Source organism: Pseudomonas sp. TE21394, assembly GCF_054057835.1.
Genome location: NZ_JBSRZR010000001.1, coordinates 3,819,579 through 4,050,264, shown reverse-complemented (window position 1 = coordinate 4,050,264; position 230,686 = coordinate 3,819,579). Strand labels below are relative to the sequence as shown.

190 protein-coding genes, 2 tRNA genes and 3 pseudogenes (1 of these 195 running past the window's edge) are annotated in these 230,686 nt (G+C 62.4%); 121 read left to right on the top strand and 74 right to left on the bottom strand.

All coding sequences use genetic code 11. The features are described 5' to 3' along the window. Together ACVWZT_RS18445 and ACVWZT_RS18440 are read right to left on the bottom strand one after the other, a co-directional pair. Positions 1-845 carry the 5' portion of an acyl-CoA dehydrogenase family protein gene (locus ACVWZT_RS18445; RefSeq protein WP_457470664.1) on the bottom strand. 310 nt of this gene lie to the left of the window's left edge, so 845 of the gene's 1,155 nt are visible here — the first part of the coding sequence; its start codon is at positions 843-845; its stop codon lies off the left edge, out of view. Positions 846-903: 58 nt separating this feature from the next. After that, positions 904-1,707 carry an IclR family transcriptional regulator gene (locus ACVWZT_RS18440; RefSeq protein ID WP_457472102.1) on the bottom strand — a complete coding sequence of 268 codons (804 nt, stop codon included), beginning with the start codon at positions 1,705-1,707 and terminating at the stop codon, positions 904-906. 306 nt (positions 1,708-2,013) lie between these two features. On the opposite strand from ACVWZT_RS18440, the gene ACVWZT_RS18435 reads away from it, so the two are divergent. The 7 genes from ACVWZT_RS18435 (at position 2,014) to ACVWZT_RS18405 (ending at position 9,313) form a co-directional block, all read left to right on the top strand. Then, positions 2,014-2,799: an enoyl-CoA hydratase gene (locus ACVWZT_RS18435; protein ID WP_457470663.1), complete on the top strand. Its 786-nt coding sequence runs from the start codon at positions 2,014-2,016 to the stop codon at positions 2,797-2,799. A 5-nt stretch (positions 2,800-2,804) separates the two neighbouring features. Beyond that, on the top strand, positions 2,805-4,334 hold the full coding sequence (locus ACVWZT_RS18430) for a 3-hydroxyacyl-CoA dehydrogenase (protein WP_457470662.1): 1,530 nt from the start codon (positions 2,805-2,807) through the stop codon (positions 4,332-4,334). Positions 4,335-4,368: 34 nt separating this feature from the next. Beyond that, complete coding sequence (locus ACVWZT_RS18425) at positions 4,369-5,571, top strand: 3-oxoadipyl-CoA thiolase (protein ID WP_457470660.1); 1,203 nt, start codon at positions 4,369-4,371, stop codon at positions 5,569-5,571. An 18-nt stretch (positions 5,572-5,589) separates the two neighbouring features. After that, positions 5,590-6,828, top strand: coding sequence for a CaiB/BaiF CoA transferase family protein (locus tag ACVWZT_RS18420; protein ID WP_457470659.1), 1,239 nt, complete (start codon positions 5,590-5,592; stop codon positions 6,826-6,828). 43 nt (positions 6,829-6,871) lie between these two features. Continuing rightward, entirely contained in the window at positions 6,872-7,621 is a 750-nt protein-coding gene (locus ACVWZT_RS18415; RefSeq protein ID WP_457470657.1) for an electron transfer flavoprotein subunit beta/FixA family protein, read from the top strand. Next, positions 7,622-8,554, top strand: a complete 933-nt coding sequence (locus tag ACVWZT_RS18410; protein ID WP_457470656.1) for an electron transfer flavoprotein subunit alpha/FixB family protein — start codon at positions 7,622-7,624, stop codon at positions 8,552-8,554. It abuts the gene before it with no gap. 168 nt (positions 8,555-8,722) lie between these two features. After that, the gene (locus ACVWZT_RS18405; RefSeq protein WP_457470654.1) at positions 8,723-9,313 is read left to right on the top strand and encodes a TetR/AcrR family transcriptional regulator; all 591 of its coding nucleotides are present in this window, start codon (positions 8,723-8,725) and stop codon (positions 9,311-9,313) included. Positions 9,314-9,445: 132 nt separating this feature from the next. On the opposite strand, the gene ACVWZT_RS18400 is transcribed toward ACVWZT_RS18405, so the two are convergent. Beyond that, positions 9,446-9,949: a prolyl-tRNA synthetase associated domain-containing protein gene (locus ACVWZT_RS18400; RefSeq protein WP_457470652.1), complete on the bottom strand. Its 504-nt coding sequence runs from the start codon at positions 9,947-9,949 to the stop codon at positions 9,446-9,448. 237 nt (positions 9,950-10,186) lie between these two features. Between ACVWZT_RS18400 and ACVWZT_RS18395 the strand changes: the two genes are divergently transcribed. From ACVWZT_RS18395 to ACVWZT_RS18375, 5 genes are all read left to right on the top strand, one after another. Further along, positions 10,187-11,098, top strand: coding sequence for a LysR family transcriptional regulator ArgP (locus tag ACVWZT_RS18395; RefSeq protein WP_457470651.1), 912 nt, complete (start codon positions 10,187-10,189; stop codon positions 11,096-11,098). Between the two features lie 495 nt (positions 11,099-11,593). Then, positions 11,594-12,991 (top strand): amino acid permease, encoded by a 1,398-nt coding sequence (locus ACVWZT_RS18390; protein ID WP_457470650.1) that lies wholly within the window; start codon positions 11,594-11,596, stop codon positions 12,989-12,991. An 81-nt stretch (positions 12,992-13,072) separates the two neighbouring features. Then, positions 13,073-13,657 (top strand): DUF1989 domain-containing protein, encoded by a 585-nt coding sequence (locus ACVWZT_RS18385; protein WP_457470648.1) that lies wholly within the window; start codon positions 13,073-13,075, stop codon positions 13,655-13,657. 96 nt (positions 13,658-13,753) lie between these two features. Continuing rightward, positions 13,754-15,040 carry an amidase family protein gene (locus ACVWZT_RS18380; RefSeq protein ID WP_457470646.1) on the top strand — a complete coding sequence of 429 codons (1,287 nt, stop codon included), beginning with the start codon at positions 13,754-13,756 and terminating at the stop codon, positions 15,038-15,040. A 256-nt stretch (positions 15,041-15,296) separates the two neighbouring features. Next, a complete protein-coding gene (locus tag ACVWZT_RS18375; protein ID WP_457470644.1) occupies positions 15,297-15,626 on the top strand; it encodes a hypothetical protein in 330 nt (109 codons plus the stop codon). A gap of 642 nt (positions 15,627-16,268) precedes the next feature. On the opposite strand, the pseudogene ACVWZT_RS18370 reads toward ACVWZT_RS18375, so the two are convergent. The 7 genes and pseudogenes from ACVWZT_RS18370 to ACVWZT_RS18340 form a co-directional block, all read right to left on the bottom strand. Continuing rightward, positions 16,269-16,440, bottom strand: a pseudogene (locus ACVWZT_RS18370) (IS256 family transposase); the annotation flags it as partial. 825 nt (positions 16,441-17,265) lie between these two features. Next, positions 17,266-18,036 (bottom strand): ABC transporter substrate-binding protein, encoded by a 771-nt coding sequence (locus ACVWZT_RS18365; RefSeq protein WP_457472100.1) that lies wholly within the window; start codon positions 18,034-18,036, stop codon positions 17,266-17,268. A 184-nt stretch (positions 18,037-18,220) separates the two neighbouring features. Continuing rightward, a complete protein-coding gene (locus ACVWZT_RS18360) occupies positions 18,221-19,348 on the bottom strand; it encodes a succinylglutamate desuccinylase/aspartoacylase family protein (protein WP_457470642.1) in 1,128 nt (375 codons plus the stop codon). A 106-nt stretch (positions 19,349-19,454) separates the two neighbouring features. Further along, the gene (locus ACVWZT_RS18355; protein WP_457470641.1) at positions 19,455-20,219 is read right to left on the bottom strand and encodes an ABC transporter ATP-binding protein; all 765 of its coding nucleotides are present in this window, start codon (positions 20,217-20,219) and stop codon (positions 19,455-19,457) included. A 29-nt stretch (positions 20,220-20,248) separates the two neighbouring features. After that, on the bottom strand, positions 20,249-20,947 hold the full coding sequence (locus tag ACVWZT_RS18350) for an ABC transporter permease (RefSeq protein WP_457470639.1): 699 nt from the start codon (positions 20,945-20,947) through the stop codon (positions 20,249-20,251). Next, the gene (locus tag ACVWZT_RS18345) at positions 20,944-21,633 is read right to left on the bottom strand and encodes an ABC transporter permease (RefSeq protein ID WP_457470637.1); all 690 of its coding nucleotides are present in this window, start codon (positions 21,631-21,633) and stop codon (positions 20,944-20,946) included. The genes ACVWZT_RS18350 and ACVWZT_RS18345 overlap by 4 nt, the downstream gene beginning before the upstream one ends. A gap of 106 nt (positions 21,634-21,739) precedes the next feature. After that, positions 21,740-22,120, bottom strand: coding sequence for a hypothetical protein (locus tag ACVWZT_RS18340; RefSeq protein ID WP_457470636.1), 381 nt, complete (start codon positions 22,118-22,120; stop codon positions 21,740-21,742). 1,180 nt (positions 22,121-23,300) lie between these two features. Between ACVWZT_RS18340 and ACVWZT_RS18335 the strand changes: the two genes are divergently transcribed. The 9 genes from ACVWZT_RS18335 to ACVWZT_RS18295 all read left to right on the top strand — a co-directional run bounded on the left by ACVWZT_RS18335 (position 23,301) and on the right by ACVWZT_RS18295 (position 30,446). Further along, positions 23,301-24,080, top strand: a complete 780-nt coding sequence (locus ACVWZT_RS18335; protein ID WP_457470635.1) for a hypothetical protein — start codon at positions 23,301-23,303, stop codon at positions 24,078-24,080. A gap of 113 nt (positions 24,081-24,193) precedes the next feature. After that, positions 24,194-24,409 carry an AlpA family transcriptional regulator gene (locus ACVWZT_RS18330; RefSeq protein WP_457470634.1) on the top strand — a complete coding sequence of 72 codons (216 nt, stop codon included), beginning with the start codon at positions 24,194-24,196 and terminating at the stop codon, positions 24,407-24,409. Positions 24,410-24,411: 2 nt separating this feature from the next. Continuing rightward, the gene (locus ACVWZT_RS18325) at positions 24,412-25,293 is read left to right on the top strand and encodes a ParA family protein (protein ID WP_457470632.1); all 882 of its coding nucleotides are present in this window, start codon (positions 24,412-24,414) and stop codon (positions 25,291-25,293) included. A 3-nt stretch (positions 25,294-25,296) separates the two neighbouring features. Continuing rightward, positions 25,297-26,835: a ParB family protein gene (locus tag ACVWZT_RS18320; RefSeq protein ID WP_457470631.1), complete on the top strand. Its 1,539-nt coding sequence runs from the start codon at positions 25,297-25,299 to the stop codon at positions 26,833-26,835. A 16-nt stretch (positions 26,836-26,851) separates the two neighbouring features. Further along, positions 26,852-27,403, top strand: a complete 552-nt coding sequence (locus ACVWZT_RS18315; protein WP_457470629.1) for a DUF2857 domain-containing protein — start codon at positions 26,852-26,854, stop codon at positions 27,401-27,403. Further along, entirely contained in the window at positions 27,397-28,614 is a 1,218-nt protein-coding gene (locus ACVWZT_RS18310; RefSeq protein WP_457470628.1) for an STY4528 family pathogenicity island replication protein, read from the top strand. Before ACVWZT_RS18315 ends, ACVWZT_RS18310 begins: the two co-directional genes overlap by 7 nt. Positions 28,615-28,765: 151 nt before the next feature. Beyond that, positions 28,766-29,521 (top strand): PFL_4669 family integrating conjugative element protein, encoded by a 756-nt coding sequence (locus ACVWZT_RS18305; RefSeq protein ID WP_457470627.1) that lies wholly within the window; start codon positions 28,766-28,768, stop codon positions 29,519-29,521. After that, the gene (locus tag ACVWZT_RS18300) at positions 29,518-30,012 is read left to right on the top strand and encodes a DUF3158 family protein (RefSeq protein ID WP_457470626.1); all 495 of its coding nucleotides are present in this window, start codon (positions 29,518-29,520) and stop codon (positions 30,010-30,012) included. Before ACVWZT_RS18305 ends, ACVWZT_RS18300 begins: the two co-directional genes overlap by 4 nt. A gap of 5 nt (positions 30,013-30,017) precedes the next feature. Beyond that, the gene (locus tag ACVWZT_RS18295) at positions 30,018-30,446 is read left to right on the top strand and encodes a single-stranded DNA-binding protein (RefSeq protein ID WP_064492701.1); all 429 of its coding nucleotides are present in this window, start codon (positions 30,018-30,020) and stop codon (positions 30,444-30,446) included. A gap of 94 nt (positions 30,447-30,540) precedes the next feature. Here ACVWZT_RS18295 and ACVWZT_RS18290 read toward each other — a convergent pair whose 3' ends face one another. After that, positions 30,541-30,768, bottom strand: coding sequence for a hypothetical protein (locus ACVWZT_RS18290; protein ID WP_457470625.1), 228 nt, complete (start codon positions 30,766-30,768; stop codon positions 30,541-30,543). A 141-nt stretch (positions 30,769-30,909) separates the two neighbouring features. On the opposite strand from ACVWZT_RS18290, the gene ACVWZT_RS18285 reads away from it, so the two are divergent. The 13 genes from ACVWZT_RS18285 to ACVWZT_RS18225 all read left to right on the top strand — a co-directional run bounded on the left by ACVWZT_RS18285 (position 30,910) and on the right by ACVWZT_RS18225 (position 42,154). After that, complete coding sequence (locus tag ACVWZT_RS18285) at positions 30,910-31,254, top strand: helix-turn-helix domain-containing protein (RefSeq protein ID WP_457470623.1); 345 nt, start codon at positions 30,910-30,912, stop codon at positions 31,252-31,254. A 97-nt stretch (positions 31,255-31,351) separates the two neighbouring features. Next, positions 31,352-33,319, top strand: coding sequence for a DNA topoisomerase III (locus tag ACVWZT_RS18280; protein WP_457470622.1), 1,968 nt, complete (start codon positions 31,352-31,354; stop codon positions 33,317-33,319). 742 nt (positions 33,320-34,061) lie between these two features. After that, positions 34,062-34,595, top strand: a complete 534-nt coding sequence (locus ACVWZT_RS18275) for an STY4534 family ICE replication protein (RefSeq protein WP_457470620.1) — start codon at positions 34,062-34,064, stop codon at positions 34,593-34,595. Positions 34,596-34,662: 67 nt separating this feature from the next. Further along, positions 34,663-34,920 carry a hypothetical protein gene (locus ACVWZT_RS18270; RefSeq protein WP_457470618.1) on the top strand — a complete coding sequence of 86 codons (258 nt, stop codon included), beginning with the start codon at positions 34,663-34,665 and terminating at the stop codon, positions 34,918-34,920. A gap of 67 nt (positions 34,921-34,987) precedes the next feature. Further along, positions 34,988-35,482, top strand: a complete 495-nt coding sequence (locus ACVWZT_RS18265) for a JAB domain-containing protein (RefSeq protein WP_457470616.1) — start codon at positions 34,988-34,990, stop codon at positions 35,480-35,482. A 65-nt stretch (positions 35,483-35,547) separates the two neighbouring features. Further along, a complete protein-coding gene (locus ACVWZT_RS18260) occupies positions 35,548-36,264 on the top strand; it encodes a DUF5983 family protein (protein WP_457470615.1) in 717 nt (238 codons plus the stop codon). Between the two features lie 130 nt (positions 36,265-36,394). Next, positions 36,395-36,904 carry a PFGI-1 class ICE element type IV pilus protein PilL2 gene (pilL2, locus tag ACVWZT_RS18255; protein WP_457470614.1) on the top strand — a complete coding sequence of 170 codons (510 nt, stop codon included), beginning with the start codon at positions 36,395-36,397 and terminating at the stop codon, positions 36,902-36,904. Next, positions 36,901-37,572: a hypothetical protein gene (locus tag ACVWZT_RS18250; RefSeq protein ID WP_457470612.1), complete on the top strand. Its 672-nt coding sequence runs from the start codon at positions 36,901-36,903 to the stop codon at positions 37,570-37,572. Before pilL2 ends, ACVWZT_RS18250 begins: the two co-directional genes overlap by 4 nt. Before the next feature lie 10 nt (positions 37,573-37,582). Further along, complete coding sequence (locus ACVWZT_RS18245; protein ID WP_457470610.1) at positions 37,583-38,302, top strand: TIGR03759 family integrating conjugative element protein; 720 nt, start codon at positions 37,583-37,585, stop codon at positions 38,300-38,302. Next, positions 38,284-38,838, top strand: coding sequence for a transglycosylase (locus ACVWZT_RS18240; protein ID WP_457470609.1), 555 nt, complete (start codon positions 38,284-38,286; stop codon positions 38,836-38,838). The genes ACVWZT_RS18245 and ACVWZT_RS18240 overlap by 19 nt, the downstream gene beginning before the upstream one ends. Then, entirely contained in the window at positions 38,835-39,254 is a 420-nt protein-coding gene (locus ACVWZT_RS18235) for an integrating conjugative element protein (protein WP_457470607.1), read from the top strand. The genes ACVWZT_RS18240 and ACVWZT_RS18235 overlap by 4 nt, the downstream gene beginning before the upstream one ends. Positions 39,255-39,263: 9 nt before the next feature. Next, on the top strand, positions 39,264-41,387 hold the full coding sequence (traD, locus tag ACVWZT_RS18230) for a type IV conjugative transfer system coupling protein TraD (protein WP_457470605.1): 2,124 nt from the start codon (positions 39,264-39,266) through the stop codon (positions 41,385-41,387). Positions 41,388-41,425: 38 nt separating this feature from the next. Beyond that, the gene (locus tag ACVWZT_RS18225) at positions 41,426-42,154 is read left to right on the top strand and encodes a TIGR03747 family integrating conjugative element membrane protein (protein ID WP_457470604.1); all 729 of its coding nucleotides are present in this window, start codon (positions 41,426-41,428) and stop codon (positions 42,152-42,154) included. A gap of 100 nt (positions 42,155-42,254) precedes the next feature. Here ACVWZT_RS18225 and ACVWZT_RS18220 read toward each other — a convergent pair whose 3' ends face one another. Next, entirely contained in the window at positions 42,255-43,256 is a 1,002-nt protein-coding gene (locus ACVWZT_RS18220) for a hypothetical protein (protein ID WP_457470602.1), read from the bottom strand. Positions 43,257-43,407: 151 nt separating this feature from the next. On the opposite strand from ACVWZT_RS18220, the gene ACVWZT_RS18215 reads away from it, so the two are divergent. The 13 genes from ACVWZT_RS18215 (at position 43,408) to ACVWZT_RS18155 (ending at position 55,236) form a co-directional block, all read left to right on the top strand. Next, a complete protein-coding gene (locus ACVWZT_RS18215) occupies positions 43,408-43,743 on the top strand; it encodes an integrative conjugative element protein, RAQPRD family (RefSeq protein ID WP_457470601.1) in 336 nt (111 codons plus the stop codon). Continuing rightward, on the top strand, positions 43,730-43,969 hold the full coding sequence (locus ACVWZT_RS18210) for a TIGR03758 family integrating conjugative element protein (protein WP_457470599.1): 240 nt from the start codon (positions 43,730-43,732) through the stop codon (positions 43,967-43,969). The genes ACVWZT_RS18215 and ACVWZT_RS18210 overlap by 14 nt, the downstream gene beginning before the upstream one ends. Positions 43,970-43,984: 15 nt before the next feature. Beyond that, positions 43,985-44,362, top strand: a complete 378-nt coding sequence (locus tag ACVWZT_RS18205) for a TIGR03745 family integrating conjugative element membrane protein (RefSeq protein ID WP_457470598.1) — start codon at positions 43,985-43,987, stop codon at positions 44,360-44,362. Positions 44,363-44,369: 7 nt separating this feature from the next. Next, positions 44,370-44,771, top strand: coding sequence for a TIGR03750 family conjugal transfer protein (locus tag ACVWZT_RS18200; RefSeq protein WP_457470597.1), 402 nt, complete (start codon positions 44,370-44,372; stop codon positions 44,769-44,771). Beyond that, the gene (locus tag ACVWZT_RS18195) at positions 44,768-45,409 is read left to right on the top strand and encodes a PFL_4703 family integrating conjugative element protein (protein ID WP_064492718.1); all 642 of its coding nucleotides are present in this window, start codon (positions 44,768-44,770) and stop codon (positions 45,407-45,409) included. Before ACVWZT_RS18200 ends, ACVWZT_RS18195 begins: the two co-directional genes overlap by 4 nt. After that, positions 45,406-46,212, top strand: a complete 807-nt coding sequence (locus tag ACVWZT_RS18190; RefSeq protein ID WP_457470594.1) for a TIGR03749 family integrating conjugative element protein — start codon at positions 45,406-45,408, stop codon at positions 46,210-46,212. The genes ACVWZT_RS18195 and ACVWZT_RS18190 overlap by 4 nt, the downstream gene beginning before the upstream one ends. Further along, complete coding sequence (locus ACVWZT_RS18185; protein WP_457470593.1) at positions 46,202-47,710, top strand: TIGR03752 family integrating conjugative element protein; 1,509 nt, start codon at positions 46,202-46,204, stop codon at positions 47,708-47,710. The genes ACVWZT_RS18190 and ACVWZT_RS18185 overlap by 11 nt, the downstream gene beginning before the upstream one ends. Beyond that, positions 47,673-48,092 (top strand): TIGR03751 family conjugal transfer lipoprotein, encoded by a 420-nt coding sequence (locus tag ACVWZT_RS18180; protein WP_457470592.1) that lies wholly within the window; start codon positions 47,673-47,675, stop codon positions 48,090-48,092. The genes ACVWZT_RS18185 and ACVWZT_RS18180 overlap by 38 nt, the downstream gene beginning before the upstream one ends. Continuing rightward, entirely contained in the window at positions 48,092-50,833 is a 2,742-nt protein-coding gene (locus tag ACVWZT_RS18175; protein ID WP_457470591.1) for a conjugative transfer ATPase, read from the top strand. The genes ACVWZT_RS18180 and ACVWZT_RS18175 overlap by 1 nt, the downstream gene beginning before the upstream one ends. A gap of 220 nt (positions 50,834-51,053) precedes the next feature. Next, positions 51,054-52,031 carry a TIGR03756 family integrating conjugative element protein gene (locus ACVWZT_RS18170; RefSeq protein ID WP_457470589.1) on the top strand — a complete coding sequence of 326 codons (978 nt, stop codon included), beginning with the start codon at positions 51,054-51,056 and terminating at the stop codon, positions 52,029-52,031. After that, positions 52,031-53,386 (top strand): integrating conjugative element protein, encoded by a 1,356-nt coding sequence (locus ACVWZT_RS18165; protein ID WP_457470587.1) that lies wholly within the window; start codon positions 52,031-52,033, stop codon positions 53,384-53,386. Before ACVWZT_RS18170 ends, ACVWZT_RS18165 begins: the two co-directional genes overlap by 1 nt. After that, positions 53,383-53,688, top strand: a complete 306-nt coding sequence (locus tag ACVWZT_RS18160; RefSeq protein ID WP_457470586.1) for a hypothetical protein — start codon at positions 53,383-53,385, stop codon at positions 53,686-53,688. Before ACVWZT_RS18165 ends, ACVWZT_RS18160 begins: the two co-directional genes overlap by 4 nt. A gap of 9 nt (positions 53,689-53,697) precedes the next feature. After that, complete coding sequence (locus ACVWZT_RS18155) at positions 53,698-55,236, top strand: conjugal transfer protein TraG N-terminal domain-containing protein (protein WP_457470584.1); 1,539 nt, start codon at positions 53,698-53,700, stop codon at positions 55,234-55,236. A gap of 4 nt (positions 55,237-55,240) precedes the next feature. Here the strand turns inward: ACVWZT_RS18155 and ACVWZT_RS18150 are convergent, their stop codons facing one another. Continuing rightward, positions 55,241-55,597 (bottom strand): hypothetical protein, encoded by a 357-nt coding sequence (locus ACVWZT_RS18150; RefSeq protein WP_457470583.1) that lies wholly within the window; start codon positions 55,595-55,597, stop codon positions 55,241-55,243. A 465-nt stretch (positions 55,598-56,062) separates the two neighbouring features. Here ACVWZT_RS18150 and ACVWZT_RS18145 point away from each other — a divergent pair, with 465 nt between their 5' ends. The 3 genes from ACVWZT_RS18145 to ACVWZT_RS18135 all read left to right on the top strand — a co-directional run bounded on the left by ACVWZT_RS18145 (position 56,063) and on the right by ACVWZT_RS18135 (position 58,074). Further along, complete coding sequence (locus tag ACVWZT_RS18145) at positions 56,063-56,428, top strand: DUF3085 domain-containing protein (RefSeq protein ID WP_457470581.1); 366 nt, start codon at positions 56,063-56,065, stop codon at positions 56,426-56,428. Between the two features lie 298 nt (positions 56,429-56,726). Next, the gene (locus ACVWZT_RS18140) at positions 56,727-57,050 is read left to right on the top strand and encodes a hypothetical protein (protein ID WP_457470579.1); all 324 of its coding nucleotides are present in this window, start codon (positions 56,727-56,729) and stop codon (positions 57,048-57,050) included. A gap of 85 nt (positions 57,051-57,135) precedes the next feature. Then, positions 57,136-58,074, top strand: coding sequence for an ArdC family protein (locus ACVWZT_RS18135; RefSeq protein WP_457470577.1), 939 nt, complete (start codon positions 57,136-57,138; stop codon positions 58,072-58,074). 82 nt (positions 58,075-58,156) lie between these two features. On the opposite strand, the gene ACVWZT_RS18130 is transcribed toward ACVWZT_RS18135, so the two are convergent. Both ACVWZT_RS18130 and ACVWZT_RS18125 read right to left on the bottom strand, forming a co-directional pair. Next, entirely contained in the window at positions 58,157-58,522 is a 366-nt protein-coding gene (locus tag ACVWZT_RS18130) for a histone-like nucleoid-structuring protein, MvaT/MvaU family (protein ID WP_457470576.1), read from the bottom strand. Between the two features lie 124 nt (positions 58,523-58,646). Further along, complete coding sequence (locus tag ACVWZT_RS18125) at positions 58,647-58,841, bottom strand: DUF7740 domain-containing protein (protein WP_457470574.1); 195 nt, start codon at positions 58,839-58,841, stop codon at positions 58,647-58,649. Between the two features lie 223 nt (positions 58,842-59,064). On the opposite strand from ACVWZT_RS18125, the gene mobH reads away from it, so the two are divergent. The 5 genes from mobH to ACVWZT_RS18100 all read left to right on the top strand — a co-directional run bounded on the left by mobH (position 59,065) and on the right by ACVWZT_RS18100 (position 64,454). Then, a complete protein-coding gene (mobH, locus tag ACVWZT_RS18120) occupies positions 59,065-60,786 on the top strand; it encodes a MobH family relaxase (protein ID WP_457470573.1) in 1,722 nt (573 codons plus the stop codon). 400 nt (positions 60,787-61,186) lie between these two features. Next, the gene (locus ACVWZT_RS18115) at positions 61,187-61,483 is read left to right on the top strand and encodes a hypothetical protein (protein ID WP_457470572.1); all 297 of its coding nucleotides are present in this window, start codon (positions 61,187-61,189) and stop codon (positions 61,481-61,483) included. A gap of 40 nt (positions 61,484-61,523) precedes the next feature. Next, positions 61,524-62,048: an ABC-three component system protein gene (locus ACVWZT_RS18110; RefSeq protein ID WP_457470570.1), complete on the top strand. Its 525-nt coding sequence runs from the start codon at positions 61,524-61,526 to the stop codon at positions 62,046-62,048. Then, positions 62,042-62,548, top strand: coding sequence for an ABC-three component system middle component 5 (locus tag ACVWZT_RS18105; RefSeq protein WP_457470568.1), 507 nt, complete (start codon positions 62,042-62,044; stop codon positions 62,546-62,548). Before ACVWZT_RS18110 ends, ACVWZT_RS18105 begins: the two co-directional genes overlap by 7 nt. Further along, positions 62,538-64,454 carry an AAA family ATPase gene (locus ACVWZT_RS18100; RefSeq protein WP_457470566.1) on the top strand — a complete coding sequence of 639 codons (1,917 nt, stop codon included), beginning with the start codon at positions 62,538-62,540 and terminating at the stop codon, positions 64,452-64,454. The genes ACVWZT_RS18105 and ACVWZT_RS18100 overlap by 11 nt, the downstream gene beginning before the upstream one ends. Before the next feature lie 110 nt (positions 64,455-64,564). Here ACVWZT_RS18100 and ACVWZT_RS18095 read toward each other — a convergent pair whose 3' ends face one another. After that, positions 64,565-66,568 carry an ATP-dependent nuclease gene (locus ACVWZT_RS18095; RefSeq protein WP_457470565.1) on the bottom strand — a complete coding sequence of 668 codons (2,004 nt, stop codon included), beginning with the start codon at positions 66,566-66,568 and terminating at the stop codon, positions 64,565-64,567. 365 nt (positions 66,569-66,933) lie between these two features. Beyond that, a tRNA-Ser gene (locus tag ACVWZT_RS18090) sits at positions 66,934-67,021 on the bottom strand. 133 nt (positions 67,022-67,154) lie between these two features. On the opposite strand from ACVWZT_RS18090, the gene ACVWZT_RS18085 reads away from it, so the two are divergent. From ACVWZT_RS18085 to ACVWZT_RS18050, 8 genes are all read left to right on the top strand, one after another. Beyond that, complete coding sequence (locus ACVWZT_RS18085) at positions 67,155-67,826, top strand: Bax inhibitor-1/YccA family protein (RefSeq protein WP_296230666.1); 672 nt, start codon at positions 67,155-67,157, stop codon at positions 67,824-67,826. A 156-nt stretch (positions 67,827-67,982) separates the two neighbouring features. Next, positions 67,983-69,362 (top strand): nucleobase:cation symporter-2 family protein, encoded by a 1,380-nt coding sequence (locus ACVWZT_RS18080; RefSeq protein ID WP_457470563.1) that lies wholly within the window; start codon positions 67,983-67,985, stop codon positions 69,360-69,362. Positions 69,363-69,502: 140 nt separating this feature from the next. Further along, entirely contained in the window at positions 69,503-69,895 is a 393-nt protein-coding gene (gene tusD, locus ACVWZT_RS18075) for a sulfurtransferase complex subunit TusD (RefSeq protein ID WP_457470561.1), read from the top strand. A gap of 1 nt (position 69,896) precedes the next feature. After that, positions 69,897-70,256, top strand: a complete 360-nt coding sequence (tusC, locus tag ACVWZT_RS18070) for a sulfurtransferase complex subunit TusC (RefSeq protein ID WP_296230662.1) — start codon at positions 69,897-69,899, stop codon at positions 70,254-70,256. Next, a complete protein-coding gene (gene tusB, locus ACVWZT_RS18065; protein WP_296230660.1) occupies positions 70,256-70,552 on the top strand; it encodes a sulfurtransferase complex subunit TusB in 297 nt (98 codons plus the stop codon). The genes tusC and tusB overlap by 1 nt, the downstream gene beginning before the upstream one ends. Beyond that, positions 70,549-70,884: a TusE/DsrC/DsvC family sulfur relay protein gene (locus ACVWZT_RS18060; RefSeq protein ID WP_186687011.1), complete on the top strand. Its 336-nt coding sequence runs from the start codon at positions 70,549-70,551 to the stop codon at positions 70,882-70,884. Before tusB ends, ACVWZT_RS18060 begins: the two co-directional genes overlap by 4 nt. Beyond that, a complete protein-coding gene (locus ACVWZT_RS18055; RefSeq protein ID WP_457470559.1) occupies positions 70,881-71,882 on the top strand; it encodes a glycosyl transferase family protein in 1,002 nt (333 codons plus the stop codon). Before ACVWZT_RS18060 ends, ACVWZT_RS18055 begins: the two co-directional genes overlap by 4 nt. A gap of 94 nt (positions 71,883-71,976) precedes the next feature. Beyond that, positions 71,977-72,936, top strand: a complete 960-nt coding sequence (locus ACVWZT_RS18050; RefSeq protein ID WP_457470557.1) for a glutathione S-transferase family protein — start codon at positions 71,977-71,979, stop codon at positions 72,934-72,936. 33 nt (positions 72,937-72,969) lie between these two features. Here the strand turns inward: ACVWZT_RS18050 and cysG are convergent, their stop codons facing one another. The 6 genes from cysG to ACVWZT_RS18020 form a co-directional block, all read right to left on the bottom strand. Beyond that, complete coding sequence (cysG, locus tag ACVWZT_RS18045; RefSeq protein ID WP_457470556.1) at positions 72,970-74,361, bottom strand: siroheme synthase CysG; 1,392 nt, start codon at positions 74,359-74,361, stop codon at positions 72,970-72,972. After that, positions 74,362-75,642 (bottom strand): serine--tRNA ligase, encoded by a 1,281-nt coding sequence (gene serS, locus ACVWZT_RS18040; protein ID WP_296230651.1) that lies wholly within the window; start codon positions 75,640-75,642, stop codon positions 74,362-74,364. It abuts the gene before it with no gap. 30 nt (positions 75,643-75,672) lie between these two features. Next, complete coding sequence (crcB, locus tag ACVWZT_RS18035) at positions 75,673-76,047, bottom strand: fluoride efflux transporter CrcB (protein WP_289133153.1); 375 nt, start codon at positions 76,045-76,047, stop codon at positions 75,673-75,675. Beyond that, on the bottom strand, positions 76,044-77,369 hold the full coding sequence (locus ACVWZT_RS18030; protein WP_296230646.1) for a replication-associated recombination protein A: 1,326 nt from the start codon (positions 77,367-77,369) through the stop codon (positions 76,044-76,046). The genes crcB and ACVWZT_RS18030 overlap by 4 nt, the downstream gene beginning before the upstream one ends. A gap of 12 nt (positions 77,370-77,381) precedes the next feature. Further along, complete coding sequence (gene lolA / locus ACVWZT_RS18025) at positions 77,382-78,005, bottom strand: outer membrane lipoprotein chaperone LolA (protein ID WP_170030555.1); 624 nt, start codon at positions 78,003-78,005, stop codon at positions 77,382-77,384. Between the two features lie 63 nt (positions 78,006-78,068). Then, entirely contained in the window at positions 78,069-80,639 is a 2,571-nt protein-coding gene (locus ACVWZT_RS18020; RefSeq protein WP_457470553.1) for a DNA translocase FtsK, read from the bottom strand. A gap of 385 nt (positions 80,640-81,024) precedes the next feature. On the opposite strand from ACVWZT_RS18020, the gene aat reads away from it, so the two are divergent. From aat to infA, 3 genes are all read left to right on the top strand, one after another. Then, positions 81,025-81,705: a leucyl/phenylalanyl-tRNA--protein transferase gene (gene aat / locus ACVWZT_RS18015; protein ID WP_296230641.1), complete on the top strand. Its 681-nt coding sequence runs from the start codon at positions 81,025-81,027 to the stop codon at positions 81,703-81,705. A gap of 56 nt (positions 81,706-81,761) precedes the next feature. Beyond that, positions 81,762-82,469 (top strand): arginyltransferase, encoded by a 708-nt coding sequence (locus tag ACVWZT_RS18010; protein WP_457470551.1) that lies wholly within the window; start codon positions 81,762-81,764, stop codon positions 82,467-82,469. 102 nt (positions 82,470-82,571) lie between these two features. Then, positions 82,572-82,790, top strand: a complete 219-nt coding sequence (gene infA, locus ACVWZT_RS18005; RefSeq protein WP_002553999.1) for a translation initiation factor IF-1 — start codon at positions 82,572-82,574, stop codon at positions 82,788-82,790. A 95-nt stretch (positions 82,791-82,885) separates the two neighbouring features. On the opposite strand, the gene clpA is transcribed toward infA, so the two are convergent. Together clpA and clpS are read right to left on the bottom strand one after the other, a co-directional pair. Further along, positions 82,886-85,156 carry an ATP-dependent Clp protease ATP-binding subunit ClpA gene (clpA, locus tag ACVWZT_RS18000; protein WP_170030564.1) on the bottom strand — a complete coding sequence of 757 codons (2,271 nt, stop codon included), beginning with the start codon at positions 85,154-85,156 and terminating at the stop codon, positions 82,886-82,888. Between the two features lie 30 nt (positions 85,157-85,186). Then, positions 85,187-85,549 carry an ATP-dependent Clp protease adapter ClpS gene (gene clpS, locus ACVWZT_RS17995; protein ID WP_013973290.1) on the bottom strand — a complete coding sequence of 121 codons (363 nt, stop codon included), beginning with the start codon at positions 85,547-85,549 and terminating at the stop codon, positions 85,187-85,189. Positions 85,550-85,779: 230 nt separating this feature from the next. Here clpS and cspD point away from each other — a divergent pair, with 230 nt between their 5' ends. Then, on the top strand, positions 85,780-86,034 hold the full coding sequence (gene cspD / locus ACVWZT_RS17990; RefSeq protein ID WP_457470550.1) for a cold shock domain-containing protein CspD: 255 nt from the start codon (positions 85,780-85,782) through the stop codon (positions 86,032-86,034). A 61-nt stretch (positions 86,035-86,095) separates the two neighbouring features. Here cspD and icd read toward each other — a convergent pair whose 3' ends face one another. Next, complete coding sequence (icd, locus tag ACVWZT_RS17985; protein WP_296230810.1) at positions 86,096-87,352, bottom strand: NADP-dependent isocitrate dehydrogenase; 1,257 nt, start codon at positions 87,350-87,352, stop codon at positions 86,096-86,098. A 416-nt stretch (positions 87,353-87,768) separates the two neighbouring features. Between icd and ACVWZT_RS17980 the strand changes: the two genes are divergently transcribed. From ACVWZT_RS17980 to ACVWZT_RS17945, 8 genes are all read left to right on the top strand, one after another. Further along, on the top strand, positions 87,769-89,994 hold the full coding sequence (locus ACVWZT_RS17980; RefSeq protein ID WP_457470548.1) for an NADP-dependent isocitrate dehydrogenase: 2,226 nt from the start codon (positions 87,769-87,771) through the stop codon (positions 89,992-89,994). A gap of 101 nt (positions 89,995-90,095) precedes the next feature. Then, positions 90,096-90,536: an NUDIX hydrolase gene (locus ACVWZT_RS17975; RefSeq protein ID WP_296230814.1), complete on the top strand. Its 441-nt coding sequence runs from the start codon at positions 90,096-90,098 to the stop codon at positions 90,534-90,536. Positions 90,537-90,595: 59 nt separating this feature from the next. After that, positions 90,596-91,720, top strand: a complete 1,125-nt coding sequence (gene mnmA / locus ACVWZT_RS17970) for a tRNA 2-thiouridine(34) synthase MnmA (RefSeq protein WP_440809804.1) — start codon at positions 90,596-90,598, stop codon at positions 91,718-91,720. Continuing rightward, positions 91,717-92,343, top strand: coding sequence for a high frequency lysogenization protein HflD (gene hflD, locus ACVWZT_RS17965; protein WP_225778399.1), 627 nt, complete (start codon positions 91,717-91,719; stop codon positions 92,341-92,343). The genes mnmA and hflD overlap by 4 nt, the downstream gene beginning before the upstream one ends. A 171-nt stretch (positions 92,344-92,514) precedes the next feature. Continuing rightward, complete coding sequence (gene purB, locus ACVWZT_RS17960) at positions 92,515-93,885, top strand: adenylosuccinate lyase (protein ID WP_457470545.1); 1,371 nt, start codon at positions 92,515-92,517, stop codon at positions 93,883-93,885. Between the two features lie 81 nt (positions 93,886-93,966). After that, positions 93,967-95,133: a ribosomal protein uL16 3-hydroxylase gene (locus ACVWZT_RS17955; protein ID WP_457470543.1), complete on the top strand. Its 1,167-nt coding sequence runs from the start codon at positions 93,967-93,969 to the stop codon at positions 95,131-95,133. Then, positions 95,126-95,554, top strand: a complete 429-nt coding sequence (locus ACVWZT_RS17950; protein WP_296230818.1) for a GNAT family N-acetyltransferase — start codon at positions 95,126-95,128, stop codon at positions 95,552-95,554. The genes ACVWZT_RS17955 and ACVWZT_RS17950 overlap by 8 nt, the downstream gene beginning before the upstream one ends. Positions 95,555-95,720: 166 nt before the next feature. After that, complete coding sequence (locus ACVWZT_RS17945) at positions 95,721-97,691, top strand: DNA topoisomerase III (protein ID WP_457472098.1); 1,971 nt, start codon at positions 95,721-95,723, stop codon at positions 97,689-97,691. Positions 97,692-97,724: 33 nt separating this feature from the next. On the opposite strand, the gene ACVWZT_RS17940 is transcribed toward ACVWZT_RS17945, so the two are convergent. Beyond that, entirely contained in the window at positions 97,725-99,239 is a 1,515-nt protein-coding gene (locus ACVWZT_RS17940; protein ID WP_457470541.1) for a lytic polysaccharide monooxygenase, read from the bottom strand. Here ACVWZT_RS17940 and ACVWZT_RS17935 point away from each other — a divergent pair. From ACVWZT_RS17935 to ACVWZT_RS17925, 3 genes are all read left to right on the top strand, one after another. Continuing rightward, on the top strand, positions 99,238-100,527 hold the full coding sequence (locus ACVWZT_RS17935) for an NAD(P)/FAD-dependent oxidoreductase (RefSeq protein ID WP_457470539.1): 1,290 nt from the start codon (positions 99,238-99,240) through the stop codon (positions 100,525-100,527). The two genes, ACVWZT_RS17940 and ACVWZT_RS17935, sit on opposite strands and share 2 nt — an antisense overlap. Positions 100,528-100,632: 105 nt before the next feature. Further along, the gene (locus ACVWZT_RS17930) at positions 100,633-101,463 is read left to right on the top strand and encodes an alpha/beta fold hydrolase (protein WP_457470538.1); all 831 of its coding nucleotides are present in this window, start codon (positions 100,633-100,635) and stop codon (positions 101,461-101,463) included. Between the two features lie 138 nt (positions 101,464-101,601). Further along, positions 101,602-102,381 carry a TSUP family transporter gene (locus tag ACVWZT_RS17925; protein WP_296230822.1) on the top strand — a complete coding sequence of 260 codons (780 nt, stop codon included), beginning with the start codon at positions 101,602-101,604 and terminating at the stop codon, positions 102,379-102,381. Here ACVWZT_RS17925 and nudC read toward each other — a convergent pair. Then, positions 102,349-103,179 (bottom strand): NAD(+) diphosphatase, encoded by an 831-nt coding sequence (gene nudC, locus ACVWZT_RS17920; RefSeq protein ID WP_296230824.1) that lies wholly within the window; start codon positions 103,177-103,179, stop codon positions 102,349-102,351. The genes ACVWZT_RS17925 and nudC overlap by 33 nt on opposite strands. Before the next feature lie 35 nt (positions 103,180-103,214). Then, positions 103,215-104,027, bottom strand: a complete 813-nt coding sequence (locus tag ACVWZT_RS17915) for a crotonase/enoyl-CoA hydratase family protein (protein WP_296230825.1) — start codon at positions 104,025-104,027, stop codon at positions 103,215-103,217. A 151-nt stretch (positions 104,028-104,178) separates the two neighbouring features. Between ACVWZT_RS17915 and nhaB the strand changes: the two genes are divergently transcribed. The 3 genes from nhaB to ACVWZT_RS17900 all read left to right on the top strand — a co-directional run bounded on the left by nhaB (position 104,179) and on the right by ACVWZT_RS17900 (position 107,469). After that, positions 104,179-105,681, top strand: coding sequence for a sodium/proton antiporter NhaB (gene nhaB, locus ACVWZT_RS17910; RefSeq protein ID WP_457470536.1), 1,503 nt, complete (start codon positions 104,179-104,181; stop codon positions 105,679-105,681). 175 nt (positions 105,682-105,856) lie between these two features. After that, the gene (locus ACVWZT_RS17905; RefSeq protein ID WP_457470534.1) at positions 105,857-106,417 is read left to right on the top strand and encodes a lipocalin family protein; all 561 of its coding nucleotides are present in this window, start codon (positions 105,857-105,859) and stop codon (positions 106,415-106,417) included. Between the two features lie 50 nt (positions 106,418-106,467). Continuing rightward, positions 106,468-107,469 carry an MBL fold metallo-hydrolase gene (locus tag ACVWZT_RS17900; RefSeq protein ID WP_457470533.1) on the top strand — a complete coding sequence of 334 codons (1,002 nt, stop codon included), beginning with the start codon at positions 106,468-106,470 and terminating at the stop codon, positions 107,467-107,469. Here the strand turns inward: ACVWZT_RS17900 and ACVWZT_RS17895 are convergent. Beyond that, complete coding sequence (locus tag ACVWZT_RS17895) at positions 107,466-108,749, bottom strand: Zn-dependent hydrolase (RefSeq protein WP_296230829.1); 1,284 nt, start codon at positions 108,747-108,749, stop codon at positions 107,466-107,468. The two genes, ACVWZT_RS17900 and ACVWZT_RS17895, sit on opposite strands and share 4 nt — an antisense overlap. 76 nt (positions 108,750-108,825) lie before the next feature. Next, complete coding sequence (locus ACVWZT_RS17890; RefSeq protein ID WP_296230830.1) at positions 108,826-110,316, bottom strand: NCS1 family nucleobase:cation symporter-1; 1,491 nt, start codon at positions 110,314-110,316, stop codon at positions 108,826-108,828. A 336-nt stretch (positions 110,317-110,652) separates the two neighbouring features. Here ACVWZT_RS17890 and hydA point away from each other — a divergent pair, with 336 nt between their 5' ends. From hydA to preA, 3 genes are all read left to right on the top strand, one after another. After that, entirely contained in the window at positions 110,653-112,092 is a 1,440-nt protein-coding gene (hydA, locus tag ACVWZT_RS17885; RefSeq protein WP_457470531.1) for a dihydropyrimidinase, read from the top strand. A 165-nt stretch (positions 112,093-112,257) separates the two neighbouring features. After that, positions 112,258-113,625: an NAD(P)-dependent oxidoreductase gene (locus tag ACVWZT_RS17880; RefSeq protein ID WP_457470529.1), complete on the top strand. Its 1,368-nt coding sequence runs from the start codon at positions 112,258-112,260 to the stop codon at positions 113,623-113,625. Next, positions 113,626-114,900 carry an NAD-dependent dihydropyrimidine dehydrogenase subunit PreA gene (preA, locus tag ACVWZT_RS17875; protein WP_457470528.1) on the top strand — a complete coding sequence of 425 codons (1,275 nt, stop codon included), beginning with the start codon at positions 113,626-113,628 and terminating at the stop codon, positions 114,898-114,900. It begins immediately after the preceding gene. 829 nt (positions 114,901-115,729) lie between these two features. Here preA and ACVWZT_RS17870 read toward each other — a convergent pair. Further along, positions 115,730-116,350 (bottom strand): TetR/AcrR family transcriptional regulator, encoded by a 621-nt coding sequence (locus tag ACVWZT_RS17870; RefSeq protein ID WP_170030615.1) that lies wholly within the window; start codon positions 116,348-116,350, stop codon positions 115,730-115,732. Positions 116,351-116,659: 309 nt separating this feature from the next. On the opposite strand from ACVWZT_RS17870, the gene ACVWZT_RS17865 reads away from it, so the two are divergent. Continuing rightward, positions 116,660-117,988 (top strand): AAA family ATPase, encoded by a 1,329-nt coding sequence (locus tag ACVWZT_RS17865; protein WP_457470526.1) that lies wholly within the window; start codon positions 116,660-116,662, stop codon positions 117,986-117,988. Further along, positions 117,985-118,827: a hypothetical protein gene (locus tag ACVWZT_RS17860; protein ID WP_457470524.1), complete on the top strand. Its 843-nt coding sequence runs from the start codon at positions 117,985-117,987 to the stop codon at positions 118,825-118,827. The genes ACVWZT_RS17865 and ACVWZT_RS17860 overlap by 4 nt, the downstream gene beginning before the upstream one ends. Before the next feature lie 35 nt (positions 118,828-118,862). Here the strand turns inward: ACVWZT_RS17860 and ACVWZT_RS17855 are convergent, their stop codons facing one another. The 3 genes from ACVWZT_RS17855 to gnd all read right to left on the bottom strand — a co-directional run bounded on the left by ACVWZT_RS17855 (position 118,863) and on the right by gnd (position 123,228). Next, on the bottom strand, positions 118,863-120,659 hold the full coding sequence (locus tag ACVWZT_RS17855) for a glycoside hydrolase family 15 protein (RefSeq protein ID WP_296229700.1): 1,797 nt from the start codon (positions 120,657-120,659) through the stop codon (positions 118,863-118,865). Between the two features lie 83 nt (positions 120,660-120,742). Beyond that, positions 120,743-122,248 carry a glucose-6-phosphate dehydrogenase gene (gene zwf, locus ACVWZT_RS17850; RefSeq protein WP_296229699.1) on the bottom strand — a complete coding sequence of 502 codons (1,506 nt, stop codon included), beginning with the start codon at positions 122,246-122,248 and terminating at the stop codon, positions 120,743-120,745. Then, the gene (gnd, locus tag ACVWZT_RS17845; RefSeq protein WP_296229698.1) at positions 122,245-123,228 is read right to left on the bottom strand and encodes a phosphogluconate dehydrogenase (NAD(+)-dependent, decarboxylating); all 984 of its coding nucleotides are present in this window, start codon (positions 123,226-123,228) and stop codon (positions 122,245-122,247) included. The genes zwf and gnd overlap by 4 nt, the downstream gene beginning before the upstream one ends. Before the next feature lie 203 nt (positions 123,229-123,431). Between gnd and ACVWZT_RS17840 the strand changes: the two genes are divergently transcribed. Beyond that, positions 123,432-123,599: a DUF6026 family protein gene (locus ACVWZT_RS17840; protein WP_186674681.1), complete on the top strand. Its 168-nt coding sequence runs from the start codon at positions 123,432-123,434 to the stop codon at positions 123,597-123,599. Between the two features lie 43 nt (positions 123,600-123,642). Here ACVWZT_RS17840 and ACVWZT_RS17835 read toward each other — a convergent pair whose 3' ends face one another. From ACVWZT_RS17835 to tssI, 7 genes are all read right to left on the bottom strand, one after another. Continuing rightward, positions 123,643-123,936 (bottom strand): PAAR domain-containing protein, encoded by a 294-nt coding sequence (locus ACVWZT_RS17835; protein ID WP_457470522.1) that lies wholly within the window; start codon positions 123,934-123,936, stop codon positions 123,643-123,645. Between the two features lie 18 nt (positions 123,937-123,954). Further along, positions 123,955-124,917, bottom strand: a complete 963-nt coding sequence (locus ACVWZT_RS17830; RefSeq protein WP_457470521.1) for a PoNi-like cognate immunity protein — start codon at positions 124,915-124,917, stop codon at positions 123,955-123,957. 15 nt (positions 124,918-124,932) lie between these two features. Then, positions 124,933-125,706, bottom strand: a complete 774-nt coding sequence (locus ACVWZT_RS17825) for a PoNe immunity protein domain-containing protein (protein ID WP_457470519.1) — start codon at positions 125,704-125,706, stop codon at positions 124,933-124,935. Between the two features lie 9 nt (positions 125,707-125,715). Then, positions 125,716-126,633 (bottom strand): PoNe immunity protein domain-containing protein, encoded by a 918-nt coding sequence (locus ACVWZT_RS17820; protein ID WP_457470518.1) that lies wholly within the window; start codon positions 126,631-126,633, stop codon positions 125,716-125,718. Between the two features lie 68 nt (positions 126,634-126,701). Then, positions 126,702-127,655, bottom strand: a complete 954-nt coding sequence (locus tag ACVWZT_RS17815; protein ID WP_457470517.1) for a PoNe immunity protein domain-containing protein — start codon at positions 127,653-127,655, stop codon at positions 126,702-126,704. A gap of 9 nt (positions 127,656-127,664) precedes the next feature. Continuing rightward, the gene (locus ACVWZT_RS17810) at positions 127,665-129,068 is read right to left on the bottom strand and encodes a hypothetical protein (protein ID WP_457470515.1); all 1,404 of its coding nucleotides are present in this window, start codon (positions 129,066-129,068) and stop codon (positions 127,665-127,667) included. Then, positions 129,065-131,380, bottom strand: coding sequence for a type VI secretion system tip protein TssI/VgrG (gene tssI / locus ACVWZT_RS17805; protein ID WP_457470513.1), 2,316 nt, complete (start codon positions 131,378-131,380; stop codon positions 129,065-129,067). Before tssI ends, ACVWZT_RS17810 begins: the two co-directional genes overlap by 4 nt. An 874-nt stretch (positions 131,381-132,254) precedes the next feature. On the opposite strand from tssI, the gene glgA reads away from it, so the two are divergent. The 8 genes from glgA to ACVWZT_RS17765 all read left to right on the top strand — a co-directional run bounded on the left by glgA (position 132,255) and on the right by ACVWZT_RS17765 (position 145,385). Continuing rightward, positions 132,255-133,817 (top strand): glycogen synthase GlgA, encoded by a 1,563-nt coding sequence (gene glgA / locus ACVWZT_RS17800; RefSeq protein ID WP_457470511.1) that lies wholly within the window; start codon positions 132,255-132,257, stop codon positions 133,815-133,817. A gap of 14 nt (positions 133,818-133,831) precedes the next feature. After that, the gene (treZ, locus tag ACVWZT_RS17795) at positions 133,832-135,574 is read left to right on the top strand and encodes a malto-oligosyltrehalose trehalohydrolase (protein WP_296229693.1); all 1,743 of its coding nucleotides are present in this window, start codon (positions 133,832-133,834) and stop codon (positions 135,572-135,574) included. After that, on the top strand, positions 135,571-137,640 hold the full coding sequence (gene malQ, locus ACVWZT_RS17790) for a 4-alpha-glucanotransferase (RefSeq protein WP_457470509.1): 2,070 nt from the start codon (positions 135,571-135,573) through the stop codon (positions 137,638-137,640). Before treZ ends, malQ begins: the two co-directional genes overlap by 4 nt. Continuing rightward, positions 137,637-140,411, top strand: a complete 2,775-nt coding sequence (locus ACVWZT_RS17785; RefSeq protein ID WP_457470507.1) for a malto-oligosyltrehalose synthase — start codon at positions 137,637-137,639, stop codon at positions 140,409-140,411. Before malQ ends, ACVWZT_RS17785 begins: the two co-directional genes overlap by 4 nt. Positions 140,412-140,425: 14 nt before the next feature. After that, positions 140,426-140,722, top strand: a complete 297-nt coding sequence (locus ACVWZT_RS17780) for a DUF2934 domain-containing protein (RefSeq protein ID WP_457470505.1) — start codon at positions 140,426-140,428, stop codon at positions 140,720-140,722. 151 nt (positions 140,723-140,873) lie between these two features. Further along, positions 140,874-143,027 carry a glycogen debranching protein GlgX gene (gene glgX / locus ACVWZT_RS17775; protein ID WP_296229689.1) on the top strand — a complete coding sequence of 718 codons (2,154 nt, stop codon included), beginning with the start codon at positions 140,874-140,876 and terminating at the stop codon, positions 143,025-143,027. Between the two features lie 175 nt (positions 143,028-143,202). After that, positions 143,203-143,997 (top strand): endonuclease/exonuclease/phosphatase family protein, encoded by a 795-nt coding sequence (locus ACVWZT_RS17770; RefSeq protein WP_457470504.1) that lies wholly within the window; start codon positions 143,203-143,205, stop codon positions 143,995-143,997. 314 nt (positions 143,998-144,311) lie between these two features. Then, on the top strand, positions 144,312-145,385 hold the full coding sequence (locus ACVWZT_RS17765; protein ID WP_296229687.1) for an autotransporter outer membrane beta-barrel domain-containing protein: 1,074 nt from the start codon (positions 144,312-144,314) through the stop codon (positions 145,383-145,385). A gap of 55 nt (positions 145,386-145,440) precedes the next feature. Here the strand turns inward: ACVWZT_RS17765 and glgB are convergent, their stop codons facing one another. The 3 genes from glgB to ACVWZT_RS17750 all read right to left on the bottom strand — a co-directional run bounded on the left by glgB (position 145,441) and on the right by ACVWZT_RS17750 (position 153,062). After that, a complete protein-coding gene (gene glgB / locus ACVWZT_RS17760; protein ID WP_296229686.1) occupies positions 145,441-147,651 on the bottom strand; it encodes a 1,4-alpha-glucan branching protein GlgB in 2,211 nt (736 codons plus the stop codon). Next, complete coding sequence (gene treS, locus ACVWZT_RS17755; protein ID WP_457470503.1) at positions 147,648-150,968, bottom strand: maltose alpha-D-glucosyltransferase; 3,321 nt, start codon at positions 150,966-150,968, stop codon at positions 147,648-147,650. The genes glgB and treS overlap by 4 nt, the downstream gene beginning before the upstream one ends. A 75-nt stretch (positions 150,969-151,043) precedes the next feature. Beyond that, positions 151,044-153,062: an alpha-1,4-glucan--maltose-1-phosphate maltosyltransferase gene (locus ACVWZT_RS17750; RefSeq protein ID WP_457470501.1), complete on the bottom strand. Its 2,019-nt coding sequence runs from the start codon at positions 153,060-153,062 to the stop codon at positions 151,044-151,046. 141 nt (positions 153,063-153,203) lie between these two features. Here ACVWZT_RS17750 and ACVWZT_RS17745 point away from each other — a divergent pair, with 141 nt between their 5' ends. Next, a complete protein-coding gene (locus tag ACVWZT_RS17745; protein WP_296229683.1) occupies positions 153,204-153,365 on the top strand; it encodes a hypothetical protein in 162 nt (53 codons plus the stop codon). A 15-nt stretch (positions 153,366-153,380) separates the two neighbouring features. Here the strand turns inward: ACVWZT_RS17745 and ACVWZT_RS17740 are convergent, their stop codons facing one another. Beyond that, positions 153,381-155,063 (bottom strand): AMP-binding protein, encoded by a 1,683-nt coding sequence (locus ACVWZT_RS17740; RefSeq protein WP_457470499.1) that lies wholly within the window; start codon positions 155,061-155,063, stop codon positions 153,381-153,383. Between the two features lie 223 nt (positions 155,064-155,286). On the opposite strand from ACVWZT_RS17740, the gene ACVWZT_RS17735 reads away from it, so the two are divergent. Genes ACVWZT_RS17735 through ACVWZT_RS17720 form a run of 4 tightly spaced genes read left to right on the top strand, consistent with a single transcriptional unit; the run spans position 155,287 to position 160,845 of the window. Continuing rightward, entirely contained in the window at positions 155,287-156,450 is a 1,164-nt protein-coding gene (locus tag ACVWZT_RS17735; RefSeq protein ID WP_457470497.1) for an isovaleryl-CoA dehydrogenase, read from the top strand. 19 nt (positions 156,451-156,469) lie between these two features. Beyond that, positions 156,470-158,077: a carboxyl transferase domain-containing protein gene (locus ACVWZT_RS17730; protein WP_457470495.1), complete on the top strand. Its 1,608-nt coding sequence runs from the start codon at positions 156,470-156,472 to the stop codon at positions 158,075-158,077. A 3-nt stretch (positions 158,078-158,080) separates the two neighbouring features. After that, complete coding sequence (locus tag ACVWZT_RS17725; RefSeq protein ID WP_457470493.1) at positions 158,081-158,896, top strand: gamma-carboxygeranoyl-CoA hydratase; 816 nt, start codon at positions 158,081-158,083, stop codon at positions 158,894-158,896. Further along, complete coding sequence (locus ACVWZT_RS17720; RefSeq protein WP_457470492.1) at positions 158,893-160,845, top strand: acetyl/propionyl/methylcrotonyl-CoA carboxylase subunit alpha; 1,953 nt, start codon at positions 158,893-158,895, stop codon at positions 160,843-160,845. The genes ACVWZT_RS17725 and ACVWZT_RS17720 overlap by 4 nt, the downstream gene beginning before the upstream one ends. Before the next feature lie 148 nt (positions 160,846-160,993). Here ACVWZT_RS17720 and ACVWZT_RS17715 read toward each other — a convergent pair whose 3' ends face one another. Next, the gene (locus tag ACVWZT_RS17715) at positions 160,994-161,647 is read right to left on the bottom strand and encodes a LexA family protein (protein WP_296229677.1); all 654 of its coding nucleotides are present in this window, start codon (positions 161,645-161,647) and stop codon (positions 160,994-160,996) included. Between the two features lie 130 nt (positions 161,648-161,777). Between ACVWZT_RS17715 and ACVWZT_RS17710 the strand changes: the two genes are divergently transcribed. Together ACVWZT_RS17710 and ACVWZT_RS17705 are read left to right on the top strand one after the other, a co-directional pair. Then, entirely contained in the window at positions 161,778-162,089 is a 312-nt protein-coding gene (locus tag ACVWZT_RS17710; protein ID WP_296229675.1) for a DUF6124 family protein, read from the top strand. Positions 162,090-162,521: 432 nt separating this feature from the next. After that, entirely contained in the window at positions 162,522-163,037 is a 516-nt protein-coding gene (locus ACVWZT_RS17705) for a DUF4880 domain-containing protein (RefSeq protein ID WP_457470490.1), read from the top strand. Here the strand turns inward: ACVWZT_RS17705 and ACVWZT_RS17700 are convergent, their stop codons facing one another. After that, entirely contained in the window at positions 163,038-164,228 is a 1,191-nt protein-coding gene (locus ACVWZT_RS17700) for a Bcr/CflA family efflux MFS transporter (RefSeq protein WP_457470488.1), read from the bottom strand. It abuts the gene before it with no gap. A 245-nt stretch (positions 164,229-164,473) separates the two neighbouring features. After that, the gene (locus ACVWZT_RS17695) at positions 164,474-165,394 is read right to left on the bottom strand and encodes a LysR substrate-binding domain-containing protein (RefSeq protein WP_457470486.1); all 921 of its coding nucleotides are present in this window, start codon (positions 165,392-165,394) and stop codon (positions 164,474-164,476) included. 197 nt (positions 165,395-165,591) lie between these two features. Between ACVWZT_RS17695 and ACVWZT_RS17690 the strand changes: the two genes are divergently transcribed. The 4 genes from ACVWZT_RS17690 to ACVWZT_RS17675 all read left to right on the top strand — a co-directional run bounded on the left by ACVWZT_RS17690 (position 165,592) and on the right by ACVWZT_RS17675 (position 169,581). Further along, positions 165,592-166,341 (top strand): SDR family NAD(P)-dependent oxidoreductase, encoded by a 750-nt coding sequence (locus ACVWZT_RS17690; RefSeq protein WP_296229671.1) that lies wholly within the window; start codon positions 165,592-165,594, stop codon positions 166,339-166,341. A gap of 76 nt (positions 166,342-166,417) precedes the next feature. Further along, positions 166,418-167,716: an MFS transporter gene (locus tag ACVWZT_RS17685; RefSeq protein WP_289133284.1), complete on the top strand. Its 1,299-nt coding sequence runs from the start codon at positions 166,418-166,420 to the stop codon at positions 167,714-167,716. 21 nt (positions 167,717-167,737) lie between these two features. Then, positions 167,738-168,586, top strand: a complete 849-nt coding sequence (locus ACVWZT_RS17680; protein WP_457470483.1) for a transketolase — start codon at positions 167,738-167,740, stop codon at positions 168,584-168,586. After that, positions 168,583-169,581: a transketolase family protein gene (locus tag ACVWZT_RS17675; RefSeq protein ID WP_296229665.1), complete on the top strand. Its 999-nt coding sequence runs from the start codon at positions 168,583-168,585 to the stop codon at positions 169,579-169,581. Before ACVWZT_RS17680 ends, ACVWZT_RS17675 begins: the two co-directional genes overlap by 4 nt. 19 nt (positions 169,582-169,600) lie before the next feature. Here the strand turns inward: ACVWZT_RS17675 and ACVWZT_RS17670 are convergent, their stop codons facing one another. Continuing rightward, complete coding sequence (locus ACVWZT_RS17670; RefSeq protein WP_457470481.1) at positions 169,601-171,058, bottom strand: diaminobutyrate--2-oxoglutarate transaminase; 1,458 nt, start codon at positions 171,056-171,058, stop codon at positions 169,601-169,603. A 25-nt stretch (positions 171,059-171,083) separates the two neighbouring features. Next, complete coding sequence (locus ACVWZT_RS17665) at positions 171,084-171,299, bottom strand: MbtH family protein (protein ID WP_296229663.1); 216 nt, start codon at positions 171,297-171,299, stop codon at positions 171,084-171,086. A gap of 199 nt (positions 171,300-171,498) precedes the next feature. On the opposite strand from ACVWZT_RS17665, the gene ACVWZT_RS17660 reads away from it, so the two are divergent. From ACVWZT_RS17660 to ACVWZT_RS17635, 6 genes are read left to right on the top strand one after another with little or no spacing between them, the layout of a single operon-like run. After that, positions 171,499-172,485 carry a TauD/TfdA family dioxygenase gene (locus ACVWZT_RS17660; protein ID WP_457470480.1) on the top strand — a complete coding sequence of 329 codons (987 nt, stop codon included), beginning with the start codon at positions 171,499-171,501 and terminating at the stop codon, positions 172,483-172,485. Beyond that, positions 172,482-181,406 (top strand): amino acid adenylation domain-containing protein, encoded by an 8,925-nt coding sequence (locus ACVWZT_RS17655; RefSeq protein WP_457470478.1) that lies wholly within the window; start codon positions 172,482-172,484, stop codon positions 181,404-181,406. Before ACVWZT_RS17660 ends, ACVWZT_RS17655 begins: the two co-directional genes overlap by 4 nt. A gap of 8 nt (positions 181,407-181,414) precedes the next feature. After that, on the top strand, positions 181,415-184,519 hold the full coding sequence (locus ACVWZT_RS17650) for an amino acid adenylation domain-containing protein (RefSeq protein ID WP_457470477.1): 3,105 nt from the start codon (positions 181,415-181,417) through the stop codon (positions 184,517-184,519). Positions 184,520-184,523: 4 nt separating this feature from the next. Then, positions 184,524-189,293, top strand: a complete 4,770-nt coding sequence (locus ACVWZT_RS17645; RefSeq protein ID WP_457470475.1) for an amino acid adenylation domain-containing protein — start codon at positions 184,524-184,526, stop codon at positions 189,291-189,293. A gap of 3 nt (positions 189,294-189,296) precedes the next feature. Continuing rightward, complete coding sequence (locus ACVWZT_RS17640; protein WP_457470473.1) at positions 189,297-190,349, top strand: TauD/TfdA family dioxygenase; 1,053 nt, start codon at positions 189,297-189,299, stop codon at positions 190,347-190,349. Positions 190,350-190,400: 51 nt separating this feature from the next. Continuing rightward, a complete protein-coding gene (locus tag ACVWZT_RS17635; protein ID WP_457470471.1) occupies positions 190,401-195,020 on the top strand; it encodes an amino acid adenylation domain-containing protein in 4,620 nt (1,539 codons plus the stop codon). A 296-nt stretch (positions 195,021-195,316) separates the two neighbouring features. On the opposite strand, the gene ACVWZT_RS17630 is transcribed toward ACVWZT_RS17635, so the two are convergent. The 6 genes from ACVWZT_RS17630 to ACVWZT_RS17605 form a co-directional block, all read right to left on the bottom strand. After that, positions 195,317-195,595: a DUF3325 family protein gene (locus ACVWZT_RS17630; protein ID WP_457470469.1), complete on the bottom strand. Its 279-nt coding sequence runs from the start codon at positions 195,593-195,595 to the stop codon at positions 195,317-195,319. Further along, positions 195,588-197,135, bottom strand: a complete 1,548-nt coding sequence (locus ACVWZT_RS17625; RefSeq protein WP_457470468.1) for a PepSY-associated TM helix domain-containing protein — start codon at positions 197,133-197,135, stop codon at positions 195,588-195,590. Before ACVWZT_RS17625 ends, ACVWZT_RS17630 begins: the two co-directional genes overlap by 8 nt. Continuing rightward, positions 197,135-197,443 carry a hypothetical protein gene (locus ACVWZT_RS17620; RefSeq protein WP_457470467.1) on the bottom strand — a complete coding sequence of 103 codons (309 nt, stop codon included), beginning with the start codon at positions 197,441-197,443 and terminating at the stop codon, positions 197,135-197,137. Before ACVWZT_RS17620 ends, ACVWZT_RS17625 begins: the two co-directional genes overlap by 1 nt. A gap of 76 nt (positions 197,444-197,519) precedes the next feature. Beyond that, entirely contained in the window at positions 197,520-199,739 is a 2,220-nt protein-coding gene (locus ACVWZT_RS17615; RefSeq protein ID WP_457470465.1) for a TonB-dependent siderophore receptor, read from the bottom strand. A gap of 69 nt (positions 199,740-199,808) precedes the next feature. Next, positions 199,809-201,473: a cyclic peptide export ABC transporter gene (locus ACVWZT_RS17610; protein WP_296235215.1), complete on the bottom strand. Its 1,665-nt coding sequence runs from the start codon at positions 201,471-201,473 to the stop codon at positions 199,809-199,811. A 38-nt stretch (positions 201,474-201,511) separates the two neighbouring features. Further along, positions 201,512-204,805 (bottom strand): non-ribosomal peptide synthetase, encoded by a 3,294-nt coding sequence (locus ACVWZT_RS17605; protein ID WP_457470464.1) that lies wholly within the window; start codon positions 204,803-204,805, stop codon positions 201,512-201,514. A gap of 1,004 nt (positions 204,806-205,809) precedes the next feature. Between ACVWZT_RS17605 and ACVWZT_RS17600 the strand changes: the two genes are divergently transcribed. Further along, positions 205,810-206,193, top strand: a complete 384-nt coding sequence (locus ACVWZT_RS17600; RefSeq protein ID WP_457470463.1) for a hypothetical protein — start codon at positions 205,810-205,812, stop codon at positions 206,191-206,193. A gap of 78 nt (positions 206,194-206,271) precedes the next feature. Here the strand turns inward: ACVWZT_RS17600 and ACVWZT_RS17595 are convergent. The 8 genes and pseudogenes from ACVWZT_RS17595 to ACVWZT_RS17560 all read right to left on the bottom strand — a co-directional run. Continuing rightward, positions 206,272-206,613 (bottom strand): annotated as a pseudogene (locus tag ACVWZT_RS17595) (Arm DNA-binding domain-containing protein); the annotation flags it as partial. Positions 206,614-206,839: 226 nt separating this feature from the next. Beyond that, positions 206,840-206,915: transfer RNA gene (locus ACVWZT_RS17590), tRNA-Gly, on the bottom strand. 64 nt (positions 206,916-206,979) lie between these two features. After that, positions 206,980-207,540: a CDP-diacylglycerol--glycerol-3-phosphate 3-phosphatidyltransferase gene (pgsA, locus tag ACVWZT_RS17585; protein ID WP_296235219.1), complete on the bottom strand. Its 561-nt coding sequence runs from the start codon at positions 207,538-207,540 to the stop codon at positions 206,980-206,982. 33 nt (positions 207,541-207,573) lie between these two features. Continuing rightward, entirely contained in the window at positions 207,574-209,397 is a 1,824-nt protein-coding gene (gene uvrC / locus ACVWZT_RS17580) for an excinuclease ABC subunit UvrC (RefSeq protein ID WP_457470462.1), read from the bottom strand. 6 nt (positions 209,398-209,403) lie between these two features. Next, positions 209,404-210,042 (bottom strand): response regulator transcription factor GacA, encoded by a 639-nt coding sequence (gene gacA / locus ACVWZT_RS17575; RefSeq protein ID WP_457470461.1) that lies wholly within the window; start codon positions 210,040-210,042, stop codon positions 209,404-209,406. 63 nt (positions 210,043-210,105) lie between these two features. Then, the gene (locus tag ACVWZT_RS17570; RefSeq protein WP_457470460.1) at positions 210,106-210,495 is read right to left on the bottom strand and encodes a helix-turn-helix domain-containing protein; all 390 of its coding nucleotides are present in this window, start codon (positions 210,493-210,495) and stop codon (positions 210,106-210,108) included. Positions 210,496-210,564: 69 nt separating this feature from the next. After that, the gene (locus ACVWZT_RS17565) at positions 210,565-210,996 is read right to left on the bottom strand and encodes a GNAT family N-acetyltransferase (protein ID WP_457470458.1); all 432 of its coding nucleotides are present in this window, start codon (positions 210,994-210,996) and stop codon (positions 210,565-210,567) included. A gap of 23 nt (positions 210,997-211,019) precedes the next feature. Continuing rightward, positions 211,020-211,409, bottom strand: a complete 390-nt coding sequence (locus ACVWZT_RS17560; protein WP_296235223.1) for a DUF488 domain-containing protein — start codon at positions 211,407-211,409, stop codon at positions 211,020-211,022. A gap of 127 nt (positions 211,410-211,536) precedes the next feature. On the opposite strand from ACVWZT_RS17560, the pseudogene ACVWZT_RS17555 reads away from it, so the two are divergent. Beyond that, positions 211,537-212,843, top strand: a pseudogene (locus ACVWZT_RS17555) (inorganic phosphate transporter). Between the two features lie 131 nt (positions 212,844-212,974). Beyond that, positions 212,975-213,367, top strand: a complete 393-nt coding sequence (locus ACVWZT_RS17550; RefSeq protein ID WP_457470456.1) for a hypothetical protein — start codon at positions 212,975-212,977, stop codon at positions 213,365-213,367. Positions 213,368-213,471: 104 nt separating this feature from the next. Here the strand turns inward: ACVWZT_RS17550 and ACVWZT_RS17545 are convergent, their stop codons facing one another. From ACVWZT_RS17545 to ACVWZT_RS17525, 5 genes are all read right to left on the bottom strand, one after another. After that, the gene (locus ACVWZT_RS17545; RefSeq protein ID WP_296235226.1) at positions 213,472-214,164 is read right to left on the bottom strand and encodes a glutathione S-transferase N-terminal domain-containing protein; all 693 of its coding nucleotides are present in this window, start codon (positions 214,162-214,164) and stop codon (positions 213,472-213,474) included. A 108-nt stretch (positions 214,165-214,272) separates the two neighbouring features. Next, positions 214,273-215,046 carry an OmpA family protein gene (locus ACVWZT_RS17540; RefSeq protein WP_296235227.1) on the bottom strand — a complete coding sequence of 258 codons (774 nt, stop codon included), beginning with the start codon at positions 215,044-215,046 and terminating at the stop codon, positions 214,273-214,275. An 11-nt stretch (positions 215,047-215,057) separates the two neighbouring features. Beyond that, complete coding sequence (locus tag ACVWZT_RS17535; protein WP_457470454.1) at positions 215,058-215,438, bottom strand: DUF4398 domain-containing protein; 381 nt, start codon at positions 215,436-215,438, stop codon at positions 215,058-215,060. A gap of 281 nt (positions 215,439-215,719) precedes the next feature. Further along, a complete protein-coding gene (locus ACVWZT_RS17530) occupies positions 215,720-216,217 on the bottom strand; it encodes a PaaI family thioesterase (protein WP_457470452.1) in 498 nt (165 codons plus the stop codon). A 55-nt stretch (positions 216,218-216,272) separates the two neighbouring features. Beyond that, positions 216,273-217,655 carry an amino acid permease gene (locus ACVWZT_RS17525; protein ID WP_296235230.1) on the bottom strand — a complete coding sequence of 461 codons (1,383 nt, stop codon included), beginning with the start codon at positions 217,653-217,655 and terminating at the stop codon, positions 216,273-216,275. Positions 217,656-217,910: 255 nt separating this feature from the next. Between ACVWZT_RS17525 and gcvA the strand changes: the two genes are divergently transcribed. Further along, entirely contained in the window at positions 217,911-218,807 is an 897-nt protein-coding gene (gene gcvA / locus ACVWZT_RS17520; RefSeq protein WP_225778480.1) for a transcriptional regulator GcvA, read from the top strand. A gap of 136 nt (positions 218,808-218,943) precedes the next feature. Then, on the top strand, positions 218,944-220,194 hold the full coding sequence (locus ACVWZT_RS17515) for a 2-aminoadipate transaminase (RefSeq protein ID WP_457470451.1): 1,251 nt from the start codon (positions 218,944-218,946) through the stop codon (positions 220,192-220,194). Between the two features lie 3 nt (positions 220,195-220,197). Here ACVWZT_RS17515 and ACVWZT_RS17510 read toward each other — a convergent pair whose 3' ends face one another. Further along, on the bottom strand, positions 220,198-220,500 hold the full coding sequence (locus ACVWZT_RS17510; protein WP_296235232.1) for a hypothetical protein: 303 nt from the start codon (positions 220,498-220,500) through the stop codon (positions 220,198-220,200). A gap of 183 nt (positions 220,501-220,683) precedes the next feature. On the opposite strand from ACVWZT_RS17510, the gene ACVWZT_RS17505 reads away from it, so the two are divergent. Both ACVWZT_RS17505 and fusA read left to right on the top strand, forming a co-directional pair. Further along, a complete protein-coding gene (locus tag ACVWZT_RS17505) occupies positions 220,684-221,109 on the top strand; it encodes a hypothetical protein (RefSeq protein ID WP_296235233.1) in 426 nt (141 codons plus the stop codon). 73 nt (positions 221,110-221,182) lie between these two features. Further along, on the top strand, positions 221,183-223,294 hold the full coding sequence (gene fusA, locus ACVWZT_RS17500) for an elongation factor G (RefSeq protein ID WP_457470449.1): 2,112 nt from the start codon (positions 221,183-221,185) through the stop codon (positions 223,292-223,294). Between the two features lie 67 nt (positions 223,295-223,361). On the opposite strand, the gene ACVWZT_RS17495 is transcribed toward fusA, so the two are convergent. Together ACVWZT_RS17495 and ACVWZT_RS17490 are read right to left on the bottom strand one after the other, a co-directional pair. After that, the gene (locus ACVWZT_RS17495; protein ID WP_457470447.1) at positions 223,362-224,804 is read right to left on the bottom strand and encodes a SulP family inorganic anion transporter; all 1,443 of its coding nucleotides are present in this window, start codon (positions 224,802-224,804) and stop codon (positions 223,362-223,364) included. 82 nt (positions 224,805-224,886) lie between these two features. Continuing rightward, positions 224,887-226,596 carry a S8 family peptidase gene (locus tag ACVWZT_RS17490; RefSeq protein ID WP_457470445.1) on the bottom strand — a complete coding sequence of 570 codons (1,710 nt, stop codon included), beginning with the start codon at positions 226,594-226,596 and terminating at the stop codon, positions 224,887-224,889. Positions 226,597-226,745: 149 nt separating this feature from the next. Here ACVWZT_RS17490 and ACVWZT_RS17485 point away from each other — a divergent pair, with 149 nt between their 5' ends. Together ACVWZT_RS17485 and aceA are read left to right on the top strand one after the other, a co-directional pair. After that, positions 226,746-227,480 carry a secretin N-terminal domain-containing protein gene (locus ACVWZT_RS17485; RefSeq protein ID WP_457470443.1) on the top strand — a complete coding sequence of 245 codons (735 nt, stop codon included), beginning with the start codon at positions 226,746-226,748 and terminating at the stop codon, positions 227,478-227,480. Positions 227,481-227,967: 487 nt separating this feature from the next. Further along, a complete protein-coding gene (gene aceA / locus ACVWZT_RS17480) occupies positions 227,968-229,293 on the top strand; it encodes an isocitrate lyase (protein ID WP_296235238.1) in 1,326 nt (441 codons plus the stop codon). Positions 229,294-229,529: 236 nt separating this feature from the next. Here aceA and ACVWZT_RS17475 read toward each other — a convergent pair whose 3' ends face one another. Further along, the gene (locus ACVWZT_RS17475; protein ID WP_457472096.1) at positions 229,530-229,793 is read right to left on the bottom strand and encodes a DUF3077 domain-containing protein; all 264 of its coding nucleotides are present in this window, start codon (positions 229,791-229,793) and stop codon (positions 229,530-229,532) included. Between the last annotated feature and the right edge of the window lie 893 nt (positions 229,794-230,686).

Here is a 230,686-nt window from a genome sequence, read left to right as displayed (position 1 = left end):
ATGAGTTGGAATTCGGCAATTGGCTTACCGAATTGCTTACGCTCAGTAGCATAGCGCAGCGCGTCATCCAACATGCGCTCCGCAGCCCCTACACTCAGCGCTGCAATATGCAGGCGGCCTTTGTCCAAGACCTTCATTGCCGTCTTGAAGCCTACGCCCTCCACCCCACCGATCAATTGCGCCGCAGGCACGCGAACGTTATCAAAAATAACATCGCTGGTATGGGCCCCCTTTTGACCCATCTTGTGATCCGGCTTACCCAAGGTGAGACCTGGTGTGCCACGCTCAACAATAAAGGCGCTGATTCCACCAGCGCCTTTGACATCAGGATTAGTGCGCGCCATTACCGTGAAGATACCGGCATGAGGGGCGTTGGTGATGAAACGTTTGGTTCCGTTGAGAACATAGTGATCACCGTCCTTCACCGCGGTTGTTTTCAGAGAAGCAGCATCCGAGCCCGCATCTGGTTCGGTCAAGCAGAACGAACTGAGCAACTCACCGCTCGCCAGTTTCGGCAAAAAGTGCTGTTTTTGCTCATCGGTACCGTCAATCAAGATGCCGATGGAGCCGATACCATTGTTGGTACCTATGTAGGAGCGAAAAGCCGGAGAGGTGCGACCGAGTTCGAAGGCAATGTTGACCTCCTCCTCCATGGTTACCCCAAGACCGCCAAAGTCCTCAGGGATGGTCAAACCAAAGAGACCCATCTCCTTCATCTGCTGGATGATGTCGCTGGGAATGGTATCGGTTTCTGCCACTTCGTTCTCGCGCGGGATCAGTTCCTGATCGACGAACTGGCGAATCGAGTCCAGCAGAATTGTGAGAGTTTCTGGGTCGCGGATCATATGCACTCCTCATTGCCCAACTGCGGGCTGACCAGACGCACTGCCGCAACCCGCATAATTACGGAGCGGCGGCGCCGATGTTATTAACCATGTTGATCAGGCGTGGCCCGATGTCATCTTCTAGCTTTTCGCGGGGGAGCTGAAAGCTGGGCCCGCCGCAGTTAAATGCCAGCAATCCGAATTGGGGATGCACCAGTGGAACCGCAACTGAGTTAACGTCTCGGTGCCACTCGCCAATCGACAGGCAGTACCCGTAATCGGCGTAATCTCTGAAAGCTCGTTCCAGACCCTTGCGTAAAGCGGGCCAGTTATCAGCTTCTCGCTGACGGACGTGCTCCAGCAAAAAGTCGCGCTCGTTCTCAGGCATAGCCGCCAGGCACGCGCGGCCCACTGAGCTCTGAGCCATCGGCAGATAGCTGCCGATTTGACGACGCATCGTCATATTCCCCTGCCCCTGAACAACATCCAGGTAAACCATTTGCAACCTGTCTCTGGCAGCCATCGCAACCGCTGCTTTAGCGTGATTTGCCAGTTGTTCCATCAATGGATGAGCGACCGCCCGAATCGACAAATTCGAGAGCATCGCGTAGCCAAAGCCCAATACGCCTACATCGAGCTGGTATTTCCCTGAGTGCATCTCACGCTTGAGGTAACCCAGGCGCATCAACGTGTTGGTTAACCGAGTGACCGTTGGCTTGGGCAACCCCGTTTTCTTCGCCAAATCCTGATTGCCAAGAACGTTATCCTTGGGAGTAAAACAACGTAACAACTCCAATCCACGCGCCAGAGCCGTAACAAACTGGCCACCAACCTCGTCATCAGAAGCAGAAGCGCCGAGAGACAACGCTCCCCTCTCCAACATATCCAAGTCGCTCCGGTGGACGTCGATTCCACCCTCGTCACCTTCCGTTACCTTGGGGTGCATGTTAGGACTCCCTTTTTCCAAAAATCAAGAAAATAAAATCATGTTTCGTCTGACGAAACTTTAGCAGACCTTTTCCCCTCACCGCAAGCAAACGCCATACCCATATCACCTAACCCTATTTTTCTACCTGAAAAGCAAATTTCTCAAACGGTGGTTTACAGAAGCATGAGGAGGATTCTATGCTTTACGTCATAAAGTGAAATCGTATTTCGCATAGCGAAACCGATAGAATTAGGAGGTCGCATGAGTCCCCAGGTCACCGATGAAGTCCAAGTCAGTATTTTGGAGAACGGCGTCGCATCAGTACGCATCAACCGCCCGGAAGCTCGCAATGCACTCAACACCTCTGTGAGGCGTTCGCTTGCAGAGCATTTCCAGGTACTCGCCCGGCATACCCGGGTGCGGGCAATCGTGCTGTCAGGCGGCGACGAATGCTTCGTAGCCGGAGCAGACATTAGGGAGTTTGCGGCAGCTCGACCCGTTGAGATGTACTTACGACATACCGAACTTCTGTGGGGAGCCATTAGCAGTTGCCCCAAACCTATCATCGCTGCCGTGAACGGCTTCGCCTTGGGCGGAGGCTGTGAGCTGGCAATGCACTGCGACATGATCATCGCTGGAGAGTCCGCCCGATTTGGTCAGCCAGAAGTAAAGCTAGGACTCATGCCTGGCGCAGGCGGGACCCAGCGACTCATCAGGGCCGTGGGTAAATTCCAAGCCATGCGCATCGCGTTGACGGGTTGCTTGATCAAGGCTCCCGAAGCACTGAGCATCGGATTGGTCAGCGAAGTCGTCAGTGACGATCAAACACTCCATCGAGCTCACGAACTGGCGGCCGAAATTGCAGCCCTTCCGCCTCTGGCCGTGGCCCAAATTAAAGAAGTGATGCTCACCGGAGCAGACCTCCCACTCGAAGCGGCGCTTGCTCTTGAACGCAAAGCTTTCCAGCTGTTGTTCGACTCACATGATCAGAAGGAAGGCGCTGCGGCCTTCTTGGAAAAGCGCGCCGCCGCGTTCAAAGGGGAGTGATTGAAATGACACATGGCATTGAGCGAATGGGCGTGGTTGGTACCGGCGTGATGGGCGCAGGCATTGCCCAGATCGCTATTCAGGCTGGCATCGAGGTACTCCTTTTCGACGCACGGGAAGGTGCTGCCCAGTCTGCTAAAGATGGATTGGCAAGCACTCTTGCCAAACTAGCCGGCAGGGGCAAGATCTCGGAAATGGAGGCGCACGTTGCACTTGGACGACTGCATGTCGCCGAGTCACTGTCATCGCTGCACGACTGCCAACTGGTGGTTGAAGCCATCGTTGAGCGCCTGGATGCCAAGCAGTCCCTGCTACTAGACCTCGAAGGGGTGGTCAGCGCAACCTGCATTTTGGCTTCAAACACCTCATCGCTGTCGATCACGAGCATCGCGCGCGCCTTGAAGCATCCAGAACGAGTCGCCGGCTTCCATTTTTTCAATCCTGTGCCATTGATGAAGGTGGTGGAAATTATCGACGGCTTGGCAACTGACCGCCTTGTAGGCGATCGACTGCAAGCTCTGGCTAAAGTAATGGGACACCTTGGCATTCGAGCTAAGGACACGCCTGGTTTCATCATCAACCATGCCGGCCGCGCGTACAGCACCGAAGCACTGCAGATCTTGAAGGAGAGCGTCGCAGAACCAGCGGATATCGACCGAGTCCTTCGGGATGGCATGGGATTCAGAATGGGTCCGCTGGAACTGTTCGATCTCACAGCGCTGGACGTCTCTCACCCAGTAATCGAGTCGATCTACAACCAGTTTTACCATGAGCCGCGCTATCGGCCTTCCGCCCTGACCCGACAGATGCTGGAAGCTGGGTTCGTCGGACGCAAAGTGGGCCGTGGCTTCTATTCATATGAAGTCGGTAAACCGATCACGCCCCCTGCGGCGCAAACTGTACCTTCCGTGGACGCGCTACCACCGGTATGGGTAGGTGCCGAGAACGATGCAGATCGGCAACAGCTCATTGCTTTGCTTGAGTCTCTGGGCGCGGAAGTTGAACGGGGCGGAAGTGCCTCGGCTGAAGCGCTATGCATTCTTGCGCCCTACGGCCTGGATGCCACTACTGCGTCAATCCGGTTCGGCACTGATCCGCAGCGCACTTTGTGCATCGACTTGATCATCGACTTGCACCGGCACCGCTGCCTGATGCAAACCCCAGCCACTCACCAAACGATGCGTCATGCGGCTCACGCCCTGTTCGCCAGAGATGGCGTTGGAGTAACAATAATCAACGATAGTGTGGGCTTCATCGCCCAACGGGTCATCGCGATGGTGGTCAATCTGGCCGCCGACATCGTTCAGCAACGGATCGCTACTGTGACAGATCTGGACGAGGGTGTACGCCGCGGACTGGGGTATCCACAGGGCCCGCTTGCCTGGGGCGATATCCTAGGGCCGAAACGCCTGTTGAAAATCCTCGACCGCATCAGCGGGCTAACTGGGGATCCTCGGTATCGCCCCAGCCCTTGGTTGCGTCGACGCGCCGACCTCTTCCTATCGCTCCACCACGCTGAACCCACTGTGGTTTAAACCCTGGCTTACCTTTTCAGAACGGAAGTAACCCATGCTCAACGCATACCTGTACGGTGGTATTCGCACTCCCTTCGGTCGCCATGGCGGCTCCCTGGCCAAGGTACGTCCCGATGACCTGGCAGCTCATGTCATCCGTGAACTGCTGAAGCAGCACAACATCCCAGGAGATGCTATCGAAGATGTGATCCTGGGCAACACCAACCAAGCGGGAGAGGACAGCCGCAACATCGCACGCCACGCAGCCCTGCTAGCCGGCTTGCCCGTCACTGTGCCAGGTCAAACTGTAAATCGACTGTGTGCCAGCGGCTTGGCTGCGGTGATCGACGCCGCGCGTGCCGTGAGTTGTGATGAGGGTGAACTGATTATTGCCGGAGGCGTTGAAAGTATGTCCCGCGCCCCATTTGTCATGGCCAAAGCTGAAGCAGCGTTCAGCCGCGACTTCACTGTTTTTGACAGTACGATTGGCGCCCGCTTCCCCAATCCGAAGATCATTGAAGCGTACGGCGATGATTCCATGCCGCAGACGGGAGACAACGTCGCCGCTGAATATGGCATCACTCGTGAAGATGCCGATCGCTTCGCCGCAGCCTCTCAATCACGGTACGAGGCCGCCCGGGAGGCCGGTTTCTTCGATGAAGAGATCGTTGCCGTGTCGGTACCGACCGGCCGAAAAACGCCTCCTCAAAGTATTGACCGCGATGAGCACCCGCGCCCGAGCTCAGATCTGGCAGCACTGGCCAAGCTCAACTCCCTCGCGCCGGGCGGTGTTGTCACAGCCGGTAACGCCTCCGGCGTCAACGACGGCGCTGCAGCGCTACTGATCGGCTCGGCACAAGCCGGTGAGCGCTATGGGTTGAAACCTTTGGCGCGCCTATTATCTGCGGCAGCTGTGGGTGTGGAACCGCGAATCATGGGTGTTGGACCAGTGGAGGCGGTAAAGAAAGCAGTCGACCGCGCCGGGCTGACCCTTGATGACATGGACATCATCGAGATCAATGAGGCTTTCGCGTCACAGGTATTGGGTTGCCTGAAAGCCCTGGATATCGCATTCGACGACCCACGTGTAAACCCTAACGGTGGCGCGATCGCAGTCGGTCACCCACTAGGCGCATCCGGCGCCCGCCTGACCCTCACAGTGGCTCGAGAACTGCAACGCTCCAACAAACGCTATGCGGTCATCAGCCTTTGCATCGGTGTGGGTCAAGGCTTGGCCTTGGTCATTGAACGTCAGTAAACCACTCTGGAGGACGTTATGGGTGCGTTAAAAGGTTACCGGGTCCTTGACCTCAGTCGTGTATTAGCGGGTCCGTGGTGCGGCCAAATCCTCGCCGACCTTGGGGCGGAGGTCATTAAGATCGAACGACCAGGCGTGGGTGACGATACTCGCGGGTGGGGCCCTCCCTTCATGAAAAACGAAGACGGCTCAGACAGCTCAGAGGCTTCCTATTACCAGTCAGCGAACCGCAATAAGTTCTCAGTCGCCGTCAATATTGCCACTAAAGAAGGACAGGAGATCGTTCGCGCCCTAGCCGCGGAGTGCGATGTGCTGATCGAGAATTACAAAGCTGGTTCGTTGGAAAAGTACGGGCTCGACTATAAAAGCCTGTCGGACCTAAACCCACAGCTCGTGTATTGCTCCATCACAGGTTTCGGGCATACCGGTCCGCGTGCGGAGGAGCCCGGTTACGACTTCATAATCCAGGGCCTGGGTGGACTGATGAGCATCACCGGGGAGAAAGATGGCGTGCCAGGCGCAGGCCCTCAAAAGGTCGGGGTTGCCGTAGCTGATGTCATGACCGGTCTCTACTCGACAATTGCCATCCAGGCAGCACTGATCGCGCGGCAAACCACCGGCCGCGGGCAGCATTGCGATATGGCACTGCTGGATGTCCAAGTCGCCGCATTGGGCAACCAGAGCCAAAACTATTTGAGCACCTCCAAGTCGCCGGGCCGCCAAGGCAACGCCCACGTGAACATCGTGCCCTATCAGGTATTCACCGCAAACGATATGGATTTCATCATTGCTTGCGGTAACGACAGCCAGTTCATTGCTCTATGCAATGCCATAGGTTTGCCCGATCTGCCGTCCGATCCCCGATTCACCAAAAATGCAGACCGAGTAAGAAATCGGGAGGCCATTGTTCAAATCCTTGCTGAACACTTCCTGACCGACACTGCAGACAACTGGGTGTCTCGCATCCATGCGGTGAAGGTGCCTGTCGGAGTAATCAACGACATCGGTCGAGCGCTCAGTGAACCGCAGGTATTGGCTCGCAACATGCTGGTCAACTTACCTCACAAAAAAAATGCCGCATTCAAGATGGTGGGAAGCCCCATAAAGCTGTCCGATACCCCGGTTCAACACGAAAGGCCCGCTCCGCGGCTAGGCGAACATACCAACAGCGTGCTCAAAGCAGCTCTGGGGATGGATGAAACGCGCCTCGCCGCATTGGCAGCCCAGGGCGTGATTGAGCAATTTGCTGAAGATTAGACAACAGGGCTAGAGCGCAGCTCTGCCCTCTCGGGATAACAGAATGAAGATCCTTGTTAGTATCAAACGCGTAGTCGACTACAACGTCAAGGTTCGCGTCAAGGCGGACAACTCCGGCGTCGACCTTGCTAACGTCAAGATGTCCATGAACCCCTTCTGCGAAATCGCCGTGGAAGAAGCCGTACGCCTGAAGGAAAAGGGCGTCGCCACCGAGATCGTTGTTGTCTCCGTCGGCCCGGCCACTGCTCAGGAGCAGCTGCGTACTGCCTTGGCCCTGGGTGCCGACCGCGCCATCCTGGTCGAAGCCGCTGACGAGCTGAATTCCCTGGCCGTAGCCAAGGCGCTGAAAGCCGTTGTCGACAAGGAGCAGCCTCAGCTGGTCATCCTCGGCAAGCAGGCCATCGACAGTGACAACAATCAGACCGGCCAGATGCTGGCCGCGCTGACCGGCTTCGCCCAGGGCACCTTCGCCTCCAAGGTCGAAGTCGCTGGCGACAAGCTGAACGTCACTCGCGAAATCGACGGCGGCCTGCAGACCGTTTCGCTGAACCTGCCGGCCATCGTCACCACCGACCTGCGCCTGAACGAGCCACGCTACGCGTCGCTGCCGAACATCATGAAGGCCAAGAAGAAGCCGCTGGAGACCGTCACTCCAGACGCGCTGGGTGTTTCCCTCGCCACCACCAACAAGACCCTGAAGGTTGAAGCCCCGGCTGCCCGCAGCGCTGGCATCAAGGTCAAATCGGTGGCCGAACTGGTCGAGAAGCTGAAGAACGAAGCGAAGGTAATCTAAATGACTATCCTGGTTGTCGCTGAATACGAAAACGGTGCCGTAGCCCCGGCCACCCTGAACACTGTTGCCGCTGCCACCAAGATCGGTGGTGATGTGCACGTGCTGGTCGCTGGCGCAAACGTCGGTGGCGTCGCCGAATCCGCTGCCAAGATCGCTGGTGTGGCCAAGGTGCTGGTTGCCGATAACGCTGCCTACGCCCACGCCCTGCCGGAAAACGTCGCGCCACTGATCAAAGAGCTGGCAGCCGGCTACAGCCATGTGCTGGCTCCGGCCACCACCAACGGCAAGAACATCCTGCCACGCGTTGCCGCGCTGCTGGACGTGGACCAGATCTCCGAGATCATCTCGGTTGAGTCGGCCGACACCTTCAAGCGCCCGATCTACGCCGGTAACGCCATTGCCACCGTGCAATCGAGCGCCGCCATCAAGGTCATCACCGTGCGTACCACCGGCTTCGACGCCGTGGCCGCCGAAGGTGGTTCGGCTGCCATCGAAGCCGTCGGCGCCGCGCACAACGCCGGCATCTCGGCCTTCGTTGGTGAAGAGCTGGCCAAGTCCGACCGCCCAGAGCTGACCGCTGCCAAGATCGTCGTTTCCGGCGGCCGCGGCATGGGCAACGGTGACAACTTCAAGCACCTGTACAGCCTGGCCGACAAGCTCGGCGCTGCCGTCGGTGCTTCGCGCGCCGCGGTCGACGCTGGCTTCGTGCCGAACGACATGCAGGTCGGCCAGACCGGCAAGATCGTGGCGCCACAGCTGTACATTGCCGTCGGTATCTCCGGCGCGATCCAGCACCTGGCCGGCATGAAGGACTCCAAGGTGATCGTCGCGATCAACAAGGATGAAGAAGCGCCGATCTTCCAGGTGGCTGATTACGGTCTGGTTGCCGACCTCTTCGAGGCCGTACCAGAGCTCGAATCGACCCTGCACTGATCAAAGTCTGGGACAACTGCGGAATACTGCGATGCGCGTCTGGTTCCGAGGGTCGGCTTGGGGCAGACATGGGGGCGCACACAAATGCGCCTTCATCCGCACAGTGGATTACCCAGCGCTTTCTGTCATTAGTCATGGATCGTACAATGTTTTTTCTGGATCATGCATATGTGCAGCGCTCAACTGTCGTACAGCGAACGAACCAATCATGTAGTCGAAGTCGCGATTCGAGTGTTTTCACGTGAGGGCTATCACGCGGTTAGCTTGAGAAGTTTGGCCGCCCATGTGGGGCTGAGCTCTGGATCACTTTACACCCATATAGCTAGCAAGCAGGAATTGCTTTTTTCGATTGTAGAAAAAGCCTTGCGCTCGAAAAAAGACACGATTTTTAGCGAACTGGGAAGATGTCATAACTCCGATAAACAGCTATCCACATTCATCCGCGCGGTAATTACCCATGCTGCGCGGGACAGGGCGAGTCTCGTTTTAGCCGACAGAGAGATCGGCAGCTTGTCCGAATGGCAACAAGAAGCCATTCAGAAAATACAGGAGGACATCGATCTATCGCTAAGGCGCGCTATCAGAGCGCATCTAAAACAGAAAGAACAAGAGGACAATTCATTAGCAGTTATGATTAAGTCGATCGGAATCTTATTGAATTCGTACCTGTACCTGCCAGACGATATACTCTCAAATGAGCACACCATTGATCTTTACAACGCGCTTGCACAAACCGCCATTCAACAAATTAGAAGATAACTTTAGACAAGGAAAGGTGCCATTCGACAAATCAACCCATTAAGATTACGGACGCGCAAAAAAAGCGCCTCACGTTTCCGCGAAGCGCATTTGGCAACCTACCCAACAAAATAACCGCACCCAACGACAACTTCAATCAGTGTTCAGTTCTTTTATTTTTACAAGCTGGGCGGCGTGCCCGGTATGATCCAAGAATTTTAGCAAGTCCGCATACTGGATACACAGTGTTTCGGTGTTAACCAGCGGATGAAAACCAACCAAATCATCAGTATGCAGTGCATCATCAATCAGTACTGTGACGAGACGTTGCTGATCATTGACCAGTGCGAAAGGCGACACGGCACCAGGCATCATCCCCATTACGTCCATCAGTCGCTGAGGCGATGCCAACGATAGTTTGTTGACCCCGATATGGGAGGACAGTTCAGACAAATCGACACTTTTGAGTTCATCGACAATCAACAAGAAATACGCCGTAGCTTTGCGATTGCGGAGAAATAAGCATTTGACATTCTGCCCAGGAAATACGATGCCTGCCTCATGAAAGTCAGCGATAGCCCCCAGAGCTGGATGCTCGACTTTCTCGTAACCGATATTCAGTTTGTGCAAAAGTTCGTACAGCTCATCAACCTGCATAATCCTCAACCTTCAAATAGCAATAAAGCATCAACCCCAAACATCCGAGAAGCACTCCAATTGGCTCGGAGCCATTAAGAATTATGCTTCTGAGGCTACTCAGCGCCGCTACCTTCAATCCAGTGGACTATCAAGCGGCCTGGACCTGTTCAGTGATGACTGTGCCTATATCATTGGCATAAGGAAAGCTATTTATTCTAAGCTTGCGTAAGAGAAACTAATTATCGGAGTGTCCTCATGAACCTCATCCACCCTCAGATCGCTGCGTTTACCGCTGTTCTGGAGGAAAGCACGTTCGAAGCTGCCGCACGTCGCTTATCGGTGACGCCCTCGGCCGTATCCCAACGTATTAAAGCTTTGGAGGATCGGATTGGCCAGGTCTTGGTGGTCCGCCAGACTCCCTGCAAACCGACCCCTGCTGGTGAGCGTTTACTCAGGCGCGTTCGACCAATGCAGATTTTGGAAGCAGAAGCGTTGGCTGACTTCCTTCCCGACAAGAATGCTGCCACCTTTGCTAGCTCAATCCCGATAGCGGTCAATGAAGACTCGCTGTCCACCTGGTTGATCAGAGCCTTAGCGGACCTGCATTTGCAATCCGGATTCGTCTTTGATGTGCAGCGTGACGACCAAGACCACACGTTAGAGTTTTTGAAGGATGGCACCGTTTTGGGGGTTATAACCTCTGAAGCAGAGCCTCTGCAAGGCTGCGAAGTCCACCCCCTTGGCATCATGCGCTACCATGCAATCGCATCCCCGGAGTTTGCAGCCAGATACTTCAGCTCAGGTATGAACGCCATGACCCTCGCCAAGGCACCGATGATTGTTTATGACCGAAAAGACGATCTGCAGTGGCGATTCATTCGTAAAATAACCCGAGCCCGGCTCAATCCACCCGTGCACTACTTACCTACAGCAATTCGCTTCATTGAAGCCTCAGAGCGAAACATGGGCTGGTGCATAGCTGCGGAAGGTCTGTTTGAAGAAGCTGCGAGCCAGAATCGCGTGGTGAACATAGCCCCGGCCTATTTTTTAGACGTGCCTATCTACTGGCAGCATGCCGCTGTACGGTCAACGACCCTCCAAAAAATCACCAAGGCCATGCAAGCTGCAGCAGCCACAATGCTGCGTCAGAGATCTGGAGAAGCCTAGCCTCCTTGTTTTATCTCCCATTGCGCCGCAGGGGGGGGTAAGGCCCTTCAGAATAGCCATGGAGAGCCTAGCCTCCTGGCTTACCTACGTTAAAGCGAAGGCAATCTGGCCCCCTCAGGATCAAATATCACGTCGGTAAGAAACGGGTTTTATACATTAGATTTTCTTAACATGCTTAAGAAGGTATAGCTTTTCTTACGACCCCGAGGGGCGCACTATGCTACTCCAAGCTGAGTTATACCGCCTCCCCGCACCTCGCGACCCGGTACTCAGCACAGCCGAGCGAAAATCGCTGCCCGTGCAGATCTTTACACGCCATGGAATGCAGCCCCCTTCTTCGCTCAGCAATACAGGAAGCCCCAGGACGACTAACCGACCTACCTCTCGACCTACAAAAAATACAATTTCAACAGCTTTTATAAAGCCTCGAGAATACAAAAATGAAGCACTTTAATCTTGAGCCCTTTGCTTCCTTTGCAATTATGGAGGCAGTACATGTCTAGCGAGCAGCTCAATCGGGCCTTGAAAAGCCGTCACCTTTTCATGATCTCCTTAGGCGGGGTAATTGGTACAGGCCTCTTTATGGGGGCAGGAGTTACATTGGGGCAGAGCGGCCCGGCGGGTGCGGTAGTCGCCTACCTTTTTGCAGGCCTGTTGATGTACATGGTTATGGCTTGCTTGGCCGAACTTTCCGTCCATATGCCTGTTTCAGGCGCCTTCCAAGCTCATGCAACACATTTCATTGGCCCTGCCACCGGATTCATGATCGGATGGGTGTATTGGCTCAGTTGGGTTGCTACCGTCGGATTAGAATTCACAGCCGCTGGTATTTTGATGGCTCGCTGGTATCCTGACGTGCCGGTCTGGATATGGTCCGGCGCTTTCGCTACCGTGCTGTTCTTATTGAACGCGCTGACTACCCGAGCCTTCGGTGAGGCTGAGTTCTGGTTCTCGGGGGTCAAAGTACTGGCCATCATTGTATTCATTATGGTAGGCGGCTTGGCCATTTTCGGCATCATCCCATTCGCCAATGGACAAGCTGCACCCTACGCCAACAACTTTTTGGAAAGTGGCTTATTCCCTAAAGGGTTGACTGCCGTTTTGCCCGTTCTGATGGCGGTAGTCTATGCATTTCAAGGATGCGAAATCATCGGCGTTGCCGCCGGCGAGGCCGATGCACCTGAAAAAACAATCCCCCGCGCAGTTCGCAATGTGGTGTTCCGCGTAATCTTCTTCTACATCCTAGCTATCGTCGTCCTGGCCGCTATCATCCCATGGCAACAGGCGGGTGTAATCGAAAGTCCATTCGTGCAAGTATTTGATATGGTAGGCATTCCATATGCTGCCGACATCATGAACCTAGTCATTTTGACAGCTATCCTTTCTGTCGGAAATTCTGGTTTGTATGCCTCGACTCGCATCCTTTGGGCGATGTCCAAAACCAATATGGCGCCGCAGATTTTCAGCAAACTGAGTCGGCGCGGCGTGCCGGTCTATGCACTGCTTATCAGCCTAGGCTTTGCTTTACTGTCCCTGCTCTCTAGTGTTATTGCTGCGGGCAGTTTGTTTGTCATTTTAATGGCCGTGGCGGGGATTGCCACCACGACCTCTTGGATTGTCATTGCTCTGGCACACTACAAGTTCCGTAGAAATTATGTGGCTAAAGGGGGAAAAATTTCTGAGTTAAAGTATGCTGCTCCGCTATTTCCAGTACTGCCGATAGCATGTATTGGCATATGTGTTGCCATTCTCGGTTTTTTGGCCATTGATCCAACGCAACGCATCTCATTCTGCTGGGGCTTCGCTTTCATAGCCGCCTGTTATGTCTGTCATTTCTTGATGAGCAGAAGAAATAAAAAAGTTTCGCATGCGATTTTCGAGCCTCAACGCTAGGCTATCAGCCCTGCTAAGATGATAAGTTGGAGGCGGACCAACACGGCCCGCTTCCAACGATACAAACGAAAGGAGAACAAATTGCTTACCTTAATTGCTGCCGGTACTGGTAAAGGGTTCAAACTTAACGCTGGGCAACTGCTGAAGGTTGTTGATCCTGAAGGTGGACAAATTTGCGACTTAATGGCCTATACGCCGGACGGGCTGGATCGCCTGCACAACGGCCGGACTTTCGATTACAACTCGAAAGTCACCCTGTCGACCGGCGATGCCCTGTGGTCCAGCGCAAGCAAAAAAATGCTGACCATCATCGCAGACGAAGTCGGCCGGCATGATTTCCTTTATGCCGCATGCAGCCTTGAAATGTATCAGATCCAATACGGGGTCAAAGGTCATCATCCCAACTGCACAGAAAACCTCACTGGCGCTCTTCAAGAGCACGGCATTACTCCAGGCTTGCTCCCGACACCCTTCAACATTTTCCAAAATGCATCCATTGTGGACGGCGAGTTGGTACTTGCAGCTCCCCTGTCTAAACCTGGTCAAAGCATCACTCTGAGAGCAGAAATGGATTTGGTAATTGCGTTGTCGGCCTGTCCTGCCTCCGTCTGCAACGGCGGTGGAGCGACAAAGCCCGTTGCGTTTGAAGTTATCGATCCAGCTTGAGTCCATACCTATGAGCTCCGGGGGGGGGGGGCTACTCCCCTCCCCGCGCTTGAGAAAAAGCAAGATTACAAAAAACCACCATTCAGTGACCCAGCCATGCATATGTCCGTAGATTCCGAGTTTCCTCCTCATCACCTTAATCAGAACGCCCTAGAGAGGGGGATCAAGGAACACATATTTACGCACCTTGTACCGGTTGTGGATCGCAAGGCGGGTCAGCTTGATGATGTGTTCATCTCGGTAAAGGACAACATTGACGTAGCGGGATTGGTAACCACCGCTGGCGCGCAGGCATTTGCTGGGAACGCCCCAGCGATTGCCGACGCGCCTCTCGTTAAGAGCCTCAAGGACCACGGTGCCACGGTCATCGCCAAATCCAATATGACGGAGTTTGCTTACTCCGCGACGGGAATTAACAAAGCCTTTGGAACGCCTCGAAACCCCTGGAGCAGCGATGGCGAACATCGCATTCCTGGGGGGTCCAGCAGTGGTGCGGCAGTAGCCATAGCGCTCGGTTTGGGGAATGCCGCGATCGGCACGGACACAGCTGGCTCTGCCAGAATACCGGCGGCGCTGTGTGGAGTAGTGGGTTTTCAACCTCGGCAATCCCGGATCTGTCTGGATGGGGTTATCCCATTGTCCACGACCTATGACTGCGTTGGAGTTTTAGCCAACACTGTTGCAATGGTGGCTCGTGTTTTCAACTGTATCGCCGCCCCAAGCTCAATCAAATATAGCTCCATGCCAAAAAGTGGAGGCCCGATTCGTGTTCTCTGGCCTACCAACCATGTCAATGGTCCTAGCGACGTGCATGACTCTGCCGTTTCCATTACATTCGATGCAGCTGTCGCAAAACTGTCCTCGATGGGAGTGGAAATTCACCGGAGAGATTTATCGATTCTTCCTCGCGCACTTGAAATGCTGTCAGAGGGAGGCCTTACAGCTCCTGAGGCTGTTAAATTCCATCAGCCGCATTTCGAGCGACTGAAACACCAATATGATCAGTACACTCTTGACAGGCTAGAGAATGGGCAGCGCTGCACGGAGGCCAGATATCAAGCGTTGCTCGCCAAACGGGCACTGTTAATCTCCGAGGCAGTAGAATTGTTTCAAGGATTCGACGCTGTTATCTACCCAACGTGCCCAATCATCGCACCTCGGCTAAGCGAGATTCGTACCTCAGCGGATCAAGAACACTTTGATACACTTTTGTTGTGGAACACCGCCGTCTCTAATGTGCTGAACTTGCCTGCCATCAGTATCCCCTGCAATAACTCTGGACAAGCACCGGTTGGCCTTTCCCTTATGACCACCGGTTCTGAGGAAGTGCTGCTCGATTTAGCATCGGTGGTAGACCATCTCCTCCACAGTCGTGATTATTGAACTCAGGGTGCTGGACTCGTTAAATTTACATAACGGTCTTTATGGCGAAGCTACGAGAATATGTTGATGGGGTACTCCCTGCTATGCGATGGATGGCAGACGCTGAGCAAGCGCCCTGGTTACACCCGTTTAATACATGCTGGACAGCTCTACAATCTCGGGTCACCTCTGCGATTAGGTGAACCGCTCTGCACTGAGCGACCGAAAAACTATCCGCACAGTACATCGCGAATGCGAATAGGCATCTCATCAGCACGTGCTCAGCCAACCGATCTATCTAAGCATTCACTCATATGACTGGGACGACACGATCATCATCAATGATGTGACCGACAAGTTTTTCTTGTACCAGATCGACAATCAGGCCTTTAAATTGAGTCCTGAAGAATGCCAATACATACCGACCACCAACAACCCAAGCCAGCCGGGCGACCCCATTGCTCACTCCTGCGACGGTCATCCTCTGGCATTCATTGCGCTCACAAGGGATCTCAGCAATGGCTATGAGTTGCTGCATCAGAACTACATCGGTAAGCCTGCGCCAAGGTGGTCTACCCCTGGGCGGTCTTTTTCTGTAGCAACATGACTGAACAGGATGTGGAGGACCTCTTCGAGTTGGCATCGTCAAAACCACTCTCGAAAGCCCTCACCCATGACCAGGACTGGCGTTATCAAAGTCACCTACGTGGCAGGCATGCGAGTTGTTCCAGAAATCGCTGACCTGATGCACACCCTTCAACGCATTGGGATCGATGTCTTCGTTGTGTCCGCGGGCTTTGAGCCGCTCGCGGAGGTTATCGCTACCAGACCGGAATTCGGCTACAGCATCCTTCTAACCGGTCTATGGACTGCGGCTCGAAACCTCAGCGGCCGGCACATACATTGCCCAAGCCAAGAAGGGCCATCCACTGTCCTATCGCGAAGGCAAACCGGAAGTCATTCGCAAATACATCGCACCGCGGCGAGAGGGCCGCGATCCGATATTTGTAGCCGGAGACAGCAACTCCGATTTCGGAAATTTCAGCATGCTTCCAAGGGTGTCTCTTGGCTTGATCGTGAATCATCTGAGCACTGGCGATTTCGGTCGGGTCTCAGCTGAAGCGGCAAAAACACTGGGTCGCCGGACGCTCGGTGGGTCTTGCAAGGCGTCGACGAAAACATTGGCTTGTGGAGCCCGACAGAGTCCATCACCAATGTAGGCGACACCCAAGCCTACCTAGGCTCTCCCAATCTCCCCGGCCAGCCGTGAGACCTGGCTCTTGGCCGACATGCCCACGGCTTTGATCAATACGTCGCCAAAGCGTGTTGAAACGCCTTGGTTATAGGCCTGTTAGTTAAGACCGCCATCGCTTCTAGGCAGTGCGTCGTGGCTCAAGAAGCCCTTGGAGAGTCGCAGCTTGGGGATTTCTCCATGTCGTTGCGTACAGACCATGCCTCCCAATATTTTCACAGCCATTAAAAAAGAGTACTTTTATCGGAGCCTAAACTTTCTGAATCGCCAACAGACCAAAATAAATCTCTGTTGATGGCCTTCAAAAATTTTCAGCCCTCAGTACCGCTAGCGCTTTTCAGAAAGTCTAGCCAACAATAAAGCGACATAGACAAAACCTTCAGCGAATCAGATTCCGCCTATTATATTGCCCCCAAGACACCGAAAGAACCTTCAAAACATTTAAAAATCTCATAAATTTTACTTTCATTATCAATCACCTTGCTGTAACTTTAAAATCGCGCAATACTTGCACCCACTATTTACACATCAGGTGAAGTACAGCCCCATAACCCAGCCAACACCGAAGCTACAATTTTCCTATGGCTGCCTGGCAAATACTGCATCAGTTAGGACGCCACGAAAAGTTATTTCTTCTAACGCAGGATAAGGTCTCCTAATGGACAATATAGACCGCAGTCAATCACGTCCTCGACCCGAAACCTGGAAAATACCCTGATCAAATCCCAGATCTGCAAATGTACCTACTCCGCGATTTCGCTGGGATCTACAATGTCCATAGTACTCTTTAACGGTTACCAGTCTTTGAAGTGAGCATAATTCAGAGCGTTCACCGCCTGCACGACCTAGCTTAATCGACGCTGGCAAGCGTCGATTAAGTCTACCTATGCGGGATAATTTCTTTCAACATCAGGCAACGAACCAAACGAAGGGGGCCGTTCAATCTGGCATTTAGTACACTGCATGATAGTTATAGCAGCCATCTCAAGCAATTTTAGTTACCATAAACATCAAACTTGAAGTAATTACGTTGGATACTTTGGTATTCACCACTTTCCCTGACAGCAACAATCGCCCGATTAAACCGCTCCCTCAGCTCCTTATCTCCTTTACGTACGGCGATGCCGACGCCCTCACCAAAATACTTCGGATCATTTAAAGCTTCGCCTGCGAACGCATACCCCTTGCCGTTCGCAGTGTCCAGAAAACCTATCTGGACGGCGACATCGTCACCTTGGACTGCATCGAGCCGCCCCGCTATCAGATCCAGGTAGGCTTCGTTCAGCGAAGCATAACGTATCACTTGTGCGCCTGCTTGAGAGAGCACCTCGGTGGCGAAGCGGTCATGTATTGTGGCTCGCTGTACTCCGACGCGCTTACCTGATAAGCCGGTGAAGTCTTTTCCCAACTCAGTGCCTTCGAGCATTACCAAACGCCCGAAACTTTGATAATAACGCTGAGTGAAATCCACTGACTTCCTACGCTCGTCCGTAATAGTCAGCGAGGAAAGCACTGCGTCAATCTTTTTCACTTTAAGCGCTGGAATTAGTCCATCGAACTCTTGCTCGACCCACTGGCATTTTACCTGCATTTTAGCGCACAATGCGTTACCGATATCATAGTCGAAACCAACAATTTGACCGGCCGGATTCTTTGACGCAAAAGGCGGGTAAGCAGCTTCAATACCAATACGCAAAATTTCACCACCCCAAGCCTGAGAAGCGAGACAAAACGCTAAAGCAACGCAAATGTATAGCTTTGATATGGATTTCATGACATCGCCGCAAAAGAAAGATCACTAAAAATTAAGTAATAGCAAATTACTCTAGGCAAAAGATGCTAAGCAACAACAGTAGCCGCTTATACCCGGGCATTCAGCTAAACGAAACACTACGCAAATCCGAACAATCGCTAATAAAACCCCAGAGCAAAAACCAACGATTAATTAATCAGAAATTATGGAGAAGCTGTCCGGCTTTACGATTGGCCAGCGGTTTAGCTCCAGCCAAGAGCGCGACCCGTTGTCCTGTGCGTACCAACTTAAATAAGGGTTGCACCACTACTACGCCGTCTACGTCACTGCGAATGGGAATTCGAGTGCAACTTAAGGAACCCCCAACTGGAATAAGTTCACCAATCAACTCTCCGCACAGAACCTGCTCTCCACTACGCTTCTTCCATGCCAGAATTCCGTTGCCGGGTGATAATAGATGGCTCGCCCCCTCTAACGGGTAAATCTGAGGACGATCGAGAGGATGATTCGATTCAAAATCCAAACGTATCAACCCCTCCTTTGCGAGGAACCGCAACAAACCCATAGCATCTTCGCGGGCCAGCTCATCGTCCACATCAGCTTGTCCGCGTAGCTCTACGGTAGCAGCGAACGGCCGATCAGAAGGATCTCTAAGCCTGTTTTCGATCAACCAGTTCCACGGGCGGTTACACGACTCATCGAAGGGTTGGCCGCCTGCTCCGTCCTCTAGAAACACGATCTTAATTTTCATGGACTCGGCCAACTTGAGCGCACGACTCTGCTGTGCACGGGTGGAGTAGAGGTGCAGTTCACCCGCGGTGTCGCAATGTAGATCAATCACCACGTCATGCTGCAAAGCCTCGCCTAAGAGCACGCGACGTATCGTACTTACGGTATCAACCGCTGGCAGAGAATCCGAAGCGGTTTTTAGTCGCTGTGCCGGAGAAAGCTGCGCACCTGGATTCCCTTCCAGCTGTGCTTCTAAAACTGGCAGGAGGTCCGGAAAATTGCGGTTAAAGTTTTCCCCGTTTGCCAAATTGAAGCGCCCGGTCCAAGCTCCTAGAACGTTCTGTGTCATACCCACTGGATTCGCGCATGGGCAAATGACAACGCGCCCCAGAATCCGACCCTCATTGCTGAGTTCCAACAGCATTTGAAGCAGGTGCTGAACAACTAGCAGGCCTGGATGCTCGTCTGCGTGCAGGCCTGCTTGAATGTACGCACTGCGCGAACTACCTTCGCCACTAAACTCGTGCATCTGGAGCTGTAAAGTTTGACATGGACCTAGCGGTGGCAGATCTATGGAGCGGGAGTGGATAGGCATTATTGAGCCTCAGCTAGCAAAATGGATGCAAATCACAAAATTTATCCAAAGGATGGAGGGAGTAAATAGACGTTGCTGCGGTGGCGCCAGGCCGGCACGTCCAAGATCATTTGAGGCTGCCGGAGAGAAATTGCTTTAGGCGATCCGACTTTGGATTCGCCAGCACACTTTTTGGGCAACCACGCTCTTCTACAATGCCCTTATGCAGGAACACCAACTGGTTGGAAACCTCACGTGCAAAGCCCATTTCGTGGGTTACAACAACCATAGTGCGCCCTTCCTGAGCCAAGTCCTGCATGACCTTGAGAACATCCCCGACCAGCTCCGGATCCAGCGCCGAGGTCGGTTCGTCAAACAGCATAACCTCTGGCTCCATGGCAAGTGCGCGGGCGATTGCCACACGTTGTTGCTCTCCACCGGACATGTGAGCCGGATACGCCCCCTTTCGATGAGCAACACCGACCTTAGCGAGGTAGTGCTCGGCCTTCTCAATGGCATCCTTCTTTGAAACACCCAGGACATGGACTGGCGCCTCGATTACATTTTCCAAAGCGCTCATGTGAGACCACAGGTTGAAATGCTGGAAAACCATCGAGAGACGCGAGCGCATCCGTTGCAGCTGATTAGAATCAACGGCCCTAAGACCTGCGTCATTTGTAGATACTAGCTTTAGTTCCTCCCCATTGAGAATGATTCTTCCACTGCAAGGCTGCTCTAGCATGTTAATGCATCGGAGGAAAGTGCTCTTACCCGACCCGCTCGAACCGATGATACTGATAACATCGCCTGCCCGCGCCTCCAAGGAAATACCCTTTAATACTTCATGGCTTCCATAGCGCTTATGCAGATCTAAAACTTGAAGTTTGTGCATAGCATTACGCCCTAATAAATTGTAAAAAGTCAGGCCTTGCGTGGCGCAAGATAAGCCAAATATCGACGTTCGGCGATTTTAAACAGACGCAATAAAACTAACGTCAAACTCAGATAAAGGAGTCCTGCGGTGATAAATGCCTCAAACGGCAGGTAGTACTGCGAATTAACCGTGCGTGCAGCACCGGTAATATCAACTAATGTCACCATGGACGCCAGGCTAGTGGTATGAAGCATCATAATCACTTCATTACTATACTGCGGCAGGGCACGGCGAATAGCAGAGGGCAGCAGAATACGCCGATAAAATTTATTACGTGACATACCTACGGCTTTTGCAGCTTCAATCTCACCATAAGGAGTAGCTCTGATGCTGCCAGCCAAGATCTCCGCCGTATAGGCACTGGTATTCACTGCAAATGCCAAGCATGCACAGAAAGTAGCGTCAGATAAATAAGGCCAAAATATGCTATTACGTACCGTCTCAAACTGCGCGAGACCGTAATAAATGAGGAAGAGCTGTACCAACATTGGCGTCCCACGGATCGCATATGTGTAAAGCCACGAAGGAAAGCTTATCCAAAACCGTTTGGACACCCTCATAAGGGCTAGCGGCACCGCAGCAGTCAGGCCAAATGCTAGAGATAAAACCATGAGTTTAAGAGTCGTTAGAACACCACCGAAGTAGAGAGGCAGGTTCTCCCAGACGATATTGTAATCGAAAATCATAGGTTTGCCGCCTTTATGCCTACTGAGTAATGCCGTTCGACAAAGCGGAGCACCAACAGGGAAATACTCGTCAGCACTAAATAAAGAGCTGCTACCGCCAAAAAGAATGTGAAAGGCTCTCGAGTTGCATCTGCGGCACTTTTAGCTTTAAACATCGCGTCCTGAAGCCCCACTACAGAGATAAGAGCCGTAGCTTTTGTCAATACCAACCAATTGTTGGTAAAGCCAGGGATCGCCAGCCGTATCATCTGCGGCACTAAGACGCGGAAGAATACTTTTTTAGGGCTCATTCCAAAAGCGAGACCAGCTTCGTTTTGGCCTCTCGGAATTGCCATGAAGGCTCCTCGGAAAGTCTCTGAAAGATAGGCTCCAAATATGAATCCAAGAGTGAAGACACCAGACCAAAATTGATTCAGGTCGATGTAGGCGTCATATCCAACCATAGGGGCTAATAAATTCACCATTTGCTGCCCGCCATAGAAGATAAGGAGAATCAACACAAGGTCCGGAATACCGCGGACCACAGTAGCGTATGTTTCCCCTAGACAGGCCACCCACGCAACAGGAGAAAGTCTGAAGGCCGCGCCAAGAAGACCGAGCAGCACTGCTAGAGTTATTGACGAGATGGCCAGCAAGAAGGTGAGCCAGGCACCATCGAGAATAGATGAGACATAACCATTGAGCATGATCTAGGTCCTACGCGGTGACCCGGTATCTACCGAAGAACACCGTCACAGCATAAAGTTTGACACAACCGCAGTCCGGATTTGTGCCGTCTATAGCGCAAGTCCATTAATGACCGTAAATGTCAAATTTAAAGTACCTACTCTGCATCTCTTCGTACTTACCATTGGTTCTAAGGACAGCTGGCGCATTGTTCATTTTGTCTGCCAAGAACTGGTGACCCTTACGAGTCGCAATACCGACACCTTCGCCAAAATTATCTTTATCGATGAAGTCTGGCCCCATTAATGCGAAGCCTTTTCCAGCGTCGGTTGTGAGGAATAGCGCGTTACCCTTATCATGGTCTAAACCAGTGATAACGCCCTCTGCAGTTTTGAAGGAAAAGGGCGGAAGGGCTGCCTCAATCCCGAATCTGACGATTTGTTCATCGGCATAGGCCGTGGAACTACATACACCTGGCAGCATTGCTGCAAAGCCATTAAATTTCATCGCGAACTTCACCTCAACTGGTTATTGTGATTTCTGGCTGCATCGAGCAACCTGCTGATTTCGGCAGAAGTAAGTTTTTAAAAATTCGCACAGCCTGTACAGTGACACCAGGCGCGGCCCGTATCACACTGGAAACGTTATTAACCAAATCTGCCGGGAAGTGTTTTCAGCACCCATAACAACACTGGAACACTGAGATTTTCCGCCCTATTCGAACAATACGCACATCGACTAAGATGCGTGACGCCTTGTGGCGCATTCACATGCAGAAAAGGCAAACCTTGCAGTACCTCACTTTTGTATGCCGTTAGATCTTTTGAATTTAACGTTATAACTGCCTGCTCTTTGATATTTTGTCGAGCGATAAGCTTGCTGTCTAGCGATTAAAAATTGCTACTTAATGAGTTTTAGGAACGACCTATGAGCCGGCACCGCTTCCTCCGTGGCAACGCAGAGCCCTCTCGAGGCACTGCGTCGGCACAAGAACTCAGCAGCGTTCTCATCCGCTCAGTAATTCTTGAAGATGCAAACTTTTCAGCGTTCGAGGCCCGAACCTATCGGCCAATCGAAGCCCTTAGTCAACCTTAGCTTGGTCAGCCTATCCTGTTCACTGAAAGCAGCGATGAAGACCATGGTGGTCCAGATACGCAGGTGCAGACGCGAATTTGAGAGAAACGACCTATTGCTCGGCTGCAATGAGATTCGCACCATGATGAATTTCCGATGCTCGGCATCGACCGTAGGATCACAAAAGCCGTTCTGGGAACGATTTCGCCTCAACCTCCGATCACTCGCGCTCGCTACCTTAACCGATTCCTCCGTCGGAATACACTGAGACAAAGTCAGTCAAAGCCGAGGCAATTGAAGCAGTTTATTGCTCACTGAGTGCCCAGCCTATAGCAGGATGCCCAAACAAAACATTCTAGTAATTATTCGCTGAATTTATGCCGAGCCTGAAAACCCAGCGTCCCTTCTGGATGAAGAGCGCTCGACTAACATCCTATACGCACAGCACCATTACTTGAGACGACAACTTTCAAGCAACACCCTCCCAAAATTTATATTACAGCTCACTCTATGCTTAGGCATTTTTCTTACAAAGAAAAATGGAAACCTATCGCTGAAAAATAGGTCTTACAGATCGTTCCTTCACAACTCGCCCCTCAAGCCGGGAAAAATCATGGATGAGGAGCAACTCTCATGGACGGACTTCGGACTAACAGCGATGGTCTCAAAGAATCATTATCACCCCTTAGAAGCTGCCATCCTCTGGAGTAATTTGCAAGAACATCGCGCGCAGATAGCCAATGCGGCTTTTCATGCACCCGACAAACTCTCAGTACTTTTCCCTCAATGGCCCCTTCTACAGACATACACCGAGCGGATATATGACGCAATTGCAAGAGGTGAGCTTCCGGCGAATTATTTAGGCCAGCCCGCCTACTGCCTGAAGGAAGCGATCAAATCTTACATTACCATTCGACACGCTGACTTTAGAATCTGGGTACATAGGTTCTTTCCCGATGATGTTCCCGACTTCCTCAAAAATAGCCTTGATGCGCATTCAGGCTGTATTCCCCTTGCGATATACCTAACTCAAAAAGCCAAGCTTGACGCCACGACAAATGAACTCGCCAACTTAAATCAACATTTACTGACATTAGAGCGCCAAATTTCACACTGTCTAAATAGTCAAAGTAATAGCGTTGCTGACACCATTAAAGAACAACAGTCATTCGAAGCCAATCCTAATGTATTGTATGTAATCATCGGCTCACTTCTTCATGTAACACTAGGCAAATCAAAGAGTGGGCGAGTACAATCAATTTATAAAACCCAAACAGCCATCGTCGATACGATCACGATGGAGTTCCCCACGACTCCCGGACTCAGCAAACGTACCCTCGATCGGAAGTTCGCCGAGGCTCGGCGGCATTTGGCCAAGATGCAACCGGGTTAATGCTGGATTGCCAGGCAATGATGAACATTGCCTGGCAATGTTTTTCTACGTCTTTCAACGTTTACTGATGGTCACATCCCACCACGCGCCACCTGGCGCTACGGAGTGACATCATGCAACCGACCAGCCCTGCCCCTCTGTCAGCCGACCGCCACATCATGCGCCGCGATGAAGTGGAGCAGAAAACCGGCTTCAAACGCTCCCACATCTATAACCTCATGAAGGCCGGCCAGTTCCCGCAATGCCGGCGCATCGGCTCGCGAGCCGTCGGCTGGGACTCACTGGAGATCGAACAGTGGGTCCAGGATCGGCTGTCCACGGGAGACTGACCATGGACGTCCTCTCGCTGATCTCGACCAAGGGCGGCGCGGGCAAGACCACCGTAGCCGCCAACCTGGGCGGTGTCCTCGCCGATGCCGGCCTTCGCGTCCTGCTGCTGGATATGGACAGCCAACCGACGCTGTCCAGCTACTACGCCCTGGCCGGGTCCCGGGAGGCTGGCAGCTATGAACTCATTGCCCAGCGGATGACGGCGCCCGACCTTGTGATCTCTACCACCGTCATCCAGCACCTCGACCTAATCGTCTCGAATGATCGCGCCGGACACATCAGCACGCTGCTGCTGCACTCGGCCGATGGCCGTCTGCGTTTGCGCCATCTGCTGCCCGCCTTCGAGGATCACTACGATGTGCTGATCATCGATACCCAGGGTGCGCGCAGCGTGGTTGTGGAGATGGTCATCCTCGCGTCCAATTGCGCGCTGTGCCCGGTCCTGCCGGAAATGCTCGCCGCGCGCGAGCTGCGCCGGGGCACGCTGGGCCTGCTCGAAGAGTTGGAGCCTTATCGCTACCTGGGCGTAGCCTTGCCGTCGGTGAAGCTGCTGCTCAACCAGGTCAATGCCAATCGCCGCGATACGCGCTTGATCATAAAGAGCCTGGAAGCCTCTTTTCGAGCTGATCCTCATGTCCATGTCTGCAACACGGTGATCCCCGACCGCGTAGCCTATCCCAATGCCGCCTCGCTCGGTCTGCCTGTGCACCGTGTGGAGGCATCCCCTCCGCATGGCAGCAGCAGCCCCTGCGCCGCTGAGGTGATGCGCGGCTTGGCCAGCGAGTTGTTTCCGCAATGGGCTGAGCAGATCGGTGTTCTTGCCACGCCTACGCCCGGCCACCGCCGAGCGCCGGCGGATCCGTCGCGGCTGATCGGAGAATGAGTGATGAAGCCGCCGACTTCCGAAGACATTACGCGTCAGCTGCAACAGGCGCACTTTCCGCAGAAACACCGATGCGAACTCACGGCAGCCCCGGTTGGCGATACACCGATGGTGGTCAGCATCGAGCAACTGCGCCCCTACGAGCTCAACCCGCGTGTGGTGCGCAACCCGCTGTATGACGACATCAAGGCCTCAATCCGCGAGCGCGGCCTGGATCAGCCGCCCGCCATCACCCGTCGCCCCGATGAGTCGCATTTCATCATCCGTAATGGCGGCAATACGCGCCTGAGCATCCTCGGCGAACTGTGGCAGGAAACCCGCGAAGAGCGCTTCTTCCGTATCCATTGCCTGTTCCGCCCTTGGCAATCGGAAGCGCATGTATTGCTTGGGCACTTGGCCGAGAGTGACTTGCATGGCCAGTTGACGTTTATCGAGCGGGCTCTGGCCGTGGCGAAGCTCAAGGACATGCTCCTGCCCGGGGACACCCGCCTCACCCAACGGGAGCTCGCAACGCGCCTCAGCGAGGATGGCTATCCCATCTCGCAGTCGCACATCAGCCGCATGTTCGACGCGCTCGAGCACCTGTTCCCCGTCATCCCGCAGGTGCTGTATGCGGGCCTGGGCAAACCTGCCATCGAACGCCTCATCAGCTTACGACGTCGAGCGGAGTCGATTTGGAATCAGTACTTCGGCAGCCCCGACCAGTTCCCGATGCTGTGGTTTGAGGTGCTGTCAGCGTTCGACGATGAAAAGCCCGAGCTGGATGCAGGTGAGTTGCGGGACGAATTGCTTGCCAGGATGGCAGTGAGCCTGAAGCAGACACCTCGTTTGTTGGCACTGGAGCTGCACCAAGGGCAACGTCCCTCAATGCCTCCAGCGAACAGCACTCATGTCCTTCCAAACACTCCAGCTGGCGAGCCTCCGGTACCGCCGTCGATACCGAAACATCCACCGGAGACGTCGACTGCGGGGTCAAAGCCTGAGCCAGAACAAGCTGGTGAAACTCAACTGCTCCAACAAGCTCCCCGCTTACCCGGAATACGCCACGCGCTGGGTGACGAGCCTTTGCCAGACAAGCCCCTGGAAAAGCTCGAGGATGCTCCGACTCCAGTCGGCGCGGCATCATCTTGCCCCACATCACTGGACGATATCAGCGACTTGCGCGCAAGCTGCGCCGCCCTGGCCGCCGAACTTGCCGCCTACGCAGACGCTGGCGATATGATCAGTCCGCTCGCGGACGACTTGGGCTTTACCCTTTCACCGGGGCATAGCGAGCGACTCAGCTCGCGGCACACCGGTATCCAGCTGCTGCTCTCGGCCCTGCTGCGCCTGCAGGACGACGTTTCCTGGAAGGAACGCCAGCAGTTGCCGGCAGCACTGTTTGGTCAGTTGCTGATCGGGGTCTATGACCTGCCCTTCACCGAGCGCCCTGCCCTGACGGTGGGCCTTGAACGCCTTCCTGATGCCCAGCTGGAGCAGCTGTTCACGCTGATCCGCCACGCCCGGCAGTTGATCGAACTGACGCTGTCGTCCACTCGATAATGTGAGGAGCCACCTCATGAGCACGACTTTCAATCTATTGAACCATGCCATGTTGAACCAAGTGCTGCATGAGCTGCGCCATGGCCGGTTACAGCGCTGCAAGGCACTGGGCCTGGCCGATGAAGACATCGAGGTGCTCCAGTCGCTGCCGCCGACCACCTTGTCTCACCTGGCGCACTCGTCGATCGCCTGGGTCGAAGTGAAGGTCGACATCACCGTGTTGCGCCGCCTGATCATCCAGGCCGAGCGCGACGAACAGAACGAGCGGTTGATCAATCGGGCACTCAAGTTGGGGGCGAGCTCCAACATCATGTACCGCTGCTTCGGCCTGGACCATTCGGAGACTGCGTTGCGTCGCCGTGTGCTGAAAATCGAGACGCACCGCGGTCGGCCAGTCCAGCTCACTGAAGTGCAGGAGCATGCCGTGTGGAATCGCTGGAGCCAATTGCGCACGGAGGATCCGGACAACGATCCGCTGGACACCATGATGATGCTGGCCGAGGAGCAACACATCAGCCTGACCCTGGTCTGGCAACAGATCGAACTGTACGGAGGCAAACCATGCTGAGCTTTTACGAGGTCGACTGGCAGGACGTGGTGCGTCAGTGCTACGACGCTCTTCGGCGCCGAAATGAGTGGTACGCGGCGAACGGCAAACTGGCTATCCCCACTGAAGAGCCCGCGGTGCGGACGATCTACTACGGCGACAACAACCCGCTGCCGCAGACCTTGCTGCTGGATCGCCGACTGACGCCACTGGAGCGCAACACATGGCAGGTGCTGCGCTGGCTGATCACTGAGCGGAAGATCAAGACACCACGCTACCAGGACCTGCAGCCCTACCTGGCGACCAGCCCCTGCGGCGCCCAGGCTTCGCGCGAAACCATCGCCCGCGCACTCAACGTTTTACGCACCACGCGCTGGCTCAGCCAGGTAGAACGCTCACGCGATGCCAATGGCTGCCTGCGCGGTTGCGTCTACGTGCTGCACGGCGATCCGTTGACCGCGGCCGAGCAGTTGGAACTGGACAGCGGCTACGCGGCGCTGCTGCAGCAGAACCTCTCCCATGCCACCAAAGGCGTCCGAGACGTGGCTCAGCATGTGATCGCCGAGATCCAGGCCGACCCGCAGGTGGCCCAACTCGACAAGGACAGGCTCGGCTCGCTGCCTCTGGCCCAACAGCACTCGCTACCGCTGAGGGGCGTAGAAGCAGACCCAAAGAATTCCGAACCTGGCGCAGACGACCCCGTTCGGAATTCTTCAGCTGAGGCAACTAATCCCGAACCCTGCAGCAATGCAGCGGATTTGGCTGTGGTTCGGAATGCCGACGCCGGCCGTACAGTACAGAAAGACCACAGCAAAAAAAGTACGGTACTGGGGCACGTAGAGTTCGGTCGAGCGCGGTGGCCCGAGGATTTACCGCTGAACTCGAACGAGCGGCGCATGGCCTTCCAGGCAATGCGTCAGCTCGAACCGGAACAGCAACAAGCGGTGATCAATGAAGCAGCGGTGCGCTGCGCCCGCGGTGAGATTCGAAAACCCGTCGCCTATCTGATGGGCTTGATCAAGCGCGCCTGCCAAGGCGAATTCATCCTGTGGGCCGCGCGTACCGAGCAAGAGAAATCCTCAAACCCACCTTCACTCCCAGCAAAGCCTGTGCCGGAGGTATCACCCCGCGAACGACCGAAGCGCAGCGGTCAGCGCACCGCCTCGCCACTTGCCCTCTCCTGCCTGGAGGAACTGAAACAACGTTGCCGGGGCATCACTGCAGCGACATAGGGCTGGAACTCGGTGGATTTAATGCCTATGCCATCGTTTCCAGGGACATCCACTCTCGGGAAAATGCGAGCAATCCACCTTCAGGTTGATCCGCATCGCCAGCCAAGGATCGGCCCATCGTCGGCGTCATTCCGACGGCGAGGTACTGGTGATGGTCGATCACTACCAACTCAACCTGGGCTCCCTGCGCAGCAGCATCACCCTCACCCTGCACACCCACCATGCGGCACGACTATGGCAGGGGCGCAGCGGTCGCGACGGGGTACACCCGATCCTGGGCATGCCCGGCTACATCAGCGTCACCAACCTGCTCAAACACGCCAGCAGCCAGGGTGATCCCTATGCGGACTGGTTCATGCTGCAGTTGGAGGAAAAGCTGCTGCAAGCCAGGTTGGACATGGCCACGCTGACGCAGCAAATGAGCCGCGTGGAACGAGCCCTGCCCACGCAGGTCGATGTCGGCGACAACCTGAACATCCATCCTGTCACCCTGCCGCTGTTCATCGGCAGCCAGCTGGGCTTTCTCGCGATCTACCTGCTCACCGACTACGACACCCTGGTCCGGCGGGTGCTGCTTGCCCACCACACAGCGCTGATCGGCCGGGGCGACATGGAGTCGTGGATCGATGGCGGGGCGCATCTGCTACGCAGCCTGTTTGGCCTGGCGCAGCGCTACCGCTTGGCCGGGGTGAGTCGGGACGACATGGCCGCCAACAACGCCCGCGCCCGCGAAGCCATCGACAAGTTCGGCATCCTGCCGCAGGACATTCTCGAAGGGACGCGCCGTTCCCAGTTCGCCCCGCCGATCACCCGTAGCACCGCACCCTCCGAGCTCGACGCCCCAAATCCGCCGCAAGCCGAGGAGAAGCCTACGGCGGACATCCCGAACGACGGGGGTGAGGCATGACCCTGGCCGAAGCCATTGCCCGACGCTTGTCGGCCGATGCCTATCGCGAGTTTGCACAAGGTGCCTCCCTAAAAGGCCTTTTAAAGCCTTTTAAGGGTAAGGGGGAGCTGCAGCAGTTCGCCGAGACGATCCTGCGCCTGCGCACCCAGGTCGCCGAGCTGATGGCGGTGATGCTGGCGATCATGGCCCAGCCACCCTTCTCGTTGCTGGACCTGCGCCTGGTCGTCCAGCACAGCGCCACGGGCACCGATTTCCTGCGCTGGCGCAGCCCAGACTTTCAGCGCATGGGCGTGCAGGTGTGGCAGGAGGCCGTGGTTCAGCCGCGGCTGCACCCTGAGCTGCGGCAGGCGTTATACCAGCTGGAAACCAACCGCGTGGTGCTGAACTTGCAGATGAGCAGCCTGCAGTCGCTCTATCGCCAAGCCATCACCGGTGCCAGCAAGCTCGAGGCCGCCGAGCTGGCCCTAACCCGTTCCCCCATCGAGGAGTAACCCCCATGAGTACGTTGTTTGTTGGTGAAGGCAACATCGGCAGCGTTCCTGAGTATCAGGAGTTCAACACCAACCCGGATGAGCCGCGGCGCCTGCTGCGGCTGAATGTCTACTTCGACAACCCGGTACCGCGTGAAGGCGGCTACGAGGATCGCGGCGGCTATTGGGCGCCCGTCGAGCTCTGGAACCGTGACGCCGAACACTGGGCCACGCTGTACCAGAAAGGCATGCGCGTCCTGGTCGAGGGGCGCACGGTCAAGGAGGAGTGGGAAGACAGCGAGGACAACGCGCGCGTGACGTTCAAGGTGGAGGCGCGGCGCATCGGTATCCTGCCGCACCGCCTGGCCTCGGTGACCATGCGCGAGAAAGCCAGCGACAACGCCAGCACTTCGCGTAAGGGGGGAGGCAAGAAAGCGCCACGCAAGTCCGGATAAGTGCGTGGTACTCAGTGGAATCGCCGCCCGCAGCGCGATATCACTGGAGCCATACAGGCAGCTCAGCGGGCAACACCGGCTGCTGCCGCTTGACTCACTCTCGCCGGGCGCTCTCGCGCCGCTCATGTTCCAGCATTTGCTTCACTTCCGCCAAATACTGGTCCAGGGCAAGGAATGCCCGCCAGTGCAGCGGATTCTCCTGAACCCAGGCCACTAGCCGGGCACGAGCCTGCTCCTTGTCCGGTTCCAGATGGGTGGCCATAAAAAGCTCATAGGCCTTGATCGCTAACGCATCTGCCTCACTCTGGTGGGTTCCGTGCAAGTTGTTGCCTCCGTGGTGACGGTCGAGTCATCCATCTTATTCTTGGTGATACGCCTCGCAAGGTTGTTAGTCAACCTTCCGAGTCGTTCATATCTTTGGGGTGCTGTTCGACCATATGGGTCGAATTGGAGAGCGCCCCCATTGCCCGTGAAAGAGCCTAGCCCACATCACATTGGTCGCCAGTTGGCGAAGTATCGTCGTGCCCGGCACTTGACCCAGGCGCAGGTCGGCGAGCACCTGCAGATCTCTGGCGAAGCGGTGTCGCGCCTTGAGCGAGGCTTCGTTGAACTCTCGGTGTCCAAACTGCTGCAACTGGCCGACTTGTACGGCTGTCCCGCCGATGAGCTGCTGCTGGCGATCAGCCCTCGGCCGCAGGACCTGGGCGTGCAGATAAACTCCATCATCAAAGAGCTCAATGAGGCGGATAAGCAGTTCGCCCTAGACTCTCTGAAAACGCTGGCAAGCCACCTCGCGCAACGTAAGTAACACCCGCCCGCCGATATGAACGCGGCACCTTCGAATTAACCCTGGCGCTTCGCGACCACACCCCCACCCTGTCGGTACCCACCGAGAGGGCACGTGTATGCGCCTGTTCATCTGCGAAAAACCATCCCAAGCCCGGGACATCGCCCGGGTGCTGCAGGCCAGCAATCGCGGTGATGGCTGCCTGAAGGGTCAGAACGTCACCGTCACCTGGTGCGTCGGCCATCTGCTGGAGACCGCTCCGCCTGAAACCTATGGTGATTACAAGCGCTGGTCGCTGGACGATCTGCCAATCATTCCCAGCCGCTGGCAACTGGTAGCCAAGCCCAAGGTTGCTGGCCAGCTCAAGGTGATCAGCCAACTGCTGCGCACTTGCAGCGAGGTGGTGATCGCCACAGATGCCGACCGCGAAGGCGAGATGATCGCCCGGGAAATTCTCGATCGCTGTCAGTACCAGGGGCCGATTTTGCGCCTGTGGCTGTCCGCGCTGGATGAAGCGTCGATCCGCCGAGCCTTGGGCGCCTTGCGTCCAGGGGAAGAGACCTTGCCGCTGTATCACTGTGCGCTGGCCCGCTCTCGTGCCGACTGGCTGGTGGGCATCAACCTGAGCCGGCTATTTACCCTGCTTGGCCGCCGCGCCGGTTTCGATGGACTGCTGCCGGTGGGCCGCGTACAGACGCCCACCCTGCGCTTGGTGGTCGAGCGCGACCGGGCGATCGCCAGCTTTGTGCCGCAGCCATTCTGGACCGTCGATGCACACCTGGACCAGGACGGGATCCGCTTTCAAGCGCGCTGGCAGCCCCCGACCGCGGTCAGCGATGCGGTTGGACGCTGCATTGACGAAACCGCCGCACAGCAGGCGCTGAGACGCCTCATTCAAGCCGGCACCGCCGAGATCGACAATGTCGAAGTCGAGCACGTGCGCGAAGGCCCGCCGCTGCCGTTCGACCTGGGCACGTTGCAAGAGATCTGCTCGGCCAAGCTCGGACTCGGTGCACAGGAAACCCTGGCCATTGCACAGGCCCTGTACGAGACCCACAAGGTGACGACCTACCCGAGAAGCGACTGCGGCTACTTGCCGGAAAGCATGCTCGATGAGGTGCCGCGCGTCATCCATGCCCTGGTCGGGGCCGCGCCCTCGTTGGGGACAGTTTTGAAAGAGGTGGACCCCAGCCGCCGCTCACGCGCCTGGAATAGCAGCAAGATCACCGCGCACCACGGCATCATTCCCACCGCCGTCGCGCTGGACTTGGAGCAGCTTTCAGAGCGCGAGCGGGCGGTATACACGCTGATTCGCGCCCGCTACCTCGCGCAGTTCCTGCCCGAGCACGAGTACCTGAAAACCCAGGCGCTGCTATACAGCCAGGCAGACCAACTGGTGGCCCGTGGCAAACAAATCCTGATCCGCGGCTGGAAGGCAGTGATCAACGAGGCCGACGGCAACGAGCCGGCCGAGCAAGCTCAGCGCCTGCCGACGTTGCGTGAATCTGCGATGGTGGCATTGATCGACGCCACGCTTAACGCGCAGCGCACGCAGCCCCCGAAGGCCTATACCGAAGGCACGCTGGTCAAAGCGATGAAAACCATCGCCAATCAGGTGGCCGATCCGCGCATGAAACAGAAGCTCAAGGACAGCTGCGGGCTCGGTACCGAGGCAACCCGCGCGGCCATCATCCAGGGCTTGATCGATCACGGTTACCTGACCAAGAAGAAACGCAGCCTGGCTGCCTCAGCGGCGGCGCATACCTTGATCGAAGCGGTGCCACCAGAGGTGGCCGACCCGGTCATGACCGCGCTGTGGGAGCAGGCGCTGGACCGTATCGGATCGGGCCAACTGAGCGTCGAGACTTTCCTCGCCACGCAGGCAGAGTGGCTGACTCGGCTGGTGCGCAGTAACGCCACGCTCACCCTGCGCCAGCCCCCCAGCAAAGGGCCCTTCTGCCCGGTGTGCCGCAACGCCATGCGCCAGCGCAAAGGTCGCACTGGCAGCTTCTGGTCGTGCATCCGCTACCCCGAGTGCAAGGGCACCAAACCGGTGGCGAAATCCAAACGGGCGAAAAAAGCATGACTTGACGTCGCATCGCAGCGCTGGTGTAGTGATCTGGCCCCTCGCCGCTTGGCGACCTAGACCGATTCGCTCCGGGCAGCTCGGTCAGACTCCTAGAGTTCGGAGCCACACTTCAGTCCATCTGCGGATGACTTTTCAGCGTTCCAAGTCTCCCAGGTGGATGACCCGTGCGGCTTGTACCAGGCCTTAGGGGTCATCCGCTTCGGCGACGATGCTCAGCTCCGGTGCCCGCCGGCGAAACACTGGGCACCTTTTGTGCGCGGATGCGTGCCAGTTGATTCCGACCCAGGCCACGACAAGGGTCGGTTGATCCAGGTGGATCGGCAGTGGAGGTCTGCGACGGACTTCGGTGCCACATCGCCGGGTCAAGGGTGGTCCAACTCCTCCTAGCCTGATGACCGTCGGGCTATTTTTTTGCCGCCGACAATCCACTGAAAGCCACCCGATTCCGCCCGCTCAGACCGCCTGAAGATCACGGTTGACGGGGCTTTTCCTGCGTTTTATAGATGAGCTGCACACCGCTGTCGTTGACAGCACCCAGGTAGCCAGGACCTTCAAGGCTACGCCCGTTTCGGGTGGTTCTCCCCCAAAGTGCGACTCGCGCTCGGCAGCTCGCACGGTCACCGTCCCATCGGTGATGAGCGCTTTCTCGACCGATCATGTGTTTGCACCTCCCCTTGCGGAACTCACCAGCCGCCAGGGCCGGTGGATGTCCGCGTTTCTGCTGAACAGGAGCTCCATCATGACTACTGCAAGCAATAACGCCCCCACCACCTACTTCAACCTGCACACCCAAGGCATCGGTTACCTGAACCGTGTCCGCGAAATCCCGGTTCGCCGTGGCCAAGCGTTCATGGCCTGTGACATCGCTGCATTGCACGGTGCCTCAGACGATGTCGAGTACACCCGCTTCGACTGCAAGGTCGCCAGCGGTGAAGCCGACCGGCTGATCCGTGAACACCTGGAAGACGTCCGTGCCGAACGCAAGGTCCTGATCGCGTTTCGCATCGGCGACCTCTGGGTCGATCCGTTCATGTACGAGAAAGGCGAACGCAAGGGGCAACCCGGCGCCAGCCTCAAAGGCCGCCTGATCTTCATCGAGTGGATCAAGGTCGATGGTCAGTTCAGCTACCGTGCGCCGGCTCGGACCGACGCTGCCGCCGCCCCTGAGGCTGCAGAATCAGCAGACTCGGAACAGGTGGACGGTGACGCTGACCAAGGCCAACCAACCCCACCCGCTGCCCGTAAATCCACCGCCGCTCGCCAGTCTGCCTAAGGCAGGTTGGCCGCCCACAGCAGGCGATCTCATGAGCGCCTGTTGTTCATTTATGTCGGAGGTCGCCATGGAAAGCTTCTGGCTCTGTGAGGACTGCCTTCAGGCGGTCGCCTACGACGACTTCAGCGCGCTGTCGTTGTACTACAGAGAGGCTGAAGTCGAGCAACGCATCACCCACATGCGTGCCCAACTGCAGGCCCTTCTACCGCTGAGCGCCGATTTCGACCCGCATACCGGCGCCGGTATCGAGGCCTTATCCACGCAACCGTGCGAGGGCTGCCAGAGCCCACTGCACGGCACGCGACATCGCTTCACGCGCCTTTGATCACACACCTAAACCAACCTGGGGCACGCCCCCAGGAGGGCGCTCCATCTGCCACGAGGAATTGCCCATGAACACCGCCTTGAACCTGGTTGACCCGCTCGATTCGGTACTGGCCCAACGCGCCCGTGAGGATGCGCTGATCACCGAAGCCCTGCAACTGCTGGACCAGCGTTACTTCCAGCGCGGCGAGGTGCTGATAACCCCCGCCGATGCTGCGGCCTACTTGAAACTGCAGCTCGCCCCCTACCACCACGAGGTGTTTGCCCTGCTCTGCCTTGACTCACGCCACCGTGTGCTGAGCTTCGACATCCTCTTCACCGGCAGCATTGACGGCGCCTCCGTGTATCCCCGCCAGGTGGTGATCAAGGCCCTCGAACACAATGCCGCCGCCGTGATCTTCAGCCACAACCACCCCTCCGGCTGCTCGGAACCGAGCGGCGCCGATCGGGTACTCACCACCCGCCTGACCGAGGCTTTGGCCTTGGTCGAGGTATGCGTCCTGGACCATATCATCGTCGGCGAAGGCACTCCGCTTTCGTTGGCCGAGTACGGCTGGATGTGACAGCTCACCTTGCCCAGGAGGTCATCGCCCGTTCGGGGTGGCCTCGGCGCTTTCGGAGACTCACCATGCACCCTTCCCTGCCCAATCCGTTTCTTCGCGGTTTCCAAGACCTGCGCTATGAGCGTGTCCTGCAGATCAGCTATGCCGACGATTGCCCACCGTGCTGCCGCGCGCTGCACCCGGCTCAGAACGAGCTGCCCGATGAGGCCATCAGCCTGCAGCCGTGCCTGTTCGATGACGACGTCGCGGTGATCACCGACGGCGTGTGCGTACCCGAGTTTCTGCGCATGCGCTGCCCGGCCGACGGTCTGGTGAACACGGTGCTCTACCAGATCATGGGCAATCAGCTCGGACGCCCGATGCATGTCGGCGACCTCGGCAATGTCGAGGCGGCGCAACACCTGGTCGAACAACTGTCCTTCAGCACCGGGCACTACAGTCGCAGTTGGGAAATCAGCAGCGCCCACCTGCCCGCAGACGACTTCGAGTACCTGCAGGTGCGCGCTTGGTGCAATTCACCGGCGGGCTTCTTCGAGTGCTTCGAACTCAACGCCAGCCATGCCGTCGGCCGCAAACTCTATTCGACGCCTTGGGTAACAGAAACTGAAGCCTGCGGCAGCATCCGCAGCGCCGACGAGGTCAGTGCGCGGATGCTCGCTGACCGTGTCCCTCCAGTGTTACTCCAGCTGCTCCTACTGGCAGGTCAGGCGGACATTCGCCTGTTGATCTTTGATCCTGACGCGGCACCGCTCTTGGAACTACCGCTATTCACCGAAGAATGACCAAGGCGCCCTGACGGGCGCCTTTTTTGTGATGCCCGATAGAAAAGCTAGCTGGCCAGATTCGGTTTTCCAGTGGGGACTCGCCTCGCGCCTTCGCCATGGTATCGGCAACATTTGTCGAGACCCGGTCATGCACACATCCCTACTTCCCACCCTCGGTCTGATGATCACCCTGGCTGGCTGCAGCACCCCACCTCAGGCTCCTGCACCCGCAGCACCACCCGCTTTGCCGGCGACATCGCCCAAGCCGAAAACCCAACTTCCGGCCTGGGTCCGCCAGGACCGTTACACCCTGGTCACCACACGTCCCACGCTAGAGCAGCGCCAGCCGCTGTATCAATTGGTCAACGTGCAGATCGCGCCAGTCCTGCATGCCACCGTCGGTGAAGCCCTGCGTCACGTGCTGCAACGCTCGGGCTACGCGCTGTGTGCCGATAGCCCTGCGGTGGATCGATTGTTCCGTCGCCCTCTGCCCGCGGTGCAGCACCAGCTCGGGCCGATCTCGTTGCTGGACGCCCTGACCATCATCGGCGGCCCGGCCTGGCGACTCGACATCGATCCGGTCGATCGGACCGTGTGCTATGCCCTGCGCGTGCCGACGCCCGCTCCCCCCTACTCGACCCTGGAGCTCACGCCATGAAGGTCCTTCATTTTCAGGCCGTGGTGGTCGGTGCCCTGTGCCTGGGCGCCGCCGTGCTCGCCGCCGAAACGTACAACCATCATCAGCAACTGGCCGAGCTTCAGGCTGCGGCCCGCAACGCCCCGGCCGACCCAGCACCGGCCTTGCGCCGCGATATCGATGCATTGGGTGCCAGGCTTTCTACGCTGCAGCCGCAGGTCGTGGCGTTGGGCGAGGCGCAAGGTCGACACACTGCAGCGCAGGCCGCCCTCGGCCAGCAGCAGGATGAGCTCGCTGTCTCGCTCAAGGCGCTCGAGGCGGCACCGCCAGGTCCGAGCAGCAGCGATCTGACGGTACTGGAACAACGGCTGGCCACGGCAGAGGCCGCGCTCGAGAAACTGTCGACCCGCCCTGCTGCGCCTGCAACCGCCAACACGCAACCGCAGGCCTCCAGCGGTGAGAAAGCCAAGGCCAAACCTCTGGCCCCGCCCTTCACCCTGCTGGGTATCGAGACCCGAGGTGACATCAGGTTCGTGGCTGCCCTGCCCGCTGGCGCCCATTCGCTCACGACCGTGCACCTGCTGCAGCCTGGCGACAGCTTGAACAGCTGGCAGCTGCGCGCAATTCGCGCGCACCAGGTGGTGTTCCATGTCCCGGGGCATGGCGACCACACACTGCCACTGCCGTGACGAGGTGCGTATGGCTCGGTTCTCTCGCCCTTCGCTCATCCTGCTCCCCGCCTGTCTATTCGCAGGACTGGCGTGGACCGCGCCAAAACTGGTCGACTCGGCCCCGCAGTTCAGCGAACAGATGCCACTGGGTCGGCAGGCATCCGACGCGGCTCAGGCCAAGGCCTGGGGGCTGACGGAGGATGAGTGGGCCAAATTTGAGCGCCTGCAGGCTGGCCCCCGCCACTACTGGTCGCCGCAGCTCGACCCACTCACCACCCTCGGCGTGGAAGCCGACTCGGACCAGGAACGGCAGCGCTACGCCGAACTGCAGGTCCGTCTCGAAGCCAAACGTGCCGAGCGCGAACTGGCCTACCAGAAAGCCTACACCGCCGCCTGGGCGCGCCTGTTCCCGGGGGTGCTGCCTGTGCAAGGCATGGTCGATGATCCAGCAGCTACCCCTACCGGCCGCTTTGCCCTGTTTGTGGAAGAACGCTGCCCGCCCTGCGTCGCCAACACCCAGCAGTGGCTGCGTGGCGGCGCACACCTCGATGTGTACTTGATCAGCAGCCAGGGTGACGATAGGAGTCTGCGCCAATGGGCACGCGATGCCGGCATTACCCCCGCCCAGGTCAGCAGTGGCCAGGTCACCCTCAACCATGACCGCGGCCGCTGGTTCGCCCTAGGCGCCAGCCGCCCCTTGCCGGCGCGCTTCCAGCAGGTGGACGGGAAATGGCAGCGTATCGACTGATCCTAGCGCTGGCCTTGACCGGCACTACAGCCGTTCATGCGGCCTCGCTGCCGCCGCCGGCGTATCAAATCGCCGCCGAGCGCGCTGGCATCCCCGCGTCAGTGCTGTTCGCCATCGCCCTGCAGGAGAGCGGTACGCCGCTGCGGGGTCACCTCATGCCCTGGCCTTGGACCCTGAATGTCGCCGGCACACCGCTGCGCTTCGCCCGCCGTGATGAGGCGTGCGCCGCACTCAAGCAGGCCTTGGTCCGCCACGATCCCAAGCGCATCGATGTCGGGCTGGGTCAGACCAACCTCGGCTACCACCCAGACCGCTACCGCAGCGCCTGCGATGCCCTCGATCCTCGCGCCAACCTGGCCGTGACGGCAGAGCTGCTGCGCGCCCACTATGCCGACAGCGGTGACTGGATCGTGGCGGCTGGCCGCTATCACCGCCCTGCTGGGGGTAAACCTGCAGCGCAGTACCGCCGACAGTTCAGCCAGCACTGGCAGCGTGTGCAAACGGTCGCGTCCTCGCCGAGGGGGCCGCAGCCATGAACCGTCGGTGCTGGGTAACGCTGTGTATTTTTCTCTGGTGGACGATTGGCGCGCTCGCGGCCCCCAGCCAACTGCCCGATCCCCGCGCGCTGACGTGGGCCCTGCCCGTACACAGCACACGCCTGTCACCCGGTGCCGTGTCGCCAAGAACATTGAAGATGCCAGGGTTCACGCCGCTGTTTCTGGTCGGGCACGACGCTGCCTCTCTGGAATGGTTGGCCCAGCACGCCGAGAGGCTGCAGGACCTGGGCGCTAGCGGCCTGGCGGTTGAAGTGGCCGACGCCCGAGCCTTGCGCCGCATCCAGGCGGCAGCCCCGGGGCTGGACATCTGGCCGGTGAGTGGTGACGACATCGCCGAGCGCCTGGAACTGCAGCACTACCCGGTGCTGATCACACCCACCGGCCTGGAACAGTGAGGGTGCAGCATGGGCGAGCATGCAATGGAGTCCCTGCTGCGCCCGGCGGTGGAGCTGTACACCGTGGGCATCTGCGCCGGTGCTGGCGCGCTGTGCCTGCACTCGCCCTGGGCGGTGGCGCTGTCGCCAGAGGTGGGGGCAGGCATGGCCCTGGCCTATACCGCATTCGGCCTGAAGCGGCTCAACGAGGCGCGGATCGTCCTGCGCTATCGGCGCAATATCCGCCGCCTGCCGCGTTATTCGCTGACCAGCCGGCAGATTCCGGTGAGCGGCAAGCGCCTGTTCATGGGCCGCGGCTTTCGCTGGACTCGCCTGCACACCCAGCGCCTGCTCGAGGCGCAGGACCCGGCGCTGGCCCGCTACGTCAACCAATCGGCTGCCCACCAGTGGGCGCGGCGAATGGAACACCTGCTGGAGAAGGCTCCACCTGGACTTTCGCTATTGCCCCGCCTGACGGCCTGGGACAGCCCATTCAACCCGGTGCGGCCACTGCCTCCGGTGGGCGGTTCACCGCTGCTGCATGGCGTCGAGCCGAAAGAACAGGAAGCCAGCTTGCCGCTGGGCGAACGTGTCGGGCACACCTTGGTGCTGGGCACCACGCGGGTCGGCAAGACACGCCTGGCGGAGGTGTATATCACCCAGGATATCCACCGCCCGAGTCAGGAGGTGGTGATTGTCTTCGATCCCAAAGGCGATGCCGATCTGCTCAAGCGCATGTACGTCGAAACGCGGCGCGCCGGCCGCGAGCATGAGTTCTATGTGTTCCACCTGGGCTGGCCGGAGATCTCCGCCCGCTACAACGCCATCGGCCGCTTCGGCCGCATTTCCGAAGTCGCCACCCGCATCGCTGGCCAACTGAGCGGCGAAGGCAATTCGGCCGCATTTCGCGAGTTCGCTTGGCGCTTCGTCAACATCATCGCCCGGGCCCTGATCGAGCTCGGCCGGCGCCCCGACTACCTGCAGATCCAGCGGCACGTGGTGAACATCGATGCGCTGTTCATCGAGTACGCCCAGCACTTCTTCGCCCGCCATGATCCTCAGGCCTGGGAAGCGATCGTGCAGATCGAAGGCCGCCTGAACGAGAAGAACATCCCGCGTCACATGATCGGTCGAGAAAAGCGCGTGGTGGCGATCGAGCAGTACCTGACCGCCAAGCGCATCTTCGACCCGGTCATGGATGGCCTACGCTCGGCGGTACGCTACGACCGCACCTACTTCGACAAGATCGTGGCTTCGCTGCTGCCGCTGCTGGAAAAACTCACCAGCGGCAAGACCTCGCAACTGCTCGTCCCCAGCTACACCGACCTCGATGATCCGCGGCCGATCTTTGACTGGCTCCAGGTCATCCGTAAACGCGGCATCGTCTACGTCGGCCTAGACGCGCTATCCGACGCAGAGGTGGCGGCTGCCGTCGGCAACTCGATGTTTGCCGACCTAGTTTCGGTCGCCGGCCATATCTACAAACACGGCATTGACCACGGGCTACCAAGCTCCTCCAACGCCGCGGACAAGGTGCCGATCAACCTGCACGCCGACGAGTTCAACGAGTTGATGGGCGACGAGTTCATTCCGCTGATCAACAAGGGTGGTGGCGCCGGTATCCAGGTCACCGCCTACACCCAGACCTTGAGCGACATTGAGGCGCGTATCGGCAACCGGGCCAAGGCCGGCCAGGTCATCGGCAACTTCAACACCCTGCAGATGCTTCGCGTGCGGGAAACCGCCACCGCAGAGCTGCTGACCAACCAGTTGCCCAAGGTCAACGTGCAGACCCGCACCCTGGTCTCCGGCGCGACGGACACCGCTGACCCTGATGCCCGTACCGACTTCACCTCCTCCTCGCAGGATCGGGTTACCACGACCGCCGTGCCGCTGATTGAACCCGCGCACGTCATCGCCTTACCCAAGGGGCAGATGTTCTCGTTCCAGGAGGGAGGACAATTGTGGAAGGTGCGCATGCCGCTACCCAAACCGGCCAGCGACGATGCGATGCCGGCGGATCTGCAAACCCTGGCCGCGCGCATGCGCGAGTCGTACAACGCCAATGCGGGAAACTGGTGGAGCAGCGCTGGCGGTGCGCCGACGGTTGATTTCGATCCCGAGGTACCTCCACCAGGGCGCAGACGCTCCTAATGAGCGCGCCATAGACAACCGGATACTCTGGAGTCCATATGCCGCCGCCCCCAGCCAGCCCACCTCCTCCACAGCGAAGTCCGGGCCTCATTATCGGCATGATCGACCTGTGTCTGCGACTGCTCGGCCTGCTGTTCGCTTCGCTGATATTCTCTATTTTGCTGGAGTTTGTGGGCATGCTGTGGTTTTGGCCCGAGCAGGGCTGGCATCACAGCCATGCCATGTGGCTGAGCGAGCTGGGCTGGCTCAGTGGCCACTTCAAGAATTCATTGCTCGTGCAAGAGCCGGCGCAAGCGACCGCCAAGGTACTCGAACACCTGAATGATTGGGCCGTAGTGCGGTCCGGGTGGGCGCAATTCGATACCCAGCTGAAGCTGTTCAGTCGAGAAGCGACAATCCAGGGGCAGTTCGCGCAGGTATACGTTGTGATGCAGGACTATCTGCTGGCGGCCCTGTTTACGGTCTTTACTTTCGTCGTGCGACTGGCCGTTCTCATACTCGCTACCCCTCTGTTCCTGCTCGCGGTGATCACCGGTGCGGTTGACGGTTTGATGCGCCGTGACTTGCGCAAGTTCGGGGCAGGCCGGGAGAGCAGCTTTGTATACCACCGAGCGAAGCGAACACTGCTACCGCTGGTGATCAGCCCTTGGGTGATCTACCTTTCCCTGCCCTGGACACTCAATCCCATCTGGGTCCTGGTGCCTTGTGCTTTCCTCTTAGGTTGCATGGTATCGATTACCGCCGCCACTTTCAAAAAGTATCTTTGAGGCCAGGTCGGCCACGCACCTAATCAATACACACTACGAATCGGCGCCCAATCTAATAACAACCACTTACCGCACCACCAACCACCAACCACCAACCACCTCAAAAATAATTGTCTCGCGCCCGAGCCTGCCGAATATACAGCTCACGAACCTCCTTGACTTCCGCCAAACTTTTAATAGTACAGCTTCGCGTTTCGTAAGTATAACCCCCTTTATCTGGCTGTGCGACCACAACCTCTTTAGCACTGATCGCCGCCAGTTGTGTTCCTCGCGGCAGATCCATCATCCCGCAGTCTTCTGGCTGCAAGTGAAAATCAGCATATATCAACAATTCATGCTGGACTCCTCGCAGCCTGGGGCCCGCACTTTCCAGCAACAATGACGTTACGGAAATAGCCGTATAAATTAACCCAACCAGCAGCGTCATACCCACCCAACCGTCTTCATGATATCGCTTATTAGGGCGAAAGCCCACTGAGTCATCTATGGCTGCAGGGTGCCTATACGGACTGCTCGTAATACCTAGAGCGAACATGCCTAGCACAGCACCTAGCAGAATAACTACAGAGACCAACAGGCTTACTCCCCAGTACCAAATATAAGCGAGCCAAGCCAAAGTCAGGATTTTCTGGCCTACTGGAAAATTTCCAGGAGTTACACGAGTGTGGTATAGAATGAAACCATCTGCTTCTGCACTGGCCATCATGCCTAACCCAAGCGTCATCACCGCTGCCGAAGCCGCTAGCCATCCCTTGTGAAGCCTATAAACCTCTACGAGCTTCAGTCGAACTACAGCCAACCATAAAGAACATAGGCTAAGCCCTAACAAAAACCAACGCCCGACTACCTTTATGTCAAATCCTCGGTAGTGCAGAACAAGTAAGCCCAGCACACAGAGGAGGCATAACGAAATAGTCAACGCCAGCCATTGCTGCACACCCCAGTAGCGTACACTATAGTTAATTTTCCACGGAAAATGATGGCTTTTCGTGCGAACGAACAGCGGCCTACTCACAAGTCTGTGAATAATATAACAAAAGGCCGCAAAAGACACATACGTCAATAACCAGAACACATAGACCTCTCTTAGTGGTTTGCCCATAGAGTCGCAAATTATGGCCCGCCCGTCTAACCCCAATAATGCTGCCCAAGCCTCTGAATGGCTTAAAACGACTGGCCGAGGATCCTTTTAAGGGGGGCGGAAGGCTGACTAAGCGTGCACCGTGGCATCAGGTATCGAACTGGACTCGGCCATGAAATCCAATCCCTATCTTCCGATTATTGCTGTTTTATTGACATTCGACGCCGGTGCTCAAGCCTTACGTGAATATTCGGACCTCGAACTACTTCAGCACCAGGTGTCTGTCATACAGCAGTTAACCGAGCGCGCAGCCAGAGCTCAAGATCATATCGACGAAGGTACATATCGCTTCGATTATCTGAAACTCGATGCGGACCTCGAACGTATTCGTCTAGGTATCCACAACTACCTATCGCCCTCCCGCGCGCAGCCAGCTGACATGGTTGAGCTGACTGGTGATTACCGTGCCGAAGCCTACCTCGCGAGGCCATCCGATGAGCATGACTGACACCCAACTAAACGCGTTTTCGGCCGTGGCCGGATTTTCCCCGCAGATCAGCTCCGTGATGTGGCGGTCATCGGTGCTCGTGCTCGCATTGCTCTGGTGCACCTGGGCCCTGTGGACCGGTTATCGGGGCTGGGCGGCCGGCAACCTCAATTTCGGTGCGCTCGGCGGCAGCACGCTACACCTGGCCCTCGCCCTGATCGTGCTGATGTTTTTCATGCTGTCGTAATCGGGAGACCTTGCCATGAACCTCTACCGTCGTTGCCATCGCCCACTCGCTCTGTCGCGGAAATCCTGTTCACAAGTCCTGTTCGGTGGCCTGTTGCTGTTGAGCTCCACGTTCGCCTGGGCTGACCTACCGACCATGGAAGCACCGTCTCGTGGCGAAGGCTCGGGGCTGATCGACACCATCAAGAACTACGCCTACGACGGCGGCATCCTGCTCGGTCTGTTGATCGCCACCCTCGCCTTCCTCGGAGTGGCCTGGCACTCGCTCACCGTCTACGCCGACGTGCAAAACCAGCGCAAGACCTGGAAGGATCTCGGCGCGGTGGTCGGCGTCGGCGCGCTGCTGGTGGTGGTGATCCTCTGGTTCCTCACCAAAGCCGCAACGATCCTGTGAGGTCACCATGTCCGAAGCGCCTGCCACCCTGCCTGATGGCACGCTGACCTTCCTTCCGGAGCGCCTCAACCGAGACCCGGCCGTTCTCCGTGGGCTCACCAACGACGAGATGTGGGTCGCGCTGATCATCGGCGCAGGGCTAGGTGTGATTCTCGGCCCGCCGCTGGCCGTGGCCACCGCCTCCATCGCTACCCTCCCCACCTGCATGTTCATCTGCATGGCGGTGGTGTTGCTGGGCGGCGGCAAGCTGATGCGCCGAGCCAAGCGCGCCCGCCCGGAAACCTGGTTGTACCGGCGCCTACAGTGGCACTTGGCGGTGCACTGGGGCATCGGAACCCACCAGCTGATCCTGCATTCGGGGCCCTGGACCGTGCGCCGTACACGTCGACATGTGAGGGCCACACCATGAGCCGCTTCCGTAACAAGGTGGATGCGCAGCAGGCGCATATCTTCAGCCTGCGTCTGGCCGTGTCGATTTTGGCACTGCTGTGCTGCGGGCTCTGGTACGGCTGGCAGTCCTCGCCCTCCGAGCTGACCATTCACGTGCCGCCCGATCTGCGCTCCGGCAGTACACGCAAATGGTGGGATGTCCCCCCGGAAAACATCTACGCCTTCGCGCTGTACATCTTCGGCCAGCTCAACCGCTGGCCCACCGACGGGGAAGTCGATTACCACCGCGCCATCTTTGCCCTGCAGCCCTACCTGACACCGGCGTGCAAGACCTTCTTCGACGGCGACTTCGAGTACCGCAAGGCTGCCGGCGAACTGCGCGGCCGAGTGCGCGGCGTCTACGAGGTGCTGGGCCGCGGCTACAGCGACGACCCCGACCTGCGGGTGAAGCAGCTGGATAAGCACAGCTGGCTGGTCAAGCTCGACCTGAATGCTGACGAATACTACGCCGCCGAGCCGGTGAAACGCGTGGTGGTGCGGTATCCGCTTCGGGTGGTGCGCTTCGACGTCGACCCCGAGCACAACAAGTGGGGCCTGGCCCTGGACTGCTACGAAGGCACACCGCAGAAGCTGACGCTGCCTGGAGGTGCGGGATGATGCGTGTATTTATCATGATGCTGGCGGTAGCCGCAGGCTGGTGTTCTGCAGTCAGTGCGGTGGAGGTCAAATACTGGGACCGCTTGCCGCTGGCCGTATCGCTTACGGTGGGCCAGGAGCGGGTCCTGATGCTGGATGAGGATGTGCGCGTCGGGCTGCCCAATGCGATCGCCGGCAAGCTGCGCGTGCAGTCCGTCGGCGGCACGGTGTATCTGCGCGCCGCTGAAACCCTTCCCCCTACCCGGCTGCAGCTGCAATCAGTGAAGTCTGGCGACATCATCCTGATCGACATCGAGGCGCTAGAGGGCAGCGAGGCGCTGGAGCCGGTCAAGATCGTGGCCCAGGCCTCGGCACCGGACATGGAGGCTGCGAAGGAGGCGGCCCCTGCAGCTACTCCGGTACCGGTGGTGCTCACTCGCTATGCGGCGCAGAACCTCTATGCGCCCCTGCGTACCGTGGCCCCACTGCCCGGTGTGCGACGAGTGCAACTGAGCGACTCTGTGGCACTCAGCTCGTTGCTGCCCACCGAACGGGTTTCGATCAAGGCACTCGCGGCCTGGCGGCTGAGCGACTACTGGGTGACGGCAGTGAAGATCGTGAATCGTGGTCCTGGCAAGGTGGTGCTGGACCCGCGCCACCTGCAAGCCACGCTGTACGCCGCAACATTCCAGCACGCAGACTTAGGTCTCACCGGTACGCCTGAAGACACCACTGTGGCCTACCTCGTCACCCGTGGCGGCGACCTGAAGCACGCGCTGCTGTTGCCTCCGCCAAAACCGGAGGCTGCCGATCATGAAAGCTAACAGCCTGCTCAAGTGGTTCGTACCCGGGGTCCTGCTGGGCATCGTGCTGATCATCGTCAAATCCTGGGTGGCCACGCCAGCCGGCGAGCCCCCTCACGATCCGGACAAGGCCACGCTCACTGCGGAACAGGCCAAGGCCTTGGGCATCGCCGGCGACACTCCGCGCGACACCGTGGCCACGCTGATCGGCCAGGTCAAGGCGATGCGCAGTGAGATGCAAACGCTGAAAAAAGGCAACGAAGCCCTGCAGACTGAAAACAACCGGCTGCGCATGCGCGAAGGCAATATCGACACGCGCATCCAGAGCACGCTGAGCAGTGTCACTCAACAGGTCACCGAGCAGCGCCAGCAGGCCAACGATGCTCGGCAGAAGGCTGAGCAGCAGCACCGCGAGACCCAAGGGCTACTCTCCAGGCTCAAGGACCAGCTCACCGGCAAGCCAGCCTCAAAGTCAGATGTACCTGCGGGATTCGGTCTTGAGCCGGGCGATGAGCAGCAGTTTGCAGGGGCTCAGGCACCGGAAGATGCGGTGCAGTGGATCGAACCCTCGAATGCACGCGCCGGCCAAGAGGACACCGGCAAAGCCGACGGGCCGCTGTCGTCGTTGACCTCGAAGTTCAAGGATCTGCATGGTCTGGACAACAACGCCATCGACCGTGGCCAGGACCGCTTGCATGCCCTCGCCAAAGGCGAGCGTGATATGGAAAACGCTCAGGACCGTACCGAAGGTGCCAAGCCCGTCTACACCATCCCCGAGAACTCGACTTTGATGGGCTCGATCGCTATGACCGCGCTCATTGGCCGGGTGCCGGTGGACGGCACAGTGAGCGATCCCTATCCGTTCAAGGTGCTGGTGGGCCCGGACAACCTCACTGCCAACGGCATCGAGCTGCCGGACGTGGTTGGCGCGGTCATGAGCGGCACCGCTGCGGGGGACTGGACACTGTCCTGCGTGCGTGGTCAGGTCGAGTCGATCACCTTTGTCTTCGGCGACGGCACCGTTCGCACGGTGCCGCAGCCGCAGAAGGTCGTCAGCCGCAATCGCAGCAGCACCCAGACCTCGGACACCGAGAAGATCCGCGGCGGCCTGGGCTACATTTCCGACCCCTACGGCATTCCTTGCATTTCAGGCGAGCGTCGCTCCAACGCCCAGCAGTACCTGGGCAGCCAGAGCCTGATCACCGCGGCCGGCGCCGGCTTTGCCGCAGCGTTGGGCAGCGAGCAGACCAACACCTCGTTCATCAATTCGGCCAGCGGCAGCTTGGGCCTGTCCCAGAACAGCGGCAACAGCGCGCTGAACTCGGTGATCAGCGGTGGCATTGGCGACATCCGTGAGTGGATCAACAAGCTCTACGGCGAAGCCTTCGCCGCCATCTACGTGCCCCCTGGGGCCAAGGTGGCTCTGCACCTGGACCACGAAATCAGCATCGACTACGAACCCAACGGCCGGAGAGTGAACCATGAAAGCCCATCCGTCTCGGTACTGGATCTGGATTAGCCTGCTGCTCGGCCTGCACCTGGCCGGCTGCTCCACCAGCAAAGAGGAATTGTTGCCCCACGGCGATCACACCATGCTTGATATCTGGAACGGCGGTGGCTCGGTCGGTACTCAGCAACAGCTGCTGGAGGCCCGCGGCGAACTGCGTCGCCCGGTGCAGGACCCCGAGCGCCTGATCAACGACCAGAGCGCCTACACGCGCACGGCGGCCAACGAAATCCGTGCCCAGTTTCCGCGCCTGCCCAACCCAGACCTGGTCATGTACGTCTACCCGCATCTGGCCGGTACCCAACAGACGCCGGTGCCTGGCTACTCGACCGTATTCCCGTTGTACGAGAAGGTCCAGTACGCGCTGCCCGGCGAGCGCCTGGACGATCTGTGATGGACGATGACGCGAGTAGCAATCCGTCCCGCTGGAGGCCCTGGCGCGCGGCGCATCGCCGGCGCGCCACGCTGACCGACGAGGCTGCCCAGTATGCGCAAAACCCCAGCTTCGCCGACTACCTGCCCTGGGTCGAGTATCTGGAAGAGGAGCAGTGCATTCTGCTCGACGACAACCGTTCCGTGGGCGCCGTATTCGAGCTGCAACCGATCGGCACCGAGGGTCGCGAGCCTGAATGGCTGATGGCGGCGCGCGATGCGTTGGAAGATGCGTTGCAGGACAGCTTAGACGAGCTCGACCAGGCGCCCTGGGTGGTGCAGTTCTTCTGCCAGGACGACAGTGACTTCGCCCCGTACCTTGAACGCCTGGAGCGCTATATCGCGCCGCGCGCGCGAGGTACGCCGTTCACCGAGGCCTTCCTCGCGTCGATGCAACGCCACCTCGACGCCGTCGGCAAGCCGGGTGGGTTGTTCGACGACCATGTCGTGTCTCACCTCCCCTGGCGCGGCAGCAATCGGCGGATTCGCCTGGTGGTCTATCGCTGGCTCGGGGAGCAGGCCGACGAGGATGGGCAGAGCCCGGTTCAGCTGTTGAACCGCACCTGCGACCGCTTGGTGGCCTCGCTGCAGGCCTGCGGGGTCAGCCCTCGACGGCTGACCGGGCGCGACTTCTACGCCTGGTTGCTGCCCTGGTTCAATCCCGCCCCTGCCCTCACCGACGAATCGCCAGCCGCGTTCTACCGACGAGTGCCCTACCCGGAGACGGAGGCCGACGAGGAACTGCCGCTGCCGTTCGACCACGATTTCGCCGAGCGGCTGTTCTTCCAAGAACCGCGCTCCGATAGCGAACAGGGTCTGTGGTACTTCGATCAACAGCCGCACGCCGTGATGGTGGTCGACAAGCTGCGCAGACCTCCGCATATCGGCCAACTGACCGGCGAGACACGCAAGGGCGAGGCGTTGAACGCCCTGTTTGATCAGTTGCCTGAGCAGGCGGTGATGAGCCTGACCTTGGTGATCACGCCCCAGGATGTACTCGAGGAGCAACTCAACCGCCTGGCGCGCAAAGCCATCGGCGAGAACCTCGCCTCGACCCAGACCCGCCAGGACGTGGAAGAGGCCCGCGCGCTGATTGGTCGCCAGCACAAGCTGTACCGCGGCACGTTGGCGCTGTACTTGCGCGGTGCCGATGAACAGCAGCTGCGCCAGCGTTCGGTCCAGGCTGCCAACGTCCTGCTCGGCGCCGGCCTGCAGCCGGTGCACGAGGGCGATGAAGTGGCCGCGTGCAACAGCTACCTGCGCTGGTTGCCGATGGTCTACAACCCGGCGCGGGACACACGCAACTGGTACACCCGGCTGCTGTTTGCGCAGCACGTCGCCAACCTGGTGCCACTCTGGGGACGTAGCATCGGTACCAGCAACCCAGGCATCACCTTCTTCAACCGCGGTGGCGCGCCGCTGTCATTCGACCCACTGTCGCGCTTCGACCGCTCGATGAATGGCCACCTACTGTTGTTCGGCCCGACCGGTGCAGGCAAGTCGGCCACCCTGGTATCGATCCTCATGCAGGTCATGGCCGTGTACCGGCCGCGGCTGTTCATAGTCGAAGCCGGGAACTCCTTTGGCCTGCAGGGAGACTATTTCGCCACCCTCGGGTTAACCGTCAACAAGGTTCAGCTCAAACCGGGCAGTGATGTGAGATTGGCGCCGTTCGCCCATGCCCGGCGCCTAATCGAACATCCGGACCAAGGCGCCAACTTGTCGACTGAAGACTTGGATGAGGCCGCGCCGGACAGCGACGAGCAGCGCGATGTGCTGGGCGAGCTGGAGATCACCGCGCGGCTGATGATCACCGGCGGCGAAGCCAAGGAAGAGGCGCGCCTGACCCGGGCGGACCGCAGCCTGATCCGCGAGTGCATCCTCGATGCCGCCCGGTACTGCGCGACGACTGAGCAGCAGGTGCTGACCCGCCATGTCCGCGATGCCCTGCGTAAGGTCGCCAGCGACACCCACCTGCCCGACAAACGCCGCGAGCGCGCGCAGGAGATGGCCGAGTCGATCGACCTGTTCTGCCAGGGTTTCGAAGGTGCCTTGTTCGACCGGCCCGGCACACCTTGGCCGGAGAGCGACGTGACGATCGTCGACCTCGCCACGTACGCCCGTGAGGGTTACGAGGCGCAGATGTCGATCAGCTACATCAGCCTGATGAATACGGTAAACAACATCGCCGAGCGCGATCAGTACCTGGGGCGACCGATCATCATGGTCACCGACGAAGGCCACATCATCACCAAGAACCCTCTGCTGGCTCCCTTTGTGGTCAAGGGCACGAAGATGTGGCGCAAGCTCGGCGCCTGGTTCTGGCTGGCAACACAAAACATGGCCGACTTGCCCGATGCGGCGCAGACCATGCTCAACATGATTGAGTGGTGGATCTGCTTGAACATGCCGCCAGCGGAAATCGAGGAGATTGCCCGCTTCAAGAAACTCACGCCGGCGCAGAAAGCGCTGCTGCTCTCCGCGAGCAAGGCCTCGGGCAAATACACCGAGGGCGTCGTCCTGTCGAAGAACCTGGAGACGCTGTTCCGCGCGGTACCACCGAGCCTGTACCTCGCGTTGGCCATGACCGAGCCCGAAGAAAAAGCTCAGCGCTGGCGATTGATGGAGGAGCACCAGCAGTCCGAGCTGGAAGCCGCCCTGCAGGTCGCGGCGGTGATTGATCGCCTGCGCGGCATCTCGTGAACGACACCGTCAGGGCTATCCGAGCCCTTCTGCTTAGTAAAAATCGGAAAGAGCACATTTGTACTCCTTCGGTATTTTGCTCATCTCGCGCCGCTAAATCGAGCGCCCGACGAAACCGGTCACCCCGGACTCGGTTTATCCGCCCTCCTCCAGCGCCGGATCCGGGATGCTGAAACTTGGCGCACGGATGCACACCGCTGCCACCTGCCGAGCGTCGCCCATGAACGTCACCGCCTTCACCCGAAGCAAAGCGCCGAAACCCAGAACGGTTCGCCGTGGCCGCGCCTTCACCGCGGCTGCTCTGCTGGTGGCCGCCGAGCAGTGTCTGGCATTGACCACGCCAACGCTCATCGCCTCCGTCTCTTCGCTGCAGTGCCTGGAGTACCGGGTCGTCGGCATCTGCTACTGGCTGCTCTGTACACCCTTCGGCTGCACGGTGCGAACCTCACCGAAGATCCGTCACTTCATTCCCGAGCTGGTGGTATCGAGCTATGCCGACACCGGCGCCAATCCCTGGAGCGAAATGTCGGCGCTGTCGGCGCCGACGCCGGTATCGCAAGGGGGTGGCAATCTGATCACGCCTTCGCCGCAGCGCGATAACCTGCCCAGGTTCAAGAACGTCGACGGCATTGGCCATCCCGGCGGGGCAGCTTTCACCGCTTTGGCGCATACGTTCGGCTATGCCTGCCCAAGTGGGGCGATGCCATTTGCGCCCTACTACCTCAGCACGCTCGACCCGCTGGCTTGGCGCCAGGCCGTACCCGAATCCTTCTACCCACAGGCGCTGATCCCGGGTATGCGTGAGATCGGCAACCAGGCTCTTGGGGACATGTGGGGCAGTGTGTATCCGCGCCACGGTTTTCTGGTGCAGCCCGACGATTTCAAGGCCGCTGCCGTGATGGCCCAGCGCGCCAGCGACTTCATCACCCGCGTCGGCCAGCCGCACGTGTATCTGCCGCTGCAACCGATGCCGGCTCCCGGCTACTGGCCGCCGCAGCCGGTGACAGAGAACAACGTCAACAATCACCGCTGGCAGTTGCTGGTCCCGGTGATCCAGAACACCTGCGCCATCTTCCCCAGCCCAACGGTCCAGAGCACCGACGGCGCTTACGCCTGGTCGCTGTGGCGGCCCTACCGCTGCTGCCAGCGCATGGGCCAGACCTTCCTGTTCAGCATCGACTTTGATGGAGGCCAATGATGAACAACCTCGCGCTCGGATTGGTGTGCTTCCTCGTGTGTGCCACGGGCCATGCCGCCGAGAACGGTTACCACCTTGGTGACCAGGCGCCAGTGCTGGATGACCGCGTGATGTACACCATCGGTGGCGGCTCAGCAGCCGGTGCGCCCTCCTCGCTCTACCGTCCCAATGGCCTCGGCGTGGGCATGTCGTGGCGGGCCAACATGATGTGCGGAAACATGAACCTCTCGAATACGCTGCAGAACCAACTCAATGGCGCCACCCAAGGCTTCCAGCAGATCATGGGCAACGTCATCCAGAACGCCACACAGGCGGTCATGTCATTGCCGGCAATGATCATACAGCGCGCCAACCCCGGGCTGTATGAGCTGCTGAGTAATGGCGTGCTGCAGGGACGCATCGACTTCGATCGTTCCAAGCTCACCTGCCAGGCGATGGCGGCGAAAATGGCCGACAAGGTCGACCAGGCCGGGTGGGGCGCGCTAGCTCAGAATCAGGAAATGCAGCACAACCTCGAGCAGTCCGGCGGCGATGCCGTAATGGCGGTGAAGGATACCGAGTCGAACAACGGCAACAACGGCGTCAGCTGGGTCGGTGGGCAGAAGGCCGGCGGTAACGGACAGCAACCCATCCGGGTGACGTCTGACGTGGTCAAGGCCGGCTACAACCTGCTGCACAACCGATCCGTCGAGGACACCTCCGCCCTCGGATCGGCTTGCCAGAATGGCGCTATCTGCCAAGCCTGGTCGAGCCCCGAGGAGGCCTCGGAATGGGCGACACAGGTGCTCGGTGAAACCGAGGTGGAAACCTGCGATGACTGCGAGACGCTGCGCGTCACCGCCGGTACGGGCCTGTCGCCGCTAATACAGGAAACCTACGCAGAAAACCTGGAGGGACTTCAACGGATGGTCTCGGGCGCCGACCAGCCCACCCCAGAGAACCTCGGCAGGGTCTCCAGTCCCTTGCTGCAGGTCTCCCGCGGCGTCATCGAGGGGCTGCGCGATGACCCTGACCAGAACTTGCTGACCCGGCGCCTCGCCAGTGAGACCGCGCTGTCCAGCGTGATCTACAAGGCGATGCTGCTGCAGCGCACGCTGTTCGCCGGCAGCCATGAGCCGAACGTGGCATCGGCGCAGCCCGCCACGACTGCCCTCAACAGCAACGTCGAAACGCTGGAACGGGAGATTCGCCTGCTACAAACCGAGCTGCAAGTACGCCAGTCGCTGGCCACCAACACCGCCAGCCTGGTCCTCGATCGTCACGCCGGCGGCGCCGACGCCTCGCGCAGCATTGATCAGCGCGATCCGGAGCCGGACCGACTGCGTCGGGCTGACCAGGAGAGGAGCACGCCATGATCACGTCATCTATGAGATCACTGATCGTCCACGTGCTGCTGATCCTCGGCACCATGCTGATCATGTTGCTGATTGCCTTGATGGCACTACAACTCCTCGCCGCCCAGCTGGATTGGCTCGCACCAACGCGGGCAACTGCCACCTACTTCGCGTGGTGGCGCGCCCTGCTGTACACCCTGATCTTCACCGGCTGGGCCGCAGCGTTGCGCATGCGGCCTGCGCCTGTGGACCAGCAACGGCTAAAGCGTCTGGGATTGATCGGCTTCAGCTCGATCATCCTTGTCGAACTGTCTCGCGTGTGAGGTGCAGACATGAACATGAGCACCAACAGCTACCTCGAGTACTACTTGTCGCTGCTGGCCTGGATCATCAACAACGGGATCTGGAACACGCTGGCGGACACCGGGCTGTTCGCCGCACCCTTCGGTGCAATCATCCTGCAGGAGTGGCTGTCGGCCCGCCAACAGGGTACCGACGAGGGCAACAAGGGCCTGCTGTCGATCCCTCGTGTCGAGAACCGGTTGTGGATGAGCTACGTGGTCATTCTGTTCGGCTGCATGCCGTTCTTCCCGCTGAACCTGTCCTCCTTGACTTTCGACGATGCCGCGAGCCAGCGCTGTGGAGTGTCAATGGCCAGGCCCGCCGACACGGCCTGGGGCACGACTTTCAACACCATCGGCGAGAAGTCAGCGAACGTGCCGGTGTGGTGGTTTCTCGTGCATGCCATGAGCAAAGGCATCACTGCCGCCGCGACTGCGTCGATTCCCTGCGCGCCCGACATCCGCACGATGCGCATGGAGATCGACAGCTCGCGCATAAATGACCAAGTGCTTCTGCAGGAAGTCGCCGACTTCACCAGGGACTGCTACGGCTTTTCGCGCTCGCGGCTGTTCACCAATCGCCCCGAGCTGGACGAGTCGCAAAGCTACGATGCGTCCTGGATAGGCTCGATCTACCTGCTCAATACACCGGGTTATTACGATACTGACCGCTCGCGAATGCCCAGAGTCGATTGGCCGTACGACGAAACCCGCGATACCTCGCTGCCGCAACTCGACAACGGCGCCGGCTACCCCACCTGCAAACAATGGTGGAGCGACGGCACGATCGGACTGCGCGATCGCTTGGTGGCCGAGGTCGATCCATCACTGCTATCGCAACTACGGGGCTGGCTGACGGGGCGCACCTCTACGGAGGTCGAAGACGCCACCTTGCGCGAGCTGGTGAGCCCACGGCAGCAGTCATTGAGCATGGCGCCTGGGCAGGTGTTCCAGGACTACGGCAGCAGCGCCCGCGGCGGTTCGCTGACGCAAGGGCTGAACAACCTGGCCACCAACACCGGCCTGGCCCTAGGCTCGTTCAGTAATTTCCCGGCAATGAATGCGCTGCGCGCGGCGTTGCCGATGGTCCAGGCCTTTCTGATCATGGGCACGATCATCAGCCTACCGCTGGTGCTGCTGATCAGCACCTACCAGCTCAAGGCGCTCATGACGATCACATTCGCGCTGTTCACCCTGCACATGCTGACGTTCTGGTGGGAGCTCGCACGCTGGATCGACTCCAGCATGTTGGAAACGCTGTACAACCAGGTATCGGCCACAGACCAGGCGCTATTGTCGTTGCCAACAGCAGGATTCATGGATGGAACAGTCACCGCACAGGTGATCGAGTACGTGATGGGTGCAATGTTCGTAGTGCTGCCGATGTTTTTCCTCGGCATCATGAGTTGGGCGGGATACAACGTGGGCAGCGGTATGCAAACGCTCCTCACCCGGGGAACAGAAGGTGCTCAGGTACAAGCAGAGAAGGGATCTTCACAGGTCATGTCCGGTGCCCGCAGACTGAAGTAATCAGTCACCTGGGGGCCCCGTTATCGTCGTACATTTCTGGGAATCTAAGGTGATGTCGAGGGTGGCTCATTTCATGGATCCGGGGCTCTCTCTCACTACTGATTGGCAGCGCGGCAATGGTCCATAAAGCAAGCATCCCGAGCGCGAGAGATATCGCAACTGAAGCAACGACGAGCATCAGGATCAACTTAACTACCTGAAAGCCAATTTTGCGATATTTGAACGGCACGGCGGTCAAAACGCGGGAGTTCAAAACCTTGGATTCGAATCTGTTCACCACTCGACCAGCACCAACCGCAGCGCGAATAAGATGCTTGCCGATACCGGTGCTGCCAGAAGCTGAGGATGCTTGAGTCGACATTTGATTGCCTCCCTTACCTATCACCGCGCACGCGGTCCAGCCGCTACCGCTAATTTGGATCCAAGCTTTAGCTTACTCCTCTGTCGCTGAATTCCATGACCGTTGATCACTTGGACAACGCGGATTATCGCCGGTGGCGCTCATTGGATAGGGGATATTCCCTTTGCCCAAAAGCGCCGTTGACGCAGTGCCGGATCGCTTGGTAAACCAAGTGTGCAATCGCTGGTTTTCCAGCACCCCAGGTAGCCATAACCTTTGAGGCTACGTCACGCATGTGATGGTTACCCCGAAATGCGATTCGCGTTCGGCAGCTCGCATGGTCACCGATCCCCGGTGATGAACGCTTTCTAATCCCCCGGGTTCATTGAACCTGCGTCTTCGTTGCACCTTACTCACATCCATTCCAGTGCTGGGAACTCTCCCACACAGGGTGGCGTTCCTCCGCACCCTCTGGAGGATCTCATCATGCTGCGTTTCACAGGCACTGAACTTCACGCCGTGTTGGCCGAGGCCGGTATCAATGGTTGCAGATTGATATTGGTGAAGGACCACGGTGTTTACCTCATGTCCGAGATCGGCGAAAGCAAACCGGATGGCGGTGGCCGCAAACGCGTGGCCTATGCCACTGGCTGCAACCCCAACGTCGACGACTTCGACACCTGGTGGAATCGCGCCCGCGATGAATTCGGCGGCGATGATTTTGCCGAGTACTTCGACATCGATGATCCTGTTCTCGCTAGCCTTCGCGGTACCGCAGGATCGCTGGTGGTGGAAGCGACCTCTACCCACCTGTACCTGGCCGCCGAGGTTGATCCGGTAGGCAAATCTTGAAGGCAGAGGCGAGCTCTACGCGTACCCAGAGCGGCACCTTAACCGGGCCTCTCTGGGCGCCTCTCGCATCCATCTTCAGTCGGTTGAAGATCGCCGTTTGTCAGGAGTCCAAGGACGGAAGTCTTCGCTGGAACTCTCTGGATAGTGCCCTCCATATGAGGTAGGGATCGGAGATTGACCTCACGTCCAAGCGCGGTTTAATACATGGACGCACCCTGCTCAACGCCTTGCTCGGATTGAGCAGATCCATGCACAAACCTCACATGAGGTGTCGCGGGATCAGCTACGCGGAGGTCCAATGTCCAGGATGAAGCGCTTTTTCGATGCGGTGGTGCTGAGCCCAGGCGTTTGGCAGCAGTTCATTGAACCTGCCACAGGCGAGGAACCGATTGGACAGTCAGGCCTGCGCTTGGCAGACCTACTCAACAGCGTGCTGACTTCGGCACCGCGTGCTTCACACTGTCCCATCGAGCTGCAACTCGACCGCTTGCGGCACAACGGCACTTCAGTATCTGCTCACCTGCCGCAGCTTCAGCTGGCTCGCATCACGCCACACAGGGGCCCGTCTTATCTGCTTATCCGGCTACCCGGCGAGATCGTAGTGGATATCGCCGCCCTCTAACCCCGCAGCACCGCTACTGCCTGACCACCCCACCGGGAACCCTTCCCGGCTGGGTAGCGTTCCCCCTACACGCCCGGAGAACGCCATGTCAGATGTCTATCTGGATGTCACCAACAAGATCGTCAGCGCCTTGAGCCAAGGCGTGATCCCCTGGATCAAACCCTGGACCACCACCGGTTCAAATGCTGACTCTCCTTTTCCAATCAACACCATCACCAGACGCCCCTACGCCGGCATCAACATTCCACTGCTGTGGGCCGAGGCGCGCCTGCGAGGTTTCACCCAGGATCGCTGGCTGACCTTCAACCAGGCACGCAAAGCTGGTGGCCATGTACGCAAGGGCGAGCAATCCACCCTCGCGGTGCTGTACAAACCTATGAGCAAGGAGGCGCACGACGAGGACGGTCAGGTCGTTCGCGATGACCAAGGCAATATCAAGATGGTGCAGTTCGCTCTCTTGCGCACGCACTGCCTGTTCAACATCGAGCAGACCGAAGGCTTGCCTGACGAGGAGCCAGCCCCTGCGGAGCTCACCGAGCCGCCCGCCTTCATCGACCACGCCCCGGCCGAGCAGTTGCTGCTAGCCACCGGCGCGCAGATCGAGCATTGCTACGGCGATAGCGCGTTCTATCAGCCGCTGCGCGATCGCATCCAACTGCCCACCAAGGCCCAATTCGAGGACGTCGGCAGCTACTACGCGACGGCCCTGCATGAGCTGACTCATTGGTCGGGCCATCGATCGCGCCTGAATCGCGATGGCATCACCGGCGGGCACGCGTTCGGTTCCGCAGCCTATGCTTTCGAGGAGTTGGTCGCGGAAATGGGTGCAGCGTTTCTCTGCGCACTGACCGGCACCCAGGGAGAATTGCGCCACGAGGAGTACCTGGCCTCCTGGCTGAAGATCCTCAAGGAAGACAAGCGTGCGATTTTCCGCGCCAGTGGCCAGGCCCGTGAGGCCTCGGAGTTCCTGCTGGCACTGCAGGCCGACCGCACCACAGAAGCGCCGGAGCGACTCACGGCGTGATTTCCTTCAACCAGCAAAAAGGCCCCGATTTGGGGCCTTTGTTTTTCGGCAGGGCCGGTATCGACCGCTAATGCGGAGTCGATTACTCCAGCCAGCTCTCGACGGTATCCGAGCCGTGTTCCTGCTTCCACTGCTTGAGGATCTTGTGATTGCCACCCTTGGTTTCCACGACCTCGCCGCTGTGCGGGTTCTTGTAGCGCTTAACTTCACGCGGCTTGCGCTGAGCGCCGCCCGACGCGCTAGCGGCACTCACGCTCACGCCTTTGGACGGATCCAGAATGGTGATCACCTGACGCAGGCTCATGCCGTACTCTTCCAGCAAGGCCTTGAGCTTCTGTTCAAACTCGATTTCCTGCTTCAGACCGGAATCGTTTTTCATCGCATCCAGCTGTTGAAGTTGTGCGGCCAGCTGCGCTTCCAGTGCTTTGAATTCGGCAAGTTTGGACATGAGAAATCTTTCCTAGGTATGAGACATGTGAAGGCATAGTAACTGAGACACATTCAATATCCGAGTATTAATTTCCAATCTAAGAGTCATTTCATGTTCATTAATTGCAAAACTCTGTGACAGATCAATCAGCCAAGTTCTGGCAGAGATGAGCCACCACTTCGCGAGGCGCCGCGCTGTTGCCGATCTTGAACATGATGTCTCGCTGGCTGCGCGGCATCTTTTTCGCACAGCGTTTGGCGGCAGACCGAATGGCAACATCTGTGCCATGAATTCGGTCCGCCAGCAGCACGATCAATACAGCATCACTCAGCGTCATCAGCGCCCCAGCTCAGAAATATGATGCCGGGCAGTCTACCCCCACTCCAAAGGGTCGGCTATGCCGATCGGCCAGCTAATTCGACGCGCCAGACTTCGGATTATCGCAATCGCGAAAAAGGCCAAGGCGGTAAAGGGTAATGGTGTCAATGGAAGGGGGCTCAAGGGTAAGAGGCTTACCCGAAAAGGCAAAAGGACCTTTTGAACGCAAGGCAGGTACTGCAATGAAACGCTGGTGGTTCAAATCTCAAAAAGGCCTTCCCGAAGAGATCACCCCCGCCGCCGTGGGCTTTCATCAACCACTGTCGGCGGAGTTACTGCTCGCCGCCAGCCACCGGAAAAGGCTGCTCGAGCGCATCTGGCAATACACGGCCCTCTCCCAGCCACAGTTCGAACAACTCTATCTCGAACCGATTCGTCGCTACGCCACCTATGTACAGCAACTACCGGCCAGTGAGAGCCATCACCATGCCTATCCAGGTGGCATGCTCGACCACGGCTTGGAGCTAGTGGCGTGCAGCCTGAAGTTGCGCCAGTCCTACCTGCTCCCCAGTGGTGCCGCACCGGAAGACCAGGCCGCGCAGGCTGATGCCTGGAGCGCCGCCATTGCCTACGGTGCCCTGCTCCATGACGTTGGTAAAATTGCCGTCGATCTCCAGGTGGAGTGTCAGAATGGTGAACGCTGGCACCCCTGGCACGGCCCGCTGAACCAACCCTACCGCTTCCGCTATCACCCCGACCGGGATTACCAGCTACACGGCGCAGCCGCAGGACTACTGTATACCCAGATCCTGCCCCCCGCCCTACTCGACTGGCTCAGCAGCCACCCTGCCTTGTGGGGGCAATTGCTGTCCTTGCTGGCTGACCACTACGAACACGCCGGCACCCTCGGAGAGTTGGTGCTGCAAGCCGACCGGGTGTCCACGGCACAGAACATTGGGGCCAACCCCACCAAAGCCCTGCTGGCACCTAAACATTCGCTGCAGCATCACCTGCTCATGGGGCTACGCCACTTAGTCAGAAGCGGGTTCAAACTCAACCAGCCTGGCGCTGCCGGCTGGCTCACTGTTGACCACCTGTGGTTGGTCAGCAAAACCGCGACCGACAGGCTGCGTGCCTACCTGCTGGCTCAATCGGTGGACGGTATTCCCACCTCCAACATCGCCTTGTTCGATGAACTGCAATCACACGGATTAGTGGACGCGACACCTGAGGGCAAAGCGGTATGGAGTGCCAACGTAACAGACGATGACTGGCAACATCGCTTTACCTTTCTCCGCCTGCAACCGAGCCTGATTTGGGCCGATGAACCCCGGCCAGACTGCTTTAAAGGAACGGTTGAGCCGATGGTGGAACATCCTCTGCCGGCCGGTGATACCTGCGAGTCGGCTTTGGATCGACCGCAACCAACGCCGAGAGAAGAACAGCCCGAACCCGAGCACCCGAACCAGGATTTTGAATATCTCGACGAGTTGATGGACATGCTGCAAGAGCCGAGCGAGGTCGACACTGGAGCAAGCGCGGGAAGCCCGCAGTTCACCACTACGCCACCCAAGGATGCCGAGGGGCTGGCCTTCCTCGAATGGCTACGCCAAGGAGTTCTCAGTCATCGCTTGGTGGTCAACGACAGCAAGGCCAAGGTCCACACCGTAGACGGCACTTTTTTCCTGGTCACCCCGGGCATTTTTCAACGCTACGCCGCAGAACACCCCGAGTCAGCCGAAGCAGAACCTCAAAGCGACGCCTGGCGGCGAATCCAACGTCAATTTGAAAAGCTGGATGTTCATCTGAAAAAGCCCAATAGCCAGAACATTTGGACTTGCACTGTAAAAGGCCCGCGGAAAACCACCTCTCTCAACGGCTACATCTTGCGTGACACCAATCTCCTAGGCCTGCCGCCTCATCCAGACAATCCGTTCCTTTCGCTCCGACCTCCCACGCCCTGAGTGTCTTGTCTTCCACTTCTCTTAAGCTGAATTTTTTTTACCCCGCTGTTCCACAGACGCTCCCGAGGTGAATACCACCGTATTATTAGACAGTCGGACAAGCGCTGGCCGGGGCAGTTTAGCAACCCCCTACGTGTGGATTGTTCAGCATGAAGATCACATCTCTGCGACGGTTGTTACATCAGCCGACCATGGGCACGGCGAGCAACGGAGCACGCCAGCACAAGCCCTAATCGGCCGTCCCAGGGGCTCAAACCCCATGTTCGAGATGAGACCAGCATTCCAGCCAGGCATGTGGGATTTCTCGATACCGAGCAATGGCTTTAGGCAGAGCCTCGGCTTTACGGCCGAGGTGCGATACGTGATGATAGCGCTTTGATTACACCTCAATGGATCGATCATGGAAGGATTCTGGACTGCTGTCGTGAAGGCTTGCGGCATCGCTGGCGTAGCGGGTTTTCTCAGCTTCATCATCTACCCGCAAGTCATCACCTCTCCCTACCTGAAAAACCTCACGCACACCGAGCTTTTCGCCCTTTTGGGCTTGATCGTAATCGTGGTTTTCGGCGTTTGCCTGGCACTAATCAACGCCAGCAAAAAAACTGCAGCAGGCAGCAACACCGTCAACATTAACGGCTCTACCGTCCATGGCAACGTCCAGGCTGGTAACAACACAACTCACGAAAACAATGAATAAAGCGAATGTGTGGGGCTCTGAGATTCACGGGAGCCTTAGGGTGGGTGACGACACCAATTACATCATCCAGCTTCCAGCGCCTGATCCGACAGCCATCACGCGCGCCTTGGCTAAATTCCAAGAGCTCGGCGAAAATGATGAAGACTTTCAGTGGTTCGTTGAACGACTGGATTTTTTCACCAACCAGAAAACCCAAACGCCTGTGATCGGCCTGGAGCAGAAACTCAGGAATGGTGGCAGAGAGGATCTTCTTGAGGTAGCAATCGAGCGCAAGGATTTCTTTGCAAAACGTCTAATGAAGTCGCAGCTCAACCGTCGTCGGCAAGGCGTCTTCCTGTACATCCTCCAAAAAATCAGCTTCGCGTTTGAGGAAAACGTTCGCCCCCTGATCAAGCAAGGCGCGCCGAGCGATGTTATCGATAGCGTGATTCTGAATGGGATCGTGGATGCCATTTACCGCGAGGTTATGGCCGAAGACATCACAGTGGATCAGTACATGATTTCCGGGATGCTGTACTTCCTCACAGGCAAGTGTCATTTGATCTGGGAGCGGCCAACATGTTGATGTACCACCCGGCCTTTGACGCTAACCACTGCCTCTACAGAATCGTGTCCATCCTTCATGCCGCCGCAGATCAGCAGATCAGCTGGCAGCTGCTGCGTGTGCTCGACTTCTACTACCTGTTCCCTAGTCAGCTCAAAAACATTAAGCCTTGGCCCAGCGAGATCCGAAAGCTGAAGGCCCAGGTGACGAAAATTCCAGAGCAGTTCGAAGACCTGACAAACCCTGCTCGTACGTTTTTCGAGCTTGAGCCTTTCCAGAAAACCGCAACGCTCGAACTGATCGCCAAAGGCGTCATTTCTAAATCCTCATTCGACAAAGGCATCATGAAACTAGAGCCTGACTCCCTACCCTCAGCCTACACAGCTCTTCTGGACACCGACGTCTTCCTCAAGAGCGACGCATTTGAGGTCATCACCAAAGGCTTACCGAAAACAAAATTCAACGGATCGAATGGTCTAAAATCCCGCTCCGGTCTGATGGAGTACATTTATGACCTCTAAGCCCTCTACGTTTTTTATCAACCGATTCATCATCACCAAGGGTGGAAAAAGTGTCTACAACGAGCGCTTCCACCATGGCGTCAACATCATCCGAGGCGCTAACAGCGTAGGTAAATCCACCATCATGGACTTCCTGTTCTACGCTCTTGGCGGGGACATTGCCGAAGATCGTTGGAACGAGGAGGCGCAGACCTGCGATGGCGTCTTTGCCGAGATTGAATTGAACGGTCACATTCTGACAATTCATCGCCAGGTTCAACCCGGCAAGAAGCCTCCCATGAGCTTCTTCAGCGGCACTATTGAACAGCTCAATGCCGCTCAATCAGCGGCAGTTTGGCAAAGCTATGGGATCAACCGCAGCGACGAAAAACTCAGCTTCTCACAGCAGATTTTTGAGCTGCTGGGATGGCCGCACAGCCAGACCGATGATTTCGCAAACCTGACCATTCATCAGATCTTGCGGCTGATTTTCGTCGACCAGAGTACCCAGGTTAACAAAATCCTGCGTGCTGAACACTCAACGTTTGACAAGCCCAGCATGCGCCAAGCGATCGGGGACTTTTTGCTCGGCCTGGACGATCTCGGCATTTACATGCTGAAGCAGCAGCTTTCAAAAGCCGAATCAGAGTTCGCAAAAATCGAAGGCCAGTTGGACTCCATATACAAGTTTATTTCCCCTTCCGAAGCGCTGTTGCGGGAAGCCTCACTCAACAGTGCGGTCGAGAATTCGTACAAGGAACTCCGAACACTGATTGGGATGCGAGATGCATTACTCGCTGAACCCGACGAGTCGACCTCTGATGAGGCCCTTAAGGCCAAAGCCGCAGAAGCCAACCAGCAGATCAGTGAGCTCACCAAGGAAATTGACATCCGCACGACCAGGCAGGCCGAGATGGTCAACGAGATCGTCGAATCTGAATTGTTCATCTCCGCGGTCGAATCCCGGATCAAAGCCCTGCAAGAGTCACGCACAGCTTACGACTTCTTCGGTGAAGTCCGCTTCAAATTCTGTCCCAGCTGCCTCACCGCCCTTTCGGAATCAGGTAAGGAGCAGTGCCACCTATGCAAGACAGAACTAGATAAGAACTCCAGAGAAGCGTCCTACCTGGCGGCATTGAATGAGTTGGCGTTCCAGAAGAAAGAGAGCACAAAAGTGCTCGTGGAACTGCGCACCAAGCTGAGCGAGCATACTCACTACCTCAGTTCAAAACAGCGCGAACTTCAGACCGTAAAGTCCAGCCACGTCACGGCTCTTCGTTTGAGCTCCGACCGTGTGTTCAAGCTAAATGAGCTTTCGACCAAGATAGGCACCGTTGAAGAACGGATCAAAAACTATGACGCGAAAGCCAAGCTGGTGACTGCTGTCGAAAGTCTCATTCAGAAGAAACAGGCGCTCAACAATACCATGCTGGACCTGAATGAGCAGATCACGGCCAGCAAAGCGCAGACCAGCACGCGCCGGGAGGCCATCGAAAATAATCTCTCTGAGAAGACCATTGAGCTTCTGAAGAAGGACGGAGGTTTCGAGCCCGCCTTCAACGATGCGCAAACCGTCATGTTCGACTTTGGTAAGGATTTCATGCTCGTCGATGGACGTTCGAAGTTTTCTGCGAGCTCCGAGACCATTCTCAAAAACAGCTTCCATCTAGCAATCCTGCTTGAGTCGCTTGACGATGACAGCATGCGATATCCAAGACTGTTCTTGCTCGACAACACCGAAGACAAGGGAATGGGCCCGGATCGCAGCCAGAACTTCCAAAGGGTTCTGGTAGAGGCACTTTCAGAGTACGGCGAGAAGCCTCACCAAGTAATTATGACAACGTCTATGGTCGATCCGGCCCTCGACAAATCAGATCTTTGCGTCGGGCCGCACTATGCGAAGGGTATGCATACACTGAACCTTTGACGCTTTATTGCATGCTCCGCCTAGAGCCACCTTCCCGCACTCTAGGCGGACCTCTCTGTTAGCAGAACAAAGCCAGCCGACAACCACCGTCCACCAGCCGTTGACTTCCTCTAACTGAGATAGTTATTAATTGCTTTGAACAGTGCGGCGAATCGAGACTTTGTCGCCTCGTCCACTTTAGTAGAGGGAGTGGTAGCGAACATCGCAGCAACGGTGTAGTGGTTGAAACCACCGCTAGGTCGAAGCTCGATTTTTCGATCAGTCAGAAGGTGTTCTATGCGCTGCACTATCCGGTCGCCTGCAGGCAGATCTTTCTCTTCGATGACCACACCCGCCAACTGCTTCGTGAAGGCCTTGTTGAAGCAGGCAAGGTAGGTCTTGACCGTGAAGAGGTCTTCGATGTCGCTAGGGATCGTATCCTGACCCAAAGCTTTCAGATCACGAAACTGCGAAGCATTGAAAACGGCTTTCTTTTGCACCAGCTTCTGATGGATAAGGCTTTCAAGCTTTTGATCCTGCCGCCCGCTGTAATCCAATAGCAATGCTACGGACAACCCGTTCGCTCCCAACAGCGAGGTGAACGTCGCGACGTTGTTGAGGCCGCCAACCGGCACAATCGTGGTGTGCTGGTCCAGTCCTGATTCACCTGCTGCATCGAGCATCGCAGACATGCTCTGCAGGTAGGCGAGTTCAGAAACGCCCTCGACCAGCAAGTTGCTTTTACTGATGAACAGATTCTGCGCGACGTTCCAGCCCAGCGCTGCTTGGAGGGGGAAAATGGTGCGAGGGTCAGAGCCTGAAAGGTTCTCGGACACTGTGGTTCCTACGTCCTGCTTGTCTTCGACGATTCGAACCTGGTTAAGCCGGGAAGATCTCACCATGAAGGGCGAATGGGTCGTGTAAATCACCTGGTGGCTTGCTGAGAGATTGTCGATGTAATTCAGGAAATCTTCTTGAGCGAGGGCGTGTAGCGCTAGACCTGGCTCATCCAGAAGCAGAATCAGATCACCCGACGTCTTGACGCCCGATGAGGTCAGTTGAGCCTGCACACTGTCAAACCAGACCAGAAAACTGAAGAACCAGATGAAGCCTCTGCTACGCTGATCGAATGGCGTGGTCACGCCACGGTGGCGACGATTCTTGATCCTCAGATAAAGGTTGGGGCCATCGTCGAAGGGGGTAACGTCAGTGCTATCGGGCCTGATATCTACCTCAACTTCCAAGTCCTCGTTTTGTTTCCAAAATTCAAGCACCTTATCGGTAAGGTTGATGGATACGCCTTCGACTTTTGCCCTCATCTCCTCATAGGTTGTCTTCCCGTCAAAGTCATCCAGCTCGACGCCTGCGATCCTGAGTAACGCAAGGATCGAAAGATGTTTGGGTTCAATCAATGCTTTTTTCGTCGGATCGGCTTTTACTGTTGCAATACGGTTTTTTAAATCAGCCAGGTTGATTTTCCCTGGTAGCAAGTCGTAGTCGCTGAAATACAAAAATTTGGGTACCAGTGGCGAAAGCCGTCGCCATACATCGTAAGAACTGATCGAGGAACCTTTCCAAGGGGAGTCATCGATTCGCTTCTTCAGTCCTTCAGCGAACTCAGCATCTACCTCCGTCAGATTGATCTGGCTGAGACTGGTGTAGGCCGCTCGGATAGAAGCCGAGCCGGAAATCGCTTTGACTGCATCGGACGACAGCCCAGCGGTTTTGGCCAAAGCAGTCATTACCGGCGCCTCATCTACGCTCAAGCCTATAGTGCGGCTATTGGCATAGCTATGGCTTACAGTGAAGGTGAAGTCCTCTCCAAGTGAAGTGTGGAGAGCCCTATTAATGCTTTCAAGCTCGGATTTACTCGGTTTGAACGTCAGCTCTACTACTGTTTCAGGATCATCCTCATGTTTACGCAGATAGGCGGTGAGGTGCCTACGTGGGTAGTCATCAGTGGGGTTGAACGCTTCCTCATTCAATGCATCATTGGATTTATGTAGCGCCTTCAAGAAGACTGTTTTTCCTGCCTCGTTCATGCCGACTAGGACAGTGACATCAGGGTCGATGGCAACGCTTTGCGATGTGTTGATTGAGCGGTAGGGCCCTACTGCGGCTTTGGTTAGGATCACGGACGTCTCCTGAGCTGTAGAAGAACTTTAAAGCTTAGTTCACATAACCAGAGGAGCCAGAGTGGTTGAGATTGCTCTGCCAGTACGCTTAGGCCAACCGGAAGCCTCAAGAGTGCCCTAGGCATCGGCACCGGTGTCCTTCTGCGTCCTGGAGGGGCGCCCTCTTAGCGGAAGCTTTACAGGTGATGGCGACTATGGGCCGGCCACTTTTTCTAACGTGTGACGGTAGACCAACATGAAGACATGTCCACCAGAACCCGCAGAAGGCCAGAGGAAGCCGAAGTAAAAAAGGGGGACCAGATGGGGGACCAAAAACCTCTAGACACAAAAAAGCCCTGAAAAATCAGGGCTTTGATGAAAAATTGTGGCGGAAGCGTAGAGATTCGAACTCTAGGATAGTTGCCCATCGACGGTTTTCAAGACCGTTGCCTTAAACCACTCGGCCACGCTTCCAGCTCGTTTTGCGGCCGCCATCATACCGTAATGAAACAAGCTGTCAAACTCTCTGTGTCGCGGGTTGCGGCGGCTCTGATAGACTCCAGGCATCTGAACGTTCAAAACCACAGGTTCATCAAGGAGTGTCGCCATGCGCGAACAGGATTACGCCGTACACAGCGGCCAGCAGGTCGAGCAGCAGGAGATCAGCAAGGTCCTGCGCAACACGTACAGCCTGCTGGCGCTTACCCTCGCCTTCAGCGGTGTCATGGCCTTCGTGGCCCAGCAGATGCGCGTCGGCTACCCGAACGTGTTCGTGGTGCTGATCGGCTTCTACGGGCTGTTCTTCCTCACCAACAAATTGCGCAATTCGGCCTGGGGCCTGGTGTCCACCTTCGCCCTCACCGGTTTCATGGGCTTCATTCTCGGCCCTATCCTCAACCGTTACCTGGGCATGGCCGGTGGCGCCGAAGTGGTCAGCTCGGCATTTGCGATGACCGCACTGGTGTTCGGTGGCCTGTCGGCCTATGTGCTGATCACCCGCAAGGACATGAGCTTCCTCAGCGGCTTCATCACTGCAGGCTTCTTCGTTCTGCTGGGAGCTGTGGTGGCGAGCTTCTTCTTCCAGATCAGCGGCCTGCAACTGGCGATCAGCGCCGGCTTCGTGCTGTTCTCGTCGGTCTGCATCCTGTTCCAGACCAGCGCGATCATTCACGGTGGCGAGCGCAACTACATCATGGCAACCATCAGCCTGTATGTATCGATCTACAACCTGTTCGTCAGCCTGCTGCAACTGTTTGGCATCATGGGTCGCGATGACTGATTGAGTGCTGCCTGAAATAGCCCGCTTCGGCGGGCTTTTTTGTGGGAGCGAGTTGCGGGCTGCGCTTCAATCATGCCGCCATTGTGCCTGCCACTACCCCAAACCCATCATCACCCGTAGAATGCGCTCCTTTTTTCTCCGGGGCAGCTTTCAGCCATGAGCTCACACGAACACAGCCCAGGCGCAGCGGCGCCTGCCAATGAACTGGTGCTTGGCCTGGAAGACAGGCCACGGCCGCTGATTGGCCTGCTGGCAGCGCTGCAACACCTGCTGGCGATCATAGTGCCGATCGTCACCCCTGGCCTGCTGATTTGCCAGGCGCTGGGCGTTTCCGCGCGGGATACCAACCTGATCGTATCGATGTCGCTGGTGATTTCCGGCATCGCCACCTTCGTCCAGTGCAAGCGCTTCGGGCCGTTCGGTGCCGGGCTGCTGATCGTCCAGGGTACCAGCTTCAACTTCGTCGGCCCGCTGATTGCCGGTGGCGCGCTGATGGTCAAGCAAGGCACGCCGGTGGAAAGTGTCATGGCGGCAATCTTTGGTGTAGTCATCGCCGGCTCGTTCGTCGAGATGGGCGTGTCGCGCATCCTGCCCTTCGTCAAACGGCTGATCACGCCGCTGGTGACCGGCATTGTCGTGCTGATGATCGGCCTGACCCTGATCAAGGTCGGCCTGATCAGCATGGGGGGTGGTTTCGGCGCCATGGCCAACGGTACGTTCGCCAATGGTGAGAACCTGCTGCTGTCGGGCGTGGTGCTGGCGATCATCGTCGTCCTCAACCGCATCCCGGTGGTATGGATGCGCAGTTGCGCGATCGTCATCGCCCTTGCGGTCGGCTATGCGCTGGCCGGCTACCTGGGCCGCCTCGACTTCACCGGCATGCATCAGGCCGCACTGTTCCAGGTACCGACGCCGCTGCACTTCGGCCTGGGCTTCTCCTGGGCGCTGTTCATTCCGATGCTGGTGATCTACCTGGTGACTTCGCTGGAAGCCATCGGCGACGTCACTGCCACCAGCAAGGTGTCGCGCCAGCCGGTCGAAGGGCCGGTATGGATGCAGCGGATCAAGGGCGGCGTGCTGGTCAATGGGGCCAACTCGCTGCTGGCCGGGTTCTTCAACACCTTCCCGAGCTCGATCTTTGCGCAGAACAATGGGGTGATCCAGTTGACCGGTATCGCCAGCCGCCATATCGGAATCTGGATCGCTGCAATGCTGGTGCTGCTGGGCCTGTTCCCGAGCGTTGCCGGGGTCATCCAGGCGGTACCGGAGCCGGTGCTGGGTGGCGCGGCCATGGTCATGTTCGGCGCAGTTGCCGCTTCGGGCATCAATATCCTGGCCAGTACCCGGCTGGATCGTCGCGCCCTGCTGATCATCGCGGTGTCGCTGGCGCTGGGCCTGGGTGTGGCGCAGGTGCCGGAGTTCCTGGCACACATGCCGGCAGCGATTCGCAACGTGCTGGAGTCGGGTGTGGCGACCGGAGGTATCTGTGCGCTGGTGCTGAACTGGTTCCTGCCGGAGAGCAAGGAACAGGTTTGAGTTGCTCCCAGGCCTTGCACGATTCCTGAAAGAGCGTGGGCCTTGAGATTGGCGCGCCCCAGCAAGCCCGCCCCGCATGCACGAGCGGGCGCGGGCTTTTTTGCTTTATCATGGCACCATTCCTTCTGCATGAGTGACCCATGAAATTCGCTATCGCGGTGTTCTCCCCGGCCCATGCGCCCTCCTCGCGACGCGCCCTGCGCTACGCCGAGGCGGTGCTGGCCGGCGGCCATGAGATTGCCCGGCTGTTCTTTTACCAGGACGGGGTGCACAGCGCCTCGGTCAACGTGGTCGCGCCCCAGGACGAGCTGGATGTGGCTGGGCAGTGGCGCACCTTCATCGCCGCCAACCAGCTGGACGCCGTAGTATGCATTGCCGCTGCTCTACGCCGTGGCGTGCTCGACGAGGCCGAGGCCAACCGCTATCAGCGTCCGGCCGTGAACCTGCCCAAGCCGTGGGAGCTGTCAGGGCTCGGCCAACTGCATGAGGCCGCCCAGGTTGCCGACCGCCTTGTCTGCTTCGGAGGCGACTGAAATGGCCAAATCCTTGTTGATCATCAGCCGCCAGGCACCCTGGAACGGACCATCGGCCCGTGAGGCACTGGACATTGCCCTGGCCGGCGGTGCGTTCGACCTGCCGCTGGGCATGCTGTTTCTCGATGACGGCGTCTTCCAGCTTGCGCCGGACCAGCAGCCCGCTGTCGTGCAGCAGAAGAACCTGGCTGCCAACCTGCAAGCGCTGCCAATGTTCGGCGTGGAGGAGCTGTTCGCCTGCAACCACAGCCTCGCCCGCCGTGGCCTGGCCGCCGACTGCCTGGCACTGCCGGTGCAAGTGCTCGACGATGCGGCTCTGGCCGCGCTGATCGCCCGTTTTGACCAGGTGGTAACGCTGTGATGACAACCCTGCATGTAATTGCCCACTCCCCGTTTGGCGACGAGCGCCTGGCCAGTTGCCTGCGCCTGCTGGGCGCCGACGATGCCCTGCTGCTGTGCGGTGACGCGGTATACGCCCTGCGCAGCGGCAGCGAGCCGTACCGCCAGTTGCAAGCCGCCGGCCTGGCCGAGCGCCTGTTCGCGCTTGAGGAAGATGTGCAGGCCCGTGCAGTCGGCAACGAACTGGCCAAGGCCGTGGACTACACCGGCTTCGTCGAACTGTCGCTGCATTACCACAAGGTCAACAGCTGGCTATGAATACGCTCACCGTTGGCGATCAGGCGATCGCCCTGGACAAGGACGGTTTCCTGGTCGACCTGCAGGACTGGTCACCTGCCGCTGCCGAGGCGTTGGCCGCGCGCGAGGGCATCCCGCTGACTGCGGACCACTGGGAGATCCTCGAACTGTTGCGCCAGTTCTACCAGGAATACCAGCTGTCCCCGGCCACCCGCCCGCTGATCAAGTACACGGCACTCAAGCTGGGCCCGGACAAGGGCAACAGCCCGCACCTGAACCGCCTGTTCAACGGCACTCCCGCCAAACTCGCCGCCAAGCTGGCGGGCCTGCCCAAACCGACCAACTGCATATGACCCAGCCACGCCCACTCACCCTGGAAACCCCGGCGGAACACCCGTTCGCCGAATTCGTGCGCATTCTTGGCAAAGGCAAGCGCGGCGCGCGAGGCCTGACCCGTGAAGAGGCTCGCGCGGCCATGACCCTGCTGTTGGAAGACAAGGTCGAAGACGCCCAGCTCGGTGCCTTCCTCATGCTGCTGCGACACAAGGAAGAAAGCGCAGAAGAACTGGCCGGCTTCACCGAGGCGCTACGCGCACACCTGCAGGCCCCGCGCATCGCCGTGGACCTGGACTGGCCCACGTATGCCGGCAAGAAGCGCCATCTGCCGTGGTACCTGCTGGCCGCCAAGTGCCTGGCCAGCCATGGTGTGCGCATCTTGATGCATGGCGGCGGCGCCCATACTGCCGGGCGCATGTACACCGAACAACTGCTCGACCTGCTACAAATCCCGCTGTGCCGCAATTGGGCAGCCGTTGCTGAGGCACTCGACCAGCATCAATTGGCGTTCTTCCCGCTGCAGGATTGGGCACCGCAGTTGCAGCGTATGATCGACCTGCGCAATACCCTGGGCCTGCGCTCACCGATCCACTCGCTGGCCCGGGTCCTTAACCCGCTGGGCGCGCGCTGTGGCCTGCAGAGCATCTTCCACCCCGGTTACCAAGCGGTCCACCGCGAGGCCAGCCGCCTGCTGGGTGACCATGCGCTGGTGATCAAGGGCGATGGTGGCGAGATCGAGGTCAACCCCGATGTCATTAGCCATCTTTACGGCACCACGGCAGGCGAGGCCTGGGATGAAGAATGGCCAGCGCTGAGCGAGCGCCGTCACGTCAAGCCGCCCAGCCTGCAAGCCGAGCATCTGCTGGCCTTCTGGCGTGGCGAGGTTGAAGACAGCTATGGCGAGAAGGCTGTTATCGCCACCATGGCCCTGGCCCTTCGCGGCTTGGGCCAGGGTCGCGAAGAGGCGTTCGCAACAGCCCAAGGCTATTGGCAAGCGCGAAACCAATCGATCTAATCGATTATAAACCCCGGATCTTTACGCTATTTTTTCGAACGATTTGGCCTAGACTGGGCTCCAACGACAAACAACCTTGTTTCAGGAGCTCAGCATGGGCCTTTTGATCGATGGCCGCTGGCATGACCAGTGGTATGAAAATGGCAAGGACGGCACCTTCAAGCGTGAAAATGCCCAGCGCCGCAACCCGCTGCCCGCCCCCGAAGCCGGCCGTTACCACCTGTATGTCTCGCTGGCCTGCCCCTGGGCCCACCGCACCCTGATCGTCCGTGCCCTCAAGGGCCTGGAACCGTTGATCGATGTGTCGGTGGTCAGCTGGCTGATGCAGGACCACGGCTGGACCTTCGACCAGCAGCAAGGCTCCTCGGGTGACCACCTCGACGCCCTGCAGTACCTGCACCAGCGCTATACCCAGGATGACCCGCACTACACCGGCCGCGTGACTGTACCGGTGCTGTGGGACAAGCAAGCCAGGCGTATCGTCAACAACGAGTCGTCAGAGATCATCCGCATCTTCAACAGCGCGTTCAACGAGCTGACCGGCAATACACTGGACCTCTACCCCGCGCCGCTGCGCCCGACCATCGAGGCACTGAACGAGCGCATCTACCCAGCGGTGAACAATGGCGTATACCGCGCTGGCTTCGCCACCACGCAGGAGGCCTACGAAGCGGCTTTCGACGATGTATTCAACGAACTGGACTATCTGGAAGACCTGCTCAGCCGCAACCGCTACCTGGCGGGCGAATACCTGACCGAGGCCGATGTGCGGCTGTTCACCACCCTGGTGCGCTTCGATGCGGTGTACCACGGCCACTTCAAGTGCAACCTGCGGCGCCTGAGCGATTACCACAACCTGTCAAACTGGTTGCGCGAGCTGTACCAGTGGCCGGGCGTGGCGGGCACGGTGAACATGGAGCATATCCAGAAACACTATTACCTGAGCCACAAGACCATCAACCCGAACGGGATCGTACCCAAGGGGCCGTTGCAGGATTTCAGCCTGCCGCATGATCGCGAGCGGTTGCCGGGCGAAGGGATCTGGCAGGTTTGAGGCATTCGGGGCCGCTTTGCGGCCCCGGCGGTTTCAGCTGTTCTGCGAACCTTCGAACCAGGCCAGCTTGTCACGCAACTGCACCACCTCCCCGACGATCACCAAGGTCGGCGCATGCACTTCATGCCGGGCCACCAGTTCAGGCAGATCCGCCAGGGTACCGGTGAACACCCGCTGATTACGTGTGGTCCCCTGCTGCACCAGGGCTGCCGGGGTACTGGCCGCGCGGCCATGGCGAATCAGCTCGGCACAGATGGTCGGCAAGCCGACCAGGCCCATGTAGAACACCAGCGTCTGTGCCGGTGCCACCAGGTCATGCCACGGCAGGTTGCTGGTGCCGTCCTTCAGGTGCCCGGTCACGAAACGCACCGACTGGGCATAGTCGCGGTGGGTCAGCGGAATTCCGCCATAGGCGGAACAACCACTGGCCGCGGTTATGCCCGGCACCACCTGGAACGGGATACCCTGCCCGGCCAGCTCTTCGATCTCTTCGCCACCGCGCCCGAAAATGAACGGGTCACCGCCCTTCAGGCGCAATACACGCTTGCCCTGTCTGGCCAGGTCGACCAGCAGGCGGTTGATCTGGTCCTGCGGCACGGCATGGTCGGAACGACGCTTGCCCACATAGATACGCTCGGCATCGCGCCGGCACATATCGATGATTGCCGGTGCCACCAGGCGGTCGTACAGCACCACGTCGGCCTGCTGCATCAGGCGCAAGGCACGGAAGGTCAGCAGGTCCGGGTCGCCCGGGCCTGCACCTACCAGATACACCTCACCACCTTGCTGTACCGGCGCACCGTCCACCATCGCCTGTAACAGGCGCTCGGCCTCGGCGCCCTGCCCGGCCAGCTGGCGTTCGGCAATCGGGCCCTGGAACACGGTTTCCCAGAAGCCGCGGCGCTGATTGACGTCCGGGTACAAGGATTTGACCTTGTGCCGGAAACGTGCCGCCAGCCCGGCCAGCTCGCCATAGGCCGATGGAATCCAGGCCTCGAGCTTGGCGCGAATCAACCGCGCCAGCACCGGCGCGTCACCGCCGCTGGAAACTGCAATCACCAAGGGCGAACGGTCGACGATGGCGGGGAAAATCACCGTACACAGGGCCGGCGCGTCAACCACGTTGACCGGCAGGCTGAGGGCCTGCGCGTCAGCCGACACCTGGGCATTGAGCCCGGTGTCGTCGGTGGCCGCGATCACCAGCCGGCAACCGACCAGGTCGGCTGCCTGATAGCCACGCACCAGCACCTCACCGCCACCTTCCCGGGCCAGCGCGGCCAGTTGGCCGTCGACCTCCGGCGCCACCACGCGCAGCGAGGCCCCGGCATCGGCCAGCAGGCGCGCCTTGCGCAGCGCGATCTCACCGCCGCCGACAACCAGCACGCGGCCGCCCTGCAGCTTGTGGAACAGCGGCAGGTAATCCATTTAGCGGATAACCTCGACGCCACCCATGTATGGCTTGAGCACTTCCGGTACGCGGATCGAACCGTCCGCCTGCTGGTAGTTTTCCAGCACCGCGACCAAGGTACGCCCCACCGCCAGGCCGGAGCCGTTGAGGGTGTGCACCAGCTCTGGCTTGCCGGTTTCCGGGTTGCGCCAGCGGGCCTGCATGCGGCGCGCCTGGAAATCGCCGCAGTTGGAGCACGAGCTGATTTCACGGTACTTGTCCTGGCTCGGCACCCACACTTCCAGGTCGTAGGTCTTCACCGCGCCAAAGCCCATGTCGCCGGTGCACAGGGCCAGCACGCGGTACGGCAGCTCCAGCAGCTGCAGCACGCGCTCGGCGTTGGCGGTCAGGCCTTCCAGGGCCTCCATCGACCTGGACGGTTCGACGACCTGCACCATCTCGACCTTGTCGAACTGGTGCTGGCGGATCATGCCGCGGGTGTCACGGCCGGAAGCACCGGCTTCGCTGCGGAAGCACGGGGTGTGAGCCACCAGTTTCAGCGGCAGTTGCTTGGCATCGAGGATCTCACCCGCCACCAGGTTGGTCAGCGACACTTCGGCGGTCGGAATCAGGTAGAAGTCAGCCTCGCCCTCGCGGCTGATCTTGAACAGGTCTTCCTCGAACTTCGGCAGCTGGCCGGTGCCCTGCAGGGCCGGGGCCTGCACCAGGTACGGGGTATAGTGCTCCTCGTAGCCGTGCTCAGTGGTGTGCAGGTTGATCATGAACTGCGCCAGGGCGCGGTGCAGGCGAGCGATCGGGCCACGCAGCACGGCAAAACGGGCGCCGGACAGTTTGGCGGCGGCTTCGAAGTCCAGGCCACCGCTGATTTCGCCGAGGGCGACATGGTCCTTGATGTCGAAATCAAAGGTTCTCGGCGTGCCCCAACGGCGCACCTCGACGTTGTCGTCTTCGCTGGCACCGACCGGCACGCTGGCGTCCGGCAGGTTGGGGATGGTCAGCAGGATGCCGTCCAGTTCGGCCTGGATGCCATCCAGCTCGGCCTTGCCGGCCGCCAGTTCGTTGGCCATGCGCTCTACGTCGGCCATCAGCGGCGCGATGTCTTCGCCCTTGGCCTTGGCCTGGCCGATGGACTTGGAGCGGGCGTTACGCTCGGCCTGCAGTTGCTCGGTGCGGGTCTGCACCGCCTTGCGGCGCTCTTCCAGTGATTCGATGCGCGCGACATCCAGGCTGAAGCCACGGGAGGCCAGGCGATCCGCCACTTCCTGAAGTTGGCCGCGTAACAGTTTGGAATCGAGCATATCGTTCTCTCGTTATGTGTAGGTGTTGGTTCAGAATCGGGTCAGGGACAGGCCGGCCCAGGTCGCGAGCAACCCGCCCACCACGCTGATACCGGTATAGCCCAGGGCCAGAGGCACTTGCCCGCTTTCCAGCAGGCGTACGGTATCCAGCGACAAGGAAGAAAAAGTCGTCAGGCCGCCCAGAAAGCCGACGATCAGACCGGCGCGCAGTTCGATCGGCACCATCGGCTTGTGCAGGAACAGGCCATAGAGCAGGCCAATCAGCAGGCAGCCAACCAGGTTGACCGCCAGCGTACCGAGATAGAAGTGCCGTGGCCAGTGGGCAACCACCCAATTGGAGGTGGCAAAGCGCAACAAGGTACCGGCAATACCGCCCGCGCTGACGGCGGCAATCAATGCGATCACGGTTTTCTCCGCTGTCGGGGGCTGCTGCGGTCGAGCTCGGCCAGATGACGCAGCTTCTCGCCAATCTTCAGTTCCAGGCCACGCGGCACTGGCTGGTAGTACTGGCGCGGTTCAAGCGCTTCGGGGAAGTAATCCTCGCCGGCAGCGTAGGCATCGGGCTCGTCATGGGCGTAGCGGTACTCGTCGCCGTAACCCAATTGCTTCATCAATTTGGTCGGGGCGTTGCGCAAGTGCAGCGGCACTTCCAGCGAACCGTGTTCGGCAGCCTCGCGCAGGGCGGCCTTGAAACCCATGTACACCGCATTGCTCTTCGGCGCGCAGGCCAGGTAGGTGATGGCCTGGGCCACCGCCAGCTCGCCTTCGGGGCTGCCCAGGCGCTCCTGCACGTCCCAGGCGGCCAGGCACAGGCTGAGCGCCCGCGGGTCGGCGTTGCCGATGTCTTCGCTGGCCATGCGCACCACGCGACGGGCGATGTACAGCGGGTCGCAGCCGCCATCGAGCATGCGCGCGAACCAGTACAGGGCGCCATCCGGGTTGGAGCCGCGCACCGACTTGTGCAGCGCGGAAATCTGGTCATAGAACGCCTCGCCACCCTTGTCGAAACGGCGGCGGCTGTCGCCGAGCAGGCTTTGCAGCATCTCGACGCCGATCTCGCTGCCATCCTCGGCAAGGTCGGAAGCATTCTCGAGGAAGTTGAGCATGCGCCGACCATCGCCATCAGCAGCAGCCATCAGCATGCTGAAGGCGTCATCGCTGACGCGCAGGTTGCGCTTGCCCAGGCCGCGCTCTTCGGTCAGGGCGCGGTTGACCAGCTTGCGCAGCGCCGCCTCGTCCAGGCTCTTGAGCACGTACACCCGCGCCCGTGACAGCAGCGCATTGTTCAGCTCGAACGACGGATTTTCGGTGGTAGCGCCAATGAACAACAGGGTGCCGTCTTCCACGTACGGCAGGAAGGCGTCCTGCTGCGACTTGTTGAAACGGTGCACTTCGTCGACGAACAGGATGGTGCGCCGGCCATACTGGCCTGCCTGCTGCTTGGCCACCTCGACCGCCTGGCGAATCTCCTTCACCCCGGCGAGTACCGCCGACACCGTTTCGAAGTGTGCATCGCAGAACTGCGCCAGCAGCCGCGCCAGGGTGGTCTTGCCCACCCCTGGAGGCCCCCAGAAGATCATCGAATGCAGCGCACCCTGCTCCAGCGCTTCGCGCAGCGGTTTGCCGCGCGCCAGCAGATGCTCCTGGCCGACGTACTCGTCCAGGTTGGACGGGCGCAGGCGGGCGGCCAGGGGCTGGGCGACGGGTTCGCTTCGAAACAGGTCCATGGCGGGTTCTGGTTACTCCTTGATGACGTCCGCGCCTTGCGGGATATCGAACTTGAACTTGCTGTCCGGGACCGCCTGGTTGGCCTTGACGCCATTGAACAGGATGTTGGTGCGCTGGCCGACGCTGTCGATCAGCTGCATGTCATTGATCAGGCCTTTGCGGAACGACACGCGCAGCGAGTCGAACAGGGTGTCCTTGGTCTTTGGCTTGAGGGTGAAGTCCATCACTTCGCCCTGCTCCTTCGAGGTGATATCGAAGCTCTGGCTGATCTTCGACACGTCACCGGACAGCAGCAGCGCCGGGGTCTGGTTCAGGCGCACGTCGAGCTTCTTGATGGTGGCCTGTTCCAGGTCCGGGTCCCACAGGGTGACGTTCTTGCCGTCGGAAACCACCACCTGCTCCTGCGGGGCATCGGTGTGCCAGTAGAACAGGCCCGGGCGCTTCACTGTCATCTTGCCGGAGGTTTCCTGCAGGCTGGTGCCCCCGGCATCCAGGGTCAGCTGGGAAAAGTTGGCCTCGATGGTCTGCGACTTTTCCAGCAGTTGGGTCAGGCGTTGTACATCTTGCTCACCGGCATAGGCCGTAACCGTGCCCAGGGTCAGGGCAGAAACCAGCAGCATGCGAATCGCGCGCATGGGAATCCTCATCGAGCATTGAAATAGGCCGGGCACCACCGTTGGTGCCCGGCAAGGTGTTCATCAGTCGCGCGGGCCGCCCGGGGCTATCACTTCCCGCGAGCCGTTGCTGTTCATGGGGGTGACCACGCCGGCCATTTCCATGGCTTCGATCATGCGCGCCGCGCGGTTGTAGCCAATCTTCAGTTTGCGCTGCACGGCCGAGATGGACGCACGGCGGCTTTCCAGCACGAACTGCACCGCCTCATCATACAGGGCGTCACTTTCCGAATCATCGCCATCGCCACCACCACCGCTGCCGCCCTCGAAGCCACTGCCGGCCTCCTCGACGCCGTTGAGGATGTCATCGTTGTAGTCCGGCGCGCCGCGCAGCTTCCACGCCTCCACCACACGGTGTACCTCGTCGTCGGAGACGAACGCGCCATGCACACGGATCGGCAGGCTGGTGCCCGGCGGCATGTACAGCATGTCGCCATGGCCCAGCAGCTGTTCGGCGCCACCCTGGTCGATGATGGTCCGCGAGTCGATCTTGCTCGACACCTGGAACGCCATGCGGGTCGGGATGTTGGCCTTGATCAGGCCAGTGATCACGTCCACCGAGGGGCGCTGGGTGGCGAGGATCAGGTGGATACCGGCCGCGCGCGCCTTCTGCGCGATACGGGCGATCAGCTCTTCGACCTTCTTGCCGACGATCATCATCATGTCGGCGAACTCGTCGACGATCACCACGATGGTCGGCAGGGTCTTCAGCGCCGGCGGCTCGTCGTCCATGCTCTCGCGACGGTACAGCGGGTCATGGATGATTTCGCCGGCTTCCTGTGCATCCTTGATCTTGCGGTTGAAGCCGGCCAGGTTACGTACGCCCATGGCCGCCATCAGCTTGTAACGCCGCTCCATCTCGGCCACGCTCCAGCGCAGGGCGTTGGCGGCGTCCTTCATGTCGGTGACCACCGGGCACAGCAAGTGCGGGATGCCCTCGTAGATCGACAGCTCGAGCATTTTCGGGTCGATCATGATCAGCCGCGCATCTTCCGGGCTGGACTTGAACAGAATCGACAGGATCATCGCGTTCACACCCACCGACTTACCGGAACCGGTAGTACCGGCCACCAGCAGGTGCGGCATCTTGGCCAGGTCGGTGATCACCGGCTTGCCACCGATGTCGTGGCCCAGGGCCAAGGTGACCGGCGATTTCTGCTCGTCGTACTGCGGCGTGGCCAGCACTTCGGAGAAGCGCACCATTTGCCGGTTTTCGTTGGGGATCTCGATACCCACGGTGGTCTTGCCGGGGATGACCTCGACCACCCGCACGCTGGTCACGGCCAGCGAACGCGCCAGGTCCTTGGCCAGGTTGGCGATGCGGCTGACCTTCACGCCTGCGGCCGGCTGGATCTCGTAACGGGTGATCACCGGGCCCGGGTGGATCGAGTCCACCGTCACTTCCACGCCGAATTCCTTGAGTTTGATTTCCAGCAGCTGGCCGACACCGGCGAGCGATTCTGGCGAATACTCGATCTTCTTCTGTTCGGCCGGGTCGAGGATGGAGATGGACGGCAAGGTGCCCTCCACGGCGCTGTCGATGAACAGCGGCGCCTGCTTTTCCTTCATTACCCGCTTGCTCGGTTCCGGTGCCCTGGCGGCAGACGGCGGCACGATTGTCGGGGCCGCGGGTTGTTCACGCTGCACCGTTGGCTCGCGGGGCACTACCGGCTCGCGCACTGCAGTGGCCTCGCGCGACACCAGCGGCTCGCGCGACAGGGTAGGCTCGCGTGGCTCGACCGGTTGCGCGGGGGCTTCCTCACGCTTGAACAGGCGCTCGCGCAGCGCCGGGCGTGCCGGTTGCTCGTGCTTGTCGGCTGGCGCCGGTGCGGCCTTGAATACGGGTTCGTCCTCGCGCAGTTGCGCCTCCAGGCGCTTGCGCTCGTTGCGGGCTTCCCACCAGCGGGTGGCGGCGCCTTGCATCAGCTCGAACAGGTCGAGGGTGATCTTGCCGGTCAGGTCCATCACCTTGAACCACGACAGGTCGGTGAACACGGTCAGGCCGAACAGGAACAGGGCAATGAACATCAACGTGCTGCCCTGCACGTTCAGCAGGTTACGCGCCAGGTCACCCAGGCTCTCGCCCAGTGCGCCACCGGCGGAGAACGGCATGCTGGCCGGCGGGTGGAAATGAATATGCGCCAGCGCCGCACCGGACAGCACCAGGAACACCAGGCCGATCAGCCGCCAGGAGAACAGCCAGCCGCTCCAGTCCCAGGGCTGGTGGCGCTCGCGGAAGATCTGCCAGGTCTTGATCGCCAGCAGCAGCGGGAAGATATAGGCGAAGTAGCCCAGCACCATGAACAGGATGTCGGCGAAGTAGGCACCGGCGCGCCCGGCGGCGTTCTGCACCTGCTCGACGTTGCTGGTGTGGCTGAAGCCCGGGTCAGACGTGTCGTAGGTGAGCAGCGCCATCCACAGGTACAGGCACAGGGCGCCGACAGCGATCAACGCACCTTCCTTGAGGCGATAATGCAGCTGCTGCCGCCACAGGGGCACGGGCAAGGGAGCTGGGGTTGCGGTGGATTTCTTCAAAACGCGTGTATTCCTGCGCGTGCTGCGCGTCCAATAGTGATCGGCCGGCGGTGCGGCCAATGAACCACTACTTTTAACATTACTGCCCGCCGGCCGCCATGGCGGGGCGCCGTATGGGGGCTTGGCCGGGGACGACTTTCACATAGCTGCAATTTGACCACGCATTGTCTTCTGTGACAAAGGCTTATGCTGTGTTTTTGCACAGGTGTGACAGCAAATGTGGCGGATGGTGCCTGTGCTTTGTTGAATGTGTAGGAAATTGCCTTTTTTCACCGCCTGTGCCGTCCTTTTCGCGGCCATGCACACTGCCACGAGCCGGGTGCAAACCCTGATGGCTGCTGGGCTCCTGTGGGAGCGGGCGTGCCCGCCAAGGAGCCAAAGAGATTGACCCTGCCTCCCACCCAAGCCATGCTGCCCGCTCCCCTCCCCCACTGCACGATAGACCATGCTCACCTGGCTGACCCGCGACTCGCTGACCTTTCCCCCCCTGGAAAAAGCCCTGCACGAGCCCAACGGCCTGCTGGCCGCCGGCGGCGACCTGAGCCCCGAGCGCCTGGTACAGGCTTATCGCCATGGCTGCTTCCCGTGGTACCAGGACGGCCAGCCGATTCTCTGGTGGTCGCCCGACCCACGCACGGTGCTGTTCCCGGACCAGTTGCACGTATCGCGTTCGCTGGCCAAACTGATGCGCCAGGGCCGCTACCAGGTCAGCTTCGACACGGACTTCGCCGCCGTGATCACCGCTTGTGCCGCCCCCCGCGACTACGCCGATGGCACCTGGATCACCGACACCATGCGCGCCGCCTATTGCGAACTGCACCGGCGCGGCATCGCCCATTCGGTGGAGGTACGCCAGGACGGTGAACTGGTCGGCGGCCTGTACGGCCTGGCCATGGGCCAGTTGTTCTTCGGCGAATCGATGTTCAGCCGCGCCGACAACGCCTCCAAGGTCGGCTTCGCGACCCTGGTCAAGCACCTGCGTCAGGCCGGCTTCGTCCTCATCGACTGCCAGATGCCGACCAACCACCTGCACAGCCTCGGCGCCGTGGCCATCAGCCGCGCCGAGTTCGTCGGCTACCTGGCCCGCCACCTGGACCAGCCCAACAGCGCCACCTGGGTTGCCTAGGCGAGTTCCCAGAGCTGGCATACACTTAAAGCAACGTCTCACCGAGGGGGTTGATCATGACAGAGTTGGCGCGGTTGAAGTTCTATGCCACTCAGCCCCACTCCTGCAGTTACCTGCCCGACGAGCAGGCCACCACGCTGTTCCTCGACCCCAGCCAGCCGATGGACGTGCATGTATACGCCGACTTGTCGGAGATGGGCTTCCGCCGCAGTGGCGACCATCTGTACCGCCCGCATTGCCAGAACTGCAATGCCTGCGTACCGGCGCGCATCCCGGCGGCGCGCTTCATTCCCAACCGTCAGCAACGGCGCATCCTCAAGCGCAATGCCGACCTGACCGTGACCGCGGCGCGCCCGGCGTTCAAGGAAGAGTACTTCGACCTGTACCGACGCTATATCGAAACGCGCCATGCCGACGGTGACATGTACCCGCCCAGTCGCGACCAGTTTGCCACCTTCCTGGTACGCGACCTGCCGTTCTGCTGGTTCTACGAGTTTCGCCAGGAGGGCCGCCTGATGGCGGTGGCCGTATGCGACCTGCTGCCCAACGGCCTGTCGGCGGTGTACACCTTCTACGAGCCGGAAGAAGAACGCCGCAGCCTGGGCCGCTTCGCCATCCTATGGCAGATCACCGAAGCCGTGCGCCAGGACCTGGAGGCGGTATACCTGGGCTACTGGATCAAGAACTGCAAGAAAATGAACTACAAGACGCAATACCGGCCTATCGAACTGTTGATCAATCAGCGCTGGGTTACCCTCAACTGAAAGGCATTGGCTTGACACACAATTTTCGGGCATAATCCACGCCACTTTTTTGCCCGGTGCGGTTATGCGTCGGGCCAACACTGGATCCGAGGGCTCTACTGCATGTCGAAAGAAGACAGCTTCGAAATGGAAGGTACTGTCGTCGACACCCTGCCCAACACCATGTTCCGCGTGGAGTTGGAAAACGGGCACGTCGTAACCGCGCACATCTCCGGAAAGATGCGCAAGAACTACATCCGCATTCTGACTGGCGACAAGGTCCGCGTCGAACTGACACCGTACGACCTGAGCAAGGGCCGCATCACCTACCGTGCGCGCTAAGCTCAAGCCATGAAAAAGCCCGGCCATGTGCCGGGCTTTTTTGTGCCTGTGAAGCGTCAGGCTTGCATCGCACCTTGTGGGAGCGGGCCCCGCTATCAGGCAACCTCAGCCGTGGTTTCGAAGTCGAACACCAGCTCGCCATCGCGCAGGTCGACGTGCACCACGCCGCCATGCTCGGCCAGTTCGCCAAACAGGATCTCCTCGGCCAGTGGCCGTTTGATCTTGTCCTGGATCAGCCGCGCCATTGGCCGCGCACCCATCTGCACGTCGTAACCCGAGGCCGCCAGCCAGCCGCGGGCAGCATCGCTGACTTCCAGCAGTACACGCTTGTCTTCCAGCTGCGCCTGCAGTTCGATGAGGAACTTGTCGACGATGCTCTTGATCGTCTCGTGGCTCAGGCGACCGAACTGGATGATGGTGTCCAGGCGGTTGCGGAACTCCGGCGTGAAGCTCTTGCGGATGACCTCCATGGCATCGGACGCATGGTCCTGATGAGTGAAGCCGATCGAGGCCCGCGCGGCAGTTTCGGCACCGGCGTTGGTGGTCATGATCAGAATCACGTTACGGAAGTCGGCCTTGCGCCCGTTGTTGTCGGTCAGGGTGCCGTGGTCCATCACCTGCAGCAGCAGGTTGAAGACTTCGGGGTGAGCCTTCTCGATCTCATCGAGCAGCAACACGCAGTGCGGCTGCTTGGTGATCGCCTCGGTCAGCAAGCCACCCTGGTCGAAACCGACGTAACCGGGCGGAGCACCAATCAGGCGCGACACGGTGTGACGCTCCATGTATTCGGACATGTCGAAGCGCACCAGCTCTACACCCAGTGCCTTGGCCAGCTGCCGCGCCGCTTCGGTCTTGCCGACGCCGGTCGGGCCGGCGAACAGGAACGAGCCCACCGGTTTGTCTGGCGACTTGAGGCCTGCACGCGACAGCTTGATGGCAGTGGCCAAAGAATCGATGGCCGCATCCTGACCGAACACGGTCAGCTTCAGATCGCGCTCAAGGTTGCGCAGCAACTCCTTGTCGGAACTGGTGACATGTTTTGGCGGAATCCGTGCAATCTTGGCGACGATGTCCTCGACCTGCGGCACGTCGATACGCTTGACCCGGTTGGCTTCCGGCTGCAGGCGCTGGTAGGCGCCGGCTTCGTCGATGACGTCGATGGCCTTGTCCGGCATGTGCCGGTCATTGATATAGCGCGACGCCAGTTCGGCGGCGGCGCGCAGGGCTTCGTCGCTGTACTCGATGTTGTGGTGGCTTTCGAAGCGCCCTTTCAGGCCGCGCAGGATACCCACGGTGTCCTCCACCGACGGCTCGCTGACATCGACCTTCTGGAAGCGCCGCGCCAGGGCGCGGTCTTTCTCGAAGATGCCACGGAACTCCTGGAACGTGGTCGAGCCGATGCAGCGGATTTCACCGGACGACAGCAGCGGCTTGAGCAGGTTGGATGCATCCATCACCCCGCCCGATGCCGCACCGGCGCCGATGATGGTATGGATCTCGTCAATGAACAGGATCGCCTGCGGGCGCTTGCGCAGCTCGCCCAGCAGCGCCTTGAAGCGCTTCTCGAAGTCGCCACGGTACTTGGTACCGGCCAGCAGCGCCCCAAGGTCGAGGGAATACACCACGCTCTGCGCCAGCAGGTCGGGCACCTGGCCATCGACGATACGCTTGGCCAAGCCTTCGGCGATGGCGGTCTTGCCCACCCCGGCTTCACCCACCAGCAGCGGGTTGTTCTTGCGCCGACGCGCCAGGATCTGCGCCACGCGCTCCACTTCCTGCTCGCGGCCGACCAATGGGTCGATGCGGCCGGCACGGGCCAGCTCGTTCAGGTTGCTGGCGTAGGCATCCAGTGGGTTGCTCGAAGAGGCGGTATCGCCGCCCTCATCGTCCTGCATTTCCTGGTCGTTTTCGGAATGCGAACCATGGCCCGGCACCTTGGAGATGCCGTGGGCGATGTAGTTGACCACGTCGATGCGGGCCACGCTCTGCTGCTTGAGCAGGAACACGGCCTGGCTTTCCTGTTCGCTGAAGATCGCCACCAGCACGTTGGCGCCCGTGACTTCACGCTTGCCCGAGCTCTGCACGTGGAACACGGCACGCTGCAGCACGCGCTGGAAGCCCAGGGTCGGCTGGGTCTCGCGGTCTTCGTCGTTGACCGGAATCAGTGGTGTGGTGGAATCGATGAACTCTTGCAGGTCGTGCTTGAGCTTGTCGAGATTGGCGCCACAGGCGCGCAGAACGGTCGCGGCAGCCTCATTGTCAAGGAGTGCCAGCAGCAGATGCTCGACGGTCATGAACTCATGACGCTTCGAACGGGCCTCCTTGAAGGCAAGATTGAGGGTGACTTCGAGCTCGCGGTTTAACATAGCTTCACCTCATACCCAAGTGGTCGGCTTTTAACCGTCCTTCTCGATTTCACAGAGTAGCGGATGCTGGCTTTCCCTGGCGTATTGGTTGACCTGCATAGCCTTTGTTTCGGCGATGTCACGGGTAAACAATCCGCACACTGCCCGCCCTTCGGTATGGACGGTCAGCATGATCTTGGTCGCCAGCTCGCGGTTCAGATTGAAGAACGTCTCGAGCACTTCGACGACGAAATCCATCGGCGTGTAGTCATCGTTGAACAAAACCACCTTGTACATCGGTGGCGCCTGCAGGATCGGCTTGGCTTCCTGAACCGCAAGACCTGAGCCGTCGTCCTCATTCGATTGCGGGCGATCCTGATTGAATGTTAGTCGAATCTCACTAGGTGCATGCATGGAAAGAATTTCATCATGAGCGACAGGTTAAGGTTGTGGGTTGACTGCAAAAGCCGCCACCGGAGCACGCGCCGCGTGACCTTGACTAACGGCAAAACGGTGTTACAAACAATAAGAACCCACCGTGGTCGATAAAGATCCGCGCAGTCAACCAGATTTTTCGCAAGGTTCGTATGCGGATGAAGTGGATGATACTCCAGTGATGGAGTCCTTTGCAGAGGGACATAGGGATGGCAAGCGGTAAAGTCAAGTGGTTCAACAATGCCAAGGGCTATGGGTTCATCAATGAAGAGGGCAAGAGCGAAGACTTGTTCGCTCATTTCTCGGCCATCCAGATGGACGGTTACAAGACCCTGAAGGCCGGCCAGGCGGTGAGTTTCGAAATCGTCCAGGGCCCCAAAGGCCTGCACGCAGTGAACATCAGCAACGCCTCCAGCCCCTCCGTCGCCAGCGCCCATTCCGCCGGCAGCCCTGCCGACGCCTGAGCGCCGCTGCCGGCAACAAGTTCGGCCGCCTCCTTGCGGAAGCGGCCGGTTTTGCGTTGCCTCACATATGCTTGATCATTTCATCGCCAAAGCCTGAACTGCTGACCAGGGTGGCGCCCTCCATCAACCGCTCGAAGTCGTAGGTCACCGTCTTGGCGGCAATCGCGCCATTGGTGCCCTTGATGATCAGGTCGGCAGCTTCGGTCCAGCCCATGTGCCGCAGCATCATTTCTGCCGAGAGGATCACCGAGCCTGGGTTGACCTTGTCCTGCCCGGCATACTTGGGAGCGGTACCATGGGTGGCCTCGAACATGGCCACAGTGTCGGACAGGTTGGCCCCCGGCGCGATGCCGATGCCGCCCACCTCTGCCGCCAGGGCGTCGGAAAGGTAGTCACCGTTGAGGTTGAGGGTGGCAATCACGTCGTACTCGGCCGGGCGCAACAGGATCTGTTGCAGCATGGCGTCGGCGATGGCGTCCTTGACGATGACCTCGCGGCCGCTCTTGGGGTTCTTGAACTTCATCCACGGGCCGCCATCGAGCAATTCGGCACCGAACTCGTCACGCGCCACTTCGTAGCCCCAGTCCTTGAAGGCGCCTTCGGTGAATTTCATGATGTTGCCCTTGTGTACCAGGGTCAGCGATTCGCGGTCATTGTCCACCACGTACTGCAAGGCCTTGCGCACCAGGCGCTTGGTCCCCTCGCGGGATACTGGCTTGACGCCGATGCCGCAGTCCTGGTCGAAACGGATCTTGGTGACGCCCATTTCCTCCTTGAGGAACCTGATCACCTTGTTCGCCTCGGGCGAACCGGCCTTCCACTCGATCCCGGCGTAGATGTCCTCGGAGTTCTCGCGGAAGATCACCATGTCGACGTCGCCAGGCTTCTTCACCGGGCTTGGCACGCCCTGGAACCACAGCACCGGACGCAGGCACACGTACAGGTCGAGCTGCTGGCGCAAGGCCACGTTGAGCGAGCGGATACCACCGCCCACCGGCGTGGTCAGCGGCCCCTTGATCGACACCACGTAATCACGCACGGCATCGAGGGTTTCCTGTGGCAACCAGGTGTCCTGGTCGTACACCTGGGTGGCCTTCTCGCCCGCGTACACCTCCATCCAGGCGATCTTGCGCTTGCCGCCGTAGGCCTTCTGCACGGCGGCGTCGACCACCTTGATCATGACCGGCGAGACATCCACGCCAATCCCGTCACCTTCGATGTAGGGAATGATCGGGTTGTCAGGCACGTTGAGCGAATGGTCGGCATTGACGGTGATCTTGGCGCCGTCGGTCGGAACCTTGATTTTCTGGTATCCCATGCTTGCACTACTCCGCTGTCGGGTATGTGTGTTTGGTCATCTGCGATCCAATGAGACTAAACCACATCTGCCGAGGTGCAAGGCATGCGACAACCGACCACATTGCCGCTTAGTCTTTGGTCTTATAAGTGGGCCGATATCACTTGGCCTTGCTGATTAGCCCGAATGGTTTGGTATACTGCGCCGCGACCGAAGGGTCATCGGGGCGATCCCTTGGAAAATGCGGACCGCCCTCGGCCATGAACGGCCACTAAGCCTGGGCTGTTACCGCAGTTCAGCACTTGACGCTCGACTGATGCATCCACCATCACCGCTCGCAGCCTCTCGACTTTCCGCTCATGGCGCTGCCAGGGCGATGCGCCTACCCTGCGCACCACGAGACTCGAGCACGCTCAGCACACAGAGAGTTAACCCGCATGCCCACCCGTTCCAAGATCATCTATACCTTCACCGACGAAGCCCCCGCCCTCGCCACCTACTCGCTGCTGCCGATCATCGAAGCCTTCACCGCCTCGGCTGACATCGCCGTCGAAACCCGCGACATCTCCCTGGCTGGCCGCATCCTCGCCGCCTTCCCGGAGCAACTGGGCGCAGAGAAGCAAGTAGGCGATCACCTGGCGGAACTGGGCCAGCTGGCTACCACCCCCGAAGCCAACATCATCAAGCTGCCGAACATCAGCGCCTCGGTACCGCAGCTGAAAGCCGCGATCAAGGAACTGCAAGCCAAGGGCTACAACATCCCTGACTATGCCGACGAGCCAGCCACCGCGGAAGAGAAAGAATCCCGCGCCCGCTACGACCGCATCAAGGGTTCCGCGGTGAACCCGGTCCTGCGCGAAGGCAACTCCGACCGCCGCGCACCGCTGTCGGTGAAGAACTACGCGCGCAAGCACCCGCACAAGATGGGCGCCTGGGCTGCCGACTCCAAGTCGCACGTTGCCCACATGACCCAAGGTGACTTCTACGGCAGCGAGAAAGCCGCACTGATCGAAGCCGACGACACCCTGCGCATCGAACTGGTCGGCAAAGACGGCAGCACCACCATGCTGAAGGAAAAGACCGCGGTCAAGGCAGCTGAAGTCATCGACTGCGCAACCATGAGCCGCAAGGCCCTGAAAGCCTTCATCGCCGAGCAGATCGCCGATGCCAAGGCTTCCGGCGTACTGCTCTCGGTACACCTGAAAGCCACCATGATGAAGGTCTCCGACCCGATCATGTTCGGCGTCATCGTCGAAGAGTTCTACGGCGACGTACTGGCCAAGCACGCCGCTTCTCTGGCCGAAGTAGGCTTCAACGCCAACAACGGCATCGGCGACCTGTACGCCCGCATCAAGGACCTGCCAGTCGAGAAGCAGGCCGAGATCGAAGCCGACATCCAGGCCCTGTACGCCCAGCGCCCGGCCCTGGCCATGGTCAACTCCGACAAGGGCATCACCAACCTGCACGTGCCAAGCGACGTGATCGTCGACGCCTCGATGCCGGCCATGATCCGTGACTCGGGCAAGATGTGGAACGCCGCCGGCGAACTGCAGGACGCCAAGGCCGTGATCCCGGACCGCTGCTACGCCGGCATCTACCAGGCCACCATCGAAGACTGCAAGGCCAACGGCGCCTTCGACCCGACCACCATGGGCAGCGTACCGAACGTCGGCCTGATGGCGCAGAAGGCCGAAGAATACGGCTCCCACGACAAGACCTTCCAGATCAAGACCGACGGCGTCGTGCGCGTGGTCGATGGCAAGGGCAACGTGGTGCTGGAGCAGAACGTCGAAGCCGGTGACATCTTCCGCATGTGCCAGACCAAGGACGCGCCGATCCAGGATTGGGTCAAGCTGGCCGTCAACCGCGCCCGCCTGAGCAACACCCCGGCAGTGTTCTGGCTGGACCCGGCCCGCGCCCACGACGGCGTGATGATCGAAAAGGTACAGAAGTACCTGAAGGATCACGACACTTCCGGCCTGGACATCCGCATCCTGGCCCCGGTCGACGCCATCAAGTTCTCGCTGGCGCGCATCCGCGAAGGCAAGGACACCATCTCGGTGACCGGCAACGTGCTGCGTGACTACCTGACCGACCTGTTCCCGATCATGGAACTGGGCACCAGCGCCAAGATGCTGTCGATCGTGCCGCTGATGAACGGTGGTGGCCTGTTCGAAACCGGCGCCGGCGGTTCGGCACCGAAGCACGTGCAGCAGCTGGTGGAAGAAAACTTCCTGCGCTGGGACTCGCTGGGTGAATTCCTGGCCCTGGCCGCTTCCCTGGAGCACCTGGGCAACACCTACGACAACCCGCGCGCCAAGGTGCTGGCCAACACCCTGGACCAGGCTACCGGCAAGTTCCTCGACACCAACAAGTCGCCTTCGCGCAAAGTCGGTGGCATCGACAACCGTGGCAGCCACTTCTACCTGACCCTGTACTGGGCCCAGGCCCTGGCTGCGCAGAACGACGACGCTGCCCTGCAGGCGCGCTTCGCCCCACTGGCCAAGACCCTGACCGAGAACGAGGAGACCATCGTCGCCGAGCTCAACGCCGTCCAGGGCAAGCCGGCCGACATCGGTGGCTACTATGCCCCGGATGCCGAGCTGACCGCCAAGGTGATGCGCCCAAGCCAGACCCTGAACAGCGCCATCGCCGCCCTGTAAGGTTCGCTTGAAGTAACCGCACAAACCCCGGCCACGCACCGGGGTTTGTGCTTTTTTGGGAAAGGGGCCGCCTTGCGGCCCCAGGATCTAAGGACACCACCATGGCCTGGCAACCCCACATCACCGTCGCCACCATCGTCGAAAACGAGGGCAAGTTCCTCTTCGTCGAAGAATTCAAAGCCGGCCAGCACGTCTTCAACCAACCCGCAGGCCACCTCGAACCCAACGAAACCCTGCCCCAGGCCGCCCTGCGCGAAACCTTGGAAGAAACCGCCTGGGAAGTCGAGCTGACCGGGGTGGTCGGCATCTACCTGTACACCGCCCCCAGCAACGGCGTGACCTACCAGCGCATCTGCTTCGCCGCCCGCCCCCTGCGCCACCGCCCGGAACTGGCCCTGGACAGCGACATCGTCCGCGCCGTGTGGCTGACCCGCGATGAACTGCTGGCCGACCCGGCCCGCTGGCGCAGCGAACTGGTACCACGCTGCCTCGACGACTACCTCGAAGGCCCCCTGCACAGCCTCGACCTGCTGCGCGACTGACGTGGCGCCGCGGGTTTGATAGAATCGGCTCTTTTCCCCCCTGATACACACCGGTAACCATGACCAGCCCAGCACTCAAAGACCCCGCCAAGACCCGCGTCATCGTCGGCATGTCCGGCGGCGTGGACTCTTCCGTCTCCGCCCTTCTGCTCATGGAGCAGGGCTACCAGGTGGAAGGGCTGTTCATGAAGAACTGGGAAGAAGACGACGGCACCGAATACTGCACCGCCCGTGAAGACCTGGCCGACGCCCAGGCCGTGTGTGACCGCATCGGCATCAAGCTGCACACCGCCAACTTCGCCGCCGAGTACTGGGACAACGTATTCGAGCATTTCCTCGAGGAATACAAGGCCGGCCGCACACCCAACCCGGACATCCTCTGCAACCGTGAAATCAAGTTCAAGGCGTTCCTCGACTATGCCCTGTCGCTGGGTGCCGACCTGATCGCCACCGGCCACTACGTGCGCCGCCGCGACACCGGCGAACTGACCGAACTGCTCAAGGGCCTGGACCCGAACAAGGACCAGAGCTATTTCCTGCACGCCGTCGGCGGCAAGGAAATCGCCCGCACCCTGTTCCCGGTCGGCGAACTGGAAAAGCCCGAAGTACGCGCCATCGCCGAAAAGCATGGCCTGGCCACTGCCAAGAAAAAGGACTCGACCGGCATCTGCTTCATCGGCGAACGCCGTTTCAGCGACTTCCTCAAGCAGTACCTGCCGGCCCAGCCGGGCAACATCGAAACCACTGACGGCGAAGTGATCGGCCGCCACCACGGCCTGATGTATCACACCATCGGCCAGCGTCAGGGCCTGGGCATTGGCGGCCTGAAGGATGCCGGTGACGAGCCGTGGTACGTGCTGCACAAGGACCTGGCGCGCAACGTGCTGGTGGTCGGCCAGGGCAACGACCACCCCTGGCTGTTCTCGCGGGCCCTGCTGGCCTCGGAAATTTTCTGGGTCAACCCGATCGACCTCGGCAGCCCGCGCCAGCTCACCGCCAAGGTTCGCTACCGCCAGGGCGACCAGCGCTGCACCCTGGAACGCAGCGCAAGCGGCTACCGCGCCGTGTTCGACGAACCGCAGCGCGCCGTTACCCCGGGCCAGTCGGTGGTGTTCTACGATGGCGAGGTGTGCCTGGGCGGTGGCGTGATCGAAACTGCCGAGCCGTGGAGCCCGCGCGCATGAGCAAGCTGCAGGAGCAGTTGATAGCGTTGGGTGGTGTGTTCCAGGCTGCGGTGCTGGTGGACCGCATCGCCCGCACCGGCCAGGCCAGCGAAGCCAACATCGGCTGCATGCTGGGCAGCCTGCTGGTGCGTGACCCCAAGGACACCCTGGAGGTGTTCGGCGGCGACGACCTCAACCTGCGCGATGGCTACCGTGCGCTGGTCGGCGCTCTGGAGCGCGACCCCAGCAGCCTGCAGCGCGAGCCGCTGCGCTACGCCCTGTCGATACTCGGCCTGGAGCGCCAGCTGAACAAGCGCGCCGACCTGCTCGACACCATTGGCAATCGCCTGCCGCAAATCCAGTCCCAGGCCGAGCATTTCGGCCTGGTTCACGAAAACGTCATCGCTTCCAGCGGAGCCTTGTACCAGGACACCCTGAGCACCTTGCGCCAGCGTATCCAGGTGCATGGCGACATGCGTTTCCTGCAACAGGCCAGCAACGCCTCGAAGATCCGCGCCCTGCTGCTGGCCGGTATCCGCGCCGCCCGCCTGTGGCGCCAGCTGGGTGGCCACCGCTGGCAGCTGGTATTCAGCCGGCGCAAGTTGCTCAACGAACTGTACGACATGATGCGTTCGCCTTCCTGAGCGATGCGCATTGCCCTGTGCTGGAGCGGCCCTGGGTCGCGATGGGCCGCTCCTGCACAACGGCCGCGACATGTTTTTATAGGGCCGACCTTTGGTCAGCCACCCGACTCCGGCGCAAAATTCATGTATGATATGCGCCCTTCCAAAAGCCTGACTGTCCGAGAACACCCCATGCAGCTTTCTTCGCTCACTGCGGTTTCCCCTGTAGACGGCCGTTATGCCGGCAAAACCCAGGCCTTGCGCCCCATCTTCAGCGAATTCGGCCTGATCCGTTTCCGCGCCCTGGTCGAAGTGCGCTGGCTGCAGCGCCTGGCCGCCCACCCGCAGATCGGCGAAGTGCCGGCATTTTCCGCCGAAGCCAATGCCCTGCTGGACAGCCTGGCTACCGATTTCAAGCTTGAGCACGCCGAACGCGTCAAGGAAATCGAGCGCACCACCAACCACGACGTCAAGGCGATCGAATACCTCCTCAAGGAGCAGGCCGCCAAGTTGCCTGAGCTGGCCAAGGTCAGCGAGTTCATCCACTTCGCCTGCACCAGCGAGGACATCAACAACCTGTCCCACGCCCTGATGCTGCGCGCTGGCCGCGACGACGTGCTGCTGCCGCTGATGCGCCAGATCGCCGACGCCATCCGCGCCCTGGCCCACGCCCATGCCGACGTGCCGATGCTGTCGCGCACCCACGGCCAGCCGGCGTCGCCGACTACCCTGGGCAAAGAGCTGGCCAACGTCGTGTACCGCCTGGAGCGCCAGATCGCCCAGGTTGCTGCCGTACCGCTGCTGGGCAAGATCAACGGTGCCGTGGGCAACTACAACGCCCACCTGTCGGCCTATTCGCAGATCGACTGGGAACAGAACGCCCGCGCCTTCATCGAAGACGAGCTGGGCCTGCAGTTCAACCCGTACACCACCCAGATCGAGCCGCACGACTACATCGCCGAATTGTTCGACGCCATCGCCCGCTTCAACACCATCCTGATCGACTTCGACCGTGACGTGTGGGGCTACATCTCGCTGGGCTACTTCAAGCAGAAGACCGTCGCCGGCGAAATCGGCTCGTCGACCATGCCGCACAAGGTCAACCCGATCGACTTCGAAAACTCCGAAGGCAACCTGGGCATCGCCAACGCACTGTTCCAGCACCTGGCCAGCAAGCTGCCGATCTCGCGCTGGCAGCGCGACCTGACCGACTCCACCGTGCTGCGCAACCTGGGCGTGGGCTTTGCCCACAGCGTCATCGCCTACGAAGCCAGCCTGAAAGGCATCGGCAAGCTGGAAGTCAACGCAGCCCGCATCGCCGCCGACCTGGACGCCTGCTGGGAAGTGCTGGCCGAGCCGATCCAGACCGTGATGCGCCGCTTCAACATCGAGAACCCCTACGAGAAGCTCAAGGAGCTGACTCGCGGCAAGGGCATTACCCCGGAAGCGCTGCTGACCTTCATCGACGGCCTGGATATGCCGGCCGAAGCCAAGGCCGAGCTCAAGCAACTGACCCCGGCTACCTACATCGGCAACGCAGCAGCACAGGCGAAACGCATCTAAGCTGAGCGTCGCGTTCAACGCCCGGCCTGGCCGGGCGTTTTTATTCACGGACGAAAATTACTTTTTTTCAATAGGTTGAACATGAATCCTGATACTCCACTGCAGCTGCTCGGCGGCATTTCGGCCCGCGAATTCATGCGCGACTACTGGCAGAAGAAGCCACTGCTGGTGCGCCAGGCCTTCCCGGATTTCATCAGCCCGATCGACCCCGACGAGCTGGCCGGCCTGGCCCTGGAAGAGGAAGTCGAGTCGCGTATCGTGCTCGAGCACGGCGCGCACCCGTGGGAGCTGCGCCGCGGCCCGTTCAACGAAGACACCTTTGCCGAGCTGCCGGAGAAGGACTGGACCCTGCTGGTGCAGGCCGTCGACCAGTTCGTCCCGGAAGTGGCCGAACTGCTGGAGAACTTCCGGTTCCTGCCCAGCTGGCGCATCGATGACGTGATGATCAGCTTCGCCGCGCCTGGTGGCAGTGTCGGCCCGCACTTCGACAACTACGACGTGTTCCTGCTGCAGGGTCACGGCCAGCGCAACTGGAAGATCGGCCAGATGTGCAGCAGCGACAGCCCGCTGCTGGAGCACGCCGACCTGCGCATCCTCGCCGCCTTCGAGCAGAGCGAAGAGTGGACCCTGGAACCGGGCGACATGCTCTACCTGCCGCCGCGCCTGGCCCACTACGGGGTAGCGGTGGACGACTGCCTGACCTATTCGGTCGGCTTCCGTGCCCCCAGCGCCGCCGAAGTGTTGACCCACTTCACCGACTTCCTCGGCCAGTTCCTGCCCGATGAAGAACGTTACAGCGACGCCGATGCCCAGCCGGTCAGCGACCCGCACCAGATCCAGCACGACGCCCTCGACCGCCTCAAGGCCCTGCTCGACAAGCACATGAGCGACAAGGACCTGCTGCTGACCTGGTTCGGCCAGTTCATGACCGAGCCGCGCTACCCGGAGCAGATCGTCGGCGAAGAACTCACCGAAGAAGAACTGGTCGAGGCCCTGGAACAAGGTGCCATCCTGATCCGCAACCCGAGTGCACGCCTGGCCTGGTCCGAGTTCGAAGACGACCTGCTGCTGTTTGCCAGCGGCCGCAGCTGCCCGCTGCCGGGCAAGCTGCGCGAGCTGCTGAAGCTGGTCTGCGCCGCCGACGCGCTGCACATCGACAACCTGGCCGGGTGGCTGCAGGATGAAGACGGCCTGATGCTGGTACAGCAGTTGGTAAAACAAGGAAGCCTGGGGTTTGCCAATGAATAGAATCAGTATTCGCTTGGCCGACTGGCACAAGGACAACGCCGATATTCGCCGTATTCGAGAAGCCGTGTTCGTTGCCGAACAACATATTCCGCCAGAACTGGAGTTCGACTCGGAAGACCAGGATGCGCTGCATTTCCTTGCCCTGGAAGGTGATTACCCGATCGGCACGGCCCGCCTCCTGGCCGACGGTACCATTGGGCGCATCTCGGTGCTCAAGGATTGGCGCGGGATGAAGGTTGGCGATGCGCTGGTCAATGCGGTGATCGCCGAAGCGCAGAACCGCGACCTGAAGCAGCAGATGCTCAGCGCCCAGGTGCATGCCACGCCGTTCTACGAGCGACTGGGCTTCCGCGTAGTCAGCGAGGAATTTCTTGAAGCTGGCATCCCGCATGTGGACATGGTGCGCGATTCACGCGCCTGATCCTTGACCTGTCCGGCCCTTTCGCGGTCAAGCCCGTGAAAGGGCCGGCACAGGCCAACGACATGCCTGCTGACAAAAACCTGTACATCCATCCAGATAAAACTTGCCACCGCGCCCTCGCTTGCGCATCCTAGTGCCCATCACCCCCGATGAAGCGTTCCCGGCCATGCGCCTGTTCCTTTGTGAAAAACCCTCCCAGGCGAAAGACATCGCCAAGGTGCTCGGCGCCAACCGCAAGGGCGATGGCTGCTGGCAAGGCACCGACGTTTGCGTGACCTGGTGCATCGGCCACCTGTTGGAAACCGCCCCACCTGACAGCTACGACGAGCGCTACAAGCGTTGGAACCTGGCCGACCTGCCGATCATTCCGGAACAATGGAAAATGCTGGTCAAGCCCAAGACCGCCAGCCAGTTCAAGGCGGTCAAGCGCCTGCTTGGCGAAGCGAGGGAACTGGTGATCGCCACCGACGCCGACCGCGAAGGCGAAATGATTGCCCGCGAACTGGTCGAGCATTGCCGTTATCGCGGCCCGGTGCAGCGCCTGTGGTTGTCGGCGCTGGACGACGCCTCCATCCGCAAGGCATTGGCCCGTCTGCTGCCGGGCCATGAAACCTTCAACCTGTACCACTCGGCGCTGGGGCGCTCTCGCGCCGACTGGCTGATCGGCATGAACATGAGCCGGCTGTTCACCCTGCTGGGCCGCCAATCCGGCTACCAGGGCGTGCTACCGGTGGGCCGGGTGCAAACGCCGACCTTGCGCCTGGTGGTGGACCGCGACCGCAGCATCGCCGATTTCATAGCAGTGCCGTTCTGGGCCATCGACGTACAACTGGAACATGCCGGCCAACAATTCAACGCCCAGTGGCGCGCCCCCGAAGACGCCTGTGATGACCAGGGTCGCTGCCTGAAGCAGGGGCTGGCACAGCAGGCTGCCGCCGACATCAACCAGGCCGGTACCGCCCGGGCCAACAGGGTGGCCACCGAGCGCGTGCGTGAAGCCGCTCCCCTGCCGTTCGACCTGGGTACCCTGCAGGAGCTATGCTCGAAAAAATTCGGCCTCGGTGCCCAGGAAACCCTCGACATTGCCCAGGCCCTGTACGAAACCCACAAGCTGATCACCTACCCGCGCAGCGACTGCGGCTACCTGCCGCAAAGCCAGCACGCCGAGGCACCGGCCATCCTCGCCGGCCTGCAAAGGGCCGATGCCAGCCTGGCACCGCTGCAGCCCCACCTGCAGCCCCAGCGCCGCTCGCGGGCCTGGAACGACGCCAAGGTCAGCGCCCACCACGGCATCATCCCGACCGCCGCTGCCAGCGACCCGTCACGCCTGCCAGCCAAACACAAGGCAGTCTATACCCTGATCCGCGCCCGTTACCTGGCGCAGTTCCTGCCCAACCACGAGTACGACCGTACCCAGGCCGACTTCGACTGCGCCGGCCATGCCCTGCGCGCGGTGGGCAAGCAGATCGTCGAACCCGGCTGGCGCCGCGCCCTGCCCGAAGCACTGGCCCCGGCCAAGGGTCGCGAGGCGCCGCCGGCCCAAGTGCTGCCGGCGCTGCGCGAGGGCCAGGAGTGTGCGGTGCAAGGCCTGCAACTGAAAGACCTGTGGACCCAGCCGCCCAAGCCGTTTACCGAAGGCGACCTGATCAAGGCGATGAAGAACGTGGCCAAGCTGGTGGATGACCCGCGGCTGAAACAGAAGCTCAAGGAAACCACCGGCATCGGCACCGAAGCCACCCGTGCCAGCATCATCCAGGGCCTGCTCGACCGTGGCTACCTGGTGAAGAACGGCAAAGCCCTGTCCGCCACACCTGCTGCCTTCAGCCTGATCGATGCCGTGCCCCGCGCCATTGCCGACCCCGGTACCACGGCAATCTGGGAGCAGGCGCTGGAAATGGTGCAAAGTGGCGAGATGACACTGGAAGAATTCGTCGCCCGGCAGTCGGCATGGATGGGCAAGCTGGTAGAACGTTGCAGTGGCATGCGCATCAGCATCAGCGGGCCGCCAGTGGGTAAGGCGGCGCCGTGGAAGAAAAAACGCCGCAGCGGCGGCGGCAAAGGCAAAAGCGCAGCTGGCCCGGCCAAGACCAGCGAAGGCAAACCAAGGCAGGGCCGGCGCAAGACGGCGGCAAGATGAACCGCCGCCTTGCCGGTTGGAGCCCGCGCTCACTTATTCATGTTGCTGCCAAAGCGCCGCGGCCGCCCCTGGCGCCCAATCCTCGGAGAGAGACCTGTGCGCTTGCCGGCAGCGCCAGTCAGCGCCGACATGGCTGACAAGGTCGCCAGTGGCGTAATCCTGGTTCAGTCGCCAGGCAGGGTAATTACTTTCTCCGGCAGTCCTGACCGAAAGGTTGTTACTCGGAGCGGAAACCTTGCCCTCCCCATCAACCGCCACGACCTGGTAAACATAGAGGGTGTCCGGCTGCAGGCCACCATCCGTATGTTCAGTCCTGTTACCGGCGATGGTGGCCACCTGCTGAGCATCACGATAGAGCTCGTAGCGATTGATTGGGCTCGCACCGCTTGAGGCACCCCACATCAGGCGGATGCTGTCGACAGCCTGCCCCATCGAGTGCAGATTTTCCGGCGCGCTGGGCACGCCACCTTCACCCAGAGTACGCACGATGATCGGGGCTGAAGGCCTGGAGCTCGCACCTTTGCTATCAACTGCGACGATGGAATAGTGGTAGGCCTTATCCGGCATCACCTCGTTGTCATCCCAGTGCGTAATGGGGGCAGGCACGACGAACATGTCGGTGCCATCACGGCTCAGTTGGTAGTACTCGATGGGTTGCGCACCACTCGATGGCTCCCAGCTCAAAGAAACCTTGGTGTCGGTCACCTCATCGGCTTTCAGGCCCATCGGCACGCTCGGCCGGTCATCGCCGTCACCCGGCAGAAAGTCGAGATCGACCACGTGGTAGAAGGCGTTGCCCGTGTCCGCCACCTCCCATACCGCGAGCAATACGTGATAACCCTCGCGCACGGGTAGCGGCAATGCGTGGGTGGTCGGGTTGCTGGGTTTCATCTCTTCGTCATACGCCCAGAACGGCTGCCACTCGATCAGTTCCGTGTGGAAAGGCTCGGCCTCGAACTGATCGCGCGCCAGCACCTTGGCGCTGTCCCAATCTGCCTTGGTGATGAAATAGTTCCAGCGACGCGTTTTATGTGCGGCAGCAAAATACCAGGAGATGTCCAGGGTTTCCCCGCTACGGACTTCGTGTTTGGTCCAGTGGTCGCCGGGCTGATCGAGCATCATCCCGGTCGCCTGATTGGCACTGGCAATTTTGCCGTCTGGTGGCGGCAGCAGGTTTTTCAGGTCGTCCTTGGCAAATGGATCCGACAGGCCAGCTTGCGTATGCGGAAAGAACTTGCCTGCTTCACGCTGATTCAGCGCACCTTCATCCAGCATGCCTGCTTGCCAGGCAAAATAGGCCCGCGATGCGGGGGAAAACACATGACCATGTCGTGGCATGACAGGCCCGCGGATCGACTTTTGTTCAGCTTGTTTCATCGTTGCTTCCTTGAATGGATGGCCGTATTGACCAAGGCCATTTGTACGGGTTGTCGATGCCTGGAGATACGCGTAGATCTGACAGTCGGGCAGGGTTTCCCTGGCAACATGAAAATTCCCTGATATATTTTCATGAAAAATATATAAATAATTTTCATGAGATTCCGGCATGTTCAAGCAATCCGCACAGCACATCGCGACGTACTATGCCCAGACCTACCCTGCCAGCATTCCACTACACCCCACCCTCCAAGGCCGTCATGACACCGAGGTGCTCATAATCGGCGCCGGCTTCAGCGGCTTGCACACTGCCCTGCGCCTGACCCAGGCCGGCAAGCGCGTGACGCTGCTGGAGGCCAGTCGCGTGGCCTGGGCTGCGTCCGGGCGCAACGGAGGCCAGGCCCTGCTCGGTTGGTCATGCGACATGCCACCACTGGAAAAAGCCCTGGGTCCCGAGCGCAGCCAACGCCTGTGGGCCAGCATGTGCTGGGCCGCCGACGAAATGCGCGAACTACCGCAGCGCCATGGCTTCGACATCGACTACCGGCCAGGCAGCCTGTGGACCGCCGTGATGCCACGCCGGGTGAAAATGCTTGAACAGGCCTTGCACGATGCCGAACACAAATGGGGCTACGACGCCCTGCGCCTGATCGGTCGCGACGAGCTGCCACAGTGGATCGACAGCCCGCGCTACCAAGCTGCGCTGTATGACGCCAACGGTGCGCATCTCAACCCGCTGAAACTGGCCCAAGGCCTGGCCAGCGCCATCGAGGCTGCCGGCGGATGCATCTTCGAGCAAAGCCAGGTGCTGGCCTACGCGCCGAGTGGCAACGGTTATGTCGCACGCACCGCCTGCGGCGAGGTACGGTGCGACGTGCTGGTGCTGGCTTGCAACGCCTACATCGACCGGCTCGACCGCAAGCTGTCACGGCGCTTGCTGCCGGTCGGCTCCTACCAGGTCGCCACCGCGCCACTGGATGCCGAGTTCGCCCAGTCGCTGCTGCCACGCAACAGTTGCGTGATCGACAACCAGTTCGTGCCCGACTACTTCCGCCTCACCCCGGACCACCGCCTGCTGTTCGGTGGCGGCTGCACCTACCTGGGCGGGATTCCCAGGAACGTCGCCAGCGCCACCCGCCCCTACCTGGAGCGGGTGTTCCCGCAACTGGCCGGGGTGGCCATCGATTACGCCTGGGGCGGCCATATCGATTGCAGCATGCAGCGCACCCCGGACGTCGGCCATGAGGGCCAGCGCTACTGGTTGCAAGGTTTTTCCGGGCATGGCGTGCTGCCGACCCTGGCCGCCGCACGGGCCGTGAGTGACGCCATCATGGGTGATGAGGACCTGCTTTCGCTGTACCAGGGCATCGACAACGGCCGCTTTCCGGGCGGCGACCTGCTGGCCGCACCGCTGGAAGCCGCCGCCAAAGCCTGGTACCGCATGCGCGACCGCGTCTGAGGGCATCTGTGTCGCCTGCACAGGCGATACAAAAGCCCGATAGCCGTCCAAATTCCTCCTATGCTCAATAGCTCCCTTCGGTGCCTGCACACAGGAGACACGACCATGAGCTATGTAACCACGCAGGACGGCGTACAGATCTTCTACAAGGACTGGGGCCCGCGCGACGCGCCGGTCATTCACTTCCATCACGGCTGGCCGCTGAGCGCCGATGACTGGGACGCGCAAATGCTGTTCTTCCTCGCTCACGGTTACCGTGTGGTCGCCCACGACCGCCGTGGCCATGGCCGTTCCAGCCAGGTCTGGGACGGCCATGACATGGACCACTACGCCGACGACGTGGCAGCGGTGGTCACCCACCTGGGTATACAGGGTGCCGTGCATGTCGGCCATTCGACCGGTGGCGGCGAAGTGGTGCGCTACATGGCCCGCCACCCCGACGACAAGGTCGCCAAGGCCGTGCTGATCGCCGCCGTGCCACCACTGATGGTCCAGACAGCGGCCAACCCGGGCGGCTTGCCCAAGTCGGTGTTCGACGGTTTCCAGGCCGAGGTCGCCAGCAACCGTGCACAGTTCTACCGGGATGTGCCGGCTGGGCCGTTCTATGGCTACAACCGCCCCGGTGTCGAGGCCAGCGAGGGCATCATCGGCAACTGGTGGCGCCAGGGCATGATCGGCAGCGCCAAGGCCCATTACGATGGCATCGTGGCGTTTTCCCAGACCGACTTCACCGAAGACCTGAAGGGCATCACCCAGCCGGTGCTGGTGATGCATGGGGACGATGACCAGATCGTGCCGTATGAGAACGCCGGGTTGCTGTCGGCGCAGTTGCTGCCCAACGGGACGCTGAAGACCTATAAAGGCTACCCGCATGGCATGCCGACCACCCATGCCGATGTGATCAATGCGGATTTGCTGGCGTTCATCCGTAGCTGATGGGTTTTGCCAGTGCGGCCTTTTCGCGGGCATGCCTGCGAAAAGCCCGGCACTGGCAACACACCGCCCCCAGGATTACCATGTCCCCCTTCTGGCGCGCCCGTTTGCCGCCCCCTTGCCTTCTTGCCTGCCAATCCCATGCCCTTTGAACTCACCGTAGAACCGCTCACCCTGCTGATCCTGGCGCTGGTCGCCTTCGTCGCCGGTTTCATCGACGCCATCGCCGGCGGCGGCGGCCTGCTCACCACCCCCGCCCTGCTCACCGCCGGCATGCCCCCCCACCTGGTGCTGGGTACCAACAAGCTCAGTTCCACATTCGGCTCGGCGACGGCAGGTTTCACCTACTACAAACGCAAGCTGTTCCACCCCGCGCAATGGCGCCCGGCATTGTTCGCCACCCTGACCGGGGCCCTGCTCGGTGCAGTGATCGCCCACTACATGCCAGCCGAATGGCTGAACAAGATGCTGCCGGTGATCGTCTTCGCCTGTGGCATCTACCTGCTGTTCGGCGGCACGCCCAAGGCACCGCTCGATGCCGACGCCCCGATCAGGAAGAAATGGCAGCTGCCACAAGGCTTCACCCTGGGCTTCTACGACGGCGTCGCCGGCCCGGGTACCGGGGCGTTCTGGACTGTCAGCACCCTGCTGCTGTACCCCATCGACCTGGTGCGCGCCAGCGGTGTGGCGCGCAGCATGAACTTCGTCAGCAACATCGCGGCGCTGACGGTGTTCATCATCTCGGGGCAGGTCGACTATATCGTCGGCCTGTGCATGGGCCTGTCGGTGATGGTGGGCGCCTTCTTCGGGGCACGCACGGCGATCAGCGGCGGCAGCAAGTTCATCCGCCCTGTATTCATCACCGTGGTGCTGGCCTTGACCGTGCGCCTAGCGTGGCAGCACTGGTTCGGGCAGGCCTAGGCGGCGCGCAACGTAGAGGTCGATGAGGTACCGGGCGATGGAGCGCCCGGCTGGCAGCGGCGGCAGGTCGTGGACGCTGAACCACCTGGCATCCTCGATCTCGTCCGGCTGCATGACGATATCGCCGCCGGCGTATTCGGCATGAAAGCCCAGCATCATCGAATGCGGGAACGGCCAGCACTGGCTGCCCACATACTGGATGTTCTTCACCTCCACCGCCACTTCCTCGCGCACTTCGCGCACCAGGCAATCTTCGGCCGACTCACCCGGTTCGGCGAAGCCTGCCAGGGTGCTGTACACCCCGGTGACGAAGCGCGGCGAGCGGGCCAGCAGAATCTCGTCGCCACGGGTCACCAGCACGATCATGCTCGGCGAAATGCGCGGGTAGCTGCGCAGGTCGCAGGGCTGGCAGTACATCGCCCGCTCCCAGCGGATCTGCGTCATCGCCTGGCCGCAACTGCCGCAGAAGCGGTGCTCGCGTGCCCAGGTGCCGATCTGCGCGGCGTAGCCCAGCACCTTGTAGGTGTCGAAGTCGCCTTCGAGCATGAACGCACGCAGGCCACGCCAGACACAACCAGGCATCTCGGTGGCGCTGCGCAGCTCCAGCAGGAACACCGGCTGGCCATCGAAGTGGCCGATGCCGTGCTCGCACAGCACATCCAGGTCCTGACGCTTGAGCCAGTCGCGGGAAAACAGCGCACCGTTGGCGTCCATCAGGAACCCTTCCGGGCTGCGGGCTACGGCCAGGCCCCCGGTGATCTGCGGGTCGAGTACTGCAGTAGTCCAGCGTGCTGACATGTTGGGGATCCTTTACTGCGCGTCCCCCGGCCCGGTCAGTCGGCGAACGTCGGTTTCTGTTTGCTCATGTGCGCCGCCACGGCCACGCGCAGGTCTTCGGACTGCAGCATCGCGGCGTTCCAGGTGGCGATGTATTCCAGGCCATCGTCAATGCGATGGTCACGCATGTAGCTGAGCATCTCCTTGGTGCCGGCCACGGCAATCGGTGATTTTGCGGCAATCTCGCCGGCGAGGGCAAAGACCCCGTCCTTCAGCGCGGCCTGATCATCATAGACGCGGTTGACCAGGCCAATGCGCAGCGCCTCTGCAGCCTCGACATTGCGCCCGGTGAAGGCCAGCTCACGCATCATGCCGTCACCGATGATACGCGGCAAACGTTGCAGTGTGCCGACATCGGCAGCCATGCCCATGTCGATCTCCTTGATCGAGAATTGCGCATCGGCGCTACAGTAACGCATGTCGCAGGCCGAGATGAGGTCGATGGCGCCGCCGATGCAATAGCCTTGCACGGCGGCCAGTACCGGCTTGCGGCACTTGTCCACGGCATTGAACGACGCCTGCAGACGCAGGATGGTACTGCGCAGGAAGCGCGCGTTGCGGCCGACGTCCTTGCCCATCTGCCCCGCCAGCGAGGCCAGCATCGTCAGGTCGATGCCGGCGGAAAAATGCTTGCCGGCGCCGCTGAGCACCACGACCCGCACCGCGTCGGTATCGTCGACCCATTGGAAGATATCGATGATCTCTTCCCAGAAGGCGGCGTTCATCGCATTGACCTTTTCCGGGCGGTTGATCTGGACATGGGCAATATTGTCGGTCAGTTCGACCTTGAATGCGCTGTACTCGGTCACGGGCGGCACTCCTGCGGGGTGAAAGGTTCATGCCACGGATGGTACCCCAGCCCGATGGCCGTACTTGTGCCAAAAACGGGACTGTATGCCTTGCCTAAGCCGCGCTGATCCGGCACCGTTCGCCATCGCCGAATCATAAGGACACAAATTCATGTCGCGCTCCCTGACTGGCGCCCTTGCCCACAGCTTCCTGGGCCAGTCGCCGCTTTGGTACAAGGTCGTCATCTGCCTGTTCCTGGTGCTCAACCCGCTGCTGCTGGCCACCCTTGGCCCGGTCGCCGCCGGCTGGGCGCTGGTGCTTGAGTTCATCTTCACCCTGGGCATGGCCCTGAAATGCTACCCGCTGATGCCCGGCGGCCTGCTGCTGGTCGAAGCGCTGCTGTTGCAGATGACCACCCCGCAAGCGCTGTACGAGGAGTTGCAGCACAACTTCCCGGTCATCCTGCTGCTGATGTTCATGGTCGCAGGCATCCACTTCATGAAGGAACTGCTGCTGTTCCTGTTCTCGCGCATTTTGCTCGGGGTGCGTTCGAAGGCAATCCTGGCGTTGCTGTTCTGCGTGCTGTCGGCCTTTCTCTCGGCGTTTCTCGACGCACTGACCGTGACCGCCGTGATCATCAGCGCCGCGGTCGGCTTCTATGCGGTGTACCACCGTGTTGCTTCCGGGGCCAACCCACGCGAAGACGTTGCGCTGGACAGTGACCAGCAGGTCGCGGCACTGCACCGTGAAGACCTCGACCAGTTCCGCGACTTCCTGCGCAGCCTGTTGATGCATGGTGCGGTGGGAACCGCCCTGGGCGGTGTATGCACCTTGGTGGGCGAACCGCAGAACCTGCTGATAGGCCACGAGATGGGCTGGCATTTTGCCGATTTCTTCCTCAAGGTGGCGCCGGTATCGTTACCCGTACTGGCTGCCGGCCTGCTGACCTGCGTGCTGCTGGAGAAGCTGCGCCTGTTCGGTTACGGCACATTGATGCCCGAGCCGGTGCGCCAGGTGCTGGCCACCTACGCCGCCGAGGACGATGCCGCACGCACCCCCGCCCAGCGCATCGCGCTGTGGGTGCAAGGGCTTGCCGCACTGGTCCTGATCGTCTGCCTGGGGTTGCACGTTGCCGAAGTCGGCCTGATCGGCCTGATGGTGATCGTGCTGATCACGGCGTTCACCGGTATCACCGATGAACACCGCCTGGGCCGTGCCTTCCAGGACGCCATGCCGTTTACCGCGTTGCTGGTGGTGTTCTTTGCCGTGGTGGCGGTGATCCACCAGCAGCAGTTGTTCAGCCCGCTGATTACCTGGGTACTGGCCCTGCCGGCCGAACAGCAGCCAGGCATGCTGTACCTGGCCAATGGCTTGCTTTCGGCGATCAGCGACAACGTATTCGTCGCCACCATCTACATCACCGAAGTGAAGCAGGCATTTGTCAATGGCGGCATGAGCCGCGAGCATTTCGAGACCCTGGCGGTGGCGATCAACACCGGCACCAACCTGCCTAGCGTGGCGACCCCGAACGGGCAGGCGGCGTTCCTGTTCCTGCTGACCTCGGCGATCGCGCCGCTGGTCCGGTTGTCGTATGGGCGGATGGTATGGATGGCCTTGCCCTACACCGTGGTGATGGGAGGGCTGGGGTGGTGGGCGGTGACCTACTGGCTGTGATACAGCCTGCCCCAGCAGCACTCGCAGGCTTCGTCAAAGGGTGTAATGATCGCTCATCAGGTGCGCGCCGGCAGCGTGCAGACTGGCTCGTTCCGAAAGACACAATCCGGTACAACTTTTGCCGCGCGCCCGCATCGAAACACAGGTAAGCCCATTCACCGCAAGGAGGTCGATCATGGCGCTACGCACCCCGCTACTGCTTTCCTGCCTTACCCTGGCCCTGCTCGGCTGCGCCGGCAACGACCACCCGGAGCCGCCACATACCCAGCAGGTCGACCTGCAACGCTACCAGGGCACCTGGTACGAACTGGCGCGCTTGCCGATGTTCTTTCAGCGCAACTGCGTGCAGTCCGAGGCGCGCTATGGCCTGCGGGCAGACGGCCGTGTCGACGTGACCAATCGCTGTCGGGAAAAGGACGGCCAGTGGAATGAAGCCAGGGGCATCGCCGAAGCCCAGCAACCGGGCAGGACCGACAAGCTCTGGGTGCGCTTCGACAACTGGTTCAGCCGCCTGGCACCCGGCCTGACCAAGGGCGAGTACTGGGTGCTGTACCACGACAAGGATTACCGCGTGGCCCTGGTCGGGCACCCCAACCGTGAGTACCTGTGGCTGCTCTCGCGCACGCCGGCCATCCCCGACCAGACCCGCGAGCAGCTGCTGGATATCGCCCGCGAGCAGGGCTACGACACCAGCGAACTGATCTGGCGCCAGGCGGATGCTGAAGCACCCCGGTAAACCACGGGGCGGTTCGGCCAGCCGGGCCCGGGCATCACCAAGGAGTTGTAATGGATCTGCTGTTCCTCGGCACCTCCGCCGGGGTGCCCACCAAGGCACGCAATGTCAGCGCCACGGCCGTGATCGAAGCCACGGGCAGCCACTGGTACCTGGTCGACTGCGGCGAAGGCACTCAGCATCGGCTGCTGCATACGCCGCTTTCGATCCGCGACCTGCGGGCGATCTTCATCACCCATGTACATGGCGACCACTGCTTCGGCCTGCCGGGCCTGCTGGCCAGCGCCGGCATGAGCGGACGCACCCAGCCACTTGACCTGGTGCTGCCGGTTGCCCTGCACGAATGGGTCCGTCAGGGGCTGGCGGCCAGCGACACCTTCCTGCCGTTCGAACTGCGCCTGCTAGCCGTGGAGGACCTGCTGGAATGGCACAGTGAGGCGATGCAGGTCACTACGGTGCAGCTGTCGCACCGGGTCCCGAGCGTCGCTTTCGTGTTCACCGAAATCAACCCCGAACCACGCCTGGATGTCGCACGCCTGGCAGCCGAAGGCATCCCCCGCGGGCCGCTGTGGGGCGACCTGGTCAAGGGCCTGGTGGTGGAGCACGGCGGACGGACGCTGCACGGCCAGGATTACCTGCGCCCGTCGCGTCCGCCCCGGCGCGTGATTGTGTGCGGCGACAACGACAACCCAGAACTGTTGGCCGACGCCGCCAAGGGCGCGGACGTGCTGGTCCACGAAGCCACGTTCACCCAGCCAGTGGTCGAACGCACCGGGGTCACCTTCGGCCATAGCACCGCAGCGGCGGTGGCGCGCTTTGCCGAAGCGGCAGGCGTGCGCAACCTGGTGCTCACGCACTTCAGCGCCCGCTACCAGCCGGACCCACGGCGCAGCCCGAGCATAGTCGACATACGTGACGAAGCCGCGGCCCATTACAACGGGCACCTGACCCTGGCGCAGGACCTGCAGCGCTACCACATCGGGCGCGATGGCAGTCTTCAACCAGGCGGAGACTGCACCGGCGACGAGCCCCTGCTGCTGAGGCGGCGTTGCTAAGCCGCCAGGCGCCCGCTGGCAATCGCCTCAGACGCCGCCAGCATCGCCCGCAGCAGCACCGCGCAGCCCGCCGCCAGGTCCTCTGGCGTGGCATTCTCGATTTCGTTATGGCTGATGCCGTTTTCGCAGGGCACGAAAATCATCCCCGCCGGCCCCATTTCGGCAAGGAAGATCGCGTCGTGCCCTGCCCCACTGACGATGTCCATATGTGGCAAGCCCAGCGCCTTGGCCGACTCGCGCACGGCATCGACACAGCCTTTGTCGAAGTACAACGCCGGGAAGTCAGCCGTCGGCACCAGCGTGTGGCTCAAGCCGTGCTTGGCACAGGTCGCCTCGATCACCGCCCGCACTTCACTGATCATCGCATCCAGTTGCTCGCCTTCCAGGTGGCGGAAGTCCAGGGTCATGCGCACTTCGCCGGGGATCACGTTGCGCGAGCCGGGGTAGGCCTGCAGGCAACCCACCGTGCCACATGCATGCGGCTGGTGGCCGAGGGCCGTGCGGTTGACCGCTTCGACCACGGCGGCGGCGCCGACCAGGGCGTCCTTGCGCAGGTGCATGGGTGTCGGCCCGGCATGGGCTTCGACGCCGCGCAGGGTCAGGTCGAACCATTTCTGGCCCAACGCGCCCAGCACCACGCCGATGGTCCTGGCCTGGTCCTCCAGGATCGGCCCCTGCTCGATATGCGCTTCGAAATAGGCCCCCACCGGGTGGCCCAGCACCGCACGCGGGCCGGCATAGCCGATGGCGTTCAACGCCTCGCCGACACTGACCCCCTGGGCATCACGCTTGGCCAGGGTTTCCTCCAGGGTGAACTTGCCGGCGAACACGCCTGAACCCATCATGCACGGGGCAAAGCGCGAGCCCTCCTCGTTGGTCCATACCACCACCTCCAACGGCGCTTCGGTTTCCACACCCAGGTCGTTGAGGGTACGGATCACCTCCAGCCCTGCCATGACCCCGAAGCAGCCATCGAACTTGCCACCGGTGGGCTGGGTATCGATATGGCTGCCGGTCATCACCGGCGGCAGCTTGGGGTTACGCCCTGGGCGACGGGCGAAGATATTCCCGACAGCGTCGATGCTCACCGTGCAGCCGGCGGCTTCGCACCACTGCACGAACAGGTCACGGGCCTGGCGGTCGAGGTCGGTCAGGGCCAGGCGGCAGACACCGCCCTTGGCAGTGGCACCGAGGCGCGCCAGGTCCATGAGCGATTGCCACAGGCGGGCGCTGTCGACATGCCGGGCGGTGGTGTTGAGGATCTCTTGGACTGGGGTCACGGGTTTCTCCTTCAGGCTTTGTTGTTGTCTGTGCCGGCCTCTTCGCGGGCATGCCCGCGAAGCAGCACACGCGGTCTCAAGGCAAAGGCTTGGCCACCTGCGCCGGGCTGCGCGCCAGCACCCCGGCGAACAGGTAGTACAGCCCCCCTCCCAGCAGCGAGCCGGTGAACCAGCCATAGTCGTAGAACCAGCTGAAGCTGCTGTTGCCGATGGCCATCACCGTCAACGCGACCGGCAACGCAAAGGCGGCAAAACCGGCCCAGTTCCACGCCGGGTACACGTCGTCGCGGTACAGCCCGGCCAGGTCCAGCTGTTGCCGGCGGACCAGGAAGTAATCCACCACCATGATCCCGGCGATCGGCCCCAGCAGGCTGGAATAACCCAGCAACCAGTTGGAGTACACACTCTCCAGGCTCAGGTCGGAGACGATCCAGCCCAGCTTCTTGAGCAACTCATGGCCCATCAGCGCCAGGCCGATGAAGCCGGTCAGCCACACCGCGCGGCTGCGCCCGATCAGGCGCGGGGCGATGTTCTGGAAATCGTTGGTCGGCGACACGATGTTCGCCGCAGTGTTGGTCGACAGCGTGGCGATCACGATCAAGGCCATGGCCAGGGCCACCCAGAACGGGCTGTGGATCTTGCCGATCAGGCTGACCGGGTCGGCCACGGTCTCGCCAACCAGCGACGCCGAGGCGGCGGTCAGCACCACGCCCAGGGCGGCGAACAGGAACATGGTCAGCGGCAGGCCGAAGATCTGCCCGAGAATCTGGTCCTTCTGGCTGCGGGCGTAGCGGCTGAAGTCGGGGATGTTCAGCGACAGCGTGGCCCAGAACCCGACCATGGCAGTGAGCCCGGCGCAGAAGTACCCAAGCATGCTGGCGCCTGCCGGGCGCTTGGCTGGCTGGGCCAGCAGCTCGGTCATCGACATGTGCGGCAAGGCCCACAACAGCAGGCCGATTCCCACCGCCACCAGCAGTGGTGCCGACAGCGTTTCCAGCCACTTGATCGACTCGGCACCGCGCAGCACCACCCACAGGTTCAGGCACCAGAAGATCATGAAACCGATCACCTCGCCGGTACCGCCCAGGGCCTTCCAGCCGTCGAATACCGAGCCGAGGAACAGGTGAATGGCCAATCCGCCGAACAGGGTCTGGATGCCGAACCAGCCACAGGCGACCACCGCGCGGATCAGGCACGGTACGTTGGAGCCGAGGATGCCGAACGACGAACGCAGCAGCACCGGGAACGGGATGCCGTACTTGGTGCCGGGAAACGCATTGAGGGTGAGCGGGATCAGTACGATCAGGTTGGCCAGCAGGATCGCCAGCAACGCCTCGCCCACGCTGAGGCCGAAATACGCAGTGAGCACGCCGCCAAGGGTATAGGTGGGTACGCAGATGGACATGCCCACCCACAAGGCGGTGATATGCCATTTGTTCCAGGTGCGCTGGTGCACCTTGGTCGGGGCGATATCGTGGTTGTAGCGCGGGCTGTCGAGGACATCGCTGCCCTCGGACAGCTCGAACAGGCCACCCTGCTCGACCACTTCCGATCTGCTCTGCTGCATGGGCTTTCTCCAGATGTTCTTTTAATTCTTCGCTCATCGGCTTGGTGCGATGGCCGGAGTACACGCGTAATGTGCTTGAAAATCTCGACCAGATTTTTATCTTGTCAAGTTAGTCAATGTTCATCAAAACCCTGATACCAGCACAACCATGTGAATTAATCTTTTATTTTCAATTACTTAAAAACCATAAAATTAATAGGAAAATTTTCTTGCTGAATGCCTGATCAGCATCTAGCCTCGATTCTTGTCAGGCCTGACAGGATTAACCGCCCTGCTCGCCTGCCCCTGACAATTCCAAGAACCGGCCCAGACCGGTCAGCCTGCGAGGAAGACGGCATGTCCCTGTTGATCCGTGGCCCCACCGTGGTCACCCACGAAGAAAGCTACCCCGCCGATGTCCTGTGTGCCGATGGCCTGATCCGCGCCATCGGCCAGAACCTCGAACCGCCCAGCGGCTGCGAGCTCCTCGACGGCAGCGGCCGGTACCTGATGCCCGGCGGCATCGACCCGCACACGCACATGCAATTGCCGTTCATGGGCACCGTGGCCAGCGAGGACTTCTTCAGCGGTACCGCCGCCGGCCTGGCCGGGGGCACCACCTCGATCATCGACTTCGTCATCCCCAACCCGCAGCAATCGTTGCTGGAGGCCTACCACACCTGGCGTGGCTGGGCGCAGAAAAGCGCCAGTGACTATGGCTTCCACGTGGCCATCACCTGGTGGAGCGAGCAGGTGGCGGAAGAAATGGGCGAGCTGGTAGCCAGGCATGGAGTGAACAGCTTCAAGCACTTCATGGCGTACAAGAACGCCATCATGGCCGCCGACGACACCTTGGTGGCCAGCTTCGAGCGCTGCCTGCAACTCGGTGCGGTGCCCACCGTGCATGCCGAGAACGGCGAGCTGGTGTACCACCTGCAGAAGAAACTGCTGGCCCAGGGCCTGACCGGGCCGGAAGCGCACCCGTTGTCGCGCCCCTCGCAAGTCGAGGGCGAGGCCGCCAGCCGCGCCATCCGCATTGCCGAAACCCTCGGTACGCCGCTGTACCTGGTGCACGTTTCCAGCCGCGAAGCGCTGGATGAAATTGCTTATGCGCGCGGCAAGGGCCAGCCGGTCTACGGCGAGGTGCTGCCCGGCCACCTGCTGCTGGATGACAGCGTCTACCGTGACCCGGATTGGGCTACCGCCGCAGGTTATGTAATGAGCCCGCCATTCCGCCCGCGCGAGCATCAGGAAGCGCTGTGGCGCGGCCTGCAGTCGGGCAACCTGCATACCACCGCCACTGACCATTGCTGCTTCTGCGCCGAGCAGAAAGCCATGGGCCGCGATGACTTCAGCCGAATTCCCAATGGTACGGCCGGCATCGAGGACCGCATGGCAGTGCTGTGGGATGCCGGGGTAAACAGTGGGCGTCTGTCGATGCATGAGTTCGTCGCGCTGACCTCCACCAACACGGCAAAGATCTTCAACCTGTTCCCGCGCAAGGGCGCCATCCGCGTGGGTGCCGATGCCGACCTGGTGCTGTGGGACCCGCACGGCACGCGCACCATTTCCGCCCAGACCCACCACCAGCAAGTGGATTTCAACATTTTCGAAGGCCGCACCGTGCGCGGTATTCCCAGCCACACCATCAGCCAGGGCAAGCTGCGCTGGGCCGATGGCGACCTGCGCGCAGAAGCGGGTGCGGGGCGATATGTGGAACGGCCGGCGTATCCGTCGGTGTACGAGGTGCTCGGGCGCAGGGCCGAAGTGCAGCGGCCGACGCCCGTGCAGCGCTGAAGCGATTGGGGCTGCTGCGCAGCCCATCGCGGCACAAGGCCGCTCCCACAGGAGTGTGCGGTTCCTTGCAGGAGCGGCCTTGTGTCGCGATGGGGCGCGCAGCGGCCCAAGAAACCACCGCAATCCTTGTTGCCTGCATCCAAGAAAAATAGAGAGGCTACAACCGTGATCGACGCCCTGAACCACTTGCCGCGCCCCCGGGCCGGTGCCGACCATCTGGCCGAGCGCTTCAGCGACCTGGCCCCACCCCTCACTCCCCGCCAGGCCGCCGTCGAAAGCGCGCGCTGCCTGTACTGTTACGACGCGCCCTGCGTCAACGCCTGCCCCAGCGAAATCGACATCCCGTCGTTCATCCACCGCATCAGTGACGACAACCTGCAAGGCGCCGCCGAACGCATCCTTTCGGCGAATATTCTCGGCGGCAGCTGTGCCCGCGTCTGCCCCACCGAAATCCTCTGCCAGCAAGCCTGCGTGCGCAACAATGCCGAGGAATGCGCCCCCGTGCTGATCGGCCAGCTGCAGCGCTATGCCCTGGACAATGCGCATTTCACCGCGCACCCGTTCCAGCGCTCGCCAGCCACCGGCAAGCGCATCGCCGTGGTCGGTGCCGGCCCGGCCGGGCTGGCCTGCGCCCATCGCCTGGCCATGCACGGGCATGACGTGGTGGTGTTCGAAGCCTGCGACAAGGCCGGCGGCCTGAACGAGTACGGTATCGCCCGCTACAAGTTGGTGGATGATTTCGCCCAGCGTGAAGTGGAGTTCCTGCTGGGCATCGGTGGCATCGAGATTCGGCATGGCCAGCGCCTGGGCGGCAATCTCGGCCTGGGCGAGCTGCGCGACCAGTATGACGCGGTGTTCCTCGGCCTCGGCCTTAATGCGGTGCGCCGGCTTGGCCTGGACGCTGAAGAAGCCCCCGGCCTGCTCGCCGCCACAGAATATATCCGCGAACTGCGCCAGGCCGATGACCTGAGCCAACTGCCACTGGCCGACCGGTGCGTAGTGATCGGTGCCGGCAACACCGCGATCGACATGGCCGTACAGATGAGCCGCCTTGGCGCCCGCGACGTCAACCTGGTGTACCGTCGCGGTCACGCCGACATGGGCGCCACCGGCCATGAACAGGACATTGCCAAGGCCAACCAGGTACGCCTGCACACCTGGGCCCGCCCCGATGCCGTGCTGCTGGACGACACCGGCAAGGTGCGCGGCATGCGCTTTGCCCGCACCGAGCTGGCTGACGGCCGCCTGCGCGACACCGGCGAAACCTTCGAGCTGGCCGCCGATGCCATCTTCAAGGCCATCGGCCAGCGCTTCGACGACAGCAGCCTCGGTGACCCGCTGGCGGCGCAACTGGCCCGCGACGGCGAGCGTATCCGGGTCGATGCAACGATGCAGACCAGCCTGCCGGGGATCTATGCCGGCGGCGACTGCACCGCACTGGGCCAGGACCTCACCGTCCAGGCCGTGCAACATGGCAAGCTGGCCGCCGAAGCCATCCATGCCCGACTCATGCTCAATGTGGAGGCAGCGTAAATGGCCGACCTGTCGATCGAATTTGCCGGTATCAAGGCACCCAACCCTTTCTGGCTGGCCTCCGCCCCGCCAACCGACAAGGCCTACAACGTGGTACGAGCCTTCGAGGCCGGCTGGGGCGGCGTGGTGTGGAAGACACTGGGCGAGGACCCGGCGGCGGTCAACGTGTCGTCGCGCTATTCGGCGCACTTTGGCCCGAATCGTCAAGTGCAAGGCATCAACAACATCGAGCTGATCACCGACCGTTCGCTGGAGATCAACCTGCGCGAAATCACCCAGGTGAAGAAGGACTGGCCGGACCGTGCGCTGATCGTGTCGCTGATGGTGCCGTGCGTGGAAGAGTCATGGAAGTTCATCCTGCCGCTGGTGGAGGCCACCGGGGCTGATGGCATCGAGCTGAATTTCGGCTGCCCGCACGGCATGCCGGAGCGTGGCATGGGCGCGGCGGTGGGCCAGGTGCCAGAGTACGTGGAGATGGTCACCCGCTGGTGCAAGACGCATTGCTCGCTGCCAGTGATCGTCAAGCTCACGCCGAATATCACCGACATCCGCCAGTCGGCCCGCGCCGCGCACCGTGGCGGCGCCGATGCGGTGTCGTTGATCAACACCATCAACTCAATCACCAGTGTCGACCTGGAGCGCATGGTCGCCCACCCCATTGTCGGTGACCAGAGCACCCATGGCGGCTACTGCGGTTCGGCAGTCAAGCCGATCGCCCTGAACATGGTGGCGGAAATCGCCCGCGACCCGCAGACCCGTGGCTTGCCGATCTGCGGCATTGGTGGCATCGGCAACTGGCGCGATGCCGCCGAATTCATGGCCCTGGGCAGTGGTGCCGTGCAGGTGTGCACGGCGGCGATGTTGCATGGTTTCCGCATCGTCGAAGACATGAAGGACGGCCTGGCACGCTGGATGGACCAGCATGGGCATCACAACCTCGAGGCGTTCCGTGGCCAGGCGGTGGCGCATACCACCGACTGGAAGTACCTGGACATGAACTACAAGTCGGTGGCGCACATCGACCAGCAGGCGTGCATTGGCTGCGGGCGCTGCCACATTGCCTGCGAGGACACCTCGCACCAGGCCATTGCCAGCACGCCGAAGGCCGATGGCACGCATGCCTACAGCGTGGTGGAAGAGGAATGCGTCGGCTGTAACCTGTGCCAGATCACCTGCCCGGTGGAAGGCTGCATCGACATGGTGGCGCAGGATACCGGCAAGCCGTACCTGAACTGGACGCAGGACCCACGTAACCCCTACCGCGAGGCCAGTTGAAGCGGATCGCTACCCGACCGACTGACGCAATCCTGGTGGGAGCAACTGTCTTGCTCAAAACTGTCCAACTTTTGGGGGGCAGTCCATCCTGTGGGAGCGGGCTTGCCCCGCGAACACGGGCGAAGCCTGTGCCATCCACTGCGTCGCCTGCTTCGCGGCACAAGGCCGCTCCTACAGGTACTGCGCAGGCTTCGCGTTGACACTACCCCTGGGAGAGCGGCTTCAGCCGCGAACACCGGCGCAGCCGGTGCCATCCTCCGCGTCGCCTGCTTCGCGGCACAAGGCCGCTCCCACAGGTACTGCGCAGGCTTCGCGTTGACACTACCCCTGGGGGAGCGGCTTCAGCCGCGAACATCGGCGCAGCCGGTGCCATCCTCCGCGTCGCCTGCTTCGCGGCACAAGGCCGCTCCTACAGGTACTGCGCAGGCTTCGCATTGACACTACCCCTGGGGGAGCGGCTTCAGCCGCGAACACCGGCGCAGCCGGTGCCATCCTCCGCGTCGCCTGCTTCGCGGCACAAGGCCGCTCCCACAGGTACTGCGCTGGCTTCGCGTTGACACTACCCCTGGGGGAGCGGCTTCAGCCGCGAACACCGGCGCAGCCGGTGCCATCCTCCGCGTCGCCTGCTTCGCGGCACAAGGCCGCTCCTACAGGTACTGCGCTGGCTTCGAGTTCACACTACCCCTGTGGGAGCGGCCTTGTGCCGCGAAAGGGCCGCGAAGCGGCCCCCGAATTCATCTATCGATGCGTAAATCGACGGGGCCGCTCTGCGGCCCTTTCGCGACACAAGGCCGCTCATACACTGCCGGCGCAAACCAGGCTTTGCCCATCAAGGCTCCAGCCCGATCCCCCGCAGAATCACGCAAGTCACCGTCTGCACCGCATTCTCGAACGCCATGTCCGACAACGCCTCGCCACCATTGAGCAGCTCGACCTGGTAACCAAAGTCGGCATAGTGCTGGGTCGAGGCCCAGATCATGTACAGCAGCGCCGAAGGCTCCACCGCCAGGATGCGCCCCTCTTCTACCCAACGACGGATCTTGGCCTCCTTCAGTTTGGCCCAGGGCACCAGGCTTTCCGCCAGGTCCGCCCCCAGCACCGGCGCCCCGTGCAGCATCTCCTCGGCCCAGATCTTCGAACCCAGCGGGCGTGAGCGTGAATGGCCCATCTTGGCGCGGATATAACTGGTCAGTACCACGCGCGGGTCGTCGAAGTTCTCGAAGCACAGCGCGTCCTGTTTCCACACCTCCAGCAGATCCTGCAACACCGCACGGAACAGGTCGTCCTTGGTGCTGAAGTAATAATGCAGGTTGGAACGCGGCAACTCGGCCTGCTCGGCAATATCGCCCATCGAGGTGGCGCCGTAGCCCTTTTCGGCAAATACCTTTTCCGCCGCCTGCAGGATCTTGCCGATGTTGCGTCGGCGGATTTCGATCTTGTGGTTGGCCATCAGGCTTGGGCCGTCCACACCGCCAGTTCATAGCCGTCCGGGTCGATGACGCTGACATTGAACTCGATGTTGCCGATCTGCCGGTCTGTACCGCGAATACCCATGGGTGCTCCGTGCCGAATGGTGTTTGCGCAAGGCTCTGTGTGAAAAGCCTTGATACTCGGTTCGGGTAGCTTCTCGCAACTGCTAAAATGAGCGCCACCTTGATTGCTGACAGGCATGACGTTGATCATTGCCCAAGCCCCCTCGCCAACAGACAGTCGCCTTTCAAGATGACTGATACGCCTACAGAACTGGAAGGACCTCACGATGTATCTGGTGCGAATCGCGTTGCGCGATGTCCGTTCGATCAAGTCCCTGGACCTGGACTTCCATGCCAGTGTCGGCGGAACGCGTCGCTGGACTTTGCTACTTGGCGAAAACGGCTGCGGCAAAAGTTCGGTGCTGCGAGCGATTGCATTGCTGCTGGCAGGCAGCGATGCCCTTCCTGAACTGCTCGGCACCCCTGATTCATGGATCAGAAATGGCGCGAAGAAATGCCGTATTGAAGGAACGCTTGTTACCGCCAAGGGCGAAACCCGAGAGATAGCGCTGGAAATCAACCGTGGCGACGGAATCCGCAAGATTTTCGCCAACAACCATGCCTCGCTGGAAGCGCTGGATGCCGCGATTGCCAAAGCTGATCGCAACTACTTTGTCCTGGCTTACGGTGTTTCCCGTCGGCCACCGGTGACCAACATGCGCTCCACGTTCCCCGATGAACGCTCACGGGTACCACGGGCGCAAGGCATGGCGACCATGTTTTCGCCAGACGCCAGCCTGGTGTCACTTGAACAGTGGGTAATGGACCTCGATTACCGCAAAGGCCTGTCGTCGATGATGGGTGCGCTCAATGAGGCGCTGGACAAGCTTCTACCCGGCATGCAGTTCTCGCGCATTGACCGGGCCACGCGGCAGATCATTTTCAACACGGCAGATGGCGAAATACCACTCAACCAGCTTTCCGACGGTTACCAGAACATGGCCGCCTGGTGTGGCGATCTACTGTACCGGATTACCGAAACCTTTCCCGACCGCAAGAACCCGCTCGGCACGCGCGGGGTGCTGCTGATCGACGAAATCGATCTGCACCTGCATCCGGTATGGCGGCGTCATCTGGTCGAGTTTCTCTCCAGCACCCTGCCGAACTTCCAGTTCATCGCCACCACGCACTCGGCACTCACGGCACAGCAGAGCGGTGAAGGTGAACTCTATGTCATCCGAAGAGAAGGTTCAGCGGCAACACCTACCCTGGTCCCGTTCGTCGGCGAACCGCGCAAGATGATGCTTCATCAACTGCTGATGAGCCCCATGTTCGGTCTGGACTCGCTGGAATCAGTCGAAATCGAAAAGACTCGCAACGCAGTCAGAGAACTCAGCCTCAAAGACTCGCTCAACAAGCAGGAAGCCGCGCAGTTGAAAGCGCTGCAGAGCATCTTGAACGACGCCCCCGAATGGGACGTCATGCCGCACTATGCAAAAGAGCAAGCCGAGTTGATCCGCAGCCTCAAAACTTCATTGCTCAAGAACAAGCGCAAAACCAGGATATCGCCAAGCAAGCTCACAGCCATCACAAAAAACCTAGAGAGCGAGCCATGATCAAGGTTTCGCGCACTCGCTCCGCCGCAAAATTAAAGGGCTTCACCGGAACTCAACTGGAAACCAAACTCAACAACCTGGTGCAGTACTACCAGGACGATGGCCATACGGGAACGGTCAATTTCAGGCCCAAGAACCGCCAGGTCTGGGGCCGCGCCAAGCCGCAACTCAAGGTCGAGTCCTACAACAAGTGCATCTACTGTGAAGCGGACACTGCGGTGGTAGCGCATGGCGACGTCGAACACTTCCGACCCAAAAGCCAGTACTGGTGGCTGGCGTATTGCTACGACAACTACACGTTCAGTTGCCAAATCTGCAACCAGACCTATAAAGGCGATACGTTTCCGGTGCAGGGCCCAAGGCTCGCGCCGCCTGCAGTGCCGTTGACCCTGCCCACCGACGGCGCGGAGCTGAAATCCCTGTTGCAGACTATCTGCCCCGATCCAGTCACCACCACAGATGCTGCAGTGGCACGACTCTACGCTCAGGAAGACGCTGAACTCATCAACCCGTACGTCGCCGACCCTGAACAGCTCTTTGCCTGGAAAGCCATCCCGGAAACACGCGAAGTCTGGTTGGTCGCCGTAACCGGATCCAGTCAATCCGGCAGAGCGGTGAAAGCTGCAGAGGACGTGCTCGGGTTGAACCGCCAGGAATTGCTGCGCCTGCGGTGGAATGCCTACGAAACGCTGGAGACGCTGGTATTACTTTTTCAGGAAGGTGGCTTTACTGCCGAGCGCCAGCGTGATTTCTTGCTGCGCATACGAACCCAGGCCGGTGCAGACCGCCCTTTTGCCGGTATGACACGGTTCTTTCTGAAACGTTGGGGTTTGCTCTAGCCGCCCGGCAAAGGCATGCCAGCCATCGCATGTCGTTAACGCCGGGTCGCCCGGTCCCGTACCGGGCACTGGGCCCGGTGCAGGTTCAGCGCGGTGTTGATGATACCGATATGGCTGAACGCCTGCGGGAAGTTGCCGAGCATGCGCTGGCCGACCGGGTCGTACTGCTCGGCCAGCAGGCCGAGGTCGTTGCACAGGCCGGTCAGGCGTTGGTACAGGGCCTGGGCCTGGGCCTGGCGGCCCAGCAGCACATACACATCGGCCAGCCAGAACGAGCACACCAGGAAGGTGCCCTCGCCCGGCGTCAGGCCGTCACTGCAGCTGTCACTGTCGTAGCGCAGCAGCAGGCCATGCTTCAGCAGGCGCTGTTCGATCTGCTCCAGGGTGCGCAAAAAGCGCGGATCATCCACCGGCAGGAAGCCGGTCAGGGCAATCTGCAACAAGCTGGCGTCCATTTCGCTCGAGCCATAGGCCTGGACGAAATACTGGCCACTGGCATCCAGGCCCTGTTCACATACTTCGCGACGAATCTGTTCGGCCACCTGGCGATAATGCTGGCCACGCTCGCGGCCTTCCTCGGTAGTGTCGGCCAGCCCCGCGGCGCGGTCGAAGGCCACCCAGGCCATGACCTTGGAATGCACGAACTGCTGCCGGCCACCGCGCACTTCCCAGATGCCTTCGTCCGGCTCGCGCCAGATGCGCTCGAGGTAAGGCAGGATCAGCCGGGCGATGGCGGCGCTGCGCGGGTGGCGCGGCAAGCCGCCGTTGATGGCCTGGGCCATGGCATCGGCGAGTTCACCGTAGATATCGAGCTGGGTCTGCGTCGAGGCCGCATTGCCCACGCGCACGGGCTGCGAATGCTCGTAGCCGGCCAGCCACGGCAGGGTGTATTCCTGCAGGTCGCGCTCACCGGCCAGGCCATACATGATCTGCATCTGTTCGGGGTTGCCCGCCACCGAGCGCAGCAGCCATTCACGCCAGGCCTGGGCTTCGTCGAAGTAACCCAGGTTCATGAACGCCAGCAGGGTCATGGTGGCATCGCGCAGCCAGCAGAACCGATAGTCCCAGTTGCGTTCGTGACCGATGCGCTCGGGCAGCGATGTGGTGACCGCAGCGACGATGCCGCCGGTGGGGGCGTATGTCATGGCCTTGAGGGTCAGCAGCGAACGGCGCACCAGGGCACTGTAGGGGCCGACCTCGGGACAGCGGGCCGCGAAAGCCTGCCACTGGTCGATGGTGCCTTTCAGGGCATCGTCGATGTCGCAGTCCGGCTCCACCGGTAGGTGCGATGGCTGGTGACGCAGGCTGAACACCTGCCGCTGGCCCGCACCGACCCGGAAGCGGGCCACCGTATGGTGGTCACGCGCGTGCGGTGCCACTGTCGCCGCCAGGACCAGGCGATCAGGCCCGGCCACGGCGCTGAGCGTGAGCGGTGCCACACGCTCGACCCAGGGTACGCTGCGGCCATAATCGAAGCGCATGACCAGGTCCATCTCGAAGTTGGTTTCACCCGCCAGGCCCTCGACGATGCGCACCACCGAGTTGACCTCGCCCAATGGCATGAAGTCGAGCACCCGAGCCCGGCCGGTGGCCGTCACCCAGGTGGTCTCCAGCACCAGGGTGTCATCCAGGTAGCGACGGTTGCTGTGCTGCACCGGGTCGCTGGGGGCCAGGCGCCAACGGCCGTTTTCTTCGTTGCCCAGCAGGGCGGCGAAGACTGCCGGGGCGTCGAAGCGTGGCAGGCACAGCCAGTCGAGCGAACCATCGCGGCTGACCAGGGCGGCGCTGCGGCAGTTGCCCAGCAGGGCGTAGTCTTCGATGTGGGCAGGCATTGCGGCTCCTTCATTTGGTTGCCTGTGCCGGCCTCTGCGTGGGCTCGCCCGCTGGAAGACCGGCACAGGCCATACAAAAAAACTCACCCCAACCGGTGCCACTCGCGTTTGTCCCGCGCCAACAATTCATTGCCGGCCTCGGGCCCGTCTTCACCGGCCGGGTACTCATGCACCTCGCCGCCCTGGGCCCAGGCGTCGAGGAATGGCTGCACCGCCCGCCAGCCGTTCTCGATGTTGTCGGCGCGCTGGAACAGCGTCTGGTCACCGGTGAGGCAGTCATAGATCAACGTCTCGTAGCCGGTCGCCGGGGTCATCTTGAAGAAGTCCTTGTAGGCAAAGCCCAGTTCCACGTTCTCCATCACCAGCTCCGGCCCGGGGCGCTTGGCTTGCAGGTCGAACCACATGCCTTCGTTGGGCTGGATCTGGATTTTCAGGTAATTGGGCTTGGGCCGCTCCAGTTCCGACTCGCGGAACTGCGCATACGGCGCGGGCTTGAAGCAGATGGCGATTTCGGTATCGCGCACGCTCATGCGCTTGCCGGTGCGCAGGTAGAACGGCACCCCGGCCCAACGCCAGTTGTCGATCATCACCTTCAGTGCCACGTAGGTCTCGGTCTGGCTGTCGGGGGCGACGTTGGCCTCCTGGCGGTAACCGGGCAACTGCTTGCGCCCGTGCTTGCCGGCGCGGTACTGGCCGCGAACGGAATGCTTCAGGGCCATCTTCGTCGACCATGGGCGAATGGCACCGATCACCTTGGCCTTCTCGCTGCGCACGGCATCGGCGGCGAACGCCGCCGGGGGCTCCATGGCCACCATCGCCAGCAACTGGAACAGGTGGTTGGGCACCATGTCGCGCAGCGCCCCGGTACTGTCATAAAAAGCCCCGCGGGTCTCGACACCGACGGTTTCCGCGGCGGTGATCTGCACGTGGTCGATGTAATGGTTGTTCCAGAACGACTCGAACAGGCCGTTGGAGAAACGGCTGACCAGGATGTTCTGCACCGTCTCCTTGCCCAGGTAATGGTCGATGCGGTAGATCTGCCGCTCGCCCATCACTTTCAACAGGCAGGCATTGAGCGCCTCGGCGCTGGCCAGGTCGGTGCCGAAGGGCTTCTCCACCACCACGCGGCGAAAGCCACCGGCGGATTCGTCGAGCAAGCCGGCCTGCCCCAGACGCAGGGCGACCTCCGGGAAGAACCGCGGCGAAGTCGCCAGGTAGAAGATGGCGTTGCCATGGCTGGTCTTGTCGATGCGCCTGGCGAGGGCCTGGTAGGTGGCCGGGTCGAGGAAGTCACCGGTCTGGTAGTCCAGGCGCCTGGCCAAACGCGCCCAGAGTTTCTCGTCCAGGCTTTTGCTGCTGCCCTCACCGCCTTTATTGCGCTCGACCATGAACGCATGCAGGCGCTCGGCGAACTCCTCGGCAGTGGCCGGGTTGTGGTCGACGCCGACGATGCGCAGGTTGCGGTCCAGCAGGCCGTCGCGGCTGAGGTTGTACAGCGCCGGCATCAGCAGGCGCTTGACCAGGTCGCCATTGGCGCCGAACAGGAACAGGGTACAGGGTGGAGCGGCAGGAATGTGCTGTCTGGTCATTCGCCTTTCTTCTCGATGTGGCCGCCGAAGCCCAGGCGCATGGCCGAGAGGATCTTGTCACCGTAGGTGCCCTGCTGCTGGCGCGAGCGGAAGCGGGCGAACAGGGCGCTGGACAACACTGGTACCGGCACTGCCTGCTCGACCGCGGCATCGATGGTCCAGCGGCCTTCACCGCTGTCCGACACCGAGCCACTGAACTGCGCCAGTTGAGGGTCGGCCACCAGGGCATCGGCGGTCAGGTCGAGCAACCACGAGGTGACTACGCTGCCACGCCGCCACACTTCGGCGATTTCGGCCACGTCCAGGTCAAAGCGCTGGTCCTCGGGCAGTTCGTTGCCACCCTTGCTGCGCAGCAGGTCGAAGCCTTCGGCATAGGCTTGCATCAAGCCGTACTCGATACCGTTGTGCACCATTTTCACGTAGTGCCCGGCGCCGGCTGGGCCGGCATGGATGTAGCCGTGCTCGGCGCGCTGGTACTCGCCGCTGCGGCCATGGGTACGCGGGATGTCGCCCACGCCCGGAGCCAGTGCCTTGAACAGCGGCTCCAGGCGCTCGAACACGTCCTTTTCGCCACCGATCATCATGCAGTAGCCACGCTCCAGGCCCCACACACCGCCGGAGGTGCCCACGTCCAGGTAGTGCAGCCCGCGCTTGGCCAGCTCGCCCGCCCGGCGCATATCGTCCTTGTAGAAGGTATTGCCGCCGTCGATGATCGCATCGCCCGGCTCCAGCAGCTCGGCCAGCTGCGCGATGGTCTGCTCGGTGGGCTCGCCGGCCGGCAGCATCACCCACACTGCACGCGGTGCCTTGAGCTTCTGCACCAGCGCCCCGAGGTCGTGCGCCCCTTGGGCACCCTCGCCCTCCAAGGTGCTGATGGCTTCACGGCTGCGGTCGTGCACCACGGTACGGTGGCCGGCGCGCATCAGGCGCCTTGCGATATTGCCGCCCATGCGGCCCAGCCCGATGATTCCCAGTTGCATGAGCCGATGCTCCCCTTGCGAATTGAATGACAACACAGTGCAGCCTTCAGGTTAGTCCAGCGAACCGCTCGTGGGTTCAGCGACGAACGGCGCGACCACGATAAACAAAAAAGTTCCCAAGACCTGCAAAAGAATTCAGAATGCGCCCCGCGTGAAGCGTCTACGCTTTAACTTGTCACCAGCCAAAACCGCGAGGTGTGCTCATGGGTACCTTGATGCCTGCTACTCCAACCCAGACCCTCTATGTCTCCGTGCGCCGTGATGAGCTGCGTAAACTGAAGGAAGAACGTGACCAGCTGCGTCAGCAGGTCGCCCAACTGAACCTGCTGCTGGCACAGGCACGCACTGACGGCGACGCCGTCAGCCTCTGATAATGTCCCCTTCCCGGTGGGAGCTGAACCGCTCCCACAGCGCTTAATCAAGCAGCCAGCTGTTATCGCCATTTTCCAGTACGCCGCCATGACTGGTGGTGTCGCCGACCCTGGCAAACGGCTGCCCGTCATCCATCATCAGTGCCGAGCCGCTGGTGATCAGCGCCCCACACCCGAGCCGGTCGCCAACCCTGGCTGCGGCCCTGCCGTTGACGAAGAACAGGCTGGAACCGCTGCTGACGCTGGTCGGGCCGCACAGCGGGCAGTGGTGAGCGTGGCCTAGCAGAACGATGGCAGGCATTGTTGCGACTCCTTGCTCATATGACGCGCCGGGCACCGGTGCCGGCGGCCTCAATCAGAACGTTCTCGACAGCCGCCAGTGCACGACCTGGCCATCGATTTCGGGGAAAGGTACCTGGTGCATGAACACCTGCTCACCCAGCGCACGTTCGACGCAGGTGTAGTGGCCGGGCCACGGGCAAGGGGTACCGGATGGCCAGCCGGGGGCATCCTCGCGCCTGGCGGTTTCCGGGTCGCGGAACTGCTTGCCCAGCCGCCGGTAATGGGCCCGGTCGACAAGTGCCTTCGGGTAGAACTGCGGCGCGCTTTGCAGGGCATCGCCTTGCACCGACCATAAAAACGCCACCAGCGCCGCTTCGAATGCCCAATAGCCCAGGTGGTCACCGCGTGCCCGCGCGTGGCGCTCGTGCCAGTAACAGCCGTGCGCCTCGGCGTACCACTGGCCGAGGTAGCGCATGAGCGCGTCCTGCTGCGCGGGGCCACGTAGATCGAGGCTGTCCAGCAACGTGGCGTAGGGCTCGGGGTGAAGCAACGAGGTGCCTGGATATGCCTTGCCCAGGCGCTGGAACAGCCGATGCAGCAGCAGGTCGGGGCTGCGCTCGTCGGCCTGGTTCAGCCAGTCCAGCAGTTGGCCGACCCGCTCGGGGTAACCGCACAGCACCGCCAGCGACAGCAGCCACAGGGCAAGCCGGTAGTCGTCCGCCACCCACGGGCGCAATTGCTCGCTGGCTGCCGGGTACGCGGAAAAATGCCGGGCGAACTGGGCGAACGCGTAATCGACATAGGCCTCCACCAGTTCCATCGGCTCGCCACCGGAGTAACGCTGGATGGCCAGCTCCAAAGCCATGTGCGCCCAGTCGCGGCTAAGCCCCCGGTAGTGGTGCCTGTGCTCGGCGGGGCCGGCCAGCAAGGCCTGGGTGTCCGGGTCGGCGAATTCCTGTTCCTTTTCATGGGTCGAGGCCCGATAGTGCTGCTCGACCATCCACGGGTCGCGCTTGATGCTGTCAAAGTGGCCCATTGGTCCTCCTCCACGCTAATTCAGGCGAGCCGAACGCTGCCGGGCGTGATCGACCAAGTCTCTTGGGTAATACGGCAAATCGCGGTAAGGCGTATCGTCGATATCCCATAACAACGTGACCAAACCGGCCTCGAAGGCCCAGTAGCCGAAAAAGCCGGCATCGCTTCGGGCTTTGTGGCGATCATGCCAATAGCAATTGCGCATGCCTCGGTACCATTTCTTCAGATAGCTGCGCATGGCCTGCTGCTGTTCAACCTGTTCGCCGTTCAAGGCTTGCAGCAAGTCTGCGTAGGGGCGCGGGTGGATCAACGCCTGACCGGGCTGATTGATGCCAACCCGGGTGAACAGCTGGCGGATCAGCAGGTCTTGACCGTGATCCGGGTCGTCACTGATGTAACCGGCGATCTGCTCAATGCGTTCAGGCATATCCAACAGTACTGCGAGGGACAGCAGCCAAAGTATGAACTGGTAGGCGTCGGGCTCCCACAGTTTCAGCGAAAAGTCCGGATAGGCCTGTTTATGACGCTGAAATTGGGAAAACATATGCTCGACATAGGGGCGTAGCAAGGCAATGGCTTCTCCTGCCGAATAGAGACCCATCAACAACTGCAACGAACCGAAGCACCAAGTCCAACTCAGCCCCTCAACATTCACATAGTCCGGCCGCTCAACCGAAAGAAAAGTCTCAGCTTGTCGCTCAAAATAAAATTCCTTCCAGAAAGACAGACTATCCTTAAACGCCTCCTCTTGAAGCAACGGCTCACGTTTTATTTCATCAAACTTTTTCATTTTCAAACCCTAAAGCAGCACTTCGCCTACCACTTGCGCATTTTTTATCAAGCCTATTTTTGAGAGACCTGGAAGTATCCGTGCGTCACTCATCTGCCTGGCACTCGGATATTCCTCACTCCCCTTCGTAACTGGTAAATTAACCGGCAAAACTATGCTAACCAAGCCGAGTCGGTCGCTGTCGGGCGTAATCGACCAGATCTTTGGGGTAATAGGGCAAGTCGCGGTAAGGCGTATCGTCGATATCCCATAACAACGTGAACCGGCCTCGAAGGCCCAGTAGCCGAAAAAGCCGGCATCGCTTCGGGCTTTGTGGCGATCATGCCAATAGCAATTGCGCATGCCTCGGTACCATTTCTTCAGATAGCTGCGCATGGCCTGCTGCTGTTCGGCCTGTTCGCCGTTCAAGGCTTGCAGCAAGTCTGCGTAGGGGCTTGGGTGGATCAGTGCCTGACCGGGCAGGTTGATGCCGACTCGGGTAAACAGTTGGTGAGTCAGCAAGTCTTGACCATGATCCGGGTCGTCACTGATGTAACCGGCGATCTGCTCGATGCGTTCAGGCATATCCAACAGCACTGCGAGGGACAGCAGCCAAAGTACGAACTGGTAGGCGTCGGGCTCCCATAGCTTCAAAGAGAAAACGGGATAAGAGCATTTGTGACGCTGGAACTGGTTGAACATGTGCTCCGCGTAGAATTCAAGCGACTTGACGGGCTCACCACCTGAATAAAGAGCCACAAGCAAATGCACAGTTTGCCAGCACCACCTCCAGCTCAACATCTTAACGTTTACATATTCGGGACGCTTAATTTTAATAAAAGGATCAGCCTGTCGTTCGACATATTTTTCCTTCCAAAAAGAAACACTATCTAGATAAGCTGCTTCTTGCAGCAATGGTTCACGCTTACACTGATCGAATCGACACATCTTTCACACCCACTGGACTCAGGCGGCCACGCTCACCTGCAAAAAAGGCGACTTGGTCAGATCAGCCCTTATAGGCCCTTTACCAAGCGCCAGGTCAAGATACGTCCCTCGTCAGCGGGCATTTCAACGCCTTGCATAAATGTTTGAGGCCCCACGACCCAATCGTCGCAGACCCACACACCAGTCCGAGGACAAACCTCTCCTGATTTGGCAATCGCATCCGAATACGTCACTTGAAGACTGCGAGGGAAAACTTGAAGAACATTACATTCACGCGCATAGTCAACCAAATCTTTAGGATAGTAAGGAAGATCTCTGTAGGGCGTGTCGTCCACGTCCCAGAGCACAGTGACCAATCCAGCCTCAAATGCCCAGTAGCCAAAGAACCCGGCATCACTTCGGGCTTTGTGCCGATCATGCCAATAGCAGTTGCGCATGCCCCGATACCACTGTTTGAGGTAACTACGCAGGGCCTGTTGCTGCTCATCATTCTCAGCATTTATAGCGTTGAGCATTTCATTATATGGGCGCTCATGGATCAACGTGTTCCCGGGAATAGTCACTCCAACACGGGAAAACAGCTGTCGCAGCAGGATGTCTTCACCGTCATCTGGATCCTCACTCAAATAACTTGCGACTTGCTTGATACGCCCGGGCTTATTGAACAGCACTGCAAACGATAAAAGCCACAGTGTAAATTGATAAGCATCAGGCTCCCACAGCTTCAAGCTGAAATTCGGATATGCCTGCTTATGACGTTGAAACTGGGAAAACATATGATCAACATAAAACTCAAGAGACTCGACGGGCTCTCCTCCCGAATACAACGCGATGAGCAACTCTGTAGTTTCGTAGCACCAACTCCAACTCAGCATTTCAACATTTACGTATTCAGGGCGCTCTATTTTCAAAAAAGGCTCAGCCTGGAGTTCGACATAGTATTCCTTCCAAAACTGCACACCACCCAAATAAGCAGCCTCTTTTAAAAGCGGTTCACGCTTGACTCGATCAAACTGATTCATCACTCACCCCTACTGGATCACATCACCAACAAATTTAGCATTTTCGTCGAGCTTCATTATTTTGGTTACAACGCCACTTTCATCCACGATCATTAGCCAACGTTCATAACCAGCTAATAAGATATCTCGTCCCTGTTTATCCCCTAAGTCTGACTTAAGCCTCGGCATAATCCATGCATCACTCATTTGCCTGGCACTAGGAAACCCCTTACTTCCCCTCGTAACCGGCAAACTCCCCGGCGAAAACACGCCCCCCGTTCGATACTTGGTCTCGGTAATAATGAACGGCGGTGGCGGATGGGCATTACGATAGACACCATCCAGTCCGCGCCCGGTGGGTTTCATTTCCAGGCTGCGCGGCCCCCGCGCCGCCGACAACAGGTTTTCGTGGCCCTTGCCGAGCATGTACTGATCACTGACCACTTCCCCGTAAATACCCTTCTGCGTCCGGGTCGCCGTCGCGTGCTCGAACGTGTGCACATTGGCGCCATGCGCAGCGACTGACGGTGACGTGGGCACCGGCGGGCCGAGCACACCTTCGGGGCGCTCCAGGTAACGCGGGCGCATGCCAATGCCAGACGTCACCCGCCCACCACTCATGGCCATGGGCACCGGCTTTGCTGCATGCACCCCGGCATGCGCCACCTGCGCGGGCAGGTCGCTGGCCTGTTCCAGTACCTTGGCCAACCTGGCATCGAGCTGCATCAGCGCATGCGGGATTTCCCGCACGGCATGCACCTGCACCGCGTAGAACTGCGCTTCCATCGCCTGCAGCCGCACCAACAGGCGCGAGGCCGCCTGGTTCAACGGCCAGTTGCCGAGGTAGCTGCGCAGCTTTGCCGTCGCCGCGATGACCTTGGCCAGAAACTGATCCAGGTAGGCCAGCAGGTCCTTTTCATAGCTGGCGAACCGGACCTGGCGCAGCCAGAACTCCACGCTGCCGCGGGTGAACTTGCCGAGAAACGCAACCACGGCCTGCAAGATGACCTGGCTTTCACGAATCAACAGCAGGCACAACCCACGCAGAAACGCCGCCGCCTCCTGCCCAACCAGTGCACCTGCCACCGAGCCCACCGCGGTGCCCGCCGCCCCAACCACGGCGCCGATGATCGGTGCGATCAAGGTGATCAGGCAGGCCACCAGCAACACCCACTCCTGCCATTCCGGCGGCTGCGCCGCTGCCTGGCTGCCATCCGCCGTGTAGCGCCGGCCCAGGCGCAGGCACACCGCAGCGAGGTCACGGGCGCTGAGCACGATCACCACCCCCGGCACCAGGGACAGCAGCATGTCGGCAATGACCACGCTCAGTGGCCGCTCCTCGGCAAACTCGCCAAGCACCAGGTCGCGCAGCCAGGCAAAGCCGCCGGCCACTTTGTCGACCGCTTCATCCAGCCAGTCCGCTGTCGAACTCATGCCTGGCCACCTGCCGGGGGGCAGCCGGCAAGCAAAGCCTGCAAGGCAGCATCCAGCTCGGTCGCGGTGGTCAGTTGCAGCGGGCCTGGGCCCACCTCATACCGCACCTGGGCGCTGCAGCCAGGGGTGACCCCGGCCAGGCGGGCATAGCCGTTCTGGTCGACCACGCCCTGGCGCTGGGTGCCATCGGACAAGCTCGCCACATAGGCCGCGCCGGCGATCGGCGTGCCGTCGGCGTGCACCAGGCGAAACTCGATATCTTCCTGTGCGGGGGCAGGCGGCTCACCGTAGCGTGCCGGCGCCTTGACCTGGGCGATGGCATGCAGCAGCAGTGGCTCGGGGCAGCCGATTTCGATGCGGCCGTCAGCCAGCTTGATAAAGGCCCCGCCGCAGCTCAGGGTCAGCGACGTGCGGCTGTCGATATGCACGTGGCCGCGATGGCTGGTGATCGACACGTCGTCCTGGCTGTCGACCCGCAATTGCCCGCCAACCTGCACGCGCTTGTCCAGCGCCACCTGTTCGCTGGCCTCGAGGCCGACGCTCACGCTCAGCGCGCCCCCCACCGCCAGCACCTTGCCCAGGCCAACGCTTTCGATCTTGCCAAGGGCGACCGTCTCGCTTTTGCTGGCGCCCACCTTGACGCTGCGGTTGCCGCCTATGTGCACCACTTCGTCATGCTCGACGCGCTCGCTACGGTCATTGCCGATCAGCGTGGTTTCGTTGTGCTTGACGACGTTGTTCTGGTCACGCTCGGCATGAATGAATACTTCCTGCCGCCCCAGTTCATCTTCGAAGCGCAGCTCGTTGAAGCCAGTGCCTTTATGGGTCTGGCTCTTGATGGTCATGCGGGTCTTGTGTTGTGGCAGGTCGTACGGCGGCAGCTGGTCACCGCAGTAGGTGCGCCCGGTGAGGATCGGCTGGTCGGGGTCACCATTGACGTACTGGACAATCACATCCTGGCCAATACGCGGGATGGCCATCGAACCCCAGCTGCCACCGGCCCAGCCTTGCGACACCCGCACCCAGCAGGAGCTGAACGCGTTGCCTTCGCTCTCCCGGTCCCAGGGGAAGCTGACCTTGACCCGGCCCCATTCGTCGCAGTAGATCTCCTCGCCCGGCGGGCCGACCACCGTGGCCATGTGCGGGCCATCGATGCGCGGCTTGGCCACGGGTGCCGGGCGCCACTCGGCCATGCCCTGCACCAGCAGCGCATCGTTCACATAGTGGGTGCCTTGTTCGGCGCCGGCGGCCTGTTCCTGCAGGCTGGTGAGCTGGGTCCCCTGATGACACAGGCTGACCACGCGCCAGTGCACATTGAGGTCTTGCCGTGGGTGGCCGACCAGGGTGAAGCTCAGGCCTGGTTGCAGGCGCACGTCATCGCCCTGCACTTCGGCCAGGCAGGCATCGTGGCGCAACCCCGTCAGCCGTGTTTCGGTGAAGGGCTTGCCCACTGCATCGCGCTTGTAGCGCCCCGGGTAATCGAAGCGTTCGTAGTCCAGGGACTGGTGCGTGACGTCACTGGCCTGCGCCCGGTGCTCCTGGCGATAGGCCGGGTGGGTGAAGGTGTAGTCGCGCTGCACCTGTCGCGCCGTGCGCACCTGCTCGCAGTAGCGCAAGCGCCGCAGGCAGGCGCGGGCCTGGTCGCCACCACTGTCAGCGTGGTACGGCACCTGATCGGCGCCGACATCGGCCTCGTCCAGGCAAAGTGCCTCGTCGTCTTCGCGCTTGAGCGCGCCGCGGCTGAGCAGCCCGAACGAAAGCAGGCGGTCGGTGACGATCAGCGTGTGCTGCCTGGCGCAGTGGGCGAAGCGGTAGACAAAGCCTTCTTCAGCGGCCAGACGATGGATGAAGTCCAGGTCGGTCTCCCCCGCCTGGACACAGAACTCCCGTACCTGGTGCTCGGCGCAGCTGTTCAGTTCGAAGCGGTTGATACCTTGGCGCTTGAACATCAGTTCAAGAATCTGCGGCACGGTTTTCTGCTGGAAGATGCGCCAGTTCGAACGCAACCGGGCACGTGCCAGCTGCGGTTCGACCACAGCGTGGTAGCGCGTGCGAGAAAAGCTGGTTTCGCCCTGGCTGAAGGCGCTGACCAGGCCATGTACGTGACGCACCGGCCGGTCGACGGAATAAAGGGTGAACAGCGCCGGCTTGTCGAGCAGGTGGCCGAAGTCGATATCGTTTTCGTAGCTGACAAGTTCCAGGTTCAGCACAAATGGCTGGCTGAGGGTCTCCTCCAGCTTGAATGAAACCACTTCGAATTCCGTGCGCGCGGCGAGCGCCTGAAAACCGAAGCGTAAGTCAGACTGTTTCATGAGTTGCTCTACCCGCCATGCTGTTTATCGGCGAAAAACAACCACACCCTGGCCTTCTTCAAGATGAGAATGTCGAACCAAATTGGCCAGACGCCAGGCTGCACGCCAGATAAATCGTGGCATTGCGGGTTTCAACCCATGACGACATGGAGGATGAGGCAGTGACTGAAGAACAACTTAAACGGTTCGGACCCGATATAACAGGAACGATGGGTTTAATGCCCTAGGGCGTACTGTAGGCAATTTCCCAAAGTATTTACTGACAAACTTTTTTCAGCAGGCGTATTTGCCGAAACATATAACTCGCAAACTTTTCAGAAGTGTCTGGCGACTCGTCATGGTGCAGGGCATCGCCCCGCTACAGGAAGGTGCACAATCGTCGGCAGGAGCAAGCCCAGGGCGAAGCGTTAAAACGCACCACATCGGTGCAGGCATTGCTTGATTGGGGCATGCCTTGCGCCCCTCGCCATGCTCGCCGGTCATGCATACACATCCGCTCGCATACGCCAACGTTTGCGTCTAACGTGCGGCGTCACATTAGTGACCAGCGGGTCACCTTTCCCCCTTTTTCTCTCCTACACTCGGGTTTCGGCCCGCCATTTGCTCATCGGAAGAGTGATGAAAAAAAGTCGAACTTTCAGGAAAGCCGGCAGGTCAGGAACTAAGTAGGCCAAACGCCAGGGGCATTCCCTGGGTCGGCCCACCCATCCCAACCAGTCCAATCGCTTTTGGCGGGAATGCCGATCGCGCTGTGCCTGCGCGCACGACTCAGGGGCATGGAATGCACTACGCAGAATTCAGCATCAGAGAGAACCAACACGAGATACCGCCACGGGTGCCAACACCCGACCAAAGCATAGGGACGGAGAGAAGTATGATCAGTGCCGCTGTCGAGCCTCACGTAGACACCTTTACCTCGGACAATCGCGAATCGGTCACCCCGGATTTCGCCACGACAGGCAAGGCACCCGGCGCCCAGCGCCGCCAGCACAACCCCAACAAGCGCAAGATCCTGTTCGTCACCTCGGAGATCGCCGACCTGGTGAAAACCGGCGGCCTGGGCGACGTTTCTGCCGCCCTGCCGCGGGCGCTGGGGCATCTGCATGACGTACGGGTGCTGATCCCGGGCTACCCGCAAGTGGTGGAGAGCGACAACCCCATTCATATCGTCGGCGAACTGAGCGGCCATGCTGCCTTGCCGCCGTGCAAGATCGGCCGCATGGACCTGCCCGACGGGCTGGTCATCTATGTGCTGCTCTGCCCCGAGCTGTACCAGCGCGCTGGCACCCCCTATGCTGCCGACAACGGTCGCGACTGGCCCGACAACCACATCCGCTTCGCCCGCCTGGGCCTGGCTGCCGCCGAGATCGCAGCAGGCGAAGGCATGATCCACTGGAAGCCCGAACTGGTGCACGCCCATGACTGGCCTGCCGGGCTCGCGCCTGCCTACATGCACTGGCGCGGCCTGAACACCCCGACCCTGTTCACCATCCACAACCTGGCCTACCAAGGTGTCTACAGCCGCGGCTGCAGCCCGGAACTGGCGATCCCCGACCATGCCATGCAGCAGGAAGGCATGGAGTTCTACGGCAAGCTGTCGTTCCTCAAGGCCGGCCTGGCCTACTCCAGCCACATCACCACGGTCAGCGCCACCTACGCCCAGGAAATCACCACCCCGGAATTCGGCTGCGGCCTGGATGGCTTCCTCGCCAGCAAGGCCCAGCAAGGCCTGCTGGGCGGCATCCCCAACGGCATCGACGAAAGCTGGGACTCGGCCACCGACAAGCACCTGCAGCACAACTTCAGCATCAATGACTGGGAAGGCAAGGCGCGCAATACCCGCGAGGTGCGCCAGCTGTTCCAGCTGGAGCCCTCCGAAGGGCCGTTGTTCGCCGTGGTGTCGCGGCTGGTCTACCAGAAAGGCCTGGACCTGACCCTGGGCGTGGCCGACTACATCGTCGAACAAGGTGGCCAGATTGCGATCATCGGCCGTGGCGAGCCGGAAGAAGAACAGGCCATGCGCGAACTGGCGCTGCGCCATCCCGGGCGCATCGGTGTGCGCATTGGCTTCAACGAAACCGATGCCCGCCGCATGTTCGCCGGCAGCGACTTCCTGCTGATGCCATCGCGCTACGAGCCCTGCGGCCTCAGCCAGATGTACGCGCAGCGCTTCGGCTCGCTGCCGGTGGCGCGCAACACCGGCGGGCTGGCCGACACCATCGAGAACGGTGTCACCGGCTTCCTGTTCGATGAATCCACCGTGGAAAGCTACCGCGAAGCGCTTGCCCGCGCCTTCTATGTATACCAGAAGAAAGACCTGCTCAACGCCATGCGCTGCCTGTCGATGACCCAGCCGTTCAACTGGTGCCAGGCTGTGGAACCCTATGCCCGCCTTTACGAGGATCTGGTGCGGCAGGCCCGCCTGGCCTACTACTGAGAGAGGGATCGAAGATGCACAGGCATGGCGCACACTTGCTGGACGCCACGTCGGCGCGCTTCGCCCTCTGGGCACCCGATGCGCGCAGCGTGAGCGTGGAACTGGAGCGGCAGCCGCCGATAGAGCTGCTGCCCGAGGAAGATGGCTGGTACACCGGGGTCGCCCCGGCCCGGGCAGGCGACAACTACCACTACCGGATCGACGGGCAGCTGCAAGTGGCCGACCCCGCGTCCCGTTACCAGCCCGATGGTGTCCATGGCCCGAGCCAGGTGGTGGATATCGCCGCCTACCCCTGGCAGCACCGCTGGCAAGGCCGGCCCTGGCACGAAGCTGTGATCCAGGAACTGCACGTGGGTGTGCTGGGTGGCTACGACGGCGTGGCCAGCGTGCTGCCGCGCCTGGCCGCCACCGGCATCACCGCCATCGAACTGATGCCAATAGGCCAGTTCCCTGGGGCACGCAACTGGGGCTATGACGGTGTGTTGCCTTTCGCCGCCCAGCATTCCTACGGCACCCCGCAGCAACTGTGCCAGCTGATCGACCAGGCACATGGCCATGGCCTGATGGTGCTGCTCGACGTGGTGTACAACCACTTCGGCCCGGACGGCAATTACCTGCACCAGTACGCCAGCCCGTTCTTTCGCGAAGACCGCCAGACGCCGTGGGGTGCGGCCATCGACTTCCGCCGCCCGCAGGTGCGCGAGTACTTCATCCAGAACGCCTTGATGTGGCTCTGCGAGTACCGTTTCGACGGCCTGCGCCTGGATGCGGTGCATGCCATCGACCAGCCGGATTTCCTCGTCGAACTGGCGCAACGGGTGCGAGCTGCGGTGGAACCCGGTCGCCACGTGTGGCTGGTACTGGAAAACGAACACAACCAGGCCTTCCTGCTGGAGCAAGGTTTCGATGCGCAGTGGAACGACGACGGCCACAACGCATTGCACGTGCTGCTGACCGGCGAAACCGAAGGCTACTACGAAGACTACAAGCAGCGGCCGATCGACAAGCTGGCCCGTTGCCTGGGCGAAGGCTTCGTGTTCCAGGGCGAAGCCAATCGCCATGGCCAGCCCAGGGGCGAGCCGAGTGGCCACCTTCCACCCAGCGCTTTCGTGTTGTTCTTGCAGAACCATGACCAGATCGGCAACCGCGCGCTGGGCGAGCGCCTGAGCGTGCTGTGCCCGCCTGCGGCGTTGCGCGCAGCGACCGCCTTGCTGTTGCTGAGCCCGATGATCCCGCTGCTGTTCATGGGTGACGATGATGGCAGCCGCGCCCCCTTCCTGTTCTTCACCGATTTCCACGACGAACTGGCCGACGCCGTACGTGAAGGCCGGCGCGGCGAATTCGCCCATTTCCCGGCCTTTGCCGACCCCGAACAGCGCGCCCGCATTCCCGACCCGAACGCCTTGTCGACCTTCGAGCGCTCGCGGCCGGACAGGCACGAGGTGCTCGCCGGCTGGCATGGGCTCTATCAGCAGTTGCTGACGCTACGCCGCCAGCAATTGCTGCCGCGCCTGCCCGGCACGCGCGCCCTGGGCGCCAAGGTGCTCGGCGACAAGGCGCTGAGTGCCAGCTGGCGCCTGGGCGACGGCAGTACCTTGCGCATCGACCTGAACCTGGCGGACCAGCCGCAGCCCGTCGCGCTACCACCGGCCGGGCTACGGCTGTTCGACAGCAGCGCCAATGCCCACACGGACGCCACCCTTTCCCCTTACAGTTGTGTGGCCAGCCTGCTGCCGCACAGCGCGGAGACGCCATGAGCGAACCTTTGCTACACCAGCTGGCACGGCAGGCCGGGCTGGCCCGCGACTGGGTCGATGCCAACAACCGCCCTCAGCAAGTCAGTGACGATGTGCTGCGCCGGGTGCTGGAAGCCCTTGGCCACAGCTGCGCAGACGATGCCCAGGTACGTGACAGCCTGGCCAGCCTCGTGCGCAGCGATGATGCCGAGCATGTGCCACCACTGCTGACCGCGGATGTTGGCCAAGCGCTTGCGCTCGACCGCTACTTTGCCGGCGGCAGCCCGGTGCGCTGCAACCTGGAGGACGGGGCGCAGCTGCAATTGCAGCTGGATGCCCAGGGCCGGCTGCCCGGCCAGTTGCCACCGGGTTACCATCAATTACACATCGAAGGCCATGCATTCACCCTGGCCGTGGCACCGGCCGGCTGCGTGGCACTGCATGACCGGGTCAGTCAACCGCCAGCACGCTGCTGGGGCATTTCGGTGCAGCTATATAGCCTGCGTCGTCCTGGCGATGGTGGCTATGGCGACTGCCTGGCCCTTGAACAACTGGCTCGCAGCGCCGCCGAACGCGGTGCCGATGCCCTGGCCATCAGCCCGATCCATGCGCTTTCGGCATTCGACCAGCACCATTACAGCCCCTACTCCCCCTCCAGCCGGCTGCTGCTCAACAGCCTGTACGCCAGCCCCGCGGCAATCCTCGGCGAACGCGCCGTGCGCCAGGCGGTGGAAGCATGCGGCCTGGAACAGGCGCTGGAAGCGCTGGAGCAGGAGCCGCTGGTGGATTGGCCGCGTGCAGCCGAAACCCGTCGCCGGCTGTTGCAGGCGCTGTACAAGGACTTCAGCCAAGGCGACCACCCGCAGCGAAGCGACTTCGACAGTTTCCGCGAGGCCGCCGGCGAAGCACTGGAACACCATTGCCGCTTCGAAGTGCTGCAGGCCGAGGCAGTCGACCAAGGCCTCGGCGCCGACTGGCGCAACTGGCCAGAGGCCTGGCGCGACCCCTACCATGCCGAAGTGCAGAGCTTTGCCGCCAGCTACCCGGCGCGCATCGAGTTCCATGCCTTCTGCCAATGGCTGACCGAACGCAGCCTGCAACGCGCCCAGGAAGCCGCGCGCGGCAATGGCATGGCAGTTGGCCTGATCGCCGACCTGGCAGTGGGTGCCGACGGCGCCGGCAGCCAGGCCTGGAGCCGCCAGGACGAGTTGCTGGCCAACCTCACCGTAGGTGCACCACCAGACATCCTCAACCGAGCGGGCCAGGACTGGGGCATCTGCGGCTTCTCCCCGGAAGGTCTGAAACGCAACGGCTACCGCGCCTTCATCGAAATGCTGCGGGCCAACCTGGCGCACGCCGGCGGGCTGCGGATCGACCACGTGATGGGCCTGCGCCGGTTGTGGGTGATTCCGCGTGGGTCCAAGCCCAGCGAAGGTGCCTATCTCGAATACCCGCTGGACGACCTGCTGCGCCTGCTGGCGCTGGAGTCGATGCGCCACGGCGCGGTCATCCTCGGCGAAGACCTGGGCACCGTACCCGCAGGGCTGCGCGAAGCCTTGGCCAGGCGGAACGTACTGGGCATGCGTGTGCTGCCGTTCGAGCAGGCCTCGCCCGGCAACTTCACGCCGATTCTGGACTGGCCGGACAATGCCCTGGCCACCACCGGCACCCACGACCTGGCGCCCCTGGCCGGCTGGCTGGAAAACCGCGATATCGACTGGAGCCACCGCCTGCAACTGATCGATGCCGCTACCGAACTGCATTGGCGCCATGAACGCCAGAAAGAACACGCCGGCCTGCGGCGCACGCTGGAATCCAACTATGGCCTGCTTGAGGACAACGACGCCGTGATCGACGCCGCCATTCGCTATGTTGGCCACACCCGCGCCCCGCTGGTGCTGGTCCCCCTCGAAGACCTGCTGGGCTGCGACGAGCAACCCAACCTGCCCGGTACCACCGAAGGCCACCCCAACTGGCGCCGACGCTTTGCCCGGCCAGTGCGTGAGCTGCTCGACGATGACGATGCCGCCCGGCGTATCGAGCTGCTGGCCCAGGCCCGTGAGCAAGCCTGGGAGCGTGACCGATGAAAGCCCTGAGCGCCACCCTGCGTCTGCAGTTTCACAGTGACTTCACCCTCGACCACGCCGTGCCACTGGTGCCGTACTTTGCCCAGTTGGGCATCAGCCACCTGTATGCCTCACCGATCCTCAAGGCCCGCGCCGGTTCGCGCCACGGTTACGACGTGGTCGACCCGACCCAGGTCAACCCGGAGCTGGGCGGCGAGGCAGCCCTGGTGCGGCTGGTCGCAGCCCTGCGCCAGCACGGCATGGGGCTGATCCTCGACACGGTGTCCAACCACATGGCCGTCGGCGGTGCCGACAACCCGTGGTGGCAAAGCCTGCTGGCCTGGGGCCGGCGCAGCCCCTATGCACAGTTCTTCGACATCCAGTGGCATTCCAGCGACCCGTTGCTGGCCGGGCAATTGCTGCTGCCGTTCCTCGGCAGCGACTACGGCGTGGCCTTGAAACAGGGTGAGATACCACTGCAATTCGACGCCCAGCACGGCGTGCTGCAAATCGCCCATTACCAGCACCGGTTCCCGATCTGCCCGGCCGATTACGGCTGGATTCTGGCCCTGAGCCCGGAGCCGGCGCTGAAGGCCCTGGCCGAGCATTTCACCGCCCTGAACGCATCGTCCGACCCGCTGGCCGACGCCCCGCCCCTGCACGCCGAACTGGCCCGCCTGGTGGACGAAGGCGCCGACCTGCAATCGGCCCTGGAGGCCTTCGACAGCCGCAGCGAGGCCGGCTTCAGGCGCCTGCACCTGCTGCTGGAACGCCAGACCTACCGCCTGGCCAGCTGGCGCACCGCTGCCGACGACATCAACTGGCGGCGCTTTTTCGACATCAACGAGCTGGGTGGCCTGCGGGTCGAACGCGCAGTGGTATTCGAGGCCACCCATGCCAAGCTCTTCGAGCTGATCGAGCGCGGCCTGGTGGATGGCCTGCGCATCGACCATATCGACGGCCTGGCCGACCCACGTGGCTACTGCCGCAAACTGCGCCGGCGGGTCGATGGCTTGCTGGCGCGACGCCCGGTGCACGCGGCGCTGGAGCACTTCCCGATCTACGTGGAAAAGATCCTCGGCGCCGACGAGCACCTGCACCGCGACTGGCTGACCGATGGCACCACCGGCTACGAGTTCATGAACCAGGTATCGCTGCTGCAGCATGACCCCGCAGGCGAGGCCGCGCTGACCGAGCTGTGGGCCAACGTGACCGAGCGCCCTGCCTTCAGCGAAGAAGTGCGCCAGGCGCGTCACCTGGTACTCAATGCCAGCCTGGCCGGGGATTGCGAGTCGGTGGCCCAGGCGCTGTTGCAGGTGGCGCGCAATGACCTGATGACCCGCGACCTGACCTTGGGCGCGATCCGCCGTGCCTTGCAGGCGCTGGTGGCGCATTACCCGGTGTACCGCACCTACTTCAATGCCTGTGGTCGCCCGGCGCAAGACGAAGCGTTCTTCCAGCAGGCGCTGGCCAACGCCCGGCAAGACCTCAGCGAGGCCGACTGGCCCCTGCTCGAGCAGCTCGAGCAATGGCTGGGCGGGCACGCCTGGCGCAAGCTGCCAGCGGGCCATGCGCGCAAGCAGTTGCGCCACGCCTGCGTGCGCTTCCAGCAACTGACCGCGCCCAGCGCCGCCAAGGCCGTGGAAGATACCGCCTTCTATCGCAGCGCCCGGCTGCTGTCGCGCAACGACGTCGGCTTCGAGGCCGAGCGTTTCAGCGCCCGGCCCGAGCACTTCCACAACGAGGCACAGCGGCGCTTGCGCGACTTCCCCGACAACCTGCTGGCCACCGCCACGCATGACCACAAACGCGGTGAAGACACCCGTGCGCGTCTGGCCGTGCTGAGCGAGCGCGGCCCGTGGCTGGCCAGCCGGGTGGAGCACTGGCGCGAGCTGGCCAGCCCGTTGCGCGTGCCGCTGGACGACGGCCCGGCGCCCAGCCCTGGCGACGAACTGATGTTGTTGCAGACCTTGCTCGGCAGCTGGCCGCTGGAGCTGGACCCGCATGATGACAATGGCCTGCGCCAGTACGCCGAGCGCATTCGCCAATGGCAGCAGAAGGCCGTGCGTGAAGCCAAGCTGCGCAGCAGCTGGAGCGCGCCCAACGAGGCGTATGAAGCTGCCTGTGCGCGTTATGTCGACGGCCTGCTGCTGGACGGCGAGAACCAGCAGTTGCGCAAGTCGCTGGCCGAAGCCGCGCAGTTGCTGGCCTGCCCCGGGGCACTCAACGGCCTGGTGCAGGCCCTGCTGCGCATGACCACGCCCGGTGTGCCCGACCTGTACCAGGGCAATGAATACTGGGACTTCAGCCTGGTCGACCCAGACAACCGCCGGGCCGTGGATTATGCCGCCCGGCGCAACAGCCTGGACGACGCCACGCCGCTGGCCGAGTTGCTGGCGCACTGGCAGGACGGCCGTATCAAGCAGGCTTTGATTGCCCGCGTGCTCGACTGCCGCCAGGCCAATGCCGAGCTGTTCAGCCGAGGCGCCTACCTGCCCCTGACCGTGCACGGCCGCCACGCCGACAAGGTACTGGCCTTCGCCCGCCTGGGCGAAGGCCAGCGCGCCGTCATCATCGCGCCACGCCTGGCCAGTACCCTGCTGGGCGCAGCCCCCATACCCCTGATCCCGGCGCAGAACTGGGACGACACCCGGGTAAGTTTGCCGTTTGCCTTTTCGCCTGCCAATTCGACTGGACTTTTTGGCGGTGCCGTTGTCAGCCCTGTTAGAGAGTTGATGTTGAGCGCCGTGCTGTCGGAGTTCCCAGTCAACCTGTTGATCGAACATGCCTAGCATTCAGGAGCGTCGTGATGAGTGTCGATGAAAAACGAGTACGCGAATTCGCCTACCAGATCTGGGAATCGGAGGGCAAACCGGAAGGGCAGGAAAGCCGCCATTGGGAGATGGCGCGCAAGCTTGCCGAAGCCGAGGCACTGGCGCCCGAAGCCAAACCCAAGGCGGCTGGCAAAGCCAAGGTAGCGACCAAGCCGAAAGCAGCGGCAGCGCCCAAGGCGCCAGCCGAGCCCAAGGTAGCGGCGTTGCCGGGCGTCAAGCCGGCTGTGGCGAAAAAACCCCGTGCGGTAAAGAAACCCTCAGCTGGCTGAGCCGCTATCGGCCCTTTCGCGCCAAGCCCGCTGCCATGGACCTGTACTGGCTAGCGGCTGGGGAATTCCCTGTGGCAGCGGGCGTGCCCGCGAAAGGCCGACCCAGACATCCATCGTTCCGTTTCCAGCACCCGGCCATTCGAGGACCGTCATGAGCCCGCGCACGCCCAAGAAAACCCGCTCCGTTGCCCCCTCGCGCATTCGCGAAGGCCTGCCCTTTCCCCTCGGCGCCACCTGGGACGGGTTGGGCGTCAACTTCGCCCTGTTCTCGGCCAACGCCACCAAGGTCGAGCTGTGCCTGTTCGACCCGACGGGGGAAAAGGAAGTCGAACGCATCGAACTACCGGAATACACCGACGAGATCTACCACGGTTACCTGCCCGACGCGCACCCTGGCCTGATCTACGGCTACCGCGTGCATGGGCCGTACGAGCCGGAGAACGGCCACCGCTTCAACCCCAACAAACTGCTGATCGACCCTTACGCCAAACAACTGGTCGGCGCACTGAAATGGTCCGAAGCGCTGTTCGGCTATACCATCGGCCACCCCGACGGTGACCTGTCGTTCGACGAGCGCGACAGTGCGCCGTTCGTGCCCAAGTGCAAGGTCATCGACCCGGCGTTCACCTGGGGTCGCGATGAACGGGTGCAGATCCCCTGGGAGCGCACCATCATCTATGAAGCCCACACCAAGGGCATCAGCATGCGCCACCCCGCCGTGCCGGAACACCTGCGCGGCACCTTCGGCGGCCTGGCCAACGACGAGCTGCTCGGGCACATCAAGGAGCTGGGGGTATCCAGCATCGAGCTGCTGCCGATCCATGCCTTCGTCAACGACCAGCACCTGCTGCAGAAAGGCCTGAACAACTACTGGGGCTACAACACCATCGCCTTCTTCGCCCCCCACCCGGCCTACCTGGCCAGTGGCAAGATCGCCGAGTTCAAGGAAATGGTCGCGCACCTGCACGACGCCGGGCTGGAGGTGATTCTCGACGTTGTCTACAACCACACCGCCGAGGGCAACGAGCTGGGGCCCACGCTGTCGATGCGCGGTATCGACAACGCCTCGTACTACCGCCTGATGCCTGAGCAGAAGCGCTATTACATCAACGACTCCGGCACCGGCAACACGCTGGACCTCAGCCACCCGTGCGTGTTGCAGCTGGTCACCGATTCGCTGCGCTACTGGGCCGGCGAGATGCATGTGGACGGTTTCCGCTTCGACCTGGCAACTATCCTCGGCCGCTACCACGAAGGCTACAGCGAGCGCCACAGCTTCCTGGTCGCCTGCCGCCAGGACCCGCTGTTGCGCCAGGTCAAGCTGATCGCCGAACCTTGGGACTGCGGCCCCGGCGGCTACCAGGTGGGCAATTTCGCCCCGGGCTGGGCAGAGTGGAACGACCGCTTCCGCGACACTGTGCGGGCGTTTTGGAAAGGTGACGAGGGCCAGCTGGCCGACTTTGCCGCGCGCATGACCGCCTCGGGCGACATGTTCAACAACCGCGGCCGACGGCCATACGCGTCGGTAAACTTCATCACCGCCCACGACGGCTTCACCTTGCGTGACCTGGTGTCGTACAACGAGAAACACAACGAGGACAACGACGAGAACAACCAGGACGGCACCGACAACAACCTGTCGTGGAACTGTGGCGTCGAGGGGCCTACGCAGGACCCGGCCATCACTGCCCTGCGCATGCGGCAGATGCGCAATTACTTCGCCACCTTGCTGTTCGCCCAAGGCACGCCGATGATGGTCGCCGGCGACGAGTTCAGCCGTACCCAGCACGGCAACAACAATGCCTACTGCCAGGACAGCGAGATCGGCTGGGTGAACTGGGAACTGGATGAAGAAGGCCAGGAGTTGCTGAGGTTCGTCAAGCGCCTCACCCGACTGCGCCTGGCCTACCCGGTCCTGCGGCGTTCGCGCTTCCTGGTGGGTGACTACAATGAAGCCATCGGGGTCAAGGACGTGACCTGGCTGGCACCGGACGGCAACGAGATGAGCGTGGAGCAGTGGGAAGATCCGCACGGACGCTGCCTGGGCATGCTGATCGATGGCCGGGCCCAGGTCAGCGGCATCGCCCGACCAGGCGCCGAGGCCACCGTCCTGCTGATCGTCAACGCTCACCATGACATCGTGCCGTTCAAACTGCCGAGCGTGCCTGAAGGCGATTACTGGAGCTGCCTGGTCGATACCGACCGGCCGGAACTGCGCAAGGGCCAGCACCTGCAGTTCGACAGCACCTTCGAGGTCAAAGGCCGGTCGTTGTTGCTGATGGTGTTGCAGCGCGACGAGGAGTGAACCTGGACGGTTGGCATGGGTCCTTTTATTTAGAGCGGCCTTGTGTGGCGACAGGGCCGCATAGCGGCCCAAGCCATGCTTGCCTGGTGCTGGAAACGGGGCTGTCGAAAGCCCCTTGCGCGGCCCAAGGCCGCCCCTGCAATGAAGCGTGTAAACCGTTACCTGAGGAGCCACCGTGAACCCCGAAGCCGGCAGTAAAGGTTTCGCCAGAGTCAACCAGGCCCCGGCCGTGAAGCGGCTACGGGTACTGACGGTGAATACCCACAAGGGCTTCACCGCCTTCAACCGGCGCTTCATTCTGCCGGAGCTGCGCGAGGCGGTGCGCAGTACCCAGGCCGATATCGTCTTCCTCCAGGAAGTGCTCGGCAGCCACGATCGCCACGCTGCACGCTACCCCGGCTGGCCGCAAACGTCCCAGTACGAATTCCTTGCCGACAGCATGTGGAGCGACTTTGCCTACGGTCGCAACGCAGTCTACCCCGAGGGCCACCATGGCAATGCCCTGCTCTCCAAATACCCGATAATCGAACACCGCAACCTTGACGTGTCGATCACCGGCCCGGAGCGCCGCGGCCTGTTGCATTGCATTCTCGATGTCCCCGGGAAGCACAACGTGCACGCCATCTGCGTGCACTTGTCGTTGCTGGAAAGCCACCGCCAGAAACAGTTGCAACTGCTGCGCAAGCTACTCGAGTCATTACCTGACGACGCCCCGGTGATCATTGCCGGTGACTTCAACGACTGGAAATCCCACGGCAACCGCACCCTGGGCCTGCAGCGCGACCTGCACGAAGCCTTCGAGCGCCATCATGGCCACCTCGCCCGCACCTACCCTGCCCGCTTGCCACTGCTGCGCCTGGACCGGATCTACCTGCGCAATGCGCAAAGCCATGGGCCACGTATTCTGGGGCACAAACCTTGGTCGCACTTGTCAGACCATCTGCCCCTCGCAGTGGAGGTGCGGCTCTAGCAATGTTTTTTCATAGCGCCGGGACGGCAAATAGCAAAGCTGGCTATGAAGCGAATTTTTCCCATTAAAATCAAGACATTTGGCATTGCCACGCGCTACCGACGCTTTATTCACGCTTTCTTGACGCAAGCGGCGGTCTCTCCTTAGCTGATCCTGTCTGACAGTAAATATCTCGCGCCGGGCCTCTAGCTCGCGCCTTCGTGCGCGCCCGCGAAAGCTGGCGTGCTGGTTTGGGTCGCCCCCTGTTTTTGCCGTACAGCTCGTGACTTCAGGCCAGGTCCCAGGGCTGTACCCACAAACCAAGGAGATCCGCCATGAAAAGCACCTCGAACCCGTTGCGCTTCGACAGCATTTTCTATGCGGTTTCCACGTCGCTGCTTCTGGCAACCCCGGTGGAAACGCTCGCGTACGAACTGCAGGATGATCCGACTTCGCCTGGCTTCCTGCAGCACACCGCGCCGCCACAACTGTCGCTCGACCCCGTCAGCGCCAGTGGCTTGAGTCTCGGTACCTTGACTGCCTTTTCGCAGAAGATCAGCGAGCGCCATGGGCTTGCCGCCGCAGCCCCGGGTGCCAGCCAGTGGGCGCAGTTCTTTCCCACCCCGGCCCGCAGCGACGCGCAACCTTCGGCGCAACTGGCGCCTGGCCAGCAACTGCTGGTCGGCCCGGACCTCTTCGTGCGGGAAACGGCAGCAGGCAATGTGCACCGTGCAGGTATCTTCATCGGGCAGAACAGTCTGCAAACCAACTTCAATGGCATGCGCCAACGGCTGGGAGATAAACAGCGCAACGCGGTGAAGCTGAACGGCGAAAGCCTGGGCGTTTACTGGAGCATGACCCATGAACAGGGCTGGCACCTGGATGCTGTGGCGATGGGTTCGCGCATCGACGTCGATGGCCGTGACCAGAACGGCCAGCGCCTGGACGACAGCGGCCACGCCATGACCTTCTCGCTGGAAGGTGGCATTCCCATCGGCCTGGGCGGGGGCTGGGTGATCGAGCCGCAGGCGCAATTGATCAACCAGCAGTTCTTCCCCGGCAGCCAGGCTCAGGAACAGACCCTGCAAGCCTTGGACAGCCAGCCAAGCTGGAGCGGGCGGGTCGGTGCCAGGTTGTCCGGGCGCTACGATGTGCGCGGCATGCCGATCGAGCCCTATGTGCGTACCAACGTGTGGTATGACTTCAGCAATGCCGATGAGGTGAAGCTGGACCAGGTCGACAAGATATCCAGCTCGCGCTATTCGACCACGGTGGAACTGGGCCTGGGGCTGGTGGCGCGGGTGACGCCGGCAGTAGCGGTGTTTGTCAGTGCCGACTACAGCAGTGACGTGGATGACAATGACCTGAACGGATTGATAGGTAGCCTTGGGGTAAGGATGCGCTGGTAGACAGGGCCGGCCTCTTCGCGGGTTGACCCGCGAAGAGGCCGGTTCAGGCGATCAATCAGGCCGGCTTCATCACCAATACCCCAAGCGGCGGCAGGTTGAGCGCCAGCGACAGCGGTTGCCCATGGCTCGGCAGCGCCTCGCTTGCTACCGCCCCCAGGTTGCCGACATTCGACCCGGCATACAGCTCGGCATCGCTGTTCAGCAGCTCTTGCCAGCGTTCGCCAAACGGCACGCCGATGCGGTAGCCCTCGCGCGGCACCGGGGTGAAGTTGGCCACCACCAGCACCGGCTCGCCACTGCTGCTCCAGCGCAGCCAGGCGTATACGCTGTTCTGCGCATCGTCACCGATCAGCCACTGGAAGCCCTGCGGCTGACAATCCAGCTCATGCAGCGCAGGTACATCCCGGTACAACCGGTTGAGGTCACTGACCAGGCGCTGCACGCCCTGGTGCTCAGGGTATTGCAACAGGTACCAGTCCAGCTCGCTGTCGTGGTCCCACTCGCGCCATTGGCCGAACTCGCAGCCCATGAACAGCAGCTTCTTGCCCGGGTGCGCCCACATGAAGGTGAGGTAGGCACGCAGGTTGGCGAACTTCTGCCAGCGGTCGCCAGGCATCTTGTCGATCAGCGAGTGCTTGCCGTGTACCACCTCGTCGTGGGAGATGGGCAGGATGAAGTGTTCGGAATAGGCATAGATCAGCCCGAAGCTCATCTCGTTGTGGTGGTAGGTACGGTGCACCGGGTCGTTCTGGATGTAATGCAGCGTGTCGTGCATCCAGCCCATGTTCCACTTGTAGGCAAAGCCCAGGCCACCCTGCTGGGTTGGCTGGCTGACACCCGGCCAGGCGGTGGACTCCTCGGCGATGATCAACGCCCCAGGCGCCTCATGGGCGGCCACGCCGTTGAGGTGGCGGATGAAGTCGATGGCCTCCAGGTTCTCGCGCCCGCCATGGCGGTTGGGAACCCACTCGCCGGCCTTGCGCGAATAGTCGCGGTACAGCATCGAGGCCACCGCATCGACCCGCAGGCCGTCGATGTGGAAGTGCTTCAGCCAGTGCAGCGCCGAGGCCATCATGAACCCGCGCACTTCGTTGCGGCCAAGGTTGTAGATCAGCGTGTTCCAGTCCTGGTGGTAGCCTTCCAGCGGGTTGTCGTACTCGTATAGCGCGGTGCCGTCGAAACGTGCCAGGCCGTGTTCGTCGGTGGGGAAATGTGCCGGCACCCAGTCGAGCAAGACACCGATGCCGCCCTGGTGGCAGGCATCGACGAAGGCGGCGAAGTCCTCGGCCGTGCCATAGCGCGAGGTGGGGGCGAACAGCGACAGCGGCTGGTATCCCCAGGATCCACCGAACGGGTGCTCCATGATCGGCAGCAACTCGATGTGGGTGAAGCCCAGTTCCTGCACGTAGGGCACCAGGCGCTCGGCCAGTTCGCGCCAGTTGTAGAAGCGCCCGATGTCGCCCGCCTCGTCCAGTTCGCAGCGCCACGACCCCGGGTGCAGTTCGTAGATCGACAGCGGCGCACTATAGGCATGGCGCTGTGCACGTTGCGCCATCCAGTCATGATCCTGCCAGGCGTGACCGAGCGGCCCCGCCACCTTGGACGCGGTACTCGGCGGCAGCTCGGTGGCCCGCGCCAGCGGGTCGGCCTTCAGCGGCAGGATGCCGTCCTTGCCCAGCACCTCGTACTTGTAGGTTTCGCCCACGCCCAGGCGCGGCACGAACAGTTCCCACACCCCGGCGCTGTGGCGCAGGCGCATTGGGTGGCGACGGCCGTCCCAGTTGTTGAAGTCGCCCACCACGGAGACCCGCCGCGCATTGGGCGCCCACACCGAGAAGCACACACCGTTGACGCCATCGACCTGCGTCGGCTGGGCACCGAAACGCCCGGACAGGTCGCGGTGGTTGCCCTCGGCGAACAGGTACAGGTCCATGTCGCCCAGTTGCGGGCCGAAGCTGTAAGGGTCTTCGGTGATCTGCTCGCCGCCGGCCCAGGCGATCTGCAGCAGGTACGGGTGCGCCTCGTCGAGGTGCGCGGTGAACAACCCGGGCAGGCTGCCCTGTTCCATTTCGGCCAGGATGCGCCCGTCATGCCGGGCCAGGATGCACACTTTCAGGGCATTCGGCAGGAAAGCGCGGATCACCTGCCCACCCGCGCCGTCGCCATGGGGGCCGAGTACTGCAAATGGATCGGCGTGCTCGGCGCGGGCCAGGGCGTCGAGGTCCCGTTGCCGAAGGCCGCCGTTTTCACGCGTTGTTACGTTCATGCTGACTCTCCCCAGGTACTGATCAGTCCATGCAGGCCATGCAAAGGCACGGCCAGCCAACTTGGACGGTTTTCGGCTTCGTATGTGATTTCGTAGGCGGCCTTCTCCAGGCAGAACAGTTCCAGGGCAGCACGTTCGCCTTCGGCCTGCTGCCAGGCATGCGGCATGGCTGCCGTGGCCAGGCCATAGGCTTCGACAAAGGCATGCCGCGACTGGTGCAGGTACTGCCTGGCAACCCGCTGCCGGGCCTGCCGCGCCGGCTCGGAAAGGTCCACTGCAGACGCGCTGCGCAGGATCATGGCAGCAGCATAGTCGAACGATCGCAGCACGCCGCTGACATCCTTGTACGGGCTGTGCTTGGCCCGCCGTTCTTGCAGTGGCCGGGCCGGCTCACCTTCGAAATCGATCAGGTAGGCATCGCCCTGTACCACCAGCACCTGGCCCAGATGCAGGTCGCCGTGCACGCGCATCAGCAGGCCGCCCTGGGCCTGGCGGGTCAGCTCGGCAATGTGCTGGGCCAGGCCGTCGCGCTGTTGCTGCAGGTCGTCGACCAACGCCTGGCTGTCGCTGTCGAGGTGCTCACGGTGCTGCGCCAGCAGGTCGAGGGCGTGGGTGAGTTCGGCACAGATCTGCGCACTCCAGCGCTCGCTGTCGGCAGCATCGCTCGGCCGCGGCTGGAATGCTTCGTCGTCGCTCGGCGCGGCCAGCAGCAGGTGCATCTCGCCCAGGCGCTGGCCGAGCAAGGCGGCAAAGCCGGTCAGTTCGGCCAATGCGTCGGTGTTCACCTCGGTGTCCAGGCTGGCAGGCTCCATCTGGTCGCGGATGGCCCGTTCCAGGGTGTTCTGGGTCCAGGCCCAGGCGTCGCCCTGGTTGCTCAGGTAGCCTTGGGCGATCATCAGCAGGTGTGGCGCGCCCTGCTCGTCCACCCGGCTGACCCAGGCCAGCAACGGCGAGATATTGGCAAAGCCGGCAGCGGTCAGGTACGCACTCATTTCCAGCTCCGGGTGCACACCCGGGTTGACCCTGCGGATCAACTTGAGCACTACCTTGTCGCCGATCACCACCGAGCTGTTGGATTGCTCGGCGCTCAAGTAGCGCACGCTGCTGTCATCGTTGAGTTCAAGGCCGGCCAGCTGGTCGGTGCTGGCGAAACGCAGTTCGCCCTCGCCGCGGCCGCACGGCAGGCGCAGGCCATCGTGACAGGCACGCAGCACGGCGCGGATGAACGGTTCGAGGACAAAGGCGTCGGTGATCAGGCCAACCTGGTGGGCCCGGCGCACCCGCGACAACGCCAGCTGCTGAGGCAACGCAGTGCTGATCTGCTCTTCCGGCAGCAGGCCGAACGGCAGCTGGTAGCGCGTGGCCACCGCGCCACTGAGCACTTCGATCTCGCTGAGCAGCACCGGCGTGGTGGCGGTGCCGAAGCGCACGCCGTAGCACAGGCGCACCTGGTCGATCGGGCCTTCCTTGCCGGCGAACCAACGGCGCTTGGGTAGATAATGCGGCAGGATGGCGCCTTGCAAGGTGTCGCTGGAAGGTGCTTCGAGCAGTTCTTCCATGCGCTTGCGCAATACCAACGTAGTCAATTCAGGTAACCCCTCGGTAGGCTGGATGTGCCAGCTGGGCATGCGATCGTGTTCGGCCAGCAGGAACCAGTAGAAGGCATAGGGTGGCAAGGTCAGCAGGAACGGCAGTTGGCCGATCGGCGGGAAGGCGCTGCCGCCCAGCATCTCCACCGGCACCTTGCCGGCGTATTGTGACAACTCCAGTTCGGCGGCCTGGGCGGCCCGCGAGACGTTGGCCACACACAGGATCACTTCGCAGTTGCCGTCGGCGTCGGTGTATTCGCGGATGTAAGCGAGGATGCGCCGGTTGTTCGGCGTCAGGGTACGCAGGCTGCCACGGCCAAAGGCCTTCTGCTGCTTGCGCACCGCCAACATGCGCCGGGTCCAGTTGAGCAGCGAGTGCGGGTCGTTGGCCTGGGCCTCGACGTTGACTGTCTGGTAGCCGTACAGCGGATCCATGATCGGCGGCAGCACCAGGCGCTGCGGGTCGGCGCGGGAGAAGCCACCATTGCGGTCCGGCGACCATTGCATGGGGGTGCGCACGCCATCCCGGTCGCCGAGGTAGATGTTGTCGCCCATGCCCAGCTCGTCGCCGTAGTACAACGTTGGCGTGCCGGGCATCGACAGCAGCAGGCTGGTAAGCAGTTCGATACGCCGGCGGTCACGCTGCAACAGCGGCGCCAGGCGCCGGCGGATGCCCAGGTTGATGCGTGCACGGCGGTCTTCGGCGTAATAGTTCCACAGGTAGTCGCGCTCGCGGTCGGTGACCATTTCCAGGGTCAGTTCATCGTGATTGCGCAGGAAGATCGCCCACTGGCAATTGCTCGGGATCTCCGGGGTCTGGCGCAGGATGTCGGTGATCGGGAAGCGGTCTTCCATGGCCAGTGCCATGTACATGCGCGGCATCAATGGGAAGTGGAAGGCCATGTGGCACTCGTCGCCCTCGCCTTCACCGAAGTACGGGCGGGTGTCTTCCGGCCACTGGTTGGCCTCGGCCAGCAACATGCGGTCCGGGTAGTTGGCGTCGATCTCGGCGCGGATCGCCTTGAGCACCGTGTGGGTTTCGGCGAGGTTCTCATTGTTGGTGCCGTCGCGCTCGATCAGGTAGGGGATGGCGTCCAGGCGCAGGCCATCGACACCCAGGTCGAGCCAGAAGCGCATGACGCCGATCACCGCCTTGAGCACCTGCGGGTTGTCGAAGTTGAGGTCCGGCTGGTGCGAATAGAAGCGGTGCCAGAAGTACTGGCCAGCCACCGGGTCCCAGGTCCAGTTGGATTTCTCGGTGTCGAGGAAGATGATGCGCGTGCCGTCGTACTTCTGGTCGTCGTCCGACCACACGTAGAAGTCCCGCGCCTTGCTGCCGCGCTTGGCGTGGCGGGCGCGCTGGAACCAGGGGTGCTGGTCGCTGGTGTGGTTGATCACCAGCTCGGTGATCACCCGCAGGCCGCGCTTGTGCGCTTCGGCGATGAAACGGCGGGCGTCGGCAAGGTTGCCGTAATCAGCATGCACGGCCTTGTATTCGGCGATGTCGTAACCGTCGTCACGACGTGGCGAGGGGTAGAACGGCAGCAGCCACAAGGTGTTGACGCCCAGCTCGGCGATGTAGTCGAGCTTGCTGATCAGGCCGGCGAAATCGCCGATGCCGTCGTTGTTCGAATCGAAGAACGACTTGACGTGCAGCTGGTAGATGACGGCGTCCTTGTACCACAGCGGGTCGTCGATGAAGGCTGCCGGGCGGGAACGCTTGGCCATGTGCGACTCCTTTCATTTCTGCGGGCCGTGTTGCCTGGTTTCCGGGCTGCTGTGCAGCCGCGAAGCATTCGGCCCTCAGCGGGCCTTTTCGATACGCCAGATACCGAATGGCAGGTGCCAGGGTTCGATACGCATGAACTGGGTCTTGCCATACCAGGACCAGCGGTGGCCGTTCATCAGGTCCTCGCCATGGGTCTCGGCGTTGTCATCCAGCCCCAGCTCCCACAATGGCAGCTCGAAGTGGGCCTCCTGGGCGTTGTGCGGATCGAGGCTGATGGCGACCAGGATGTAGTTGTCGCGCTCGGGCGTGCGCTTGGCGAAATACAGGATGTTGTCGTTCCAGCAGTTGAAGAACGCCACGCCCAGGTGGGTCTGCAGTGCCGGGTTCTGCCGGCGAATGCGGTTGAGCTGGGCGATCTCGGCGATGATGTTGCCCGGCTGGGTGTAATCGCGCGGGCGGATCTCGTACTTCTCCGAGTCCAGGTACTCCTCCTTGCCCGGCAAAGCCGCCGCCTCGCACAGTTCGAAGCCCGAATACATGCCCCACAAGCCCGAACCCATGGTCGCCAGGGCAGCCCGGATGAGAAAGCCGGCGCGCCCGGAATGCTGCAGGAAGAACGGGTTGATGTCCGGCGTGTTGACGAAGAAGTTGGGCCGGTAGCAGTGGCTCCAGGGCGGCTGGTTGAGCTGTTCGAAGTACTCGCGCAGCTCCTGTTTGGTATTGCGCCAGGTGAAATAGGTATAGCTCTGCGCGTATCCGACCTTGCCCAGGCGCGCCATCATCGCCGGCTTGGTGAACGCCTCGGCGAGGAAGATCACGTCCGGGTAGTGGCTGCGCACATTGGCGATCAGCCATTGCCAGAACGGCAGTGGCTTGGTGTGCGGGTTATCGACGCGGAAGGTCTTCACGCCCTCCTCGACCCAACCGATGATCACGTCACGCAGGGCCAGCCACAGGCCTGGCACCGCATCGGGGGCATAGAAGTCGACGTTGACGATGTCCTGGTATTTCTTCGGCGGGTTCTCGGCGTAGCGGATGGTGCCATCCGGGCGCCAGCTGAACCAGCCAGGGTGTTCCTGCAGCCATGGGTGGTCCTGGGAGCACTGGATGGCGAAGTCCAGGGCGATTTCCAGACCGTGCTGGGCGGCTGCCGAGACCAGCCGGCGAAAATCCTCCCGGCTGCCCAGCTGCGGGTGAATGGCGTCATGGCCGCCCTCCGGGCTGCCGATGGCATACGGGCTGCCAGGGTCGCCGGGCAGGGCCTGCAGGGAATTGTTGCGGCCCTTGCGGTGCTTGGTGCCAATCGGGTGGATGGGCGGGAAATACAGCACATCGAAGCCCATGTCACGGATCATCGGCAAGCGTTGCTGCACATCGTTGAAGGTGCCGTGATGCTCGGGGTTGTCAGTGCAAGAGCGCGGGAACAGCTCGTACCAGCTGGCGAACTGCGCGGCCGGGCGGTCCACATCCAACGGGTACTCGATGCTGCGGGTCAGGTAGCTGCGGTGCTCGGCCTCGGCCATCAGCCGCGTGGCCTCGGCCCCCAGGAACAAGGCGACCTGGTGGTCTTCATCGAGACTCGGCAGCTGCTCGGCAAGTGCCTGCAACTGCTCGCGCAAGGCACCGCCACTCAGCTCGATGCCCTTGCCGAGCAGCAGGCGCCCCTCTTCGAGTTCAAGCTTGATATCGACGCCGGCCTGGTACTTTTTCTCCAGGTCGTGGCAATAGGTGGCAAAGGGGTCGATCCAGGCCTCGATACTGAACAGGTGCGGGCCGATTTCCGTGGGCATGAACTCGGCCAGCCAGAGGTCGTTGCCCGCTGCGGTCATCGGCACGCAATGAATGCGCCGGCTGCCGGCCTGGCGCCAGTTCAGCGTCACCGCCATGCGGTCATGGCCGTCGCTGAACACCTTGCTGCTGACCGCAACCGGCTGGTTGCTGATGGCCTTGGCCGCGAATGCGCCGCCTTCGAGCACCGGCTGGGTGTCCTCGATGACAATGCGCGGCGCCAGCAAGGCCTGGGACAGGCTGATGACCTGGTCCGGGTGATCATTGGCCATGGGCACGCTTTCGAAGGGCTGTTTCAGAGACATCAGGCCTTGCTCCCTTGGGCTGGTGGCAGTAAGGGTTCAGAGCCATGGGCAGGCGCGGGGGTTCAAAAAAATTGAGCGAACGGCAGCTGCCAGGGGTCGAAGCCTGCAGCACCTCTTCAATTACCCACGCGAGGCCAGGCCATGAACATTCCCACTCCACCGGAGACACCCGACCCCAACATCGACGACCCGAGCCTGCCGCCGCCCGTGCCGGAAGAGGACCCGGACGAGCTGCCGATCAAGCCGACCGTGCCGCCGACGGTGGGTGACCCACCGAGCCAGGAGCCACCGGTGAAGGCTTAAGGGTAGACCAGCGCATCAACCAGCGGATGTTGCCGAGACCTCCGCGACGCTGATTTCACGCATGCGGAACTTCTGCACCTTGCCGGTCACCGTCATCGGGAACTCGTCGACGAAACGGATATGCCGGGGCACCTTGAAATGCGCGATGCGCGCCTTGCACCACGCCTGCAATTCCTCGACCGTGGCGCTGTGCCCCGGATGCAGCTTGATCCAGGCGACGATCTCCTCGCCATAACGGCTGCACGGAATGCCGATCACCTGCGCATCGGCCACCGCGGGGTGGGTGTAGAAGAACTCCTCCAGTTCGCGCGGGTAAATGTTCTCGCCACCGCGAATGATCATGTCCTTGTTGCGCCCGACGATGCGCACATAGCCCTGCTCGTCCATCACCGCCAGGTCGCCCGAATGCATCCAGCCGGCCGGGTCGATGGCCTCCGCCGTGGCCTGCGGGTTGTCCCAGTAGCCGAGCATCACGCTGTAGCCACGAGTGCACAGTTCGCCGATCTGCCCGCGCGGGACGATGCAGCCGTCGGCGTCCACGACCTTGTTCTCCAGTTGCGGCTGGGTACGGCCAACGGTGGTCACACGCAGCTCCAGGTCGTCGTCCGGACCGGTTTGCAGCGACACCGGGCTGGTCTCGGTCATGCCATAGGCAATCTGCACTTCGGCCATGTGCAACTGGTCAATGACCCGGCGCATCACCTCGATCGGGCAGGTAGCACCGGCCATGATGCCGCTGCGCAGGGTGGACAGGTCCACCTGGGCTCGCAACGGGTGGTCGAGCATGGCAATGAACATGGTCGGCACGCCATAGAGGATGCTGGCACGTTCCTCGGCCACGGCGCGCAGGGTGAGCTCGGCGTCGAAGGCGTCGTTGGGGTAGACCATGGTGCTGCCGTGAGTGATGCAGCCGAGGTTGGCCATGACCATGCCGAAGCAGTGGTACAGCGGCACCGGGATCACCATGCGGTCGCGTTCGCTCAGGCCCAGGCTCGCGCCGACCATGAAACCGTTGTTGAGGATATTGTAGTGGCTGAGCGTGGCACCCTTGGGTGCGCCGGTGGTGCCGGAGGTGTACTGGATATTCACCGGCTGGTCGAACTGCAGGCTCTGCTGGCGCGCATTGTACGCTTCGCAGGAGGTTTGCCCTGCCCGCCCGGCAAGTGCTTGCCAGGGCAGGAAGCCTGAAGGGGGTCTGGCCGCCAGGCTGATCACGCCACGCAGGTCGGGCAGCCGCTCACTGGCCAGTTCACCCGGTATGGCAGCGGCCAGCTCGGGTACCAGCTGCTGGACCATGGCGTGGTAATCGGAAGTCTTGAAGGCATCGGCACACACCAGCCAGCGGCAGCCGGACTGGCGCAGTACATATTCAAGCTCGCCAACGCGGTAGGCCGGGTTGATGTTGACCAGGATGGCGCCGACCTTGGCACTGGCCAGTTGCAGGATGCACCACTGGGCACAGTTGGGTGACCAGATGCCGACGCGGTCGCCGGTATTCAACTCCAGCGCCATCAGTGCCCGGGCATGCACGTCGACCTGTTCGGCCAGCTGCCGCCAGCTGTAGCGCAGGCCCTGGTGGCGCGATACCAGGGCTTCGCCATCGCCACAGCGGGCCACGGTGGCATCGAACGCCTGGCCGATGGTCTGGGTCAGCAGCGGTTGGTCCTGGCGACCTCGGGTATAGCTTGGTTGACTCATGGGTGTCCCTTCTTGTGGTTGTTCTGGGCACGGCTGAAACAAGCAGGGAATACTCTGGCGCAGATTTACGTTTACGTAAAGGTGACGAGTCGATTGACAGTCACCCGGCACAGGTTTACGTTAACGTAAAGGTGATGAACACACCGGCCGCAGGCAAGCCCGCACCCACAGGGTCCGGCCAGGTCCTCGAGCCCCTATTTCAAGAACAACAAGGTGCCCCAGCATGCATTACCCCACCCTGAACTTCGCCCTGGGCGAAACCATCGACATGCTCCGCGACCAGGTCCGCACCTTCGTCGCCGCCGAACTGGCGCCACGCGCCGCGCAAATCGACCAAGACAACCTGTTCCCCGCCGACATGTGGCGCAAGTTCGGTGACATGGGCCTGTTGGGCATCACCGTGCCGGAAGAATACGGCGGTGCCGGCCTGGGCTACCTGGCCCACGTGGTGTCGATGGAAGAAATCAGCCGTGGCTCGGCTTCGGTGGCGCTGTCATACGGCGCCCACTCCAACCTCTGCGTCAACCAGATCAACCGCAATGGCAGCCACGAACAGAAGCTCAAGTACCTGCCCAAGCTGATCAGCGGCGAGCACATTGGTGCCCTGGCCATGAGCGAGCCCAACGCCGGCTCCGACGTGGTGTCGATGAAGCTGCGCGCGGAAAAGCGTGGCGACCACTATGTGCTCAACGGCAGCAAGACCTGGATCACCAACGGCCCCGACGCCAACACCTACGTGATCTACGCCAAGACCGACCTGGACAAGGGCCCACACGGCATCACCGCATTCATCGTCGAGCGTGACTGGAAAGGCTTCAGCCGCAGCAACAAGTTCGACAAGCTCGGCATGCGCGGTTCCAACACCTGCGAGCTGTTCTTCGACGGCGTCGAAGTGCCCGAAGAAAACATCCTCGGCCAGCTCAACGGCGGCGTGCGCGTGCTGATGAGCGGCCTGGACTATGAGCGCGTGGTACTGTCGGGCGGGCCGACCGGCATCATGCAAAGCTGCATGGACCTGGTAGTGCCGTACATCCACGATCGCAAGCAGTTCGGCCAGAGCATCGGCGAGTTCCAGCTGATCCAGGGCAAGATTGCCGACATGTATACCCAGCTCAACGCCAGCCGCGCCTACCTGTACGCCGTGGCCCAGGCCTGCGACCGTGGCGAGACCACCCGCAAGGATGCTGCCGGGGTCATCCTGTACACCGCCGAACGCGCCACGCAGATGGCCCTGGAGGCGATCCAGATTCTTGGCGGCAACGGCTACATCAATGAATTCCCGGCAGGTCGCCTGCTGCGCGACGCCAAGCTGTACGAGATCGGTGCCGGCACCAGTGAAATCCGCCGGATGCTGATCGGCCGCGAACTGTTCAACGAAACCCGCTGAGCACAAGGGACGGGCGCACATGGCTACCTTGCACACCCAGATCAACCCGCGTTCGGCGGAGTTCGCCGGCAACAGCGCGGCCATGCTCGAACAGGTCCAGGCCCTGCGCGGCCTGCTCGCCCAGGTGGCCCAGGGCGGCGGGCCCAAGGCCCAGGAACGCCACACTTCTCGCGGCAAGCTGCTGCCGCGCGAGCGCATCGACCGCCTGCTGGACCCCGGCTCGCCGTTCCTCGAGATCGGCCAGCTGGCCGCCCATGAGGTGTATGGCGAAGACGTACCGGCTGCCGGCGTGATCGCCGGCATCGGCCGCGTCGAGGGCGTGGAATGCATGATCGTGGCCAACGACGCCACGGTCAAAGGCGGTTCCTACTACCCACTGACGGTAAAGAAACACTTGCGCGCGCAGACCATTGCCCTGCAGAACCGCCTGCCCTGCATCTACCTGGTGGATTCCGGTGGCGCCAACCTGCCGCGCCAGGACGAAGTGTTCCCCGACCGTGAGCATTTCGGGCGGATCTTCTTCAACCAGGCCAACATGAGTGCGCTGGGTATCCCGCAGATCGCCGTGGTCATGGGCTCGTGCACGGCTGGCGGTGCCTACGTGCCAGCCATGGCCGACGAAGCGATCATGGTGCGCCAGCAGGCCACCATCTTCCTTGCCGGCCCGCCCCTGGTGAAGGCCGCCACCGGTGAAGTGGTGAGCGCCGAAGACCTCGGCGGCGCCGATGTGCACTGCCGCACCAGCGGCGTGGCCGACCACTATGCCGACAACGACGAGCACGCCCTGGCCCTGGCCCGGCGCAGCGTGGCCAACCTCAACTGGCGCAAGCTGGGCCAGTTGCAGCGCCAGGCGCCGGAGGCACCGCTGTATGCGGCCGAGGAGCTGTATGGCGTGGTACCGGCCGATGCCAAACAGCCGTTCGACGTGCGTGAGGTGATCGCACGGCTGGTCGACGGTTCGCTGTTCGATGAATTCAAGGCATTGTTCGGCACCACCCTGGTGTGCGGTTTCGCCCACCTGCACGGCTACCCGGTGGCGATCCTGGCCAACAACGGCATCCTCTTCGCCGAGGCCGCGCAGAAAGGCGCGCACTTCATCGAACTGGCCTGCCAGCGCGGTATTCCGCTGCTGTTCCTGCAGAACATCACTGGTTTCATGGTCGGCAAGAAGTACGAGGAAGGCGGTATCGCCAAGCACGGCGCCAAGCTGGTCACAGCCGTGGCCTGCGCCCAGGTACCGAAGTTCACGGTAATCATTGGCGGCAGCTTCGGTGCCGGCAACTACGGCATGTGCGGCCGCGCCTACGACCCACGCTTCCTGTGGATGTGGCCCAACGCGCGGATTGGCGTGATGGGCGCCGAGCAGGCCGCCGGCGTGCTGGCCCAGGTCAAGCGCGAGCAGAGCGAGCGCAGTGGCCAGCCGTTCAGCGCCGAAGACGAAGCCCGGCTCAAGCAACCGATCCTCGACCAGTACGAGCGTCAGGGCCACCCTTACTACTCCAGCGCCCGCCTGTGGGATGACGGCGTCATCGACCCGGCCCAGACCCGCGACGTGCTCGGCCTGGCCTTGTCGGCCGCGCTCAACGCAGCGATCGAACCGAGCCGCTTCGGCATTTTCCGGATGTGACCCATGAGCGATTTCAGCACCCTCGAAGTGATCCGTGACCCGCGCGGTTTCGCCACCCTGTGGTTGAGCCGCGAGGCCAAGAACAACGCCTTCAACGCCTTGATGATCCGCGAGCTGATCGTCGCCCTCGACCAGTTGGCCGAGGACGCCAGCCTGCGCTTTGTGCTGCTGCGCGGCCGTGGCCGGCACTTCAGCGCCGGCGCCGACCTGGCCTGGATGCAACAGTCGGCGCAACTGGACTTCAACACCAACCTGGACGACGCCCGCGAGCTGGGCGAGCTGATGTACGCCCTGCACCGCTTCAAGGCGCCGACCCTGGCGGTGGTCCAAGGCGCCGCCTTTGGTGGCGCACTGGGCCTGATCAGCTGCTGCGACATGGCCATCGGTGCCGAAGACGCCCAGCTTTGCCTTTCGGAAGTGCGCATCGGCCTGGCCCCGGCGGTGATCAGCCCGTTCGTGGTCAAGGCCATCGGTGAGCGCGCCGCACGCCGCTATGCCCTCACCGCCGAACGCTTCAGTGGCGTGCGAGCCCGCGAACTGGGCCTGCTGGCCGAGGTATACCCGGCCAACGAGCTGGACGCCCAGGTCGAAGCCTGGGTCGCCAACCTGCTGCAGAACGGCCCGCAAGCGCTGCGTGCCACCAAGGACCTGCTGCGCGAAGTGGACGCCGGCGAACTCAGCCCGGCCCTGCGTCGTTACTGCGAAAACACCATTGCCCGCATCCGCGTCAGCGCCGAAGGCCAGGAGGGCCTGCGCGCCTTCCTGGAAAAGCGCCGTCCCGCCTGGCAAACCGACGACAAGAAGGAGTCGCGCCCATGAGCCGCCCCGCTTTGACCACCCTGTTGGTCGCCAACCGTGGCGAAATCGCCTGCCGGGTGATGCGCACCGCCAAGGCCATGGGCCTGACCACCGTCGCCGTGCACAGTGCCACCGACCGTGACGCCCGGCACAGCCGCGAAGCCGATATCCGCGTCGACCTCGGCGGCAGCAAGGCGGCCGACAGCTACCTGGTGGTCGACAAGATTCTCGCCGCCGCCAAGGCCAGCGGCGCCCAGGCCATTCACCCCGGCTATGGCTTCCTGTCGGAGAACGCAGGCTTTGCCCGTGCCATCGAACAGGCCGGGCTGATCTTCCTCGGCCCACCGGCCAGCGCCATCGATGCGATGGGCAGCAAGTCGGCGGCCAAGGCGCTGATGGAAACCGCTGGCGTGCCGCTGGTGCCGGGTTACCACGGCGAAGCCCAGGACCTCGACACCTTCCGCGCCGCCGCCGAACGCATCGGTTACCCGGTGCTGCTCAAGGCCAGTGCCGGCGGTGGTGGCAAGGGCATGAAAGTGGTCGAAGAGGAAAGCCAGCTGGCCGACGCCCTGGCCTCGGCCCAGCGCGAAGCGCAGTCGGCGTTCGGCGACGCGCGCATGCTGGTGGAAAAATACGTGCTCAAGCCGCGCCACGTGGAAATCCAGGTATTCGCCGACCAGCACGGCAACTGCCTGTACCTCAATGAACGTGACTGTTCGATCCAGCGCCGTCACCAGAAGGTGGTTGAAGAAGCCCCTGCGCCTGGCCTGTCGCCTGAACTGCGCCGGGCCATGGGCGAGGCGGCGGTCCGCGCGGCGCAGGCCATCGGCTACGTCGGCGCAGGCACGGTCGAGTTCCTGCTCGACGCCCGTGGCGAGTTCTTCTTCATGGAGATGAACACCCGCCTGCAGGTGGAGCACCCGGTTACCGAGGCCATCACCGGGCTCGACCTGGTGGCCTGGCAGATCCGCGTGGCCTGCGGCGAGCCCCTGCCGATTACCCAGGAACAGGTGCCGCTGATCGGCCATGCCATCGAAGTGCGCCTGTATGCCGAGGACCCGGCCAACGAATTCCTGCCCGCCACCGGCACGCTGGCGCTGTACCGTGAGTCAGCGCCTGGTGCAGGCCGGCGGGTGGACAGCGGCGTCAGCGAGGGCGATGCGGTATCGCCATTCTACGACCCGATGCTGGGCAAGCTGATTGCCTGGGGTGACGACCGCGAGCAGGCACGCCTGCGCTTGCTGGCCATGCTCGATGAATTCGCCATTGGCGGGCTGAAGACCAACATTGCCTTCCTGCGGCGCATTCTTGCACACCCGGCGTTTGCCGCGGCCGAGCTGGACACTGGCTTCATTCCGCGTCACCAGGACATTCTGCTGCCCGCGCCACAGCCGTTGCCGGCCAGTTTCTGGGAAGCCGCAGCCGAGGCCTGGCTGCAAGGCCTGGCCGGGCAGCAACGGGATGACGACCGCAGCTCGCCGTGGGCCGAGCGCAGTGGCCTGCGCCTGGGCCTGCCGGCACGCAGCAGCCTGCATCTGGCCAGTAACGGGCAGGATCAGGCGGTTGCCCTGGAACGCAGCGCCGCGTCCACCTGGCAGCTGCTGGGCGAGCACCTGGTGCATGACCACGCAGGGGTACGCCGCCAGCATCTGGCGATCCGCCGTGGTGGCACGTTGTACCTGCAATGGGACGGCGAGATGCATGCGGTGGAAGCTTTCGACCCAATCGCCGAGGCCGAGGCCAGCCACAGCCATCAGGGCGGTTTGGGCGCGCCAATGAATGGCAGCATCGTGCGGGTGCTGGTAGCGCCGGGACAGCTGGTGGAAGCGGGAACGGCGCTGGTGGTGCTGGAGGCGATGAAGATGGAGCACAGCATTCGTGCGCCACATGGCGGCACGGTGCAGGCGTTGTTCTGCCAGGAAGGCGACATGGTCAGCGAAGGGACGGTGCTGGTCGAATTGGCAGAGTGACCGAGGCCGTTTGGCTTGAGTTTTGTGGAGCCTGGGAGATCGAGCGCCGCCCGCGCAGCTCGCGATGCGCCGCGCGGGCGGCGCTCGATCGCCAACGCCCCGTAACAACCACGCCAGGCAGCTGGCAGCCTCAACAAAACCTCAAACCCTAAAAGGCCTCGTGCCCCCGCACGACCACACCCAGAAACTCGCAACCCTCTTCACAGAGAACAGTGGGATAGCGCGTATTCAGCGGCTTGAGCATCTTGTCTCCGCCCTCCTCGATCAACTGCCGCAACACCGCCGACCGCCCCGGCTGCCGGGCAATGACCAGCCTACCTGGCTCTGCCGGCAGGCCGGTATCCACCAGCACCCGCATACCCTCAGGCACGCTCTTGCCACTGGCGGCATTCATCGAATCGTTCTCTACCACCAGCCAGAACGCATTACCCGCAGGCATGTAGTCGCTCTGCTCGTGGCTTTTGCCCGTCTCTGGCAAGGGCCCCTGCAAGTCCGCCCAGCTCAGGACTGGGAAGCGAAAGCTTGCATAGAGCAGCGCTTTGCCTGAATCCGGTTGGGCGGCCGCATAGCGACCAGGTGATTCGCGCACCATATCGCGCTCCACCACCATGACTTGGGCCTCCAGAAACACCAGCCCGAGTTTTTCGAGCTTTTCATTGATGGTCTCCAGTGTCGGCTGCCGCGTGCCACGCAGCCAATGACCTACGCCGCCCTGAGTCATGCCCAAGCGTTCGGCCAGCTTGAGCTGGCTGAGATTGTGTTCGCGCTTGTAGCGCTTCAGAAATGCGTTCCAGTTTTCCATGAGCGGCAACAATACGGACTGTATTACCCGCAGCAATACACAATCTGAATTATTTATTTGGAGATTGATAGTACAGATTGACCTATCCTGTAATTCCAGTGTGCTTGAAGGGAAATCAGAAGGTATCGCGATGAAACCACCGAAAAACGACGAAACAGATCTCGACAGCGAAGCCGCCCGCCGCGCCCTCGACTACTACCTCAACCCCAACCCGCCGCGCCCCACCCTCGACAACAGGATCTGGACGCTGCACGAGGGTGTCACCGGTGATCAGGCCCAGGACCACGCCATCGCCCTGCTGCGTTGCGCTGCCGCTACCGCTCAGGAAACCGCCAGCCACCAGCACGGCAGCCAGCGCGAACTGACCTTCGCCCTGATGCACATGATGGACATGGCCCGCGCACTGCTGGAGCACAAACGCGCTGTGGAACCGGATACATAGGCGAGCAAAGTAGGGAGAGAACGTGATGGCCGGGTAACGGCAAAGGCCCCGATTGCCGGGACCAGGAAGCGCACCGGTAAAACTTTTTTACCGGACAAGTGAAAAAATCATTTGACTGGCAAATGATAACGATTATTATTGCACTCAACTGATCGCGAGATCAGCTGGATAACCCGGAGCTTAGGTCGCTCTCGGATTATCTCCTCATCAGGCTAATCACGGTTTTGGACCCGGCTTTTCGCCGGGTCTTTTTTTTGGCTCTTCAGGCTAATGAAGATCGTGATGGCGCGCATGGTAGCAAAAGTGTTTCTCAGCGTGAACGTTCATTGCAGAACATTGCCAAAAACAGCACTTGAGAATCAATATCGTTTGGCTTACGCTGACATTGCGTCACGGAAGATGCCCCCTCTCCCATCCAGCAAGGAGCTGACCATGAGCCGCCTGCTACTGCCGCTCGAACATGCAACCCCGGCTGCGGGGGACGATACCGAAGCGTCTCTGCTGCACGCGTTGAAGCATCTGCCACGCCGCGTACAGCAGGTGTTCCTGCTCAGCCGCCTGGACCAGCTGGGCTTTGCCGCCATCGCCGCCCGCCTCGACCTGCCCCTGGCGAGCATCGAACGGCACATGGGCCAGGCTTTGCGAGCCGGCCACTCACGCCGCGATGAGCTGGCGAGCGTCGCCGGGCAATGGTACGTACGCTTGCAGAGCCCTGAGGTGACCGCCTGCGAGCGCATCGACTTCCGTCGCTGGCTGGACGCAGACCCGGCGAACCTGCAAGCGTTTCATGACACCGAACTGCACTGGCGCAGCCTGCTGGCACCGGCACGGCAACTGGGGCATGACGGCTGGTACCGGCAAGGACGGGCCGCGCTGTCGCTGGGCGGCTGCTCGGTCGCGCTAGGCCTGGGCGTGGCGGCGCTGCTGCTGCTCGGTATTTGCGCCTGATCAACCCTCAGCTATGCGGTCAGTTTCCGCCATGCCTGCAAGCAGTAGCCACCCGCACAGACTGGCGCCCAGGAAAAAAAGCCCCAGGCTCATCGGCAGCGCGCTTTCGACACCGGCCGCAAGACTGCCAGCCAAACCACCACCTGCGAACAGCAATGTCGTATTGAGCGACGCTGCCGCACCGGCCTGGTGTGGGTAACGCGCCAAGGCTTGGGTCGTCGCAGCAGGACGCACCAGCGTTGTCCCCGTCGTGCAGATGATCATCGGTAGAACTAGGCCTGTCACCGTCAGTCCCGCTAGCTGCTCCCAAACCGCAAGTGTAATGCCCCCGGCAGCTATGAGCAGGAATCCCGTCTTGATCTGAACCTGCGGAGTTACTCGATTGTTCAAATAGGTCGCGGCTGCTCCGCCAGCGATATATGCAAGCCCATAGGCGATAAATACCACCGAGAATTGATATGGCGTCAGCCCCAGGCTGTCCATCAACGCCAATGGCGCGACAACGATGAAAGAAAAATGGCAGGCAAAAGCGAGACTGGACAGCAGGGAGTGCGCAAGATAGGTCGTATCACGCAGCATGACCCAGTAGCTGCGCATGCCCGATCTACGGCCTCTCAATGCAGGCGTGTCCTGCAGCAATGCATATGACAGGGATGAAACGATCACGGCTATGAAAGCGAATACCGTAAAGCTGCCCTTCCAGCCAAAGGATTGTTGGAGAAAAGCGCCTGCGACCGGTGACAACGAGATGAACAGCCCACTCGCGCTGGTCAGTAGGATACGCATGGCATTGCGCTGTTTGCCGCTATACAGGTCCTGGACCAACGCCTGGCCCAAGACGAAACTCCCGCAACCCAAGGCCTGCAGCAAACGGAACGCCATGAACATCTCGTAGCGGGTCGAGAATGCGCAACCCACTGCCCCGGTAATGGATAGGCCCAGCCCAGCGAGCAACAGCCGCTTGCGTCCCATGGCATCGGACAGTGGCCCGATCACCAGTTGCGCCAGGGCCACACCAAAAGCGAAGAAACTCACCGAGTAGGCTATTTGCTGGGGCCCGACATGAAATTCATCTGCAAGCGCAGGGAATGACGGGAGGATCACATCGAGGGGGAACACGCCTAGCAGGCACAGCAGGATCAACAGGGCCGAGTACAGAGGATTGCTGACCGGTTCGAAGGGCCGAGGCACGCTGTTAACCTTGCCGCTTCACGTTGCAAAAGAGCATCACCTGAGTCTCCGGAAGTCCGCCAGTTTGTTGCCCGATGATAGCGACGGCTCAAAGATGTACAAGGTGAAGCGGTCAGCGATACTTCCTATAAAGATGTAGGATTTTGCTCCCATCTGAGGCAATACAACACGCCTCGGCGCTGCCCCTAGCCGGGCTTTTCGCGAGTAGCGCTGAGCCTTCGACACAGCGGAACAACCCGCCCCGCTCAATAACTGAAATCATGGCCCAGCTGGCCCTGCATCCATTCGAGAAACTGCCGCACCCTGTGGGTTTCGGCATGGCCCCGCGGAAACACCAGATGGTGGGCGCTGACCGGGGTCGCCAAGTCCTGCGCGAATACCGCTACCAGCTCGCCACGGGCTATATAGTCCTGCGCCAGCAAGGAACTCTCCAACGCCAGCCCGTACCCGTGGCTGGCGGCTTCCAGGCTCATGTACGAGCGATCGAAACTCAGCGCATACGGAGATTGCGGCAACGCCAAGCCTTGCTGGGCGAACCATTGCGGCCATTGCACCAATGCGGCTTCCGACAGGATCAGGTTCTGCCCCAGCAGGTCGCTGGGCTGCTTGACCGGTGTGCGTTTGAGCAGCCGCGGCGAAGCCAGCACGGTGGCGCGTTCATGGCGGATGGTGCGCACTTCCAGGCTGGGCCAGTTGGGATAGCCATGGCGGATATCCAGGTCGATCTGGTGACGGCCGAAGTGCAGTGACTCGTACGAGCAGGACAGATTGATCTGGATTTGCGGGTGGCTGTTGCGGAAGTGGTCCAGGCGCGGCAGCAACCAGAGCAGCCCGAAGCTTGGTGCAGAATGCAGCCGCAGGCAATCGAAGCCCACGGCGTTACCGGCGCGCTCGGTGGCCATGGCCAGGCTCTGCAGGATACCCGATATCTCGCGCAGGTACTGCTCACCCGCCGGGGTCAGCGCCACCCCACGCGCCTCGCGAATGAACAATGGTCGACCAATCAAGGCCTCCAGGTTGGCGATCTGATGGCTGACCGCAGAGGGCGTGAGGTTCAACTGCTCGGCGGCGCGCGCAACGTTAGCGAAGCGGGCGACTTGTTCGAAGGCCTGAATTGCTTTCAGCGAAGGGATCTGCGGAGACTTTCTGAGAAGGTCCAGGCTCATGGGCATTCCTGCATGGTTCGCGGCGGTACCTAGGGTTTTACCCGTCCATCGAACCCAGGTACAAGCCAAGGGCTGAATTTTTTTCAGCGTCGGGTGAAAGCGGCAGCGTTGCTCGGCCCGCCCAGCGAGACGAAGCTGTGCCTACTCGGTTCTGCCTGAACCGCCGCTCACAACAATAATCACCCGGAGCACTCCCGATGCTGTTAACAGGAAAATTTGCCGTCATCACTGGCGCCGCCTCGCCCCGCGGAATCGGCCGCGCCACTGCCCAGGCGTTCGCCGAACAGGGCGCCAGGGTCGCGATTCTCGACCTTGATCCAACGGCCGCCGCCGAAGCCGCAGCCTCCCTCGGCGAAGGCCACATCGGCCTGGCCGCCAACGTTGCCGATGAAGCGCAAGTACGCGATGCCATCGCCCAGGTCCTGGCGCAGTTCGGACGGATCGACGTACTGGTCAACAACGCCGGTATCACCCAGCCAGTGAAGACCCTCGACATCACTGGCGCGGACTATGACCGCATTCTGAACGTGAACCTGCGTGGCACGCTGCTGATGTCCCAGGCGGTCATCCCGACCATGCGTGCGCAGCAGGCCGGCAGCATCATCTGCCTGTCGTCGGTGTCTGCACAACGCGGTGGCGGCATCTTCGGCGGCCCCCATTACAGCGCCGCGAAGGCTGGCGTACTCGGCCTAGGCAAGGCCATGGCCCGGGAGCTGGGGCCGGATAACATCCGCGTCAATTCGATCACCCCTGGCCTGATTCACACCGACATCACGGGCGGCCTGATGCACGACGAGCGCCGTCACGCCATCATCGAAGGCATCCCGCTGGGGCGCCTGGGCGAGGCCCGCGATGTCGCCAATGCGGCATTGTTCCTTGCCAGTGATCTGTCCAGCTACCTCACGGGTATCACCCTGGATGTCAACGGCGGCATGCTGATCCACTGAGCATCCGCCGCATCGTGACCGGCGCCCGAGCCCGGCGCAGGTCACGCGTTCGATAACAACAAGAGATCAGAACGAAATGACCACACTAGCGCTCGATGCGGTATCCGCCGCACGCAGCAGTGCCTACCGCAAGACGGCCTGGCGACTGATGCCCTTCCTCATGCTCTGCTATTTGTGTGCCTACCTCGACCGGGTCAATGTCGGCTTCGCCAAGCTGCAGATGATGGACGACCTGGCCCTGTCCGAAGCGGTCTATGGCCTGGGTGCGGGCATGTTCTTCATCGGCTACTTCCTCTGCGAGGTGCCCAGCAACATCATCCTGCACAAGGTCGGCGCCCGGCGCTGGATCGCCCGCATCATGATCACCTGGGGCATCATCTCGGCAATGTTCGCCCTGGTGGAGACAGCCTGGCAGTTCTATGCCCTGCGCTTCCTGCTGGGTATCGCCGAGGCGGGCCTGGCACCTGGGCTGCTGCTGTACCTGACCTACTGGTTCCCCTCCTATCGCCGGGCGAAGATGACTGCGCTGTGGTTCATCGCCATTCCGCTCTCGGGGATGATCGGCGGCCCGCTGTCAGGCTGGATCATGGAACGTTTCGCCGGTGTGCACGGCTGGGCGGGCTGGCAGTGGATGTTCCTGCTCGAAGCCATCCCCACGGTGCTGGTGGGGATCTTGGTGCTGAGCTACCTGAAGGATGGCGTCGACCAGGCACACTGGCTGAGCGACGAAGAAAAGGCCCTGGTGCGCAAGGAACTGGCCGAAGACGAGCAACACAAGGTCACGCATGGTTCGGTGTCAGATTTCATCCGCGACCGTCGCTTGTGGTTGCTGGCCGGAATCTACTTCTGCGTGGTGATGGGCCAGTACGCGATCACCTTCTGGCTGCCTACGCTGGTGCGCAATGCCGGTGTCAGCGAGCCCTTGCACATCGGCCTGCTGACCAGCCTGCCGTACCTGTGCGCCATCGTCGCGATGCTGCTGGCCGGACGCAGTGGCGACCGCCACCGTGAGCGCCGCTGGCACCTGGCGATCCCCATGCTGATCGGCGCCCTGGGCTTGAGCCTCGCCGCCGCGCTGGGTAGCAGCCTGACCCTGTCGATCCTCAGCCTGTGCCTGGCTGCGGCCGGGGTGCTGTCCGCTTCCTCGCTGTTCTGGATGTTGCCTACCACGCTGCTCGGCGGGGTTTCGGCAGCAGCCGGCATCGCCGCGGTGAACAGTTTCGCCAACCTTGCCGGGTTCTGCTCGCCGTATCTGATCGGCTGGGTTACCACCACCTTGGGCAGCAACGCCATCGGTATGTATCTCATCACCGCCGTGCTCATCCTTGGCGCCTTCCTGGTGTCGCGGGTACCGGCTCATCTGGTCAATCGCTGATTCGAAAAAGGAGTCACCCCCATGACTGCTGTGCCTTCCACCAACGAGGCGCTGCCACTGGCTGTGCGCGCCCGCAATATCCGCCGCCATGCATTGCGCATGGGCCAGGTCCAGGGCCAGGGCTATGTCGGCCAGGCCCTGGGCGCTGCCGACCTGCTGGCCGTCGCATACTTCCACGCGCTGCGTATCGACCCCGCCAACCCTGAGTGGGAGCGGCGCGACCGCTTCTACCTGTCCATCGGGCATTACGCGATCGCCCTCTACGCCGCACTGATCGAGGCCGGCGTGATTCCCGAGGAGGAGCTGGAAACCTACGGCAGTGACGATAGCCGCCTGCCCATGTCGGGCATGGCTGCCTATACCCCCGGCATGGAAATCACCGGCGGTTCGCTGGGCCACGGGCTGGGCATCGCGGTCGGCGCCTGCCTCGGGCTCAAGCGCAAGGGTGCGGACAGCTGGGTGTACAACCTGCTGTCCGATGGCGAGCTGAACGAGGGTTCGACCTGGGAGGCGGCGATGTCGGCCAGCCATTGGCGCCTGGACAACCTGATTGCGATCATCGATGTGAACAACCAACAGGCCGATGGCCACTCCAGCGAAGTGCTGGCCTTCGAGCCGATTGTCGAGCGTTGGCAAGCGTTTGGCTGGTTCGTGCAGCGAGTGGATGGCAACGACCTGGATGCGCTGGTCAGCGCCTTCGACCAGGCCCGCGCCCACCCGGCGGCACAACCGCGGGTGATCATCTGTGACACGCGCATGGGCAAAGGTGTGCCGTTCCTGGAAAACCGCGACAAGACGCACTTCATTCGCGTCGATGAAAACGAATGGGATCTCGCCCTGGAGGCGCTGGACGCCGGGAGCCAAGCATGAGCACCGTGAATGCACCGAAGAAACGCCTGACCACCTCGGCCATGATCGCCTCGATTGCCGCCGAGGGTCAGCCAACCCGCCCTGCCCCGTTCGGCCACGCCCTGGCCAGCCTGGCCGAGCAACGCCAGGATATCGTCGGGCTCAGCGCCGACCTGTCCAGGTACACCGACTTGCACATCTTCGCCAAAGCCCACCCCGAGCGGTTCTACCAGATGGGCATGGCCGAGCAGTTATTGATGAGCGCTGCCGCTGGCATGGCCCGCGAAGGCATGACCCCGTTCGCCACCACCTATGCGGTATTCGCATCGCGTCGGGCTTATGACTTCATCTGCATGGCGATTGCCGAAGAAAACCTCAATGTCAAGATCGTCTGCGGTTTGCCTGGTCTGACTACCGGTTACGGCCCGAGCCACCAGGCCACGGATGACCTGGCGATCTTCCGGGCGATGCCCAACCTGATGATCGTCGACCCCTGTGATGCGTTGGAAATCGAACAGGCCGTGCCGGCGATCGCCGCCCACCAGGGGCCGGTGTACATGCGCCTGCTGCGCGGCAACGTACCGTTGGTACTGGATCGCTACGACTACCGCTTCCAGCTGGGCAAGGCCCAGGTGCTGCGCGGTGGCCGCGACGTGTTGCTGATCGCCAGCGGCCTGATGACCATGCGCGCCCTGGAAGCTGCAGAGCAGTTGTACAAGGATGGCGTGGATGTCTCGGTACTGCATGTGCCGACCATCAAGCCGCTGGATGAACAGACCCTCCTCGCCGAGGCGCGCAAGCCTGGGCGCCTGGTGGTCACGGCGGAAAACCACTCGATCATCGGTGGCCTTGGCGAGGCGGTGGCGGGCGTGTTGCTGCGCAACGGGGTCACGCCCACCTTCCGCCAGATCGCACTGCCGGATGCGTTTCTCGATGCGGGTGCGCTACCGACACTGCATGACCGCTACGGGATCTCCACCGACGCGGTGTCGAGGCAGATCAAGGCGTGGTTGTAGCGCAGCCAGTCGTTGCGGGTCAGGCTGGGATGGCACCGGCTTCGCCGGTGCTCGCGGGTGACCCCGCTACCACAGGTTGTGCGCAGCGTTTGCGAACAGCCTGTGCAGCCAAGGCGATCTCCAGCTTCTCGACCAGTGTATCGATCTCCTCACTACCGATGGTCAACGGCGGCAGGAAGCGCAGCACCGCGCCATGCCGCCCGCCCAGTTCGAGGATCACCCCTTCACGCAGGCAGCCCTGCTGCACGGCCTTGGCCAGCACGCCATCCCCGGCCGGCACCCGGCCTTGACCTGCGTCGGTAGAGACGATCTCCACCCCGACCATCAACCCACGCCCCCGCACATCACCGATGCACGGGTAGTCGCGCTGCAACTGACGCAGCCGGGTCATCAGGTAGTCGCCCATGCGCTCGGCGTTGGCCACCACGCCCTCGTCGCGGATATACCGCAGGGTCGCGGTGCCAGCCGCCATGGCCAGCTGATTGCCGCGGAACGTGCCCGCATGCGCACCCGGGGCCCATACATCGAGCGCCTCCCGGTAGACCACCACTGCCAGCGGCAGGCCGCCGCCGATGGCCTTGGACAACACCAGTACGTCCGGCTCGATAGCGGCGTGCTCGAAGGCGAACATGCGCCCGGTGCGGCCGATGCCGCTTTGTACCTCGTCGATGATCAGCACCACACCGTGGTCGCGGGTCAGCTTGCGCAGGCCCTGCAGCCAGCGCACCGGCGCCGGAATGACACCGCCCTCGCCCTGCACCACCTCGACCACCACCGCCGCCGGCAGCGGCACCCCGGACTCTGGGTCGCTCAGCAACTGGCCGATGTAGCTCAGCCCTGCGTCGATACCGGCCTCGCCGCCCAGGGCAAACGGGCAACGGTAGTCATAGGGGTACGGCAGCACCTGCACATCGGGCATGAGCGAACCCGGCAGCTGCTTGGGCCCCAGGTTGCCCATGAGGCTGAGCGCGCCGTGGGTCATGCCGTGGTAGCCGCCGGAGAAGCAGAACACGCCTTTGCGCCCCGTGGCGATCTTCGCCAGCTTGATCGCCGCCTCGATCCCGTCGGCCCCGGTCGGCCCGCAGAACTGGATACGCGCTTGGGCGGCGAAGGCTGGCGGCAAGGCCTCGAACAAGGTCTCGACGAACAGGTCCTTGACCGGCGTGGTCAGGTCGAGGGTATGCAAGGGCACGCCGCTGTCCAGGGTCGCGCGCATTGCCGCCAGGGTGCACGGATGGTTGTGGCCAAGCGCCAATGTCCCTGCGCCCGCCAGGCAGTCCATGAACAGTTGCTCACGGGTGTCCTGTACGTAGAGACCCTGCGCTGCCTTCAGCGCAAGTGGGATACGCCGAGGGTAGGAGCGCGCGTTCGACTCACGCGCAGCCTGGCGCTGCAGCAGCGGGTCAGCCTCGAACTGGCGCGGCGGTTGGCGGCGAAAATGCGCCAGGTTGTACGGGGCAAGCTGAATCTCTTCCATGGGTCGATCCTTCTGCGGCTGGCGCTCAGCGTTGCTCGGCGGTTTCAAGGGCGTGGCGCAGGCTCAGCGGGCGCATGTCCGTCCAGTGCTGTTCGATCCAGGCCAGGCACTGCGCCTTGTCACCCTGCTGGCCAACCGCGCGCCAGCCATCGGGCAGGGCCTTGTAATCCGGCCAGATGGAATACTGCTCCTCATGATTGACCACCACCACGAACCCGCACTCGGCCTTTTCCCAACTCATTGTCGACTCCTTGGACAAACGTTTTCACACAATCCCGGCTGCCCGTAACAAGGCTGCAGTCGAGGCGCTCACAAACAGTGTGAATGCTAATAAATTGCATTAACACTTACCATCTCTTTCGTATATATTCCGCCCGGGCCCAGCGGCGGATCGACGATGGCCTTTTGCTGTGACTTACACGATAAAAAAGGAGCAACTCATGGGACGAGGTGTCGGGCCGGGCAATGGCCTGTCGGTGCAAGCACTTTTGCCGGACAGCGGCCTGCCGCTGCTGGTCGAGCCGGCACAACCCGGTGCGGGGAACTTCGCGGCGCTGCATGCGCTGGCCAACGACTGCCTGCACGAAAGCGGCGCCCTGCTGTTTCGAGGGTTCGAAGTGCTAGGCGAACAGGCGTTCCAGGCGCTGGTGCGCAGCTTCGGTCACCCGCTGCTCAATTACGAATTCGGTTCCACCCCGCGCAAGGCGATCGAACAGGGGGTGTACACGTCCACCGAATACCCCGCGCACCAGGTCATCCCGTTGCACAACGAGCAGTCCTACACCCTGCAGTGGCCGATGAAGATCTGGTTCCACTGCGTACAGCCCAGCGCTGAAGGTGGCGAAACCCCGATCGCCGACAGCCGACGCATCTTCCAGCAGCTCGACCCCGCCCTGCGCCAACGCTTCGAAGCCAAACGGCTGATGTACGTACGCAACTACGGCAACGGTCTCGACCTGCCCTGGGAACAGGCCTTCAACACGGCGGACCGCGCCGTGGCCGAGGCTTACTGCCGGGCCAACCAGATTGCCTTCGAATGGAAGGACGACGGCGAACTGCGCACCCGCCAGGTCTGCCAGGCCAGCGCTCGCCACCCGGTCACGCAGGACTGGGTCTGGTTCAACCAGGCGCATCTGTTCCACGTTTCCAATCTGCCATCTGCCGTGCGGGAAAGCCTGCTGGCCGTGGTCGACGACCCGCTCGACCTGCCGCGCAACGTCTATTACGGCGACGGCAGTGAACTGGAAGAAAGCGCGCTGGCGGAGATCCGCGGCGTGCTCGAGCAATGCACTGTGCGCTTCCCCTGGCAACAGGGCGACGTGCTGATGCTCGACAACATGCTGGTGGCCCATGGCCGCGCCAGTTTCAAAGGGCCGCGGCAAGTGATCGTGGCCATGGCCGAACCCGCCCAGGAGCGCCGCCAATGACCACTTCCCAGCCGTTGCGTGAGGCCAGCGCCGGCCAGCAGGCGCTGTGGCAGCACCATCAGCTCAACCCGGCCAGCCCGGCCTACAACATGGTCGCCGCACGCGAGCTGCGCGCCGACCTCGACCCGGCCACCCTGTGCCAGGCCTTCGCCCAGGTGGTCAGGCACTGCGAGACCCTGCACTGCGGCTACCGTGAGCAGGACGGCAAGTTGTGGATGTACCGCCCGGAGCACATCCAGGTAAACACCCACATCGAGCGTATCGACGACCTGGACAGCGCCGGCGTCGCCGCCTGGATCGCGCAACACGCCGACCAACCGTTCGACCTGGCTGCGGCGAACATCTGCCGGCTTGACCTGTTGCAAAGCCAGGGCCGCCTGTACCTGTGCATGGCGGCCCACCATATCAGCGGGGATTTTCTCAGCGTCGAATGGATGCTCAAGCTGACCTTCGCCGCCTACCATGCAACGCTCAGCGGCGAGCCTCTGGTTCTGCCACCGGCCGGCCTGTATTTCGACTGGCTGGACGAACAGCGCACACTGCTGGCCGAAGACAAGCTCGAGGCGGCAGCCAGCTACTGGCGCAACCAGCTCAGTGGCGGCCCGACGGCACTGGTGCTGCCCGCCGACCGACCACGCCCGCGCACGCCCGGCTTCGCCGGTGAAGAAATCGAGTACCTGCTCGACCCGGCCCTCAGCTGCCAGCTGCGCCAGCTCGCCGAGGCCCAGGGCGTCAGCCTGTACGTCGTGCTGGCCACGTTGTTCCAGATGTTCATGCACCGTTACACCGGTCAGGATGATTTCCTTGTCGGCACGCCGACCATGGACCGGCACAGGGCGCGCTACAAGCAGTTGATCGGTTTCACCCTCAACAGCCTGCCGCTGCGCGCCCGCTTCGCGCACGCCCCGAGCCTGGCCGAATGCCTGCGCGACACCGCCCAGCAGATGCGCGAGGGCCTGCGCCATCGCCGCTACCCGGCAGCGCGCCTGCAGCAGGAGGTCGGCGGCCCGCTGTTCCAGTGCATGATGACCTACATGCCCAGCCAGCGTGACGACGCTTTCGCTGATTACAGCGTGCGCGAGCACCTGTTCACCCAGCGCGGCGCCGCCAACGAACTCAACCTGCGCTGGCAGGACGACGGCGTGCAACTGCTGGCGCAGTGGCGCTATCGCAGCGACCTGTTCGACGCCGCACGTATCGCCCGCCTGGCCGAGGATTTCGCCTGGTTCGCCGGCATCGCCGTGACGCAGGTCGACACGCCTGTCCACCAGCTGCCGGCCACGCCACCGAGCAACTGCGCGCGCCGCGCCGGGGCCAACCAGCCGCCCGCCTTCGCCACGGCCCTGGCGGCCTTCGAGCACCAGGTGCAAACGCATGGCCAGCGCATTGCCCTGCACGATGCCGACGGCAGCCTGAGCTACAGCGAACTGGACCAGGCCGCCAACGCACTGGCCCAGCGCCTGGGCAAGGCCGGTGCGGCAGCCGGGCACATCGTCGCCATCGCCCTGCCGCGCAGCCGCGCGCTGATCACGGCGATGCTGGCCAGCTGGAAGCTCGGCGCCGCCTACCTGTGCCTGGACCCGGGCCTGCCTGCGCAGCGCCAGCGCCAGCTCCTCGACAACAGCGGCGCCAGCGTACTGATCGACCCCACGCATACCCTGCATGGCCTGACCCAGACGGTAAGCCGGGCGCACACCGCCAGCCACCCGCAGCAGCTGGCCTACCTGATCTACACCTCCGGCTCAACCGGCACGCCCAAGGCCGTGCGGGTGACCCAAGGTAACCTGGCGCATTATGCCCAAGCCGTACTCAAGCCGCTGGCCCTGAGCCCGGAAGCCAGCTTGACGGCACTGGCCAGCGTCGCCGCGGACCTGGGCTACACCGCCTGGTTCGGCGCGCTGCTCAGCGGCCGTACCCTGCAGCTGATCGGCGACGAACTGGCCAGCGCCCCGGAAGAGCTCGCCCAGTACCTGGCGGCCAACCCGGTCGACTGCCTGAAGATCGTGCCCTCGCACCTGGCCGCCCTGCTCGCCGTGGCCGAGCCACAACGCCTGCTGCCGCGCCAGTGCCTGGTACTCGGTGGCGAAGGCCTCGACCTGGCGCTGGTCAAGCGCCTGCAGCAGCTTGCCCCGAGCTGCCGCATCGTCAACCACTACGGCCCCACCGAAACCACCGTTGGCTGCCTGACCCACGCCGTGCACGACGAAGCCCCGAGCCTTTCCGGTTTCGCCCCGATCGGCCAGCCACTGGACAACGTGCAGGTGCACGTGCTCGACGCGCACCTCATGCCCCTGCCGCTGGGCAGCATCGGTGAGCTGTACATCGGCGGCGCCGGGGTTGCCGACGGCTACCTTGGCCAACCCGGCCTGACCGCCCGGCAGTTCGTGCCCGACCCGTTCGCCGGCAATGGCCAGCGCCTGTACCGCAGCGGCGACCGCGTGCGCATGTTGGCCAGCGGCGCCATCGAATTCCTTGGGCGGATCGACGATCAGGTCAAGATCCGCGGTTTCCGGGTCGAGCCAGGCGAGGTCGAAGCCTGCCTGCGCGCCTGCAGCGGCGTGCGCGAAGCGGCCGTGCTCGCGCGCGCCCTGGCTGAAGGCGAAGCGCCACGGCTGGTCGCCTACCTGGTGGCCGAAGCCGGGCTGGACCGGGCGCGGATGCGCCAGCAACTGGCCGAGCGCCTGCCCGAGCCGCTGCTACCGAGCGTTTATGTCGAACTCGAGCAGCTGCCGCGCCTGGGGAACGGCAAGGTCGACCGGCACAACCTGCCCCTGCCGGCGCCCGAGCCAGCCCCTGCACAGGCGCACAGCGCCCCGCGCGACCCGGTCGAGGCGCTGCTGCTGACACTCTGGTGCGAGGTGCTGGGCAAACCGGCACTGTCGATCCATGACGACTTCTTCGCCCTGGGCGGCGACTCGATCATGGCCCTGCAACTGATCGCCAAGGCGCGTAAGCAACAGCTCAAGTTCAGCCCCCGGCAGTTCTTCGCCCACCCCACCATTGCCCGCCTCGCAGCCACCCTGGATTCGCCGCTGAAAGCCCTGGAAGCCCAGTTGCTGGGAGTCTGGCGCGAAGTGCTGGAGCGCCCCGAACTCACTCGCCAGGACGACTTCTTCAGCGCCGGCGGCGACTCGATCATCGCCCTGCAGGTGATCGCCAAGGCGCGCAAGCTGGGCTTGAAGTTCAGCCCCAAAGAGCTGTTCGCCCAGCCGCGGGTCGATGCCCTGGCCCTGCTCCTGGCCCAGCGCCAAGCGGCCCAACCCACACCCGTGGCAACGCCCTCGGTAGCACCAGCCATTCCCTCGGTATCGCTGAGCGCCGAACAGCGGCAACGGTTGCAAGCGCTGCTCGGTACCCCGCTGGAGGACGCCTACCCGCTCTCGCCACTGCAAAAAGGCCTGCTGTTCCACACCCTGCTGGAAGGGGCCAGCGGGGTCTACGTCAACCAGTTGCAAGCCGAGCTGCAAGGCCCGCTGGACGCCGAGCGCTACCTGGCCGCCTGGCACGCCACCTTCGCCGCCCATCCGCTGATGCGTACGGCGATCATCTGGCAAGGCCTGGACGAGCCGGTGCAAGGCGTGTGCAGTGACCTCAGCCTGCCAGTGCAGCGCCTGGACTGGAGCGCGCTGGACCCGAGCCAACGCCAGCAGGCCCTGGACGCCTACTGCCAGGCCGACCGAGCCCAAGGCTTCGATCCCCAGCACCCACCGCTGCAACGGCTGGTGCTGATCGAGCTCGACGCACAGCACAGCTGGCTGATCTGGAGCCGTCATCACCTGATTGCCGACGGCTGGAGCTCGGTGCTGCTGATGGAGGAAATCCTCGCCCGCTACAACGGCCTGGCCGTGCCGTCGCGCCCTGCTTACCGCGACTACATCGCCTGGCTCGCCGCGCAACCGCACCAGCACAGCCTGCAGTACTGGCAGCAACACCTGGCGCAGTTCGAAGGCGTCGGCACGTTGCCAGAGCTGAACCCGGCCGCCCCCGGTCACAACCCGCGCTACCACAGCCGCAGCCTGCGCCTGAGCGAAGCCCACAGCAGCCGCCTGAACGCCCTCGGCAAAGCCTGCCGGGTCACCCTCAACACCCTCATGCAAGCTGCCTGGGGCCTGTTGCTGGCCCGCGCCAACAACCACACCGAGGTGATGTTCGGCGTCACCAGCAGCGGCCGCCCGGACGCCTTGGCCGATGCCGGGCAGATGCTCGGCGTGTTCATCAATACCCTGCCGCTGCGCCTGTGCATCGACCCCGGCATGGCCCTCGGCGATTACCTGCAGCAGGTGCAGGCCACCAGCGTGGCCATGCGCGAACACGAGCAGACTCCGCTGGCACAGATTCTCCAGCAGCACCCGCGCGGTGCCGGGCTGTTCGACACCCTGCTGGTATTCCAGAACCTGCCCGCGCTCAGCGAGCGCCAGTTGCAGGCTGGCGAGCTGACCTTCAAGGTCCTCGACAACCTCGAACAGACCAGTTACGGCCTGACCGTCGAAGTGCTGCCCGGACGTTGCCTGGAAGTGCTGTTCAGCGCCGATGCCCAGCGCCTTCCCGCTGCCGCGCTGGCGCGCCTGAGCGACGATTTGCTGAACCTGCTGCAGGTGCTGGACAGCCCGCCGGACACCCGCCTGGAACAGCTCACTACACTCAGCCCGGCCCAGTATCGGCGCCTGCTCGACTGGGGCCGCCAGCCGGCGGACTACGACCTTGAGCAAAGTTGGGAAGCACGGGTGGCAGCCCAGGTCGCCGCGCACCCGGAACGCATCGTCGCGCGCTGCGCCGAACAGACGCTCACCTATGCCCAACTGTGGCAGCAATCCGAACACCTGGCGCGTGGCCTGCAAGCCCTGGGCGCCCAAGCTGACCAGCCGGTGGCCTTGTTGGCCGAGCGCGGCATCGAGTGGTTCTGCCTGATGGTGGCGACCCTGCGCGCCGGTTGTGGCTGGTTGCCGCTGGAGCCCTCGCAGCCGCCGGCGCGCTGGCAGCAGGTGCTGGCGCGCCTGGAACAGCCGCTGGTGGTCTGCAGCCAGGCCTGTGCCGAGCCCTTGGCCGGCGTTTACCAGGGCCGCCGCGCGTTGCCGTCGGAGCTGCTGCAGCTGAGCACCAGCGGCAGGCTGCCACAGCAGCCGGCACGCCCGCAGCAGCTGGCCTACGTGCTGTTCACCTCCGGCTCCACCGGCCAGCCCAAAGGGGTGATGGTGCCGCGCGCCGGCATGCTCAACAACATGCTGGCCAAGGTGCAGCCGCTGGGCCTGAACGCCGACGACGTGATCGCCCAGACCGCGCCGGCATGCTTCGACATTTCGGTCTGGCAAACCCTCACCGCGCCGCTGTTCGGGGCCTGTGTCGAGATCATCGGCGATGCGCTGGTGCGCGATCCGCAGGCCCTGCTGGCGCTGCTGCGCGAGCGCCGCGTGAGCCTGTTCGAACCGGTACCGGCACTGCTCCAGGCGATGCTCGAAAACCTCGACGGGCAGCCCGCGGCGCTACCGCATCTGCGCTGGGTCATACCGACCGGCGAAGCACTGCCGGTCGCCACCGCGCAGCTATGGTTCCGCCACTACCCGCATATCCCGCTGATGAATGCCTACGGCCCGGCCGAATGCTCCGATGACGTGGCCTTCCAGCCGCTGTACCAGGCCCCGGGGCCAGACGCCAGCGTGGCCATCGGCCGGCCCACCGCCAATGCCGAGCTGTATGTACTGGGCCACGACCTGCAACCGGTCGCCGCCGGGGTGGTCGGTGAGCTGGCGATTGGTGGCATCGGCGTCAGCCGCGGTTACCTGGCCGACCCGGCGCGCACCGCCGCCAGCTTCGTCCCCAACCCGTTCGGCGCGCCGGGCAGCCGCCTGTACCTCAGTGGCGACCTCGCCCGCTGGGACGCCGACGGCGTGCTGCAGTACCTGGGGCGCAAGGATTTCCAGCTCAAGTTGCGTGGGTTCCGCATCGAGCCTGGCGAGATCGAGGCGCACCTGGAGCGCCACCCCGACGTACAGCGGGCCATGGTCAGCCTGCAGACGCTCGACGGCAGTGACCTGCTGGTGGGCTATTGGCAGGGCCGCAGCGGCCATCGGCTGAACGATGCCCAGCTGGCCCAGCATGTGCGCGACAGCCTGCCGGCATACATGGTGCCATCACTATGGGTGGCGATGGACAGCTGGCCGACCAATGCCAACGGCAAGGTCGACCGCAAGGCCCTGCCACTGCCAACGTTGCAGCACGCCGAGGTCGAGCCCCTGGCCAGTGCCAACGAGCAGTTGCTCGGCGAGCTGTGGGCCGCGCTGCTGCCCGCGCAGCCGCTGGGGCGCAACAGCCACTTCTTCGAAGCCGGCGGGCATTCGCTGCTGGCCACCCGCCTGATTGCCCGCCTGCGCCAGCGCTGCGCCGTGGAACTGCCGCTGCGCAGCGTGTTCGAGGCACCGCTGCTGTGGCAGCTGGCCGAGCGCCTCGACGCGCTGGCCGCCGCACCTGCGGCGGGCACGGCGCGCCCGGCGCTGCTGCCGGTGCCGCGCCAGGCGCACATGCCGGTGTCGCTGAGCCAGCAGCGGCTGTGGCTGGTCGACCGCCTGCACGGCCCCTCGGCGTCCTACAACATGGCCGCCAGCCTGAGCTTGAACGGGCTGCTGGACCTGGCGGCGCTGCGGGCCACCTTCAATGCCCTGCTGGCCCGCCACGAGGTACTGCGCAGCGCCTACCACGACATCGACGGCGAACCGGTCATGCGCATCGCCGAGCAACTGGAGCTGGAGGTCAGCCTGCGCGACCTCAGCTCGATGGATGACGTCCAGCGCCAACAAGTGGCCGAACAGGAAAGCCTGGACAACCTGCGCCTGCCCTTCGACCTGCGCCAGGCGCCGCTGATCCGCGCGCGGGTGCTCAAGCTTGGCGAGCACCAGCACCTGCTGTTGCTGGCACTGCACCATATGGTCGCCGACGGCTGGTCGGTGGGCGTGCTGGTCAACGAGTTCAGCCAGATCTACGCGAGCCTGCGCGCAGGGCAACCGGCCGCGCTGCCCGCACTGCCCGTGCAATACGCCGACTACGCAGCCTGGCAGCACCAATACTTGCAGGGCGCCGTGCTGCAGCGCGAGGTCAGCTTCTGGCAGCAGCAACTGCAAGGTGCGCCCCAGGTCCTGGCGCTGCCCTGCGACTGGCCACGCCCGGCCCAGGCCGACGCCCGTGGTGCCGCCAGGGCGCTGGAGATCCCCGCGCCGCTGCTGGCGCGCCTCGAGACCCTGGCCCTGGCCGAGGGCGTGAGCCTGTACATGCTGCTGCTGGCCAGCTTCGAGCTGCTGCTGCACAGCGTCACCGATGCCGATGACCTGTTGCTGGGCACCGACGTGGCTGGCCGCGAGCACGCCCACCTCGATGGCCTGATCGGCTTCTTCGTCAACGTCCTGCCACTGCGCTCGCGGCGCCTGGCTGGCGAGACGTTGCGCGAGTTTCTCGGCCGCACTCGTGACACCTGCCTGCAAGCCCTGGAACACCAGGCGTTGCCGTTCGACCGCATCGTCGAGGCATTGCAAGTACCGCGCGAGCGCAGCCGCAACCCGCTGGTGCAGGCGCTGTTCGTGCTGCAGAACACGCCGTCGGGCGATTTCTCCATCCCGGGCCTGGAGGTGCGCATGCAGCCTGCGGCCGAGCGCACCAGCAAGTTCGACATGGCGCTGTTCCTCGAACGCCACGGCGACGTCATGCGCGGCGACTGGGTCTACGCCCGCGCCTTGTTCAAGGGCGAGCGCATCGACGCGCTGATCGGCGCCTGGCTGAACCTGCTGCAGCAAGTGGTGGAACAGCCGCACGCCAGCCTTGCCCATTTCACCGTCACGCTGCCCCTCGTGGAGACACCGGCCTTGGCAAAACCCGCCCCCTCGTCCAGCAAGCTCGACAAGCTGAAAAAACTCCCGGCCCGGGCCACCGCACCGCGGCCACTGATCCGTACCGCGCCGCTGCAGGCTGGCCGCACCTTCCCGCTGCTGATCGAGCCACTGGCCGCCGACCTCGACCCGGTGGGCTGGGCACAAAGCTCGCGGGACCTGATCGACACCCTGCTGTGCCAGCACGGTGGCCTGTTGTTCCGCGGCTTCGCCCTGGATGACGCAAAAGCCTTCGAAGCCTTTGCCGAAGCCATTCACCCCGGCCTGTTCGGCGGTTACGGCGACCTGCCGAAAAAGGAAGGCGGGCGCAACATCTACCGCTCCACGCCCTACCCGGAGCGGGAGATGATCCTGTTCCACAACGAGAGTTCGCACCTGCCCCGCGCGCCGCGCAAGCAGTGGTTCTACTGCGAGCAACCGTCGCCGGTCGGTGGTGCCACGCCGATCGTCGACTGCCGCGAGCTGTACCGGCAACTGCCGGCCGAGCTGGCCGAAGCCTTCGAACGCAAGGGGCTGCTGTATGTGCGCACCTTTACCGAACGGCTGGACGTCAACTGGCGGGCATTCTTCAAGACCGACAGCCGCGACGAGGTCGAGGCCCTGTGCCGGGCCAGCCATACCGAATTCCGCTGGCTGGCCAATGACGAGCTGCAAACGCGGACCCGCTGCCCGGCGGTGATCCGTCACCCGCTGAGCGGCGAACCCAGCTTCTTCAACCAGGTGCAGCTGCACCACAGCTTCTGCCTGGACGCCCAGGTGCGCGAAGACCTGCTGAAGATGGTCGGCGCCGAACGCATGCCACGCCAGGTGTACTTCGGCGACGGCAGCCCGATCGACGACGCCAGCATGGCCCTGATCGGCCGCCTCTACGAAGCCTGCGCGGTGCGCTTCGACTGGCAGCGCGGCGATGTGGTGATGCTCGACAACCTGATCGCCGCCCACGCCCGCGACCCATACGAAGGCCCACGCAAGATCGCCGTCGCCATGGGCGACATGCATGAACCGGCCCGGCTGGCCACCCGACACAACGCAACGGAACTGCAGGACTAAAGCACACGATGAACGACGCCATGGAATTGAACCAGGACTTGCCACTGAGCGCCGAACAGGCCCTGGCCGTACAGCTCGGCCGCGCGCCCCTGCACCTTGGGCTGAACCTCGCCGGGCCATTGCAGGCAAGCCGCCTGCACGAAGCCTTGCTGCAGGTGATCCAGCGCCACACCAGCCTGCGCGTGGCCTTGCGCCCTTCGACACTGTACCGCAGCTTGCGTCAGAGCACGGTACCGGCCAGCCTCGACTGGCACCTGCTGGGTAGTGACCAGCACGCCGACGCCCACGCCCTGGCCGCCCAGCCACTGGCTGTCGGGCAAGGCTGCCTGGTGCGCGCCATCCTGCGTTCGCAGGGGGCCGACCAGTGGCGCCTTGACCTGTATGTCGCCGCCTGTGCCGCCGACCGGCTGAGCCTGCAGAACCTGCTGGGCGAACTGGCAGCGCTGTACGCCCAGCCCGACGCGGCCCTGGAGGAGCCGTTCCAGTACAGCCAGTACGTGGAATGGCGCAACGACCTCGACGCCGACGAAGAAGCCCCTGCCGGGCGCGCCTACTGGGCCGGCCTGGGCCTGGAGGCGCTGGCGCCGGTGCGCCTGGGCGGCCTGCGCGAGCCCGCTGCGCAGGCGCCAGGCGACGCCGTCGAGCAGGCCCTGCCCGAAGCCCTGCAAGCACAGCTGGAACACCTGGCGCAACGCAGCGCGCAAAGCGTGGGCAGCGTGCTGCAGGCGGCCTGGTGGGCGTTGCTGGCGCGCATCGGCGGTGACACCAGGTTCATCGGCGGCTGGCAACAGGACTGCCGCTTCGAGTACGAAGCCCTGGCCAACGGCATCGGCGCCTACGAAAAAATCCTGCCCCTGGCCTTGGCACCGCAGCTCGACCAGCCCTTCGACACTTGGCTGCAGCAACTGGCCGAACAGCTCGACGGCCACGCCCAGCAGCAGGAGTACTGGAACGTCAACGACCCTGCGCATACCCTGCAGCGTACGGTCGGCTTCACCTTGGTGCGCGACACCGCACCCTTCGCCAGCGGCGGCCTGCACTGGTCGGTCGAGGCCCTGCCCGGCGCCGATGCGGGCTTCGCCCTGGCACTGCAAGCCACCCTCGACGCGCACCAGCGGGTACTGGCCCTGAGCGTGCAGTCGCCTACCGCGCATTACGCCGAGGCCGATTTGCGCTGCCTGCTGGAGCAATACCTGCACCTGCTGCAGGCACTGGTCGAACAACCATCCCAGCGTGCCCTTCTCGAACTGCCGCTGAGCCCGCCGGCGCACCAGGCCTTGCAGCAACGCCTGCGCGGCCCGCAGCGCGACTTCGGTAGCCGCCCGCTGATCGCGCGCCTGGCCCATTGGGCACAGCACACCCCGGATGCAGCGGCGTTGCAGGACGGCGCGCTCAGCCTGACCTACGGCCAGTTGCATGGCCAGGTCGAACACCTGGCGGCCGTGCTGCAGGCGCGCGGCATCGGGCGCGGTGCGGCTGTCGCCCTGCTGCTGCCGCGCTCGGCGCAGCTGCTGCTGGCGCTGCTCGCGGTCATGCGCGCGGGCGCCGCCTATGTGCCACTGGACCCGACCTGGCCAGCGGCACGCAAGCAGCGGATCCTGGCCGATGCCCAGCCGCAGCTGGTGATCGGCGGCGCGCACGGCATCGCCCTCGGCGAATTGCTCGAAGCGCCTGCTGGTGCGGTAGCCAGCGGCGACATCGCCCTGGATGATGCCGCCTACCTGCTGTACACCTCGGGCACCAGCGGCGAGCCCAAGGGCGTAGTGATCGAACATGGCCAACTGCTCAACTACACCGCCGCGATCAGCGAGGCGCTGAGCCTGGCCCAATGCAAGCGCTTCGCCTTGATCTCCTCGGTGGCCGCCGACCTGGGCAATACCACCCTGTATGCCGCGCTGTGGACCGGCGCTTGCCTGGTGCTGGCCGACGACCACGCCAGCCGGGACGCCAGCGCCTTCGCCCGCTTCCTCGAAGACGGGCAGATCGACTGCCTGAAGATCGTGCCGTCGCACCTGGCAGCGCTGCTCGACGGCCAGTCAGCCATCGCCCTGCCCCAGGTGCTGGTGCTCGGTGGCGAAGCCTGCCCTGCGGCCTTGCGTCAGCGCATCGGCCAACTGGCCCCGGCCAGCCGCGTGCACAACCATTACGGCCCGACCGAAACCACGGTCGGCGTCCTCTACAGCCTCGACCAAACGCCAGACCCGCGCAACCCGCTGCCCCTGGAACAGGCCTTGGCAAACACCTGGGTGCGCCTGCTTCAGGCTTCCCCGGCCGGCCTGCAACCAGCACCGATCGGTGCTCTGGGCGAGCTGTACATCGGCGGGGCGCAGGTCTGCCGCGGCTACCTCAACCGGGCCTCCGACGCCTTCATCGACGACCCGCTGCAACCCGGCCAGCGCCTGTACCGCAGCGGCGACCTGGCGCGCCTTTCGGCCAGCGGCCAGTTGCACCTGGCCGGGCGCGTCGACCAGCAGATCAAGATTCGCGGCTTCCGCGTCGAGCCAGGTGAGCTGGAAGCCGCGCTACTGGCCCTGGAGGGGGTCAGCCAGGCCGTGGTGCAGTACCGCGACGGCAAGTTGCTGGCGCATGCCGTCAGCCAGCGTGACAGCGCCGCGCTGCTGGCCGAACTGCGCGGTCGCCTGCCGGACTACCTGGTACCGGCGCAACTGCTGTGCCTGGCCGAACTACCGCGGCTGGCCAACGGCAAGGTCGACTTCGCCGCACTGCCAGGTACCGACAGCCAGGCCAGCGAACAGCACGCGGTGCCGCCGCGCGATGCCCTCGAGGCGCTGCTGGTCGACCTGTACCAGGAACTGCTCGAACGCCCGCGGGTGAGCATCAGCGACAGCCTGTTCGACCTGGGCGGCCATTCGCTGATCGTCATCAAGCTGTGCACCCGCCTGCGCAGCCTGCTGCAACTGGAGGTGGCGCCGGCGCTGGTGTTCGACCACCCGAGCGTAGCGGCGCTGGGCGAAGCCCTGCGCGCCGGCGAAGGCCAGCCCGGCAAGCTGGTGAAGATCGCCGAGCTGCGCCGCCAGCTCGCGGCGCTGTCACCCGAGCAGCGTGCCGCCCTGCAGGCCCGCGCCCAGTCCGCCCCTGTACCACGGAGCTGAAGCCATGCATCTCGACCCCCAGCAACTGGCCGAGCGTATCGCCAGGCTCGCCCCGGAAAAACGCCAGGCCTTCGCTAGCGCCCTGGCCGCGCAAGGCTTCGCCCTCAGCCGCCTGCCCATCGTCGCCGCCGGCGAGCCGGGCCCGCACCCGCTGTCGTGGGCACAGCAGCGCCTGTGGTTCCTGCACCGCCTGGACCCGGCCAGCAGCGCCTACAACATGCCCGCCGCCCTGCGCCTGCGCGGCAGCCTCGACAGCGCGGCGCTGCAGCGCAGCTTTGACCAGCTGATCGCCCGCCATGCGATCCTGCGCACCACCTTCGACGAGGCCAACGGCCAGGCGCGCCAGACCGTGCATGACCAGCTGCCAATGGTCCTGGCCCAGGTGGACTTGTCCTCGCTGCCTGGCGAACAGCGCAGCGCGCGCCTGCAACAACTGATCGACAGCGAGAGCAACCGCCCCTTCGACCTGGGCCAGGCGCCCTTGCGCGGCCTGCTGGCGCGGCTCGCTGCCGACGAGCACGTGCTGGTCCTCAGCGCCCAGCACATTGTTGCCGACGGTTGGTCGCTGGGTATCCTGGTCAAGGAACTCTCCGCCCTGTACAGCGCCGCTGTGCAAGGCCGCGACAGCAGCCTGCCGGCCCTGCCGATCCAGTATCACGATTACGCCGTCTGGCAGCAGACCGGCCTCGGCGACAGCGCCATGGCCAGCGAGCTGGCGTACTGGCGCGAGCAGTTGGGCGAGCAGCAGCCGACCTTGCAACTGCCCACCGACCACCCACGCCCACGCCAGCCGAGCGGGCGTGGCAGCCGCCATACGTTGCGCATCGAGGCGCCGCTGTGCCAGGCCCTGCGTGACCTGGCCCAGGCCCGTGGCACAACGCTGTTCAGCGTGCTGCTGGGTGCATTCAACGTGCTGCTGTATCGCCTCAGCGGGCAGACCGACCTGCGTGTCGGTGTGCCGGTGGCCAACCGCAGCCGGGTCGAGACCGAAGGGCTGATCGGTTGCTTCATCAACACCCTGGTGCTGCGCTGCCAGCTCGACGGCCAGCTGCGCTTCGACCGCTTGCTCGACACCCTCGAACAGACCCGCCGTCAGGCCCTGGCCCACCAGCAGCTGCCATTCGAGCGCCTGGTCCAGGCCCTGGAGCCCGAGCGCCAGTTGCAGCATTCGCCGCTGTTCCAGGTGATGTTCAACCTGCTTGACGGCACCACCCCGCGTCGCCTGCAACTGCCCGGCCTGGTAGTCGACGAGATCGAACGCGAGCAGGTCAGTGCGCAGTTCGACCTGGTGCTCACCGTAGTCGAGCGCAGCGACGCACTGGAACTGACCCTGACCGGCGATGCCGACCTGTTCGAACCCGCCACCCTTGCCGAGCATGCCGGCAGCTATGCCACCCTGCTGCACAGCCTGGTGCAGGCGCCCGCCTCGCGCATCGCGCAACTGCCGCTGTACAGCGCCGCGCAACAGCAGCGCCTGCTCGCCGACTGCCAGGCTGCGCTGGACCTAGGCCCGCTGCCAGAGCTGGTCCACCTGCGGCTGGCCGCGCAAGCGGCCGAACAGCCACAACGCATCGCCCTGATCCACGACGACAACACCTGGAGCTATGCCACCCTGCAGCAGCGTGCCGCGCTGATCAGCCGCCACCTGCTGGCCCTGGGCCTGCCCGCCGAAGCGCGTATCGGCCTGTGCCTGCCGCGTGGCCTGGACATCATCGCCGCCGTGTTCGGCACGCTGGGGGCCGGGCTGGCCTTCGTGCCCCTTGACCCGCAATTCCCCAGCGAACGCCTGGCGCACATGATCGAGGATGCCGACATCTGCCTGGTGCTGGTGGCCCCGGACACCGCGCCCTGCATGGCGCCGTACCAGCGCCCGTGCCTGGACGTCACCACCCTGGACGCCGACGCGGCGGCGCTGGCCGGGGTGCCGAGCACGCGCCCGGTACAGCGCGAACAACTGGCCTATGTCATCTATACCTCAGGCTCCACCGGCAAGCCCAAGGGCGTGGCGGTCACCCACCGCTCGCTGGCCGGCTACAGCGAAGTGGCGCGCGCCTATTACGGCGTCGGCGCCGACGACCGCGTCTTGCAGTTCTCGACGTTCAACTTCGATGGCTTTGTCGACCAGCTGTTCCCACCGCTGGTGTGCGGCGCGGCGCTGGTGGTGCGCGGCCCCGAGCTGTGGGACAGCCACGAGTTCCATGCCCGTCTGTACCGGCACCGCATCACCGTCGCCGCCTGCCTGACCACCGCCTACTGGTTCCAGCTGGTGCAGGATTTCGCCCGCCAACCGCACGCCGCCTATGGCGCGTTGCGCCTGGTAAGCGTGGGTGGCGAAGCGATGCCCAGCGCCGGCCTCGCAGCCTGGCGCCAGGCCGGCCTGGGCGCCGTGCGCCTGCTCAACATCTATGGCCCGACGGAAATCACCGTGGTCTCCAGTATCCAGGACTGCACCGCGCTGCTGGCCAGCGAGCCGCTGCCGCTGCAACTGCCGATTGGCGCGCCGCTGCGTGGGCGCGCCTATTACCTGCTCGACCGCGACGACAACCTGGCAGCGCCTGGCGTCCCTGGCGAGCTGTGCATCGGCGGCGAGCTGCTTGCCCGCGGCTATCACGACGTGCCCGGCCTGACCGCCGAGCGCTTCTGCCCCGACCCCTACGGCCGGCCCGGTAGCCGCCTGTACCGCACCGGCGACCTGGCCCGGCGCTTGCCTGACGGCAGCTACGAGTACCTGGGCCGGATCGACCAGCAGGTCAAGCTGCGCGGTTTTCGCATCGAACTCAGCGAGATCGAATCGCACCTGCGCAGCCACCCACAGGTGCGCCAGGCCCTGGCGCTGGTGCGCGAGGACCGCCCAGGCGACCGCCGTCTGGTGGCCTATCTGGTGTTCCACGATCAACCTGTGGATGCCAGCGAACTGCGCCAGCACCTGGCCGCGCAACTGCCGGACTACATGATCCCCGCGGCGTTCGTGAACCTGGCGCAGATGCCCATGACCCCGGGTGGCAAGCTCGACCGCGCCGCCCTGCCGGTGCCGGACTACAGCGCCCAGGGCAGCAACCAGCGCGCCGCACAGAGCGAGCGCGAGCAGCAGCTGCTGGCCCTGTGGCAGGAAGTGCTGGGCGAGCAGGCGATCGCCATGGACGACAATTTCTTCGCCATCGGCGGCCACTCCTTGCTGGCCGCGCAGCTGGTGGCCCGCATCCGCCAGGCGCTGAAACTGGAACTGCCCCTGCGCAGCCTGTTCGAGGCGCCGACCATCGCCCAGCTGGCCATCCTGCTGGACAACGCCAGTGCCGACCGCCAGGCAGCCATCGGCGTCGCCGCGCTGCCGAGCGATGGCCGCCGCGTGCTGTCCCATGCCCAGCAGGGCATGTGGCTGGTGCAGGCGTTGCAACCGGGCAGCGCGGCCTACCACATCCCCAGCGCCGCCCGCCTGCTCGGGCGCCTCGACCTGGCCGCCCTGCGCCAGGCGTTCCAGGCGCTCAGCCAGCGCCACGAGGCGTTGCGCAGCAGCTTCCACGAAGACGACGGCACGCTGTATGTAAAGGTGCAGGACAGCCTCGAGCTGCCGCTGGACTGGCACGACCTCGGCCTGCTGCCGGAAACCGAGCGCGAGGCCAGCGCCCGGCGCCTGCTGGTGGACCTGGCGACCCGCCCGATCGACCTGCGTCAGGCGCCGCTGCTGCGCCTGCACCTGGTGCGCCTGGACGATGAGCTGCACCTGATGCTGCTGGTGATGCACCACATTGTCTCCGATGGCTGGTCGATGGGCGTGCTGGCGCGCGAACTTGGCCAGCTCTACAGCGCGGCGCTGCACGGCACCAGCGCGGCGCTGCCCGCACTGCCGGTGCAGTACAGCGACTATGCCGCCTGGCAGCGCCAGCAGCTCGACGCCGCGACCCGCCAGCGCCACCTGGACTACTGGCGCCAGGCGTTGGGCGAGCCATTGCCGCCGCTCGAACTGTTCAGCTACCGGCCACGCCCCGAGGTGCTCGGCGGCCAGGGCGCACGGCTGTCGTTCCAGGTGGCTGCGGCCCCGGCCCAGGCCCTCAGGCAACTGTGCCTGAAGCATGGCGCCACCTTGTTCATGGGCTTGCTGGGCGTGCTGCAACTGAACCTGTACCTGCACAGCGGGCGTACCCAGGCGGTGATCGGCACCGACGTGGCCAACCGCGAACGCAGCGAGACCGAGGGCCTGGTTGGCTTCTTCATCAACCAGCTGGCGTTGCGCGGCGACGTTGGCGGCAACCCCAGCTTCAACGCCTTGCTGCAACGCCTGCGGCCGCAGGTACTGGAGGCCTTCAGCCACCAGGCGTTGCCTTTCAGCAGCCTGGTCGAAGCACTCAACCCGGTGCGTAGCCTGGCCTGCAACCCGCTGTTCCAGGCCAAGCTGGTGCTGCAGAACCAACCCGACAGCTCCCTGGAACTGCCAGGCCTGAAGGTGCTGCCCGAACGCATCGAGCATGGCCAGTCGCAACTGGACCTGCACCTGAGCGTGGAAGAGCACCCGGCCGGCCTGGCCTGCACCCTGAAATACAACACCGACCTGCTCGATGAGCATGCTGCCGGGGCCTTCGCCAGCGCCTTCACGCGCCTGCTCGAACAGCTGGTGATGACCCCCGAGCTGCCGGTGGAAACGCTGGTCCAGCCGCTGCGTGCGCAGCTGCAGGAACAACGCATGCAGCACCTGAGTGCGCGAAGCGAACAGAGCCTGGCCCGCCTGGGCGGCAGCCGTCGCCGCAGCCGCATCACCATCGACTCTATGGAGGGATAACACATGAACGGCCCCGCGATTGCCAAGCTGGGCGGCATGCGCCGCAAACCAATCCGTGTGGACGAGGATTCCCTGGTCCGCTTCACCCCGCTCAACCCGGGCAGCGTCTACACCGCCGTGTGCGAACCGGCCAGCCCCGGCGTCAGCCTGGTCGCCTGGGCCGAAGCCAACCGCGAGCTGATCGAGCGCAAGTTGCTCGAGCATGGCGCGCTGCTGTTCCGCGGCTTCCCGGTGGCCAGCGCCCAGGCCTTCGACGACTGCATCAGCGCGTTGTCCGGCGGCGCGCTGGAGTACAAGTTCCGCGCCTCGCCGCGCACCCAGGTAGACCCGCGCCTGAACATCTACACCTCCACCGACTACCCCAGGGATCAGCGCATCTTCCCGCACAACGAGCATTCCTACTCGCCGGTGTTCCCATTGAAGATCTTCCTCTGGTGCGACGTCGCCCCGCTGGCGCGCGGCGAAACGCCGATCGGCGACACCCGGGCAATCACCCGTGCCATCGATCCCGAAGTGCGTGAACGCTTCGCCCGCCTGGGCATCATGTACGTGCGCAACTATGGCGATGGTTTTGGCCTGCCCTGGCAGACGGTGTTCCAGACCGAGGACCGTGCCCAGGTCGATGCCTACTGCGCCAGTGTCGGCATCCGTACCGAGTGGAAGGCCGACGGCCGCCTGCGCACTCGCCAGGTCGGCCCGGCCCTGGTGCGCCACCCGCGCAGCGGCGAGACGCTGTGGTTCAACCACGCCACCTTCTTCCACGTCAGCACGCTGCCGCCCAGCGTGCGCGATGCCCTGGAGGCCGACTTCGCCGATGACGACCTGCCGCAGAACACCTTCTACGGCGACGGCAGCCCGATCGAACCACAGGTGCTGGAACACCTGCGCAGCATCTACCTGCAGCACATGACCGAGTTCCCCTGGCGCCACGGCGACGTGCTGCTGCTGGACAACATGCTCTCGGTGCATGCCCGTAACGAATACGACAGTCCGCGACGCATCCTGGTGTCGATGGCCGAGGCCCTGAACAGCACGGAGGTGGCGCTCAAGCCCTGACGCGCCTGCCTGGTTCACGGTTTCCCTGCCCACCCTTCAAGGTTTTCACACATGTCCAGCATCGCCATCGAGGGCTTCCGCCCCGCCCTGCAACAAAATGCCCACTGGGCCCGTGCCAACGGGCGCGACGACGCCCTGTACCTGACCTTCGCCGTCCCTGACGGTACCGACCTGGCGCGCTTGCGCAGCAGCCTGGCGCAGGTACTGGAGCAGCACGAGATCCTGCGCACGCGGCTGGTGGCCAGCCCCGGCATGCAACAGCCGGTACAGGTCATCGCCGAACAGCTGCACATCGACTGGCGCGAGATCGCAGACCAGCCGTCGCAGGCGGCGCTGCACGGTTTGTTGCAAGAGGCACTGGGCCAGGCCAGCCTGGCAGTGGCGCTAATCCATACGACACCGCTGCGTGCCTGCCTGGCCGTGCCAGCCGCCAACGCCGACTACACCACTTTGCAACTGCTGCTCGACGCCTGGCAGGCGGCGTACCAGGGCCAGCCGGCAGACGAGCAAGCAGTGCAGTTCGCCGACTTCGCCGAGTGGCAATTCGAGCATCTGGGCAGCAGCGACAGCGATGCCGGGCGCGCCTTCTGGCAGCGCCAGCAAGCCGCCGACCAGTACCTGACCTTGCACCCGTTCCAACGCGCCGAGGTTACCGCGTCGGCGCAGCCAGCCTGCCTTGCACACACACCGGACGCCGCCTTCCAGGACCTGATCGGCAGCGCCCTGGCCGGCCTTGATGCCGCCCCGCAAGCGTTGTTCGGCTACTGCTGGGCGCTGCTGCTCAAGCGCCACCTGGGCCAGCCGCAGGTGCTGCTGGGCTGGGCTGACGATGGCCGCAACAGCGCCACGGCGAACGCCTTCGGGCCCTATGCCAAGCGCCTGCCGCTGTGCCTGGAGCCGGACGACCAGGCCACCCTGGACAACGCTTTGCCGGCTTTCGCCCAGTTGCTCGAACAGGCCCGCACCTGGCAGGAAGAGTGGCCGGCCCAGGCCCAGGACACGCCCTTCGGCTTCCGCCTGCGCCGGCCATTGGCCTCGGCCTGGCCGGTACTGGCGGTACACGGCGAAACCTGCGCCCACAGCCTGCTGCTGGAAGTGCTCGTGCAGCCGGAAGGCTTCAGCTTCCAGCTGCACTACGATGCCGCCCGTCTGCACGCCGACGCCGCCGGGCTGTTGCTCGATCAGTTCCTCACCCTCTGCCGCCAGGCCAGCGCCACCTGCCAGCAACCGCTGGGCGACGCCTCGGGCATCAGTGACGCTCACCATGCCTGGCTGGCGGCACTGAACCACACCGAGGTGCAGCAGCCAGTGCCGACCTTGCTGCACCAGCTGTTCGAGCAACAGGTCGCCGCCCGGCCAGACGCCATCGCGGTCAGCCACGGCGAGGCACAACTTACCTACCAGGCGCTGGAGGCACGGGCCAATCAGTTGGCGCACCAGCTGCGCCAGGCCGGCCTGGCACCCGGCCAGGCCGTCGGCCTGTTCATCGGCCGCAGCCTGGAGGCGATCGTCGGCATCCTTGGCATTCTCAAGGCCGGTGGCGCCTACCTGCCACTGGACCCGAGCTACCCGGCCGAGCGCCTCAGCGACATGCTCGAGCAGACCCGCGCCGCCCTGCTGCTGAGCCTGAGCAGCCTGGAAAGCCGCCTGCCCCAGGGCGAATACCGCACCCTGTGGCTCGACCGCCTGGCCGAGCACGACCTGCCCGAACAGCGCCTGGCACCGCTGACCGACGGCGACAGCCTGGCCTACCTGATCTTCACCTCCGGCTCCACCGGTCGCCCCAAGGGCGTGATGGTTTCGCACCGCAACGCCGTGCATTCCACCTCGGCGCGCCTGCTCGCCTACCCGGAGCCGCTGCGGGCCTTCCTGCTGGTCTCGGGGCTGGCATTCGACAGCTCGGTGGCCGGGCTGTTCTGGACCCTGGCCCAAGGTGGGCAGCTGTGCCTGCCGCAGGATGACCAGGTGCAGGACGCCCTGGCCCTGGGCCGGCTGATCGCCGCCCGGCAGATCAGCCACACACTGATGCTGCCTTCGCTGTACGCGCAGGTGCTGGAACAGGCTGCCGAACACCTGGGCAGCCTGCGCTGCGCCATCGTTGCCGGCGAAGCCTGTTCGGCCAGCCTGGCCCGCCGGCATAAACAGCAGTGCGCGCAGGCGCAGCTGTACAACGAGTACGGCCCGACCGAGGGCACCGTGTGGTGCAGCTATTACCGTGCTCGTGGCGACGAGCACGGCGTGCTGCCGATCGGCAAGGCGATCGCCAACATGCAGGTGCAGGTGCTCGACAGCCGCCTGCGCCCGGTGGCTGCCGGTGTGATTGGCGAGATCTACCTCAGTGGCGCCGGCATCACCCAGGGTTACCTGGGCCGCCCGGACCTCAGCGCCGAGCGCTTCCTGCACAACCCGCTGAACCCTGCCGGCGGCCTGCTGTACCGCAGCGGTGACCTCGGCCGGGTCAACGCCCAGGGCGACATCGAGTTCCTCGGCCGCCTCGACGACCAGGTCAAGATTCGCGGTTTCCGTATCGAGCTGGGCGAGATCGAAGCACGCCTGCTCAGCCAGCCCGGCGTGCGCGAGGCGGCGGTTGTCGCCCTCAGCAACGATGCCGGCGACACGGAACTGGTCGCCTATGTGGTCGCCCGCGATGCCTGCCCGGGCGCCATCGCCCTGCAGGCGCACCTGGGCCTGCACATGCCCGAGCACATGGTGCCGAAAACCTACGTGATGCTCAGCGCCTTGCCGCTGACCCCGAACGGCAAGCTCGACCGCAAGGCCTTGCCGGCACCCGTGCGTGAACGCCGAGCCAGCTACCGGGCACCGCGCAACGAGCACGAAGCCTCGCTGGCGACACTGTGGGCCGAGGTACTGGGGGTCGAGCAGGTGGGCCTGGACGACAACTTCTTCGAACTCGGTGGCCACTCGCTGACCGCCACCCGGCTGGTCTCGCGCCTGCGCAGCAGCCTGGGCATCGAGGTGCCGGTACGTGCGCTGTTCCAGCATTCCACCCTGGGCGCGTTCGCCGAGCAAGCCCTGCCCAGGGCCGAAGCCCCGACGCTGCCAGCGATCAGTGCGCAGCAGCGCCAGGCGCCTTTGCGCCTGTCCTTTGCCCAGGAGCGCCTGTGGCTGTTCGACCGCCTGCATCCTGGCAGCACCACCTACAATGTCCCAGAGGCGGTACGCCTGCGCGGTGCGCTCGACCTGCCGGCGCTGGAGCGCAGCTTCAGCGTGCTGCTGCAGCGTCACGAAAGCCTGCGCACCACCTTCGCCCTGGACGGTGCCGTGCCAGTGCAGCAGGTGCAACCTGCCGAAGCCTTCACCCTGGGCCTGATCGACCTCAGCCGTTTGCCTGCCCCGCAACGTGACCTGCGCCTGCAGCAGGAACTCAAGGCCAAGGCCGAGCACCGCTTCGATCTGGAACAAGGGCCGCTGTTATGCGCCGGCCTGATACGCCTGGCCGCCGACGAACATGTGCTGTGGCTGACCCTGCACCATATCGTGTTCGATGGCTGGTCGATGCGCGTGTTCACCCGCGAGCTGGTCGCGCTGTACAGCGCCTTCAGCAACGGCCAGCCCTCGCCGCTGGCTGAGCCGCAGCTGCAGTACGCCGACTTCGCCCAATGGCAGCGCCGGGAGCTGACCCCGACGGTACTCAAGCCGCAGCTGGACTTCTGGCAGCAGCACCTGGGCCAGGACCGCAGCCTGCTGCAGTTGCCGTGCATGCTGCCGCGCCCGGCCCTGCCCAGCCATCGCGGCGCCGAGCACAGCCTGGTGCTCGGCCCGCAACTGACCCAGGCCCTGCACGCCTACAGCCGCGAACAGGGCTGCACGCTGTTCATGACCTTGCTGGCAGCGTTCAACGTGTTGCTGGCTGGTCACAGCCGGCAGTCGGCAATTCGCATCGGCATCCCCATCGCCAACCGTCATCACCAGGCGCTGGAGGGGCTGGTGGGTTTCTTCGTCAACACCCTGGCACTGCGCACCGACCTGTCCGGCAACCCGCCTTTCGACAGTGTGCTGCACCAGGTGCGTGACAGCCTGCTGCATGCCCATGCCAACCAGGACCTGCCGTTCGAACAATTGCTGCAGGCCCTGCCAGGCGCCCAGCAACACGCCGTGCCGCTGATCCAGGTGATGTTCGACCTGCACCAGGAACGCAACCTGCGTTCTTCGGCGTTCGGCAACCTGAGCATCGAACCGCTGCAGCAAGACCACGGCAAACGCAGCACCTTGTTCGACCTGATGCTCGACGTCAGCGAACGCGAAGAGGGACTGATCGCGACCTTCACCTACGCCACCGACCTGTTCCTGCCGGCCAGTATCGAGACGTTGGGCGAAGACCTGCGGGCCCTGCTCGAAGCCCTGCCCGGCCAGCCGGCGATTTCGTTCGAGAGCTTGGTCCAGCGCCTGCAGCCATTGCCACGAGCCCAGGTTGGGCAACGGCCGGCAGCCCGCGAACAGTTGGCAGCTTTGTTGTGCGAGGTGCTGGAACTCGCGACGCTGGATGAACAGGCGCAGTTCTTCGAGGTGGGCGGCAGCTCGCTCAAGGCCGTGCTGTTGTGCGCGCGGGTACAGCAGATGTGGGGTACCCAGGTACCCGCCAGCCTGGTGTTTCTCAACCCGCAACTGGGTGATCTGCTGAACGTGCTGAGCCGCTACAGCCACGCCTGACGAACAGCTGCGGGGCACCGTCCCCGCAGCTACGGCGGCCATTCAAATGAACGGCTTCAGCCACGATCAGCGGCACAGCCGGTGCCAACCACCGCGCCGCCGGCTTCGGGTTGACGCTGCACCTGCAGGAGCAATTGTCTTGCTCATTTTCTAAAAGCTGGCGCGGTCCCTGTGGGAGCGGGCTTGCCCCGCGAACACGGGCGAAGCCCGTGCCATCCACCGCGTCGCCTGCTTCGCGGATAAATCCGCTCCTACAGGTACAGCGTCAACGCGAAGCCGGCGCATCTCACAGTTTTTCATGCCTGGAGCCAGTACAGCAGCAGAGCTACGGCCAAGCCGCACGGCAGCAGCGCAAGCACCCAGAACAGCGCACCCATCGCCAGCCCCAGGCCACCCACGCTCACCAGCAAGGCCAACGCCGATAGCAGCAGCGCCGCCAGCCGCAAGCCTCGCGTGCCGGGAAACTGCCGTGGCTGCATCACTCGCTGCCAATGCGGCGCCTGGCTCAGGGCCAGGGCCGACAGCCCCAGCAGTTGCAAACCTAACACCGCTACGCTGAGCAGCCCTTCAAGCATCCTCAGTCTCCGCTAACCGATGCGTCATCGCGGCGCGTCGTCGCAAGCGCCAGCCCAGGCTGCCAGCCAGCACCGCGCAGGCCAGCAGTACCAGGTCGACCCCGGCTACTGCCCACAGGCCTTGGCCAAGTGCACGCAGCGGATGATCGCCGGTGCTCCAGGCATTGGCCAGCACCGCCAGCAACGCCAGGGCAGCGATCGCCAGGCACTGGCTTGCCCAAGGGGCACGGGCATGGGCGCAGCGACCAATCACCCACAAGGCGTGCACGCCAGCCAGCAGCCAGACGCCAAAGAATACCTGGACTTCCCAGTCGGCGCGCCCGGCAAGGCCCGCGGGCAAGCAGCGGTTGGCCAGCAGCATGCCCAGCGTGGCGAGTGGCATGCCGGTAATCAGCACGCTGCACAGCAGGGTCATCGCCAACGTACCCCATTCCCGGCCGGGCTGCTGCAGGCGGCGCTTGGCCAACCAGTACAGCAAGCCGCTGGCAAGCATCACGCAACCACTGAGACCGGCGAAAAAGTACAACGCGCGCAGCGCCGGTTGATGGAAATGCGCCACATGCAGGCCAGCCAGTAGATCCACGGTCGCCGCCGCTGCGGGCAACTTCGCGGCATGCAGCAAGCGTGCGCTGGCGCCGTCGAAGTACAAGGTTTGCCCGTCCACACTCAGGCGGTCGGCCACGCTGCGGCTGATCTCGACATAGGCATTGGCGTCGCCGGGATGCCACACCCTGACAAATGCCGGCATGCCCCCGCCCCAGTGCTGGCGAGCCTGGGTCAGCATGCCATCGAGCGAGGCCAGCGGCCCCGGGCTGCCGGTTGCCGGGCGGCTGTAGGCAGCATCGGCTTGTACCGCGAACTGCCCGGCCTGGCCGGGGTACAGCGTCTCGATGGCAGCAGGCAGGTACAGCGGAAACAGAATCAGCAAGCCGCTCAGCAGGATCAGCGCATGAAACGGCAAGGCCAGCACACCGGTGAGATTGTGCAGGTCGAGCAGGCGCCGGGGGGCCTTGTTGGCACGCAGGGTGAACAGGTCCTGAAACAACCGCGCATGGATGCACACCCCGGCGATCAAGGCGATCAGCCCGACCATGGCGGCCAGCCCCAACAGCCGGGTACCGAGGTTCCAGGCCTGGATGTTCAGGGTGTAGTGCAAACGGTAGAAGAAGTCGCCGCCACGGCTGCCGGCCACCTCCAGCGCGCCCTGCCCGCCTGGCTGCAGAAAGCGGCTGAAGCCTTCGCGCTCGACACTCCAGGCCTGGAAGCGCAGCAGCGGGCGGCGTGCATCGGGCAATTCGACATACCACTGCAGCAGCGCCTTGCCGTCGCTCAGGCTGGCCACCTGGGGCAGCACCTGGCGGTCCAGCGACAACGGCGTGGTGGACGGCGCCGCGCGCAGCGCTGGCAGCATCCAGCTGTCCAGTTCGCGGTCATACAACGCCAGGCTGCCCATGAAGAACGCGATCAGCAACAGCCCGGAAAAGCCCACGCCGAGCACCCGGTGCGCCCACAGCAAGGCCTGGCGAACACTGTCGAACATCAGCCGGCCTCCACCAGCAGGCGCTGCATGGTCAGCAGCACCAAGGCGCTGGCAGTCAGCCACAGGGCGTTACGCCGAGCACGGCGCGCGCAGAAAAGCCACAGCACCAGGGCCGGGTACAAGACGAAGGCAGCGATCGAACTGCTCAGTACCGCCTCGCTGCGCGCCTGCCCCAGCCAGGCCAGCGTCAACGCAAGTTGGGCGCTGAGCGCCCAGGTGAACAGGTAGGCCAGCAACATCGCCAGCAGCAGCCATAGCGCGCGCTGTCGGCCGCGCCTGGCGGCAGTGTTCGATAAGTGGCGTTTCAACCGGGCCTCCTTGTTCGGCATCAAGTGCAGCGCGACCTCGGCGCAGCATGCCGCCAGGTCACGCCGCTGTCACGCCTCAGAACTTGGCACGCAGGGTGAACGATACCGCGCGCGGGTCGCCGAAGATGTTGCCATCCTGGAAGGTGCTGATGCGCTGGTAGTACTTCTTGTTGGCCAGGTTGGTGCCGAGCAGGTCGGCCGACAGGTTCTCGTTGATCTGGTAGCCAATACCGGCATCGTACAGGGCGTAGCCACTTTGCTGCAGCTTGGTGCCGTTCATGTCGATGCTCGGCACGTTGAGCTTGTTGTAGGTCTCGCTGACCACGCTCACCCCACCTTGCACGCTCCACTTCTCGAACTCGCCCGGCAGCTTGTAGAGGGTCCAGACGCGCAGCATGTTCTTCGGCAGGTAGGTCTGCAGCTGCTCGTTGGGGCTGTCGTAGCGCTTGTAGGTGTGGGTGAAGTTGGCAGTGAGGAACCAGTCCGGGGTCATCTGGCCGCTGACTTCCAGCTCGTAGCCACGGGTTCGCGCCTTGCCACCGGCCACCACGGCCCGCGACGACGGGTCGTTCATGTCGGGAACGGCACGGTTCTCTTCCTCGATCTGGAACGCCGCCAACGAGGCGTTTACCGCGCCGTCGAGGAATTCACCCTTGATCCCCAGCTCGTGCTGCTTGCCTTCGATCGGCTCGATGATGTTGTTGTTGATGTCCAGGTTGCTGACCGGCTGCGGGTTGAACACCTCGGCGTAGTTGGCATACAGCGAGTAGGTGTCGTTCAGTTGGTAGATCAGGCCATAGAACGGGGTGAACTTCTGCGACTCGCTCTGGCTGCTTTTTTCCGACGGCGAACCGGCCTCGGGCTGGTGCTGGCTGCGGTGCATGTCGAGCCAGGTGACGCGCCCGCCCAGGACCAGGGTCAACGGCTCGGCCAGGCTCAAGCGCAGGTTGCCGTAGACCGCCTTGGTGCGGCTGTTGGCGACGTTCGTGGGCAGCCGATCGGAGTCGGGGAACGCTGGGTAAGGGAAGTTCGCCTGCGGGTCGTACAAATCGACATCGCCGAGGAAACGGGAATAGTAGCCGCCGTTGGAGGAAAACTCCGAACGCGAATAGTTGGTACCCACCAGCAGCTTGTGCTCGCGGCCGAACAGGCTGAACGGGCCGTCGGCGTACAGGTCCACTTCGTCCTGTTTCTCGCGGTAGTCGAACATGATCGAGTTCATCGACACCAGGTTGTCGGCCGGGTCGATGCCACCGCCGTTACGCGCGTAGGCCTGGGTCAGGTCGTAGTTGTTGTCGGCATGGCGGACCGACAGCTTGGTCTTCCAGCCGCCACCGAGCTGGTGCTCGAGTTCGGTGAACACCGAGGCGCTCCAGAAATAATCGCGGTTCCAGTTGGCGCCGTAGAAGTTCTTGCGCGATACATCCGGCAGCGACATGGCCGCTTCGCCGGCGCTGTTGGTGTAGCGGAACGCCGGCAGGGAACGCTGGGCGCCACGGATGTCGGTGTTCTGGTTGCTGGCGCCGATCGTCCAGACCGTGTCCGGGGTGAGGTCGATATCGACGATGCCGTAAGCCTGGCTGGTTTCGCGCTTGCCGCTGCCGTCGTAGGGGAATGCCGTCTTGTTTTCGCTGAGCACCAGGCGCCCGCGGATGTTGCCGGTTTCGGTCAGCGGGCCGGTGACATCGACCATGCCACGGTAGGCGTCCCAGGAGCCGGCGCTGATTTCGGCGGATACCGCGGGGTCGGCCATCGGCCGCTTGCGCACCAGGTTGATGCTGCCGCCGGGGCCACCCGCGCCGGTCAGGCTGCCGGACGGCCCCTTGAGCACTTCGACGCGGTCATACATGGTCAGGTCCGGGGACAGGAAGATCCGGTTGTCCATGGTGGTCGGCGTGCCGTCCAGCTGCAGCGAGGTGATCTCGAAGCCGCGGGCGAAGAAGCTCAGGCGGCTGGCGTCGATACGCTGCACGGTCACGCCACCGACCTTGCCCAGGGCATCCTCGAGGGTATAGAGGTTCTGCTTCTGGATACGCTCCTGGCCGATGACATTGATGGTCTGCGGCACTTCCTTCAGGCGCAGCGGTACCTTGGTGCCTACCGAAACCGTCGGTGCTTCGGTCTGCATGCCGACGATGGTCTGCTCCGGCAAGGTGATCGAAGACGGTGGCACCTGCTCCCCGGTGCTTTCCTCGGCCCAGGCCATCGGCGCAAGCAGCACGCTGCTGCTCACCAGAGGGGCCAGCAGCCAGCTACCCGTCTTGATCGGCTGCCGGCCCATTTCAATTTGACACATACCGCGAGCTCCTTTGCGTGGCCTTTTCAGGCCATTTGTTTTTATGTGATGCGAGGTGTTTTGCGTCGGCTACACCGACGCGGGCAGAACGGAACAACTACCTGGTGCCGTACTGATCGCGCCATGCTCATAGGGGTAGAGCTGGCCGCCGTCGCACTTGAGCACCCGGTCGGCAACCGAGAAATAGTGGTCGTCGTGGCTGATGGCGATGATGGTCTTGCCCTGGGCCTTGAGTTCAGGCAGCAGCTCGCGGTAGAAGAACGCGCGAAAGCCCGGGTCCTGGTCGGCGGCCCACTCGTCGAGCAACAGGATCGGCCGCTCCTCGACCAATGCCACCAGCAATGCCAGGCGCTTGCGCTGGCCTTGCGACAAGCGGGTGGTGGACAACCCACCCTGCGCATCAATACTCACCTTGCGCTGCATGCGCAGGCGTTCCAGCCAGGCCTGGGCCAATTGCGGGTCGAAGTCACCCTGCGGGCCGACCAGGCGTTCGAACAGGTAGAAGCTGGAAAACACCGTAGAGAAATGCGTCCGGTACCAGTCACGCAGTGCCGGGGTGATGGCGACGCCGTGCAGCTTGAGCGCGCCGGCACTGGGTTCGTAGAGGCCGGTGAGCAACTTGGCCAGGGTCGACTTGCCGCTGCCGTTGCCGCCGACGATAAACAGGATCTCACCCTTGGCGACGCTGAGGTTCACCGGCCCCAGGCGGAAGCCGTAGTCATCGCCCTGCGGCGGGTAGTCATAGCTCAGCGCCTGCAATTCGAGCAGCGGTTGGCTGGGGTCGGGCTGGCCGCTGTCGGCCATGAACCCACTGCGCTCGTCGGCGAAGGCCAGGGTCTGGATCTTGGCCAGCGACACATTGCCCGCCACCAGCGTCGGCAGGCTGCCGATCAGGTCGTTGAGCGGCATGCGCAGGAACATCAGCACCAGCACGAAGGCGGCGATCACGCCATTGCCCACCCCCAGCCAGGCGCCAGCGGCGAACAGCCCGCCGGCCAGGGCGAGGATCAGCGCCACGGTCCAGTTCAGGCTCAAGGTCCAGTAGCGGTCGGCGTGGACCTCGTTGCGCCGGGCATATTCGGCAGCCGGCTGCAGGTCGAGGGCGTAGAAGCGCTCCTTGCGCCGGGCATTGAGAGCCAGTTCGAAACGCCCTTCGATGGCACCCTGGTAGGCGGCATACAGGCGATCGTCGGTTTCCCTCACGCGTAGCATCAACTGGCGCATCCGGGCGAACCAGCCGTGCGCCAGCCAGGTGCCCAGGCCCAGACCGACCACGCAGATCAGCAGCAACTGCCAGGACAGCCAGGCCATGTACAGGCAGCCACCGAGCATCAGCAGCAGGTTGTAGAACACGAACGGCATGCGGTTGAAAGCCTGGCCGATGCTGACGATGTCCTTGCTCAGGGTCGCATAGAGGCTGGCTTCACCGATCTTTTCCAGTTGTTCGATGGAGGTGTCGAGCAGGCGCTTGACCATCTGCAGGCGCAGTTCGTAGACCACTCGGTGGCCCAGTGCCGTCAGCAGCGCCTGGGCGCCGAAACCGAAGCCGAACAGCACTACCAGCAGGCCGACGAACATCGCCCCCAGCACCGGGGTCATGCTGACGCTGCCAGCGATCAACCGGTTGATCTCGTTGATCAGGCCGATGCCAGCGGCCGCGCTGACCAGGCTGGCCAGCAGGCCCAGGCCGAGCAGGCCACGGTGACGCTTGAGCAGGGAGAGAAACAGGGACATGCGGAATCCTCGGGGGCCTGTGCGATGGCCCGAATGGCTTACTCGAAGGCGAGCAACAGTTTTTCGATCTCGGCCAGCTCATCGACGACCGGCGTGACGCAGGCCTGTTCGATCAACGCTGCCATGTCGGCCAGCACCGGGTTGGCGAACAACTGGGCCAGGGCGATTTCGCAGGCGAACTGCTGGCGGATCCGCGCCTGGATCCGCACCAGTTGCAGGGACTGCGCGCCCAGGCGGAACAGTTCGGCGCTCGGGGCGATCGGCCAGATACCCAGTACCTCGCGCCAGATCTGCGCCAACCCCTCCTGCCATGGGCCAGCCAGGGGCACGTCGTCGCAGGCAGCGGCGGCGTCCCACTGCGGCGCGGGCAGCGCCTTGCGGTCGACCTTGCCATTGGCGTTCAACGGCAGGCGCTGCAACACCACGAACGCGCTCGGCACCATGTAGGCCGGCAGTTGCAGGCGCAGGCGCTGCTGCGCCGCGAACGTGTCGAAGGTGTCGAAGGTGCCGGCACCCAGGCACAGGTAGGCCACCAGCAGGTCCTGGCCGGCCGCCGCCTGACGCAGCGCGACGACGGCCTGGGTGACACCCGGCAAGGCTGCCAGTGCGCTTTCGATCTCGCCCAGTTCGATACGGAAACCGCGCAGCTTGACCTGGAAGTCGCTGCGCCCGAGGAACTCCAGGCTGCCATCGGCGCGGTAGCGTGCACGGTCGCCGGTGCGGTACAGCCGGCTGCCGGCCTGGGCCCCTGGCGCCGAGGCCTGGGCAAACGGGTTGGGCACGAAGGCGGCGGCGGTCAGTTCGGGGCGATCGGCATAACCCCGGGCCACACCAGCGCCACCGATGTACAGGTCGCCCGCCACGCCCACCGGCACCGGTTCGAGGCAGTCATCGAGCACATACAAGCGGTTGTTGGCCAGCGGCCGGCCAATCGGCAACACCGCGCTGGTCACCTGCTCGACCGCTTGCGCCGCCGACCACACCGTGGTTTCGGTCGGGCCGTAGACATTGAGCAGCTGTACCTTGCGCGCCAGCAGGCGCTCGGCCAGCTCGGCCTTGAGCGCCTCGCCACCGCACAGCAGGCGCAGGCCGGCCCAGGCCGGCGAGTCGTGTTCGACCAGCATCTGCCAGGTGGCGGGCGTAGCCTGCATCACGCTGATGCCATGGCGTGCCATCAACCCCAGCAATGCCGTCGGGTCCTGGCTGTCGGCGCGGCTTGCCAGCACCACGGTGGCGCCGTGGACCAGTGGCAGGAACAGCTCCAGGCCGGCGATATCGAAGCCCAGGGTGGTCACCGCCAGCAGCCGGTCGGCGGCGCTCAGTTGCACATGAGCCTGGATGCCATGGAGGAAATTGACGAACGCCTCGCGCTCGATGTCGACGCCTTTGGGGCGCCCGGTGGAGCCCGAGGTGTACAAGGTGTAGGCCAGCTGGCGGGGGTGCACGGGCAGGCCCAGGGGGCTCTGCGGCAGTTGGCTCAGGGCGTCGTCCAGGGTTTCCAGCAGTACCACCCGGCCGGCATTGCCGAGCACCTGTTGCAGGGTCGCGCGGGTCAGCACCAACCGTGGGCGGGCCTGGCCGAGGATATCGCTGTTGCGCGCAGCCGGTTGCCCGGGGTCGATCGCCAGGTAGGCGCCACCCGCCTTGTGCACGGCCAGCAGTGCTACCAGCAGCTCGGCTTCGCGCTCCAGGCAGATGCCTACCCGCTCGTCGCAAGCTACGCCATTGGCCCGCAACCAATGGGCCAGGCGATTGGCCCGGGCGTCGAGCTCAGCGTAGCTCAGGGTTTGCCCGCCACAGATCAGGGCACAGCGCTGCGGCGCGGCCAGCACCTGGCGCTCGAACAGCGCAAGCATATCCTGCCCCGGCTGCAGGGCCAGTTCGCTGGCGTTCCAGCGCTCCAATTGCTGCTGACGCTGCGCCGGCGCCAGCAGCGGCAGTTGCCACACTGGCGTGTCGGGCTGGCCGATCAAGCCATCGAGCAGCAGGCCGTAACTGCTGGCGAGGCGTTCGATGGTGGTTGGGGCGAACAGCTCGAGGCTGTATTCCAGTTCGCAGAAGATCCCGTCAGGGCGCACCGCGACATCCAGCGTGAGGTCGAACTTGGCGCTGTCCCGGGCGGGCAGGACGCGCTCGATATGCAAGCCGGGCAGGCTGAAATCGACCGCCGCCCCGCTGCTGAGGTTGAACATGGCCTGGAACACCGGGGTGCGGCTGACATCGCGCTGCACCTCAAGGTGTTCGAGCAACAGTTCGAATGGCGGCTCGGCATGTTGCAAGGCGTTGAGCGACTCATGGCGCAGCCGCTCGCACAGCGCGCGGCCGCTCAAGTGCGGGGCCAGGTCGACGCGGTAGACCAGGGTATTGACGAAAAAGCCCAGCAAGCCATCGAGTGCTTCGTGGTTGCGCCCGCCGTGGGGCACACCCACGGCGAAGCTGGGCTGGCCACTGTAGCGCGCCAGCAGCACCTGCCAGGCGGCCAGCAGGATCACCAGGGCGCTGCTGCCGTTGGCGCGGCAGAAGGCCTGGACCTGCTCGGCCTGGGCGGCGGGCAGTTGCCAACGCAGGCGTTGCCCGCGCAGCCCTTGCTGCGCCGGACGGGGATAATCGGTGGGCAGCTCCAGCACTGGCACCTGGGTGCCCAGATACTGTTTCCAGTAGTCCAGGTCGGCCTGGTATTGCGCGCCGTCCAGGCGCTCACGCTGCCACAGTGCGTAGTCGACGTATTGCACCGGCAGCGCTGGCAACTGCGGGGTATCGCCGCGCAGTGCCTGGGCATAGGCGCTGGCCAGGTCGCCCACCAATATCGGGTTGGACCAGGCATCACTGACGATGTGGTGCATCTTCAGCAACAGCCCGTGGCAGGTTGCGTCGTAGCGGACCAGTTCGACCTTGAGCAAGGGGGCCTGGGACAGGTCGAAGGCCGTGCCGTCCTCGATGCTCAACAAACCCTGCAGATGATCGTGTCGTGCGGCCGCGGCCACGTCGGGGAACGACCGCTGGTGCAGAACGAATGCGGCCTCGGCCAGCATCTCCTGGCGCGGCTCGCCGTCAATTTCGATGAAGCGCGTACGCAGCACGCCGTGCCGTTCGACCAACGAAGAGAATGCCTGGCGCAGGGCCTGCACATTCAGCTCGCCGTTGAACAGAAAGGCGCGAGTGAGGTTGTAGGCGGTGGAAAGCGGTGCCAGGCGCTGCAGGAACCACAGGCGCTGCTGGGCGAAAGAGAGCGGTTGCGGCCCCTCATGGGCGCGCCTGCGGAGCGGGTCTGGCTGTGCCTGGGCATCGCTCTGCAACAGGGCAAGCAACTCTTCGACATTGTCCATCGGCATTCGAATTCCCTTGTATGAACCGACTGGAAATTGGGTGCGCGAGATCTTATTGGTAAATGATAATTGATGTCAATTGAGATGGAATACAATTCTCTTCCGCATACCTAGGCATGCCTAATGCCGCAGAGCCATTCCCAGGCAACGAAGAAAATTGCGTTGATACGTGCAGCGTTGAAGTGCTGTGGCGCAGCGACAGCGGCAGGCCTAGCAAGCGAGTGAATAAGCCCAATGAGTGTGGCTGGGCGATGACGACGGTGATACTGGCGTCTGTGCCACAAAGGTAACGCACTGAGGCTACAGAATCTTTTTTCCGGCACAAAAGCAAATGCCCGCCCTCGAAACCGCAACGCGTTCTGAGGACTCAGCGCCCTGGATCTGCGCCAGTGCCGCCGCAGTCCTTGGCTGGCCCATGCCAGAGCTCCAGGCCCTGCGTGCCCCATTGAATCCGATCCGGTCAACTTCGAGGACCCCAGTGGCCACATCATGCTCAGCCGCCAGGCCCAGGCAGACAGCCTGGCAAGGCTCGATACCATTCTTGCCGCGCTGACTCCCAGCACGGAGACGGCGCCGCCCCAGGCTGCCAGCGTCGGGGAGTGGCTGTTGTTCGGTGCGCTGACGGTTTTGGGCGGACTGATGATCATAGGTTCGGCGGGTACCCTCAGTGCGCCGGTGATCGCCGGCCTGATGACGTTGACCGCCTTACGCTCCCTTCGCCTTTCGATACATTCCAATAGCATGAGTAGAATAGTGGGGCGCTCGCGTAGCTGGATGTACACGCCGGGTGTTGAGGCTCGCCCCAGCCTTAACCAAAGACCAGGAGCATCCCTAATGAAAAAACTGGGAATGCGCATGCCGCAAAGAGTCAACGGCAAGATTGGCTATCCTGCGGGGGGAACTGGAACCCCCTACCCGGTGCCTCCAGCCAAGTTCCCCCTGCTGCGCCTCCAGCATCGAACAATTCATCTTGGATCTCCAGTGCATTTTCTACCGCCAGAAAATCACTCATGCCCGGCACTCAAAAACCGCCGGTGGAGGCGATCCCAAACCGTACTGTGCTTGCCGAACATCTAGGTAGTGTCGAAAGTAACAAACCTTTCAGCCAGGCAGTCGATATGGTGAACTCAAACCTGGCTTCCAACGGAGCTGCCGATATTTCGGCAGCGAAGCTAGAACAGTACGTACGATTAACGCAGGACGTAAATGCCGGAGAAATCAGTAACACTACAGCATTCTTTGAGTCGGCCGGTGGATGGGTAGGCGATACGACTTCTTCGGGCCCTGACCGGGTGGTCGGCGCGTTGTTCAACTTTGGAGGTGCCATGTTCTCAGGTGCACAAGAGGCCGATAACATGAAGAAAGGACTCTTTTTCAGAAGCCCTCCGAAGTAGCGTTCGGACGACTCATGGCACCTCCTATTTGGGCTCATTTGAGGCTTGGAGGTGTCTTGGAAACCAGGGGCGATTCATGAGCGATCGCCCGCGGTGCTCGAACCACCGGGTGTACATCGCCTGGAAGGTATTCTGCTCCGCCAGGTTCTGTGTGTGGCGCTGATGCCGGCAATGCAAAAAGGGATTGAGCCTTCGGCGATCAGCCGCCGCGCCTCATCGCGAAGCGAGCGTGCCTGGCGCAACCCTAACTCGGGATAGGTCCCGAACGACATGCGCTTTTACTTGCCGGCCCATCAGTAGCGAAAGTGCCACGACTTGCCGCCGGTCGCCGTCACACCAAGCGACATGCCAGCGCTATCGCCGGGTATAGTCCCTGCCGGTGGCCTTGGCCTGGCGAACGGTTGCATCTGAGAGTGCCATGTACGAGCTCCTGAACATAATTCAGCACTAGATGCTCGTAACGCTCAAAGCTCCCCTCCAGCAACAAACCGCCACGGTGGAAGTCCGCATTTCATGGACTAATTTCTGGACAGGAAACGCCCGAATGCCCATGGATCGGAGTGGCTTTGACTGAAACGAAAAAAGACGCCGAAGCGTCTATTTTCAATGACTTACAGACTTCCATGGAACTCTGTAGATCTATAAATGGAGCGGGAAACGAGACTCGAACTCGCGACCCCGACCTTGGCAAGGTCGTGCTCTACCAACTGAGCTATTCCCGCGTCGTGATGGGGGCCATTCTAGCGATTTCCAAAATGGCGTCAACCCCTTGATTCAAAAAACTTTTTATTTCTGCTCCGAGCCCTCGCGCAGGTGCGGCCAGGCGGCCAGCAGGTAGTGCACCATCGACCACAGCGTCAGCCCTGCCGCCACCAGCAGCAGCGCGTAGCCAAGGATAACCCAGAAGGTTACCGCCGGCGGGTTGGCCAGCAGGATCACCAGCGCCAGCATTTGCGCGGCGGTTTTCCACTTGCCCAGGTTGGACACCGCCACCTGCGCGCGTGCCCCCAATTCGGCCATCCACTCGCGTAGCGCCGAGACCACGATCTCGCGGCCGATGATCACCGCCGCCGGCAGGGTCAGCCAGAAGTTGGCGTGGGTCTGCACCAGCAGCACCAGCGCCACCGCGACCATCAATTTGTCGGCCACCGGGTCGAGGAAGGCCCCGAACGGTGTGCTCTGCTGCAGACGACGCGCCAGGTAGCCATCCAGCCAGTCAGTGGCGGCGGCGACGGCGAACACGCTGCTGGCAGCCATGTAGCTCCACTGGTACGGCAAGTAGAACAGCAGGATGAAAATCGGGATGAGCAAAACGCGCAGGACGGTGAGCAGGTTTGGAATATTCATCGGTACGACTGGCGGCAAGTTGAGCCCGGCATTCTACTCGCTATGCAGGCTGGCATAAATCGACTCGGCAAGCTTTTTACTGATGCCGGGGGCCTTGGCAATTTCATCGACACTGGCGCGGTTGAGTTCCTGCAGGCCGCCGAAATGTTTCAGCAGGTCGCGGCGGCGCTTGGGCCCTACCCCGGCCACATCTTCCAGGCTGGACACCCGCCGCGCCTTGCCACGCCGCGCGCGGTGGCCGGTGATGGCGAAACGGTGCGCTTCGTCGCGGATCTGCTGGATCAGGTGCAACGCCGGTGAATCGCCCTTGAGGCTGAATTCGTGATGCACATCATTCAGGTACAGGGTTTCGAAGCCGGCCTTGCGCGTTACGCCCTTGGCCACACCGAGCAGGGTCAGGTCGGTAAAGCCCAGCTCCTGCATGACGTCGCGGGCCATGTTCAGCTGGCCTTTGCCACCATCCACCAGCAGCACGTCGGGCAGCTTGCCCTCGCCATCGCGAATGCGCCCGTAGCGGCGAGTCAGGGCCTGGTGCATGGCGGCGTAGTCGTCGCCGGCGGTGACGCTTTCGATGTTGAAACGGCGGTAGTCGGACTTCAACGGGCCTTCCGGGCCGAACACCACGCAGCTGGCCACCGTGGCCTCGCCGCTGGAGTGGCTGATGTCGTAGCACTCCAGGCGCTGCGGCACTTCGTCCAGGCCCAGTACCTCGGCCAGCGCTTCGAAGCGGGCGGCCATGTGCTGGCGGTTGGCCAGGCGCGCATTGAGGGCCTGCTCGGCATTGGTCACCGCCAGCTGCTGCCAGCGGGCGCGGGTGCCGCGCACCCGGTGGCTGATGGCCAGCTCGCGGCCACGCAGGGTCTGCAGGGCTTCGCCGATGGCCTCGAAGTCTTCATGCAGCACGTTGACGATCAGTTCGCCGGGCAGTTCGCGCTCGGCATTGCCCAGGTAGTACTGGGCAAGGAACGCGGCCATCACTTCGGCCACCTCCTCCTCGATGCCAACCTGCGGGAAGAAGTTCTTGCTGCCCAGCACCCGCCCGCCACGCACGCTGATCAGGTGCACGCAGGCGCCGCCGGGGTTGACGAAAGCGGCGACGACGTCGACGTCGCCACTGCCGCCTTCGATGTATTGCTGGTCCTGGACCCGGCGCAACAGGGCGATCTGGTCACGCAACTCGGCGGCCTTCTCGAAGTTGAGGGCCATGGCGGCCTTCTCCATCTCGGCATTCAGCTCGTTGCCCAGCTGCTGGCTACGGCCTTCGAGGAACATCACCGAGTGGCGCACGTCTTCAGCATATTCCTCGGCGCCCACCAGCCCGGTGCACGGCCCTTTGCAGCGCTTGATCTGGTACTGCAGACACGGCCGGGTGCGGTTGGCGTAGTAGCTGTCTTCGCACTGGCGCACCGAAAAGGCCTTTTGCAGCAGGCTGAGGCTTTCACGTATGGCTCCGGCGCTGGGATACGGGCCAAAGTAGCGGCCCTTGGCCTTCTTCGCCCCACGGTGAATGCCCAAGCGCGGAAATTCGCCGTCGGAAAGAAACACGTAGGGGTAGGATTTATCGTCGCGCAACAGGATGTTGTACGGCGGTCGCCACTCCTTGATCAGGTTCTGCTCCAGCAGCAGCGCCTCGGTTTCGTTGGCGGTGATGGTGGTTTCGACCTGGGCGATGCGCGCCACCAGCGCAGCGGTCTTGGGTGCCAGGCCGGTCTTGCGGAAGTAGCTGGCCAGGCGTTTCTTGAGGTTCTTGGCCTTGCCTACGTAAAGCAGGCGAGCTTCGCCATCGAACATCCGGTAAACGCCCGGGCGACCGCTGCAGGTCGCCAGGAAAGCACTGGCATCGAAAACTTGGGACATGAGGTTCTACAGGCTTGCGTCGACCATACCGTGGCGAACGGCCAGCAAGGTCAGTTCGACGTCGCTGGTGACCGAGAGTTTTTCAAAGATCCGATACCGGTAAGTATTGACGGTCTTGGGCGAGAGGCACAACTTGTCGGAGATGATCTGCACTTTCTGGCAGCCGACGATCATCAGCGCGATCTGGATTTCCCGTTCCGACAGGGCATCGAACGGCGAACCCTGTGGCTGGAAGGGTTTAAGCGCCAGCTGCTGGGCGATCTGCGGGCTGATGTAGCGCTGGCCGGCGAAGGCCAGGCGGATCGCCTGGACCATTTCGTCAAGGCCGGCGCCCTTGGTCAGGTAGCCGGCGGCGCCGGCCTGCAACAGGCGCGTGGGGAACGGGTCCTCCTCGCACACGGTCACGGCAACCACTTTGATGTCCGGATAGCTGCGCAGCAGTTTGCGGGTGGCCTCGAGGCCGCCGATGCCAGGCATTTTCACGTCCATCAGCACCACGTCCGGCTTCAGCTCACGGGCCAGCTTGAGTGCCGACTCGCCGGAGTCCCCTTCACCCACTACCTGCAGGCCGTCGATGTCGGCCAGCATGCGGGTAATTCCGGTTCGTACCAGATCGTGATCGTCAACCACTAGGACCCTAATCAAGCACACACCTCGTCAGCAGGGCGATTGGATCCCGCCACCTTAACAAAATTTTTCATGGCGGGCCTAACGCATTCCTTCTGTCAGAAATGACTGAGATTCGGTGTTGAACGGTCTCGCTGCCTGCCGTGGCCTGGCGTTGTGGGTCAAGCGCGCCATCAAGTGCCAAAGTGCTGCCTGGTCGTCGCTCGACAGCTGCCGGAAAGCTGCCAGCAAACCGGTCTCATCCATGCTCAGCGCCTCCAGTGCTGCCGGGGTGCGCGTGCCGCTGAGCACATAGAGGGCATCCACACCCTGCGCCGCCAATGCCGCCAGGTAATCGAGCCGCGGCGTGCGTTCGCCGCTCTCGTACTTGCCTTGGGCGTTGGGTTCGACCCCACCAATATCGCCAAACGCCCGCTGGGTCATGCCCAGGCGCTCACGCTCTTTCCGCAACCGCGGCCCGATTCCATCCATAGCGGTTCTCCTGTTGCCAGGGTTCACTATGCCGATGCTCTTTGGCCACTACAAGCCACCATTAAGCTATCAATCAATCGTGCGCTGCATGCGCACGAAACATTCGTCCTCGCCCATTTCGATAAAGCCGTGCCGCTGGTACAACTGGCGCGCCGGGTTGCTGCGAAACACCATCAACCGCAGCAGGGGCAGGCGGCGCTGCCTGGCCCATTGCGCCAGTTGCTCCAGCACCCAGCTGCCGACGCCCCGCCCACGCTGCTCCGGAAGCAGGTGCAGTTCGCGGATGAACAAGGCATGACGGTCCTGGCTGAGGCTGCAAAAACCCAGCAGGGAATAACCTTCGGTGACCAACCACTGCTCACGCCAGCCCCAGGCTTCGTCGAACGCTTCCTCGAGCCACAACAGACCATATTCGTGGTAGTACGGCAGCATGGCACGCCGGGTCAGATCGCGGGCGAAGGCGCAGTGGCTGGCGTTGGCGGGGGTAAGGCTCAGCGGCATCAACTGTCGGACTCTCGGGTTCGTCAATCCTGGGCGTAGCATACCGGCGAACTGCCGGGCCCTCGCCTATCCAGCTCGTCTTCAAGCCATTCGGCCAGCACCCGGGCATTGTTGCACTCGGTGTCCTTGCCGGCGTAGAGCAAGGTCAACGTGCCCTTCCCTGCCACGTCCAATAGCGCATACCAATGTGCGGGATGATCTGCCAGCTCTTGCCGGTAGCGCTGGGCAAAACCGGTGAAGTCCACGCTTCCCTGATGAAATGCCTTGCGCAACTCATCCGAGGGCGCAACTTCGCGCAACCACTGCCCGTGCAGGTCTTCCTTGCGCTTGTTACGCGGCCACAGGCGATCGACCAGCACCCGCTGGCCATCGCCTGGCTCAATCGCATCGTAGACACGCTTGCAGCGAATCATCGGTTTTTCCTGCCGTTACCGTCCGTCATAAGCCTAGGTAATTCATTGATCGAGGTCACGGCCAGGCGTCGAATTGTTTCTATGCTCAAGGCCTTCGGCACCTTCGCCAACGCCAACCGGAGCCCTCATGGCTACCCCGTTACTGGCCAGCCAGCCGCAGCTGGCCGAACAGCACGCCCGTCCGCAGCTGGCGCAAAAACCTGGCCGCGCCACCCTGGCGTTGTTCTTCGGCCTGCTGCTGGCCGGCCTCGCCTACAGCGCCTGGAGCCTGAAACAGGACGTCAGTGCCAGCGGCACGGTAATCACCACCGTCACACCATTCCTGCTGCTGGGCCTGGCGTTGCTGATTGCCCTGGGCTTCGAGTTCGTCAATGGCTTCCATGACACCGCCAACGCAGTCGCCACGGTGATCTACACCCACGCCCTGCCAGCACCTGTGGCGGTGGTCTGGTCCGGCCTGTGCAATTTCCTTGGCGTGCTGCTTTCCAGCGGTGCGGTGGCGTTCGGCATCATCGCCCTGCTTCCCGTGGAGCTGATCTTGCAGGTCGGCTCTTCAGCCGGCTTCGCCATGGTCTTCGCCCTGCTGCTGGCGGTCCTTTGCCCACGGCTCCAACGACGGCCAGAAAGGCATGGGCTTGATCATGCTGATTCTGGTCGGCACCCTGCCGATGGCTTACGCGCTGAACAAGACCATGCCCACCGAGCAGGCCTTGCAGTTTTCTGCCATTGCCGAGGTAACCCGCCAGGCGCTGGTACGCAGTGCCCCGCAAGCCGCCCCGGCCGACCCGCGGTAGGTGCTGACCACCTTCATTGCCCAGCCCAAGGCCAGCCCGCAACTCGCAACTGGTGCCGGCGCTGGCGGCACTGACCGGCATGATCGGCCAGCAGGTCAAGGGCTATGGTTCGCTCACGCGAGTACCGGCCGAGGCCAAGGCCAAGGCCAACGTGCGCAATGACATGTACCTGGCCAGCGAAGCCATCCGCCTGATCGAGAAAAGCCAGCTGGTGAGCTTCGATGCCGACACCCGCAGCCATGTGCAGTTGTTCAAGACCCAACTGGATGATGCTACCCGCTACATCCCGCTGTGGGTGAAGGTGGCCGTGGCCATCGCGTTCGGGTTGGGGACCATGGTTGGCTGGCGGCGCATTGTAGTGACGGTGGGCGAAAAGATCGGCAAGACCCATCTCAGCTACGCCCAGGGCGCTTCGGCCGAACTGGTGGCGATGTGTACTATTGGCGCAGCGGACCTGTTCGGGTTACCGGTGTCGACCACTCCTGTGCTGAGCTCCGGCGTCGCCGGGACCATGATGGCCAACGGGTCGGGCCTGCAGAAGCGCACGCTGGTCCATTTGTTACTGGCCTGGGTGCTGACATTGCCGGCGGCGATGCTGTTGGCTGGCAGCCTTTACTGGCTGATGCCCGCCATTTTCTGAAACCCGCTCGCAAATCACGCAGTGTGGACGAACCCGTCAGGCCCTAGCAACTGACATATCTGCCAGTAGAGGAAAAGCTAAGGTCTGCTGATGATGATGCTTCCATCAATCACCGCAGAAGGCGACGCATCATGGCATACCAACACCAAGCGTTCGATTTCAAAAATGACAAGACACTAGCTACAGCCCAAGGCGAGTTCAAGGTAAAACTGACGCATGACGGCGTTCCGAAAGACCTCGTGTTAAAGCAAGTCCATTTCTCCCGAGTTATCGTTTTCGGAATGGATGACCGTTACGTCCTGTTGATTGGTTGCTCCACTGGGCTGGAGGTCGGGCGCCATGTGGTCGGGCAGAATCAGGGCGATTATTACGCACAGCTGGTGGTGGACAACGACAGCAAAGGTTTAGCCACCAGTGGCGAAATCTACATCGCTGAAGCCAACGACAACGTCGTGAGTGGCAGTTTCAAAGTCAGCTATGACCACGGCTTCACGGCTGAAGGCAATTTCACCGTGAAACCGTGAGCGGAGGGTGCGGGCCGTCACGAACAGGCGCTTGGGCAGGCCTGTCCGTTGACGGTTATTCCTTACCGGGTAGCACACACGCTTGCAGCGAACCACCTGCTCACCTAAGGAATTGCCAGGCCCCGCTGCACCGCTGGCCGCTGCAGGAATATTGCCAGCACCCGCTGCACTTCCTTGAACTGCTCGAAACCGACCAGCTCGCGGGCGTTGTACCGCTCTACCAGGTTACGCACCCAAGGGAAGATTGCGATATCGGCGATGCTGTAGTCAGCGACCATCCAGTCCCGCCCCTGCAGATGCCGGTCCAGCACGCCGAGCAGGCGCCTGGATTCGTTGACATAGCGATCACGCGGGCGCTTGTCTTCGTATTCCTTGCCAGCAAAGAAGTGGAAAAAGCCCAGCTGGCCGAACATTGGCCCGATGCCGCCCATCTGGAACATCAGCCACTGAAGCGTCTGATAGCGCTGGGCCGGGTCGTGGCTCAACAACTGCCCACTCTTTTCCGCCAGGTACTGCAGGATCGCGCCTGATTCGAACAGCGCCAGCGGCTGGCCGCCCGGCCCATCGGGGTCGAGGATGGCGGGTATCTTGTTGTTGGCACTGAGCGAGATGAATTCGGGGCTCAGCTGGTCATCGTTGTCGAAACTGACCTTGTGCGGCTCGTAGGCCAGGCCGATTTCCTCCAGCATGATCGACACTTTGACGCCATTGGGCGTGGGCAGCGAATACAGCTGCAAGCGCTCGGGGTGCCGCGCCGGCCATTTACGGGTGATGGGGAATGCGCTCAGATCGGTCATGCCTGGCCCCTGCAGAAATGAAAGCGACTACTTTAGGGGCAACGTCGCGGTTTGACCATCACCTGGCAGATGAACGAAGCGCGGCTCCCTGCCGCGCCCGAGCGGCAATCAGTAGCGCGGCGCCACCGCCTCGGCGCCCTGCGAGATGATCACCTCGACACGACGGTTGAGCTGGCGCGATTGCGCATCGGCATTGCTCGCCACCGGGTACTCCTTGCCATAGCCGGCAGTGGTAATACGCGCGGCCGCCACACCCTGGCGACGCAAGGCATTGGCCACGGATACGGCACGTCGTTCTGACAGCTGCTGATTGAAGGCATCGCTACCGGTGGAGTCGGTGAACCCTTCCACCAGCACCTTGCGCTCCGGGTTGGCCAGCAGGTACTCAGCCAGTTGCCGGATGTTTCGTTGGCTGCTGCCGCGCAGTTCCGCACGGCCGGTATCGAACAACACATCGCCGAAGGTCACCACGGTACCGCGCTCGGTCTGCTTGGCCTTGAGCGCCTGCAGCGCCTTCAGTTGGGCGGTACGCACGTCCAGCCGCGCCTGGGTACGTTGCGCCTCGATACCCTGCAAGCCGGCTTCCGCCTGGCGCAGCAGGATGGTCTGCTCGGCGCTTTCGATCTTGCGCTGGGCCAGATAGGCCAGTTGCTCGACGTCGGGCGATTTACGATTGTTCAATGAAGCCCCTTCGGCCTTGCCCAGGGCGATGTAGGCTTCCTGGGTTTCCAGTGCGGCAATCCGGCTGGCCTCAGGCTTGCCCTGCAGTACCGAGTAGGCCTCACGGGCCTCCAGCAGGCGGGCGTTTTCCGGCGTGGCAGCGCAGCCGGCCAGCAGCAGACCAAGTAGCGAAACCATTGTGAACAGGGGGCGTTTCGACATGTTCGTGTCCTTCATTGGATGGCGTTTTGCGGCGCTTCGAGCATTTCCTGGCGGAGCACCTCGATGCCTTTGCGGGCGATATCCAGTTGTTCCTGGCGTTTAGCGGCCATGGCCTTGCGCTCGGCCAGACGGGCATCGGCCTCGGCCTGCTCGGCCAGCCGGCGGACCAGTTCGAGGTCGTCCTGGCCGAGGGCGCGATCCATGGCGCTGAGCTTGTCCTGGGCCGCGCGCATCTCGACCGGGGCATATTGCGTGGCATCGGCAGACACCGCGCGATTGACCGCGCTTCGCGTCAGTTCGATCTGCTCGTTGGGCACGAGGGCGCTGGCGCAGCCGCCGAGCAATATCAGCGAGCCGACGAGCACGCTTTTGACTGTGGATCTGGCACGCATGAAAGGGTCTCCTTGAATGCGCCTGCAAAGGTTTCGGGCATGACGTTGCCGCCGTTGCCGGAGTGGTCGATGCAGAAGGTTGGGCAGGAACCAGGATGGCGGTGAGAAGCCCTTCCGCGTCAGCGGGCCGGGCAAGGGGGCAGCGTGAAATACGTGCGGGTCATCCTGGGCTTCTTGTGGTGAAGACGCGGCCAGATTAGTGCGAAAAGCGGGAGGCCCAAATCGGACCTATCCGTGAAAGAGGTGCGTTTTTTCAACAGGCAGGCGGCATGGCGTCGGGTTCAACCCTGGCCATGCGCCTTGAGCTTGAGCTTTTCCGTGTCCACGCGCACGAACACCGAGTCGGCGCTGACCGTCAGTACATCACCGGCCCAGACCTCGCAGAGCACCCGCGTCTTGCGCCCCACCTCACCTTCCACGCGGGCCTTGAGCAGCAGCTCGACGCCCATCGGTGTAGGTTTCAGGTAGTTCAGGCTGAGTGTGCCAGTGACGCAATCGATACGCGGCAGGCTCCCCGCTTCACGGCCTTCGGCGCGGTAGTGGTAGGCCATCGCCGTCCAGTTGGAGTGGCAGTCCACCAGCATTGCCAGCAAACCACCGTAGACCAGGCCGGGCCAGCCGATGAAGGTGCTGTCTGGTACATGCCGGCATACCAGATGGACGCCGTCAGCGTCCCAGTGGCTTTGCAGGTGCAGGCCGCCGGGATGGGAGCAACCGCAGCCGTAGCAGGTGCCGTCGGGTGCAGCCAGGGCCTGGAGGGAAAGGGGCTGGTCGTTCATACGCATCCTGTGCTTGTTGGAATGGGGGCGATAGGCCCCCATTTAAGCAGAAACATCAAGCTGGCTGGGTGACTGCCTTGCCGCGCTTCTGGGTCAGCGCCACCAGCAGGATGAACAGGGTCACACCTGCGGTCATCAGGGTCTCGTAGCGGTAGGCATCACTGAACAGCATGTAGCCCAGGACCATGACGATGGTGCCAATCACCAGCCAGGTCAGCCACGGGAACAGCCACATCTTCAGTTCCAGCCGGCGCCCCTCGCGCTCGGCACGGGCACGCATGCGCAGCTGCGACACGGCTATCACCAGGTATACCAGCAAGGCGATGGCACCGGTTGTGGACAGCAGGAAGCCGAACACTTTGCCAGGGAACACATAGTTGACGAAGCAACCGGCAAAACCGGCCAGGGTAGAGAAAAGCACCGCCACGGTCGGTACCCCAGCGCCGGAGATACGCTTGGTCACGCTCAGCGCCTGGTCACGGGCACCCAGCGAATAGAGCATGCGCGACGCGGTATACAGGCCCGAGTTCATGCAACTGGTCACGGCCACCAGCACCACCAGGTCGACCAGCAGCTTGGCACCCGGCACATTCAGCACTTCCAGCACGCGCTGGAACGAACCCACTGCTTTCAGCCCGGGGTCGTTCCAGGCCACCAGCGACACCACCAGGAAGATCGACGCCAGGTAGAAGATGGCGATGCGGTACACCACCAGGTTGGTGGCGCGGCGGATCTTGTCTTTCGGGTTGGCGGTTTCGTCCGCAGCGATGGTCACGATCTCGGCGCCGAAGAACGAGAAGATGGTGATCAGCACGCCACCCAGCACGGTGCCGAAACCGTTGGGCATAAAGCCGCCGTGGTCCCACAGCCGGCTGACTCCGGACACCTCGGCCAGCGGCCAGACGCCGAACACTGCCAGGCTGCAGACCGCGATGAAGGCGATGATCGCCACCACCTTGACCAGGGCAAACCAGTATTCGAAGGCGCCGAAGTTCTTCACGCTGATCAGGTTGGTACCCGACAGCACCAGCATGATCAGGAAAGCAAACAGCCAGGACGGCACAGCGGGGAAGTAGGCATGCAGGATATCGGCACCGGCGATCGCCTCGACCGGGATGATCAGCACCCAGAACCACCAGTACAGCCAGCCGATGGTAAAGCCTGCCCAGGGGCCGATGGCTTCGGAAGCATAGGTGGAGAACGAGCCGCTATTGGGGTTGGCGATGGCCATTTCGCCCAGCATGCGCATGACCAGCAGCACCAGCAGGCCGGTCATGGCGTAGGAAATGAGGATGGCCGGGCCAGCGGTGGCGATGGCGTTGGAAGAGCCGATGAACAGGCCGGCGCCGATGATGCCGGCGATAGAAATCATGGATACCTGACGAGAGGTCAGGCCGTGCTGCAGGGTGCGCTGTTTGTTGTTGTGTAGCGAAGCCATGAATAACCCTCGGATGGCTCGGCCGCGGCGAAGCGGCGGAAGACTGGAGCAGAATTCTGGTCAAGTTCTGATGTTGGTTATTGTTGTTTTGCAGATGTTGGAAAAACCTACTGGCCTCCTCTTCGCACAACCGGTTGTCATCATTGATCCAGGTCAGTATTAATCTATAGGCCGGGGTCAACAAACGACCTTTTCGAAACACATCATTCCGCTACAGAATGAACTTCTTCCTTTTTTGCTCGGTATTTGCCCCTCATGTCCAAACGCCTGATGCCTTCGACCACCGCCCTTCAGTGCTTCGAAGCGGCCGCGCGTCACCTCAGTTTCACCCGCGCGGCGCAGGAACTGCACCTGACCCAGAGTGCGGTCAGCAAGCAGGTGGCACAGCTCGAGGACATGCTGGCGCACTCGCTGTTCCAGCGCATTCGCCGCCGCCTGCACCTGACCCCGGCCGGTGCGCTGTACCTCACCGAAGTGAACAAGATCCTCACCCAGATCGACATTTCCAGCCGTTACATCCTCAGCTACGGCGACGAGACCGAAGTGCTGCGCATCGCCACCCAGCCCACCTTCGGTGCGCGCTGGCTGGTGCCGCGGCTGAAAGGTTTCGGTGACCGCTACCCGCGCATTCACCTGGACATCCGCAACGAGCTCGAGCCATTCGACCTGGTCCAGGCCAAGGCCGACATCGCTTTCTTCTTCGGCCAGGGCACCTGGCCCGGGGCAACCTGCATCGAGCTGTTCAGCGAAGAGGTGGTACCAGTGTGCAGCCCGCAGCTGCTGGCCAGCCACCGTTTCGACAGCGCCCAGGCACTGGCCGAGCACCGCCTGCTGCAATGCGTGTCGCGCCCGGAAGCCTGGCACGAATGGTTTCTGGGGCTGGGCTTGCACAGCCAGAACAGCTACCACGGGCCGCGCTTCGACACGTTCTACCTGTGCATCCGCGCGGCCATTGCCGGCTGCGGCATCGCGTTGATCCCGCGCTACCTGGTGGCCGAAGAGCTGAGCGAGGGCAAGCTGGTAGTGGCCTGGGACCACCCGGTGGCGAGCAATGGCCGGCACTTCATCGCGCACGCCGAGCATGCGGCCGAAGTGCCCAAGGTGAGGGCCTTCGTGCAGTGGATTCGCGAGCGGGTGGCTGAGGGGGACTGAGTGGCCGGTACAGGCAGTACGAACTCGGCGACAAGGTCACGAATCCAAGGAATGACCGCAATCGAATAATTCGTTTGCGGAATAACTGGCCAACGCGCTTGGATAATAAGAAACCGAACAAAGGTCCGCGTTGCCCATGAACCAGGAAAGTATCAGCCAGTCCATTGCCATCGTTCATCCGATCACACTTTCCCATGGCCGTAATGCCGAAGTCTGGGACACCGACGGCAAACGCTACATCGACTTCGTCGGCGGTATCGGTGTACTCAACCTGGGCCACTGCAACCCGGCCGTGGTCGAGGCGATCCAGGCCCAGGCCAGCCGCCTGACCCACTCTGCCTTCAACGCCGCCCCGCACGGCCCGTACCTGGCGTTGATGGAGCAACTGAGCCAGTTCGTGCCGGTCAGCTACCCACTGGCAGGCATGCTCACCAACAGCGGCGCGGAAGCGGCGGAAAACGCCCTGAAAGTGGCCCGCGGGGCCACCGGCAAGCGCGCCATCATCGCCTTCGATGGCGCCTTCCACGGCCGCACCCTGGCGACCCTGAACCTCAACGGCAAGGTTGCCCCGTACAAGCAACGGGTCGGCGAACTGCCCGGGCCGGTCTATCACCTGCCCTACCCCAGCACCGACACCGGGGTGACCTGCGAGCAGGCACTCAAGGCCATGGACCGCCTGTTCAGCGTCGAACTGGCGGTGGAGGACGTGGCTGCGTTCATCCTCGAGCCGGTGCAGGGCGAAGGCGGCTTCCTCGCCCTTGACCCGGCCTTTGCCCAGGCCTTGCGCCGTTTCTGCGACGAACGCGGCATTCTGATCATCATCGACGAGATCCAGTCGGGCTTCGGCCGTACCGGCCAGCGCTTCGCCTTCCCCCGCCTGGGCATCGAGCCGGACCTGCTGTTGCTGGCCAAGAGCATTGCCGGTGGCATGCCGCTGGGAGCAGTGGTCGGGCGCAAGGAACTGCTGGCAGCACTGCCCAAGGGCGGCCTGGGTGGCACCTATTCGGGCAACCCGATCGCCTGCGCAGCGGCCCTGGCCAGCCTGGCGCAGATGAGCGACGAAAACATCGCCACCTGGGGTGAGCGCCAGGAGCAGGCGATCGTGCGTCGTTTCGAGCGCTGGAAAACCACGGGCCTGAGCTCGTTCATCGGGCGCCTGACCGGTGTCGGCGCCATGCGCGGCATCGAGCTGGCCAATGCCGACGGCAGCCCGGCGCCAGCGCAACTGGCCAAGGTGATGGAAGCGGCACGGGCCAGGGGCCTGCTGCTGATGCCCAGCGGCAAGGCCCGGCATATCATCCGCCTGCTGGCGCCGCTGACCATCGAAGCCGAGGTGCTTGAGGAAGGCCTGGACATCCTCGAGCAGTGCCTGGCAGAGCTGGGCTGAAGGTTACAGGCCGAGTTCTTGTGGGGTGAGCATGTCCGACTCGAAGGCAATCCAGCCGCCTTCGAGTTCGGCGTGGCCGTTGACGATCGGGCCGTAGTAGGCCAGGCCGTTCTCCAGCGTCACGCAGATGTGCGTGGCGGGCTTTTCCGGGGCTGCCAGCGTACCGACGAAATGCACTTTCTTCAGCGTTTCGGTGACGGCCTCCAGGCCAACGCGCATGCCCGGGTTCTCCGAGGCTTCGGCGTCGCCGCCACGGTCTTCGGCGCTGACGGTGATGGTGGCGATGTACGGGTACTGGCTGCTCAAGCGGGGTTACCTCGGTGGGTGGGTAGGCGTATGGGCGCGTAGAGTACGGCAGGTGTTCCCGCTTGTCTCTACCGGTCTTCGCGGGCGCGCCCGCGAAGAGGCCGGGGCTGCAAGAGGTGATCTGAAGGGCCCGATCTGTTAGGGTGCCCGCCGATGCACGCCACCTACACGAGGATTCCCCGAGTGAGCGCCGAAGAACCCCTGATCGCCGACCTGTTCGAAGTCGACAAACGCCTGTCCCTCAAGCCTGTGGTGGACTTCAACAGCTACCTGCGCAATGCCTTCGGCGAAGGCCCGTGCCGCTGCCACCGCTGCGCCGAAGGTGGCGACCAGAGCAGCTACAGCCACACCCACACCTTCACTTTCGACGGCCACCCGTGGCACCGCCGCTTCGCCAGCACAGCTGCCAGCGACGTTGCCCAGGTACTGAAAAAGGCCTGGCTGTCGTACACCAAGGCCGACCTCAACCTAACCGGCGACCTGGACCTGGCCACGCTCAAGACCTTTACCGAAGCCGCCCTGCACAGCCGCCTGCTGGCCCTGCTGCCGGCCAGCGGCCTGGCGCGCGAAGAAGATGGCCAATGGCTGCTGCAGGCCCAGGCTGACTGACAGCCCGGCGGCACGGCAGGATTCTGCCGGTCTGCTAACGTGGTGGAATCCGACCATTCGCAGGTAGTCCGCCATGGCCCGCACAACGCCCATCGAGCTGTACCGCAATATCGGCATCGTCGCCCACGTGGATGCTGGCAAGACCACGACCACCGAGCGGATCCTGTTCTACACCGGGGTCAACCACAAGATGGGCGAGGTGCACGATGGCGCCGCGACCATGGACTGGATGGCCCAGGAACAGGAGCGCGGCATCACCATCACGTCGGCGGCGACCACCGCGTTCTGGCAGGGCTCGACCAAGCAGTTCGCCCACAAGTACCGCTTCAATATCATCGACACACCAGGCCACGTCGACTTCACCATCGAAGTGGAGCGCTCGCTGCGCGTTCTGGATGGCGCGGTGGTGGTATTCAGCGGCGCCGACGGGGTAGAGCCACAGTCCGAGACGGTGTGGCGCCAGGCCAACAAATACCACGTGCCGCGCCTGGCCTACATCAACAAGATGGACCGCCAGGGCGCCGACTTCCTGCGCGTGGTCAAACAGATCGACCAGCGCCTGGGCCACCACCCGGTGCCGATCCAGCTGGCCATCGGCAGCGAGGAAAAGTTCCAGGGCCAGATCGACCTGGTGAAGATGAAGGCCATCTACTGGAACGAGGCGGACCAGGGCACCAGCTATCGCGAAGAGGCCATCCCCGCCGACCTGCAGGCGCTGGCCGATGAATGGCGGGCGCACATGGTCGAGGCGGCAGCCGAGGCCGATGACGAGCTGCTCGGCAAGTTTCTCGATGGCGAAGAATTGAGCATCGAAGAGATCAAGGCCGGCCTGCGCAAGCGCACCCTGAACAACGAAATCGTGCCGACCATCCTCGGCTCCTCATTCAAGAACAAGGGCGTGCCGCTGATGCTCGATGCGGTCATCGACTATCTGCCCGCGCCGTCGGAAATCCCCGCTATCAAGGGCACCGACCCGGACGACGAAGACAAGCATCTGGAGCGCCACGCCGACGACAGCGAGCCGTTCTCGGCCCTGGCGTTCAAGATCGCCACTGACCCGTTCGTCGGCACCCTGACCTTCGCCCGGGTCTATTCCGGCGTGCTCAGCTCCGGCAACGCGGTGCTCAACTCGGTCAAAGGCAAGAAGGAACGCATCGGCCGCATGGTGCAGATGCACGCCAACCAGCGTGCAGAAATCAAGGATGTGTGCGCCGGCGACATCGCCGCCCTGATCGGCATGAAGGACGTGACCACCGGCGATACCCTGTGCGACCTGGACAAGCCGATCATCCTCGAGCGCATGGATTTCCCCGACCCGGTGATTTCCGTGGCCGTGGAACCGAAAACCAAGGCCGACCAAGAGAGAATGGGCGTCGCCCTGGGCAAGCTGGCGCAGGAAGACCCGTCATTCCGCGTGCGCACCGACGAAGAGACCGGCCAGACCATCATCTCGGGGATGGGCGAGCTGCACCTGGACATCATCGTCGACCGCATGCGCCGCGAGTTCAATGTCGAGGCCAATATCGGCAAACCGCAGGTGGCCTACCGTGAGAAGATCCGCAACACCTGCGAGATCGAAGGCCGCTTCGTCCGCCAATCCGGTGGCCGTGGCCAGTATGGCCACTGCTGGATCCGCTTCGCCCCCGGCGACGAGGGCAAGGAAGGCCTGGAATTCATCAACGAGATCGTCGGTGGCGTGGTACCGCGCGAGTACATCCCGGCGATCCAGAAGGGTATCGAAGAGCAGATGAAGAACGGCGTGCTTGCCGGCTACCCGCTGATCAACCTGAAGGCTGCGGTGTATGACGGCTCGTACCACGATGTCGACTCCAACGAAATGGCCTACAAGATCGCGGCCTCGATGGCCACCAAGCAGCTGTCGCAGAAAGGTGGCGCGGTGCTGCTGGAGCCGGTGATGAAGGTGGAAGTGGTCACGCCCGAAGAGTACCAGGGCGATATCCTCGGCGACCTCAGCCGGCGCCGCGGGATGATCCAGGACGGCGACGAAACGCCGGCCGGCAAGGTGATCCGTGCCGAAGTGCCGCTGGGCGAGATGTTCGGCTACGCCACCTCCATGCGCTCGATGACCCAGGGCCGGGCGAGCTTCTCGATGGAGTTCACCCGCTATGCCGAGGCGCCGGCAAGCATCGCCGATGCCATCGTGAAGAAGAACCGCGGGGAATAGACCTCTTGCCTGTACCAGCGTGTTCGCGGGCATGCTCGCGAACACGCTGGTACAGGCAACCCCGCTTTCAGTGCTGCTCGCCCGCCCGCTTCAGCAGCTTCCTGCAGCGCTCCGACAAATGCACCACGCGCACGTGCTTGCCCGCCTTGGCATAGCGTTCGCGCAAGGTCTGCAGCGCCGCAATCGCCGAGTAATCGACAAAGCTCAGATGCTGGCAGTCCAGCGTGACCCGGGCCGGGTCGTTGGCGGTGTCGAACTGTTCGAGGAACGCGGTGGTCGAGGCAAAGAACAGCGTGCCATGCAGCCGGTAATGCTTGCCCCCTTCGCCGTCTTCATGGCTGTCGGCATACAGCTCTCGCGCATGCTGCCAGGCAAAGTTCAGCGCGGCGATGATGATGCCGAACAACACTGCCACGGCGAGGTCGGTGAACACCGTGACCACGGTTACCGCAATGATCGCCAGCACATCGTTCAGCGGCACCTTGTGCAGCACCCGCAGCGACGCCCAGGCGAAGGTCTGCTGCGCCACCACGAACATCACCCCGACCAGTGCTGCCAGCGGAATGCGTTCGATCAGCGGGGCCAGGAACAGCACGAACAGCAGGACCATGCCCCCGGCCACCACCCCCGATAGCCGCCCACGGCCGTTGGAGCTGAGGTTGATCACCGTCTGGCCGATCATCGCGCAACCGCCCATGCCACCGCACAGGCCGGACACCATGTTGGCCGCGCCAAGGGCCACGCATTCGCGGTCCGGGAAGCCGCGGCTCTCGGTGATTTCATCGGTCAGGTTGAGGGTTAGCAGGGTTTCCAGCAGGCCGACCATGGCCATCAGCAGCGCATAGGGCGCGACGATTTTCAGGGTTGCCAGGTTCCAGGGTACGTCCGGCAGGGCCAGCTGTGGCAGGCCGCCGGAAATCTGCGCCATGTCGCCCAGGGTGCGGGTAGGCAGGCCGAGCAGGTAGACCAGCAAGCCGACGCCAAGGATCGCCACCAACGCTGGCGGCACCGCGCGGGTCAGCTTCGGCAATACATAGACCACCAGCATGGTCAGCGCCACCAGCCCGACCATCAGGTACAGCGGGGTGCCACTGAGCCACTGCCCACCTTGCTTGAAGTGTTCCAGCTGCGCCAGGGCGATGACGATCGCCAGACCGTTGACGAAACCGAGCATCACCGGGTACGGCACCAGGCGCACCAGCTTGCCCAGGCGCAGCAAGCCGAACAGGATCATCAGCGCGCCACCCAGCAGTACCGTCGCCAACAGGTACTGTATGCCGTGTTGCACCACCAGGGCGACGATCACCACCGCCATCGAGCCGGCCGCGCCGGAAATCATCCCCGGTCGACCGCCGAACAGCGCCGTCAGGGTGCAGATGATGAACGCCCCGTACAGGCCCATCAGCGGGTTGAGGTGGGCCACCAGGGCGAACGCGATGCATTCGGGCACCAAGGCGAACGAAGTGGTCAGGCCGGCGAGCAGGTCGGCGCGGAGTCGGGCGGGTTTCATGGGGATCCTGTGGTGCAGTCCGGGGCGGACGGGAAAAACGAGGGGCGCGATGTTACGGAATTTGTCTGCCAGCAGCCACCGTTCAGCGCACCCGGTCCCGGCTTTGTATGGCCAGGTCCAATGCCCGCTGCATGTCCAGGCGTGCCGAGCGCCCCAGGTCCGGGTGGTCCAGCCGCCCGCCGCGCTCCGACGGCAGTATCGGCGCGGTCAGGTCTTCGGCATCCATGGCCTCGAAATCCTGTTCGCTGCCCAGGGTCAGGGCGCTGCGCCGCAACAACATGCGCACCTGCTGCGGGGTCAGGGCCGGGTTGATCGCCAGCATGGTCGCCACGGTGGCCGTGACCAGCGGTGTGGCGTATGACGTGCCGCAGTGCGGCCGATCGGCGGCGACCGGGCGAATGCACGCGGCAGCACTGATATCCACGCGCATGTCGATGTTCGAGCTGTGGCGCTTGCGGACATGCCGAGGGTCTTCGACCGGCACCGCCTGGTCACTGCGCTGATGCCCGCCCACTACCAGCAGCTGCTCGGTGACGAACGAGGAAGGCAGCCGATATTCATCGGTGCCCGACCAGGACGCCCCATTGCCTGCCGAGTTCACCACCAGCACATCGGGATGCCTGGCCCGCAGCCAGAGGAAGAATTCTTCGAGCAGCTCCTCATAGCCACTCATCGCCAACCCCGATCGCACCAGCGACTCGACCTCATCCCCCTGCACGTTCTTCGCGCCGACCCGGTGGACGCCCCAGCTCCAGTTCAACACCCGCACACCGTCTTCGACCAGGTTCACCGAGGCAGCGATATTGGCGGTGATCCCGGCGTCCGAGTTGCGCCCGACGATCACCTCGAAACCGGGACTGTGCTTGCCCAGCCCGGGCAGGAAGCCCTGCCCCCGGGCTGCCAGGATGCCCGCCACATGGCTACCATGGCTGCCCGGGCGATCGCCGTCGGGGCCATACAGGCAGGTCTGCCCTTTGCCACAAGCGCCTCGGTAGGCGCCGAAGGGCGGCGCATCGAAGTCCACCTCGCGCTCGATCACCCCAACGCGTACCGGCTGCACCGGCACCCCGGAAGCGGGGATGCGACGCTGGTAGAAGTACAGCGCATCCATGAACCGGTTGGCGGCCCATTCGTCTGCCTGGTCGATGGCCGACTGCCCGCTGCCTTCACCCTCCTCGCCGCGTTCGGGTGCGGACTCCTCGACGATTACGGCATCCACGCTGACCTCGGTGCCGATGCGCAGGACCAGCGCATCGCGCTGCACCAGGTCACGCACCGGCAAGCGCAACTGGTAAACGTTCAACGGCGGGATGGCACCGACCACCTGGGCGGCGTATTTGTCGGCGATACGCCGGGCTTCGGCTGCACCATCGTATTTTTCTTCGATCAACAGGCTGACCAGGTCGAGGTAGGTGGTCAGGCCATCCATGTTCTTCGCCACTTCGCCAGGCCCAGCGGCAACAACGTGGCTGCGTTGACGGGTCAACCAGACGGCATTGCTGGTCCGCTCACCGTCTTGCAGCCACAGCGGCGCGCTGCGTTGCTCGTGCTTGGCCAGGGTCAGCCTCAGCGTGTCGCCAAGCCGTTCGACGCCAGCCTGCTCCAGTTGCGTCTCGCCGAGTCGGACAATCGGCACACCGGGGCCCAGGCCCTCGGTTCGCACGCACCATTGCTGTTCAGCTTCGCTCAACAGGTCGCCGCAACGCTGCAGTTGCTTGATGCGCAGCGTGTCCGCTTGCGCCGACACGGCACAACTGAAGATCATCATCAGTGTGATGACATGGCGCTTCATCCAATCAGCCCCCCCCCCGCCTTTCCTGACATTCCGACTGCCCGACCAGCGCCAAGGTTCAGCTGCATGAAGGCCAACTTGTGACCTGGACCCGGCACAAGCGCTACAAATTTGCCATCATGTTGTTTCCACCCGCGGAGATCATCCACATGCCGCTACGCCCGCTTTTCGCCTCGCTGCTGCTGGCTACCAGCCTTACCGTCCACGCCGCCACCGAGGTCGTGCCGCTGCAACATCGCAGCAGCAACGAACTGCTGCCGGCGGCGCAGGCGTTCATCGGCAAGGACGGCAGCGTCACTGCCTTCGAGAACAAGCTGATCGTCAACGCCAGCGCCGAACGCATCGACGACCTGCGCGCCCTGCTGCAGCAACTGGACACTGCGCCCAAGCGCCTGCTGATCAGCGTCGACAACAATGACAGCAACTTCCAGGACAACCGCGGCAACGCGCAAGTCATCCACTACGGCACCAGCAACCGCGACGGCGGCATGCAACAGGTTCAGGCCAGCGAAGGCCAGCCGGCGCTGATCCAGGTTGGCCAGAGCATCCCGGTTACCAGCACCAGCAGCGACAGCTACGGGCGCCTGCAGAGCAACACCGAATACCGCAACGTGACCCAGGGTTTCTACGTTACGACAAGCCTGAGCGGCGATACGGTTCGCCTGCAAATAAGCAGCAATAATGACCGCATCAGCCAGGAACGTGCCGATGTAGTGAAAGTGCAAAGCACCGACACGACGGTCACCGGCAGGCTCGGCGAGTGGATCACCCTGGCCGGTTTCAACCAGCAGAGCCAGGCCGAGCGCAGGGCATCCAGCCATAGTTACAGCACCCAGCGTGGTGAAAACATGACTTTGCGGGTAAAAGTCGACCTTGTCGATTGATCCCAGGCGGCTCAAGGCCTCGACCAAAGGCCTTGAAACTGACTGCCGAGTCGCATTAGACCAAAGATGTAGTAAGCACCAAAAACCACTACAAAACATTTGACAGGGTCTTTTTGCCAAGGGCATGATGGCCTCGCTCCCGCTAATCAGGGGCCCTGGCAAGGGCCTTCGAGGCGCGCTCCTTCCACCCCTGGAGGCGTCTCGTGTCTATACGGCCCACAAGGCGGTTCGACGGGATTGCGACTGCAACGAAGAAGTTGTCCCGAGGGACGGAAGCGCATCACCGCAGTACTGGCAATCGCGTAGCACCGCAGCAAGGCAACCACGAGCCGAACTGCCGGAGTTCCTTGCGCCTGGCCTGCCCCCTTCCCTTCGAGCCTTCGCGTTCGCCGCCGCACACCCATGAACAAGACAGCCGCCAGCTTCCCTGATCGGCCCCGAGCATCAGCACAATTACCCCAAGATCGATGCGACGAGGTTTATTTCCATGGCACTGACACGCGAACAGCAAATTGCAGCCCTCGAGAAAGACTGGGCCGAGAACCCGCGCTGGAAAGGCGTGACCCGTACCTACACCGCCGCTGATGTCGTTCGCCTGCGTGGCTCCTTGCAGCCGGAGCACACCCTGGCCCGCCTGGGTGCAGAAAAACTGTGGAAGCTGGTCACCGAAGGTGCCCACCCGTCCTTCCGCCCAGAAAAAGATTTCGTCAACTGCATGGGCGCCCTGACCGGCGGCCAGGCAGTGCAGCAGGTCAAGGCTGGCATCCAGGCCATCTACCTGTCGGGCTGGCAGGTTGCCGCCGACAACAACTCGGCCGAGTCGATGTACCCTGACCAGTCGCTGTACCCGGTCGACTCTGTGCCGACCGTGGTCAAGCGCATCAACAACGCCTTCCGTCGTGCCGACCAGATCCAGTGGAAAGCCGGCAAGAACCCGGGCGACGACGGCTATATCGATTACTTCGCGCCGATCGTGGCAGACGCCGAAGCCGGTTTCGGCGGCGTGCTGAACGCCTACGAGCTGATGAAGAACATGATCGAGGCAGGCGCCGCCGGCGTGCACTTCGAAGACCAGCTGGCCTCGGTGAAGAAATGCGGCCACATGGGTGGCAAGGTGCTGGTACCGACCCAGGAAGCCGTGCAAAAGCTGGTGGCCGCGCGCCTGGCCGCTGACGTATCGGGCGTGCCGACCATCATCCTGGCCCGTACCGACGCCAACGCCGCCGACCTGCTGACCAGCGACTGCGACCCGTACGACCAGCCATTCGTGGTCGGCGAACGCACCCGCGAAGGCTTCTACAAGGTACGCGCCGGCCTCGACCAGGCCATTTCCCGCGGCCTGGCCTACGCGCCGTACGCCGACCTGATCTGGTGCGAAACTGCCAAGCCGGACCTGGACGAAGCCCGCCGCTTCGCCGAAGCGATCAAGAAGGAATACCCGGACCAGATCCTGTCGTACAACTGCTCGCCTTCCTTCAACTGGAAGAAGAACCTGGACGACGCGACCATCGCCAAGTTCCAGCGCGAGTTGTCGGCCATGGGCTACAAGCACCAGTTCATCACCCTGGCCGGCATTCACAACATGTGGCACGGCATGTTCAACCTGGCGCACGACTACGCCCGCAACGACATGACCGCCTACGTGAAGCTGCAGGAGCAGGAATTTGCCGATGCCAGCAAAGGCTACACCTTCGTGGCGCACCAGCAGGAAGTGGGTACTGGCTACTTCGATGACATGACCACCGTGATTCAGGGTGGGGCTTCGTCGGTGACGGCACTGACCGGCTCGACCGAGGAAGAACAGTTCCACTGATAGTGGGTTGTTGTTGAAGGAAGGCCCGGGGCTTGTGAAAGCCCCGGGCCTTTGTTTTTGCGTGTACTGGCGGGCAACAGGCTAGCCAAACATGTTGGGGCGGCCTTGTGTCGCGAATGGACCGCAGAGCGGCCCCGGCAATCTTGCGACGATGCACCGATCCGCGGGGGCGCTTCGCCCCCCAATCGCGACACAAGCCCGCTCCCACAGGAGAAATCGCGCCTGCCGGTAGTACCTCAGTGCTTCATGCCCAGCTCTGCATCATCCATCAGCGCCTTGGCCATCGCGCTCAAATAGTGGCCGGCGCAGATCATCATCGGCTTCTCATCCATCAGGCCAGTGATGGTCAGCTCGCGTACATAGCCCATCAGTTCCGAAGATTGCTCGCGGGCGTCGCGACAGGGAATGCCTGGCTCGATTCGGAACAGCGGGCGGGTGCCGTTTTCGCCTTGGTGGAAGGTGGTTTTGCCGACGGTGAATTGGGTGTTTTCTGTGGTTATTGTTGTGTCCCCTGGAATTTTGCGAATGCCTGGGCGCGCCCACTCCCACAGGGACTGTGCAAATCTTGAAGGCTGTGGTGACCCTGCTGGAGCGGGCAAGCCCTCACAGCCTGTCAAAGCTGTATCGTTGATGAGCAACGACAGGCCGAGACTAGAGCGCTGCCACAGCAGCGGCAACGGAAAATGCGCGGCAGGAGAATGTTTAGGAAATGGCCTACAGGGAAGGGGTTAAATCCGACATGCCAGGCGTTCTGTGCCCGATTGCGTCAGGGCGGCGAGGTGCCCGCCTTGGTTTTTGCGGTGTTGCGTAGATCGAGCGCCGCCCGCGCGGCGCTTCGCGGGGCAAGCCCGCTCCCACATTTGTTGCAACGTGGCCATGTCTATTAGGCCATGGTTGTGAGCCTTGTGGGTCTGACTCAATTTCTCGGCTGGCGCTGCCGCCGCCTCACCAGTCTCAAGACATGCGCCAAGGCAGGCAACCATGGCCTGACAGGTTCGGCACGTTGCAACAAATGTGGGAGCGGGCTTGCCCCGCGAAGCGCCGCGCGGGCGGCGCTCGATCTCACAGGTGCTGAAAACCTAAAGGCAGACACCTGCCAGCCCTCCCCCTATCCAAACGAGTCACCTCCCAAATCCACAATCAGGTCTATGCTTGCAGCAGCACAGCAGCAAGGACCGCCCCGCTCAACCCAAGGCATACGATCATTCCCGCACCAGCGACCGCTGCCTTCTATATATGCACGGGCCAACGATAGCACCGCGCTCGCCCAGATCATCCTCACCTACTGGCTCGGCCAGGGGGCGATCGCTTGCTTGATCGATAAAATATTGACCCAGAGCGGGGCGAACGGTTCCGGAAGCTGCTAGAACAGGCGTTTTTGGCATTTACAAGT

Excerpts from the sequence above, each read along its gene's own strand:
- ACVWZT_RS18140 (WP_457470579.1), top strand. The coding sequence starts at position 56,727 with ATGTCCAGGATGAAGCGCTTTTTCGATGCGGTGGTGCTGAGCCCAGGC.
- ACVWZT_RS18335 (WP_457470635.1), top strand. The coding sequence starts at position 23,301 with ATGGATGAGGAGCAACTCTCATGGACGGACTTCGGACTAACAGCGATG.
- ACVWZT_RS17935 (WP_457470539.1), top strand. The coding sequence starts at position 99,238 with ATGTTCAAGCAATCCGCACAGCACATCGCGACGTACTATGCCCAGACC.
- ACVWZT_RS17670 (WP_457470481.1), bottom strand. The coding sequence starts at position 171,058 with ATGGAAGAGATTCAGCTTGCCCCGTACAACCTGGCGCATTTTCGCCGC.
- ACVWZT_RS17485 (WP_457470443.1), top strand. The coding sequence starts at position 226,746 with ATGCCGCTACGCCCGCTTTTCGCCTCGCTGCTGCTGGCTACCAGCCTT.
- ACVWZT_RS17650 (WP_457470477.1), top strand. The coding sequence starts at position 181,415 with ATGAACGACGCCATGGAATTGAACCAGGACTTGCCACTGAGCGCCGAA.
- ACVWZT_RS18300 (WP_457470626.1), top strand. The coding sequence starts at position 29,518 with ATGACCCTGGCCGAAGCCATTGCCCGACGCTTGTCGGCCGATGCCTAT.
- ACVWZT_RS18145 (WP_457470581.1), top strand. The coding sequence starts at position 56,063 with ATGCTGCGTTTCACAGGCACTGAACTTCACGCCGTGTTGGCCGAGGCC.
- ACVWZT_RS17675 (WP_296229665.1), top strand. The coding sequence starts at position 168,583 with ATGAGCACCGTGAATGCACCGAAGAAACGCCTGACCACCTCGGCCATG.
- ACVWZT_RS18215 (WP_457470601.1), top strand. The coding sequence starts at position 43,408 with ATGAAATCCAATCCCTATCTTCCGATTATTGCTGTTTTATTGACATTC.
- ACVWZT_RS17715 (WP_296229677.1), bottom strand. The coding sequence starts at position 161,647 with ATGGAAAACTGGAACGCATTTCTGAAGCGCTACAAGCGCGAACACAAT.
- icd (WP_296230810.1), bottom strand. The coding sequence starts at position 87,352 with ATGGGATACCAGAAAATCAAGGTTCCGACCGACGGCGCCAAGATCACC.
- ACVWZT_RS17490 (WP_457470445.1), bottom strand. The coding sequence starts at position 226,596 with ATGAAGCGCCATGTCATCACACTGATGATGATCTTCAGTTGTGCCGTG.
- ACVWZT_RS18125 (WP_457470574.1), bottom strand. The coding sequence starts at position 58,841 with ATGACGCTGAGTGATGCTGTATTGATCGTGCTGCTGGCGGACCGAATT.
- ACVWZT_RS18270 (WP_457470618.1), top strand. The coding sequence starts at position 34,663 with ATGGAAAGCTTCTGGCTCTGTGAGGACTGCCTTCAGGCGGTCGCCTAC.
- ACVWZT_RS17640 (WP_457470473.1), top strand. The coding sequence starts at position 189,297 with ATGAACGGCCCCGCGATTGCCAAGCTGGGCGGCATGCGCCGCAAACCA.
- ACVWZT_RS18200 (WP_457470597.1), top strand. The coding sequence starts at position 44,370 with ATGTCCGAAGCGCCTGCCACCCTGCCTGATGGCACGCTGACCTTCCTT.
- uvrC (WP_457470462.1), bottom strand. The coding sequence starts at position 209,397 with ATGTCCCAAGTTTTCGATGCCAGTGCTTTCCTGGCGACCTGCAGCGGT.
- infA (WP_002553999.1), top strand. The coding sequence starts at position 82,572 with ATGTCGAAAGAAGACAGCTTCGAAATGGAAGGTACTGTCGTCGACACC.
- treS (WP_457470503.1), bottom strand. The coding sequence starts at position 150,968 with ATGGCCAAGCGTTCCCGCCCGGCAGCCTTCATCGACGACCCGCTGTGG.
- ACVWZT_RS18175 (WP_457470591.1), top strand. The coding sequence starts at position 48,092 with ATGGACGATGACGCGAGTAGCAATCCGTCCCGCTGGAGGCCCTGGCGC.
- ACVWZT_RS18115 (WP_457470572.1), top strand. The coding sequence starts at position 61,187 with ATGGAAGGATTCTGGACTGCTGTCGTGAAGGCTTGCGGCATCGCTGGC.
- ACVWZT_RS17830 (WP_457470521.1), bottom strand. The coding sequence starts at position 124,917 with ATGGGCCACTTTGACAGCATCAAGCGCGACCCGTGGATGGTCGAGCAG.
- ACVWZT_RS17560 (WP_296235223.1), bottom strand. The coding sequence starts at position 211,409 with ATGATTCGCTGCAAGCGTGTCTACGATGCGATTGAGCCAGGCGATGGC.
- ACVWZT_RS18195 (WP_064492718.1), top strand. The coding sequence starts at position 44,768 with ATGAGCCGCTTCCGTAACAAGGTGGATGCGCAGCAGGCGCATATCTTC.
- clpS (WP_013973290.1), bottom strand. The coding sequence starts at position 85,549 with ATGCATGCACCTAGTGAGATTCGACTAACATTCAATCAGGATCGCCCG.
- ACVWZT_RS17495 (WP_457470447.1), bottom strand. The coding sequence starts at position 224,804 with ATGAAACCCGCCCGACTCCGCGCCGACCTGCTCGCCGGCCTGACCACT.
- ACVWZT_RS17745 (WP_296229683.1), top strand. The coding sequence starts at position 153,204 with ATGAACATTCCCACTCCACCGGAGACACCCGACCCCAACATCGACGAC.
- ACVWZT_RS17545 (WP_296235226.1), bottom strand. The coding sequence starts at position 214,164 with ATGACCGATCTGAGCGCATTCCCCATCACCCGTAAATGGCCGGCGCGG.
- pgsA (WP_296235219.1), bottom strand. The coding sequence starts at position 207,540 with ATGAATATTCCAAACCTGCTCACCGTCCTGCGCGTTTTGCTCATCCCG.
- ACVWZT_RS17945 (WP_457472098.1), top strand. The coding sequence starts at position 95,721 with ATGCGCCTGTTCCTTTGTGAAAAACCCTCCCAGGCGAAAGACATCGCC.
- ACVWZT_RS18010 (WP_457470551.1), top strand. The coding sequence starts at position 81,762 with ATGACAGAGTTGGCGCGGTTGAAGTTCTATGCCACTCAGCCCCACTCC.
- ACVWZT_RS17925 (WP_296230822.1), top strand. The coding sequence starts at position 101,602 with ATGCCCTTTGAACTCACCGTAGAACCGCTCACCCTGCTGATCCTGGCG.
- ACVWZT_RS17615 (WP_457470465.1), bottom strand. The coding sequence starts at position 199,739 with ATGTGTCAAATTGAAATGGGCCGGCAGCCGATCAAGACGGGTAGCTGG.
- ACVWZT_RS18340 (WP_457470636.1), bottom strand. The coding sequence starts at position 22,120 with ATGAAATTTAATGGCTTTGCAGCAATGCTGCCAGGTGTATGTAGTTCC.
- ACVWZT_RS17735 (WP_457470497.1), top strand. The coding sequence starts at position 155,287 with ATGCATTACCCCACCCTGAACTTCGCCCTGGGCGAAACCATCGACATG.
- ACVWZT_RS17565 (WP_457470458.1), bottom strand. The coding sequence starts at position 210,996 with ATGCCGCTGAGCCTTACCCCCGCCAACGCCAGCCACTGCGCCTTCGCC.
- ACVWZT_RS18305 (WP_457470627.1), top strand. The coding sequence starts at position 28,766 with ATGGTCGATCACTACCAACTCAACCTGGGCTCCCTGCGCAGCAGCATC.
- ACVWZT_RS18380 (WP_457470646.1), top strand. The coding sequence starts at position 13,754 with ATGCATATGTCCGTAGATTCCGAGTTTCCTCCTCATCACCTTAATCAG.
- ACVWZT_RS18430 (WP_457470662.1), top strand. The coding sequence starts at position 2,805 with ATGACACATGGCATTGAGCGAATGGGCGTGGTTGGTACCGGCGTGATG.
- ACVWZT_RS18160 (WP_457470586.1), top strand. The coding sequence starts at position 53,383 with ATGATCACGTCATCTATGAGATCACTGATCGTCCACGTGCTGCTGATC.
- gcvA (WP_225778480.1), top strand. The coding sequence starts at position 217,911 with ATGTCCAAACGCCTGATGCCTTCGACCACCGCCCTTCAGTGCTTCGAA.
- ACVWZT_RS17635 (WP_457470471.1), top strand. The coding sequence starts at position 190,401 with ATGTCCAGCATCGCCATCGAGGGCTTCCGCCCCGCCCTGCAACAAAAT.
- gnd (WP_296229698.1), bottom strand. The coding sequence starts at position 123,228 with ATGCAACTGGGAATCATCGGGCTGGGCCGCATGGGCGGCAATATCGCA.
- ACVWZT_RS18310 (WP_457470628.1), top strand. The coding sequence starts at position 27,397 with ATGCTGAGCTTTTACGAGGTCGACTGGCAGGACGTGGTGCGTCAGTGC.
- ACVWZT_RS18410 (WP_457470656.1), top strand. The coding sequence starts at position 7,622 with ATGACTATCCTGGTTGTCGCTGAATACGAAAACGGTGCCGTAGCCCCG.
- ACVWZT_RS18050 (WP_457470557.1), top strand. The coding sequence starts at position 71,977 with ATGGGCCTTTTGATCGATGGCCGCTGGCATGACCAGTGGTATGAAAAT.
- ACVWZT_RS17825 (WP_457470519.1), bottom strand. The coding sequence starts at position 125,706 with ATGAAAAAGTTTGATGAAATAAAACGTGAGCCGTTGCTTCAAGAGGAG.
- malQ (WP_457470509.1), top strand. The coding sequence starts at position 135,571 with ATGAGCGAACCTTTGCTACACCAGCTGGCACGGCAGGCCGGGCTGGCC.
- ACVWZT_RS18165 (WP_457470587.1), top strand. The coding sequence starts at position 52,031 with ATGAACAACCTCGCGCTCGGATTGGTGTGCTTCCTCGTGTGTGCCACG.
- traD (WP_457470605.1), top strand. The coding sequence starts at position 39,264 with ATGGGCGAGCATGCAATGGAGTCCCTGCTGCGCCCGGCGGTGGAGCTG.
- ACVWZT_RS18220 (WP_457470602.1), bottom strand. The coding sequence starts at position 43,256 with ATGGGCAAACCACTAAGAGAGGTCTATGTGTTCTGGTTATTGACGTAT.
- ACVWZT_RS17540 (WP_296235227.1), bottom strand. The coding sequence starts at position 215,046 with ATGTCGAAACGCCCCCTGTTCACAATGGTTTCGCTACTTGGTCTGCTG.
- ACVWZT_RS18185 (WP_457470593.1), top strand. The coding sequence starts at position 46,202 with ATGAAAGCTAACAGCCTGCTCAAGTGGTTCGTACCCGGGGTCCTGCTG.
- ACVWZT_RS18205 (WP_457470598.1), top strand. The coding sequence starts at position 43,985 with ATGAACCTCTACCGTCGTTGCCATCGCCCACTCGCTCTGTCGCGGAAA.
- ACVWZT_RS18355 (WP_457470641.1), bottom strand. The coding sequence starts at position 20,219 with ATGCACAAACTTCAAGTTTTAGATCTGCATAAGCGCTATGGAAGCCAT.
- glgB (WP_296229686.1), bottom strand. The coding sequence starts at position 147,651 with ATGAACGTAACAACGCGTGAAAACGGCGGCCTTCGGCAACGGGACCTC.
- ACVWZT_RS17730 (WP_457470495.1), top strand. The coding sequence starts at position 156,470 with ATGGCTACCTTGCACACCCAGATCAACCCGCGTTCGGCGGAGTTCGCC.
- mnmA (WP_440809804.1), top strand. The coding sequence starts at position 90,596 with ATGACCAGCCCAGCACTCAAAGACCCCGCCAAGACCCGCGTCATCGTC.
- ACVWZT_RS18105 (WP_457470568.1), top strand. The coding sequence starts at position 62,042 with ATGTTGATGTACCACCCGGCCTTTGACGCTAACCACTGCCTCTACAGA.
- ACVWZT_RS17600 (WP_457470463.1), top strand. The coding sequence starts at position 205,810 with ATGCCCGGCACTCAAAAACCGCCGGTGGAGGCGATCCCAAACCGTACT.
- ACVWZT_RS18330 (WP_457470634.1), top strand. The coding sequence starts at position 24,194 with ATGCAACCGACCAGCCCTGCCCCTCTGTCAGCCGACCGCCACATCATG.
- nhaB (WP_457470536.1), top strand. The coding sequence starts at position 104,179 with ATGTCGCGCTCCCTGACTGGCGCCCTTGCCCACAGCTTCCTGGGCCAG.
- ACVWZT_RS18210 (WP_457470599.1), top strand. The coding sequence starts at position 43,730 with ATGAGCATGACTGACACCCAACTAAACGCGTTTTCGGCCGTGGCCGGA.
- mobH (WP_457470573.1), top strand. The coding sequence starts at position 59,065 with ATGAAACGCTGGTGGTTCAAATCTCAAAAAGGCCTTCCCGAAGAGATC.
- ACVWZT_RS18100 (WP_457470566.1), top strand. The coding sequence starts at position 62,538 with ATGACCTCTAAGCCCTCTACGTTTTTTATCAACCGATTCATCATCACC.
- ACVWZT_RS18225 (WP_457470604.1), top strand. The coding sequence starts at position 41,426 with ATGCCGCCGCCCCCAGCCAGCCCACCTCCTCCACAGCGAAGTCCGGGC.
- ACVWZT_RS18280 (WP_457470622.1), top strand. The coding sequence starts at position 31,352 with ATGCGCCTGTTCATCTGCGAAAAACCATCCCAAGCCCGGGACATCGCC.
- ACVWZT_RS17605 (WP_457470464.1), bottom strand. The coding sequence starts at position 204,805 with ATGCCGATGGACAATGTCGAAGAGTTGCTTGCCCTGTTGCAGAGCGAT.
- ACVWZT_RS18390 (WP_457470650.1), top strand. The coding sequence starts at position 11,594 with ATGTCTAGCGAGCAGCTCAATCGGGCCTTGAAAAGCCGTCACCTTTTC.
- ACVWZT_RS18245 (WP_457470610.1), top strand. The coding sequence starts at position 37,583 with ATGGCTCGGTTCTCTCGCCCTTCGCTCATCCTGCTCCCCGCCTGTCTA.
- cspD (WP_457470550.1), top strand. The coding sequence starts at position 85,780 with ATGGCAAGCGGTAAAGTCAAGTGGTTCAACAATGCCAAGGGCTATGGG.
- ACVWZT_RS18440 (WP_457472102.1), bottom strand. The coding sequence starts at position 1,707 with ATGTTGGAGAGGGGAGCGTTGTCTCTCGGCGCTTCTGCTTCTGATGAC.
- ACVWZT_RS18325 (WP_457470632.1), top strand. The coding sequence starts at position 24,412 with ATGGACGTCCTCTCGCTGATCTCGACCAAGGGCGGCGCGGGCAAGACC.
- ACVWZT_RS18295 (WP_064492701.1), top strand. The coding sequence starts at position 30,018 with ATGAGTACGTTGTTTGTTGGTGAAGGCAACATCGGCAGCGTTCCTGAG.
- ACVWZT_RS17840 (WP_186674681.1), top strand. The coding sequence starts at position 123,432 with ATGGGTACCTTGATGCCTGCTACTCCAACCCAGACCCTCTATGTCTCC.
- hflD (WP_225778399.1), top strand. The coding sequence starts at position 91,717 with ATGAGCAAGCTGCAGGAGCAGTTGATAGCGTTGGGTGGTGTGTTCCAG.
- ACVWZT_RS18435 (WP_457470663.1), top strand. The coding sequence starts at position 2,014 with ATGAGTCCCCAGGTCACCGATGAAGTCCAAGTCAGTATTTTGGAGAAC.
- ACVWZT_RS18135 (WP_457470577.1), top strand. The coding sequence starts at position 57,136 with ATGTCAGATGTCTATCTGGATGTCACCAACAAGATCGTCAGCGCCTTG.
- ACVWZT_RS17765 (WP_296229687.1), top strand. The coding sequence starts at position 144,312 with ATGAAAAGCACCTCGAACCCGTTGCGCTTCGACAGCATTTTCTATGCG.
- ACVWZT_RS18315 (WP_457470629.1), top strand. The coding sequence starts at position 26,852 with ATGAGCACGACTTTCAATCTATTGAACCATGCCATGTTGAACCAAGTG.
- ACVWZT_RS18400 (WP_457470652.1), bottom strand. The coding sequence starts at position 9,949 with ATGCAGGTTGATGAGCTGTACGAACTTTTGCACAAACTGAATATCGGT.
- lolA (WP_170030555.1), bottom strand. The coding sequence starts at position 78,005 with ATGCGCGCGATTCGCATGCTGCTGGTTTCTGCCCTGACCCTGGGCACG.
- ACVWZT_RS18060 (WP_186687011.1), top strand. The coding sequence starts at position 70,549 with ATGAATACGCTCACCGTTGGCGATCAGGCGATCGCCCTGGACAAGGAC.
- ACVWZT_RS18250 (WP_457470612.1), top strand. The coding sequence starts at position 36,901 with ATGAAGGTCCTTCATTTTCAGGCCGTGGTGGTCGGTGCCCTGTGCCTG.
- ACVWZT_RS18170 (WP_457470589.1), top strand. The coding sequence starts at position 51,054 with ATGAACGTCACCGCCTTCACCCGAAGCAAAGCGCCGAAACCCAGAACG.
- ACVWZT_RS17680 (WP_457470483.1), top strand. The coding sequence starts at position 167,738 with ATGACTGCTGTGCCTTCCACCAACGAGGCGCTGCCACTGGCTGTGCGC.
- ACVWZT_RS18085 (WP_296230666.1), top strand. The coding sequence starts at position 67,155 with ATGCGCGAACAGGATTACGCCGTACACAGCGGCCAGCAGGTCGAGCAG.
- ACVWZT_RS17660 (WP_457470480.1), top strand. The coding sequence starts at position 171,499 with ATGGGACGAGGTGTCGGGCCGGGCAATGGCCTGTCGGTGCAAGCACTT.
- ACVWZT_RS18425 (WP_457470660.1), top strand. The coding sequence starts at position 4,369 with ATGCTCAACGCATACCTGTACGGTGGTATTCGCACTCCCTTCGGTCGC.
- ACVWZT_RS17695 (WP_457470486.1), bottom strand. The coding sequence starts at position 165,394 with ATGAGCCTGGACCTTCTCAGAAAGTCTCCGCAGATCCCTTCGCTGAAA.
- ACVWZT_RS18180 (WP_457470592.1), top strand. The coding sequence starts at position 47,673 with ATGAAAGCCCATCCGTCTCGGTACTGGATCTGGATTAGCCTGCTGCTC.
- ACVWZT_RS17685 (WP_289133284.1), top strand. The coding sequence starts at position 166,418 with ATGACCACACTAGCGCTCGATGCGGTATCCGCCGCACGCAGCAGTGCC.
- ACVWZT_RS17785 (WP_457470507.1), top strand. The coding sequence starts at position 137,637 with ATGAAAGCCCTGAGCGCCACCCTGCGTCTGCAGTTTCACAGTGACTTC.
- ACVWZT_RS17950 (WP_296230818.1), top strand. The coding sequence starts at position 95,126 with ATGAATAGAATCAGTATTCGCTTGGCCGACTGGCACAAGGACAACGCC.
- ACVWZT_RS17655 (WP_457470478.1), top strand. The coding sequence starts at position 172,482 with ATGACCACTTCCCAGCCGTTGCGTGAGGCCAGCGCCGGCCAGCAGGCG.
- glgA (WP_457470511.1), top strand. The coding sequence starts at position 132,255 with ATGATCAGTGCCGCTGTCGAGCCTCACGTAGACACCTTTACCTCGGAC.
- ACVWZT_RS18130 (WP_457470576.1), bottom strand. The coding sequence starts at position 58,522 with ATGTCCAAACTTGCCGAATTCAAAGCACTGGAAGCGCAGCTGGCCGCA.
- ACVWZT_RS17610 (WP_296235215.1), bottom strand. The coding sequence starts at position 201,473 with ATGTCCCTGTTTCTCTCCCTGCTCAAGCGTCACCGTGGCCTGCTCGGC.
- ACVWZT_RS17515 (WP_457470451.1), top strand. The coding sequence starts at position 218,944 with ATGAACCAGGAAAGTATCAGCCAGTCCATTGCCATCGTTCATCCGATC.
- ACVWZT_RS17525 (WP_296235230.1), bottom strand. The coding sequence starts at position 217,655 with ATGGCTTCGCTACACAACAACAAACAGCGCACCCTGCAGCACGGCCTG.
- fusA (WP_457470449.1), top strand. The coding sequence starts at position 221,183 with ATGGCCCGCACAACGCCCATCGAGCTGTACCGCAATATCGGCATCGTC.
- purB (WP_457470545.1), top strand. The coding sequence starts at position 92,515 with ATGCAGCTTTCTTCGCTCACTGCGGTTTCCCCTGTAGACGGCCGTTAT.
- tusB (WP_296230660.1), top strand. The coding sequence starts at position 70,256 with ATGACAACCCTGCATGTAATTGCCCACTCCCCGTTTGGCGACGAGCGC.
- hydA (WP_457470531.1), top strand. The coding sequence starts at position 110,653 with ATGTCCCTGTTGATCCGTGGCCCCACCGTGGTCACCCACGAAGAAAGC.
- ACVWZT_RS17550 (WP_457470456.1), top strand. The coding sequence starts at position 212,975 with ATGGCATACCAACACCAAGCGTTCGATTTCAAAAATGACAAGACACTA.
- ACVWZT_RS17810 (WP_457470515.1), bottom strand. The coding sequence starts at position 129,068 with ATGAGTTCGACAGCGGACTGGCTGGATGAAGCGGTCGACAAAGTGGCC.
- ACVWZT_RS17570 (WP_457470460.1), bottom strand. The coding sequence starts at position 210,495 with ATGGATGGAATCGGGCCGCGGTTGCGGAAAGAGCGTGAGCGCCTGGGC.
- glgX (WP_296229689.1), top strand. The coding sequence starts at position 140,874 with ATGAGCCCGCGCACGCCCAAGAAAACCCGCTCCGTTGCCCCCTCGCGC.
- ACVWZT_RS17740 (WP_457470499.1), bottom strand. The coding sequence starts at position 155,063 with ATGAGTCAACCAAGCTATACCCGAGGTCGCCAGGACCAACCGCTGCTG.
- ACVWZT_RS17530 (WP_457470452.1), bottom strand. The coding sequence starts at position 216,217 with ATGAACGACCAGCCCCTTTCCCTCCAGGCCCTGGCTGCACCCGACGGC.
- ACVWZT_RS18150 (WP_457470583.1), bottom strand. The coding sequence starts at position 55,597 with ATGTCGACTCAAGCATCCTCAGCTTCTGGCAGCACCGGTATCGGCAAG.
- ACVWZT_RS17705 (WP_457470490.1), top strand. The coding sequence starts at position 162,522 with ATGAGCCGCCTGCTACTGCCGCTCGAACATGCAACCCCGGCTGCGGGG.
- ACVWZT_RS18055 (WP_457470559.1), top strand. The coding sequence starts at position 70,881 with ATGACCCAGCCACGCCCACTCACCCTGGAAACCCCGGCGGAACACCCG.
- ACVWZT_RS18360 (WP_457470642.1), bottom strand. The coding sequence starts at position 19,348 with ATGCCTATCCACTCCCGCTCCATAGATCTGCCACCGCTAGGTCCATGT.
- ACVWZT_RS17890 (WP_296230830.1), bottom strand. The coding sequence starts at position 110,316 with ATGCAGCAGAGCAGATCGGAAGTGGTCGAGCAGGGTGGCCTGTTCGAG.
- tusC (WP_296230662.1), top strand. The coding sequence starts at position 69,897 with ATGGCCAAATCCTTGTTGATCATCAGCCGCCAGGCACCCTGGAACGGA.
- ACVWZT_RS17930 (WP_457470538.1), top strand. The coding sequence starts at position 100,633 with ATGAGCTATGTAACCACGCAGGACGGCGTACAGATCTTCTACAAGGAC.
- ACVWZT_RS17535 (WP_457470454.1), bottom strand. The coding sequence starts at position 215,438 with ATGCGTGCCAGATCCACAGTCAAAAGCGTGCTCGTCGGCTCGCTGATA.
- ACVWZT_RS17855 (WP_296229700.1), bottom strand. The coding sequence starts at position 120,659 with ATGCCTGCCCACATCGAAGACTACGCCCTGCTGGGCAACTGCCGCAGC.
- ACVWZT_RS17725 (WP_457470493.1), top strand. The coding sequence starts at position 158,081 with ATGAGCGATTTCAGCACCCTCGAAGTGATCCGTGACCCGCGCGGTTTC.
- treZ (WP_296229693.1), top strand. The coding sequence starts at position 133,832 with ATGCACAGGCATGGCGCACACTTGCTGGACGCCACGTCGGCGCGCTTC.
- clpA (WP_170030564.1), bottom strand. The coding sequence starts at position 85,156 with ATGTTAAACCGCGAGCTCGAAGTCACCCTCAATCTTGCCTTCAAGGAG.
- preA (WP_457470528.1), top strand. The coding sequence starts at position 113,626 with ATGGCCGACCTGTCGATCGAATTTGCCGGTATCAAGGCACCCAACCCT.
- ACVWZT_RS17905 (WP_457470534.1), top strand. The coding sequence starts at position 105,857 with ATGGCGCTACGCACCCCGCTACTGCTTTCCTGCCTTACCCTGGCCCTG.
- ACVWZT_RS17720 (WP_457470492.1), top strand. The coding sequence starts at position 158,893 with ATGAGCCGCCCCGCTTTGACCACCCTGTTGGTCGCCAACCGTGGCGAA.
- ACVWZT_RS17690 (WP_296229671.1), top strand. The coding sequence starts at position 165,592 with ATGCTGTTAACAGGAAAATTTGCCGTCATCACTGGCGCCGCCTCGCCC.
- ACVWZT_RS17645 (WP_457470475.1), top strand. The coding sequence starts at position 184,524 with ATGCATCTCGACCCCCAGCAACTGGCCGAGCGTATCGCCAGGCTCGCC.
- ACVWZT_RS17975 (WP_296230814.1), top strand. The coding sequence starts at position 90,096 with ATGGCCTGGCAACCCCACATCACCGTCGCCACCATCGTCGAAAACGAG.
- ACVWZT_RS17955 (WP_457470543.1), top strand. The coding sequence starts at position 93,967 with ATGAATCCTGATACTCCACTGCAGCTGCTCGGCGGCATTTCGGCCCGC.
- ACVWZT_RS17860 (WP_457470524.1), top strand. The coding sequence starts at position 117,985 with ATGATCAAGGTTTCGCGCACTCGCTCCGCCGCAAAATTAAAGGGCTTC.
- ACVWZT_RS17980 (WP_457470548.1), top strand. The coding sequence starts at position 87,769 with ATGCCCACCCGTTCCAAGATCATCTATACCTTCACCGACGAAGCCCCC.
- ACVWZT_RS18190 (WP_457470594.1), top strand. The coding sequence starts at position 45,406 with ATGATGCGTGTATTTATCATGATGCTGGCGGTAGCCGCAGGCTGGTGT.
- aceA (WP_296235238.1), top strand. The coding sequence starts at position 227,968 with ATGGCACTGACACGCGAACAGCAAATTGCAGCCCTCGAGAAAGACTGG.
- ACVWZT_RS18345 (WP_457470637.1), bottom strand. The coding sequence starts at position 21,633 with ATGCTCAATGGTTATGTCTCATCTATTCTCGATGGTGCCTGGCTCACC.
- ACVWZT_RS17865 (WP_457470526.1), top strand. The coding sequence starts at position 116,660 with ATGTATCTGGTGCGAATCGCGTTGCGCGATGTCCGTTCGATCAAGTCC.
- ACVWZT_RS18395 (WP_457470651.1), top strand. The coding sequence starts at position 10,187 with ATGAACCTCATCCACCCTCAGATCGCTGCGTTTACCGCTGTTCTGGAG.
- ACVWZT_RS17750 (WP_457470501.1), bottom strand. The coding sequence starts at position 153,062 with ATGTCTCTGAAACAGCCCTTCGAAAGCGTGCCCATGGCCAATGATCAC.
- aat (WP_296230641.1), top strand. The coding sequence starts at position 81,025 with ATGCTCACCTGGCTGACCCGCGACTCGCTGACCTTTCCCCCCCTGGAA.
- zwf (WP_296229699.1), bottom strand. The coding sequence starts at position 122,248 with ATGACCAGACAGCACATTCCTGCCGCTCCACCCTGTACCCTGTTCCTG.
- ACVWZT_RS18265 (WP_457470616.1), top strand. The coding sequence starts at position 34,988 with ATGAACACCGCCTTGAACCTGGTTGACCCGCTCGATTCGGTACTGGCC.
- ACVWZT_RS18240 (WP_457470609.1), top strand. The coding sequence starts at position 38,284 with ATGGCAGCGTATCGACTGATCCTAGCGCTGGCCTTGACCGGCACTACA.
- ACVWZT_RS17710 (WP_296229675.1), top strand. The coding sequence starts at position 161,778 with ATGAAACCACCGAAAAACGACGAAACAGATCTCGACAGCGAAGCCGCC.
- tusD (WP_457470561.1), top strand. The coding sequence starts at position 69,503 with ATGAAATTCGCTATCGCGGTGTTCTCCCCGGCCCATGCGCCCTCCTCG.
- serS (WP_296230651.1), bottom strand. The coding sequence starts at position 75,642 with ATGCTCGATTCCAAACTGTTACGCGGCCAACTTCAGGAAGTGGCGGAT.
- ACVWZT_RS17940 (WP_457470541.1), bottom strand. The coding sequence starts at position 99,239 with ATGCCGGAATCTCATGAAAATTATTTATATATTTTTCATGAAAATATA.
- ACVWZT_RS17820 (WP_457470518.1), bottom strand. The coding sequence starts at position 126,633 with ATGTGTCGATTCGATCAGTGTAAGCGTGAACCATTGCTGCAAGAAGCA.
- cysG (WP_457470556.1), bottom strand. The coding sequence starts at position 74,361 with ATGGATTACCTGCCGCTGTTCCACAAGCTGCAGGGCGGCCGCGTGCTG.
- nudC (WP_296230824.1), bottom strand. The coding sequence starts at position 103,179 with ATGTCAGCACGCTGGACTACTGCAGTACTCGACCCGCAGATCACCGGG.
- ACVWZT_RS18260 (WP_457470615.1), top strand. The coding sequence starts at position 35,548 with ATGCACCCTTCCCTGCCCAATCCGTTTCTTCGCGGTTTCCAAGACCTG.
- ACVWZT_RS17625 (WP_457470468.1), bottom strand. The coding sequence starts at position 197,135 with ATGTTCGACAGTGTTCGCCAGGCCTTGCTGTGGGCGCACCGGGTGCTC.
- tssI (WP_457470513.1), bottom strand. The coding sequence starts at position 131,380 with ATGAAACAGTCTGACTTACGCTTCGGTTTTCAGGCGCTCGCCGCGCGC.
- ACVWZT_RS18320 (WP_457470631.1), top strand. The coding sequence starts at position 25,297 with ATGAAGCCGCCGACTTCCGAAGACATTACGCGTCAGCTGCAACAGGCG.
- ACVWZT_RS18420 (WP_457470659.1), top strand. The coding sequence starts at position 5,590 with ATGGGTGCGTTAAAAGGTTACCGGGTCCTTGACCTCAGTCGTGTATTA.
- ACVWZT_RS17870 (WP_170030615.1), bottom strand. The coding sequence starts at position 116,350 with ATGGCCAACCACAAGATCGAAATCCGCCGACGCAACATCGGCAAGATC.
- ACVWZT_RS17665 (WP_296229663.1), bottom strand. The coding sequence starts at position 171,299 with ATGAGTTGGGAAAAGGCCGAGTGCGGGTTCGTGGTGGTGGTCAATCAT.
- ACVWZT_RS17815 (WP_457470517.1), bottom strand. The coding sequence starts at position 127,655 with ATGAATCAGTTTGATCGAGTCAAGCGTGAACCGCTTTTAAAAGAGGCT.
- pilL2 (WP_457470614.1), top strand. The coding sequence starts at position 36,395 with ATGCACACATCCCTACTTCCCACCCTCGGTCTGATGATCACCCTGGCT.
- ACVWZT_RS18030 (WP_296230646.1), bottom strand. The coding sequence starts at position 77,369 with ATGGACCTGTTTCGAAGCGAACCCGTCGCCCAGCCCCTGGCCGCCCGC.
- ACVWZT_RS18155 (WP_457470584.1), top strand. The coding sequence starts at position 53,698 with ATGAACATGAGCACCAACAGCTACCTCGAGTACTACTTGTCGCTGCTG.
- ACVWZT_RS18350 (WP_457470639.1), bottom strand. The coding sequence starts at position 20,947 with ATGATTTTCGATTACAATATCGTCTGGGAGAACCTGCCTCTCTACTTC.
- ACVWZT_RS18415 (WP_457470657.1), top strand. The coding sequence starts at position 6,872 with ATGAAGATCCTTGTTAGTATCAAACGCGTAGTCGACTACAACGTCAAG.
- ACVWZT_RS18235 (WP_457470607.1), top strand. The coding sequence starts at position 38,835 with ATGAACCGTCGGTGCTGGGTAACGCTGTGTATTTTTCTCTGGTGGACG.
- ACVWZT_RS18405 (WP_457470654.1), top strand. The coding sequence starts at position 8,723 with ATGTGCAGCGCTCAACTGTCGTACAGCGAACGAACCAATCATGTAGTC.
- ACVWZT_RS18275 (WP_457470620.1), top strand. The coding sequence starts at position 34,062 with ATGACTACTGCAAGCAATAACGCCCCCACCACCTACTTCAACCTGCAC.
- ACVWZT_RS17630 (WP_457470469.1), bottom strand. The coding sequence starts at position 195,595 with ATGCTTGAAGGGCTGCTCAGCGTAGCGGTGTTAGGTTTGCAACTGCTG.
- ACVWZT_RS18080 (WP_457470563.1), top strand. The coding sequence starts at position 67,983 with ATGAGCTCACACGAACACAGCCCAGGCGCAGCGGCGCCTGCCAATGAA.
- ACVWZT_RS17900 (WP_457470533.1), top strand. The coding sequence starts at position 106,468 with ATGGATCTGCTGTTCCTCGGCACCTCCGCCGGGGTGCCCACCAAGGCA.